This is a genomic window from Streptomyces sp. NPDC030840 (assembly GCF_055572015.1).
In genome coordinates this window covers 1-230,686 of sequence record NZ_JBVIEE010000002.1, presented here as the reverse complement: position 1 = coordinate 230,686, position 230,686 = coordinate 1, and the positions used below count along the sequence as shown (strand labels likewise).

Annotated in this window: 199 protein-coding genes, 1 tRNA gene, 6 pseudogenes and 2 riboswitches (1 of these 208 cut by a window edge); of the genes and pseudogenes, 118 read left to right on the top strand and 88 right to left on the bottom strand. The window is 71.8% G+C overall.

From position 1 onward, the window contains the following. The 3 genes from ACZ49J_RS04975 to ACZ49J_RS04965 all read right to left on the bottom strand — a co-directional run. Positions 1–281: the 5' portion of an iron-containing redox enzyme family protein gene (locus ACZ49J_RS04975; RefSeq protein WP_467448647.1), read on the bottom strand. It extends 736 nt beyond the left edge of the window; the window shows 281 of its 1,017 coding nt (coding positions 1–281); it begins with the start codon at positions 279–281; the stop codon falls past the left edge of the window. 96 nt (positions 282–377) lie between these two features. Beyond that, positions 378–560, bottom strand: coding sequence for a hypothetical protein (locus ACZ49J_RS04970; RefSeq protein WP_467448649.1), 183 nt, complete (start codon positions 558–560; stop codon positions 378–380). 60 nt (positions 561–620) lie between these two features. Further along, on the bottom strand, positions 621–1,658 hold the full coding sequence (locus ACZ49J_RS04965) for a Ppx/GppA family phosphatase (RefSeq protein ID WP_467448650.1): 1,038 nt from the start codon (positions 1,656–1,658) through the stop codon (positions 621–623). 257 nt (positions 1,659–1,915) lie between these two features. Here ACZ49J_RS04965 and ACZ49J_RS04960 point away from each other — a divergent pair, with 257 nt between their 5' ends. The 4 genes from ACZ49J_RS04960 to ACZ49J_RS04945 all read left to right on the top strand — a co-directional run bounded on the left by ACZ49J_RS04960 (position 1,916) and on the right by ACZ49J_RS04945 (position 7,194). Next, positions 1,916–2,509 carry a GNAT family N-acetyltransferase gene (locus tag ACZ49J_RS04960; RefSeq protein ID WP_467448652.1) on the top strand — a complete coding sequence of 198 codons (594 nt, stop codon included), beginning with the start codon at positions 1,916–1,918 and terminating at the stop codon, positions 2,507–2,509. Positions 2,510–2,573: 64 nt separating this feature from the next. Continuing rightward, entirely contained in the window at positions 2,574–4,142 is a 1,569-nt protein-coding gene (locus ACZ49J_RS04955; protein WP_467448851.1) for an ABC transporter substrate-binding protein, read from the top strand. Beyond that, entirely contained in the window at positions 4,139–5,920 is a 1,782-nt protein-coding gene (locus ACZ49J_RS04950; RefSeq protein ID WP_467448854.1) for an ABC transporter permease subunit, read from the top strand. Before ACZ49J_RS04955 ends, ACZ49J_RS04950 begins: the two co-directional genes overlap by 4 nt. Beyond that, positions 5,917–7,194: an MDR family MFS transporter gene (locus tag ACZ49J_RS04945; protein ID WP_467448653.1), complete on the top strand. Its 1,278-nt coding sequence runs from the start codon at positions 5,917–5,919 to the stop codon at positions 7,192–7,194. The genes ACZ49J_RS04950 and ACZ49J_RS04945 overlap by 4 nt, the downstream gene beginning before the upstream one ends. Positions 7,195–7,280: 86 nt before the next feature. Here ACZ49J_RS04945 and ACZ49J_RS04940 read toward each other — a convergent pair whose 3' ends face one another. The 5 genes from ACZ49J_RS04940 to ACZ49J_RS04920 form a co-directional block, all read right to left on the bottom strand. Next, positions 7,281–9,305 carry a cell wall-binding repeat-containing protein gene (locus tag ACZ49J_RS04940; RefSeq protein ID WP_467448655.1) on the bottom strand — a complete coding sequence of 675 codons (2,025 nt, stop codon included), beginning with the start codon at positions 9,303–9,305 and terminating at the stop codon, positions 7,281–7,283. A gap of 328 nt (positions 9,306–9,633) precedes the next feature. Continuing rightward, the gene (locus ACZ49J_RS04935; protein WP_467448657.1) at positions 9,634–12,462 is read right to left on the bottom strand and encodes an NHLP bacteriocin export ABC transporter permease/ATPase subunit; all 2,829 of its coding nucleotides are present in this window, start codon (positions 12,460–12,462) and stop codon (positions 9,634–9,636) included. A gap of 1 nt (position 12,463) precedes the next feature. Beyond that, positions 12,464–14,713 (bottom strand): NHLP family bacteriocin export ABC transporter peptidase/permease/ATPase subunit, encoded by a 2,250-nt coding sequence (locus ACZ49J_RS04930; RefSeq protein ID WP_467448658.1) that lies wholly within the window; start codon positions 14,711–14,713, stop codon positions 12,464–12,466. After that, a complete protein-coding gene (locus ACZ49J_RS04925) occupies positions 14,710–15,516 on the bottom strand; it encodes a hypothetical protein (RefSeq protein ID WP_467448660.1) in 807 nt (268 codons plus the stop codon). Before ACZ49J_RS04925 ends, ACZ49J_RS04930 begins: the two co-directional genes overlap by 4 nt. Before the next feature lie 150 nt (positions 15,517–15,666). Further along, positions 15,667–15,882 (bottom strand): type A2 lantipeptide, encoded by a 216-nt coding sequence (locus tag ACZ49J_RS04920; protein WP_467448661.1) that lies wholly within the window; start codon positions 15,880–15,882, stop codon positions 15,667–15,669. A 989-nt stretch (positions 15,883–16,871) separates the two neighbouring features. Between ACZ49J_RS04920 and ACZ49J_RS04915 the strand changes: the two genes are divergently transcribed. From ACZ49J_RS04915 to ACZ49J_RS04900, 4 genes are all read left to right on the top strand, one after another. Continuing rightward, entirely contained in the window at positions 16,872–18,200 is a 1,329-nt protein-coding gene (locus tag ACZ49J_RS04915; protein WP_467448662.1) for a S1 family peptidase, read from the top strand. Positions 18,201–18,384: 184 nt separating this feature from the next. Next, positions 18,385–20,877 (top strand): SpoIIE family protein phosphatase, encoded by a 2,493-nt coding sequence (locus ACZ49J_RS04910; RefSeq protein ID WP_467448663.1) that lies wholly within the window; start codon positions 18,385–18,387, stop codon positions 20,875–20,877. A 4-nt stretch (positions 20,878–20,881) separates the two neighbouring features. After that, entirely contained in the window at positions 20,882–21,385 is a 504-nt protein-coding gene (locus ACZ49J_RS04905; RefSeq protein ID WP_467448665.1) for a metallophosphoesterase family protein, read from the top strand. A 367-nt stretch (positions 21,386–21,752) separates the two neighbouring features. Further along, positions 21,753–23,042 (top strand): MFS transporter, encoded by a 1,290-nt coding sequence (locus ACZ49J_RS04900; RefSeq protein ID WP_467448667.1) that lies wholly within the window; start codon positions 21,753–21,755, stop codon positions 23,040–23,042. A 49-nt stretch (positions 23,043–23,091) separates the two neighbouring features. On the opposite strand, the gene ACZ49J_RS04895 is transcribed toward ACZ49J_RS04900, so the two are convergent. The 3 genes from ACZ49J_RS04895 to ACZ49J_RS04885 are packed head-to-tail and all read right to left on the bottom strand — an operon-like array spanning position 23,092 to position 25,859. Continuing rightward, positions 23,092–24,105 carry a zinc-dependent alcohol dehydrogenase gene (locus ACZ49J_RS04895; RefSeq protein WP_467448669.1) on the bottom strand — a complete coding sequence of 338 codons (1,014 nt, stop codon included), beginning with the start codon at positions 24,103–24,105 and terminating at the stop codon, positions 23,092–23,094. A gap of 10 nt (positions 24,106–24,115) precedes the next feature. Beyond that, positions 24,116–24,976: a fumarylacetoacetate hydrolase family protein gene (locus ACZ49J_RS04890; protein ID WP_467448671.1), complete on the bottom strand. Its 861-nt coding sequence runs from the start codon at positions 24,974–24,976 to the stop codon at positions 24,116–24,118. Positions 24,977–25,034: 58 nt separating this feature from the next. Beyond that, the gene (locus ACZ49J_RS04885; protein WP_467448672.1) at positions 25,035–25,859 is read right to left on the bottom strand and encodes an IclR family transcriptional regulator; all 825 of its coding nucleotides are present in this window, start codon (positions 25,857–25,859) and stop codon (positions 25,035–25,037) included. Positions 25,860–25,909: 50 nt separating this feature from the next. On the opposite strand from ACZ49J_RS04885, the gene ACZ49J_RS04880 reads away from it, so the two are divergent. The 7 genes from ACZ49J_RS04880 to ACZ49J_RS04850 all read left to right on the top strand — a co-directional run bounded on the left by ACZ49J_RS04880 (position 25,910) and on the right by ACZ49J_RS04850 (position 37,952). Beyond that, positions 25,910–27,622 (top strand): IlvD/Edd family dehydratase, encoded by a 1,713-nt coding sequence (locus ACZ49J_RS04880; protein WP_467448673.1) that lies wholly within the window; start codon positions 25,910–25,912, stop codon positions 27,620–27,622. A gap of 473 nt (positions 27,623–28,095) precedes the next feature. Continuing rightward, entirely contained in the window at positions 28,096–28,911 is an 816-nt protein-coding gene (locus ACZ49J_RS04875) for a nucleotidyltransferase domain-containing protein (RefSeq protein WP_467448675.1), read from the top strand. Between the two features lie 431 nt (positions 28,912–29,342). Then, on the top strand, positions 29,343–30,680 hold the full coding sequence (locus ACZ49J_RS04870; protein WP_467448676.1) for a hemolysin family protein: 1,338 nt from the start codon (positions 29,343–29,345) through the stop codon (positions 30,678–30,680). Then, positions 30,677–31,699 carry a hemolysin family protein gene (locus ACZ49J_RS04865; RefSeq protein WP_467448677.1) on the top strand — a complete coding sequence of 341 codons (1,023 nt, stop codon included), beginning with the start codon at positions 30,677–30,679 and terminating at the stop codon, positions 31,697–31,699. The genes ACZ49J_RS04870 and ACZ49J_RS04865 overlap by 4 nt, the downstream gene beginning before the upstream one ends. Before the next feature lie 192 nt (positions 31,700–31,891). Further along, complete coding sequence (locus tag ACZ49J_RS04860) at positions 31,892–33,022, top strand: acyltransferase family protein (RefSeq protein WP_467448857.1); 1,131 nt, start codon at positions 31,892–31,894, stop codon at positions 33,020–33,022. A 169-nt stretch (positions 33,023–33,191) separates the two neighbouring features. Further along, positions 33,192–37,724, top strand: coding sequence for an HAD-IC family P-type ATPase (locus ACZ49J_RS04855; RefSeq protein WP_467448678.1), 4,533 nt, complete (start codon positions 33,192–33,194; stop codon positions 37,722–37,724). Positions 37,725–37,823: 99 nt separating this feature from the next. After that, positions 37,824–37,952 (top strand): hypothetical protein, encoded by a 129-nt coding sequence (locus ACZ49J_RS04850; protein WP_467448679.1) that lies wholly within the window; start codon positions 37,824–37,826, stop codon positions 37,950–37,952. An 83-nt stretch (positions 37,953–38,035) separates the two neighbouring features. Here ACZ49J_RS04850 and ACZ49J_RS04845 read toward each other — a convergent pair whose 3' ends face one another. Then, positions 38,036–38,293, bottom strand: a complete 258-nt coding sequence (locus ACZ49J_RS04845) for a DUF1876 domain-containing protein (protein ID WP_467448681.1) — start codon at positions 38,291–38,293, stop codon at positions 38,036–38,038. A 294-nt stretch (positions 38,294–38,587) separates the two neighbouring features. After that, positions 38,588–38,757: riboswitch (cyclic di-AMP (ydaO/yuaA leader) on the top strand. Between the two features lie 12 nt (positions 38,758–38,769). On the opposite strand from ACZ49J_RS04845, the gene ACZ49J_RS04840 reads away from it, so the two are divergent. Next, positions 38,770–40,359 (top strand): C40 family peptidase, encoded by a 1,590-nt coding sequence (locus tag ACZ49J_RS04840; RefSeq protein WP_467448683.1) that lies wholly within the window; start codon positions 38,770–38,772, stop codon positions 40,357–40,359. Positions 40,360–40,363: 4 nt separating this feature from the next. Here the strand turns inward: ACZ49J_RS04840 and ACZ49J_RS04835 are convergent, their stop codons facing one another. Both ACZ49J_RS04835 and ACZ49J_RS04830 read right to left on the bottom strand, forming a co-directional pair. Next, a complete protein-coding gene (locus ACZ49J_RS04835) occupies positions 40,364–40,951 on the bottom strand; it encodes a YceI family protein (RefSeq protein ID WP_467448858.1) in 588 nt (195 codons plus the stop codon). A 95-nt stretch (positions 40,952–41,046) separates the two neighbouring features. Continuing rightward, a complete protein-coding gene (locus ACZ49J_RS04830) occupies positions 41,047–41,343 on the bottom strand; it encodes a hypothetical protein (RefSeq protein WP_467448684.1) in 297 nt (98 codons plus the stop codon). A 253-nt stretch (positions 41,344–41,596) separates the two neighbouring features. Between ACZ49J_RS04830 and ACZ49J_RS04825 the strand changes: the two genes are divergently transcribed. The 5 genes from ACZ49J_RS04825 (at position 41,597) to ACZ49J_RS04805 (ending at position 46,503) form a co-directional block, all read left to right on the top strand. Beyond that, entirely contained in the window at positions 41,597–42,682 is a 1,086-nt protein-coding gene (locus tag ACZ49J_RS04825) for an S-(hydroxymethyl)mycothiol dehydrogenase (protein ID WP_467448685.1), read from the top strand. Next, positions 42,682–43,314, top strand: coding sequence for an MBL fold metallo-hydrolase (locus ACZ49J_RS04820; RefSeq protein ID WP_467448686.1), 633 nt, complete (start codon positions 42,682–42,684; stop codon positions 43,312–43,314). The genes ACZ49J_RS04825 and ACZ49J_RS04820 overlap by 1 nt, the downstream gene beginning before the upstream one ends. A 353-nt stretch (positions 43,315–43,667) precedes the next feature. Continuing rightward, complete coding sequence (locus tag ACZ49J_RS04815) at positions 43,668–44,030, top strand: bifunctional 3-phenylpropionate/cinnamic acid dioxygenase ferredoxin subunit (protein WP_467448687.1); 363 nt, start codon at positions 43,668–43,670, stop codon at positions 44,028–44,030. Next, positions 44,027–45,229, top strand: a complete 1,203-nt coding sequence (locus ACZ49J_RS04810; RefSeq protein ID WP_467448688.1) for an NAD(P)/FAD-dependent oxidoreductase — start codon at positions 44,027–44,029, stop codon at positions 45,227–45,229. The genes ACZ49J_RS04815 and ACZ49J_RS04810 overlap by 4 nt, the downstream gene beginning before the upstream one ends. 140 nt (positions 45,230–45,369) lie before the next feature. After that, positions 45,370–46,503, top strand: a complete 1,134-nt coding sequence (locus ACZ49J_RS04805) for an aromatic ring-hydroxylating oxygenase subunit alpha (RefSeq protein ID WP_467448689.1) — start codon at positions 45,370–45,372, stop codon at positions 46,501–46,503. A gap of 45 nt (positions 46,504–46,548) precedes the next feature. Here the strand turns inward: ACZ49J_RS04805 and ACZ49J_RS04800 are convergent, their stop codons facing one another. Further along, entirely contained in the window at positions 46,549–47,295 is a 747-nt protein-coding gene (locus ACZ49J_RS04800; RefSeq protein ID WP_467448859.1) for an IclR family transcriptional regulator, read from the bottom strand. Between the two features lie 201 nt (positions 47,296–47,496). Between ACZ49J_RS04800 and betA the strand changes: the two genes are divergently transcribed. Continuing rightward, positions 47,497–49,167 carry a choline dehydrogenase gene (gene betA, locus ACZ49J_RS04795; RefSeq protein ID WP_467448691.1) on the top strand — a complete coding sequence of 557 codons (1,671 nt, stop codon included), beginning with the start codon at positions 47,497–47,499 and terminating at the stop codon, positions 49,165–49,167. 3 nt (positions 49,168–49,170) lie between these two features. Then, positions 49,171–50,007 (top strand): methylenetetrahydrofolate reductase, encoded by an 837-nt coding sequence (locus ACZ49J_RS04790; RefSeq protein ID WP_467448692.1) that lies wholly within the window; start codon positions 49,171–49,173, stop codon positions 50,005–50,007. 110 nt (positions 50,008–50,117) lie between these two features. Here ACZ49J_RS04790 and purU read toward each other — a convergent pair whose 3' ends face one another. After that, a complete protein-coding gene (purU, locus tag ACZ49J_RS04785; RefSeq protein ID WP_467448693.1) occupies positions 50,118–50,999 on the bottom strand; it encodes a formyltetrahydrofolate deformylase in 882 nt (293 codons plus the stop codon). Between the two features lie 217 nt (positions 51,000–51,216). On the opposite strand from purU, the gene ACZ49J_RS04780 reads away from it, so the two are divergent. The 10 genes from ACZ49J_RS04780 to ACZ49J_RS04735 all read left to right on the top strand — a co-directional run bounded on the left by ACZ49J_RS04780 (position 51,217) and on the right by ACZ49J_RS04735 (position 66,281). After that, entirely contained in the window at positions 51,217–52,686 is a 1,470-nt protein-coding gene (locus ACZ49J_RS04780; RefSeq protein WP_467448695.1) for an aldehyde dehydrogenase family protein, read from the top strand. Positions 52,687–52,706: 20 nt separating this feature from the next. After that, positions 52,707–53,795, top strand: a complete 1,089-nt coding sequence (locus ACZ49J_RS04775; RefSeq protein ID WP_467448696.1) for a quaternary amine ABC transporter ATP-binding protein — start codon at positions 52,707–52,709, stop codon at positions 53,793–53,795. 461 nt (positions 53,796–54,256) lie between these two features. Continuing rightward, positions 54,257–55,813 (top strand): ABC transporter permease, encoded by a 1,557-nt coding sequence (locus ACZ49J_RS04770; RefSeq protein WP_468348241.1) that lies wholly within the window; start codon positions 54,257–54,259, stop codon positions 55,811–55,813. 14 nt (positions 55,814–55,827) lie between these two features. After that, positions 55,828–56,805 (top strand): ABC transporter substrate-binding protein, encoded by a 978-nt coding sequence (locus tag ACZ49J_RS04765; protein WP_467448698.1) that lies wholly within the window; start codon positions 55,828–55,830, stop codon positions 56,803–56,805. Between the two features lie 465 nt (positions 56,806–57,270). Next, a complete protein-coding gene (locus tag ACZ49J_RS04760; protein WP_467448699.1) occupies positions 57,271–59,709 on the top strand; it encodes a GcvT family protein in 2,439 nt (812 codons plus the stop codon). 13 nt (positions 59,710–59,722) lie between these two features. Next, a complete protein-coding gene (locus tag ACZ49J_RS04755) occupies positions 59,723–60,583 on the top strand; it encodes a bifunctional methylenetetrahydrofolate dehydrogenase/methenyltetrahydrofolate cyclohydrolase (RefSeq protein ID WP_467448700.1) in 861 nt (286 codons plus the stop codon). 22 nt (positions 60,584–60,605) lie between these two features. Continuing rightward, positions 60,606–61,838, top strand: a complete 1,233-nt coding sequence (locus tag ACZ49J_RS04750; RefSeq protein WP_467448702.1) for a sarcosine oxidase subunit beta family protein — start codon at positions 60,606–60,608, stop codon at positions 61,836–61,838. Between the two features lie 28 nt (positions 61,839–61,866). Beyond that, positions 61,867–65,193, top strand: coding sequence for a sarcosine oxidase subunit alpha family protein (locus tag ACZ49J_RS04745; protein WP_467448704.1), 3,327 nt, complete (start codon positions 61,867–61,869; stop codon positions 65,191–65,193). After that, complete coding sequence (locus tag ACZ49J_RS04740; protein ID WP_467448706.1) at positions 65,186–65,788, top strand: sarcosine oxidase subunit gamma; 603 nt, start codon at positions 65,186–65,188, stop codon at positions 65,786–65,788. Before ACZ49J_RS04745 ends, ACZ49J_RS04740 begins: the two co-directional genes overlap by 8 nt. A gap of 97 nt (positions 65,789–65,885) precedes the next feature. Then, positions 65,886–66,281 (top strand): IS5 family transposase, encoded by a 396-nt coding sequence (locus ACZ49J_RS04735; RefSeq protein WP_467448707.1) that lies wholly within the window; start codon positions 65,886–65,888, stop codon positions 66,279–66,281. Positions 66,282–66,453: 172 nt separating this feature from the next. Here ACZ49J_RS04735 and ACZ49J_RS04730 read toward each other — a convergent pair. Continuing rightward, a pseudogene (locus ACZ49J_RS04730) lies at positions 66,454–66,639 on the bottom strand (helix-turn-helix domain-containing protein); the annotation flags it as partial. A gap of 357 nt (positions 66,640–66,996) precedes the next feature. On the opposite strand from ACZ49J_RS04730, the gene ACZ49J_RS04725 reads away from it, so the two are divergent. The 26 genes and pseudogenes from ACZ49J_RS04725 (at position 66,997) to ACZ49J_RS04600 (ending at position 88,826) form a co-directional block, all read left to right on the top strand. Then, positions 66,997–67,194: a nucleotide disphospho-sugar-binding domain-containing protein gene (locus tag ACZ49J_RS04725; RefSeq protein ID WP_467448708.1), complete on the top strand. Its 198-nt coding sequence runs from the start codon at positions 66,997–66,999 to the stop codon at positions 67,192–67,194. Next, positions 67,119–67,316, top strand: coding sequence for a hypothetical protein (locus ACZ49J_RS04720; protein WP_467448870.1), 198 nt, complete (start codon positions 67,119–67,121; stop codon positions 67,314–67,316). The genes ACZ49J_RS04725 and ACZ49J_RS04720 overlap by 76 nt, the downstream gene beginning before the upstream one ends. A 334-nt stretch (positions 67,317–67,650) precedes the next feature. Next, positions 67,651–68,478: a sensor histidine kinase gene (locus ACZ49J_RS04715; protein WP_467448709.1), complete on the top strand. Its 828-nt coding sequence runs from the start codon at positions 67,651–67,653 to the stop codon at positions 68,476–68,478. Then, positions 68,475–69,137: a response regulator gene (locus tag ACZ49J_RS04710; RefSeq protein ID WP_467448710.1), complete on the top strand. Its 663-nt coding sequence runs from the start codon at positions 68,475–68,477 to the stop codon at positions 69,135–69,137. Before ACZ49J_RS04715 ends, ACZ49J_RS04710 begins: the two co-directional genes overlap by 4 nt. A gap of 149 nt (positions 69,138–69,286) precedes the next feature. Then, positions 69,287–69,409, top strand: coding sequence for a lasso RiPP family leader peptide-containing protein (locus tag ACZ49J_RS04705; protein WP_467448711.1), 123 nt, complete (start codon positions 69,287–69,289; stop codon positions 69,407–69,409). A gap of 174 nt (positions 69,410–69,583) precedes the next feature. After that, the gene (locus ACZ49J_RS04700; protein WP_467448712.1) at positions 69,584–70,498 is read left to right on the top strand and encodes an ABC transporter ATP-binding protein; all 915 of its coding nucleotides are present in this window, start codon (positions 69,584–69,586) and stop codon (positions 70,496–70,498) included. A 2-nt stretch (positions 70,499–70,500) separates the two neighbouring features. Beyond that, complete coding sequence (locus tag ACZ49J_RS04695; protein ID WP_467448713.1) at positions 70,501–71,271, top strand: ABC transporter permease subunit; 771 nt, start codon at positions 70,501–70,503, stop codon at positions 71,269–71,271. 155 nt (positions 71,272–71,426) lie between these two features. Continuing rightward, on the top strand, positions 71,427–71,555 hold the full coding sequence (locus ACZ49J_RS04690) for a lasso RiPP family leader peptide-containing protein (protein WP_121519830.1): 129 nt from the start codon (positions 71,427–71,429) through the stop codon (positions 71,553–71,555). A 107-nt stretch (positions 71,556–71,662) separates the two neighbouring features. Beyond that, positions 71,663–71,797, top strand: a complete 135-nt coding sequence (locus ACZ49J_RS04685; RefSeq protein WP_467448715.1) for a lasso RiPP family leader peptide-containing protein — start codon at positions 71,663–71,665, stop codon at positions 71,795–71,797. Positions 71,798–71,864: 67 nt separating this feature from the next. Continuing rightward, positions 71,865–73,700 carry an asparagine synthase-related protein gene (locus ACZ49J_RS04680; RefSeq protein WP_467448716.1) on the top strand — a complete coding sequence of 612 codons (1,836 nt, stop codon included), beginning with the start codon at positions 71,865–71,867 and terminating at the stop codon, positions 73,698–73,700. Beyond that, the gene (locus ACZ49J_RS04675; RefSeq protein WP_467448718.1) at positions 73,697–73,957 is read left to right on the top strand and encodes a lasso peptide biosynthesis PqqD family chaperone; all 261 of its coding nucleotides are present in this window, start codon (positions 73,697–73,699) and stop codon (positions 73,955–73,957) included. Before ACZ49J_RS04680 ends, ACZ49J_RS04675 begins: the two co-directional genes overlap by 4 nt. Next, positions 73,954–74,394 carry a lasso peptide biosynthesis B2 protein gene (locus ACZ49J_RS04670; RefSeq protein ID WP_467448719.1) on the top strand — a complete coding sequence of 147 codons (441 nt, stop codon included), beginning with the start codon at positions 73,954–73,956 and terminating at the stop codon, positions 74,392–74,394. Before ACZ49J_RS04675 ends, ACZ49J_RS04670 begins: the two co-directional genes overlap by 4 nt. Further along, the gene (locus ACZ49J_RS04665) at positions 74,391–75,356 is read left to right on the top strand and encodes an ATP-binding cassette domain-containing protein (RefSeq protein ID WP_467448722.1); all 966 of its coding nucleotides are present in this window, start codon (positions 74,391–74,393) and stop codon (positions 75,354–75,356) included. The genes ACZ49J_RS04670 and ACZ49J_RS04665 overlap by 4 nt, the downstream gene beginning before the upstream one ends. Positions 75,357–75,358: 2 nt before the next feature. Beyond that, entirely contained in the window at positions 75,359–76,249 is an 891-nt protein-coding gene (locus tag ACZ49J_RS04660; RefSeq protein ID WP_467448725.1) for an ABC transporter permease, read from the top strand. A 92-nt stretch (positions 76,250–76,341) separates the two neighbouring features. Further along, entirely contained in the window at positions 76,342–77,568 is a 1,227-nt protein-coding gene (locus ACZ49J_RS04655; protein ID WP_467448728.1) for a sensor histidine kinase, read from the top strand. Beyond that, entirely contained in the window at positions 77,565–78,248 is a 684-nt protein-coding gene (locus tag ACZ49J_RS04650; RefSeq protein ID WP_467448729.1) for a response regulator, read from the top strand. The genes ACZ49J_RS04655 and ACZ49J_RS04650 overlap by 4 nt, the downstream gene beginning before the upstream one ends. A 56-nt stretch (positions 78,249–78,304) precedes the next feature. After that, the gene (locus tag ACZ49J_RS04645) at positions 78,305–79,498 is read left to right on the top strand and encodes an FAD-dependent monooxygenase (RefSeq protein WP_467448731.1); all 1,194 of its coding nucleotides are present in this window, start codon (positions 78,305–78,307) and stop codon (positions 79,496–79,498) included. A 90-nt stretch (positions 79,499–79,588) separates the two neighbouring features. After that, positions 79,589–80,365 carry a twin-arginine translocation signal domain-containing protein gene (locus ACZ49J_RS04640; protein WP_467448733.1) on the top strand — a complete coding sequence of 259 codons (777 nt, stop codon included), beginning with the start codon at positions 79,589–79,591 and terminating at the stop codon, positions 80,363–80,365. Then, complete coding sequence (locus tag ACZ49J_RS04635; RefSeq protein ID WP_467448735.1) at positions 80,365–81,141, top strand: hypothetical protein; 777 nt, start codon at positions 80,365–80,367, stop codon at positions 81,139–81,141. Before ACZ49J_RS04640 ends, ACZ49J_RS04635 begins: the two co-directional genes overlap by 1 nt. 20 nt (positions 81,142–81,161) lie before the next feature. Next, on the top strand, positions 81,162–82,328 hold the full coding sequence (locus ACZ49J_RS04630) for an inositol-3-phosphate synthase (protein ID WP_467448736.1): 1,167 nt from the start codon (positions 81,162–81,164) through the stop codon (positions 82,326–82,328). Next, positions 82,325–83,548, top strand: coding sequence for a UbiA family prenyltransferase (locus ACZ49J_RS04625; protein WP_467448737.1), 1,224 nt, complete (start codon positions 82,325–82,327; stop codon positions 83,546–83,548). The genes ACZ49J_RS04630 and ACZ49J_RS04625 overlap by 4 nt, the downstream gene beginning before the upstream one ends. Positions 83,549–83,586: 38 nt before the next feature. Beyond that, complete coding sequence (locus ACZ49J_RS04620) at positions 83,587–83,889, top strand: hypothetical protein (RefSeq protein ID WP_467448740.1); 303 nt, start codon at positions 83,587–83,589, stop codon at positions 83,887–83,889. Then, complete coding sequence (locus tag ACZ49J_RS04615; RefSeq protein WP_467448742.1) at positions 83,886–85,418, top strand: TIM barrel protein; 1,533 nt, start codon at positions 83,886–83,888, stop codon at positions 85,416–85,418. The genes ACZ49J_RS04620 and ACZ49J_RS04615 overlap by 4 nt, the downstream gene beginning before the upstream one ends. Then, positions 85,388–86,251: a TatD family hydrolase gene (locus tag ACZ49J_RS04610; RefSeq protein WP_467448744.1), complete on the top strand. Its 864-nt coding sequence runs from the start codon at positions 85,388–85,390 to the stop codon at positions 86,249–86,251. Before ACZ49J_RS04615 ends, ACZ49J_RS04610 begins: the two co-directional genes overlap by 31 nt. A gap of 13 nt (positions 86,252–86,264) precedes the next feature. After that, on the top strand, positions 86,265–87,431 hold the full coding sequence (gene eboE / locus ACZ49J_RS04605) for a metabolite traffic protein EboE (RefSeq protein ID WP_467448746.1): 1,167 nt from the start codon (positions 86,265–86,267) through the stop codon (positions 87,429–87,431). 61 nt (positions 87,432–87,492) lie between these two features. Further along, positions 87,493–88,826, top strand: a pseudogene (locus ACZ49J_RS04600) (nucleotide pyrophosphatase/phosphodiesterase family protein). On the opposite strand, the gene ACZ49J_RS04595 reads toward ACZ49J_RS04600, so the two are convergent. Beyond that, positions 88,753–89,541 (bottom strand): AfsR/SARP family transcriptional regulator, encoded by a 789-nt coding sequence (locus ACZ49J_RS04595; protein ID WP_467448749.1) that lies wholly within the window; start codon positions 89,539–89,541, stop codon positions 88,753–88,755. The pseudogene ACZ49J_RS04600 and the gene ACZ49J_RS04595 sit on opposite strands and share 74 nt — an antisense overlap. A gap of 212 nt (positions 89,542–89,753) precedes the next feature. Between ACZ49J_RS04595 and ACZ49J_RS04590 the strand changes: the two genes are divergently transcribed. The 6 genes and pseudogenes from ACZ49J_RS04590 (at position 89,754) to ACZ49J_RS04565 (ending at position 96,690) form a co-directional block, all read left to right on the top strand. Further along, a complete protein-coding gene (locus tag ACZ49J_RS04590; RefSeq protein WP_467448750.1) occupies positions 89,754–90,449 on the top strand; it encodes a DUF3105 domain-containing protein in 696 nt (231 codons plus the stop codon). Then, positions 90,446–91,111, top strand: coding sequence for a DUF305 domain-containing protein (locus ACZ49J_RS04585; RefSeq protein ID WP_467448751.1), 666 nt, complete (start codon positions 90,446–90,448; stop codon positions 91,109–91,111). Before ACZ49J_RS04590 ends, ACZ49J_RS04585 begins: the two co-directional genes overlap by 4 nt. Positions 91,112–91,163: 52 nt before the next feature. Further along, a pseudogene (locus tag ACZ49J_RS04580) lies at positions 91,164–92,149 on the top strand (IS481 family transposase). Further along, complete coding sequence (locus tag ACZ49J_RS04575; protein ID WP_467448752.1) at positions 92,097–92,798, top strand: aromatic-ring hydroxylase C-terminal domain-containing protein; 702 nt, start codon at positions 92,097–92,099, stop codon at positions 92,796–92,798. The pseudogene ACZ49J_RS04580 and the gene ACZ49J_RS04575 overlap by 53 nt, the downstream one beginning before the upstream one ends. Positions 92,799–92,944: 146 nt before the next feature. After that, complete coding sequence (locus ACZ49J_RS04570) at positions 92,945–95,164, top strand: WD40/YVTN/BNR-like repeat-containing protein (RefSeq protein ID WP_467448753.1); 2,220 nt, start codon at positions 92,945–92,947, stop codon at positions 95,162–95,164. Positions 95,165–95,232: 68 nt separating this feature from the next. Beyond that, positions 95,233–96,690 (top strand): hypothetical protein, encoded by a 1,458-nt coding sequence (locus tag ACZ49J_RS04565; protein WP_467448754.1) that lies wholly within the window; start codon positions 95,233–95,235, stop codon positions 96,688–96,690. A gap of 29 nt (positions 96,691–96,719) precedes the next feature. On the opposite strand, the gene ACZ49J_RS04560 is transcribed toward ACZ49J_RS04565, so the two are convergent. From ACZ49J_RS04560 to ACZ49J_RS04530, 7 genes are all read right to left on the bottom strand, one after another. Continuing rightward, positions 96,720–96,905: a hypothetical protein gene (locus tag ACZ49J_RS04560; RefSeq protein WP_467448755.1), complete on the bottom strand. Its 186-nt coding sequence runs from the start codon at positions 96,903–96,905 to the stop codon at positions 96,720–96,722. Positions 96,906–97,130: 225 nt separating this feature from the next. Further along, a complete protein-coding gene (nrfD, locus tag ACZ49J_RS04555) occupies positions 97,131–98,057 on the bottom strand; it encodes an NrfD/PsrC family molybdoenzyme membrane anchor subunit (RefSeq protein WP_467448757.1) in 927 nt (308 codons plus the stop codon). Next, complete coding sequence (locus tag ACZ49J_RS04550) at positions 98,054–99,046, bottom strand: 4Fe-4S dicluster domain-containing protein (protein ID WP_467448758.1); 993 nt, start codon at positions 99,044–99,046, stop codon at positions 98,054–98,056. Before ACZ49J_RS04550 ends, nrfD begins: the two co-directional genes overlap by 4 nt. Then, positions 99,043–102,330: a formate dehydrogenase gene (fdh, locus tag ACZ49J_RS04545; protein ID WP_467448760.1), complete on the bottom strand. Its 3,288-nt coding sequence runs from the start codon at positions 102,328–102,330 to the stop codon at positions 99,043–99,045. Before fdh ends, ACZ49J_RS04550 begins: the two co-directional genes overlap by 4 nt. Before the next feature lie 79 nt (positions 102,331–102,409). Next, positions 102,410–104,212, bottom strand: coding sequence for a SelB domain-containing protein (locus ACZ49J_RS04540; RefSeq protein WP_467448761.1), 1,803 nt, complete (start codon positions 104,210–104,212; stop codon positions 102,410–102,412). Further along, complete coding sequence (gene selA / locus ACZ49J_RS04535; protein ID WP_467448763.1) at positions 104,203–105,543, bottom strand: L-seryl-tRNA(Sec) selenium transferase; 1,341 nt, start codon at positions 105,541–105,543, stop codon at positions 104,203–104,205. The genes ACZ49J_RS04540 and selA overlap by 10 nt, the downstream gene beginning before the upstream one ends. Before the next feature lie 23 nt (positions 105,544–105,566). Further along, positions 105,567–105,661 (bottom strand) — tRNA-Sec (locus ACZ49J_RS04530). Positions 105,662–105,741: 80 nt separating this feature from the next. Here ACZ49J_RS04530 and selD point away from each other — a divergent pair. Further along, the gene (selD, locus tag ACZ49J_RS04525) at positions 105,742–106,779 is read left to right on the top strand and encodes a selenide, water dikinase SelD (RefSeq protein ID WP_467448861.1); all 1,038 of its coding nucleotides are present in this window, start codon (positions 105,742–105,744) and stop codon (positions 106,777–106,779) included. Between the two features lie 126 nt (positions 106,780–106,905). Here the strand turns inward: selD and ACZ49J_RS04520 are convergent, their stop codons facing one another. Next, complete coding sequence (locus ACZ49J_RS04520) at positions 106,906–108,045, bottom strand: glutathione-independent formaldehyde dehydrogenase (RefSeq protein WP_467448764.1); 1,140 nt, start codon at positions 108,043–108,045, stop codon at positions 106,906–106,908. 216 nt (positions 108,046–108,261) lie between these two features. Here ACZ49J_RS04520 and ACZ49J_RS04515 point away from each other — a divergent pair, with 216 nt between their 5' ends. Further along, entirely contained in the window at positions 108,262–108,450 is a 189-nt protein-coding gene (locus ACZ49J_RS04515) for a hypothetical protein (protein WP_467448765.1), read from the top strand. A gap of 77 nt (positions 108,451–108,527) precedes the next feature. On the opposite strand, the gene ACZ49J_RS04510 is transcribed toward ACZ49J_RS04515, so the two are convergent. Together ACZ49J_RS04510 and ACZ49J_RS04505 are read right to left on the bottom strand one after the other, a co-directional pair. Then, positions 108,528–109,934 carry a glycoside hydrolase family 43 protein gene (locus ACZ49J_RS04510; RefSeq protein WP_467448766.1) on the bottom strand — a complete coding sequence of 469 codons (1,407 nt, stop codon included), beginning with the start codon at positions 109,932–109,934 and terminating at the stop codon, positions 108,528–108,530. A 31-nt stretch (positions 109,935–109,965) separates the two neighbouring features. Further along, complete coding sequence (locus tag ACZ49J_RS04505) at positions 109,966–111,387, bottom strand: family 43 glycosylhydrolase (RefSeq protein ID WP_467448863.1); 1,422 nt, start codon at positions 111,385–111,387, stop codon at positions 109,966–109,968. A gap of 237 nt (positions 111,388–111,624) precedes the next feature. Here ACZ49J_RS04505 and ACZ49J_RS04500 point away from each other — a divergent pair, with 237 nt between their 5' ends. Further along, positions 111,625–112,467, top strand: a complete 843-nt coding sequence (locus tag ACZ49J_RS04500; RefSeq protein ID WP_467448767.1) for an MBL fold metallo-hydrolase — start codon at positions 111,625–111,627, stop codon at positions 112,465–112,467. Positions 112,468–112,660: 193 nt separating this feature from the next. Here ACZ49J_RS04500 and ACZ49J_RS04495 read toward each other — a convergent pair whose 3' ends face one another. The 5 genes and pseudogenes from ACZ49J_RS04495 to ACZ49J_RS04475 form a co-directional block, all read right to left on the bottom strand. Further along, entirely contained in the window at positions 112,661–113,107 is a 447-nt protein-coding gene (locus ACZ49J_RS04495) for a DUF2267 domain-containing protein (RefSeq protein WP_467448768.1), read from the bottom strand. A 101-nt stretch (positions 113,108–113,208) separates the two neighbouring features. After that, a complete protein-coding gene (locus tag ACZ49J_RS04490; RefSeq protein WP_467448769.1) occupies positions 113,209–113,346 on the bottom strand; it encodes a hypothetical protein in 138 nt (45 codons plus the stop codon). A gap of 214 nt (positions 113,347–113,560) precedes the next feature. Continuing rightward, positions 113,561–114,010, bottom strand: a complete 450-nt coding sequence (locus ACZ49J_RS04485; RefSeq protein ID WP_467448771.1) for an Hsp20/alpha crystallin family protein — start codon at positions 114,008–114,010, stop codon at positions 113,561–113,563. 464 nt (positions 114,011–114,474) lie between these two features. Next, positions 114,475–114,990 (bottom strand): TetR/AcrR family transcriptional regulator, encoded by a 516-nt coding sequence (locus ACZ49J_RS04480; protein ID WP_468347961.1) that lies wholly within the window; start codon positions 114,988–114,990, stop codon positions 114,475–114,477. Positions 114,991–115,082: 92 nt separating this feature from the next. Next, positions 115,083–115,405: pseudogene (locus ACZ49J_RS04475) on the bottom strand (non-heme iron oxygenase ferredoxin subunit); the annotation flags it as partial. Positions 115,406–115,852: 447 nt separating this feature from the next. Here ACZ49J_RS04475 and ACZ49J_RS04470 point away from each other — a divergent pair. Continuing rightward, positions 115,853–117,733: a cellulase family glycosylhydrolase gene (locus ACZ49J_RS04470; protein WP_468347958.1), complete on the top strand. Its 1,881-nt coding sequence runs from the start codon at positions 115,853–115,855 to the stop codon at positions 117,731–117,733. A 7-nt stretch (positions 117,734–117,740) separates the two neighbouring features. Here ACZ49J_RS04470 and ACZ49J_RS04465 read toward each other — a convergent pair whose 3' ends face one another. Next, positions 117,741–119,006, bottom strand: coding sequence for a YncE family protein (locus tag ACZ49J_RS04465; RefSeq protein WP_467448776.1), 1,266 nt, complete (start codon positions 119,004–119,006; stop codon positions 117,741–117,743). 197 nt (positions 119,007–119,203) lie between these two features. Here ACZ49J_RS04465 and ACZ49J_RS04460 point away from each other — a divergent pair, with 197 nt between their 5' ends. Continuing rightward, the gene (locus ACZ49J_RS04460) at positions 119,204–119,863 is read left to right on the top strand and encodes a TetR/AcrR family transcriptional regulator (RefSeq protein WP_467448778.1); all 660 of its coding nucleotides are present in this window, start codon (positions 119,204–119,206) and stop codon (positions 119,861–119,863) included. Positions 119,864–119,886: 23 nt separating this feature from the next. Here the strand turns inward: ACZ49J_RS04460 and ACZ49J_RS04455 are convergent, their stop codons facing one another. The 4 genes from ACZ49J_RS04455 to ACZ49J_RS04440 are packed head-to-tail and all read right to left on the bottom strand — an operon-like array spanning position 119,887 to position 123,802. Beyond that, positions 119,887–120,762 carry a carbohydrate ABC transporter permease gene (locus ACZ49J_RS04455; RefSeq protein ID WP_467448779.1) on the bottom strand — a complete coding sequence of 292 codons (876 nt, stop codon included), beginning with the start codon at positions 120,760–120,762 and terminating at the stop codon, positions 119,887–119,889. Continuing rightward, complete coding sequence (locus ACZ49J_RS04450; RefSeq protein ID WP_467448780.1) at positions 120,759–121,679, bottom strand: carbohydrate ABC transporter permease; 921 nt, start codon at positions 121,677–121,679, stop codon at positions 120,759–120,761. The genes ACZ49J_RS04455 and ACZ49J_RS04450 overlap by 4 nt, the downstream gene beginning before the upstream one ends. After that, positions 121,669–123,015 (bottom strand): ABC transporter substrate-binding protein, encoded by a 1,347-nt coding sequence (locus tag ACZ49J_RS04445; RefSeq protein ID WP_467448781.1) that lies wholly within the window; start codon positions 123,013–123,015, stop codon positions 121,669–121,671. Before ACZ49J_RS04445 ends, ACZ49J_RS04450 begins: the two co-directional genes overlap by 11 nt. Before the next feature lie 52 nt (positions 123,016–123,067). Beyond that, a complete protein-coding gene (locus ACZ49J_RS04440; RefSeq protein WP_467448782.1) occupies positions 123,068–123,802 on the bottom strand; it encodes a sugar isomerase domain-containing protein in 735 nt (244 codons plus the stop codon). A gap of 258 nt (positions 123,803–124,060) precedes the next feature. Here ACZ49J_RS04440 and ACZ49J_RS04435 point away from each other — a divergent pair, with 258 nt between their 5' ends. Together ACZ49J_RS04435 and ACZ49J_RS04430 are read left to right on the top strand one after the other, a co-directional pair. Then, positions 124,061–126,247, top strand: coding sequence for an alpha-N-acetylglucosaminidase (locus ACZ49J_RS04435; protein ID WP_467448783.1), 2,187 nt, complete (start codon positions 124,061–124,063; stop codon positions 126,245–126,247). After that, positions 126,247–127,005: a GntR family transcriptional regulator gene (locus ACZ49J_RS04430; protein ID WP_467448784.1), complete on the top strand. Its 759-nt coding sequence runs from the start codon at positions 126,247–126,249 to the stop codon at positions 127,003–127,005. Before ACZ49J_RS04435 ends, ACZ49J_RS04430 begins: the two co-directional genes overlap by 1 nt. A 29-nt stretch (positions 127,006–127,034) precedes the next feature. Here ACZ49J_RS04430 and ACZ49J_RS04425 read toward each other — a convergent pair whose 3' ends face one another. Together ACZ49J_RS04425 and ACZ49J_RS04420 are read right to left on the bottom strand one after the other, a co-directional pair. Continuing rightward, complete coding sequence (locus ACZ49J_RS04425; RefSeq protein WP_467448864.1) at positions 127,035–128,267, bottom strand: glycosyltransferase; 1,233 nt, start codon at positions 128,265–128,267, stop codon at positions 127,035–127,037. A 153-nt stretch (positions 128,268–128,420) separates the two neighbouring features. Beyond that, a complete protein-coding gene (locus ACZ49J_RS04420) occupies positions 128,421–129,278 on the bottom strand; it encodes a bifunctional 5,10-methylenetetrahydrofolate dehydrogenase/5,10-methenyltetrahydrofolate cyclohydrolase (RefSeq protein WP_467448785.1) in 858 nt (285 codons plus the stop codon). A 22-nt stretch (positions 129,279–129,300) separates the two neighbouring features. After that, positions 129,301–129,388: riboswitch (ZMP/ZTP riboswitch) on the bottom strand. Positions 129,389–129,467: 79 nt separating this feature from the next. Between ACZ49J_RS04420 and ACZ49J_RS04415 the strand changes: the two genes are divergently transcribed. Beyond that, positions 129,468–130,853, top strand: coding sequence for a hypothetical protein (locus ACZ49J_RS04415; RefSeq protein WP_468347952.1), 1,386 nt, complete (start codon positions 129,468–129,470; stop codon positions 130,851–130,853). Between the two features lie 70 nt (positions 130,854–130,923). Here ACZ49J_RS04415 and ACZ49J_RS04410 read toward each other — a convergent pair whose 3' ends face one another. After that, positions 130,924–131,289 (bottom strand): nuclear transport factor 2 family protein, encoded by a 366-nt coding sequence (locus tag ACZ49J_RS04410; RefSeq protein ID WP_467448787.1) that lies wholly within the window; start codon positions 131,287–131,289, stop codon positions 130,924–130,926. Between the two features lie 140 nt (positions 131,290–131,429). Further along, on the bottom strand, positions 131,430–133,184 hold the full coding sequence (locus ACZ49J_RS04405; protein WP_467448788.1) for an ABC transporter ATP-binding protein: 1,755 nt from the start codon (positions 133,182–133,184) through the stop codon (positions 131,430–131,432). Positions 133,185–133,407: 223 nt separating this feature from the next. On the opposite strand from ACZ49J_RS04405, the gene ACZ49J_RS04400 reads away from it, so the two are divergent. From ACZ49J_RS04400 to ACZ49J_RS04390, 3 genes are all read left to right on the top strand, one after another. Then, positions 133,408–134,496 (top strand): S-(hydroxymethyl)mycothiol dehydrogenase, encoded by a 1,089-nt coding sequence (locus tag ACZ49J_RS04400; protein ID WP_365138024.1) that lies wholly within the window; start codon positions 133,408–133,410, stop codon positions 134,494–134,496. Continuing rightward, positions 134,493–135,125, top strand: coding sequence for an MBL fold metallo-hydrolase (locus ACZ49J_RS04395; RefSeq protein WP_467448789.1), 633 nt, complete (start codon positions 134,493–134,495; stop codon positions 135,123–135,125). The genes ACZ49J_RS04400 and ACZ49J_RS04395 overlap by 4 nt, the downstream gene beginning before the upstream one ends. A 223-nt stretch (positions 135,126–135,348) precedes the next feature. Next, on the top strand, positions 135,349–136,263 hold the full coding sequence (locus tag ACZ49J_RS04390; protein ID WP_467448791.1) for an SDR family oxidoreductase: 915 nt from the start codon (positions 135,349–135,351) through the stop codon (positions 136,261–136,263). Between the two features lie 144 nt (positions 136,264–136,407). Here ACZ49J_RS04390 and ACZ49J_RS04385 read toward each other — a convergent pair whose 3' ends face one another. Next, positions 136,408–136,722, bottom strand: coding sequence for a hypothetical protein (locus ACZ49J_RS04385; RefSeq protein WP_467448793.1), 315 nt, complete (start codon positions 136,720–136,722; stop codon positions 136,408–136,410). A gap of 407 nt (positions 136,723–137,129) precedes the next feature. Between ACZ49J_RS04385 and ACZ49J_RS04380 the strand changes: the two genes are divergently transcribed. The 6 genes from ACZ49J_RS04380 (at position 137,130) to ACZ49J_RS04355 (ending at position 142,169) form a co-directional block, all read left to right on the top strand. Beyond that, a complete protein-coding gene (locus ACZ49J_RS04380) occupies positions 137,130–137,522 on the top strand; it encodes a GtrA family protein (RefSeq protein WP_467448867.1) in 393 nt (130 codons plus the stop codon). A 109-nt stretch (positions 137,523–137,631) separates the two neighbouring features. Beyond that, positions 137,632–138,243 (top strand): Rv1733c family protein, encoded by a 612-nt coding sequence (locus ACZ49J_RS04375; RefSeq protein ID WP_467448794.1) that lies wholly within the window; start codon positions 137,632–137,634, stop codon positions 138,241–138,243. 156 nt (positions 138,244–138,399) lie between these two features. Continuing rightward, entirely contained in the window at positions 138,400–138,852 is a 453-nt protein-coding gene (locus ACZ49J_RS04370) for a hypothetical protein (RefSeq protein WP_467448795.1), read from the top strand. A 221-nt stretch (positions 138,853–139,073) separates the two neighbouring features. Beyond that, positions 139,074–139,523, top strand: a complete 450-nt coding sequence (locus ACZ49J_RS04365; RefSeq protein WP_468347946.1) for a hypothetical protein — start codon at positions 139,074–139,076, stop codon at positions 139,521–139,523. A 133-nt stretch (positions 139,524–139,656) separates the two neighbouring features. Next, positions 139,657–140,880 (top strand): PLP-dependent cysteine synthase family protein, encoded by a 1,224-nt coding sequence (locus ACZ49J_RS04360; protein ID WP_467448797.1) that lies wholly within the window; start codon positions 139,657–139,659, stop codon positions 140,878–140,880. A 50-nt stretch (positions 140,881–140,930) separates the two neighbouring features. Then, a complete protein-coding gene (locus ACZ49J_RS04355; RefSeq protein ID WP_467448868.1) occupies positions 140,931–142,169 on the top strand; it encodes an MFS transporter in 1,239 nt (412 codons plus the stop codon). Positions 142,170–142,244: 75 nt separating this feature from the next. On the opposite strand, the gene ACZ49J_RS04350 is transcribed toward ACZ49J_RS04355, so the two are convergent. From ACZ49J_RS04350 to ACZ49J_RS04340, 3 genes are all read right to left on the bottom strand, one after another. Continuing rightward, the gene (locus ACZ49J_RS04350) at positions 142,245–142,994 is read right to left on the bottom strand and encodes a TIGR03943 family putative permease subunit (RefSeq protein ID WP_467448798.1); all 750 of its coding nucleotides are present in this window, start codon (positions 142,992–142,994) and stop codon (positions 142,245–142,247) included. Further along, positions 142,991–144,001 (bottom strand): permease, encoded by a 1,011-nt coding sequence (locus ACZ49J_RS04345; RefSeq protein WP_467448800.1) that lies wholly within the window; start codon positions 143,999–144,001, stop codon positions 142,991–142,993. Before ACZ49J_RS04345 ends, ACZ49J_RS04350 begins: the two co-directional genes overlap by 4 nt. 169 nt (positions 144,002–144,170) lie before the next feature. Then, entirely contained in the window at positions 144,171–144,950 is a 780-nt protein-coding gene (locus ACZ49J_RS04340; protein ID WP_467448801.1) for a DUF3050 domain-containing protein, read from the bottom strand. A gap of 218 nt (positions 144,951–145,168) precedes the next feature. Between ACZ49J_RS04340 and ACZ49J_RS04335 the strand changes: the two genes are divergently transcribed. Genes ACZ49J_RS04335 through ACZ49J_RS04310 form a run of 6 tightly spaced genes read left to right on the top strand, consistent with a single transcriptional unit; the run spans position 145,169 to position 153,009 of the window. Beyond that, positions 145,169–145,747: an antibiotic biosynthesis monooxygenase gene (locus tag ACZ49J_RS04335; RefSeq protein WP_467448802.1), complete on the top strand. Its 579-nt coding sequence runs from the start codon at positions 145,169–145,171 to the stop codon at positions 145,745–145,747. A gap of 30 nt (positions 145,748–145,777) precedes the next feature. Then, positions 145,778–147,904, top strand: coding sequence for an aminodeoxychorismate synthase component I (gene pabB, locus ACZ49J_RS04330; protein ID WP_467448803.1), 2,127 nt, complete (start codon positions 145,778–145,780; stop codon positions 147,902–147,904). Further along, the gene (locus ACZ49J_RS04325) at positions 147,901–149,427 is read left to right on the top strand and encodes a benzoate-CoA ligase family protein (RefSeq protein WP_467448804.1); all 1,527 of its coding nucleotides are present in this window, start codon (positions 147,901–147,903) and stop codon (positions 149,425–149,427) included. Before pabB ends, ACZ49J_RS04325 begins: the two co-directional genes overlap by 4 nt. Positions 149,428–149,456: 29 nt before the next feature. Next, complete coding sequence (locus tag ACZ49J_RS04320) at positions 149,457–151,028, top strand: class I adenylate-forming enzyme family protein (RefSeq protein WP_467448806.1); 1,572 nt, start codon at positions 149,457–149,459, stop codon at positions 151,026–151,028. Continuing rightward, positions 151,025–152,203, top strand: coding sequence for an FAD-dependent monooxygenase (locus ACZ49J_RS04315; protein WP_467448807.1), 1,179 nt, complete (start codon positions 151,025–151,027; stop codon positions 152,201–152,203). The genes ACZ49J_RS04320 and ACZ49J_RS04315 overlap by 4 nt, the downstream gene beginning before the upstream one ends. An 11-nt stretch (positions 152,204–152,214) precedes the next feature. Beyond that, positions 152,215–153,009 carry an aminotransferase class IV gene (locus ACZ49J_RS04310; RefSeq protein ID WP_467448808.1) on the top strand — a complete coding sequence of 265 codons (795 nt, stop codon included), beginning with the start codon at positions 152,215–152,217 and terminating at the stop codon, positions 153,007–153,009. Positions 153,010–153,193: 184 nt separating this feature from the next. Here the strand turns inward: ACZ49J_RS04310 and ACZ49J_RS04305 are convergent, their stop codons facing one another. Continuing rightward, complete coding sequence (locus ACZ49J_RS04305) at positions 153,194–153,685, bottom strand: carboxymuconolactone decarboxylase family protein (RefSeq protein WP_467448810.1); 492 nt, start codon at positions 153,683–153,685, stop codon at positions 153,194–153,196. A gap of 181 nt (positions 153,686–153,866) precedes the next feature. Here ACZ49J_RS04305 and ACZ49J_RS04300 point away from each other — a divergent pair, with 181 nt between their 5' ends. Beyond that, the gene (locus ACZ49J_RS04300; protein ID WP_467448811.1) at positions 153,867–154,562 is read left to right on the top strand and encodes a L,D-transpeptidase family protein; all 696 of its coding nucleotides are present in this window, start codon (positions 153,867–153,869) and stop codon (positions 154,560–154,562) included. Between the two features lie 44 nt (positions 154,563–154,606). Here ACZ49J_RS04300 and ACZ49J_RS04295 read toward each other — a convergent pair whose 3' ends face one another. From ACZ49J_RS04295 to ACZ49J_RS04280, 4 genes are all read right to left on the bottom strand, one after another. After that, positions 154,607–155,809, bottom strand: a complete 1,203-nt coding sequence (locus ACZ49J_RS04295; protein ID WP_467448812.1) for a Gfo/Idh/MocA family protein — start codon at positions 155,807–155,809, stop codon at positions 154,607–154,609. A 61-nt stretch (positions 155,810–155,870) separates the two neighbouring features. Further along, positions 155,871–157,214, bottom strand: coding sequence for an ABC transporter substrate-binding protein (locus ACZ49J_RS04290; RefSeq protein WP_467448813.1), 1,344 nt, complete (start codon positions 157,212–157,214; stop codon positions 155,871–155,873). A 10-nt stretch (positions 157,215–157,224) separates the two neighbouring features. Then, complete coding sequence (locus ACZ49J_RS04285) at positions 157,225–158,154, bottom strand: carbohydrate ABC transporter permease (RefSeq protein ID WP_467448814.1); 930 nt, start codon at positions 158,152–158,154, stop codon at positions 157,225–157,227. Between the two features lie 18 nt (positions 158,155–158,172). Next, positions 158,173–159,126 carry a carbohydrate ABC transporter permease gene (locus ACZ49J_RS04280; RefSeq protein ID WP_467448815.1) on the bottom strand — a complete coding sequence of 318 codons (954 nt, stop codon included), beginning with the start codon at positions 159,124–159,126 and terminating at the stop codon, positions 158,173–158,175. A 168-nt stretch (positions 159,127–159,294) separates the two neighbouring features. On the opposite strand from ACZ49J_RS04280, the gene ACZ49J_RS04275 reads away from it, so the two are divergent. After that, positions 159,295–160,473: an ROK family protein gene (locus tag ACZ49J_RS04275; protein WP_467448816.1), complete on the top strand. Its 1,179-nt coding sequence runs from the start codon at positions 159,295–159,297 to the stop codon at positions 160,471–160,473. A 367-nt stretch (positions 160,474–160,840) separates the two neighbouring features. Here the strand turns inward: ACZ49J_RS04275 and ACZ49J_RS04270 are convergent, their stop codons facing one another. Next, positions 160,841–162,202, bottom strand: coding sequence for a S1 family peptidase (locus ACZ49J_RS04270; protein WP_467448817.1), 1,362 nt, complete (start codon positions 162,200–162,202; stop codon positions 160,841–160,843). A gap of 98 nt (positions 162,203–162,300) precedes the next feature. Beyond that, entirely contained in the window at positions 162,301–162,864 is a 564-nt protein-coding gene (locus ACZ49J_RS04265) for a GNAT family N-acetyltransferase (RefSeq protein ID WP_467448818.1), read from the bottom strand. Between the two features lie 251 nt (positions 162,865–163,115). On the opposite strand from ACZ49J_RS04265, the gene ACZ49J_RS04260 reads away from it, so the two are divergent. From ACZ49J_RS04260 to ACZ49J_RS04245, 4 genes are all read left to right on the top strand, one after another. After that, positions 163,116–163,760, top strand: coding sequence for an HAD family acid phosphatase (locus ACZ49J_RS04260; RefSeq protein ID WP_467448819.1), 645 nt, complete (start codon positions 163,116–163,118; stop codon positions 163,758–163,760). A 57-nt stretch (positions 163,761–163,817) separates the two neighbouring features. After that, positions 163,818–164,204, top strand: coding sequence for a PPOX class F420-dependent oxidoreductase (locus ACZ49J_RS04255; RefSeq protein ID WP_467448820.1), 387 nt, complete (start codon positions 163,818–163,820; stop codon positions 164,202–164,204). 92 nt (positions 164,205–164,296) lie between these two features. Then, positions 164,297–165,112, top strand: coding sequence for an SAM-dependent methyltransferase (locus ACZ49J_RS04250; protein WP_467448821.1), 816 nt, complete (start codon positions 164,297–164,299; stop codon positions 165,110–165,112). Positions 165,113–165,341: 229 nt separating this feature from the next. Continuing rightward, on the top strand, positions 165,342–165,707 hold the full coding sequence (locus ACZ49J_RS04245) for a DUF6479 family protein (protein WP_467448822.1): 366 nt from the start codon (positions 165,342–165,344) through the stop codon (positions 165,705–165,707). A gap of 32 nt (positions 165,708–165,739) precedes the next feature. On the opposite strand, the pseudogene ACZ49J_RS04240 reads toward ACZ49J_RS04245, so the two are convergent. From ACZ49J_RS04240 to ACZ49J_RS04230, 3 genes and pseudogenes are all read right to left on the bottom strand, one after another. Further along, positions 165,740–166,012 (bottom strand): annotated as a pseudogene (locus tag ACZ49J_RS04240) (response regulator transcription factor); the annotation flags it as partial. Positions 166,013–166,133: 121 nt separating this feature from the next. Next, positions 166,134–170,837: an Ig-like domain repeat protein gene (locus ACZ49J_RS04235; RefSeq protein ID WP_467448823.1), complete on the bottom strand. Its 4,704-nt coding sequence runs from the start codon at positions 170,835–170,837 to the stop codon at positions 166,134–166,136. A 131-nt stretch (positions 170,838–170,968) separates the two neighbouring features. Beyond that, positions 170,969–171,715 (bottom strand): IPT/TIG domain-containing protein, encoded by a 747-nt coding sequence (locus ACZ49J_RS04230; protein ID WP_467448824.1) that lies wholly within the window; start codon positions 171,713–171,715, stop codon positions 170,969–170,971. A gap of 471 nt (positions 171,716–172,186) precedes the next feature. On the opposite strand from ACZ49J_RS04230, the gene ACZ49J_RS04225 reads away from it, so the two are divergent. Continuing rightward, positions 172,187–172,930: a peptidoglycan-binding domain-containing protein gene (locus ACZ49J_RS04225; protein WP_467448826.1), complete on the top strand. Its 744-nt coding sequence runs from the start codon at positions 172,187–172,189 to the stop codon at positions 172,928–172,930. Between the two features lie 7 nt (positions 172,931–172,937). Here ACZ49J_RS04225 and ACZ49J_RS04220 read toward each other — a convergent pair whose 3' ends face one another. Together ACZ49J_RS04220 and ACZ49J_RS04215 are read right to left on the bottom strand one after the other, a co-directional pair. Then, positions 172,938–174,884 (bottom strand): phosphatase PAP2 family protein, encoded by a 1,947-nt coding sequence (locus ACZ49J_RS04220; RefSeq protein WP_467448827.1) that lies wholly within the window; start codon positions 174,882–174,884, stop codon positions 172,938–172,940. 93 nt (positions 174,885–174,977) lie between these two features. Further along, on the bottom strand, positions 174,978–175,886 hold the full coding sequence (locus ACZ49J_RS04215; RefSeq protein WP_467448828.1) for an N-acetylglucosamine kinase: 909 nt from the start codon (positions 175,884–175,886) through the stop codon (positions 174,978–174,980). Positions 175,887–176,311: 425 nt separating this feature from the next. Between ACZ49J_RS04215 and ACZ49J_RS04210 the strand changes: the two genes are divergently transcribed. From ACZ49J_RS04210 to ACZ49J_RS04190, 5 genes are all read left to right on the top strand, one after another. Further along, on the top strand, positions 176,312–177,433 hold the full coding sequence (locus tag ACZ49J_RS04210; protein WP_467448830.1) for an ROK family protein: 1,122 nt from the start codon (positions 176,312–176,314) through the stop codon (positions 177,431–177,433). 273 nt (positions 177,434–177,706) lie between these two features. Then, complete coding sequence (locus ACZ49J_RS04205; RefSeq protein WP_467448831.1) at positions 177,707–179,029, top strand: extracellular solute-binding protein; 1,323 nt, start codon at positions 177,707–177,709, stop codon at positions 179,027–179,029. Between the two features lie 199 nt (positions 179,030–179,228). Beyond that, the gene (locus ACZ49J_RS04200) at positions 179,229–180,140 is read left to right on the top strand and encodes a carbohydrate ABC transporter permease (RefSeq protein ID WP_467457456.1); all 912 of its coding nucleotides are present in this window, start codon (positions 179,229–179,231) and stop codon (positions 180,138–180,140) included. Continuing rightward, positions 180,137–181,039, top strand: coding sequence for a carbohydrate ABC transporter permease (locus tag ACZ49J_RS04195; protein WP_467457457.1), 903 nt, complete (start codon positions 180,137–180,139; stop codon positions 181,037–181,039). Before ACZ49J_RS04200 ends, ACZ49J_RS04195 begins: the two co-directional genes overlap by 4 nt. A gap of 2 nt (positions 181,040–181,041) precedes the next feature. After that, on the top strand, positions 181,042–182,760 hold the full coding sequence (locus tag ACZ49J_RS04190) for a hypothetical protein (protein WP_467457458.1): 1,719 nt from the start codon (positions 181,042–181,044) through the stop codon (positions 182,758–182,760). A 148-nt stretch (positions 182,761–182,908) separates the two neighbouring features. Here the strand turns inward: ACZ49J_RS04190 and ACZ49J_RS04185 are convergent, their stop codons facing one another. Together ACZ49J_RS04185 and ACZ49J_RS04180 are read right to left on the bottom strand one after the other, a co-directional pair. Continuing rightward, positions 182,909–183,070, bottom strand: a complete 162-nt coding sequence (locus ACZ49J_RS04185; protein ID WP_467457460.1) for a hypothetical protein — start codon at positions 183,068–183,070, stop codon at positions 182,909–182,911. A 190-nt stretch (positions 183,071–183,260) separates the two neighbouring features. Then, positions 183,261–183,917, bottom strand: coding sequence for a nucleoside/nucleotide kinase family protein (locus tag ACZ49J_RS04180; protein ID WP_467457512.1), 657 nt, complete (start codon positions 183,915–183,917; stop codon positions 183,261–183,263). 219 nt (positions 183,918–184,136) lie between these two features. Between ACZ49J_RS04180 and ACZ49J_RS04175 the strand changes: the two genes are divergently transcribed. Then, entirely contained in the window at positions 184,137–185,003 is an 867-nt protein-coding gene (locus tag ACZ49J_RS04175; RefSeq protein WP_467457461.1) for an ANTAR domain-containing protein, read from the top strand. Between the two features lie 216 nt (positions 185,004–185,219). On the opposite strand, the gene ACZ49J_RS04170 is transcribed toward ACZ49J_RS04175, so the two are convergent. From ACZ49J_RS04170 to ACZ49J_RS04160, 3 genes are all read right to left on the bottom strand, one after another. Further along, a complete protein-coding gene (locus tag ACZ49J_RS04170) occupies positions 185,220–185,906 on the bottom strand; it encodes a DUF305 domain-containing protein (protein WP_467457462.1) in 687 nt (228 codons plus the stop codon). A 110-nt stretch (positions 185,907–186,016) separates the two neighbouring features. Continuing rightward, positions 186,017–186,475 (bottom strand): DUF6153 family protein, encoded by a 459-nt coding sequence (locus tag ACZ49J_RS04165; RefSeq protein ID WP_467457463.1) that lies wholly within the window; start codon positions 186,473–186,475, stop codon positions 186,017–186,019. A 304-nt stretch (positions 186,476–186,779) separates the two neighbouring features. After that, positions 186,780–187,163 carry a winged helix-turn-helix transcriptional regulator gene (locus ACZ49J_RS04160; RefSeq protein WP_467457464.1) on the bottom strand — a complete coding sequence of 128 codons (384 nt, stop codon included), beginning with the start codon at positions 187,161–187,163 and terminating at the stop codon, positions 186,780–186,782. 102 nt (positions 187,164–187,265) lie between these two features. Between ACZ49J_RS04160 and ACZ49J_RS04155 the strand changes: the two genes are divergently transcribed. Next, positions 187,266–187,667: a RidA family protein gene (locus ACZ49J_RS04155; protein WP_467457466.1), complete on the top strand. Its 402-nt coding sequence runs from the start codon at positions 187,266–187,268 to the stop codon at positions 187,665–187,667. Between the two features lie 52 nt (positions 187,668–187,719). Here the strand turns inward: ACZ49J_RS04155 and ACZ49J_RS04150 are convergent, their stop codons facing one another. Next, entirely contained in the window at positions 187,720–188,835 is a 1,116-nt protein-coding gene (locus tag ACZ49J_RS04150) for a GNAT family N-acetyltransferase (protein ID WP_467457467.1), read from the bottom strand. A 377-nt stretch (positions 188,836–189,212) separates the two neighbouring features. On the opposite strand from ACZ49J_RS04150, the gene ACZ49J_RS04145 reads away from it, so the two are divergent. Next, positions 189,213–189,962: an HAD family hydrolase gene (locus ACZ49J_RS04145; RefSeq protein ID WP_467457469.1), complete on the top strand. Its 750-nt coding sequence runs from the start codon at positions 189,213–189,215 to the stop codon at positions 189,960–189,962. Next, a complete protein-coding gene (locus ACZ49J_RS04140) occupies positions 189,959–192,316 on the top strand; it encodes a glycoside hydrolase family 65 protein (RefSeq protein WP_467457470.1) in 2,358 nt (785 codons plus the stop codon). The genes ACZ49J_RS04145 and ACZ49J_RS04140 overlap by 4 nt, the downstream gene beginning before the upstream one ends. 163 nt (positions 192,317–192,479) lie before the next feature. On the opposite strand, the gene ACZ49J_RS04135 is transcribed toward ACZ49J_RS04140, so the two are convergent. Further along, positions 192,480–193,481, bottom strand: a complete 1,002-nt coding sequence (locus ACZ49J_RS04135) for a helix-turn-helix transcriptional regulator (RefSeq protein WP_467457472.1) — start codon at positions 193,479–193,481, stop codon at positions 192,480–192,482. A gap of 93 nt (positions 193,482–193,574) precedes the next feature. On the opposite strand from ACZ49J_RS04135, the gene ACZ49J_RS04130 reads away from it, so the two are divergent. Continuing rightward, positions 193,575–193,973 (top strand): VOC family protein, encoded by a 399-nt coding sequence (locus ACZ49J_RS04130; protein ID WP_467457473.1) that lies wholly within the window; start codon positions 193,575–193,577, stop codon positions 193,971–193,973. A gap of 88 nt (positions 193,974–194,061) precedes the next feature. Here the strand turns inward: ACZ49J_RS04130 and ACZ49J_RS04125 are convergent, their stop codons facing one another. The 5 genes from ACZ49J_RS04125 to ACZ49J_RS04105 form a co-directional block, all read right to left on the bottom strand. Then, a complete protein-coding gene (locus tag ACZ49J_RS04125; RefSeq protein ID WP_467457475.1) occupies positions 194,062–194,766 on the bottom strand; it encodes a DUF6192 family protein in 705 nt (234 codons plus the stop codon). Positions 194,767–195,270: 504 nt separating this feature from the next. Further along, a complete protein-coding gene (locus ACZ49J_RS04120) occupies positions 195,271–195,444 on the bottom strand; it encodes a hypothetical protein (protein ID WP_467457476.1) in 174 nt (57 codons plus the stop codon). A 137-nt stretch (positions 195,445–195,581) separates the two neighbouring features. Beyond that, on the bottom strand, positions 195,582–195,944 hold the full coding sequence (locus ACZ49J_RS04115; RefSeq protein WP_467457477.1) for a hypothetical protein: 363 nt from the start codon (positions 195,942–195,944) through the stop codon (positions 195,582–195,584). Between the two features lie 234 nt (positions 195,945–196,178). Beyond that, positions 196,179–196,844, bottom strand: a complete 666-nt coding sequence (locus ACZ49J_RS04110) for a DUF4389 domain-containing protein (RefSeq protein ID WP_467457478.1) — start codon at positions 196,842–196,844, stop codon at positions 196,179–196,181. 105 nt (positions 196,845–196,949) lie between these two features. Next, the gene (locus ACZ49J_RS04105; RefSeq protein ID WP_467457480.1) at positions 196,950–199,064 is read right to left on the bottom strand and encodes a SpoIIE family protein phosphatase; all 2,115 of its coding nucleotides are present in this window, start codon (positions 199,062–199,064) and stop codon (positions 196,950–196,952) included. Positions 199,065–199,270: 206 nt separating this feature from the next. On the opposite strand from ACZ49J_RS04105, the gene ACZ49J_RS04100 reads away from it, so the two are divergent. Continuing rightward, positions 199,271–200,149, top strand: a complete 879-nt coding sequence (locus ACZ49J_RS04100) for a universal stress protein (protein WP_467457481.1) — start codon at positions 199,271–199,273, stop codon at positions 200,147–200,149. Positions 200,150–200,250: 101 nt separating this feature from the next. On the opposite strand, the gene ACZ49J_RS04095 is transcribed toward ACZ49J_RS04100, so the two are convergent. Continuing rightward, positions 200,251–201,276 (bottom strand): 6-phosphofructokinase, encoded by a 1,026-nt coding sequence (locus tag ACZ49J_RS04095; RefSeq protein WP_467457483.1) that lies wholly within the window; start codon positions 201,274–201,276, stop codon positions 200,251–200,253. A 142-nt stretch (positions 201,277–201,418) separates the two neighbouring features. Continuing rightward, entirely contained in the window at positions 201,419–201,754 is a 336-nt protein-coding gene (locus tag ACZ49J_RS04090; protein ID WP_468348234.1) for a 4-hydroxythreonine-4-phosphate dehydrogenase PdxA, read from the bottom strand. Between the two features lie 10 nt (positions 201,755–201,764). Between ACZ49J_RS04090 and ACZ49J_RS04085 the strand changes: the two genes are divergently transcribed. Together ACZ49J_RS04085 and ACZ49J_RS04080 are read left to right on the top strand one after the other, a co-directional pair. Beyond that, the gene (locus ACZ49J_RS04085) at positions 201,765–202,196 is read left to right on the top strand and encodes a hypothetical protein (protein ID WP_467457485.1); all 432 of its coding nucleotides are present in this window, start codon (positions 201,765–201,767) and stop codon (positions 202,194–202,196) included. Positions 202,197–202,284: 88 nt separating this feature from the next. Then, entirely contained in the window at positions 202,285–202,947 is a 663-nt protein-coding gene (locus ACZ49J_RS04080; RefSeq protein ID WP_467457486.1) for a M15 family metallopeptidase, read from the top strand. Between the two features lie 15 nt (positions 202,948–202,962). Here ACZ49J_RS04080 and ACZ49J_RS04075 read toward each other — a convergent pair whose 3' ends face one another. From ACZ49J_RS04075 to ACZ49J_RS04060, 4 genes are all read right to left on the bottom strand, one after another. Further along, positions 202,963–204,504: a CAP domain-containing protein gene (locus ACZ49J_RS04075; protein ID WP_467457487.1), complete on the bottom strand. Its 1,542-nt coding sequence runs from the start codon at positions 204,502–204,504 to the stop codon at positions 202,963–202,965. A gap of 40 nt (positions 204,505–204,544) precedes the next feature. Continuing rightward, positions 204,545–204,850: a DUF1232 domain-containing protein gene (locus ACZ49J_RS04070; protein WP_467457488.1), complete on the bottom strand. Its 306-nt coding sequence runs from the start codon at positions 204,848–204,850 to the stop codon at positions 204,545–204,547. 133 nt (positions 204,851–204,983) lie between these two features. Then, a complete protein-coding gene (locus ACZ49J_RS04065; RefSeq protein WP_366830808.1) occupies positions 204,984–205,367 on the bottom strand; it encodes a hypothetical protein in 384 nt (127 codons plus the stop codon). A 290-nt stretch (positions 205,368–205,657) separates the two neighbouring features. Next, positions 205,658–206,584, bottom strand: coding sequence for a MurR/RpiR family transcriptional regulator (locus tag ACZ49J_RS04060; RefSeq protein ID WP_467457490.1), 927 nt, complete (start codon positions 206,582–206,584; stop codon positions 205,658–205,660). A 389-nt stretch (positions 206,585–206,973) separates the two neighbouring features. Between ACZ49J_RS04060 and ACZ49J_RS04055 the strand changes: the two genes are divergently transcribed. Together ACZ49J_RS04055 and ACZ49J_RS04050 are read left to right on the top strand one after the other, a co-directional pair. Continuing rightward, positions 206,974–207,378, top strand: a complete 405-nt coding sequence (locus ACZ49J_RS04055; protein WP_467457491.1) for a hypothetical protein — start codon at positions 206,974–206,976, stop codon at positions 207,376–207,378. Positions 207,379–207,381: 3 nt separating this feature from the next. Then, positions 207,382–208,212 (top strand): DUF1206 domain-containing protein, encoded by an 831-nt coding sequence (locus ACZ49J_RS04050; protein WP_467457492.1) that lies wholly within the window; start codon positions 207,382–207,384, stop codon positions 208,210–208,212. Positions 208,213–208,271: 59 nt separating this feature from the next. Here ACZ49J_RS04050 and ACZ49J_RS04045 read toward each other — a convergent pair whose 3' ends face one another. Further along, complete coding sequence (locus ACZ49J_RS04045; protein ID WP_467457493.1) at positions 208,272–210,029, bottom strand: cholesterol oxidase substrate-binding domain-containing protein; 1,758 nt, start codon at positions 210,027–210,029, stop codon at positions 208,272–208,274. A gap of 146 nt (positions 210,030–210,175) precedes the next feature. Here ACZ49J_RS04045 and ACZ49J_RS04040 point away from each other — a divergent pair, with 146 nt between their 5' ends. Further along, a complete protein-coding gene (locus ACZ49J_RS04040; RefSeq protein ID WP_467457494.1) occupies positions 210,176–210,676 on the top strand; it encodes a DUF6328 family protein in 501 nt (166 codons plus the stop codon). A 66-nt stretch (positions 210,677–210,742) separates the two neighbouring features. After that, a pseudogene (locus ACZ49J_RS04035) lies at positions 210,743–211,125 on the top strand (TolB family protein); the annotation flags it as partial. Between the two features lie 98 nt (positions 211,126–211,223). On the opposite strand, the gene ACZ49J_RS04030 reads toward ACZ49J_RS04035, so the two are convergent. After that, positions 211,224–212,327 (bottom strand): TRM11 family SAM-dependent methyltransferase, encoded by a 1,104-nt coding sequence (locus ACZ49J_RS04030; RefSeq protein ID WP_467457495.1) that lies wholly within the window; start codon positions 212,325–212,327, stop codon positions 211,224–211,226. A 223-nt stretch (positions 212,328–212,550) separates the two neighbouring features. Between ACZ49J_RS04030 and ACZ49J_RS04025 the strand changes: the two genes are divergently transcribed. Beyond that, on the top strand, positions 212,551–213,213 hold the full coding sequence (locus ACZ49J_RS04025) for a maltokinase N-terminal cap-like domain-containing protein (protein ID WP_467457496.1): 663 nt from the start codon (positions 212,551–212,553) through the stop codon (positions 213,211–213,213). On the opposite strand, the gene ACZ49J_RS04020 is transcribed toward ACZ49J_RS04025, so the two are convergent. Next, a complete protein-coding gene (locus ACZ49J_RS04020) occupies positions 213,210–214,421 on the bottom strand; it encodes a 4-hydroxybenzoate 3-monooxygenase (protein ID WP_467457497.1) in 1,212 nt (403 codons plus the stop codon). The two genes, ACZ49J_RS04025 and ACZ49J_RS04020, sit on opposite strands and share 4 nt — an antisense overlap. 199 nt (positions 214,422–214,620) lie before the next feature. Between ACZ49J_RS04020 and ACZ49J_RS04015 the strand changes: the two genes are divergently transcribed. The 3 genes from ACZ49J_RS04015 (at position 214,621) to ACZ49J_RS04005 (ending at position 216,886) form a co-directional block, all read left to right on the top strand. Then, positions 214,621–215,112 (top strand): VOC family protein, encoded by a 492-nt coding sequence (locus tag ACZ49J_RS04015; RefSeq protein ID WP_467457498.1) that lies wholly within the window; start codon positions 214,621–214,623, stop codon positions 215,110–215,112. Positions 215,113–215,220: 108 nt separating this feature from the next. Next, positions 215,221–215,988, top strand: coding sequence for an aminoglycoside adenylyltransferase family protein (locus ACZ49J_RS04010; protein WP_467457516.1), 768 nt, complete (start codon positions 215,221–215,223; stop codon positions 215,986–215,988). Positions 215,989–216,046: 58 nt separating this feature from the next. Then, complete coding sequence (locus ACZ49J_RS04005; protein WP_467457499.1) at positions 216,047–216,886, top strand: ribonuclease BN; 840 nt, start codon at positions 216,047–216,049, stop codon at positions 216,884–216,886. Positions 216,887–216,911: 25 nt separating this feature from the next. Here ACZ49J_RS04005 and ACZ49J_RS04000 read toward each other — a convergent pair whose 3' ends face one another. The 3 genes from ACZ49J_RS04000 to ACZ49J_RS03990 are packed head-to-tail and all read right to left on the bottom strand — an operon-like array spanning position 216,912 to position 220,434. Continuing rightward, positions 216,912–217,265 (bottom strand): UBP-type zinc finger domain-containing protein, encoded by a 354-nt coding sequence (locus ACZ49J_RS04000; RefSeq protein WP_467457500.1) that lies wholly within the window; start codon positions 217,263–217,265, stop codon positions 216,912–216,914. Continuing rightward, on the bottom strand, positions 217,262–218,761 hold the full coding sequence (locus tag ACZ49J_RS03995) for an ATP-binding protein (RefSeq protein WP_467457501.1): 1,500 nt from the start codon (positions 218,759–218,761) through the stop codon (positions 217,262–217,264). Before ACZ49J_RS03995 ends, ACZ49J_RS04000 begins: the two co-directional genes overlap by 4 nt. Beyond that, positions 218,758–220,434: an NAD(P)/FAD-dependent oxidoreductase gene (locus tag ACZ49J_RS03990; RefSeq protein ID WP_467457502.1), complete on the bottom strand. Its 1,677-nt coding sequence runs from the start codon at positions 220,432–220,434 to the stop codon at positions 218,758–218,760. Before ACZ49J_RS03990 ends, ACZ49J_RS03995 begins: the two co-directional genes overlap by 4 nt. Positions 220,435–220,596: 162 nt before the next feature. On the opposite strand from ACZ49J_RS03990, the gene ACZ49J_RS03985 reads away from it, so the two are divergent. Continuing rightward, positions 220,597–221,469 (top strand): universal stress protein, encoded by an 873-nt coding sequence (locus ACZ49J_RS03985; RefSeq protein ID WP_467457503.1) that lies wholly within the window; start codon positions 220,597–220,599, stop codon positions 221,467–221,469. Here ACZ49J_RS03985 and ACZ49J_RS03980 read toward each other — a convergent pair. The 3 genes from ACZ49J_RS03980 to ACZ49J_RS03970 form a co-directional block, all read right to left on the bottom strand. Then, entirely contained in the window at positions 221,430–222,710 is a 1,281-nt protein-coding gene (locus ACZ49J_RS03980; RefSeq protein ID WP_467457504.1) for a DUF4032 domain-containing protein, read from the bottom strand. The genes ACZ49J_RS03985 and ACZ49J_RS03980 overlap by 40 nt on opposite strands. A 217-nt stretch (positions 222,711–222,927) precedes the next feature. Beyond that, positions 222,928–224,847, bottom strand: a complete 1,920-nt coding sequence (locus tag ACZ49J_RS03975) for an AMP-dependent synthetase/ligase (protein ID WP_467457505.1) — start codon at positions 224,845–224,847, stop codon at positions 222,928–222,930. 105 nt (positions 224,848–224,952) lie between these two features. Beyond that, a complete protein-coding gene (locus ACZ49J_RS03970; protein WP_467457506.1) occupies positions 224,953–225,453 on the bottom strand; it encodes a hypothetical protein in 501 nt (166 codons plus the stop codon). 263 nt (positions 225,454–225,716) lie between these two features. On the opposite strand from ACZ49J_RS03970, the gene ACZ49J_RS03965 reads away from it, so the two are divergent. Then, positions 225,717–226,247 carry a hypothetical protein gene (locus ACZ49J_RS03965; RefSeq protein WP_467457508.1) on the top strand — a complete coding sequence of 177 codons (531 nt, stop codon included), beginning with the start codon at positions 225,717–225,719 and terminating at the stop codon, positions 226,245–226,247. Between the two features lie 272 nt (positions 226,248–226,519). On the opposite strand, the gene glgB is transcribed toward ACZ49J_RS03965, so the two are convergent. The 3 genes from glgB to ACZ49J_RS03950 form a co-directional block, all read right to left on the bottom strand. Then, positions 226,520–228,655, bottom strand: coding sequence for a 1,4-alpha-glucan branching enzyme (gene glgB / locus ACZ49J_RS03960; protein WP_467457517.1), 2,136 nt, complete (start codon positions 228,653–228,655; stop codon positions 226,520–226,522). Between the two features lie 187 nt (positions 228,656–228,842). After that, the gene (locus ACZ49J_RS03955; RefSeq protein ID WP_467457510.1) at positions 228,843–230,207 is read right to left on the bottom strand and encodes a maltokinase N-terminal cap-like domain-containing protein; all 1,365 of its coding nucleotides are present in this window, start codon (positions 230,205–230,207) and stop codon (positions 228,843–228,845) included. Between the two features lie 26 nt (positions 230,208–230,233). Continuing rightward, positions 230,234–230,686, bottom strand: a 453-nt coding sequence (locus ACZ49J_RS03950; protein WP_468347907.1) for an alpha-glucosidase C-terminal domain-containing protein, incomplete at its 5' end; no start/stop codon positions are given.

Sequence of the window (230,686 nt, the reverse complement as noted above, 5' to 3'; positions counted from 1 at the left end):
GTGTCCGCCCGCAGGGCATGCAGGAACAGCTCTTCCAGCATCGCCCGGGTACCGAGCAGCGCCGGATCCCACTCGCGGGCCGGGTCCACTCCCGCGAAGCCGCGGTAGTGGAGCTCGTAGCAGAGGTACAGCGCCAGCTGGAGGTCGTCGCCGTACGGGTCCGCGGCGCGGACGTCGCTGTCGTGGGGCAGGGGCCCCGATCCCCGCAGGTACGCTGTGACGGCCGCCGACAGCCTTCCTCGGCTCCGCGGCAGCCGTGGTCCTGGTCGTTCGGCTGTCATATGTCTCGAGTACCCACTTCCTCCGGAGGTGTGGCGAGGGCGTCCTGTCCGCCGGGTTTCCGTGTGTGAGGGCGGCCGCGGGTCTGTCGTGGCCGGTCACTCACCCTGCGACTGCTCCTGTGCCCGTCGGCTCGGGGTGATGGTGTCCGCCGCCTCTCCACGGCGCCGGCGGCGCTCCTCGGTCTCCTCCACCCGGGTTTCGGCGTCCTCCACCTCGCGGAGGACCTCTTCCCGCGCGGTCTCCGGCCGCTTCTGTTCCTTCCGCCGGTTCTGGGTCATGAGGGCTCCTTCCTCTCGTACCTCTCAGTGCGGGTATCCGTTCCTGCCGGAGGCTCACGTTCAGCGCGCGGGCGCCGCGATCCGCAGCGGCACCGCACCCCCCGACGCCGCGCCCGCGGTCGCCGTCCCGTACCGAGTCCCCTCCTCGCCGTGCGCGCTGATGTCCGCCCACCACGACGGCCCGTCCTCGATGTGCCGCAGCAGCACTCCCTCCCGCAGCGCCCACGGACAGATCGTGACCTCCTTCAGCCCGGTCAGCTTCATCGCGGTATGGGCGACCACCGCACCCGCCAGACTCTGCGCGGACCGTGGCGCCGAGATGCCGGGCAGCCGCGCCCGCTCCTGGGCGGGCAGCGCCGCCAGCCGCTCCATCGCCCCGCGCAGCTCCGAGCGGCGCAGGGGTCGCTCCACGAACGGCCCGTGACGCCCGGGCGGCGCCCCGCAGAGCCGTCCGAGCTGCTGGAACGTACGCGAGGTCGCCACCGCGGTGCGCGGCCCCTCCCACCGGATCCGGGCGGCCACGTCCCGGAGCTGGTGGCGGACCTTCCGCCGCATCGCCTTCACGCTCTCCGCCGAGGGCGGGTCCTCCCCCTGGAAGAACTCGTGCGTCAGCCGAGCGGCTCCCAGCGGCAACGAGGCCGCGAAGTCGGGTAACCGGCCCCGCCCGAAGGCCACTTCCAGCGAGCCCCCGCCGATGTCGAGCAGCGCGAGCGGCCCCGATCTCCACCCCATCCAGCGCCGCGCCCCGAGGAACGTGAGCTCCGCCTCGACCTCACCCGGCAGCGTGCACACCCGTATCCCGGTCTCCTCCCGAACGGCCCGCAGCACCTCCGGGCGGTTCGGGGCACTGCGCACCACGGCGGTGGCGAACGCCAACGGGTCCGCCGCACCCCACCGTTCGGCCGTCCGGCCCGCCGCCGCGACCGCCTCGCACAACCGCTGCACGGACTCCTCGGGAATACGGCCTCCGTGCGCCACGCGCTGGGAGAGCCTCAGCCGCCACTTCGCCGTGTGTACCGGCAGCGGGACACCTCCCTCCGCGTCCGCCACCACGAGCCGGACGGTGTTCGATCCCACATCCACCACGCTGATACGCATGGCTGCGAAGTACCCGGAAGCGCTCACGGCACGCGTGCGCTGCGCACGGGCACGCCGCACAACAGCGCATACGAGCCACGCACTCCCTGAGCACAGGACTTCGGCGCCGTCGCCGTGGTCGCCGCCGCCGTCGCCCCCTGACACGCGCCCCGATCGGGCGGCGCACACCCCCGGCCACGCATCCCCCGCCCCCTGCCCCGGGCCGGCGCCTGGCCCCCTCGATCATGACTGCGATCCTTAATGCATATGATGTGCAGGTGCAGGATTACAGCATCAGGGAAGCGGCCCCCGGCGACCTCGACAGCGCCCGCACGGTGATGCTCGACACCGTCTACCGGGACTTCGGAACCGGCTACGTGCCCAGGTGGCACGGCGACATCATCGACCTCCACGGTGCCTACGTGGCTCCCGCGCGGCACACCCTGCTGGTCGCCGTCGACGAGCGGGACGGCGAGGTCGTGGCCACCGCGGCACTCGACTCCAGGGGCCCGGCCCATCCGCCCAACCCCCGCCGGCTGGCGGATCGGTACCCGTCGGGTGAGACCGCCCAACTTCGGCGCGTCTACGTCCGCCCCGAGCACCGGCGGCGCGGCCTGGCCCGCCGGCTGGTCGCCGCCCTGCTGGAGTTCGCGGCGGCGGAAGGGGGCTACCGCTCGGTCTATCTGCACACCGACCCGGGCGTGCCCGGCGCCGAGGCGTTCTGGCGGTCACTGGGCGAGGTGGTGTGCGACGAACGGCAGGAGACAGGACAGCGGGTCGTTCACTTCGAGATCTTCTCCTTCCGCCCTGTCGCGTCCCGTCCCGGGGCCGCCGTCCGCGCCCTGCCCGCCGAAGCCGTGCCCTCCCTGTGACGCGCCCCCGATGACCCGCCTCCCTGCGACGACCCTCCCCACGACGCCCACCCCCACGAGGACCATGCGCTCCGTCCCCCGGCGCCGGCTGCTCGCCGGCCTGCTGCTCACACCCGCGCTGACCGGCTGTTTCGCCTCCGGAGGCGAAACAGCCGCAGAGGACTCCGCGGACGGCTCCCGCCTCCGGGTCGCCCTCGCCTTCCCGCCCGCCGAGAACCTCTCCCCGTACGGCGCCGACGCCACCCTCCTCAGCCGTCTCGGCGTCACCGAGGGCCTGACCAAGCTGGACGCCAACGGAGCCGCGGCCCCGGCGCTCGCCGAGTCGTGGACCCGGGAGAACGACCGGACCTGGCGGTTCACCCTGCGCGAGGCGACGTTCCAGGACGGCACCGACGTCACCCCGGCCGCCGTCGCCGCCGCTCTCACTCACGCGACCGAGGCGAAGCCCGTCCCCCCGGCGCTCTCCGGCGTCACCCTGAAGGCCGCCGCGACGACGAAGGCGACCAAGGGAACCGCGGAGGCCGCGGGGGCCGATGCGGACGGCAACCAGGTGCGCGTCACCACCGAAGAGCCCGACCCGGCCCTGCCCCTGCGCCTGTCGAGCCCCGGCCTCGCGATCCTCTCGCCCAAGGCGTACGGCAAGGGTGGCGGGGACGGCAGCGACGACAGGGCCACCAGGCCCGACCCCGTCGGCACCGCCACCGGGCCCTTCGAGCTCACCAAGGTCTCCGGCACCACCGCCGCCGCCCTCGACCGGTACGACGACTACTGGGGCGGCCGCGCCCAGGCCTCCGGCATCGACGCCAGGTTCATATCCGACGGCACGGCCCGCACCAACGCCCTGCGCACCGGGGAGGTCGACATCGCCGAGGCGGTCCCCGTCTCCCAGGCGGCCACACTGGACGAGGGCACCCGCCACGAGACGGCCACCACCCGCACCACCAGCCTCCTCCTCAACACCGAGAAGGGCGCCTTCAAGGACCCGGCGCTCCGGGCCGCCGCACGCGAGGCCGTCGACACCTCCGTGTTCGCGAAGGACGTGTACGAGGGATACGCCGACCCGGGCACCGGGATCTTCGGGCCCGCCGTCACCTGGGCCGCCGACAAACGCGTCGAGCCCACCGGCCGCGCCAGGGCGGCTGACGCGGACGGCACGTCGGTGACCGTGGCCACGTACACCAACCGGCCCGAACTGCCCGAGGTCGCCCAGGTGCTCGGGCAGCAGCTCCAGAAGGCCGGATTCAAGGTGAAGCTGGAGGTCCGCGAGTACTCGCGCCTCGAAAGCGACGCCCTGTCAGGGAAGTTCGATGCCTTCGTCGGCGCCCGCAACAGCCTCCTCGACACCGGCGACCCGGTGTCGATCCTCGCGAGCGACTACTCCTGCGACGGCGGATACAACCTGGCGCTGCTCTGCGACAAGAAGGCCGACAAGGCCGTCACCGACGCCGCGGGCGTGGCCGACAGTGCCCAGCGGCAGCAGGCGGCGATGGACGCGGAGGCCGCGATCCTCGGCACGGACGCCGTCGTGCCCCTCGTCCACCAGCAGATCATCACCGGTGTCGGCACCTCCGTCCAGGGAGTGGTCTTCGACCCGTACGAGCGCACGCTCGTCGGAACGGGGACGCGACGCTGAACCGGATACTCTGGCGGGTCCTGCTCGCCGCCTCCCTGCTGTGCGGCCTAGGCCTGCTGCCGTGGCTGTCACGCACCGACCCGGCGCTCACCGTCCTCAAGGCCCGCTCGGCCGAACGCACCCCGAGCCCCGAGGTGCTGGCCGCGGTACGAGACCAACTGGGCCTCGACGCGGGCCCGTTGCCCCTGCTGGGGCAGTGGCTCAGCGGGCTGGCGCACGGTGACGCGGGCCGGTCGTGGATCTCCGGGGACGAGGTGGGCCCCGCAGTCCTCCAGGCCCTCGGAGCCTCGCTCCTGCTGATGGCCGTCGCACTCGTGGTCGCGGCGGTCACGGCGGCGGCCGTCACCGCGCGCACCCTGTGGCTGGGTGCGCGCCGCCGCCTCGACGAGCGCCGGGGGAGGGGCGGCGCGTCTGCGGTGCCGGCCGCGCTGCCCGAGTTCCTGACGGCGTCCGTACTGGCCGCCGTGGTCGGCGTACAACTCGGCTGGCTGCCCGCCCTGGGCTGGTACGGGCCGCGCTGGACGGTGCTCCCCGCCCTCGCGCTCGGTCTGCCCGCCGGCGCGCTGCTCGGCCGGATGCTCGACGACATGCTGCCCGGCGCCTTCGCCGAACCCTGGGCGCTGGCCGCCGCCGCCCGGGGCGTGCCCGCCCGCTCGATCGCCCGGCAGGCGCTGCGCCGCTGTGTGCCCGGACTCCTGCCCAACACCGGCCTGTTCGTCGTCGGTCTCACCGGGGGAGCGGTCGCCGTGGAGCAGGTCTTCGACATCCCCGGACTCGGGCGCACCACCCTCCAGGCCGCGATCGCCCAGGACCTGCCCGTCCTCCAGGCCGGGACGCTCGCCCTGGTCCTGCTGGCCGCGGGAGCCGGAGCCCTCGCCCGGCTCACGGCCCGCCTCCTCATCGGCCCGGCCCTGCGCGACGGCGCCCTGCAGTCCCTGCACCGGCCCGCACCACCCGCGCCGAGCGCCACCCCGATGCTGTACGGTGCCGTCCTCCTCGGCGTCGTCACCTGCGGCCTGGCCCGCGACCCGCTCGCCCTCGACACCGGGGCCCGGCTCCAACCCCCTTCCTGGACACATCCGTTCGGCACCGACGCGCTCGGCCGTGACGTCCTCGCCCGCATCGGCCACGGAGCGTTCGGCACGCTCACCCTCGCGGTGACGATCAGCGCCGCCGCCCTGCTCACCGGCGTGCTCCTCGGCCTGCTGCCCCGGCTGTCCGCACCGCTCATGGACACCGTCAACGCCGTACCGCCCGTCCTCGCGGGCCTGTTGACGGCGGGCGTCGCCGGAAGCGGCGCCGCGACACCCGCCCTCGCCGTCGCCGCGGTCGCCTGGGCCCCGCTCGCCGCGCACACCACAGCCCTGCTGGAACAGGAGCGGGCCACCACCCACGTCACGGCCACGAAGGGACTCGGCGCCGACCGGTGGTACCTGCTCCGCCACGAACTCCTGCCCGCCGTCCTCCCGCCGGTCACCCGCCACGCCCTGGTCCGCCTGCCCTCCGTGGCCCTCGCCCTGACCGCCCTCGGCTTCCTCGGCCTCGGCACCCAGCCGCCCGACCCCGAGTGGGGCCTCCTCCTCGCCGAGAACCAGCCGTACGCCGAACGCGCCCCCTGGGCCGTCCTCGCCCCCGCGGCCGTGCTCGCCCTCCTCGGTGTCCTCGCGGTCACGTCGGCAGGCGGGGTGCGGCTGCCGCGACCGCGCTCCGCGACCGTACGCCGGCCGAAGCCCGCCACAGCCACGACCACAGCGACCACCGTCGGGGAACCCGGATGACCCAGCAACTGACCAAGACCACCGGGCGCGGCCCCCGCACGTGGACCCGGCTCAACCCTCTGCTGCGGTTGCTGATCCTCACCCAACTCGCCTTCAACATCGGCTTCTTCGCCGTGCTGCCCTTCCTGGCCGAGCACCTGGGCACCGCGATCGGCATGGCGGGCTGGATGGTCGGCTTCGTCCTGGGCCTGCGGACGTTCAGCCAGCAGGGGCTGTTCGTGGTGGGCGGCGCGCTGGCCGACCGGTACGGCGTACGGCCCGTGGTGCTGGCGGGCTGTGTGCTGCGGATCGCCGGGTTCCTGTGGCTCGGGTACGCGGGGGAGTCCTGGGCGGTCATCGGCGCGGTCCTGCTGATCGGCTTCGCCGCCGCGTTGTTCTCGCCGGCCGTCGAGTCCGAGGTGGCGCGGCAGGCGGTGGTCTGGGAGGAGGCGGGCGGAGGCGACCGGACAGGCGTGCTGGCCCTGTTCACGGTGGCCGGACAGGCCGGGGCCTTCGTCGGCCCCCTCCTCGGCGCGCTGCTGCTGCAGGTCGACTTCCGCACGGTGTGCCTGGCGGGCGCCGGGGTCTTCGTCCTGGTCCTGGCCGGACACTACCGGCTCCTCCCGCAGCACATACCCGGCCGGGCGCGAGTCACGGCGCGGGGCGGCCTGCGCTCACTCGTCGGCAACGGCCCCTTCCTGGCACTGTGTTGCGCGTACGGCGCCTACCTGCTGGCCTACAACCAGCTGTACCTGATCCTCCCCGACGAGGTGGAGCGCGCGACAGGCTCGCAGGCGCCACTGGCGTGGCTGTTCGCGCTGTCGTCGCTGCTGGTGGTCACCACCCAGCTGCCGGTCACCCGCTGGGTGGGGCAGCGGCTGGACCTGCGGCGCTCCATGGGCGCGGGACTGCTGCTGGTCGCCGCCGGGTTCGCGGTGGTGGCGGCGGCCCGCCCCGCCGGCTGGACGGGGACAGGGGGTCTGCTGCCCGCCGCCGGATTCGTCGTGCTGCTCACCCTCGGCCAGATGCTCGTCGCACCCGCGGCCAGGGCCTGGGTGCCGGACCTGGCGGAGGAGGGGCGTCTGGGGCTCTACACGGGGGCCCTGTCCTCCGTCTCCGGTCTGATCGTCCTGATCGGCAGCTCGGCCACCGGGTCCCTGCTGGACACCACCCTCCCGCCCTCCGTTCCCTGGCTGGTCCTCGCCGCGATCCCGGTGGCATCCCTCGCCCTGCTGCCCCGCCAGGGCCGGGGCCCGGGCCGGCAGCCGGGCACCGCCCGCCAACAGCGCTCGTAGGCACCGGAGGCGCCACACAGTCACACACATGCACCGGCCCCCGGCGTACGTGACGCCCGGGGGCCGGTGGGCCGTGTGTCGGTGCGCTACCTGTTCGTGGTCCGCGCTGTGTCCAGGCTCGGCCGCGGCGCCGTGGTCCCGGCCCTGGGTGCGGCCGTACCGGTGCCGCTCGCGAAGCGCGTAGCCGAGAGCGCCGACTGCTGCGCCGGGGCGAGACCGTTGTAGTAGGGGTGGTAGGTCACCAGCGAGCTGTCCGCGCTGATGGCGGAACCCGCCGCGGTCAGCTCGGACGCGGAGACCGACCCGGTCCCGCCGAAGGCGATGACGGAATTGACCCCGGCCGCCCGTTGGCGCAGGTAGGTCGCGTTCGTCTCCGTCAGCGTCGTCTCGTCGGTCCACAGGAGAGGGCCGAAGTACAACATGCCGGTACTCGCCGACACGCCGCCGCGCCAGCTGTCCGACCAGGCCAGGCCCACCTGGAAGGGGGAGCTCCACCAGAACCGGGCGAGCGCGACGGAGGTGCCGTCGTGACCGCTGCCGCTGATGGGGTAGTACCTCCAGGTGTCGGGCCAGTTGGAGAAGTACGTGTGCGTGAGCGCGTACTTCGCCGAGGTACCGACCGGGATGATCATGGTCTCGTCGGGGTCGAGCGAGTTGAGGTACGACTTCACCGAAGACGTCAGCGTGTTGCCCTCGTTGAGGACCACCGTGGCCTTGCCGCCGTAGCCGAGTGCCCCGGCCGCCGCGGAGGCCGCGAGCGCCGAGTGGTAGTCGGTGCCGGTGGCGAGGAACACGTATTGCGGCGCGCTGGTGACTGCCTTGGCGACGACCACGGACGTGGAGTAGCGGGAGGTGCCCGCCAGCCGCTTCGGCGTGAAGCCGAGCCAGGAGACCTTGCTCGCCACCGCACTGGAGAGGATGTCCGTGCCGCCCACCAGGTAGACCGTGGCCCCTGGCTTCAACGTGCGCTTCAGCTCGTTCTGCACGGCGGTGGACAGCGAGGTCTCCGGCGTCATCAGCAGAGGGCCCTGCTTCTGACCGGCGAGACTCTGCCCGGTCAGGGCGTAGGACGGGCTGTCCTTGCTGATGAGGACGGCCGTCCTCGCGTCGATGAGCCCGGGCTCGCTCTGGCCGACCGTGTTCCACGTCCAGCGGGACGCGGCCACGTTGGTGGCCGAGGAGTCGGCGCCCCAGACCCGGCCGGTGCTCTGGCCGCGCAGCGGCTGCCAGGCCATGTGGAGGACCGACGAGGTGCCCGGCGGCTTCGGCTCCAAGGTGACCTCGCCGGTGGCGATGTCCACGATGCGGGGGACGGCCACGTCCTCGTCGGTCCCGTTGGTGACGATGATCCGGGTGCCGCTGGGCGACCACGCCGGCATGTGCGCGGCGTTGTCGAAGGTGAGCTGGCGCTCGCCCGTGCCGTCGACGTCGATGACGAAGAGCCGAGTGTTGCCGCCCGCCTCACGCACGAAGGCGACCTGTGTGCCGTCGGGCGAGATCGCGGGGTCGTCTCCGTCGTCGGTCAGCTTCGTGAAGCCGCCGGTGGTGTCGTCGTAGAGCCAGATGGCCGACCCGGTCGGCGAGCCGCAGGTGTCGCCGGTGCGGACGAAGGCGATCAGACCGTTGACGGACGCGCTCGGCTTGCGGTCGCAGCCGTCCTCCGCGGTGGAGAACAGCGGACGGCCGTAGCCGGAGCCGTCCGAGGGCGCGTAGCGGAGGCGGCCGTTGCCGGAGTAGACGATCGTGCCGCCGCTGTACAGGAACGTCGGATCGCTCACTCCACGCACCGAGTCCCGCTCGGGGATCTTCACCAGGGTGGACCCGGTGTACCGGCGGGTCTGGATCTGACTGTCCTTCACGTACGCGACCCGGCTGCCGTCGGGCGACCAGGCCGGCTGGCTGGCGTCGGCGAGGAAGTCGGAGTACACGCCGGTGCCGAGCTCGTGCGTCTGCAGCACGTTGCGTGCGCCGTGGAGGTACATCAGCTTGCCGTCCTCGGCCGGCCACGTCACGGGGTCGGCTGCCGCCGCGCCCGGTGCCGTCGCCATGCCCGCCGCCATGGCGACGGCCGTGCCCAGTGCCGCGAGCACGCGGCGTCTGTGAGTCCTCATGTGCCCCCACAAGTTGCTTGAAGGCTGCCGTTCACCTCCCCGACGGGGGACGGAAACGCCACGTTCCTGCACGGCAGCTGCGTCACTCTAGCCCCGCAGGTGATCAAAGGAAACAGCCGTCTCATCGCCGATGGTGTCGGGGTATTGCTGGACAACTCGGGATCGGTCTTCGGCCAGCCTGTGACTGCCGAGCGGGCTGGGCGCTGGAACCGGTCCGCGCCCTGGACGTACCGCGCCGGGTGGCGGAACTGGAGGCGGCCCTGGAGGGTGCGTCCGAACAGGGCTCGGCGGGGCCGGCGTCCGGGCACGTGGTCCGGTCGCCCGCCCGTCACGCCATCTGCCGCCGCACCAGCTCGTGCAGTCGTCCGCCCGTGTCCGCGAGCAGCTGCGCGGGCGGCCCCTGCTGCGCCACCTTGCCGTCCTCCATCACGATGACGCGGTCGGCGTCCAGCACCGTGGACAGGCGGTGCGCGATGACGACGCGGGTGGCGTTGAGGGCCCGCGTGCTCTCGATGACCTTGCGCTGCGTCTCGTTGTCGAGGGCACTGGTCGCCTCGTCGAAGAAGAGGACGCGCGGGCGCCGGATCAGCGCCTGGGCGATCATCAGCCGCTGCCGCTGCCCGCCCGAGACGGCGCCGCTGCCCTGGACGATGGTGTGCAGACCCATCGGCATCCGCTTGATGTCCTCGGCGAGCCCCGCCATCTCGGCCGCCGCCATCGCCTCCTCCGGCGTGTACGGCTCGGTGCCGCAGATGACGTCCAGGATCGAGCCGTTGAACGGCTGCGCGTGCTGGAGCACCACTCCGCACTGGCGGCGCACCGCCGACTGGTCCAGGGCGGCCAGGTCCTGACCGTCGTACAGGACACTGCCCGAGACCGGCTTGTCGAAGCCGATGAGCAGCCTGAGCAGCGTGGACTTGCCGCAGCCGCTCGGGCCGACGATCGCCACGAACTCACCCGGTGAGATCGTGAACGACACGTCGTCCAGGACCAGCGGGCCGTCGTCGGCGTACCGGAACGACAGCCGGCGGGCCTCGATCGCCCCGGTCAGTACGCCCGGCCGGGTGCTCGCCGTGCGCACCTCGGGCGTGGCCTCCAGCACCGGCTTGATCTCCTCGAAGAGGGGGAGCGCGGACACCGCCGACACGAACGCGCCGGTGAGCTGGGTCACCGACGTCAGCAGCATGGTCACCGAGGTGTTGAAGGTGAGGAAGGAGGCCGCCGACATCGAGCCGCGGGCCGGGCCCGCCAGCAGCATGAACATCACCAGCGTGCAGACAGGGAGATAGACCGCGCCGAGCACCGTCGTGAGGTTCTTGATGCGGCCGACGCGCTGCTGGAGCTCCCGGCTGCGCGCGAACTCGCCCGCCCACGCCGCGTACGCGTAGTTCTCCGCCGCCGCGACGCGCAGCTTCGGCAGGCCCCGCAGCGTCTGGAACGCCTGGTTGTTGAGCTTGTTGTTCAGCACCACCAGGCGCCGCTGCCAGCGCACCTGCCACAGACCCAGACCGAGGAACACGCCGGCGATGACGACGAGCATGCCGACCGCGGCCAGCGCCATGGGCACGCTGTACCAGAGCAGCAGCGCCAGGTTCATCGCGCCGACCGTGACCGACTGGGCGACCGTGGGGCCGACGCCCGCGAGCAGGCGGCGGATCGAGCTGATGCCCATCGCGGCGCTGGCGAGTTCGCCGGTGGAGCGGGAGGTGAAGAACTTCGTCGGCAGCCTCAGCAGCCGGTCCCAGACGGCGGGTTGCAGCGTCGCCTCGATGCGGCCCTCCAGGCGGAGGATCGTGAGGTTCTGCAGCAGCATGAACGCCGCCGACACCACGCTCGCGACGACGATGGCCAGGCACACCTGCACGATCAGGTTCTCCTGCGCCTTCGGCACGTACTCGCCGAGGACCTTGCCCGTCGCGATCGGTACCAGTGCGCCCAGCGCGACCGTGACCAGTCCGCTGACCATCAGGTTGCCGAGGTCGCCGCCCGTGCCCTGGAGGCTGAAGCGGAGGAGGCGCAGCGGGCTCAGGGTCCGTTCGGGCAGCGGACGGTAGAACATCACCGCGCGTTCCTCGAACTCCGCCGCGTTCGCCTTCTCGACCGGTGTCTCGCGTCCGGAGGACGGCTGCACGGCCACGTACCCGCCGCGCCGCCACAGCAGCGCGACCGGCGCGCCCGACAAGGCCCGGTGGCCGACCAGCGGGCCGACGTTCTCCCGCCACCAGCGCCCGGTGAGCCGTACCGCACGGGTGCGGACGCGTGAGGCGATCGCGATGCGTTCCACCGGGTCGATACGGTCGCTCTCCGTGCCGCTCTGCGCGGGCTCGGAGAGCGTGATCCCCGCGGCGCGGGCCACCAGTTCGCAGGCGGCGTACGTGGCGTCGGCGTCCGCCGAGGTCGTACGCCGCGACGCCGACGGCTTGCCCATGGAGGCCAGCAGCGTGCGGTCCGCCTGGGCGCGCACGGCCTCGCCCGCCTTGATCCCGGCGGCCGTACGGTCCTCGTGGGTGCGCTCCAGCTGCTCGATCCACCGGTCCAGGGTGGACAGCAGGCGGTACTGCTGGTCGACCATGCCCTGCCAGACCCCGGGGTCCATCAGCAGGTCGGCCGCCGCCTCCGCCCCGTACAGGGAGCCGTACTGGACGCTGCCGGGCGGCACCTGCATCCAGAAGACGTCGTCGTCGGTGAGCGCGGCCGCGTTCTCGGTGGCCATCGGCGCCTGGAAGAGGATCGACAGGCTGCGGCCGACCCCGAGGGCGAGGGCGTACTCCAGCGGGCTCGTCGTGGGCGGCACGTACTGCGGGTTGCCGTACTCGTCGTACGACCAGCTCGCGGTGTCGGGCTGCTGGTACAGCTCGCGCAGGCCGATGCGGCGGACGACGCAGTCGCGCAACGGGCGGGCCACCAGCGTGTGCTGGGGGCCGGGGACCGGGCCGAGCAGGAGGGAGCCCGCCTCCAGGCGGCCCAGGTGGTGCCAGTGGCCCTGCTGCACGGCGTCGACCGCGAACAGGTCGAGCGCGCCCGACGCCACCAGCCACAGGACCTGCGGGCCCTCCAGGTCGAGACGGCTCAGGCCGGTGCAGTCGATGGGGGTGCCCATGGCACCGAGCGCGCCGAGGACGAGGTCCCCCTCGTGTGCTTCGTGCACGGTCGTCATCTCAGCGCTCCCTGACCAGCTGGGCGTACGCGCCGCCGCGCGCCACCAGCTCGTCGTGCCGGCCGCGTTCCACGATCGTGCCGTGGTCGAGGACGACGATCTCGTCGCTGTCGCGGACCGTGCTGAGGCGGTGCGCGATCACCACACAGGCACAGCCGCGTTTGCGCAGGTTGTCCATGACGACGAGTTCGGTCTCGGCGTCCAGCGCGCTCGTCACCTCGTCGAGGACCAGGATGCTGGGCCTGCGGACCAGGGCACGGGCGATCTCCAGACGCTGGCGCTGCCCGCCGGAGAAGTTGCGGCCGTCCTGCTCGACCCGGCTGCGGATGCCGCCCGGCCTGCGCATGACGACGTCGTACAGCGCCGCGTCCTGAAGCGCCGCCACGACCGCGTCGTCCGGGATGGACGGGTCCCACAGCGCCACGTTGTCCCGGACCGTGCCCTCGAAGAGGAACACGTCCTGGTCGACGAAGGACACCGAGGCGGCCAGCGCGCCGCGCGGGATGTCGTCCAGGCGCTGTCCGTCGATGCGGATCACGCCCTCCCACGGGGTGTAGAGGCCGGAGATCAGCCGGGACACGGTCGACTTGCCGCTGCCCGAGCCACCGACGAGCGCCACCTGCTGTCCCGGGCCCACGGTCAGGTCGAAGCCGGTCAGCAGCGGCTTGTCGAGGGGGCTGTAGCCGAACGAGATGTTCTGCAGCTCGACGTGCCCGTGCAGCCGGCGCGTGGACTCCGCCCCCTCCCGGCGCGCGTACAGCGGGTCCGCCTGGAAGTTCTCCACGTCCTTCAGCCGGGCCACGTCCGCCGCGAAGTCCTGGATGCGGCCCGCGACACCGTTCAGCCGGGTGAGCGGCGCGGTGAAGCGGGTCACCAGCGCCTGGAACGCGACCAGCAGACCCACCGAGATGTGGCCATCGATGGCGCGCATGCCGCCGATCCACAGGATCAGCGCGCTGTTCAGCGTGGCCAGCGTCGGCGCGACCACACCCAGCCAGGCGCTCGGCACCCCGAGGCGCTGCTGTTCCTCCAGGGTGGTGGCGTGCTGACCGGCCCACTTGCGGAAGTAGCCGTCCTCGCCGCCGGTCGCCTTCATCGTCTCGATCAACTGCAGACCGGTGTACGCCGTGTTGGTGAGCCGGGCGCTGTCGGCGCGCAGCTTCGCCGTGCGGGTCGCGCGCAGCTTGACGACCACCCGCATCGCGACCACGTTGAGCAGGGCCACGCCGATGCCGACGAAGGTGAGCTGCGGGTCGTAGGTGTAGAGCAGCACCGCGTAGAGAACGACCACGATCGCGTCCACGCCCGCCGCCGCGAGGTCACGGGCCAGGGTCTCGGCCACGGCGTCGTTCGACTGGAGCCGCTGGACCAGGTCGGCGGGGCTGCGCTGGGAGAAGAAGGTGACCGGAAGCCGCAGCAGATGGCGCAGGAACCGGGCGCTGGAGAGGGTCGAGGAGATGATGCGGCCGCGCAGCAGGTTGGCCTGCTGTAGCCAGGTCAGCACCACGGTCAGGGCAACCGACGCGCCCATCGACGCGAACAGCACGCCCAGCAGTGAGGTCTGGCCGCCGATCAGGAACATGTCGATGTAGGTGCGGCTCAGCGCGGGCACCGCCGCGCCCACCGCCACCAGCAGCAGGCTCGCCAGCACGGCGGCGGGCATGGTGCCCGAGGTGCCGCGCAGCCGGGCCGGCATGGCGCCGAGCACGCCCGGCCTGCGTCCGCCGCGCTCGAAGTCCTCCCCGGGCTCCATGACGAGGACGACCCCGGTGAAACTGGAGTCGAAGTCCTCCATGGGCACGAACCGGCGCCCCTTGCCCGGGTCGTTGATGTGCACGCCACGGCGGCCGAAGCGGCGTCCCATGCCGTCGTAGACGACGTAGTGGTTGAACTCCCAGAACAGGATGGCCGGCGCCTTGACCTCGGCGAGCGCCGCCAGGTCCATCTGCATGCCCTTGGCGGTCAGGCCGTAACCGCGGGCCGCCTTGAGGAGGTTGCTGGCGCGCGAGCCGTCACGGGAGACACCGCACGCGATGCGCAACTCCTCCAGCGGGATGTGCCGCCCGTAGTACCCGAGCACCATGGCGAGGGACGCGGCACCGCACTCCACGGCCTCCATCTGCAGGACGGTCGGGGTACGGACCGCTTTCTGCTTCCCCCTGGGCCTGGGCGCCGGGCGCTTCGGCGCCGCCTTGCGCCGGCCGCGTACGGGCGGTGGAGCGGTCTCCTGGGACGCGCTGGGCGAACTCACGGCAGCAGCCAATCGATCGGACGCTGATCGGCCATGTGGATCGAACCCGTGGCCATCGTCATGGAGGTGAGCTTGTACGGCGGTCCGTCCTGCGAGGACCACCGGTAGCCGGACTCGGTGGCGGCCTCGCGGTCCAGGCGTACCAGCACGGCCACCGGCCGGCCCTTCTTCGTGAACTGCTCGCCCAGTTGGCTGTCACCGAGGAACGTGGTGATCGACTGCGGGGTCTGGGCGGTCCGGTCCACGGACTTCACATGGCCGCGCAGCACGCCGTACTCCTGCGTCGGGACCGACTGCACGGTGAGGTCCACCGAGGCGTCGTCGGGAATCGTGGCGGCGTTCTCGGCGGGCACGTACACGGTCGCGTACAGCGGGTCGTCGGCCTGGGCGACCTTCTCGACGGCCGCGACGTCGGCGCCGGTGGAGATGATCTGGCCCATCTGGGCGGCGAGCGCGGTGATCCGGCCCGCGGCGACGGTGCGGACGACGGTCTCGCCCTGCTCGGTACGGACCTTCAGGACGGGTGCCTTCGCGGGGAGCCGCTGGCCCTGCTGGGCGAGTACGGCGGTGACCTGGCCCGCTACGGGGCTCTGGAGTACGTAACTACCCTGCCCGTGCGTCAGGATGGCGGGCGCGCTGACGGTGGACGCCACCGAACCGGTCACGGCCCACACGGACGCGGCGGCCATGACGACCACCGTCACCGACAGCACCAGCCAGCCCTGGGGGCGGGCGAAGCGCACCGGCAGGTCGAGCTCCTCGGGCGACTGCAGCTTGGCGAGGGCCTGCTGGCGGAACTGCACGGGACTTCCCTCACCTGCTCGTCAAGGAGTAAGGCGCCCGCGCGCGACGGGACGGGACGTGCCGGGTCCTGTGCGGCGGACGGGTATTACGGCAACCGAGAGTCCCGGAACCATGGCGTGGTTCCGGGACTCAGGGACAACAAGGCGCGATCAGAGACCGGCGACCAGGTTGGTGACCGGAGCGGTGTTCAGGCCGGTGACGCCCTCGACGGTGCCGACGGCCGTGTCAACGGTCGAGGACAGCGGGACGATGCCGTCCACCGCGCCGGTGACGGTGTTGACGGCGTTCACGGACAGACCGCCGGAGACGTTGTCGAGGTCGGCGTCCGAGATCTCGACGGTCTCAACCTGGGGGGTGGAGTTCATGTTGGAACTTCCCTTCGTATGGATATTCATAAGGGGGAGAGCGGCCCCCTTCTGGAACAGACGGTCGGCCGCGCCCCGCAGGCGTCGGCCCCGTCGGTCCCCCGGGGAACCTTCGGGCGACTCCCGCGGTGCGATGGATCAAAGCACGGTCGCGCTCCGGGCTTCCAATCAACGGCGCCTCTCACCAGGCAACTTGAGACCGCGAAGCAACCAACGGTGCAGGCCCGCACACGACTCGGTGGCGACTTCTTCACACGGTGCGCGGCATCGTCGCGCCCCCTTCATTGCCACCCGGGAAACGAACGGGACACTCCCGCCGCAATGACGTGCCGCGCCCCGTGAGGCTGTGTTTATTCGCCGCGTGCCGTGACTTGGTTGCGCAATCGATGTGGAGATTCGCTGAAGCCAGGATTCGGCCCCGCCTCGTGAACGGATCGCTACCGCTCGGTAGCGGATCGTGTGGGGTGCGTCCGGAGTGCATTCAAGGTGCAGCTGTGACCCGAGTGAGGCTGCTTCGGGATGGAGTCGAACCGGTGGCGGTCAACCGGGTTGCAGGCCCGTCGCAGGCCCGGGTGATGTGCGGCCGGGGGCGGAGGCGGCGTTCGCTTCCGCGACGGTTCGCTGAAATCCGGAGCCCGCGCAGCCGTCGTCGTCGGGGCGGGCGTGCCGTGCGCCGCGGGTTCCCGCCATGGGGTGCCGGGCCGGCCGCGGTCGGCGGTGTCCGTCCCCGGAAGGGAGTGCTCCCCTCGCCCTCGCCTTCGTCACGCCATCCGACGGTCACTCAACTCTCTTGTATGAGGCCACAGTTCAGGGGGGTGTGGGGTGAAGTAGCCGGAAATGATCTCCTCTGGCACAACACGAGTCAGCGTTCTCAACTGATTCTTACGGGCGTTGAACACCCCACACGGCACGTGCGTATCAACAGGCATCCAGGCGCCCCAGTCACTGCCGGACGGAGGCCCTGGCCCCCGTCCCCAGGAGGTTCAGAGTTGAGTCACAAACGCACACCCAAGCGCAAGGCTGTCATCGCGGCAGGAAGCGTGGTGGCGCTCGGAGCGGCGGCACTTGTCATCCCGAACGCCATGGCTGGGCAGTCGGACGACAACAAGGCCGCCGCCGCCCCCAAGACGTTCACGGCGGCCGACGTGCCGGACGTGGCCGGTCAGCTCGAAGAACTGCTCGGTGACGCGTTCGCCGGTTCGTACTACGACGGCGACAAGCAGCAGATCATCGTCAACGTCGTCGGCGACAACAGCCAGGTGATCCAGCAGATCGAGGCCGCGGGCGCGGTTCCGAACGAGGTCGAGAACAGCACCGAGACGATCAAGACCGCCGAGGCGACGCTGAAGGCCGACGCGTCGATCCCGGGCACGGCCTGGGCCGTCGACCCGAAGACCAACGAGATCCGGGTCACCGCCGACTCCACCGTCACCGGCGACACGTGGGACAGACTGCAGTCGACCGTCAAGTCCCTCGGTGACGGCGTCGCCACCGTCAAGAAGTCCCAGGGCACCTTCAAGACGTTCGCCGAGGGCGGCGACGCCATCTTCGGCGGCGGCGCACGCTGCTCGCTCGGCTTCAACGTCACCAACGCCGAGGGCAACCCGGCCTTCCTGACCGCCGGTCACTGCGGTGTCGCGGCGGCCGAGTGGTCCGAGGAGGAGAACGGCGCGCCGATCGGCACCGTGGACGCGGAGACGGCGACCTTCCCCGGCGCGGGCGACTTCGCCCTGGTCAACTACGACGACCCGGCCACCCAGGCGGCCAGCACCGTGGACACGGGCGACGGCAACCAGGTGGAGATAACCCAGGCCGCGGAGGCCACGGTCGGTCAGCCCGTCATCCGCATGGGCTCCACCACCGGACTCAACGAGGGCGAGGTCACGGGCCTCAACGCCACGGTCAACTACCCGGAGGGCACGGTCACCGGGCTCATCCAGACCAACGTCTGCGCCGAGCCGGGCGACAGCGGCGGCTCCCTGTTCACCGCGGACGGCAGCGCCATCGGCCTGACCTCCGGCGGCAGCGGCGACTGCACGGTCGGCGGCGAGACCTTCTTCCAGCCGGTCACCACCGCTCTGGAGGCCACGGGCGCGACCCTCGGAGACGGCGGTGCCGCCGGCGACGGCGAGGCCGGTGCCGGTGAGGAGGCCGGTGCCGGTGAAGAGGCCGGCGCGGGCCAGGAGGCCGGTGCGGGCGAAGAGGCCGGAGCCGGAGAGGAAGCCGGTGCCGGTGAGGAGCAGGGCGTCGGCAACGAGCAGGCCGGCCAGGAAGTAGAGGTCGAGGAGGGTGGCGGCATCAGCGTCACCAACCCCTGATCCGGCCTCCGGGCCGATGAGCCGCTGACCCGGCCGTATCCAGCGGTTCCGGACCGGGCAGCGCAACGGTCCGGCCCTCCGGCGGGAGGGCCGGACCGTTCTGTGTCACCGGGCGCGAGGACGCGCGACGCGGGAACTGTCACAAGGGCTGCGCGGCCGCCCGGGAAGCGCTCTAATTGCGGACGTGGTGGGTGAGGGTATGGCGGGGCGCGGAACGAGGACGCCGCGCGCCGAACTCGCCCTTCAGGTCCTCACCGCCGACACCGACCCTCCTGCGGGCTCCCGGCTGCGCTCGGGCAGGGGGCACCCCCACCCGCGACTGCGCTCCGTCCTCGAACTGGCGCTCGCCTACACCAGCGCGACCGCCGTCGCCGTGTACACCGCGGACGACGACGGTGACCTGCTGAGCCTCATCGAGTCGGCCGGCGCGCCCAGAAAGCTGTACGGGCTGCGGGACAGCTACCCCGCCTCCGGAGCGTCCCCGGTGGCCGAGGCCTGCCGCACCGGCAGCGCCCTGTGGCTGACCTTCGCGGAACTCCGCCGGGACGCCGACGTCCGGCGCGCGCGGGCCGGGGGCTTCTCGCTGGGCGTACTGCCGCTGGGCGAGGGCGGCTGCCTCCTCGCCGTCAGCGAGAGTGAGGACGGCTTCGACACCGAGGACCGGTTGTGCCTCGCCCCGCTCGCCGAGGCGGCCTCCACCGCCACCGCCACCGCCGGCCCGCGCCCCGCGCCGGGCGCCTCGTTCGGCCTGGACATGGGCACCGGGAACGTCACGGTCGACGGCGAGGTGCTCGCCCTGTTCGGGCTGCGGCCGCAGGACTTCGACGGCCGCGTCGAGACCCTGCTGGCCAGGACCGTGCCGGAGGACCTGCCCTCCCTGATGTCCATGGTCGGGTCGGACCCGGCGTCCCTCGGCGAACGAGAACTGGAGTTCCGGGTCCTGCGGCCGTCCGGCGAGCCCAAGTGGCTGCGGCTGCGGGCCCGGCTGGTGCCCGCCACGGAGGACCGCGCGGCCCGCCTCGTGGGCACCCTCGCCGACGCCTCCACCCTGCGCTCCGGACTCGACGACGTGGCCCGCGTCCAGCGCCTCGCCTCCGCGCTCGCCACCGCCGGCACCGTCCGCGACGTCAGCCAGGCCGTCGTCGCCGCCCTCCGCAAACCCCTGCAGGCCGACCGGATAGCCCTGGCCGAACTGGAGGGCGACCGCCTCATCGTCACCGTCCTCGACCCGCCCGACCCCGAGGCCTGGCCCGAGCTGTGGCGCCTGGAGTGGCGCTCGGAGTGGCCCGACGCGCCCGTACGCGCCATGCCGACCCTCGCCGCCGCCCTCCGTGAGGGACGCGCCGCGATCTGGCCCGCCGGGACCGCCCTGGAACCCGCCCTCGCCGACGTCGGACCCGGTGGCCTCGCGGTCCTGCCGCTGCCCGCCGGCGACCGCATGGCCGGGGCGTGCCTCATCGGCTGGGACAGCCCGCACGACTTCGGCCCCGACGAGCGTGCCCTGCTGACCGCGTCCGCGGGCCTCGCCGGACAGGCCCTGATGCGCGCCCACGCCCTCGACGCCGAACACGAACTGGTCGGCATGCTCCAGCGCAGTCTGCTGCCCCGCAGGCTGCCCCGGCTGCCGGGCGCGGTGGCCGTCGCCCGCTACCTGCCCACCACGGCGGGCCTGGAGGTCGGCGGCGACTGGTACGACGTGATCCCGCTGCCCGACCACCACGTCGCCCTCGTCATCGGCGACGTGCAGGGCCACAACGCCAAAGCGGCCACCCTCATGGGGCAGATGCGTACCGCCCTGCGCGCCTACGCCGTGGAGGGACACCCGCCGGACGTCGTGGTCGCCCACGCCAACCGGCTCCTGATGGACATGGAGACCGACCTCTTCACGACCTGCTGCTACGTGGACATCGACCTGGAGGAGGGCTCCGCCTGGTGCGTCCGCGCCGGACACCTGCCCCCGGTCCTGCGCCACCCCGACGGCACCACCGAGATCGTCGAGTCGGAGGGCGGCCCGCCCCTCGGCGTCCTCACCCAGGCCGACTTTCCCATGACCCCGCTGAGCCTGCCGCCCGGCACCGTGCTCGCCCTGACCACGGACGGCCTCGTCGAGTCGGCCGACACCGACGTGGAGGACGGTCTCGACCGGCTCGCCGGGGACCTGGCCGCCGCCGACCCCGAGAACCTCGGCCTCGTGGCCGACGCGCTGCTCGGCGGGGCCAACCGCGCCGACGACGTGGCGCTGCTCCTCATGCGCTACGACGGCATGGACCTGCGACCGCTGCGGGAGACCTGGACGGTGTGGCGGGTCCCCCAGGCGGTCGGGCACGCCCGCCGGTTCACCCGGCGCACCCTGCGCGCCTGGGGCGTGGGCTTCGAGGCGGACGCCGTACTCCTCGCCGTCTCCGAACTCGTCACCAACGCGCTCGTCCACACCGACGGCCAAGTCCGCCTCGACCTCACCCTCGTCGACGACCGTCTGCGCATCGCGGTCGCCGACTCCTCCCCGCGCACCCCGGTCAGACCGGCCAGCATGGCCTGGGAGGCCACCGGTGGCCGCGGCATCCTCCTCGTCGAGGCCATGTCGTCGGCCTGGGGAACCGTGCCGGCCGGTGGCGGCAAGCAGGTGTGGGCCGAGATCCCCGTCGGGGGAGACCTCCCGCCCGTCGTGACACCCTGAAGGCGTGCGTCTGCTCCTGATGTCCGACACCCACCTCCCGAAGCGGGCCAAGGCCCTGCCCGCGCCGCTCCTCGACGAACTCCCGCACGCCGATGTGGTCGTCCACGCCGGCGACTGGGTGGACACCGCCACACTCGACCTGCTGGAGAGCCGGGCCCGCCGCCTGATCGGCGTGTACGGGAACAACGACGGCCCACCCCTGCGCGCCCGGCTCCCCGAGGTGGCGTACGCCGACCTGGACGGCCTGCGCCTCGGCGTCATCCACGAGACGGGCCCCGCCCCGGGCCGTGAACGCCGCTGCGCCGAACGCTTCCCCGGCCTCGACGTCCTCGTCTTCGGCCACAGCCACATCCCCTGGGACACCACCACGGACACCGGCCTGCGCCTGCTCAACCCCGGCTCACCGACGGACCGCCGGCGCCAGCCCCACTGCACCTACATGACGGCCCTGGTGACGGACGGCCGCCTCGACGAGGTGCGGCTGCACCGCCTGCCTCCCAGGACCTGACCCGAGCCGCCCTTCTCCCAGCAGGGTGATCCATGGGTGACGTCCGTGGCGAGCATGCGCGCTCCTGCGGCCCCGCGGGGCCACCGCCGCGCAGCCCGTACGAACCCCGCACCGAGGCCCACGTCCGCGCGTCGTCTTACGGCGCACGGCACGGCGGGCCGCCGGAACCGCACTCCGGGGTGACGCTCGTCATCCAGGTGAATCAGCCGCCGCACGCCCCCGGCCGCACCGCGTGTCCCCGTCGGCCGGTCCCCGGCCCCGGACACAATCAGCCTCGGCCGGGCCTCGCCGGACAGGCCCGTCAGGCACCCGGCGCCGACTCCGGCGGCCGGACGGCCCACCCTGCCGACGGCACACGAGGCGTGAGATGCGATCCGACCACACCCGACGCGTCCTCGCCACCGCCTTCCTTTCCCTGGGGGTGCGGAACTTCAGGCTCTTCACGGTGGGACAAGTGGTGTCCGTCTCGGGCACCTGGATGATGGTGGTGGCCCAGGACTGGCTCGTGCTGTCCCTGACCGGGGACTCCGGATCGGCGCTGGGCCTCGTCACAGCGCTGCAGTTCACGCCGGTGCTCCTGCTGACACTGCACGGAGGGCGGCTCGCCGACCGCTTCGACAAGCGCCGCCTGCTGACCGCGGCGAACCTCGTCTCGGCCCTGCTGGCGCTCCTGCTCGGCGCTGTGGTCCTGGCCGGCCGCGCGCAGCTGTGGCATGTGTGTCTGTGCGCGCTGGGGCTCGGCGTGGTCAACGCCGTCGAGGCGCCGACACGCATCGCCTTCGTGAGCGAGATGGTCGGCACGGAACGTCTGCCGAACGCGTCCTCTCTGAGCGCCGCGTACTTCAACACAGCCCGGATGGTCGGCCCGGCGCTCGCCGGACTCCTCCTCAGCGTGTTCGGTACCGGTGCCGTGATGCTGCTCAACGCGGTGAGCTACCTGGCGACCGTGGTGGCGCTGTGCCGCATACGGCCGGAGGAACTCCACCGCGCCGAGACGACCCCGGAGCGCGCGCGGGTGGCCGACGGGCTGCGCTATGTGTCGACCCGCCGGGATCTGGTCATGCCGTTGGCGCTCCTGGTGGTCGTCGGAACGTTCGGGTTCAACTTCCAGCTGACGCTGCCCCTGATCGCGAAGACCGAGTTCCACGCCGACGCGGGCGCCTTCGGCCTGCTGACGGTCGCGCTGGCCGTCGGCTCGCTCTGCGCCGCGTTCGCCTCCACCGCGCGCCGAGGGCGCCCCTCCGCCCGTACGGTGCTGGTGGCGGCGCTCGCCTTCGGGGCGCTGGAGGCCGCGGCGGGGTGCGCCCCCTCCTTCACCGCCGCGGTGGTCCTCCTCGTGCCCACCGGCTTCGCGACCGTCTGGTTCGCCCAGGCGACCAACCACCGGGTCCAACTCGGTACCGATCCGCGGTACCGCGGTCGCGTCATGGCCCTGTACACCCTGATCCTCCAGGGCTCCACCCCGCTGGGTGCCCTGTTCGTCGGCGGGCTCGCCGAAGAGGCAGGCGCCCGCTCCGGCCTCTGGGTGGGAGGTCTCGCCTCACTGGCCGCGGCTCTCGCCGCCGTCGCCGTGGAGAGGAGACGACGCGGACGAGGTACGGCCGCACCGGACCAGCGGGAGACGGGCCGGCGGCGACGGTCGTCCACGACGCGGTGAACCGGCCGGGTGCGGCGCCGCTCGACGGCGGACCGCACCTGTTCCGGGGTCAGAGGCGGGGGTCCACATGGACCTTGGGGCCGGGGCCGGCTCCGGCCGGGCGCTCACCGGCCAGCACGGGGCCCACCTCGTCGAGGCCCACGGTGGCGGCGACGAGCGGCCTGGGGTCGACCGAACCGGCGGCGTACGCCTGGATGGTGGCGTCGAGGCCGGGCGAGGCGGACAGGACACCGACCGCGGTGACGTCCTTGAGGGCGAGGACGCGGGTGTCGATCCCGCTGGGCTCGCCGGCCAGCCCGACGTACACGACGCGTCCGGCAGGCTCGACGAGGTCCAGGGCCCGGCGCGGCAGATGGGCGGCGTTCGAGGCGTCCACGACCGCGTCGAACGGCAGGTCCGGCACGGCGTCCTCCGCCCACACGTGCGCGAAGCCCACACCGCGGGCGAAGGCGAGGGAACCGTCGGTGGCGCCCATCAGGTGCACCTCCGCACCGGCGGCGCGCAGGAACATCGCGACCAGCAGCCCGATCGTTCCGGGCCCCAGGACCAGCACACGGTCCCCGGGCCGTGGCGCGGCGGCCCGCGCGGCGCGCAGTGCGTTGCCGCCCGGCTCCACGAGCGCGCCGAGCACGGCGTCGACGGCGTCCGGCAGAGCGTGCAAGGAGAAGGCCGGTACGGCGAGTTGCTCCGCGAGGGCACCCGCACGGCCGCCGCGGATGCCGACTTCCTGCCGCCGCTCGCACACGTGCTGATGGCCGCGCAGGCAGCGGCGGCAGGTGCGGCAGCCGAGCATCGTGTCACCCATGACACGGCGGCCGAGCCAGAGGGGGTCGACGCCGTCCCCGACCGCCGTCACACGACCGGCCCACTCGTGGCCCGGCCGCATCGGGTAAGCGGAGTGGCCCTGGTGGAGGTAGGCCATCTCGCCCGTGAAGAACTCCACGTCGGTGCCGCACACGCCGACCCGCTCGACGTCGACGACGACCTCGCCGGGGCCGGCCGCCGGCGCCGGGAGGTCCTGGACCTCGTAGGCGCCGGGGGCGGTCAGTACGAACGCGCGCACGGAGGGCCGCTCACCGGGGACCGAGGACGTGCTGGCGCTGCGTGCCGAGGTGCTTGATGCCCAGTTCCATCACGTCACCCGGCTGGAGATACACCGGCGGGGTGAGGCCCATGCCGACACCGGGCGGGGTGCCCGTGTTGATCAGGTCGCCGGGCTCCAGGACGAGGAACTGGCTCAGGTAGTGCACGATGAAGTACGGGTCGAAGATCATCGTCTTGGTGCTGCCGGTCTGCCGCCGCACCCCGTTGACGTCGAGCCACATGTCGAGCGCGAGGACGTCGTCGATCTCGTCGGTCGTCGCCAGCCACGGCCCCGCGGGGTTGAAGGTCTCCGCGGACTTGCCCTTGGCCCACTGCCCGCCGCGCTCCAGCTGGAAGGAGCGCTCGCTGACGTCGTTGACGGCGACGTACCCGGCGATGGCGTCGCGCGCCTCCTCCACCGACTCCAGGTAGCCGGCCCGCCTGCCGATCACTATGCCGAGCTCCACCTCCCAGTCCGTCCTGGTGGACCCGCGTGGGATGCGCACGTCGTCATGGGGGCCGACCAGGGTGTTGGGCGACTTGGTGAACAGGATCGGCTCGTCGGGGACCGGCATGCCGCTCTCGGCCGCGTGGTCGCGGTAGTTGAGCCCGATGCACAGGATCTGGTGCGGGCGCGCGACGGGCGCGCCGACGCGCTCCCCCGCGAAGCGGGACACCCGGCCCGCCTCCGCCCGCTCGGCCACGAGGGGGCGTACGCGGTCGATGCCGCCCGACCCGAAGAACGCCTCGTCGAAGTCCGTGACGACGTCGGAGAGATCGACGTACGTGTCGTCGTCGATGCGGGCGATCGGCTTCTCGGCGCCGGGGGCACCGATGCGCATGAGGTACACGGGACTGTCTCCAGGTCGGTCGGCGGGGCGGTGGGTGCGGGGAGCGGTCGGTGAGGCCTCAGCGGTGCGGCGCGCCGAGGGGGCCGACGAGCGCGCGGATCTCGTCGAGCGCGTCGACCAGGGTCGCGAGGGGCGTCCGGTAGGCCAGCGCGCTGATGCTCACGGCCCCCGAGGGGATGGTCGGCGAGGTGAGGTACACGGGCAGGGCGAGGCAGTTGACCCCTTTCTCGTTCTCCTGGTCGTCGACGCCGTAGCCCCGTCCGCGCGTGAGTGCCAGGTCCCGGTGCAGCCCGGCGGGCGTGCACAGACTCCCTGACGTGCGGCGCTCCAGAGGGAAACCGCCGACCCACGCCTCCACGTCCTCCAGGGAACTGAGCCGCCCGGTGAGCAGCAGTTTGCCGACGGCGGTCGTGTGGGCGGGGTTGCGGCCGCCGATCGTCGACGTCAGACGCACGGCACCGGTGGGAGGGTCGACCTTGGCGCGGTAGACGACCTCGCGGCCGTCGAGCACCGCGTAGTGCGCGGTCTCGCCGAACCGGTGCGCCAGGGCCTCCAGTACGGGGCGGACCCGGACGTGGTCGGGGCGGGCCTCGTGGTGGGCGAACGCCATCCGCAGGAACTCGTCGCCGAGCACATAACGGCCGCGGGCGTCCTGGTCCGCCAGACCGGCCCGGCGCAGCGCACCCAGCGCCCGGTGCACGGTCGGCTTGGGGCTGCCGATCACGCGGGTCAGCTCCTCCAGCCCCGCACCGTCGGGATACCGGGAGAGCTCCTTGAGGACGGCGAGCACCCGGTCGGACCCCACGAGACGGCCGCTGCCGGCTTCTGACGCGCTGTCCTCGCCGGGGTCTGTCGATCCGCCGGAGGTCTGCGTACGCTTCATGACGTTCCGAACAGTAGACCGCCGTACCGACTATTGGAAGGGGCTCAGAGGTGACGCTCCGCAGCGCACAGTGGTACGCGGGCCAGGACCGCAACGCCTACATCCACCGGGCATGGATGCGGCGGGGCGTACCGGGCGACGCCTTCACCGGCCGGCCTCAGATCGCCATCGCCAACACCGCGTCGGACCTGACCCCCTGCAACGCGCATCTGGACGAGGTGGCGGCCTCGGTGCGCGACGGCGTGCACGAGGCGGGCGGGATCCCGCTGGACCTGCCCGTGGTGTCGCTGGGCGAGACGAACGTACGGCCCACGGCCATGCTCTGGCGCAACATGGCCGCGATGGCCACCGAGGAGATGCTGCGGGCCAACCCCGTCGACGGCGTGGTGCTGCTGGGCGGCTGCGACAAGACGATCCCGTCGCTGCTGATGGCCGCCGCCTCCGTCGACCTGCCCGCCGTCGTCGTCCCCGGCGGCCCGATGCTCACCGGGACCTTCCGCGGTACACCGCTGGGCTGCGGCACCGATGTGTGGCGGCTGTCGGAGGAAGTGCGGGCGGGCACCCTTTCGCAGGAGCAGTTCACGCGCTCCGAGTCGGCGATGATCCGCAGCCGCGGCCACTGCAACACGATGGGCACGGCCTCGACGATGGCGCTGGTGGCGGAGGCGCTGGGCACGGTGATCCCCGGCGTGGCCGGGACTCCCGCTCCGGACAGCCGTCTGCTGGAGGCCGCGCACCACACCGGCCGCCTGGCGGTGGACATGGTGGGCGCGGACCGCCGGCCCGCGACCTTCCTGACCAAGGCGTCCTTCCACAACGCGATCGTGGCGCTGGCCGCGATCGGCGGCTCCACCAACGCGGTCGTCCATCTCCTGGCCATCGCGGGCCGGTTGGGCATCGACCTGACGCTCGACGACTTCGACCGCATCGGCTCCCCCGTGCCGGTCCTGGTGGACCTCCAGCCGGCCGGCCGCTTCCTCATGGAGGACTTCCACCGCGCCGGAGGCCTGCTCGCCGTCCTGCGCGAGGTACGCGACCTGCTCGACCCCGAGGCGCTGACCGTCACCGGAAGGCCCCTGGCCGACTCGCTCGACGACGCCGCGATCTGGGACGGCGAGGTCATCCGCACCCGGGCCGAGCCACTGGTCGCCGAGGGCGGGATCGCCGTCCTGCGCGGCAACCTCGCCCCCGACGGCGCGCTGATCAAACCGGCCGCCGCCTCGCCGCACCTGCTGCGCCACCGCGGCCGGGCCGTCGTCTTCGACAGCATCGAGGACTTCCACGCCCGCGTCGACGACCCCCACCTCGATGTGGACGCCGACTCCGTCCTCGTCCTGCGCGGCTGCGGTCCCAAGGGATACCCGGGCATGCCCGAGGTCTCCAACATGCCGCTGCCGAAGAAACTGCTGGAGCAGGGCGTGCGGGACATGGTCCGTGTCTGCGACGGCCGGATGAGCGGCACCGCCTACGGCACCGTCGTCCTGCACGTCGCTCCCGAGGCCGCGGCCGGCGGCCCGCTCGCCCTCGTGCGGACCGGGGATTTCATCAGCCTCGACGTGGAGGCCCGCCGCATCGACGTCGACGTGCCCGCGGACGAACTCGCGGGCCGAAGGCCCAATGACGCCACGGTCGCCGGCTTCGCGAGCCCCCGCCGCGGCTGGGAACGGCTCTACGTCGACCACGTCCTGCAGGCCGACACCGGTGCCGACCTGGACTTCCTCGTCGGCTCCAGCGGCTCCGAGGTGAGCCGTGAGTCGCACTGACAGGCTCCTCGCCGCCGATGGCGCGCTGCTCGCGCGCCTGGAGGCGGCGGCACCGGGCGCGGCCGCCGCCCGCGCCACCGACCGGCTGTCCTTCGCCCACGGCGCCTCGTACCACCTGCTGGCGCCCGACGCCGTGGTCACTCCCAAGGACCCGGCGCGGGTGGCCGCGCTGCCGCCGCACGAGTGCCGCCCGCGGCCCGCCCCCGAGGTTCCGCTCCGGCGGCACGAGCCTCTCCGGCCAGGCCACCAACGACGGGATCCTCGTCGACACCCGCCGCCACTTCCGCGGCGTCGAGGTCTTGACGACGGCGCCCGCGTACGTGTCCAGCCGGGCGCCGGTACGGGGGGTGAACACCCGACTGGCCCGGTACGGCCGCGGCTCGGCCCCGACCCGGGACCCGCCGTGCACGGCGGGTCCCGGGTGGTCGGAAAACCGGTCGCGGGATGCGCCGGGGTTCCGCAGACTCGTCGCCGTGGACCGGTTGACGGAGATCGCGGACAGGCTGACCGAGGTCGGCGGCATCGTCGGGGTGTGCCTCGGCGGAAGCCGGGCGAGAGGCCGACATCACCCTGACTCCGACTACGACCTGGGCCTGTACTACCGGCCACCGCTGGACACGGCCGGCCTGCGCCACCTCGCGTCCGAGCTGACCGGCGGGCCGGTCGACGTGACGGAGCCGGGCGGCTGGGGGCCGTGGGTGGACGGCGGGGCGTGGCTGACCGTGGACGGCCACCGCGTCGACTGGATCTACCGTGATCTGGACCGCGTGCACAGGATCTGGCAGCAGTGTCGTGAGGGCCAGTTCGAGATCGGTGTCCAGCCCGGTCATCCTCTGGGGGTGTACTCCCACGCGTATGCGGGTGAGGTGGCCGTCGGGCGCGTTCTCGCCGACCCCGACGGCGAGTTGCGTGCCCTGCGGCAGGAGACCCGCCGCTATCCGGAGCCGTTGCGCGAGGCACTGATCGCCAACGCGCGGTGGGAGGCTCCGTTCATCCTGGCCGGCGCCCGCAAGGGTGCGGTGCGCGGCGACACCTTCCATGTCGCCGGCTGCCTCTTCCGCGCGGTCGGGCTCCTCGTGCACGCGCTGCACGCTCACGCCGGGCGCTGGTTGCTGAACGAAAAGGGCGCGGTGCGGGCCGCGGGTGAACTCCCGGGCGCGCCCGTTGACTTCGCCGAGCGGGCGCATCAGTTGTTCGCCGCCCTCGGCACGGCCCCGGACGCACTCGGCGCCGCGCTCGACGCCGCTGACGGGCTGACCGCCGAGGTGTGTGGACAGCTCGCGTCCTGAAGGAGGCACGGGGCCGCTGTCGTCCTCACCTCCGGCGCCGGGGCCACAGTGGTGGCCGTCGTGGTGATGGCCGTGCCGTGGCCCTCGAAGGCCGCGGCACGGGGAACAACCGGGATCGTCCAGCCGTTCTCTACAAGTGCGTAGAAGCGCAGGGGTGATGAGTCCGCCGACTGGGAACTCTCGCCCTCGGCCCGGAAAAGTCCGCGGTGTGCCTCAAGTCGTGGGCTGCCAGGGACTTGACCGGGACGCTTTACTCGTCCTTTACCATAAGGCGGGAGGGCGTCGACGCCCTCCCGCCACCACGGGTCCGCTCGACCCGCCGAACTGCGAAGGAGTTACGGTCCCGCCATGGGTGAACCTCCCAGTACCAGCCGTGCCATGCCCGGCCCGCGGCCCCAGTGGCCCGCGTGTGAGGGAGCGGGGGTGGCTCGGTGACAGAGGTCCTGCTGCTCCTGGCGGCCCTCCTCCTCACGCTGGCCTGCGCCGTGTTCGTCGCCGCCGAGTTCTCCCTGACCACTGTCGAACGCGGCGAACTCGAGCGTTCCGCCGAGGCAGGGGAGCCCGGTGCCGCGAGCGCGCTGAAGGCCGTACGCCGGCTGACGTTCCAGCTGTCGGGCGCTCAGCTCGGCATCACCGTCACGTCGCTGGTCATCGGCATGCTCGCCGAGCCGTCGCTTGCGGCGCTGTTGCGCGGCCCGCTGGAGGCGGTCGGCCTCGGCGGTGCCGCCTCGTCGGTGGCGACCGTGCTGGGTGTGGCCGTCTCCACCGTCATGCTGATGGTGGTCGGTGAGCTGGTGCCGAAGAACTGGGCGATCTCCCGGCCGCTCGCTGTCGCCAAGGTGGTCGCGGCGCCGCAGCGCGGCTTCACGGCCGCGTTCGGGCCGTTCATCCGGCACCTCAACAACACCGCGAACCGGTGCCTGCGCCGCTTCGGCCTGGAACCGGCCGAGGAACTGGCCTCCGCCCGCGCCCCCGAGGAACTCGTCGCGCTGGCCCAGCACTCGGCAGCCGAGGGCGCGCTGGAGGCGGACTCCGCCGAACTCTTCGTGCGCACCCTGCACCTGAGCGAGCTCACGGCCGAGAACGTGATGACCCCGAGGGTCGACGTCCGGGCGCTGGAGGCCCACGCGACGGCGGCCGACGCGGCGAACCTGTCGTACGCCACCGGCCTGTCCCGCTTCCCCGTCTACCGCGACAGCCTCGACGAGGTCGTCGGCACCGTCCACATCCGCGACGTGCTCGCCCTGGAACCCGGGAAGCGGCATCTCACGCCGGTGACCGAGCTGGCCACGGAGCCGCTCCTGGTCCCCGACAGCCTGCCCGCGGACCGGCTGCTGGAGCGGCTGCGGGCGATGCGCACCATGGCCGTCGTCATCGACGAGTACGGCGGCACGGCAGGTGTCGCCACGGTGGAGGACATCGTCGAGGAGGTCGTCGGCGAGGTACGCGACGAGCACGACCCCGTCGAGGCCCCCGACCTGTTGCCCGCCCCGGGCACGGGGGACGGGCGTGCCGCGTGGGAGGCGGACGGCTCCGTCCGCGTCGACCGGCTCACCGGCATAGGGCTGACGGCGCCGGAGGGCCCGTACGAGACCGTGGCCGGCCTGGTCGCCACCCGCCTGGCCCGCATCCCGGCCAAGGGCGACGTGCTCGACGTCGACGGCTGGCGGCTGGACGTCCTCGACGTCGACCACCACCGCGCCGACCGCGTCCGGATCACCGAACCCGCGGCCGTGCCGGGCGAGGAGCAGCCGGAGGTGGCCCGATGACGGTTCTGCAACTGGCCATCGGTGCCCTGACCCTGCTGACCAACGCGTTCTTCGTGGGCGGTGAGTTCGCCCTGATCTCCGTGCGGCGCAGCCAGATCGAGCCGCGCGCGAAGGAGGGCGACAAGCGGGCCCGGATGACCCTGTGGGGACTGGAGCACCTCTCGGCGCTCATGGCCACCGCACAGCTGGGCATCACCGTCTCCTCGCTGGTCCTCGGGGCGGTCGCCGAACCGGCCATCGCTCACCTGCTGGAGCCCGCCTTCGAGGCGGCCCGCGTCCCGGGCGCCCTGGTGCACCCGATCGCGTTCGTCATCGCGCTCACCGTGGCGACGTACCTGCACATGCTGATCGGCGAGATGATCCCGAAGAACATCGCCCTCGCCGCCCCGGTGCCCACCGCGCTGCTGCTCGGCCCGCCCCTGGTCGCCCTCACCCAGGCCCTCAGGCCGGTCGTCTTCGGCATCAACGCGTTCGCCAACGCGCTGCTGAGGCTGCTCAGGGTGGAGCCGAAGGACGAGGTCGAGGCGGTCTTCACCGACGACCAGCTCGCGCGCATGGTCGTCGACTCCAGTGAGGCCGGCCTGCTGTCGCCCGCCGACGGCGAACGGCTGCGCGACGCGCTGGAACTGGGCACGCGGCCGGTCGGTGAGATCCTGGTCCCGGTCCAGCGGATGCGCACCGTCGGACACGAGGTCACCCCCGCCGAACTGGAGCGGACGGCGGCCGAGGCGGGCTACTCCCGCTTCCCCGTCACCGGCCCCGACGCGACCCTGCTGGGCTACCTGCACATCAAGGACACCCTCGGTGTCTCCGAACGCGACCGGCCCTTTCCCCGCGGCGTCTTCCACCCGGTCACCCGGGTCCGCATCGACACTCCGCTGGACGACACCCTCACCGCTCTGCGCGCCGACGGCAGCCACCTCGCCGCGGTCACCGGACACACCGGGGCGGTCATCGGCTTCGTCACGATGGAGGACGTCCTGACCGAACTCGTCGGCCCGGCCCCCGCCGCCGCGTGAGTGCCCCGCCGTCCCGCGCGCCCCGGCGCGGGACGGCCGATACCCGCGGCCGCGCCTCCTGCGGGATTGTGCTGTGACCCACCTGGGTGGCTAGGGTGCTCAGGATGTTCAGCGCCGACACACCATCCCCATTTGAAGTAAGACGTGAAACCGCGGCTCCGGGTTCACTCGGGAGGGCCTGTGAGTGACAGCGTGCGCTCGGTGAGCCGGGCGTCCGAGAGGTCGGCCCGAACACCGTCGCAACAACCGCACCCCCCGTCGGGACAGGCCCGCGTCCCGGCGCGGGAGCCGAGGCCGGCGGACAAGCGGCGGGACGCCTTCTTCGACAACGCCAAGTACCTGGCGATCGTCTTCGTGGCCATGGGGCACGCGTGGGAGCCGCTGCGCGGTGACAGCCGGGCCGCCGCCGCGCTCTACATCGCCGTCTACACCTTCCACATGCCGGCGTTCATCGTCATCTCGGGCTACTTCTCACGGAGCTTCGACGCGAGCCCGGGCCGGATCCGGCGTCTGGTCACCGGCATCGCCGTCCCGTACGTGCTCTTCGAGGTCGCGTACTCGCTGTTCAAGAGGTGGGCCGACGACGATCCCGGCCACGCGATCAGCCTGCTGGACCCGTGGTACCTGACGTGGTTCCTGGGCGCGCTGTTCATCTGGCGGCTGAGCACACCGCTGTGGAAGGCCGTCCGCCGGCCACTGCCGCTGGCCCTCGCGATTGCGGCTCTGGCCTCCGTCTCGCCCGACATCGGTGACGATCTCGACCTCCAGCGGGTCCTGCAGTTCCTGCCCTTCTTCGTGCTCGGGCTGTGCCTGAAGCCGGAGCACTTCCAGTTGGTACGGCGCAGGGAGGTGCGCCTGCTGTCCGTCCCGGTCTTCGCCGGGGCACTGGCGGTCGCGTACTGGATGGCGCCGCACATGAACGCGGCCTGGTTCTACCGCCGCGACAGCGCCCAGGAACTTGCCGCGCCGGGCTGGGCCGGAGCCGCGATGACCCTGGCCCTGTTCGGCTGCTCGGTGATCCTGGTGGCCTGCTTCTTCGCCTGGGTGCCGCGGCGCAGGACATGGTTCACGGCACTGGGGGCGGGCACCCTGTACGGCTACCTGCTGCACGGCTTCCTCGCCAAGGGATCCCGCTTCTGGGGCTGGTACGACCACGACTGGATCCACCGGCCGCTGGGCGAGATCGCCGTCACCCTCGTCGCCGTCGCGTTGATCACGGCGCTGTGCACCCCGCCCGTGCGGCGCGTCTTCCGCTTCGCCATGGAGCCGAGGATGGAGTGGGCCTTCCAGCGGGACGCCACCGACCTGGCACGTTCGCGGTGAGTTCGCCGGGGCGGACGGTGCCCGCGGTGCCCGAGGCGCGCGAGCCGTGCCCCGTGCCGTGGACAGGACAGCGTCCGAGAGGTATGGCCATACTCGGATAAGGCGCTTTTGCCCGGCTCGTCCTGGCCGGCGCAGCCGCGCACCACCGTGAGCCCATGGCGGAGGCCATGTGATCGGGGCCCTGCTCTCCAAGACCGTGCGCACCGCCGCGGAGGCGGTGAGCGCGATGCCCACGGCGTTGTCGGAGTTCGCACGGGTGCTGCCGCCGCGTACGAGGCGGACCTGGCAGGTCCCCGGCGGGTGGCAGATCGAGGTCCACCGTCTGGGGCGGCCAGGGGCGACCGGGGCCGCCCGAGATCTGGAGACACGCCTGGCGGGCGTGCCGGGGGTGGTGCGTGCCGAGGTGAACGGGACCCTCGGCTGTGTGTACGTCGGCGGCGACCCCGCGGAAACCGATCTCGAACGCGTCGTCGCCGTCATTGCGGAGGCCGAGGCCGAGGCGGCCGCCGACGGGACGGCCGGAGAGGAGGGCCGGGGCGGGGCCGGCGCGGACACGGAACGGGCCCGACGCGCCGTGGGGTATCCCGGCGGTCCCGAAGGGCAAGTGGGTGCGGCGACGCAGCTGGGGGTGAGTCTCGCCGCCGTGGGAGTGGCGGTGGCGGGCCGAGCCGCCAGGCTGCCCGGTCTGTCCCCGGTCGTGCCGGCACTCATCCAGGTCACCGACGCCACGCCGCTGCTGCGGGGTGCCGCCGAGCGGCGACTGGGCGAGGCCGCCGCCGACACCGGCTGGGCGATGGCGAACCTGCTCGCGACCACACTGACGTTCCGCCCGCTCGGCCCGCTCGTGACCGCCTTCATGTCCCGTGTCCGGTACACGGAGGCCAGGGCCAGGCGCCGCTCCTGGCAGGACTGGGCGCACCGGCTCGGTGAACGGGAGGGAACGTACCGCCACGACGCCGCGCCGGCGCTCGAACGGCCGACCCCGCTGAGGCCGGGACCCACGGAGCGGTACGCCAACGTCGCCATCCCCTCGGCGCTCACGGGCTACGGGCTCATGGCGGCCCTCTCACGCAGCCACGACCGCGCGCTCGCCCTGTTGATCGGCGGGACGCCGAGAGGTCCACGGCTCGGCCGCGAGGCCTTCGCCGCCGCGGTCGGGCAGGCGGCGTCCGGCCGTGGAGCCCTCGTCCTGCGGCCCGCCGCCCTGCGCCGTCTCGACCGCGTCGACGCGGTCGTCCTCGACGCACGCGTGCTGGCCACGGGCACCTGGACGGTCGGCACCGTGGTACCGCTGGCGGCGGCCGGTCCGTCCTCCGGCACGGACGGGACGGCTGAGGCGGCGGACGTCGACGACATCCACGCCAGGGTCCACGAGCTGACCGACGGCGCCGACCCGTCACAGCCCCAGGAGCGCGCGGGCTGGGCGCTCCGTCCGCTCGCCGAAGGCCACCCGGCCGGGGCGGCGTTGCCGGGGGAGACGGCCGCCCTGGTCGGGGAGTGGGCCGAACAGGGCGGCAGGGCGCTGCTCGTGCTCCGCGAGGGCGAGCCGGTCGCCGTCGCGAATCTGGTGCCGCAGCTGCACCCGCTGGCCGACCATCTGGTACAGGCGGCCCGTGGCTGCGGGCGGGTCGTCCTCGCGGGCGGCCCGCCCGGACTGCACCGCCGGTTCGAACTGGACGAGGCCGTTCCGGTCGGCGGAACGCGGACGTCCGCACTGGTCCGCTCCCTTCAGGAGGAAGGCCACGGGGTCGCCGTCGTCACCTCCCGGACCAGTCGCGCCCTCGTCCGTGCCGACCTCGGCATCGGGGTGACCGCCGGGCTGCGTCGGGTGCCCTGGGACGCGGACGTCGCCGGTCCTCCCGAAGTGGCGCACCTGCTGCTGACCGCCGTCCCCCAGGCCCTGCGGCTGAGCAGACAGTGCGTCCGGATGGAAGCGGTCGGGGCCTTGGTGGGCACCGCACTGGCCCTCGCCGTTCCGCTTCCCCGGGCCTGGGCGCGCGCCCGTCTGGTGACCGACGGCGTGACCATCGCCGCGATGGCAACGGGCACCTGGGAGGGGTGGATGCTGCGCAGCCGCCCGGCGCCCGTCGCCGTGGAGCGCACGCCCTGGCATGCCATGACGGTACGTCAGGTCATGGGCAGGCTCGGTACGTCGTCCAGGGGGCTGGAGGAGGCCGAGGCCGCACGGCGCCACCAGTTCGCCGGACTCGAACGACGGGCCGCTCCCGTCACCCTGATCGGCCGGGTGATGGAGGAACTGGCCAATCCGCTCACCCCCGTCCTGGCGATCGGCGGCGGTATCTCGGCTGCGCTCGGGTCCGTGATGGACGCGGTGCTCATCGGCGGCGTCATCGCGGTGGACGCGCTCCTCGGCGGAGCCCAGCGGCTCCGCGCCGACCGTGCGGCGGAGCGGCTCGTGGCAGCGACCTCCGCCCGGGTACGGCTGCGCAGGGCGGACCGGCCCAAGGCCACGGAAACGGCCGCCGACCGCCTGGTGCGCGGCGACGTGATCGAGTTGCGGGCCGGCGACGCGGTCCCGGCCGACTGCCGCGTGGTGGAGGCCACGGGTCTCGAGGTCGACGAGTCGAGCCTCACCGGCGAGTCGCAACTCGTCGTGAAGGCACCCGCGCCGACGGCCGCCCGAGCGGTCGCGGACCGCCGTTCCATGCTGTACCAGGGCACGACGGTGGCCGCGGGCAACGCGCTCGCCGTGGTCGTCGCCACCGGGGCCGCCACCGAGGCAGGCAGCGCCGCGGAGGCGGCCCCGTCGGACGGCCTCCCGGACAGCGGGGTGGAACGGCGCCTGAGCGCCCTCGGCCGCTGGTTCCTGCCCCTGTCCGTCGCGGCCGGCGTCGTCCTGCTCGCCGTCGGCCTGATCCGGCGGCAGCCCCTCGGCGCCGCTCTGGGGTCCGCGGTCAGCCTCTGCGTCGCCGCCGTTCCCGAAGGGCTGCCCTTCATCGCCACCGTCGCGGAACTCGCCGCCGCCCGACGGCTGTCCACCCGCAACACCCTTGTACGCAGCGCCCCGACCATCGAGGCGCTCGGCCGCACCGACGTGCTGTGCTTCGACAAGACCGGCACCCTCACCGAGGGCAGGATCAGCCTCCAGCAGGTCTCCGACGGCGGTGAGCGGCGTCCCCTCGACGCACTCACCCCACGGCTGCGCAGGGTCGTCGCCGCGGCGGCCCTCGCGGCTCCCGTGGGCCCGGCCTCGGTGCTCACCCACCCCACGGACCGCGCCATCGCGACCGGGGCCGAGCGGGCCGCGGCCACCCCCGACCTGGTCGCCCCGGACGGCTGGCAGCGGCTTGCCGAACTTCCGTTCGAGCCTGCGCGCGGGTACCACGCGGTGCTGGGCCGGATGGGTGCGGGCGAGCCCCCGGTCACGCCGGGCCGCGAGCTGGCCAAGGCCCTGCTCGTCGTCAAGGGCGCGCCGGAGGTCGTCCTGGCCCGCTGCGACCGCGTCCGCCGGAACGGCACCGACACGCCGTTCGACGCGGACCTGCGGGAAGAGATCGACCGGGAGATCGACCGGCACGCCCGGCAGGCCCTGCGGGTGCTGGTGGTCGCGGAACGCACCCTGCCGGCTCCCGGCGCCAACGCCCCCGTGTCCCTCGACGACGCGGACGTCGACGGGCTGTGCCTGCTGGGCCTGCTCGGTCTGGCGGACCCCGTGCGCTCCACCGCCGCCGAGAGCGTCGAGCGACTGGCGGCGGCCGGCGTACGGATCGTCATGCTCACCGGAGACCACCCGAGCACCGCCGCCGCGATCGCCGGGGAACTGCGGCCCGACGAGGAACCGCGCATGATGACCGGCCCCGAACTGGACGCCCTCGACGACGCAGAACTCGCCAGGACCCTGCCCGGGATCTCGGTCTTCGCCAGGGTCACCCCCGCGCACAAGGTACGGATCGTCACGGCGCTGCGCGCGGCCGGGCGCGTCGTCGCCGTCACCGGGGACGGCGCCAACGACGCCCCGGCCATCAGGATCTCCGACGTCGGCATCGCGATCGGCTCCCGGGCGACCCCCGCGGCGCGCGGCGCCGCCGATGTCGTGGTCACCGACGACCGCATCGAGACCGTCGTCGACGCCATCGTGGAGGGCCGGGCCATGTGGGCCTCCGTCCGCAAGGCGCTCGGCATCCTTCTCGGCGGCAACCTCGGGGAGATCGCGTTCGTTCTGGCGACCACGGTGTTCACCGGGCGCAGCGCGCTGAACGCCCGTCAGCTCCTCCTCGTCAACATCCTCACCGACATGCTCCCCGCGATGGCCATCGCCGCCCGGCCCCCGGCGGGCAGCGCGGAGAAGCTGCTCGCGGAAGGACCCGAGGCCTCCCTGGGCGCGGCCCTCACCCGGGACCTCCGACTGCGCGCCACCATCACCACGGCCGCGGCGGGCGGCGCGTGGATCGTCGCCAGGATGACCGGCACACGGGCCCGTGCCGGCTCGGTCGCCCTGGTCGCCCTCGTGGCCTCCCAGCTCCTGCAGACGCTCACGGACGCGGGCCGCGACCCCCTGGTCGCCCTGGCCGCCACGGGGTCGCTCGTGGCACTCGTCCTCGTGGTGGCCGTCCCCGGACTCAGCCATTTCTTCGGCAGCCGGCCTCTCGGCCCGGCGGGCCTGACCATCGGTCTGGCAGCGGCAGTGGCGTCCGTCCTGCTGCCGGCCGCGCTGGAGCACGTCGCACCCCGACGTCATTGACAGTTGACCCCGACTTCACCGGAGCGCCGACCGCGTGAAGCCCGGAGCCCGCACAAAGGAGCGGTACCGGACAAGCACGCACAAGAAGGGCCGTCCGCCGTGTCCCACCTGCTCACCCCCCTCCTGACCAAGGTGGCGGTCGCTGTCATCGAGGCGATCGTCATGCGTCTGCTCATGCAGCTCTGGAAGACGTACGCGACCGGCCGGCGCCCGGCGGCGGCCGCCTGAGTACGCCGGGGAGAAGGCACCACTTCAAGGGGCCGGGTGGCAGCCGCGTCCAGGGCGGAGCCACCCGGCGGGAGGGCGCGCCGTCACCGTTCGACAGGGCCGGCCAGCTGGACGATGTCGTCGGAGGCGACGTCGTGCAGCCGGATCGCCAGATCCTCCAGTGCGCGGCTGGCGGCGAGTTCGTCACCGATCTCCGGCACGGGGCGGTCGACCGGGTTGCGCCGGGCCGCGCCCCGCCCCGTGACCGTCGACGTGTCCGAGGTCGTCAGCACGGCGCGTGCCTGGGTGTCGTCGCCGTCCTCGGTGATGTAGATCTGCACGGTCCACTGCTTGTCTTCCATGCCGATCACTCCTGCACTCCTGATCGCTTCCGTCCTCCGTCCCCAGCCTGCGCCTGCTGTCGCGTCCGGTCCAGTCGACCGGCACATGCGCCGGAACTTCGCCAAAGTTCCCGCGGGACGCCGCGGCGCCCGGTGCCCACAACCGGGTGAAGTGCGGCAGCGGTCCGAGGCGTTGGGGCGAAGGTCACACTCGCGGAACGGGCAATTCGCGCTTCGATCTTCACACCAGGAACACAAGTTGGCTAACTTGGTGGGCAGGCCACACGACTTTCGTCCGGCGAACCTCGTCGGGTCGCGTGGCCTCCGCCGAATCCGGTGCACCGTCGCGAAGCCGGAGCCGGGGACCCAACCGACAGTGGGGCGAATCGGTCCGACTGCCGGCCGGGCAGCGACCGTAGGGCACACCTTCCTCAGTCACCGCCCGAACCCGACAGCTGACTCGGTAGGCGGTACACGGAAGGAGCCAGTACGTCCCCATGGCGCAAGAGCCGAGCCGCGCGGAAGTCCAGCGGAGGATCAACAGCCTCTACGACCGGGCCGAGTCCGACACCGGGAACTTCAACGCGACCCGTGCGATGGCGTCGGGGCGGCGTCCGCGTGTCAGGCCGGCTCCCGGCGGCGGTCGCGAGCGCATGGATCCCGCCCTCGACAACGTCGTCAAGACATGGTTCGACGTAGCCCGCGCGAAGCTGGGCCCGACCGTCCCGGCGGTGCTTCCGCCCGACCTCAGGCCGGACCGCCTCCCCGAGACCCGGCCCACGCGCCCCACGAGCCGTCCCGACGCCACGCGCACCGACCGTGGGCGGGAGCCCGTGGGCCGGGACCTTCCGGAGCTGACGGCGGGCCGCGCCCCCGAGGCGGCCCCGGCACCCGTGGCGGAGCTGACGGCCGGTGCGGCGGCGGAGCCGGCCACCGGACCTGTGGCGGCGTTGCCGGCCGGACCGGTGTCCGAGCTGACCGCCGTGCCCGCGGCGGGACTGACCGCAGGACCCGTGGCCGCGCTGCCGGCCGCGCCGGAGACCGGCGACAAGGCCCCCGCCGCTCTGCCGGCGCCGGCCGGCACGGCGCGGCAGTCCTCCCTGAAGGCGGCCAAGAGCGAGAACCAGCGCAAGCTCACCGCCGCCCGGGAACTGCTCTCCAGACACGTCGCCCAGTGGAGCACGCCGCTGGCGGCGATCGAGTTGCCGCCGGCCGATGACGCCTGGCGCGCGACGGCACAGCAGGCTCGCCAGGCGGCCGAACTCGAAGCCGACTGGCAGCGACAGGAACCGGCAGGCCTCGGCACGCTCATGTCCTCCGGGGCGGCCATGTCCTCTGGGGCGGTCATGTCGCCGGGGGTGGGTGCGTCGCCGGGGGCGGCCTGGTCTGCGGGTGCGGACAAGTCGTCTGGGGCGGTCATGTCGCCGGGGGTGGGTGCGTCGCCTGGGGCGGCCTGGTCTGCGGGTGCGGACAAGTCGTCTGGGGCGGCCTGGTCCGCAGGTGCGGACACGGCACCTGGAACGGCCTGGTCCGCGGGTGCGGACTCGTCCCTCGGCGCAGGCCTGGCCGTCGGCCCACCGGGCGAGGTCGGTGCCGCGCGCGCCGTCGGTGCCGCGCCCGTCGCTGGCACCGTCCCTGTCGCCGGCACCGTCCCCGCCGTTGCCGCCGCCCCCGCCCTCGGCGCCACCCCGGCCTTCGGCGCAGGAGGCGCACCGGTCACGGACAACGGCGGGAAGGCCGCCAAGGCAGTCGAGTTCGCCCGCGCCCAGATCGGCAAGCCCTGTGTGTGGGGCGCGACCGGACCGGAGTCGTACGACTGCTCCGGCCTCACCCAGGCCGCCTGGAAGACCGCCGGGGTGCGCCTCCCGCGTACCGCGCGGGATCAGGCGTACGCCGGCACGGTGATCGCCCTGCCCGACGTTCAGCCCGGGGACCTGGTGTTCTTCACCGACAACGCCGGGCACGTCGGCATCTGCGTCGGCAACGGCATGATGGTCCACGCGCCGAGTCAGGGCCCCCTCGTACGCGAGGATTCGATCCTGTACGCGGGGGAGTCGGCGATCCACAGCGTGGTGCGACCCGTGTGACGGCCTACCCGGGCCCGTTTGCCGCGTCCGGCCCGTCCGCCGGGTGGAGTCCGGTCCCCTCGAACTCCACCCGGACGTCGTCGGCCAGCCGCAACGCGCCGAGGAACGCGGTGTAGGGCTTGATGCCCCAGGCCGACTGCGTGACGGTCGCCGCGCAGCGCAAGAGCCCGTCTGCGTCAGCCGTCCCGTGCACCGTCACGGGGCGGGTCCGCCCTTTGACGGTGAGGTCCCCGGTGACCTCGAAGGACTGCGGTGTTCCGGTGACGCGGGTGGAGCGGAAGGTGATGGTGGGGTGTTCCGCGGTGTCCAGCAGGGCGGCGCCCGCCAGCGTCCGTTTGATCTCGGCCCGGTCGGCGTCGGTGAGCGCCTTGAGACCGCCCGTGCCCTCCAGGACCTCCAGCGACCCCGTCTCGACCGTCACCGTCACCGACGACCTGCCCGGCTCCGCGGCACTCACCACCGCTTCCCCGGACCACCGGGTGGCCTCGATGGTGAGGTCGTGTCCTGCCCGGCGGCCCAGCCCGGCGCGTCCGGTCCTGATCAGGAGGCGGCCGGCCGGTGGTCCGAGGCGGTACGTTCCGTCGATCAGCATCACAGCGCCAGAGGGTAGGGGACGGGGAAAGGCTCTTGAAGGGGCTCCTGACGGAGTTCCTGACGGGGCTCCTGGAGGGGGGCGCCCGCCTCCGGCTACCGCTGGGGGACGCCGAGTTCGCGCCCGCGGTAGAAGGCTTCCCGTTCCTCGACGACGTACGGGGCCATCGCCGCACGCCGCCGCGTCTCCGGTTCGGAGGTCCGCCAGGAGTCGCAGGCCTCCTTCGACTCCCAGAACGACACGCCGGTGATCTCCTGGCCGTCCTCCGACCAGTACGCGTAGGCGCGGAGCAGGCCCTGCGGATAGGGGTCCGGGCGCCATGCCTGACCGAACTCCTCCAGTGCGCCCGGTTGCAGGCGGCGGGTCGTGACCCAGACGAAGTGCTCCTCCACCGCAGCCTCCTCCGCGACGTCGGTTCGGCTTGTCGGTACGTCTCAGACCACCGTAGGTCCAAAGCACCGCTTTCGCCTGCGCGGCGATCGAGCGGAGCGCCGACTGCCCGGACGCGTGCCTCACGCAGCGTGGTGGGTGTCAGAACCTTGACCCCGGGTCGGTACCTCCCCGATGCTGCTCGTTGCGGTTCATGGAATGTGTGCCGTAATGAGCAACATCAGTCTCAGGTCTCGCACCAGCCGAGGAGTGGCCATGACGCACCAGGTCCGTGCTGTCGTCGCGCGCGGGAAGGGCGCCCCCGTCAGCCTGGAAACGATCCACGTGCCCGACCCGGGACCGGGAGAGGCGCTGGTGAAGGTCGAGGCCTGCGGGGTCTGTCACACCGATCTGCATTATCGCGAGGGGGGCATCAACGACGACTTCCCCTTCCTGCTGGGCCACGAGGCCGCGGGGGTCGTGGAGGCGGTGGGGGAAGGGGTCACCGACGTGGCCCCCGGAGACTTCGTCATCCTGAACTGGCGTGCCGTGTGCGGCCAGTGCCGGGCATGTACGCGGGGACGGCCCTGGTACTGCTTCAACACCCACAACGCCAGGCAGAAGATGACCCTGGCCGATGGCACCGAGTTGTCGCCGGCCCTGGGCATCGGCGCGTTCGCGGAGAAGACGCTGGTGGCGGCGGGCCAGTGCACCAAGGTCGACCGGGCCGCCTCCGCGGCCGCCGCCGGTCTGCTGGGCTGCGGCGTGATGGCCGGTATCGGCGCGGCCATCAACACCGGCAACGTCGGACGCGGTGACAGCGTCGCGGTCATCGGCTGCGGCGGCGTCGGGGCCGCGGCGGTCGTCGGGTCCCACCTGGCGGGCGCGGCGAAGATCATCGCGGTCGACATCGACGACCTCAAACTGGACACCGCCCGGAAACTGGGGGCGACGCACACCATCAACTCCCGGCACACCGACCCGGTCGAGGCGATCCGCGAACTGACCGGCGGCTTCGGCGCCGACGTGGTCGTCGAGGCGGTGGGCCGCCCGGAGACGTACCAGCAGGCGTTCTACGCCCGCGACCTGGCGGGCACAGTGGTGCTCGTCGGCGTGCCGACACCGGAGATGAAGCTGGAGCTGCCGCTGCTGGACGTCTTCGGCCGGGGCGGCGCGCTGAAGTCCTCCTGGTACGGCGACTGCCTGCCGAGCCGGGACTTCCCGATGCTCATCGACCTCTATCTGCAGGGCCGTCTCGACCTGGACGCCTTCGTCACCGAGACCATCGCGCTGGACGAGGTGGAGAAGGCCTTCGAACGGATGCACCACGGCGACGTGCTGCGCTCGGTGGTGGTCCTCTGATGAGCGGCGCCCGCATCGAGCGTCTCGTCACCTCGGGGACGTTCTCACTGGACGGCGGCACCTGGGACGTGGACAACAACGTGTGGATCGTCGGCGACGACACCGAGGCGGTCGTCATCGACGCCGCACACGACGCCGGGGCGATCACCGACGCTCTCGGCTCGCGCACCCTGCGGGCCGTCGTGTGCACCCACGCCCACAACGACCACATCGGCGCCGCACCCGAACTCGCGTCGCGTACCGGTGCCCCGATCCTGCTCCACGGCGACGACCTGCCGCTGTGGAAGCACACCCACCCCGACCGGATGCCCGACGGCGACCTGGCCGACGGTCTGGTCCTGACGGTGGCCGGTATCGAGCTGACCGTCCTCCACACCCCCGGCCATGCCCCCGGCGCGGTCTGCCTGTACGCGCCGGAACTGGCGGCCCTCTTCAGTGGGGACACGCTCTTCGCGGGCGGCCCGGGGGCGACGGGAAGGTCGTACAGCGACTTCCCGACCATCGTCGATTCCATCCGGGACCGGCTGCTGACCCTGCCGGGCGAGACCGTCGTGCACACCGGGCACGGGGAGACGACCACCATCGCCGCCGAGGCGCCGCACCTTCAGGAGTGGATCGACCGAGCGTTCTGACCGGCGGCGGCCCTGGGCCGCCGCCGGCGCGCGCTGGGGTGGGGCCGCCGCCCGCGCGGCACCGTTCGCCCGTTTTCTCCTGACCGGCGGGCCGGAGCGGCGGGTGGGCGTTCACATTGCCCGGCGGCGAGGAGGGCTCACCGGCCCGGTTCCCCCTTTGACCTGGCCGAAGGCGCGGAGCTCGGCGTTTGGTCACCTCTGCCGGTCGTTGCGCGCTGCGCTGACAGTTTCATAATGAGCAACAAGCAGGCGTGACTTTCCCCGTCTCCTGGATGCCTTGACAAGGGTTCGGGCCGACCTCAGACTGATGTTGCGCTTACCGCAATCCGTTTCGCTATACGCACCGAGGTGTCATGATGATTCCCGCGTGCCGTCTCGCGGACCTCCCGCGAGGAGAGGCCTTCCGGCTCGACATCGACCCGCCGGTCTCGGTGTTCCACACCGACGACGGCGAGCTCTTCGCCATTGACGACACCTGCACCCACCAGGACGCCTCGCTCGCCGACGGCTGGCTGGAGGGCTGCGAGGTGGAATGCCCCCTGCACGCCTCCAAGTTCGACCTGAGGACCGGTGCGGTCGACGCACCGCCGGCCAAGCTCCCCGTGCGGACCCATCAGGTCGTCGTCGAGGACGGCATGATCCATGTCCGGCTGTCCACGGCGGCCCCGAACCTGCCGCCGTGCGTCGCGGCACGGCTCGCCGGGACCCCCGCGTGAGGACGGTGGCCGTGGTGGGCGCCTCGCTGGCCGGGCTGTCGGCGGCGCGCTCACTGCGGAAGCAGGGCTTCGACGGGCGGCTGGTCGTCATAGGGGACGAACTCCACCGCCCGTACGACAGGCCCCCGCTGTCCAAGGAGTTCCTGGCCGGCACCATCGGCGAAGCGGAGCTCGCGCTGGAGGCGGACGACGAGGACCTGGGCGCGGAGTGGATGCTCGGCGTCCGCGCCACCGGACTCGACCACTCGGACCGCGCGGTCCGGCTCGCCGACGGCCGGGTGGTCCGCGCCGACGGCTTCGTCATCGCGACCGGCGCCGCCGCGCGCACCCTGCCGGGCTCCGAAGGCCTGGCGGGAGTGCACGTCCTGCGCACCCTGGACGACGCACGCGCCCTGCGGGACGAACTGGCCCGCGGCGGGCGGCTGGTGGTGATCGGCGGTGGATTCGTCGGCGCCGAGGTCGCCTCCACCGCGTACACCCTCGGGCTCGACGTGACCGTGGTCGAAGCGGCCCCGACGCCACTCGCAGGCCCCCTCGGCGAGACCATGGGTGCCGTCGTCTCCGCTCTCCACGCCGACCACGGCGTACGGCTGAGGTGCGGTGTGGGCGTCAAGGGGCTGAGTGGGGACGAGCGAAGCGAGATGGGGGTCCCCCCGGACGGAGTCTGGGGGAGGGTGGACGCCGTCCTGCTCGAGGACGGCAGCACCATCCCCGCCGACGTCGTCGTGGTCGGGGTGGGCGCGCGGCCGTGCGTCGAGTGGCTGGAAGGATCCGGCGTCGCACTCGACAACGGCGTCACGTGCGGTGCGGACGGCCGCACCAGCCTGGCCGGCGTGGTCGCGGTCGGCGACTGCGCCAACTGGTACGACCCCCGCGCGGGCAGCCACCGCCGCGTCGAGCACTGGACCGGTGCGCGCGAGCGTCCCGACGCGGCCGTCGCGGCGCTGCTGTCCTGGGGCGCGGCGGAACCGGGTGTGCCCCGGCCGCCGTATTTCTGGTCGGACCAGTACGGAGTGAAGATCCAGTTCGCGGGGCACGCGGCCGGCGCCGACAGCGTGACGGTCGAGGCAGGCACCCCGGACGACCGCGATGTCCTGGCCGTCTACCGGCGCGCCGGTCATCCGGTCGCCGTGCTCGGGATGAACCAGCCGCGGCTGTTCACCCGCTGGCGCAAGCAGCTCGCCGCCGCGACCTCCTGACGCCACCCTGCCGCCACCGCCGAGGCGTCCCACGCCGCGGTCGCCTCGTGCGCGCGGCGTTGCTCGACACCACACCCGTCCGGAGTCGCTCTTCCCGGCGCGTGAATGACCCCTCCACGACGTTTCCCGAGGAGTGCACCGTGACCTCGACCAGCCTGCCGGACAGCCTGATCGCCACCCTCCCCGGCACCTCCTACACCGATCCCGGGATCTTCGCCCAGGAGCAGGAGCGCATATTCGAGACCATGTGGTTCTGCGCCGCGCGCTCGTCCGACCTGGCGAAGCCCGGTGCCTTCAGGACCGTGGACGTGGGCCGCGAGAGCATCCTGATCACCCGCGCCCGGGACCACTCGATCCGCGCCTACTTCAACGTCTGCCGGCATCGCGGAGCGAGGATCTGCACGGAGGAGAGCGGCGAGGTCAGGCGGGCCTTCCAATGCCCGTACCACGCCTGGACGTACGACCTGACGGGCAAGCTCGTCGCGGCGCCCAACCTCACCAAGATGCCGGACGTGGGCCGTACCGAGTACGGCCTGGTGAACGTGGCCACCCGCGAATGGCTCGGCTACGTCTGGGTCTGCCTGGCGGAGAGCCCGCCCTCCTTCGAGGAGGACGTCATCGGGGACGTCGTCGGCCGCCTCGGAGACGTCGAGTCGATCGAGCACTACGACATCGAGAACCTCTCGGTCGGCCGGCGGATCGTCTACGACGTCAAGGCGAACTGGAAGCTCATCATCGAGAACTTCATGGAGTGCTACCACTGCGCCACGATCCATCCGGAACTCACCGAGGTGCTCCCCGAGTTCGCCGACGGCTACGCGGCCCAGTACTACGTCGGCCACGGCGCCGAGTTCGGTGCGGAGGTCCAGGGGTTCACCGTCGACGGCTCCGAGGGCCTGGACCGCATTCCCGGCGTCGCCGAGAGCCAGGACCGCCGCTACTACGCGATCACCGTCAGGCCGCAGGTCTTCATCAATCTCGTCCCCGACCACGTGATCTTCCACCGCATGTACCCGATGGCCGTCGACCGCACGATCGTCGAGTGCGACTGGCTGTACCTTCCGCACGTCGTCGACAACGGCAAGGACGTCAGCCGGTCCGTGGAACTCTTCGACCGGGTCAACCGGCAGGACTTCGAGGCGTGCGAGCGCACGCAGCCCGGCATGAGCTCCCGGATGTACAGCAAGGGGGGCGTGCTGGTACCCAGCGAGCACCACATCGGTGCCTTCCACGACTGGGTGCACGAGCGCCTGGGCACACGGCAGCCGCGCTGAGCGGCCCCGGCGGGACTCACCGGCCACGGAGCGCCCGGCGGCCGGTCAGCCCAGGTAGCCCATCCGGTGACTGATCTCCTCCGCGCCCTTGAGCAGCACCGGAGCGAGCTCGTGCAGACGCTCCTCGGTGAGCCGGTACGAGGGCCCGGAGGCGCTCAGCGCCGCGACGACCTTCCCCTCCCGGTTGCGGATGGGAGCGGCCATGGCGTGGAGACCGATCTCCAGCTCCTCCCGGGCCCAGGCGTAGCCCGCCTCCCGGACCTCCGCGAGGTTCTTCTCGAGCTTCGTCTTCGCGGTGATGGTGTGCGGGGTGACCTTCTTCAGGCCGGCCTCGGCGATCAGCGCGGCGCGTTCCTTCGCGGGCAGATGGGCCAGCAGGATCTTGCCGCTGGAGGTGGCGTGCAGCGGGGTCAGCTGGCCCACCCAGTTCTGCGCGGTGACGGCTCCCGGGCCGCGCACCTGGTAGAGGTTGACCGCGTAGTGCTCCTGCAGCACGGCGATGTTGACGGTCTCGCCGAGCTCCTCGGCCAGGCTCTCGCAGACCGGGCGTCCCTGCTGGGTGATGTCGATGCGTCCCGTCACCGCGCCGGCCAGGCGTACGATGCCGAAGCCGAGGCGGTACTTGCCGCGCTCGCCCGCCTGCTCCACCAGGCCGCGCGCCTCCAGGGCGCCGAGCAGGCGGAACGCGGTGGACTTGTGAACATCGATCTCGGCCGCGACCTCGCTGACACCCGCCTCGCCGCGGTGGGCCAGGATCTCCAGAACGCTGATGGCGCGGTCGACCGACTGCACTCCGCCGGTCTGGGAGTTGGACGTTTCGGTTTCAGGGCTGTAGTTGCTCACAGCGAAACTATACGCGCAGTAAACAACGCGAGTGCAAGTAACAGCGAGGAAACCAGGGCCTCGCAAGTTGCGCTTGCCGCAACCTGGTGCGTATAGCGCTACTGGACTAGCATGCCTCGCGTATCTCTGGCGCGAGCGAGACGAGGCACCATGGCTCCCCTGCAATACGACTTCGTCATCGTCGGCGGCGGATCAGCCGGCTGTGCACTGGCGAACAGACTCTCCGCCGACCCGGCGAACCGGGTGCTGGTACTGGAGGCCGGCCGGCCCGACTACCCGTGGGACGTCTTCATCCACATGCCCGCGGCGCTGACCTACCCGATCGGCAGCCGGTTCTACGACTGGAAGTACGAGTCCGAGCCCGAACCCCACATGGGCGGCAGGCGTGTCTACCACGCGCGAGGCAAGGTGCTGGGCGGCTCCAGCAGCATCAACGGCATGATCTTCCAGCGCGGCAACCCCCTGGACTACGAGCGCTGGGCCGCCGACCCCGGCATGGAGAGCTGGGACTACGCGCACTGTCTGCCGTACTTCCGGCGCATGGAGAACTGCCTCGCGGCCGACCCGGACGACGAGTTCCGCGGTCATGACGGCCCCCTCGTCCTCGAACGCGGCCCCGCCACCAACCCGTTGTTCGGCGCCTTCCTCAAGGCCACCGAGGAAGCGGGCTACGCGCCCACGGGCGACGTCAACGGCTACCGCCAGGAAGGTTTCGCCAAGTTCGACCGAAACGTCCACCGCGGGCGCCGCCTGTCGGCCTCGAAGGCGTACCTCAAGCCCGTGCGGAAGCGGCCCAACCTCACGGTCACCACCCGCGCCCTCGTCACCCGCGTGCTCTTCGAGGGCAAGCGGGCCGTGGGCGTCGAGTACCGGCGCGGCCGCGGCGCACTCCAGCAGGTCCGTGCCGGGGAAGTCATCCTGTGCGGCGGCGCCATCAACTCCCCGCAGCTGCTGCAGCTCTCCGGCGTCGGCAACGCCGGGGAACTGAGCGCCCTCGGCATCGACGTGGTCCACGACCTCCCGGGCGTCGGCGAGAACATGCAGGACCACCTGGAGGTCTACGTCCAGTACGGCTGCAAGCAGCCGGTCTCCATGCAGCCGTACATGGCGAAGTGGCGCGCCCCCTTCATCGGACTGCAGTGGCTCTTCCGCAAGGGACCGGCCGCCACCAACCACTTCGAGGCGGGCGGCTTCGCCCGCAGCAACGAGGACGTGGACTACCCCAACCTGATGTTCCACTTCCTGCCGATCGCGGTCCGCTACGACGGCTCCTCGCCCTCCGGCGGCCACGGCTACCAGGTCCACGTGGGCCCCATGTACTCCGACGCCGTCGGCTCCGTGAAGATCAAGAGCAAGGACCCGCGCGAACACCCGGCCCTGCGCTTCAACTACCTCTCCACCGAACAGGACCGCCGTGAGTGGGTCGAGGCGATCCGCGTCGCCCGCAAGCTGCTCAACCAGCCCGCGCTCGCCCCCTACAACGACGGCGAGATCTCGCCCGGGCCGTCCGTGGAGACGGACGAGGAGATCCTCGCCTGGGTCGCGAAGGAGGGTGAGACCGCCCTGCACCCGTCCTGCACCTGCAAGATGGGCACCGACGACATGGCCGTGGTCGACCCGGCCAGCATGCGCGTCCACGGGCTGGAGGGCCTGCGCGTCGTGGACGCCTCGGTGATGCCGTACGTCACCAACGGCAACATCTACGCACCGGTGATGATGATCGCCGAGAAGGCCGCCGACCTGATCCTCGGCAAGGAACCCCTGGCGCCGTCGAAGGCCGCGTACTACCGCCACCGTGACGCCCAGAAGCAGGCGGACTAGGCGTTGGGCACGGCAGGGCTCCGGGCGCTGCTGGACAGTGTCCGTTACGAGGTGCTGCCCGCGAAGGCCACCGAGGACAAGGTTCTCGCCCATGTCCCGCGCGACGTCGTCGTCACTGTGACGGCGTCACCGGTCAAGGGTCTGGAGCCGACCCTCGACCTCACCGCCAGGCTCTCCGCCCACGGCTACCGCGTCGTCCCGCACGTGCCCGCACGGCTGCTGCGGGACGACGCGCACCTGAAGGAGGTCGCGGTCCGGCTGCGCGAGGCGGGCGTGGACGACGTCTTCGTGCCGGCGGGCGACGCGGACCCGCCGGCCGGGGCCTTCGGCGGGGCGCTCCCGGTGCTGCGCGGGCTGAGTGAGCTGGGCAGGCCCTTCGCCCACGTCGGCGTCACCGGCTATCCCGAGAGCCATCCGCTCATCCACGACGACGTCACCATCCAGGCGATGTGGGACAAGCGCGAGCACGCCACGTACATCGTGAGCAACCTCTGCTTCGACCCGCGCGTGCTGGGGGAGTGGATCGCCCGGATACGGAGCCGGGACGTCGTCCTGCCTGTTCACGTGGGCGTGGCGGGGCCTGTCCAGCGGGCGAAGCTGCTGTCCATGGCGGCGAAGATCGGCGTGGGGGAGTCGACGCGTTTCCTGACGAGGCACGCGTCGTGGTTCCTGCGGTTCGCGGCGCCCGGCGGCTACTCGCCCGAGAGGCTGCTGGCGCGCGGCGCGGGGGCGCTCAGCGCGCCGTCGGCGAAGGTGGCGGGTCTGCACCTGTTCACGTTCAACCAGATCGCCGAGACGGAGCGGTGGCGCCGCGCTGTGCTGGAGCGGTTGGGGGGCTGAGTCTCGGGTGCGCGTCTGAAGGACTCGGTCCTCAAACGGCGGACGGGCTGAAAATGAAGCGCCGGACCGGCTGAAAGCCCGTCCGGCGTTCGTATACAGACATGCACTCCTCAGCGGAAGACCACCGTCCGGTTGCCGTCCACCATCACGCGGCTCTCGCTGTGCCACTTCACCGCGTGCGCGAGTACCTGGGCCTCCACGTCCCGGCCGACGGTGACCAGCTCGCCGGGGCCGAGGGAGTGGTCCACCCGGACCACGTCCTGCTCGATGATCTGTCCCTCGTCCAGGTCCGGGGTGACGTAGTGCGCCGTCGCGCCGACGAGCTTCACTCCGCGGTCGTAGGCCTGCTCGTAGGGACGTGCGCCCTTGAAGCTGGGAAGGAAGGAGTGGTGGATGTTGATGGCGCGGCCCTCCAGCTGCTTGCACAGGTCGTCGGAGAGGATCTGCATGTAGCGGGCCAGCACCACCAGGTCGACGTCGAGTTCGTGCACGAGCTCCAGCAGCCGTGCCTCGGCCTCGGGCTTGGTCTGACTGGTCACGGGGATGTGATGGAAGGGGATGCCGTAGGTCTCGGCCAGCCCCTCGAAGTCCCGGTGGTTGGAGACGATCGCGGGGATCTCGATGTTGAGGGCGCCGGTGCGCCGGCGGAAGAGCAGGTCGTTCAGGCAGTGGCCGAACCGGGACACCATGATGAGGGTCCGGGTCGGGGTCGACGCGTCCCTCAGGGTCCAGGAGATGCCGTAGGCCTGGGCGACGGGACCGAACCGGTAACGCAGATTTTCCAGATCGGCGTCCGGGTCGGAAACGTCGAAGTGGACCCGCATGAAGAAACGGCCCTGCAGTCGGTCGTCGAACTGCTGGCTCTCCAGGATGTTGCCGGAGTTCCTGACGAGGAAGCCGCTCACGGCGTGGACCAGTCCGGCGCTGTCGGGACAGGAGAGCGTGAGGACGAACTCAGGGCCGGGTTGCGGGCGAGGGGACTTAGGGGACACGGCTGCCTCCGTTGGTGCGCATTGCACAACATGGTGAGCGATACGCAACATGGTTGACTGGGTGCGGCGTGCGGTCAAGGGTGGCCGGGCAGGTGTCCGCATAGTCAAATCGTCACCGGTCAACCCCTTGACGTCCGTCAGGACATTCGCAAAGGTGTTCCACCACAAGCAATTGGGTGCACGATGCGCAACGAATTTCGGTTGAAGGGCTCGGCGCGTGGCAGATCTGTATGTGGATGGCGCATGGCGCGATCCGGTGGCCGGTGGACACCGGGAGATCCGCTGTCCCGCTGACGGCACGCTCTCCGCGACCGTATCGGAAGGGACGCGCCCCGACGCGGAGGCGGCGATCGCCGCGGCCCGCCGCGCCTTCGACGAGGGGCCCTGGCCGCGCACCCCCGAGCGGGAGCGTGGCGAGCTGCTGCTGCGCACCGCCGGCATCCTCGAGCGCGACGCCAAGGCGTTCGCCCGCGCCGAGTCGCTGGACACCGGCAAGCGGCTGGTGGAGAGCGAGTACGACATCGCCGACGTCGTCTCGTGCTTCCGCCACTACGGCGGACTCGGCGGCACCGACGCCGGCCGTGTGATCGACACCGGACGCGACGACGCCGTCAGCCGCGTCGAGTACGAACCGATCGGTGTGTGCGGACTGATCACCCCCTGGAACTATCCGCTGCTCCAGGCGTCCTGGAAGGTCGCCCCCGCCCTCCTCGCGGGCAACACGATCGTCCTCAAGCCCAGTGAGCTCACCCCCTCCACCTCCATCCTGCTGATGAAGGCGCTTCAGGAGGCCGGACTCCCGGCCGGCGCGGCCAATCTCGTCCTGGGTACCGGGCCCGAGGTGGGCGCACCGCTCTCCGAGGACCCGGCCGTCGACATGGTCTCCTTCACCGGAGGCCTGGACACCGGCAGACGCATCATGGCCACCGCCGCCGCGACCGTGAAGAAGGTCGCGCTGGAGCTCGGCGGCAAGAACCCCAACGTCGTCTTCGCCGACGCCGACTTCGAAACGGCCGTGGACTTCGCCCTCACGGCCGTCTTCCTGCACTCCGGACAGGTCTGCTCGGCCGGCGCCCGGCTGATCGTCGAGGACTCGCTGCACGACGCCTTCGTCGACGAGGTCGTCCGCCGGGCCCGGCAGATCCGCCTCGGCGGCCCCTTCGACCCCGAGGCCGAGACCGGAGCGCTGATCTCCGCCGCTCACCTGGCCAAGGTCGAGGCGTACGTCGCGGCCGGCCTCGCCGAAGGCGCCGTACTGCGCTGCGGCGGCGAACGCCCCTCCGATCCGGCACTTGCGAACGGCCACTACTACCCGCCCACCGTGCTCGACGAGTGCCGGCAGGACATGCGCGTGGTGCACGAGGAGTCCTTCGGGCCCGTGCTCACCGTGGAGCGCTTCACCGACGAGGACGACGCCGTACGCATCGCCAACGACACCGAGTACGGACTCGCCGGAGCCGTGTGGACGCAGGACGCCGGCAAGGCCCAGCGGGTCGCCCGGCGGCTGCGCCACGGCACGGTGTGGATCAACGACTACCACCCCTACGTGCCGCAAGCGGAATGGGGTGGCTTCGGGCACTCGGGGGTGGGCCGGGAGCTGGGACCGACCGGCCTGGCAGAGTACCGAGAGCCCAAGCACATCTGGCAGAACATCCAACCCCGGCCGCAGCACTGGTTCCGCGGCTGAATGCCGAAGAGAGGTCGAACGTGACCCCAACGCAGACCGAGGTGCCCCAGCGGCGCGGCACACCCCAGGACTCGGACGGCACGCCGGTCATATCCGTGCGCGAGCTGTGGAAGGTGTTCGGGCCGAAGGCCGAGCGAGTCCCGGGATCCGAGGAGCTGCGCGCCCTCACGCGCCGTGAGCTGATGGACCGCACGGGATGCACCGCCGCCGTGCGCGACGTGCACTTCGACGTCTCGCCCGGCGAGGTCTTCGTGGTCATGGGCCTGTCCGGTTCCGGCAAGTCCACGCTGGTGCGATGTCTGACCCGGCTGATCGAACCGACCGCGGGTGAGATCGTCTTCGAGGGCGAGGACATCCGCGACGCGGACGCGGGACGCCTGCGTGAACTGCGGCGCAACAAGTTCTCCATGGTCTTCCAGCACTTCGGTCTGCTGCCCCACCGCCGCGTCGTGGACAACGTGGCGTTCGGTCTGGAGATCCGGGGGATGAGCAGGTCGGAGCGCACCAGACGGGCCCAGGAGGTCGTCGAGCTGGTCGGCCTCGCGGGCTACGAGAACTCCTACCCCGACCAGCTCTCCGGCGGAATGCAGCAGCGCGTCGGCCTTGCCCGGGCGCTGGCCGGCGATCCGGACGTGCTGTTCTTCGACGAGCCGTTCTCGGCGCTCGACCCGCTCATCCGCCGTGACATGCAGAACGAGGTCATCCGGCTGCACCGCGAGGTCGGCAAGACCATGGTGTTCATCACCCACGACCTCTCCGAGGCGCTCAAGCTGGGCGACCGCATCCTCATCATGCGCGACGGCAAGATGGTCCAGTGCGGCACCGGCGACGAACTCGTGGGCGCCCCGGCGGACGACTACGTGCGCGAGTTCGTCAAGGACGTGCCGCGCGGTGACGTGCTGACCCTGCGGTGGATCATGCGCCCCGCCGAGCCCGACGACGCCCTGGACGGTCCCGAGCTCGGCCCGGACGTCGTGGTCAAGGAGGCGACCAGGGCGGTACTGGCGGCCGACAAGCCGGTCAAGGTCGTCGAGAACGGCAAGCTGCTCGGCATCGTCGGCGACGAGGAGATCCTCGCGGTGGTAGCCGGGCAGGAAGGCGACCTGTGATGACCGTCGCCGTGGAGAAGCCGGAGCAGCCACAGCAACCACAGCAGGCGGACAAGGCGCCCCAGGCCCCGCCCCCCGCCCCGGAGCGCAGATTCGGCCGCCGCATGGTGGTCGCAGCGGTCCTTCTCGCCTGGCTGGTGCTGTTCGCCCTGCTGCGCGGAAAGCAGACCCTGGCCCTGGCGGCGGCCGACCTGACCGATCTGCACCGGTGGTTCAACGACCTCAACGACTCGATCGGCGCCAACCGCAACTCCAACCCGCTCTTCCTCTACTTCTTCAACGAGATCCGCCTGGTCATCGACAACCTGGTGACCTTCGTCCAGGAGCTGATCTCCCAGCCGTCCGCCGACCGCCCCGTCCCGCAGATCGGCTGGCTCGGTGTCGTCGGTATCGCCGGCTATGTCTCCTGGGCCGTGGGCAATTGGAGGGTCGCGCTGCTCGCGGTCGCCGGCTTCACCTTCATGGGGCTGCAGGGCCTGTGGCAGGAGAGCATGGACACCCTGGCCCTCATCGTGTGCGCCGTGTTCGTGGCGCTGCTGTTCGCCATTCCGCTGGGCGTCTGGGCGGGCCTGTCCGACCGGTTCAACCGTGTCGTGACGCCCTTCCTGGACTTCATGCAGACGATGCCGACCTTCGTCTATCTGGCCCCGCTCACGCTGTTCTTCCTCATCGGCGGAGCCTCCGCCACGATCGCCACCGTGATCTACGCGGCCCCGCCGGCGATCCGCATCACCGCGCACGCCATCCGTACGGTGCCCGCGACCACGGTCGAGGCGGCCGACTCGCTGGGTGCGACCCGGCGGCAGGCCCTGCTGAAGGTCCTGCTGCCGATGTCCAAGCGGACCGTGGTGATGGGCGTCAACCAGACGATCATGGCCGCCCTCGCCATGGTGACCATCGCGGCCCTGATCGACGCACCCGGACTCGGCAAGACCGTCGTGCAGGCGCTGCAGTCGCTCGACGTCGGCACGGCCTTCAACGCGGGCCTGTCCATCGTCGTCATGGCGATCGTCCTCGACCGGGTCACGACCGCGGCCAGCGCACGCGAGGAGGAGGCGCGGCGTTCGAAGAACCGCTTCCTCGCCTGGCGGAAGCCGCTGCTGGGCGCGGGCGCGGTGGTCACGGCGGTCCTGGTCTACATGTCGCACACCTACGTGTGGGCGGCGGAGTTCCCCGGCGAGGGCGGCATGGGAAGCTCCATCGCGAGCGCGGCCGACACCGCGACGACCTGGGTGCAGGACAACCTCTCCGGCCTCACCAACGCCGTCCGCGACACCCTCACCAACGGCCTGCTCAACCCCTTCCAGTCGCTGCTCACCGACTCCCCGTGGTGGCTCGTCGGCGCGGTGCTGGTCACGCTCGGCGCGGTGCTCGGAGGCTGGCGCGCCGGGGTCACCGCCGCCGTGTGCGTGGGCCTGCTGGTCGGCACCGGAGTGTGGTCGGACAGCATGACGACGCTGGCGTCGACCGTCGTCGCCACGGTGCTCGTGATGCTGCTCGGCGTCGTCTTCGGCGTGTGGATGGGGCGCAGCGCGCTCGTGGACCGGGTGGTGCGGCCCACCCTGGACGCGGCGCAGGTCATGCCGCCGTTCGTCTACCTGGTGCCGTTCCTCGCGCTGTTCGGCGCGACCCGCTTCACGGCGATCGTCGCCGCCATCGTCTACGCGGCTCCCGTCGCCATGAAGATCATCGCGGACGGGGTGCGGAACGTGCCCGCGGCGACCGTGGAGGCGGCGACCTCCGCCGGGTGCAACACCTGGCAGATCATCACCAAGGTCCAGCTGCCGATGGCACGCGGCGCCCTGACTCTCGCGACCAATCAGGGCCTGATCTACGTGCTGTCGATGGTTGTGGTGGGCGGCCTGGTAGGCGCGGGCGCCCTCGGCTACGACGTCGTGGCCGGTTTCTCGCAGGGACAGCTGTTCGGGAAGGGGCTTGCCGCCGGGCTCGCTATCGTCCTTCTCGGAGTCATGTTCGACAGGATCACTCAGGCAGCGGCGCGGCGTACCAGCGCGTAAGGAGCTAACTGACCATGGCAAGGCAAGCAAGACACTGGAGAGTCGGCGCGGCCGGCGTAGCGGTCCTCGGCCTCACCCTCACCGGCTGCAGCGGCGCGAAGGTCGGTGACAGTTCCTCGGACTCCGGCAGTTCCGGCGGCTCCGCCAAGTGCGGCACCTTCAACCTCGCGGTCAACCCGTGGGTGGGCTACGAGGCGAACGCGGCCGTCATCGCCTACGTCGCGGAGAACGACCTCGGCTGCAAGGTCACCAAGAAAGACCTGAAAGAGGAGATCGCCTGGCAGGGCTTCGGGACGGGCGAGGTCGACGCCGTCGTCGAGAACTGGGGTCACGACGACCTGAAGAAGAAGTACATCACCGACCAGAAGACCGCCGTCGACGCCGGGCCGACCGGCAACGAAGGACTCATCGGCTGGTACGTGCCGCCGTGGCTGGCCAAGGAACACCCGGACATCCTCGACTGGAAGAACCTCAACAAGTACGCGGCCGAGTTCAAGACCTCCGAGTCCGGCGGCAAGGGCCAGCTCCTCGACGGCGACCCGTCGTTCGTCACCAACGACGAGGCTCTGGTGAAGAACCTGAAGCTGGACTACAAGGTGGTGTACGCGGGCAGCGAGACCGCCCTCATCCAGGCCTTCCGCAAGGCGGAGAAGGACAAGGAATGGGTGATCGGCTACTTCTACGAGCCGCAGTGGTTCATGTCCGAGGTACCGCTGAAGAAGGTCAAGCTGCCCGAGTACAAGGAGGGCTGCGACGCCGACGCGGAGAAGGTCAACTGCGACTACCCGGTGTACAAGCTGGACAAGATCGTCAGCGCGAAGTTCGCCAAGTCGGGCAGCCCGGCCTATGACCTGGTGAAGAACTTCACCTGGACCAACGACGACCAGAACGTCGTGGCGAAGTACATCGCGGTGGACAAGATGACCCCCGAGGCGGCGGCGAAGAAGTGGGTCGAGGCCAACCGCGCCAAGGTGGACGCCTGGATCAAGTAACCCGGCGGGCCGCGCTCCGCGAGCCGGATGCGGTGGCCGGCAGTCGGCCACCGTGAGCGGGTAGCTGCCAACCGGAGCCGGAGCCGGAGCCGGAGCCGGAGCCGGAGCCGGAGCGGCAAGCCCGGGACCGGTACCGGAGGCAGGGGCTGGAGGCCCCGCCTCCCGTAGCCGGGGGGCCGTGGCCAGTCGGAACGTGCCCGGTGGGCGGTGCGCACACATGCGCACCGCCCACCGGGCTTCGCCGTGTTCGGGCCTGTTCTGCGCGCGTGTCCGGGCCCGCCTTCCGGCCCGCCTCGGCCGGTTTTCCGACCCGCGTTCGAGCTTGTCCTCCGGCCTGTTCCCCGGTGTCACGGACCCCTTGACACCCACCTGCGCGCCAGGCACATTGAGTTGCGCAACCTGAATCATGTTGCGTAGACAGCAACTGAACCGGCGGGGCTGGTTTTTCAAACCGGAGGTGCGGCGATGGCGGGACCCCGAGTGGTCATCATCGGAGCGGGCGTCGTTGGCGCGGCACTCGCGGACGAGATCTCCGCGCGAGGCTGGACCGAGGTGACCGTGGTCGACCAGGGCCCGCTGCCCGCCACCGGGGGTTCCAGCTCGCACGCCCCGGGCCTGGTCTTCCAGACGAACTCCTCCAAGACCATGACCGAGCTGGCCCGCTACACCGTCGAGAAGTTCTGCTCCCTGGACGTCGACGGCAAGCCCTGCTTCCTGCAGGTCGGCGGCCTCGAAGTGGCGACCACCCCCGAGCGCCTCGCGGAGCTGCACCGCCGCCACGGCTGGATCACCGCCTGGGGCATCGAGGCCCGCCTGCTCAGCGCCGACGAATGCGTCGAGCAGCACCCGCTGGTGAACCGCGACAGAGTCCTCGGCGGCCTCCTCGTACCGACGGACGGGCTCGCCAAGGCAGTCCTCGCCGTCGAGGCACAGATCCGCCGGGCCACCGAGCGCGGCGTCCGCTTCCTCGCCCGCCACGAAGTCCTCGACGTGCTCCAGAGCGAGGGCGAGGTCACCGGCGTCCTCACCGACCAGGGCGAGATCCCCGCCGACATCGTCGTGTGCTGCGCCGGCATCTGGGGCCCGAAGATCGCCCGCATGGTGGGGATGAACCTCCCGCTCACCCCGCTCGCCCACCAGCTCGCCTGGACCGGCCCCGTCCCGGCCCTGGCCGGCCAGACGCGTGAGGCGGTCCGCCCGATCCTGCGCCACCAGGACGCCGACCTCTACTACCGTGACCGCTTCGACGGCATCGGCATCGGCTACTACGGCCACCGCCCGATGCCCATCACGGCCGACGACATCCTCTCCGTCGACGAGGCCGAGACGATGCCGTCGGTCCTGCAGTTCACCGAGGACGACTTCGCGGACGCCTGGACCGAGACCCAGTCCCTGCTCCCCGCGACCAAGGAGGCGAAGGTCGAGGAGGGCATCAACGGCCTGTTCTCCTTCACCACCGACAACTTCCCGCTCCTCGGCGAGTCCCCGGACGTCAAGGGCTTCTGGGTCGCCGAGGCCGTCTGGGTCACCCACTCCGCCGGCGTCGGCCGGGCCATGGCCGAATGGCTGGTCGACGGCCACTGCTCGTCCTTCGACCTGCACGAGTGCGACGTCAACCGCTTCGAGACGCACCAGCTGTCCCCGGAGTACGTCCTGGCCCGCGACTGCCAGAACTTCGTCGAGGTCTACGACATCCTCCACCCCCTCCAGCCGTCCGGGAAGCCGCGCCCGATCCGCACGAGCCCCTTCCACGTCCGCCAGCAGGAGCAGGGCGCCTTCTTCCTGGAGGCGAACGGCTGGGAGCGCCCGCAGTGGTACGAGGCCAACGCGGGCCTGGTCGACGGCCGCTCCATCCCCACCCCGAACGACTGGGCCGCGCGGTACTGGTCGCCCATCGTCGGCGCCGAGGCCCAGGTCACCCGCGAGACCGTCGCGATGTACGACATGACGGCCCTCAAGCGCCTGGAGGTGACCGGCCCCGGCGCGGCGGCCTTCCTGGAGCGCCTGTGCACCGGCAAGGTCGCCAAGTCCGTCGGCTCCGTGACGTACACCCTCCTGCTGGACCACGACGGCGGCATCCGCAGCGACATCACCGTCGCCCGCCTGGCCCGCGACCAGTTCCAGGTCGGCGCCAACGGCAACCTCGACCTCGACTGGTTCACCCGCCACCTCCCCGCCGACGGTACGGTCCAGGTGCGCGACATCACCCCCGGCACGTGCTGCGTCGGCCTGTGGGGCCCGCTCGCCCGCAAGGTCCTCCAGCCCCTCACCGACGAGGACTTCTCGAACGACGGCCTGAAGTATTTCCGAGCCAAGCGCGCCTACATCGGCTCCGTCCCCGTCACGGCCATGCGCCTGTCGTACGTCGGCGAGCTCGGCTGGGAGCTCTACACCACCGCCGACCAGGGCCTGAAGCTCTGGGACACCCTGTGGCAGGCGGCCAGGCCCCTCGGCGGGATCATCGCTGGCCGCGGCGCCTTCAACAGCCTCCGCCTGGAGAAGGGCTACCGCTCCTTCGGCACCGACATGACCTACGAGCACGACCCCTACGAGGCCGGAGTCGGCTTCGCCGTCAAGCTCGACAAGGAGGACTTCGTCGGCAAGGCGGCGCTGGAGCGCCGCAAGGACGACGTACGGCGCAAGCTGACCTGCCTCACCATCGACGAACCCCAGTCGGTCGTCATGGGCAAGGAACCGGTGTACGACGGCGACCGCGCGGTCGGCTACGTCACCAGCGCCGCCCACGGCTACACCATCGGCAGGGGCATCGCCTACGCCTGGCTCCCGGCGGAACTCACCACCCCCGGCACCACCGTCCACATCGGTTACTTCGACCAGCGCGTCGAAGCGGTCGTCACCGAGGAGCCCCTGTTCGACCCGACGATGTCCCGTCTCCGTGGCTGACCGGGAGCGGACGATGACCGCGCAGACACTGGACGGCAGGGCGACCGCCGCCGACATCCGCCGTGAACTCACCGAGCGCGTCGCCAAGTTGACCGCCGCCAACGGCCGCCCTCCGGGACTCGGCACGGTCCTCGTCGGCGACGACCCCGGCAGTCACGCCTACGTCGCCGGCAAGCACCGCGACTGCGCACAGGTGGGCATCGCCTCCATCCGCCGGGACCTGCCCGCCGACGCCTCGCGGCAGCAGGTCGAGGACGTCATCGACGAACTCAACGCCGATCCGGCGTGCACCGGTTACATCGTCCAGCTCCCGCTCCCGCGCCACCTGGACGCGGGCGCCGTACTGGAACGCGTGGACCCGGTCAAGGACGCCGACGGTCTGCACCCCGTCAACCTCGGCCGGCTCGTCCTCGGCGAGGAGGCCCCGCTGCCGTGCACCCCGCGCGGCATCGTCGAACTGCTCCGCCGGTACGAGGTGCCCCTCGCGGGCGCGCGCGTGTGCGTCATCGGACGCGGCATCACCGTAGGACGCCCCCTCGGCCTCCTCCTCACCCGCCGCTCCGAGAACGCGACCGTCACCCTCTGCCACACCGGCACCAAGGGCCTGGCCTGGCATGTGCGCGAGGCGGACATCGTCGTCGCCGCCGCGGGCTCGCCCGGGCTGATCACCAAGGACATGCTGCGCCCCGGCGCGGCGGTCCTGGACGTCGGCATCACCCGCACCGACGAGGGCCTGGCCGGCGACGTGCACCCGGAGGCCAGGGCGGTCGCGGGCAGGCTCGCCCCCATGCCCGGCGGCGTGGGCCCCATGACCCGGGCGATGTTGCTGGCCAACGTCGTCGAGGCCGCCGAGAGGAACGCGAACACCGTATGAACGCGCTGAACGGAGACGTCCGATGAGCCCCCGTACCCCCGGCGCCGAACTCCCCGAGCACCCCGACTGGCTGTGGCGCACACCCGAGCCGAAGCGGTCGTACGACGTCGTCATCGTCGGCGGCGGCGGACACGGCCTTGCCACCGCCCACTACCTGGCGAAGAACCACGGCATCACCAACGTGGCCGTGCTGGAGAAGGGCTGGCTCGCGGGCGGCAACATGGCCCGCAACACCACCATCATCCGTTCCAACTACCTGTGGGACGAGAGCGCGGGCATCTACGAGCACGCCCTCAAGCTGTGGGAGGGACTGGCTCAGGAGCTCGACTACCCGATCCTCTTCTCCCAGCGCGGCGTGCTCAACCTTGCCCACAGCCTGCAGGACGTCCGCGACAGCGTGCGCCGTGTCGAGGCGAACCGTCTCAACGGCGTGGACGCCGAATGGCTGGACGCGCGGGCGGTCCAAGAGGTCTGCCCGATCGTCAACATCTCCCCGGACGTGCGCTATCCGGTCCTCGGCGCGACCTACCAACCGCGCGCCGGCATCGCCAAGCACGACCACGTGGCCTGGGGCCTGGCCCGTTCGGCGGACGCCGCCGGAATCGACATCATCCAGAACTGCGAGGTCACCGGCCTGGACGTGGTCGGTGGCCGGGTGGTGGGCGTCCAGACCAGTCTGGGCCCGATCGCGGCGGGCAAGGTGGCGCTGTGCTCGGCCGGCCACACCTCGGTCCTCGCCGCCATGGCGGGCATCCGGCTCCCGCTCCAGAGCCACCCCTTGCAGGCCCTGGTCTCGGAGCTGCTCGAGCCGGTGCACCCGACGGTCGTGATGTCCAACGCCGTCCACGTGTACGTCAGCCAGGCGCACAAGGGCGAGCTGGTGATGGGCGCGGGCATCGACTCGTACAACTCCTACACGCAGCGCGGCGCCTTCCACATCATCGAGGAGCAGATGTCCGCGGCCCTGGAGCTCTTCCCGGTGTTCGCCCGCGCCCACGTGCTGCGGACCTGGGGCGGGATCGTCGACGTGAGCCCCGACGCCTCACCGATCGTCGGGCTCACCCCGGTGGACAGCCTGTACCTCAACTGCGGCTGGGGAACGGGCGGTTTCAAGGCCACGCCCGGCGTCGGCTGGGTCTACGCCCACACCATCGCCCACGACACCCCCCACCCCCTCAACGCCCCCTTCTCGCTCGACCGTTTCACCACCGGCGCGCTCGTCGACGAGCACGGCGCGGCCGCGGTGGCCCACTAGGACCACTGGACCACTTGGGAGCCGAACCATGCTGCTCATCCCCTGCCCGTGGTGCGGGCCCCGCGACGAGGCCGAGTTCCACTACGGCGGCCAGGCCCACGTGCCGTACCCCGAGGACCCGGCGTCCCTCACCGACGAGGAATGGGCCCGGTACGTCTTCTTCCGCGACAACCCGAAGGGCCCCTTCGCCGAGCGCTGGAGCCACGCGGCGGGCTGCCGCCGCTGGTTCAACGCGGTACGGGACACATCGACGAACGAGATCCTGGCGGTGTACCGGGCGGGCGAGGAGCGCCCGGCGACCGCCGAGCCGCGTCCGGCACAACCAGCCCGTCCGGCGTTTGAGGACGAGGCCGTCCAGGCCCAAGCGGGGTCCGGGGCGGCAGCCCCAGTGGGGGTGCAGGGGGCGAAGCCCCCGCGGGGGTCCGGGGGCGCAGCCCCCGGCGGGGTCGAACGGGCGGAGCCCCTTGAGGAGGGGACGGGTGGGGGCGGCGGGGGCGCTGCATCCCTCAGCGGCTCCGCCGCGGGCCAGCCGTTCCGCCACCCCACCCGCGGCCGCATCCACCGTGAAGAACCCCTCACCTTCACCTTCGACGGCACCGAGTACCACGGCTACCGAGGCGACACCCTCGCCTCCGCACTCCTCGCAGGCGGCGTCATCCAGGCAGGCACCAGCATCAAGCTGGGCCGCCCCCGCGGCATCTTCTCTGCGGGCGTCGAGGAACCCAACGCGGTCGTCCAGATCGAGGCCCCGTTCCCCGAGCCGATGCTCCCCGCGACGACGGTCGAGCTCTACGACGGCCTGGTCGCGAGCAGCCTCCCCGGCCAGGGCCGCCTCGCCACCGAACCGGACCCGGCCCGCTACGACGCCGTCCACGCGCACTGCGACCTGCTGGTCGTGGGCGCGGGCCCGGCCGGCCTCGCGGCCGCGGCGGCGGCAGCGGGAAGCGGCGCCCGCGTCATCCTCGCCGACGACCAGCCAGAACCGGGCGGCAGCCTCCTGGGCACGGCCGAACACCTCGACTGGGTGCGGGAGACCGCCGGACAGCTCGCCGCCACTCCCGAGGTACGCGTCCTGCCCCGCACCACCGTCTTCGGCTACTACGACGACAACCACCTCCTCGCCGTCGAGCGCCGCACCAACCACCTCGGCGCCGACGCCCCCAAGAACGTCTCCCGCGAACGCGTCTGGCGCATCCGGGCGCGCCGCGTCGTCCTCGCCACCGGCGCCCACGAGCGCTCGCTGGCCTTCGCGGACAACGACCGCCCCGGAGTGATGCTGGCCGCCTCCGCCCGCACCTACCTCAACCGGCACGGCGTCCTGCCCGGCCGTCACGCGGTCGTCTTCACCACCAACGACAGCGCCTACGCGGCAGCCCTGGACCTCGCCGCGGCGGGCGTGGACGTCACGGCGGTCGTCGACACCCGCCCGGAACCGGGGGAGTGGGCGCAGCGCGCGCGGGCGGCCGGCATCGAGGTCCTGCCCGGCCACGCCGTCACCGGCACGGAAGGCGGCACGGAAGGCGGCACGCGCCTCACCGCGGTGACCGTGGCGCCGTACGGAGAATCCACGGGGCAGCGCCGGTTCGCCGCCGACCTGCTGCTGGTCTCCGGCGGCTGGAACCCGGTGGCGCACCTGTTCAGCCAGGCGGGAGGCAAGCTGCGCCACGACGAGGCGCTGGGCTCCTTCGTCCCCGACACCTGCCGCCAGGCGGTCGAGGTCGTGGGCAGCGCGAACGGCGCCCTGGACCTGGCCGCGGTGCTGGCACAGGGCGCCGCCGCGGGTGCCCGCGCCATCGAGGCCGAGGGCTACACCCCCGAGCGACCCCGCCTCCCGCAGGTGGCCGCACAGCCGCAGCCCGCGCCCCCCATGCACGTGTACGTCGTCCCCGGCGCCTCGGGCGCCCCCCGTTTCGTCGACCTCCAACGGGACGTCACCGTCGAGGACCTGGCCCGCGCGACCGGTGCCGGCATGCGCTCGGTCGAGCACACCAAGCGCTACACCACGGCCGGCACCGCCAACGACCAGGGCAAGACCTCCGGCGTCCTGGCCGGCGGTGTCGTCGCCGAACTGCTCGGGGTGGACATCTCCACGCTCGGCACCACCACGTTCCGCCCGCCCTACACGCCGGTCTCCTTCGCCACGCTCGCGGGCCGCGACCGGGGCGCCCTGCACGACCCGATCCGTACCACCGCCCTGCACGAGTGGCATGCCGCGCACGGCGCCCTGTTCGAGAACGTCGGCCAGTGGAAGCGGCCCTGGTACTACCCCCAGGACGGCGAGGACATGGAAGCCGCCGTGCTCCGCGAGTGCGCCGCCGCCCGCGACGGCGTCGCCTTCATGGACGCCTCCACCCTCGGCAAGATCGACGTACAGGGCCCGGACGCCGCCGTCTTCCTCGACCGGCTCTACACCAACATGATGAGCACCCTGAAGGTCGGCATGATCCGCTACGGCGTCATGTGCCGCCTGGACGGCATGGTCTTCGACGACGGTACGGTCATCCGCCTCGCCCAGGACCGCTTCCTGGTCACCACCACGACGGGCAACGCCGCCGCCGTGCTCGACTGGATGGAGGAGTGGCTGCAGACCGAGTGGCCCGACCTGCGCGTCCACTGCACCTCGGTGACCGAGCAGTGGGCCACCGTCGCTCTGGTCGGCCCGCGTTCCCGCGAGGTCCTCGGCGCACTCGCGCCTCACCTGGCCGTGGCCAACGACGACTTCCCGTTCATGGCCTGGCGTGAGACCACCGTCGCGGGCATCGACGCGCGCGTCTGCCGGATCAGCTTCTCCGGCGAACTGGCCTACGAGATCAACGTCTCCCCGTGGCAGGCCCTCGCCCTGTGGGAGGCGCTCTACGAGGCCGGCGCCCCGTACGGCATCACCCCGTACGGCACCGAGACCATGCACGTCCTGCGCGCCGAGAAGGGCTACCCGATCATCGGCCAGGACACCGACGGCACGGTCACGCCCCAGGACCTCGGCATGAGCTGGGCGGTGTCGAAGAAGAAGCCCGACTTCATCGGCAAGCGCTCCCACGCCCGCGCCGACACCGTCCGCCCCGACCGCAAGCACCTGGTGGGCCTGCTCCCGGACGATCCCGGAACCTTCCTCCCAGAGGGCACCCACCTGGTCGCCGACAGCGTGCTGCCCGCGCCGCCCGTCCCCATGCTCGGCCACGTCACCTCCAGCTACCGCAGCGCCGCCCTCGGCCGGACCTTCGCGCTCGCCCTGATCAAGGGCGGCCGGGACCGTGTCGGGACACGCCTCTACGCACCCGTGGGCGACCGGCTGGTCCCGGTGACCGTCGCGAGCCCCGTCCTCTACGACCCCGAGGGAGCCCGCCGCGATGGCTGACACCGCCCTGACCGCCCCGCTCCGCAGCCCCCTGTCCCATGTCGCGGACAGACTGGCCGCCGCGACCCGCACGTCCGCGGGCGTGGTCCGGCTGGCCGAACTGGCCTTCCTGACCCAGCTCGACGTGCGTCTCGACCCCAAGGGCGCGGCGGCGGACGCCGTCGGGCTCGCGCTGGACCTCCACCTGCCCCTCGAACCCAACACCGTCGTACGGGCGGGCGACCTGACCGCGCTGTGGCTCGGCCCGGACGAATGGCTGCTGGTGGGCCCGCCGGGCCGCGGGCGTGACCTGGAGGGCCGGATCCGTCAGGCCGCGGGAGACGAGCCCGTCTCCGTCACCGACGTCTCCGCCCAGCGCACCACGCTCCTCGTCGCGGGCCCGCGCGCCCGCGACCTGCTGGCCCACGGCTGCTCGCTGGACCTGCACCAGCGGTCCTTCGGCCCGGGCCGCTGCGCCCAGACGACACTGGGCCGCACACAGGTCGTTCTGGTCGCCCGCGACGAAGCCAGGGCCGGATTCTGGGTACTGGTCCGTTCGTCCTTCGCGGCTTATCTGGCGGACTGGCTGCTCGACGCGGCGGCGGAGTACATCTGAGCGAGTCAGGGGCGAAGGTCCGGTCAAGGGGGGAGCCCGGAGGGGAGCGCGGCGACACCTGGGCAGTTCCGTTTGGATCAGCCGGTCGTTGGTCCGGGTGTGCCGGTTGACTGACGCGCAGTGGGCGCGGATTGAGCCGTTGCTCCCGGACCGCACGCCGAAGCGGGGTGGCCGGTGGCGGGATCACCGGGAGGTGATCGACGCGATCGCGTTCAAGTTCCAGACCGGCACCCAGTGGGTCCACCTGCCGGAGAAGTACGGCAACTGGCGAGGCGTCTACAACCGGCTGCGGATGTGGGCCATCGACGGCACCTGGGAGCGGGTGTTCATCGCGCTGACGGCCCAGGCCGACGCGGACGAGGACCTCAACTGGGCCGTGTCGGTGGACTCCACGATCGTGCGGGCCCACCAGCACGCGGCCGGGGCCCGGAAAAGGGGGCCCCGGCCGCCGAACCCGGCGACCACGCCATCGGCCGCTCCCGCGGCGGACTGACCACAAAGATGCACCTCGCTGCCGATGGCCACTGTCGGCCACTGGCGTTCGTTCTCACCGCAGGCCAGGCCGGCGACGCGCCTGCCTTCGCCGAGGTCATGGCCCGCCTTCGCGTTCCCCGTCGGCGAGGACGGCCCCGCACCAGGCCGGCCCTGGTCCTGGCCGATAGGCGCGGACGGCTGGACCGGTCATGCAGTCCTTGCTCGCCTTCGGTCCGCCAGCGACGCATCCACTTGTGAGCGGTGACGCGGGAGATGCCCATCTCGGCGGCAACGTGGGCGACAGGGCGTCCGGTGCGGACACGTTCGACCAGCAGTCGCCTGCCGTGAACGGTCAGCCGGGCATTACGGTGGGACACGAAGGCCTCCGTGCGGTGAAGATTCGACACCTCCACCACACACGGAGGCCTTCGCCATGATCAAGCCCGGCCGGCGTTGACAACGCTCGTGATCAATACACCTGGCCGCAGTACGGGCACCGGTCGAGCATGGCTTTGCTCTACCTGAAGAACTGGCGCGTTCTCGGCAAGGTACGCACCGACCCGAAGTGGGCGTGCTGGTAAGGGCTCTGCTGGTCCTGACGAACCGCGAAGTTTTCCGGTGACCGACGATCTTCGCCGAAGTCATCCGCCCGCGCCCAGCACGAGCATCCCGGACATCACGCACACCAGACCCATGACCTGCAACTTCACGATGCACAGTGTTCGTTGAGCGCCGTGCTGCCGACCTGTGCGGCCATCGTCCACCATGGAGCGGCCGGTACGGCGCTGACCGCGCCCGTCCACGGAGTTCCCCAGGTGGTCCTGCCGCGGATGGCCGACCAGCCCCGAACGCCGCGGTGGTCGCGGCCCGGGGGACCGGGCTGGCCCTCGCTCCCGAGGAGACGGACGCGGCGTCGGTCGAGGCGGCCCTGACCGGGCTCCTGCAGGAGCCGGACCGGCTGCGGCCCGCCGAGGAGGTGCGGGCGGAGATCGCCGCCCTGCCCAGTCCCGCGGACCTGGTCGCGCGGCCGGAACAACTGGTGGGCGGGGCCTGACGGGAGCGCTCTCTTAACCCCGCTGTCGCGGACAAGATTTCTCCACCGGCCGCCGGATCGGCGCGCGCCGAATTACCTGTTCCGATGGCGGAGGAATCGTGTGCATTCCGTGGAGGTCTCATGTCGTCATGCCTCTGCGTGCCCTCCAACCTGCGCGAACATGACCCGCTCTCGCTATCACGACTGGATTCTTTCTCACTCGCGGCGGCGTGAACGAGTTAAGTTCGCTGACATGAGACAGCAACGGGGGAGAATCAATCCAGTGTGGAGGCAGCAACAAAACAACGTAGGAGGCGAGGAATTATCGTCGAAAGCGTTACCCGGGCGTTTGGGAGTGGTGCTCCTTCTCGCGGCCTTCCCGGCCGTCCTCGGTGCGCTCGGCGTCCTGCCGCGCCCCTCGGGGCTGGATCTGGCCGTGACGGCATCCGTCGTGCTGTGCGTCCTGGCGCTCCTGGGACAAGCCTGGGGCAGGCTTCCGCTGTGGCACCGGGCACGCTCCGGCGCCGAGGACGTACCCGAGCTCGGTGAGCGGCTCGTCGCCGCACGGGAGGACGAGCGCAGCCGGCTCCGCGTCGACCTCCACGACAGCCTCGGACCGGCGCTCGCGAGCATCAGACTCCGCCTCGACGTCGCGGCCGAGCGGGTCGCCCAACCGGCCACGCGCCAGCTCATCCTCGACGCCGCGGCCGAGACCTCCCGCACCGTCGACGACATCCGGCGCATCATCGACGACCTCAGCCCGCCGGACATGGAGGGCGGCGGCCTCGAAGGAGCCCTGCTCCGGCTGGTGCACCGGGCGAGCGTGGCCGGGAAACTCGACATCCACGCCGAACTGCCGCCGACCGGACCGGTGCGGGGGCTGTCCTTCGCCACCGAACTGGCCGCCTTCCGCATCGCCGGCGAGGCCGTGACGAACGTCGTGCGGCACGCGCGGGCCCGGACCACCACCGTGCGGCTGACCGAGCACGACGACCGGATCACCCTGGAGGTGACCGACGACGGGATCGGCCCGCCCCGGGGCAAGGCCCGCCGGCGGGGTGTCGGCCTCGCGTCCATGGCCCGCCGGGCCGAGGACGTGGGCGGCTGTTGCGAGGTGCTGCCCCGCCCCGACGGCAGGCCCGGCACCCTCGTTCGTGTGACCCTGCCCCGGAGCGCAGCATGACGATCCGCGTGTTCGTGGTGGACGACCACCCGCTGTTCCGGGCGGGCGTACGGCTGGCGACCCAGGACGTCGAGGACATTGAGGTGATCGGCGAGGCGGACAGCGCCGAGGAAGCTGTCCGCGCCATCGTACACGAACGGGTCCACGCCGACGTGGTGCTCATGGACGTGCAGATGCCGGGCTCGTCCGGCGTCTCCGCGGTGGCCGCCATCGCGGCCGCCCCGCAGCTGGGGGCCGAGGCCCCGCGCATCCTGATGATGTCCGTGTCGGACGACGACGATCTGGTCGTCGCCGCGCTCCGGGTCGGCGCCCACGGCTACCTCGTCAAGGGTGCGCCCCGGGCCGAACTCATCGGGGCCCTGCGGACCGTCGCCCGCAGGGGCGCGGTCTTCGGCCCGACCGTGGCGGCGCGGATGAGCGGCTACTTCTCTGCCGTCCACGAGACCCCCGGACGTGCCGCGTTCCCGCAACTCACCGAGCGCGAACGGGAGATCCTCGACCTGATCGCCCGCGGCTACACCAACCGCCGGATCGCCCGTGAGCTGGTCCTCGCCGAGAAGACCGTACGCAACCACGTCTCCCACGTCTTCGCCAAGCTCCAGGTGAAGGACCGGGCGGCCGCTGTGGTGCGGGCCCGGGACGCCGGTCTGGGCGTCTGACAATCCCGGGGCGGGACCCGGTCGGGCCCGTGGCCCCGGGAGCCCGGGACGACGGGAGTCCTACGTTGGCGGGGCGAATGCCGGGCGGGCCGGCGGAAGAGACCGGCGGCCCGCTCCGGCCCCACCTCATGTGAAGGACGGTGAATGACATGGCCGCATACGAGGAGTACGAGACGCCCGAGCTGGTCGAGGTCGGCGAGTTCTCCGAGCTGACCCTCGGCTGGGACAACCAGTGCACCGACTGGTTCAACGGTGGCGCCTGGGTCTGCTGACCCGGCCTCACCGACCGCACCACACAAGGGCCGCCCGGCGGCCCGTTCCACCCGGTGGCGGTGGAGGGAACCCCCTCCACCGCCACCGGCGCGTTCCCGCCCCCGGATTCGGTCCCGGGGATGACATCCTCCGGCCCGATGTGCCCGGCCGGGGCTCACGCCAAGGTGGGGATCATGATTGAGGTACAGCAACTCACCAAGCGGTACGGGACGACCCTGGCCGTCGACGGGCTGTCGTTCACGGTCGAACCCGGCCGGGTGACCGGCTTCCTGGGCCCCAACGGCGCCGGCAAGTCCACCACGATGCGGACCATGATCGGACTGGACCGCCCGACCTCCGGCCGGGTCCTCATCGACGGCCGGTCCTACCCGCAGCTGCGCCATCCGCTGCGCGAGGTCGGTGCGTTGCTCGAGGCCCGCGCCCTGCACGGCGGCCGTACCGCCCGTGCCCACCTGCTGGGGCTCGCCCGCAGCAACCGCATCCCCACGCGGCGCGTGGACGAGGTCCTGGACACCGTCGGCCTCACCGACGTGGCCGACCGGCGCACCCAGGGCTTCTCCCTCGGCATGGCCCAGCGGCTCGGCGTCGCCTCCGCGCTCCTCGGTGACCCGCCCGTGCTGCTGCTGGACGAGCCGGTCAACGGGCTCGACCCCGAGGGCATCCTGTGGATCCGCGGACTGATGAAGAAGCTCGCGGCGGAAGGCCGCACCGTCTTCGTCTCCAGCCACCTGATGAGCGAGATGGCGCTCACCGCCGAACACCTCATCGTCATCGGCCGCGGCCGGCTGCTCGCCGACACCTCGGTGGAGCAGTTCATCGCCCGCAACTCCCGTGCCTACATCCTGGTCCGCAGCCCCGAACCGGAGCGGATGCGCGCCGTGCTCACCGAGGCCGGCATCCACACCGACGACGGCCCCGACGGCACCCTCGAAGCCGTCGGCGCCTCCACCGAGACCGTGGGCGAACTCGCCGCCCGCCACGGGGTCACCGTCTACGAGATCAGCCCCCGCACCGCCTCCCTGGAGGAGGCCTTCATGCAGCTCACGGCCGACGCCGCCGACTACCGCGCCGACAAGGAGGTGCGCTGAGCATGACGGACACCCGCGCGGCCATCGCGTTCGAGTGGACGAAGATCCGCAGCGTGCGCTCCTCCCTGTGGAGCCTCGTCCTGTGCTTCCTCACCAGCGTCCTCATCGCCCTGCTCTTCGGCTGGGTGCTGCGCGGCGCCTACGACGACATGAGCCCGCAGAGCAAGGCCGACTTCGACCCCGTCGGCTCCGGCTTCAACGGGCTGCGGCTCGGCATGATCGCCCTGGTCGTGTTCGGCGTGCTCACCGTCACCGGCGAGTACAGCAGCGGCACCGTCCGCAGCTCGCTGGCGGCCGTCCCGCGGCGCGGCACCTTCTACGCCGCCAAGGTGCTCACCGGCACCGCCATCGCGTTCGTGACCTCGGTCGTGGTCGTGTTCGTCACCTTCTTCACCGCGCAGACCGCGATCGGCGAGGCCCACAACGCAGCCCTCACCGACGACGGAGTCTTCCGGGCCGTCGTCGGATCGATCCTCTACATGACCCTGCTGTGCGCCTTCTCCATGGGCCTCGCGACCGTGCTGCGCAGCTCCGCCCTCACCCTGGGCATCCTCGTGCCGCTGTTCTTCATGATCTCCGAGGTGCTCAACAACCTCCCCGGAGTCCAGAAGGCGGCGCAGTTCCTGCCGGACGCGGCCGGCGGCATCATCATGCGCCGCGAACCCCAGGAGCACATGGTCCTCACCGGCTGGAGCGGCATGGCGGTGCTCGCGGCGTGGGTCGCCCTGGCGTTGCTCGGCGGCTATCTGGCGCTGACGCGACGCGACGCCTGAACCGGCCCGGACTGATGGGCGGGACGCGGACGGGACGCCGCGCCCAGGAGCCCGGGACGGCGGGCTGCCTACGTTGTGCGTGACCAGGGATACGGCTGCGGCGGGCCGACTCTCCGCAGCCGCATCCCAACCGTCTGACGAGAAGGATGACAACCATGGCAACGTACGAGGAGACCTATGAGGCGCCCGAGCTCGTGGAGGTCGGCGGGTTCGCGGAGCTGACGCTCGGCGCCGGTCCCACGGACTGCGTCGACTGGTTCGGCGGGGACGCCTGGATCTGCTGAACATCCGTGTAAGGCGGTGACACCGCCAACCCCGGGCGGTGGAGCGGCCCCTGCAGGGCCGCTCCACCGCCACATCCCTGTCGCGCCCGAGACACCGGAGGACACCCATGACCGATGCGCACGCCGCCGACTACGAACCGCCCATGCTCGTCGAAGTCGGCGACCTGGCCCGCCTGACCCAGGGGGTCTACGAGACCGGATGCACGGAGTGGTTCGGCGTCGTGGGCTCCTGGGTCTGCTGACGCCCCTGCGCGCGGCGGTCGCGGCCGCCGCGCGTCCCGATGCCTGCGCCCAATCGAAGAAGGGGACATGGAGTTCCTGATCCTTCCCGACACTCCGCGGGCGGAACCGATCGCCCGCGCCGCGACCTCGCCGGGCGTGCGGACCGTCAGCCACGCCTCGGGCCGGCCCTGGCTGGTCGGCCGCTGGGACGACGACGAGTGCGTCCTCGCCGACGGCGGCCGCAACAAGCTCGCGCTCCTCGGCCCCACCCGCGCCGATCCGGGGCCCGTCGGCCGGCTGCTCGCCCGCTCCCGTTCACCGCACGACCTCGACGCCCTGATCCGCACCCTGCCCGGCAGCTTCCACCTCGCCGCCTCCTTCGACGGCCGCACCCGCACCCAGGGCTCCCTCTCCACCGCACGGCACGTCTTCCACGCGCGGATCGGCGGTGTCACCGTGGCCGCGGACAGCCCGAGCGGCCTGACCGCTCTCACGGAGACCAGCCTGGACGAGGAGACACTCGCCCTGCAGCTCCTGCTCCCCGTCCCCTGGCCGCTCGCCGGACGCCCGGTGTGGACCGGCGTCCGCTCCCTCGGCGTCGGAGGCTGGCTGGACGTACGGCCGGACGGCACGGCCCACGAGGTCACCTGGTGGACCCCGCCGGACCCGGACACCCCGATCGCCCGGGCGGCCGGCACGATCCGCGAGGCGCTGGCCGACTCCGTCGCCGTACGCGCCGACCACCAAGACGTCCTCAGCGCCGACCTGTCCGGCGGCCTCGACTCCACCAGCCTCTGCTTTCTCGCCGACGCGACCGGCGCCCAGCTCCTCACCCACCACTGGGAACCCATGGACGCAGCCAACGCCGACAGCCGGTGGGCGCGCAAGGCGGCCGAGCTCATGCCGTCCGCCCGGCACCGGTTCACTGCGGCCGACCGGGGGCCGCTGTGGTACGAGGCCACGCCCGACCGCGACGGTGCCCGCGACGACGTGGAGGGCCCCCTGGTGTGGACCCGCAACCGCGCCCACACCGAGAGCCTGGCCCGTACCGTCCGGGCCGAGGGCGCCACCCGGCACCTTATCGGCGTCGGCGGCGACGAACTGTTCGGCATCTCCCCCCAGTTCGGCTGGTCGCTCATCCGCAGCGACCCGGTGCGCGGGATACGCACCATGCGCCGGTTCCGATCCGTCAACCGCTGGCCGCTGGGCGCCACCCTGCGCTCGATCGCCGACAGCACCTCCTTCGCAGACACCCTGGCCCGGGCCGCCCGCGAGATCGCTGCCCCGCCGCCCCCGCGCTTCGCACCACCGCTCGGCTGGGGCCGCGGCGACCCGCGCATGCCCGTGTGGACCACCGGCGAGGCCGTCGCCACCGTGCGTCGCCTGCTGGCCGACACCGCCGCGCGGCGCCCCCAGCCCCTGCACCCCGACCGGTTCCAGCACCAGACGCTGGAGGTCACCGTGCTCAGCGGGCACGCGGCCCGCCAGCTCAACCGCTCCCTGCGCCCCCTGGACGTCACGTTCGAGACGCCCTTTCTGGACGATCGCGTGCTGGAAGCGGCGCTCTGCGTCCGGGTCGCCGACCGCGTCGTGCCCGGCCGTTACAAGCCGGTGCTCACCGATGCCCTGCGCGGGACCGTGCCCGACGCCGTGTTGGACCGCCGGGACAAGGGGGCTTTCGGCCAAGAGGCGTACGAAGGGCTGTACCGCAACCGCGAGCGGCTCTCCGGGCTCTGCGACGACCTGCGCCTCGCCGCACTCGGACTGGTCGACGCCGAGGCCCTGCGAGCCGCCCTGTACCGGCCCACGCCCGACACCCGTTCGCTCAGCCCCTTCGAGAACACCCTGGCCTGCGAGACCTGGCTGCGGTCACCGAGTGCCGTCGCTCCGCTCGCCGCACCGTCCGCCGGAGGACGCCAATGACCTACGCACTGGACTCCGAAGTGATCGCCACCGAGGTCGAGGACGGTGTCGTCCTCCTCGACCAGCGCACCGGCCGGTACTGGCAGCTCAACCGGTCCGGCGCGGCCACCCTCCGGCTGCTGCTGGACGGCAACTCGCCCGAGCGGGCCGCCCAGGAACTCGCCGGGAACCGCCCCGAGGCCGCCGAACGGGCCCGCACCGACGTCCGCGCCCTGCTGCAGTCCCTGCTCAAGGCCCGGCTGGTGGTGAGCTCATGAGCATGCCCGTGGTCTCCGAACAGGGCGCCGCCGTCAGCTGGCACCGCCGGCTCACCGCACGCTGCGCGGTGGGCGCCGCGCACCTGCTCGCCAAGGTGCCGCCGCGCCGGCTGCGGCGGGTCCTGCGCGCCGTCTCCCGCGGCGCCCGGCCCGCCACCGCCGCCCAGACCCTCGACGCCCGCACCTGCGTGGTCTCGGTGAGCGCCTGGTGCGCCGGACAGGGCTGCCTGGAGCGGTCCATCGCCACCGTGCTGCTGTGCCGGCTGCACGGCGCCTGGCCCGACTGGTGCACGGGCGTGCGCACCCGGCCGTTCCGCGCCCACGCCTGGGTCGAGGCGGAGGGCCGGCCGATCGGCGAGCCCGACGACACGGGGCTGTTCCGGGCCATGATGAGCGTCCGGCACCCCTCCTCAGCTTCCTTGGAGCGGTCCCGATGAGCGCCCGCCACGCGGTGCTCGCCGAGGGACTGCGCAAGACCTACGGCACCCACGAGGCCGTCGTCGACCTGGATCTCGCCGTCGACCCCGGCGAGACGTACGGCTTCCTCGGCCCCAACGGCGCGGGCAAGAGCACCACCATCAACATGCTGTGCACGCTGCTGCGCCCCTCGGCCGGGCGGGCAGAGGTCGCCGGGCACGACATCGCCCGCAGCCCCGACGCCGTCCGGCGCGGCATCGGCCTGGTCTTCCAGGAGTCCACCCTCGACGGGGAGTTGACCGCACAGGAGAACCTCCGCTTCCAGGCGGACCTGTTCCAGATGCCCAGGTCCCGGGCCCGCCGGACCATCGCCGAACTGCTCGACCTGGTCGAGCTGACCCACCGCAAGGACTCGCCCGTCCGCACCTTCTCGGGCGGCATGCGACGCCGCCTTGAGATCGCCCGCGGACTGCTGCACATGCCGCGCGTGCTCTTCCTGGACGAGCCGACCACCGGCCTCGACCCGCAGACCAGGGTGGCCATCTGGGAGCACCTGCACCGGTTGCGCGCCGAGCAGGAGATCACCATCTTCCTCACCACGCACCACCTTGAGGAAGCCGAGAACTGCGACCGGATGGCGATCATGGACCAGGGGCAGCTGGTGGTGGAGGGCACCCCCGCCGAACTGAAGGGGGTCGTCGGCGCCGACCTGGTGGTGCTGCGCACCGGAGACGACGAACAGGCCGCCCGGGCCGTGCGGGAGCGGTTCGGGCTGAAGGCCGAGACGGGCCCCGACGGCGTACGTCTGCGCACCCCGGACGGCGCGGGCTTCGTGCCCCGCCTGTGCGCCGAACTCACCGTCCCCGTCCACGCGGTGACCGTGACACCGCCCACCCTCGACGACGTCTTCCTGCACTACACCGGCCGCACCATCCGGGAGGCCGACGGACCCCGGCAGCCCGACTTCGGGCCGAGGAGGTAGCCATGGCTCAGACCGAGGTGCACGGCCCGCGGACCGGACACCCCGACCCGCCCGGCGTCGGCGAGGTGCCCCGGCCACCGGGCTCGGACAGCGGTGTCGTCCGTGACCTGCGCACCATGAGGGTGCTGTGGCGCCGGGAGACCATCCGCTTCGGCCGCAACAAACTCCGCATCGCCATGGGCATGGTCACCCCGCTGATGTTCCTGCTCGTCCTCGGCACCGGGCTGAACTCGACCATGTCCGAGGACAGCCTGCGGGACTTCCGGGCCTTCCTGTTCCCGGGCGTCGTGCTGATGTCGGTGCAGGCACCGGCCATCGCCGTCGGCGCGTCCATCGTCTGGGACCGGCGATCCGGTTTCCTGCGGCAGATGCTGGTGGCCCCGGTGCGCCGCAGCGCCATCCTGGTCGGCACCTGCCTGGGCGGCGCCACCTCCGGCGCTGCCTACGGCGCGCTGGTGCTGCTCCTGGGACCCGTCGCCGACGTGCCGTACCACCCCGGGCTGTTGCTGGTGCTGCTGCAGGTCGTGCTGGTCTCCTTCGCGTTCACGGCGCTCGGCGTCGCGGCGGCCGTGTGCATCCGACGCCCCGAGACCTTCCAGGTGGCCGTCAGCCTGTGCATGATGCCTCTGTTCTTCCTCTCCGGCGCCATGTTCCCGGCCGACGGACTGCCCGGCTGGCTCGGCACGGCCGTACGTCTCAACCCGCTGACCTACGCCGTGGACGCACTGCGCCGCACGATGCCCGGCGACGGCGCCGCGGCCATGGGCGACCGCTCGGCCGGCCCGCAGTGGTGGGGCTGGACCCCGTCCGTGCCGGTGGAGACCGGGCTGATCGCCGTCCTGGCCGCGCTGGCCCTCGCCGTCGCGACCCGGAGGTTCTCCCGTGTGGAGTGAACCGATGGGGCGTTCGGCGGCCGGGCTCGTACCCGGGTCTGTCCTTCCGGAGCACGAAGCCCCGGGCACCGGGCCCCGGTTAGGGTCGGACGATGGATCACCCCGAAGTGCGGCCGCTGCTCGGTCGGCGGCTGACCCCGGCGCAGCTCGTCGCCCTGGACTGCCTGGCCGCGATGGCCTATGTGGCACTCCTGCTGGTCCTGCGGCACACGTCCGGGACGCCCGAGGACAGCCCGTCCGGCTGGGCCGCCGACACCCTGGCGGCCGCCACCGGGCTTCCCGTGGCGGTCCGCCGGGTGTGGCCCCTGCCGGTGCTGGCGATCACCGTCGTCACGTCGCTGGTCTCGGTGGTCCTCGGTGTCGTCACGGACCCGTTCCTCGCCGTGGCGTTCGCGCTCTACCCGGTGGCCCTCAGCGGCCCGGCCCCGCGCCGGCTGCCCGTCGCCGCCGCCGGACTCATCGGCCTCGGCGGGATGATCGCCACGGAGCCCAGCAGCCCCTACGCGTACTGGTGGCTGCGGGGCCCCGGGCTCATCGTCCTCGGCTGGGCACTGATCGCCGGCTCCTGGGCGCTCGGCACCGCGGTCCGCGAACGCCGGGCCTTCGCCGAACGGGCCGCCCGGGAACTCGCCGAGCGGGCCGTGACGGAGGAGCGCATGCGCATCGCGCGGGAGCTGCACGACGTCGTCGCGCACAGCATCGGCGTCATCGCGGTCAAGGCCGCCGTCGCCAACCACGTCGTCACCACACGCCCGGAGGAGGCCGGTGAGGCGCTGCGGGTCATCGAGACCACCAGCCGTTCCGCCCTCCAGGAGATGCGCCACCTGCTCGGCGTCCTGCGCTCCGAGCGCACCGGTGCCCTCACCGACGCCGACCTCAGCCCGGCCCCCGGCACCGCCGGACTCGCGGCGCTGGCCCGAACGGCCACCGAGGCAGGGCTGTACGTCCGGCTGGAGGCGCCCGGCCTGGACGACCTGCCGGAGGCACTCGGACTGACCGTCTTCCGCATCGTCCAGGAAGCGCTCACGAACGCGGTCAAGCACGCGGCTCCGGCAGACTGCCGTGTCGTGATCACCAGAGACGAACGGCACCTGACGATCGACGTGACCGACGACGGAGGCCTTGGGCGGCCGGGAACCGCGGACCGTACCGCGCCCAGTGCCGGTACGGGCGGCGGACACGGCCTCATCGGCATGCGTGAGCGGATCGCCGTGTACGACGGGGAGTTCGCGGCCGGACCGCGTCCGGAGGGCGGCTTCGCCGTCCGGGCCCGGCTGCCCCTCGACCCGGCCGGCGCGGCGCGGGGGACGAGCCGGTGAGCGACGACGTACGGGTGCTCGTCGCCGACGACCAGGCCCTGCTGCGGGGCAGCTTCCGGGTCCTCATCGACCACGAGCCCGGCCTGACCGTGGTCGGTGAGGCCGCCACCGGGACCGAGGCCGTCGAGATGGCCGCCCGGGAGCATCCTGACGTCGTCCTGATGGACGTCCGGATGCCCGAGATGGACGGCATCGAGGCCACCCGCCGGATCTGCGGCACCCCGGCCACCTCCGGGGTCCGCGTGCTCATCCTGACCATGTTCGACCTGGACACCTATGTGTACGCCGCGCTGCGCGCCGGAGCCAGCGGCTTCCTGCTCAAGGACACGCCGCCCGCGGACCTGATCACCGGGGTGCGGGTCGTCGCCTCCGGCGAGGGGCTGCTGGCCCCCTCCGTGACGCGGCGCCTGATCGAGGAGTTCGCGCGCGGACCCGAGCGCGAACCGCGGCCCCCGGCGCGCGCCCTGGAGCGGGCCGGGATCACCGACCGCGAACGAGAGGTGCTCACCCTGGTCGCCAGGGGCCTGACCAACTCGGAGATCGCCGACCGCCTGCGGCTCAGCGTGCCCACGGTCAAGACCCATGTCAGCCATCTGCTGACCAAACTCGACAGCCGCGACCGGGCCCAACTGGTCATCGTCGCCTACGAGACGGGACTGGTGTCGGCCGGCTCACGGTGAACCCCACCGGCCGTCGCGGCCACGTCCCGCTGGCGGCCACAGCCGAAGGGAAACCCATGCCGAACACCCTGCCCGTCTCCCGTGTCGCCCTCGTCGGCGCTGGAATCGGCGGTCTCGCCGCCGCCGGCGCCCTGCTGCGCGCCGGCGTGCTCGTCGACGTCTACGAACAGGAACCCGCACCGCGCGAAACGGGCGTCGGGATGCACCTGGCCCCCAACGCCTCCCGCGTCCTGTTCCACTGGGGCCTGGAGGAGGCGCTGCGCACGGTCGCCGTCCGGCCCGAGGCGATGGAGGTGCGCACCCAGGACGGACGGCTCCTCGTCCGCCGCCCCATGGGCGACACCTGGGAGAAGGAGTACGGCGCCCCCCACCTCACCGTGCTCCGAAGCGACCTGCACGCCCTGCTCGCTGCCCGGGTGCCCGCCGAACACCTCCACTTCAACGCGCGCCTGGCCGCGTACGACACGGCCGGGGACGGCGTACGGCTGACGTTCTCCGACGGACGCGAGGCCGCCGGCGACCTCCTCGTCGGCGCCGACGGCGTGCACTCGGTGGTGCGCCGCGCCGTGGCCGGAGCGCAGCGCCCGGTCCTGAGCGGGACGAGCGCGCTGCGCGGGCAGGTGCCCGCCGCCCGGGTCCCGGCCCTCGCCCCCGACACCATGTACATGTGGGTGGGCCGGGACGCCCGCCTGCTGGTCGTACCGGTCGACGCCGGACGGCAGTTCACCTACGTGGCCGTCCTGCCCGCCCCCGCCTCCGCCGAGGAGTCCTGGACCGGCACCGGCGACCACGCGGAACTGGCCGCCGCGTTCGCCGGCTGGCACGACGACGTGACGGCCCTCGTCCGGGCGGCCGGGACACCGGGCCGCTGGACCCTCTACGACCGGGAACCACTGCCGCGCTGGGGCCACGGCCGCGTCACGCTCCTCGGCGACGCCGCGCACCCCATGCTGCCGCACCACGGCCAGGGCGCCGGGCAGGCCCTGGAGGACGCCGTGAGCCTCGCCCACTTCCTCGACGGCACCCCCGAAGGGCTGCGCCGCTACGAGGAGTTCCGCCGCCCCCACACGACCCGCGTCCAGCTCGGCGCGCGCGGCGGCGGATCCGAGAAGATACGGCCCGGCGCCGCTGGCGGCCTGGACCGGGTCGTCGAGGACACGTCCTGGATCCACCACTACGACGTCCAGAGCGCCCTCGTGGAGGCGGCGGCCGGTGCCTGGGACGCCCAAGACGCGGAGCAGGACGTATAGACGGACGCACAGCACAACGACAGACCGCCGTATAGCCCCTCCTCCTAGCCTCCAGCACATCGAAGCCGCAGCCAGGAGGAGGACGGCCACGTGTCGCACCACGTCGACCGACGACAGGTCCTGAAGGTCTCGCTGGGAGTGGCGGCCGCCGCGGCCGCCGGCACGGTGGCCGCCCAGCCGGCCTCGGCCGCCGCAGCCCACGACGAGTTCCCCGAAGTGCCCGGCATGACCGGGGACCGCCGCGCCAACGAGTTCTGGTACCAGCTGGACGAGACCACCCTGTTCAACGCCTCGCAGGAGGTGAAGGACGCCTACGCGGCCATCAAGGCCCACGTCGGCAACATCGAGCGCGGCATGCGCGAGAAGTGGCTCGAACTGGTCGCACAGCCCGGCTACCCGGACAACTACGCCGCGTTCATGGCCCCCATCAGGCAGCCGCTGGAGGTCCTCTCGCGCACCCAGCTCGGCGTGATGGACCGGTTCTACGGCCGCCGGCACCACCGGCTCGTCCAGGCCTTCGGCTGGTTCGGCGAAGGCGTCCTGTACGACCCGCGCGGGCACGCCCCGTTCCTCGTGCATACGATGAACGGCACCCCCGACATCCCGCCGCCCGGCTACCACACCTGGTACGCCTACATGCGCGCCATGATGATGCTGGGCATCGACCGGCGCCGCTGGGAACGGCTCGCGCCCGCGCTGGCCTTCGCCTGGGCGGTGCAGAGCACGGCCCGGCCCGCCCAGGACAAGGCGAACCCGCCCCTGCCCCCGCGCACCGTGCGCAGACTCGCCGCCACCTGGCTGGTCAAGGACGTCGACCGGCTCGACCAGGACTTCCGGTCCTTCCCGTACCCCGAGGGGATGAGCTGATGGTCACCCCCGAACCGACGGCCGTCCGCACCGGACGGCGCGCCGTCCTCAGGGCGTCCGCCGCGCTCGCGGCCGGAGCCGTCGTGGCGGCGGGTGCCGCCCCGTCGGCCGCCGCGGCCCCTTCCGGTCCCGAACTGCCCGACATCCCGGGCATGCTGGGCGACCGTCGTGCCAACGAGCTGTGGTACCTGCTCGACCAGGCCACGCTCTACCACCCCTCCCAGGAGTTCAAGGACGCCTACTACGCCCTCGTCGGCCACTACGGCGCCGGCTGGGACAACATCCTGCTCAACACCTGGCGGCGGCTGGTCACCACTCCCGCGTACCAGCGCCACTTCACCGACTTCGTGGCGCCCGCGCGCGGCCCGCTGGAAGTGATGTCACGGGTGCAGCTTGAGGTCTTCGACACCGTCTACCGCCCGGGCGACCCCCGGCTGGTGCGCGCCTTCGCCGAGTTCGGGCAGGGCGTGCTGTACGACCCGCGCACCCAGGCCCTGCACATCATGACCGGCAGGCCGCCCGGCGGCTATCCCGTCTGGCACGTCGTCATGCGAGCCATGATGTTCCTCGGCATCGACCGGCGCCGCTGGGAACACTTCGCGCCTCTGAACGCCTTCGCCTGCGCCGTGCACCTGGAGGCCGACCCGGACCTGGAGCACGTCAACCCGCCGCTGCCGCGGCGCACCGTGCGGCGGCTCGCGGCCCACTGGCTGCCCCGCGGCGTCACGGAGTTGGACCAGGACTTCCAGTCCTTCCCCTACCCGCAGCAGCCCTGAGACCCCTGGGAGAAGGATCCATGCGTACGGGAATCTGGCTGGTGGGCGGGCGCGGCTCGGTCGCGGCGAGCACGGTGGCCGGCGCGGCGGGCATCCGCGCCGGCGTGCTCGCGCCGGTGGGCGTGGTCAGCGAACTCGCCCCTTTCCGGCAGGCGGGCCTGCCCTCCTTCGACGACCTCGTCTTCGGTGGGCACGACCCGGCGACCGAGGGACTCGTCAAACGCGTCGAACGCCTCGCCGACGACGGTGTCGTCCCGTCCGGCCTGCCCGCTCTGGTCCGCTCCGACCTGCAGGCCGCCGACGCCGAGATCCGGCCCGGCCTCACCGCGGCCGGTCATCCGGCGGGCACGGCGGACGCCGCGATCGACGAACTCGCCGCCGACATCGCGGACTTCCGCCGGCGCACGAACGTGGCCACCGTGGTCGTCGTCAACGTGTCCGCCACGGAGGCGCCGGCCCGGCCGCATCCGGCGCACACCTCCCGGGAACTGCTCGACGCGTCCCTGCGCCGACCCGAGGACGCCGGCGTCCTGCCGATGAGCTCGCTGTACGCCTGTGCCGCCCTGCGGGCCGGCTGCCCCTTCGTGGACTTCACGCCGTCGACGGGGGCCCGGCTGCCCGCGCTCGACCAACTCGCCCGGGAGCGCGGGCTGCCGTACGCCGGGAGCGACGGCAAGACCGGAGAGACGCTCGTGAAGTCGGTCCTCGCGCCCATGTTCGCCCGTCGCGCGCTGAGCGTGCGCAGCTGGTCGGGCACCAACCTGCTGGGCGGCGGCGACGGCGCCACCCTGGCCGATCCCCGGCGGGCGGCCGCGAAGATCCGGTCCAAGGACCGCCTGCTGCGGGAGCAGTTGGGCGGGCCGGTACAGGGCGGCGTGCACATCCACGAGGTGCCCGACCTGGGGGAGTGGAAGACGGCCTGGGACCACATCACCTTCGAGGGGTTCCTGGGTGCCCGCATGACCCTGCAGTTCGTCTGGCAGGGGTGCGACTCGGCGCTCGCCGCGCCGCTCGTGCTCGACCTCGCGCGGTTCATGGCGCTCGCCCACCGGGCCGGCCTCAGTGGGCCCGTACGCGAGCTGGGCTTCTATTTCAAGGATCCCGTGGACTGCGACGAGCACGCGCTGGACCGGCAGTTCGACACGCTGGTGGCCTGGGCGCGGCGTCTGGACGGGGCTTCCCGGTGAGGGTGCGCGGCCGGCTCGGTGCGTACGCGCGTCTGGTGCGGCTGCCCGCCGCGCTCACGGTGCCCGGCGACGTCCTGGCCGGGGCCGCCGCGGGCGGGGCGGCGCTCGGCCCCCGCCTGCTGGGGCCGGTCGCCTCCTCGCTGTGCCTGTACTGGGGCGGCATGGCCCTCAACGACTACGTCGACCGGGCCGTGGACGCCGAGGAGCGCCCCGAGCGGCCGGTGCCGTCCGGCGAGATCGCCCCGGCCGCCGCGCTCACCACCGCCGTCGCCCTCACCGCCTCCGGCCTCGGCCTCGCCCTCCTGACCGAGGGCCGCCGCGGCCTGGTCACGGCGTTACCGCTGACCGCGGCGGTGTGGACGTACGACACGGTCGCCAGGCACACCGCGGCCGGCCCCCTGGTCATGGCCGCGGCCCGCGCCCTCGACGTCCTCCGCGGCGCGAGCACCGGCCACCTGCCGCGGGCCCTCCCGACGGCCCTGGTCTGCGCCCTGCACACGGCGGCCCTGACGCCACTGAGCCACCACGAGACGGCACCCCCGACAGGAGCCGGGCACGCCGGCGCCGAGGCACACGGCGGCCTCCTCCACTCCGGGGGTTCGGTTGGCGAGGGGTGTCTGGTTGAGCGGGGGACTGGGGCCGATCCGCGGGCTGGTTCGGTGGGCGAGCGGTGTGTGGCTGAGCAGGGATCTGGGGTCGGTTCCCGGACCGGCTCGGTAGGGGAGCGGTGTCCGGCCGGGCCGGGGCCCGAGATCCATCCTCTGACCGGTTCGGTCGGCGAGCGGCCTCCGGCCGACCGGGGACCTGGCACCGCCCCCCGGTCCGCACCGGCCGACCGACCGCGCCCGGGGGCGGTACCGCACCCGTCGTGGCCCAGCGCGTCGGACACGGCCCGGCAGGCGGCCGGCGACAGGGACGTGGGCGGCAGGAAGCTGGGCGGTCCACGGCCGCCGGAAGCGTGGAGGCGGTCGGACGGAGGCGCCCCCGCTCCGGTGCCGACGGCAGTCGCACGCCGGGGCCGCCGCCGCCCGACGCCCCTGCGCGCCCCGGTATGGAGCCGGGTTTCGTGGGCGGGTGCCGAGACGGAGATGCCGTTTCGTTGCCGTCGTCCGGTGCACCGGGGCGGCCGGGTACGGCGACCCTGGGCCCAGGCGGAGGCGCCGCCCCGTTGCCGCCACCCCACGCCTCGGCACCTCCCGGTACCGCGCCGGGCGCGGTGACCCGGCGCCGAGCCCGGCATGCCGCGCTCATCTCCCTCGTGTCTGCGGTGGCCGTCGTGGGCTGGGTCTGCCTGACGGCGAGAGGTGCGGCACGGCGGGACCGGGTCGTCGCCGGTGCGCTCGCCGCGGGGCACCTCGCCTCGACCGGGCCCGAGTGGCTGGCCGCCGTGCGCAACCCGACCCCGTACCACGTGCGCCGGGCCGTGGCGGCCGGCATCCACGCGATGGTGCCCCTGCAGTCCGCGCTGACGACGGCGGCAGGCCGCGGCGCGGCCGGACTGGCCCTGCTCGCCGCCTACCCGCCCGCCCGGCGCCTGAGCCGAAAGGTCCCCCCGACATGAGCCGACGCACGCTCACCTACGCCTACGGCAGCAACGGATTCGGCGACCACACCCTCGATGAGACGCTCGACGTGGTGGCCGGACTCGGATACGGCGGCATCTCCCTCACCTTGGACCGCCGCCACCTCGACCCCTTCGCCGCCGACCTCCCCGGCCGCCTCGCCCGTCTCCGCCACCGCCTCGACACCCTCGGCCTCCACATCGTGATCGAGACCGGCGGCCGCTATCTGCTCGACCCCTGGAACAAACACCACCCCACCTTCTTCGACGACGGCCGCGACCTGCGCGTCGACCTGCTGCGCCGCGCCATCGCCATCGCCGCCCGGCTGGAGGCGCCCGTCGTCTCCCTGTGGAGCGGCATCCGTCCCCCGCAGGTCGACGAGGAACTCGCCTGGTCCCGGCTGCTGCACGCCTGCGAGACCCTCGCCGACGAAGCCGCCCGGCACGGCGTACGCCTGGGCTTCGAGCCCGAACCCGGCATGTTCGTCGACACCCTCGACCGCTTCGAGGACCTGTGCGCCCGGCTCGACGGCCACCCCGCGCTCGGCCTCACCCTCGACATCGGCCACTGCCGCTGCCTGGAGCCCCGGCCGGTCGCCGAGTGCGTGCGCCGCGCCGCACCCCGCCTCGTCCACGTACAGATCGAGGACATGCGCCGCGGCACGCACGAGCACCTGGAATTCGGGCACGGCGAGATCGACTTCCCGCCGGTGCTCGGCGCCCTCCTGGAGACCGGCTACCGCGGCCTGGTCTCCGTGGAACTGCCCCGGCACAGCCACGCCGCACCGGCGACGGCCCGGCGTTCCCTGGCCTTCCTGCGCGCCGCGGAACAGGGCGCCGGTGCCGTGGACGAGCTGTGGGACCGCCTGCCGGGCGGCGCCGCTCGCTGGATCCGCGAGGCCCAGCACACTCTCGCCGCCCACCCCGACGCGCTGACCGAACTCTTCCCCGTCGTGGGACGCCGCTGCGGCCGCGAGCCGCTGCCGGAGGCCGTCGCGGGACCGTACGCCTGGACGGTGGACGACGCGGCACGCACGCTGCTCCTCGACGCCCCCGCCCTCCGCGACGACCGACTGCCCGGCCGCCTCGCAGACTTGTACCGCCACGGGGACGCCGCCGAGCGCCGCGGAGTGCTGCGTGCCCTGCCCCTCCTCGACCGGTCCGGCCGGCTCGGCGACACCGCCCTGCCGCTCGTCCACGACGCGCTGCGCACCAACGACCCGCGGCTGATCGCCGCCGCGCTGGACACCGCGCCGCACGCCACCGGATACGCCGCCCGCCACCTCGACGACCACGCCTTCCGACAGGCCGTGCTCCGGTGCGCGTTCACCGGGATCCCCCTCGACCGGGTGGCCGGTCTCGCCGACCGCACCGACGCCGAACTGGTCCGCATGGTGCGGGCGTACACCGACGAACGCCGCACCGCCGGGCGCGAGGTGGCCCCGGACGTCGAGGACTTCCTCACCACCCACCACACCGAGCACCGGGAGGGAACGCCGTGCGCATCTTCGATCCCCACATCCACATGACCTCCCGCACCACCGACGACTACGCGGCGATGGCCGCCGCCGGGGTCCGCGCCCTCGTGGAGCCTGCCTTCTGGCTCGGCCAGCCACGCACGAGCGTCGGCACCTTCACCGACTACTTCGACTCCCTGCTCGGCTGGGAGCCCCACCGCGCCTCCCAGTTCGGCATCCGCCACCACTGCGCCCTCGCCCTCAACCCCAAGGAGGCGGGCGACCCGCGTCTGACGGGCGTCCTCGACCTGCTGCCGCGCTATCTCGCCAAGGACGGTGTGGTCGCCGTCGGGGAGATCGGCTACGACTCCATAACCCCGGCCGAGGACGAGGCCTTCACCCGCCAGCTCGAACTCGCCCAGCGCTACGACCTGCCGGTCCTGGTCCACACCCCGCACCGCGACAAGGCCGCCGGCACCCGCCGCACCCTCGACGTCGTCCGCGAGTCCGGCATCGACCCCGCCCGCGTGGTGGTCGACCACCTCACTGAGGCCACGGTCGGCATGGTCCAGGACAGCGGCTGCTGGATGGGGTTCTCCGTCTATCCGCACACCAAGATGAGCGAGGACCGCATGGTCCGTATCCTCGGCCGCCACGGAACCGAACGGATGCTGGTGAACTCGGCCGCAGACTGGGGCCACAGCGACCCCCTCAAGACCCGCGCCACCGCCGACGCCATGCTCGCCGCCGGATTCGACGGCGACGACGTCGACCTGGTGCTGTGGCGCAACCCCGTCGCCTTCTACGGGCAGAGTGGCCGCCTGGTCCTGGAACCGGACACCGACGACACGGCCGCCCCCGTCCCGGCCTACGCGGGCAACTCCCTTGCCCGCGGCGGCGAGTGAGGCCGAGGACCCGATGAGATTCACCCACCCCGACGGCACCACCGTCCATCTCGCCTACGGCACCAACGTGCACCCCGCCGAATCCCTCGACGGGGTCCTCGCCCAGCTCGCCCGCTACGCGGAGCCGGTGCGCCGCCGGCTCGGCACAGCCCGCCTCGGACTCGGCCTGTGGCTGTCCCGCCCCGCCGTCACGGAACTGACCGCCGACCCCGGCGCGGTGGCCCGGCTGCGCCGGGAACTGGACGCACGGGACCTGGAGGTCGTCACCCTCAACGCCTTCCCCTACCGGGGCTTTCACGACCGTGCCGTGAAGAAGTCCGTCTACCGGCCCGACTGGAGCGAACCCGCTCGCCTGGAGCACACCCTCGACTGCGCCCGGCTGCTGACCGCGCTGCTGCCCGACGACGCCGGACGCGGGTCCGTCTCCACCCTCCCGCTGGCCTGGCGGGAGCCGTGGACCACCGACCGGGCCGACCGCACCGCACACCACCTCGACCGATTGGTAAGGGGGCTCGCGGCCCTCGCCGACGACACGGGACGCACCGTACGGGTCGGCTTCGAACCCGAGCCGGGCTGTCTGATCGAGAACACCGAGCAGGCCGTACGCCTGCTCGCCGCCGTCGACCCGCGGTGGCTCGGCGTCTGCCTGGACACCTGCCACACCGCGGTCGGATTCGAGGAGGCACCGGCCGCCTGCGCCCGGCTCGACGGCGCGGGGCTCCCCGTCGTCAAGGCCCAGGTCTCCTGCGCGCTGGCCGTCGACGGCCCGCAGGACCCGGCGGCCCGCGCCGCCCTCTGGGAGTTCGCCGAACCCCGCTTCCTGCACCAGACCCGCGAGCCGCTGCGCGGCCGGCTCCTCGCGGTCGACGACCTCCCCGACGCGCTCGGCGGAGCGCTGCCCGGCGCCGGCCCGTGGCGGGTCCACTTCCACATCCCCCTGCACACCGACCCCCCGCCCCCGCTGCGCTCCACCCGCGACGAACTGCCGACCGCGCTGGAGACCCTCGTCGGCGGCCCGGCTGCGCTCACCGACCACCTGGAGGTGGAGACGTACACCTGGACGGTGCTGCCGGGCGACGACTTCGGCGACTCCGCCCTGATCGAGGGCATCGCCGCCGAACTCGCCTGGACCCGCGACACGTTGACCCGGATCGGACTGAAGGACGAAAGCGCGAGGTGATCCGGTGAACCGCCTGCTGGTACTCGACGTCGTGGGACTCACCCCACGGTTGCTCGCCCACATGCCCCGCCTCGGCGCGCTGCGCGAGCGCGGCTTCCAGGCCCGCCTCGACCCCGTGCTGCCCGCCGTCACCTGCACCGTGCAGTCCACCTTCCTCACGGGCGAGACCCCGGCCGTACACGGCGCGGTGGCCAACGGCTGGTACTTCCGCGACCTCGGCGAGGTGCTGCTGTGGCGGCAGCACAACCGGCTCGTCGGCGGCGAGAAGGTATGGCAGACCGCCCGCCGGCTGCGCCCCGGCTACACCGTCGCCAACGTCTGCTGGTGGTACGCCATGGGGGCGGACGTCGACCGGACCGTCACCCCGCGCCCCGTCTACCACGCCGACGGCCGCAAGGAACCCGACTGCTACACCCACCCACCGGCCCTGCACGACGAACTCACCGACCGGCTGGGCGACTTCCCGCTCTTCCGGTTCTGGGGGCCGACCGCGGACATCGTGTCCTCCCAGTGGATCACCGACGCGGCCCGGCACATCCTGCGCGCCCACCGCCCCGACCTCAGCCTCGTCTACGTCCCCCACCTCGACTACGACCTGCAGCGCCACGGTCCGAACGGCCGCACGGCAACTGGACCGCATGCCGGCGCCGTTGCTCGACGACGCCCGGCGCGCCGGAGTGACGACGGTCGCGCTCAGCGAGTACGGGATCACGGACGTCTCACGGCCCGTGGACATCAACCGGGCCCTGCGGCGCACCGGACTGCTCGCGGTCCACACCCAGGCCGGCGTGGAGTACCTCGACCCGTGGACGTCCCGGGCGTTCGCCGTCGCCGACCACCAGATCGCCCACGTCCACGTCGCCGATCCGGCCGATCTTCCCGCTGTCCGAGAGGTGCTCGAACCGCTCCCGGGCATCGGCGCCCTCCTGGACCGGGCCGAGCTCGGGGAACACGGGCTGGACCACCCCCGCTCCGGAGAACTGCTGGCCCTGGCCGAACGGGACGCCTGGTTCACGTACTCCTACTGGCTCGACGACGAACTGGCCCCCGACTTCGCACGGCTGGTCGGCATCCACCGTAAACCCGGCTACGGCCCCGCCGAGTTGCTCTTCGACCACACCGGCCCGTGGGTGAAACTGCGGGCGGCCGGGGTACTGGGCCGCAAGCGCCTCGGCCTGCGCTACCTGATGAACGTGGTGTCCCTCGACCCCGGGCGGGTGCGCGGCAGCCACGGTCTGCTCCCCGCCCACCCCGACGACGGACCCGTACTCCTGTGCGACGCTCCCGGGGGCCGCGCGTCCCCGGACCGCCGCGACCGAGGTCAAGGAACTGCTGGTGTACCTGGCAGGGCTGCGGCACGACGTGCCTGACCGTCCAGCGCCAGCCCTCCGTTGAGGACGGCGTGGTGCGTGGCGGTCAGAGCCGGGCCGGGATCGACCCCGAGTTCCTCGGCCAGCAGCCGCCGGCCCTCCTGGTAGACGGCGAGGGCCTCCGCCTGCCGCTCGCACCGGTACAGCGCGGTCATCCACTGGGCCCGAAGCCGTTCGCGCAGCGGGAAGCGGGCCACCAGGCCGGTGAGTTCGGCGACCAGCTGGCGGTGCTCGCCCAGGGCCAGCTCGGCCTCGAGGCGGCTCTCCAGGGCGGTCATCCGTGCCTCGTCGAGCTGCGGGGTCTCGGCCTCGCGCAGCTGGTTGGTGACCCCGCCGAGGGCCGGCCCACGCCAGAGCTCCAGGGCCGAACGCAGCAGCCGGGCCGCCACGTCGTGGCGGCCCTCGCGCAGAGTGGCGTGCCCCGCCCGGGACAGCCGGTGGAACTCGGCCGCGTCGAACACCGCGTCCCGGACGCCCAGCCGGTAGCCGGCCGGTTCGCGCACCAGCTCGACCGCGGTGCCGAGCCGCTGCCGCAGTCGTGAGACGTAGGTGTACAGCTGGGCGTTCACCGTGGTGGGAGGCCGCTGCCCCCACAGCAGTGCGGTGAGGCGCTCGTCGGACAGGACGTCCCCCTGGGCCAGCAGCAGCGCGGCGAGCAAGGTCCGCGGCTTGCGGCCCGGTATCGGGATCTCCCGGCTGTCGGTACGGACGCGCAGCGGGCCCAGGATGCAGAATTCCACTCTTTCTCCCACCGTTGGTCGTGCAGTCCGGTACCGCGGGCGGCGGCCGGGCGCCCGCGATCGCACAGCGTAGGTCGCCTCGTGTCCCGGGAGCCCGGGACCCGCGACCCGAGCCCGTCCCTGGGAGCGGAACGGGACCGGCGTCCCGGGCTTTGGGGACCGTGCCGTCCCTACGCTTGGGTCCGTCGATGCCGTGCAGCGAGAGGTCGCCCATGTCTCAGGACCAGCGCCAGCACACGCCCCTGCCGGCCGGCCAAGACGACGAGGCACGCCGGGCCAGGCTCGCCGGACTGCGCACCCGTGACGCCCTGCGGGCCCGCCGCGCCAAGCGGTTGCGCGCCGCCGCCACGGCCGGCGCCGCGCTGGCGGCGGCCGCGGTCGTCGTCGCCGTGGTACTGAGCGTGCAGGGCAGGCCCGCCCGGGACGACGGCGACGCATCGGGAATCGACCCGGCCAGGGCCAACGTCCGGGGCGAGAAGGTCTACGGCGACCTGGAGCGCGGCCACGTCAAGAACGAGGTCGACTACCCCGCCGACCAGCGGCCCCCGGTGGGCGGCCGGCACGATCCGCAGTGGCAGAACGCCAACGGGGACGTCTACACCCGGCCGTTGCGCGAGGAGAACGCCGTCCACTCCCTGGAGCACGGCGCCGTCTGGGTGACGTACTCCAAGACCCTCCCGCAGGGCGAGGTGGAGAGACTGCGGGCCAAGGTGGCGGGTGTCCCGTACCGCATGATGAGCCCGCTGCCCGGGCAGGACAGCCCGGTCCGGCTCACCGCATGGGGGCATCAGCTGTCCGTCGGGTCGGCCGACGACCCGCGCGTCGACCAGTTCTTCGACGCATACGTCCAGGGCCCGCAGGCGCCCGAGCAGGGTGCCCCGGTCACCGGCGGCAAGGCGACGCCGTGACCGGCCCCCTGTCCTCACGAGGCCCCGTCCGGGCCTCCCTCTCCGGCGTGCTGGTGACCGCCGCGATCCTGCTGCTCGCCGTGGTGCTGCTGACGGCCCTGTCCGGCAGGGCTCCGGCCGGTTCCCCGGCGCCCGCGGAGGACTCGGTCGCGGTCGGCTTCAGCCGTGACATGGCGGTCCACCACCAGCAGGCGGTCGAGATGTCCCTGACCGTGCTCCGCAACGGCTCCTCTGCCGACGTGCGGACCCTTGCGTACGACATCGCCAACACCCAGGCGACACAGCGCGGCATGATGCTCGGCTGGCTCCAGACCTGGGGCCGCACCCCCACGTCCAGCGCGCCCGCCATGCGGTGGATGCACATGCCGCCGCCGAGCGCCGAGGAGCGCCGCCGGGGAGTCCTCATGCCCGGCTTGGCGAGCCGCGCCGACCTGGCACGGCTCGCCGCGGCACGCGGCCGGCACGCCGACGGGCTCTACCTCCGCCTGATGATCGCCCATCACCGGTCCGGGGTACACATGGCCGAGGCGGTCACCGCGGACGGCGCGCCGCAGCAGGTCCTGCGGCTCGCCCAGGGGATGGTCCGGGGCCAGCAGGCGGAGATCGATCTGATGCGGTCCCTGATGAAACGGCTCGGCATCCATGAGGTGCCCTATGTCTAAAACTGCCGGACGTTGTTGACACTTGGGTCTCCGATCACTACGGAGATCTGGCATCCCCCCTTCAGCCAGACGGCAGCAGGACCGCCAAGCCCAGCGACGCCTGGCGGTCCTGCGTCACGCCGAGGAAGTCACCGGAAACGTCTCCCTGACCTGCCGGTACTACGGCATCAGCCGGAACTGCTTCTACAAGTGGCAGCGGCGCTACCGGGAAGAAGGCCTCGACGGGCTGCGCGACCGCTCCAGCCGGCCCCACCACTGCCCGCACGCCACCCAGGCCGATGTGGTCAACAAGATCGTCTACCTGCGGCAGAACCACCACTTCGGCCCGATGAAGATCAAGATGTATCTCGAGCGGTGACGACATCGAGATCGCCTGCTCCGCGGTCTACCGCATCCTCACGAAGCTGGGCATGAACCGGTTGCCTGCCTCCCAGCGCTACAAGCGCCACGACAAGCGCTACACACGCTACGAGAAGCAGCTGCCCGGCAACCGGGTCCAAGTCGATGTCAAGTTCATCGAACCGATTGGCGTCCCCAGCGAGGCGACCGCCCCGGCACCGGTCACCGGCAAGTTCCCGAAGTCAGGGCGCCGAGCCAGGTACTTACCAGTTCACCGCCATGGACGACTGCACCCGGCTGCGGGTGCTGCGCATCTATCCGCAGTGCGACCAGAAGAGGGCCATCCAGTTCCTCGACTACCTCCTGGAGCGCCTGCCGTTCCGCGTGGAGGTGATCCAGACCGACAACGGCGCGGAGTTCCAGTCCGCCTTCCACTGGCACGTCCTGGACAAGGGCATCGCCCACACCTACATCAAACCGGCGTTCCCGCACCTCAACGGCAAGGTCGAACGCTCCCACCGCATCGACGCCGAGGAGTTCTCCCGCATGCTCGCCGGCATCGTCATCGACGACACCGGCGTCTTCAACGACAAACTCCGCGAGTGGGAGGACTACTACAACTACCGTCGCCCGCACGGCGCCCTGGGTGGCCAAACCCCCTACGAACGCCTCAAGCAAGAGACCCAGACCCGGGTGTAACCCAGCTCCGGCAGATGCACAGGACGCCCGCGACCTCGCGTGGAAACTGGCCTTGGTGCTGCGCGGCACGGCAAACAGCGGACTCCTCGCGACGTACGAGAGCGAACGGCGCCCGGTGGCCGAACGCAATGTGCGGCAGGCATACCTCCGCGCCCGCGCCCGGTGGCGGCTTCCCGGATACGCGGACGACGAGCCGCTGGTGGACTCCGACACCCTCATGTACGGCGGTGTCCACCGCTCCACGGCCGTGCCGGGCGCCCCGGCCGACGGCGAATCACTCCTCGAACCACGGGAGTTGAACGGAACCCCCGGCACGCGAGCGCCGCACATCCATGTCGCGCAGGACGCGGCGGCACCGGTGTCCACCCTCGACCTGTACGGCACGGACTTCGTCGTCCTGGTGGGCCCGCGAGGCGGCGACTGGGCCGCGGCGGCCCACCGCGCCGGACAGGCGCTGGGCGCGTCCGCCGAGGTGTACCACCCGGATCTCGAACCGGCCGCGCCGCACGGTCTCGGCCCGGACGGGGCGCTGCTGGTACGGCCCGACGGCTGCGTGGCGTGGCGCGCACCGCACGGGACGCAGGACGCCGACGTTCGATTCGAGCGGGCACTGCGCGCGGTGCTGTCACGGTCGACGACCCGGTCCTGAGCCTCTCCGGTCTCCTTCGTCTCACCGCATCTGTCCGCGCCCCTCGTCACTCCCGCCACCAAGGCCGTCTCGCGCCCTTTTGCTCAACTCCCGCCTCTCGTAACGTCATTGCCGCTTGAAGAGGCCATGACGATGGAAGAGGTTTCATGGGCAGAGGTCTGCTTTCGCTGGTGGTCGCCGCGGTCACCGGCGCCGCCTTACTCACGGCACCGGCCGCCGCCGCGCCACCGCCCCCGCCGTCCGATGTGTACCGGCCGGTCCGTGGGCCGGCCGCCCCGGCGGAGTACCGCTACCTCCAGAAGACCTTGCCGGGCGAGTCGATTCCGCGCCACGCGCACGACCTCGCCGCGGCGCGGGCGAGCGAACTGCCCTCCGTCGGCGGGCGCTGGAAGGGCGTCGGGCCCACCAACATCGGCGGGCGGGTCGTCTCCCTGGCGCTCGACCCCAAGCACGCCGACACCCTGTACGCGGCAGCCGCGAGCGGCGGGCTGTGGCGCAGCACCGATGCCGGGGAGACGTTCCACTCGGTGTGGCCCGACAGCTGGACCCAGGCGATGGGCGCGGTCGCCACCGCGCCCGACGGCACGCTGTACGCCGGAACCGGTGAACCCAACCCCGGCGGCGGAAGCATCACATACGAGGGGACCGGCCTGTACCGCAGCACCGACGGCGGCGCCCACTGGACATCGCTCGGCCTGCGCGACTCGGGTGCGATCAGCGCCATCACCATCGACCCCGCCGACCCGCGGCGCATCTATGTCGCGGCGGCCGGATCCCTGTACAACGGCGGTGGCGACCGGGGCGTGTACCGCTCGGAGGACGGCGGCGCCACCTGGGAGCGGATCCTCGCCGGAGCCAACGAGTTCACCGGCGCCACCGAGATCATCCTCGACGGCGACCGGATGTACGCGGTGCTGTGGGACCACCGCCGACGCCCCGGCCTGCGCACGTACGGCGGTGTGGGCTCCGGTGTCTTCCGCAGCTCGGACGGCGGCGAGACCTGGCAGCGGCTCGGCGGCGGACTGCCCGCCGAGAGCCCCGACGTGGGGCGTATCGGTCTGGCCGTCGCGGGCGACCGGCTCTATGCGATCGTCAACAAGTCCAGTGGTCCTTTCGAGGGTTTCTACGCCTCCACCGACGGTGGCGACACCTGGACGCGGACCCCGGACAACCAGGCCCTCACCGACTCGCAGTCCAGCTTCGGCTGGTGGTTCGGCAAGATATGGATCGACCCCCGGGACGCCGAGCATGTGCATGTGGCCGGGGTCGCCCTGCTGACCACGAAGGACGGCGGCGACACCTGGAGTGCCGACGACACAAGCATCCACGTCGACCACCACGCCATGGTGTGGGACCCGCGCCGCCCCGGCCGCGTCTACCTCGGCAACGACGGCGGTGTCTACCGCTCCGACTCCGGCGGCGACGGCGGCTGGGTCAAGTCCCGCCACCAGCCGTACACCCAGCTCTACAGCGCGGCGATCAGCCCGCAGGACGTCACCAGGATCTCGGGCGGGGCCCAGGACAACGGCTCGCTGCGTTCCTGGGGCGGAGAGAAGTTCAACGAGTACCTCGGCGGCGACGGCGAGGAAAACCTCATCAACCCGACCGACGTGAACAACGTTTTCGCCTGCTACCAGTACGGCAACTGCTTCCGCTCCACCGACGGCGGCGACACACTCACGTACTTCGCCGACCGGACGACGTACCAGCGCCGCAACTGGTTCACTCCGGTCGAATTCGACCCCCGCGACCCGAAGATCCTCTACTACGGCTCCGAGGTGCTCAACCGCTCCACGGACGGCGGCGAGACCTGGCGGCCCATCAGCCCCGACCTGAGCGGCGGCCCGGGGCCCGACCCCATCTACACCAACTACGGCACCATCACCTCGATCGCCCCCGCGTCCGACGGGCGCACCGTGTACGCCGGCACGGACGACGGCCGCGTCTGGGTCACCAGGAACCTCGGAGCGACCTGGGCGAAACTGGTCGAGGGACGGCCCTGGGTGACCCGCGTGGTCGTCGACCCGAAGAACCCGAACCGGGTCTGGACCACGCACTCCGGCTACCGCTCCGGCTCCCCGCTCCCCCACGTGTACGGCAGCACCGACGGCGGCAGGCACTGGCGCAACCTGTCGGGCAACCTCCCGGCGGCGCCCGTCAACGACCTGGTCGTCGCGCGGGGCGGTGCCCTGTACATCGGCACCGACCAGGGCGTGTTCACCAGCCCCACGGGCGGCACCCGCTGGCTGCGTCTCGGCCGCGGCATGCCGCAGGTGCCGGTCGACGACATCGAGTACGACGCGGGGCACCGCCGCCTGGTGGCCGCGACGTTCGGCAGGGGCTTCTACGAACTGGCCACTTCCTGAGGCCGATCGCGTGCTCCGGGCGTCCCCCCGCTGGAGTCGGCACGGGGCGGAATGTGAGGGTGGGGTGCATGACGTCTCGCGCTGTCCTGCCGATCCTCACCGTCTGCGCCGTGCTTGCCCTGCTCCCCGGCTGCGGGAGCGGCGCCACGGACCACGAGCGGTCCCCCTCGGACGGTGGTGCCTCGGGCACCGAGGCGCCCGGCCCCGTGACCGGGAGCCGGGCGCCGGCTTCCGGGAAGGGATCGAAGGACCCGGACGACATCAACGGCGACGGGCACCGTGACCTCGTACTGCCCGTCAACGCCGGCGGCCGCTCGGACAACGCCCCCGACGACGAACGGCTCGCGGTGGTCTACGGCTCGGCACGCGGGCTCGACCCCACGACGCGTACGGTCCACGGGCGTCGTGATCTGGGCCTGCCCGACCCGGCGGAGCTCGCGACAGCGGACGGCGTCGATGCCGATACGGTGGTCACCGCCGATCTGGACGGCGACGGCTTCCCGGAGTTCATCACGACCGTCGGGGGCGAAAGCGTCACGGACGGGTCCATCTCCGCACCGCGCACCGTCCCGTATGTGACCTGGGGCGGTCCCGGCGGGCCCGCGAAGGGGGCCGGGGAGACGGCGGTACGGCTTCCGCGGAGTGTGTCGAAGCTGGGGCTGGAGTCCGTGGTGCGCGGCGACTTCGACGGAGACGGCCATCACGACCTGGCGGGACTCGCGTACAACCAGTCGTCCCTGGTCGTGCTGTACGGCCCGTTCACCCGCGCCGGCGCACCGGCACGTACCGACACCGGCCTGCCGTGGTCGGACGGCTCGCTCGTCGCGGACGACATCGACCCCACCGGCCGACCGCGCGCGACCTCCCTGCTGCTGCACGCCACGAGTGACGGTGAGCAGTCCGGCAACATCCTCTATTCGGCCCGTCGGGGCAATGGGCTGTCCGCGAAGGGCGCAGAGCTGCGTCCGGGAAACGCCCACGCGTTCGGCGACTTCGACGGCGACGGACTGCGCGACGTGGCCGTCGGCGACGACGGCGGCCGCAACGACGAACCCGGCTACGAGACAGAGGCGCCCGACGTGGCCGGCTCGCTCGCCGTGTACCCCGGGAGCGGCGGGCAGCCGGTCACCCGCCGGCTGCCCGAGGCGCCCGAGGGCGCGGCCACCGACTACGGGCCCGGCGGTTTCGTGGCCGCGGACCCTGACGGTGACGGCCGTGACGGCATTCTGGTCGCCACGTACGAGGGCGCCACGCTCGTCGACGGCGACGACCGCACGAAGGTGCTGCGTGAAGGGCCCGCGAAGGTGAACGGCGAGAAGACACCCGCGAAGTGGCGCCACGCACGGCCCGCCGGGGCCGCCGACTTCGACGGTGACGGCAAGGAGGAACTGGTCCTCGACTGGGGACCCGGCACCGGGTTCGGCCTCTACGGCACCGGCCCGACGCACTGGTGGATCACCGACGGCACGAGCGACCGGAACCAGGCGTCCTTCACGACGACGGGCTTCGCTCCACGTACCTCCTGAGACCGTGTCCTCGGTGTCATGCCGGGCGGTCACGTCTTCGGCTGATGCCCGTAGCGGGCCCCGTCGAGGTCGAAGGAGTGCACGGTCGGGTCCACGCGGCGCTGTGGACGGGTGTGTACGGGTGTGGGGTCGATGACCGGTGTCTTCTCGCCCGCCGCCGCGAGCCGGGTGAGGAGACGCTCGCGCAGTCGGCCTGGGGCGCGTTGACGCCTCAAGGACGCGGCCGCCGTCGAAGCCCGGGCCGCGCAGGGCGAGCGGCACGCGGATCGAGGCGTCGTGGCACGAGCGCTTGTACTCGCTGTTGCGGGTCTTGAAGTGGCTGCCGTGGTCGGAGGTGAAGGCGACGACGGTGTCGTTCAGGAGGTGCATGCTGCGCAGCGCGTCGAGCTGCCGTCGCTGCGATCTTCCTCTGGTCTGCCCGGTGATCCAAACGAAAGCCCCTAGGTGTCGCCCCGGTCTGCCTGGAGGCGCCGCCGTTGCGGGCCCACCACGTACACGGGGTCCTGGGCGGACTTGATACCGGCCGTGAAGACGCCGAACCGGGTGCACAGGCCCGCCGCCAGGTACGACACCCCGGAAAGGAGCGGGGCCGCCCGGCGCCCGGCGAGAAGCGACAGCCCGGCGCCGGTCACCGTCAGGGCCTTGCTCAGGGTCAGCAGCCGGCCGGGCCCGCCCGTGACGTACGGCTCACCGACCACCCCGAGCCGCCGCTCCACGCGCAGCGTCGCGGCGAGTTCCATGCCCGCGCCGAGGAGCCCCATCCGGGTGGGTGGCCCGTGGTCGCCGGGCGCGGAGAGCAGGGCGGCACCCGCGGCGCTGGTCAGCGCGCTGCCCGCGAACACATACGGCAGTTCCGGATACGCCTCGTGCCACGCCGGCACAGCGGTGTCGGACAGCAGCACCGCGGTGTACGTGCACATCGCCGGTCCCAGCACGCCGGAGCCGATTCCGGCGAGCCTGCCGAGCCCCGGCAGCCGTCCGGTGGCCCGGGACGCGGCCGAGGCGGTGGCGAGTGCCGAGAACGGCGCGAGGATCCAGGAGCCCACCGACAGCGGCGAGGTGGGCTTGAGGACGCGCAGCATGTGCGTGAAGCGCTCGGGACGGCCGAGGTCGTGGACCAGGGCGGCCACACTCGCCACCGACCCGGCAGCGGCGACCCACCGGCCCGCTCCGGCCAGCTCCCGGCGCCCGGCCAGATCGGCCACCGCCGCCATGGACGCCGACGCGCCGGCCGTTCCGCCGAGGAACAGATATCCCGGCACGTCCGGCACCTTCCAGGTGGGACGCTTGAGGATCGGCCGGCCGTAGTACGACCGGAACTCCGCGCGCGCCACCATGGGCCGCTCCCGCCCACCGCTCCCCGTCACGGCTTCCTCCTCCGGAAGGCCCCCGGCGGGGAGGTTCCCCGCCCCAGGAAGGACACCGCCACGCTCACCGCCACACCGATGGCGGCGGTGGCCGCGTGCCGCCACATCGACGGCAGGTCGCGGGTGGTCACCACCGGGTCCGGCGGCAGCCCGTACACCTCGGGCTCGTCCAGCAGGAGGAAGAACGCGCCGTCACCGCCGACGCCGTCCTGCGGATCCCGGCCGTACAGCCGCGCCTGGCCGACCCCGCGCTCCTGCAGGTCGGTCACCCGCCGGTCGGCCCGCTCGCGCAGTTCCTCCAGCGGGCCGAACTGGATGGAGTCGGTCGGGCACGCCTGGGCGCAGGCCGGCTCCCGGCCCGCCCCCAACCGGTCGTAGCACAGCGTGCACTTGAAGGCCCGGCCGTCGCCCGGGCGGATGTCGATCACGCCGTACGGGCACGCCGGCACGCAGTACCCGCAGCCGTTGCAGATGTCCTCCTGCACCACCACGGTCCCGAACTCGGTGCGGAACAACGACCCGGTCGGGCAGACGTCCAGACAGGCGGCGTGGGTGCAGTGCTTGCACACGTCGCTGGACATCAGCCAGCGCACCTGGCCTTCCGCGGCACCCGCGTCGGCGTCGTGTCCGGGTGGCCCCATGGCCGGCATGCCCAGGTCGACCGGCGGCGCGGGCCGGTCCGGTGCCGCCTCCTGTTCGGTCTGCTGCTCGGGCCTGTGCTCGATCCTCTGCTCGATGAACGCGACGTGCCGCCAGTTGTTGGCGCTCAGCGCGCCCGTGTTGTCGAACGACTGCCCCAGCAGGTCGCGTTCCTCGGTCTCGGCCGGAACGAGGTTCCACTCCTTGCACGCCACCTGGCACGCCTTGCAGCCGATGCAGACGGAGGTGTCCGTGAAGAACCCCATCCGGGGCGGGTGGGTGTCCGGGTAGCCCGCGTCCGCGCTGGGGTCGGCGAGCGGCCCGGACAGCCTGTTGCGGTCGGAGGTCATCGCTGCCCCTCTCCTGTGCTCGGCGGGGTGTCGTCGGGCAGGCCGGCGCGCCGCCGGTACGCCGCCACGTGGGCGGGCAGCGCCGGACCCCGTGGACGCCTGCCGGGCCGGATGTCGCAGGTCGCCGCCTTGGACTCCTGGATGCGCACGTTCGGGTCGAGCACCACGGACAGCAGGTCGTTCGCCGCGTCACCCGTGGACAGGCCGTCCGGGCCCCAGTGGTAGGGCAACCCCACCTGGTGGACGGTGCGTCCCCGGACCCGCAGCGGTCTGATCCGCTCGGTCACCAGCACCCTCGCCTCGACCGCAGTGCGGGCCGTGGTGATGGTCGCCCAGCCCAGGTGCTCCAGGCCGCGCTCAGCGGCGAGCGCGGGGGAGACCTCGCAGAAGAACTCCGGCTGCAGCTCGGACAGATAGGGCAGGGTGCGGCTCATGCCGCCGGCCGTGTGGTGCTCGGTGAGCCGGTAGGTGGTGAACGCGTACGGATACACCTGGCTCGCGGCCGGGTGGTACCGGTTGGCCGGGCGGTCGTGGGCCTGCAGCGCCGGGTTCGTCCCCTGCCCGTACAGCGGGTTGTCCACCGGCGACTCCTGCGGTTCGTAGTGCGTGGGCAGCGGGCCGTCGGCCAGCCCGGCCGGCGCGAACAGCCAGGCGCGGCCGTCGCTCTGCATGATGAACGGGTCGGTGCCGGCCAGGGCGTCCTGGGCCTTCGCGCCCGGCACAGGCCGGTAGCCGGGCGGCTTGGACACCTCGAAGTCCGGGACGTCGTCCCCGGTCCACCGGCCCTGTTCGGCGTCCCACCACACGTACCGCTTGCGCTCGCTCCACGGCCTTCCCTCCGGGTCGGCCGACGCCCGGTTGTAGAGGATGCGGCGGTTGGCGGGCCACGCCCAGCCCCAGTCGGGGGCGACCCGGCTCTGTTCGGCGCGTGGCCGGCGGTTCGCGGCGTGGTTGTGCCCGCCGGCGCGGACCCCGCAGTAGATCCAGACCCCGCACGCGGTGGAGCCGTCGTCGCGCAGCTGCGTCGACGCCGACAGCGGCTGCCCGTCCGGCCCGTACCCGTTGATCTCGGCGAGCACGGCCTCGGCACTCGGCTCGGCCAGCGGGCCCTCGACCGGGTAGTCCCAGGTGAGGTCGAGCAGCGGACGGTCGCGCGGGTCGGTGGAGCCGGCCAGCTTCTCCCGGATGATCCGGCCGAGGTGGTAGGAGAACCACAGGTCGCTGCGGGCGTCCCCCGGAGGGTCGACCGCCGCGTGGTGCCACTGCAGAAGCCGCTGGGTGTTGGTGAAGCTGCCGTTCTTCTCCGTGTGCGCCGCGGCCGGCAGGAAGAACACCTCCGTCGGGATCTCCTCCGTGCGCAGCTCACCGGTCTCGATCTCCGGCCCGTCCTTCCAGAACGTGGCACTCTCGATCAGCCGCAGGTCCCGCACCACCAGCCAGTCCAGGTTCGCCAGGCCCAGCCGCTGCAGCTTGCCGTTGGCCGACCCGACCGCCGGGTTCTCCCCGACGAGGAAGTACCCCTTGCACTCCCCGGAGATCTGGTTCAGCACCGTCCGGTAGGTGCCGTGGTCGCCGGTCAGCCGGGGCAGCCAGTCGAAGCGGTAGTCGTTCTCGTGGGTGGCCGCCTCCCCCCACCACGCCTTGAGCAGACTCACCACGTAGGCGCGCATGTTGCCCCAGAACCCGGTCGTGCCGGCGTCCGCGGCCACGAACGCGTCCAGGTCCTGGTGCTGGTGGGCGTGCGGCATGGGGATGTAGCCGGGCAGCAGGTCGAACAGCGTGGGGACGTCCGTGGAACCCTGGATGCTGGCGTGCCCGCGCAGGGCCAGGATGCCGCCGCCCGGCCGCCCCATGTTGCCCAGCAGCGCCTGCAGGATGGACGCGGTACGGATGTACTGCACCCCGACGGTGTGCTGGGTCCAGCCGACGGAGTAGCACAGCGCCGTGGTGCGCTCGCGCCCCGAGTTGGCGGTGACCGCGTCGGCGACCCGGGCGAACAGTTCGCGGGGGACACCGCAGACGTCCTCGACCAGCTCCGGCGTGTAGCGGGCGAAGTGCCGCTTGAGCACCTGGTACACGCAGCGCGGGTGCCGCAGCGTCGGGTCCATGGCGGGCTTCGCTCCCACGGCGGGTCCGCCGGCGCCGTACGACTCGGCGCGGGCGGTCTCGCGCAGCTCCCTGCCTCCGTGCTGCCGGGCGGCCGCGTCCCGCCCGCCCTCGTCCTCCGGTGCCGTCCACCGGTCCCGCTCGCCCGCCGCGGCCGAGGCCTGCGCGCCCTCGTACATCCAGCTGGCCGCCTCGTAGTGGCGGCTCTCCGGGGCGAAGCCGGAGAACAGCCCGTCCAGGTCCTCGGTGTCGGCGAAGTCCTCCCGCAGGATCGCCGGGGCGTTGGTGTAGGCGACCACGTACTCGCGGAAGTCCTTGCCGTTGCTCAGCACGTGGTTGATCAGGGCGCCGAGGAACGCGATGTCCGTCCCCGCCCGCAGCGGCACGTGGACGTCCGCCAGCGCGCTGGTGCGGGTGAAGCGGGGGTCGACGTGGATGATCGTGGCACCCCGTTCCTTGGCCTCCATCACCCACTGGAAGCCGACCGGATGGCACTCGGCCATGTTCGAACCCTGGATGACGACGCAGTCGGCCTGCGCCAGGTCCTGCTGGAACGTCGTGGCTCCGCCACGGCCGAACGAGGTCCCCAGACCGGGAACCGTGGCGGAGTGTCAAATCCGCGCCTGGTTCTCGATCTGGATCGCGCCCAGCGCCGTGTACAGCTTCTTCAGCAGGTAGTTCTCCTCGTTGTCCAGCGTCGCTCCGCCGAGCGAGGCGATGCCGAGCGTGCGCCGGACGGGAACCCCGTGGTGCGTGTCCTGCCAGGTCTCCCGCCGGGTCCGGACGACCCGGTCGGCGATCATGTCCATCGCCCGGTCGAGCGGGATCCGCTCCCAGCCCGTGCCGTGCGCGGGCCGGTGGAGGACGGCACTGACCCGGCCCGGGCCCGTCACCAGCTGCTTGCTGGCCGCGCCCTTCGGGCACAACCGGCCGCGTGAGATCGGGGAGTCCGGGTCGCCCTCGATCTGGGTGACCTTGTCGTCCTCGACGTAGACCTTCTGGCCGCAGCCCACCGCGCAGTAGGGGCACACCGACCGTACGACCCTGTCTGCCTGCTCGGTACGGGCGGACAGCCGCTCGGTATCGGGTGAGCGGGCCGCGGTGCCCCGGCCCAGCGCGTCGTCGCCGGTGAGCTGCCGGTACACCGGCCACCCGTCGATCCACTGCCGCAGGCCCATGGCGAACTCCCGCCTCGTGCCCTTGTGCCGACGCAGCCAACGTAACGCCAGGGCTCGCGCGGAGCATGTCGACCACTGATCACGCCGACGCGGTGCGTACCCGACGGGTGTCGTCCGGCAGCCGCTCGGTGACACCCCGGCGGTCCAGCAGCTCCAGCAGGGGTACCGCGACCCGCCGGGTGGTGCCCAGCGCCTGCCGCGCCTGACTGAGGGTGAACGGCTGGGGCAGTGCCGCGAGCACCTCGGCGGCCCGGGCGGCGCCGTCGGGAAGCAGGAAGACACCGCCGCCCACCTTCGTCAGGCGCCCGGCGCGCACCGCGGCGGCCAGTTCCCTGGGCCCCAGCCGCAGCTCCGCCATCCTCGTGGCGTCCGGCGCCGCGAACGGGGCGTCGCGCAACGCGGCGGTCAGCGCCGCCACCGCCGTCTCGACCGGCCCCGGAAGCACCGCCTGGCGGCCCGGAGCGCACACCCGCCCGTCCACCACCGGCAGCGACGCGGCACCGGCGAGCCGCTCCACCACACCGGTGGTGGGCAGCCGCAGCCGCTGCCGTACCGCCTCCACGGGCACACCGGGCTCCAGGGGATGATCGTTCCCCCACTGATCGACGACGGCACCCACCGAGCCGACCAGCTCGCGCCACACGCCCGCGTGAACCCGCAGGCCGTCACCCACCGGCTCGCCCACCTCGGGCAGACCCATGGAACCCAGTTCGCGCGTGGTCGCGAAGCGCCGCCGGAGCAGGAGCGCCTCGGCCACCGCCTCCGCGGGGGCGTGGGCCAGGGCGGCCAGTTCCCCGGCCCGCTGCCGCGCGGCTCCGCGCCGGCGCAGCTCGGGGGGCGTCACGTCCAGTACGTCGACACCCGCGGCGACGCGGTGCCGGCCGGGATCGCGCAGCAACGCGCGGTCGCCGACGCGCAGCGGCAGCGGCCGGGCCAGCCGCAGCCGGGCGCCGTGGGCCCCCAGCGGCCGGACCCGTGCGGCGACGGACGCGGACCCCACGTGCAGCACCAGCTCGCGGGGGAGATCCTGGTGCTCGCCTGCGCCGGCCGTTTCCTCGCCGACGCCGCGCAGCGCGACATCAACCTCGGCCGTCGTCAGCCACCTGCCCGGAGTCAGCAGCGCGTCACCGCGGCCGACCGCGCGCTGCTCGACACCGCGCAGATTGACCGCGACCCGGGCCACGGCGCGGACCTCGGGCGTGTCCCTGCCCAGCGTCTGCAGCCCGCGCACCCGCATCACCGCCCCGGTGGACGCCAGCTGGAGTTCCGCATCCGTTCGCAGGGTGCCGGCCGCCAGTGTCCCGGTGACCACCGTGCCCGCCCCGACCACGCTGAACGAGCGGTCCACCCACAGCCGGACGTCGGCGTCCGGATCGGCTGGTGGCAGGCCTCCCACCAGCCGCTTCAGTCCGGTGCGCAGCCGGTCCAGGCCCTCGCCGGTGCGCCCGCTCACCGTCACCGAGTCGACCGGTCCCAGGTTGGCCGCCGCCATGCGGGCCAGCGCCTGCCGCCGGGCCGGTTCCGGATCGGCCAGGTCGCGGCGGGTGACGGCGAGCAGCACGTGCCGCACACCCAGCGCGTCGAGCGCCTGCAGATGCTCGGCCGACTGCGGCATCCAGCCCTCGTCGGCGGCCACCACGAACAGCACGGCGGGAACCGGGCCCACCCCCGCGAGCATGGTGGGCACGAACCGCTCGTGGCCGGGGACGTCGACGAACGCCACCTCCGGCCCGCCGGGAAGCGTCGTCCAGGCGAACCCGAGGTCGAGGGTCAGGCCGCGCCGCCGCTCCTCCTCCCAGCGGTCCGGCTCCATCCCGGTGAGCAGCCTCACCAGCGTCGACTTGCCGTGATCGACGTGACCGGCGGTGGCGATCACCTGCACGGCCGCTCCCCCCGGCGACCGCTCCCATCCCTCGCGTCCGACCGCCGCGCGGCGAGCACGGCCGCCAGCACCGACTGCTCCTCCTGCGCCGCGACCGTGCGCAGATCCAGCAGGCAGCGTCCGCGCTCCAGCCGGCCGATCACCGGGACAGCGCCGGTGCGCAGCAGCGGACCGTACCGCGCCGGCAGGCCGACCGCCGCACTGGGCAGGGCCACGCCGGGGGCGCCGCCACCGCCCACGGCCGCCTCCGTGCGCAGCACCTCCGCCGGTACTCCCGCGGCCCGCAGCCGTTCGGCCAGCCGGGCGGCGCGCTCGCGCAGGACCGTCTCGTCGGCGGTCAGCGCGGTGCGGACGGGCGGCTCGGGACCGCGCAGCGTCGCTTCCAGCGCGGCCAGGGTCAACTTGTCCACGCGCAGGGCCCGCGCCGCCGGATGCCGTCGCAGTCGTTCGACCAGGTCCGCCTCGCCGAGCAACAGCCCGGCCTGCGGTCCGCCGAGCAGCTTGTCCCCGCTGGCGGTCACCAGCGCCGCCCCGGCACGCAGCGCGGTGGCGGCGTCCGGTTCCCCGGGGAGCGAGGGGTGAGGGGTGAGCAGACCGGATCCGATGTCCACCACGACCGGGGGCCCGAGCGCCGCCAGCTCGCCCACCTCCGCCGCCGCCGTGAAACCGCTGATGTGGAAGTTGGACGCGTGCACCTTGAGCAGGAAGGCGGTGTCGGGGCCGACGGCCTCGGCGTAGTCACGCGCGTGGGTGCGGTTGGTGGTGCCGACCTCGCGCAGCCGCGCGCCCGTGGAAGCCAGCAGCTCCGGAATGCGGAACCCGTCGCCGATCTCGACCAGCTCGCCCCGGCTGATCACGATCTCCCGGCCGCGGGCCATCACCAGGGCGCACAGGAGCAGCGCGGCCGCGTTGTTGTTCACGACGTGCACCGCTCCGGCGTCGGGGACTGCCTCGGCCAGCGCGGCGAGGGCGCCGCGTCCGCGGCGGGCCCGGCGGCCTTCCGTGATGTCGAACTCGACGTCCGTGCAGCCGGCCGCGGCCAGCACGGCGTCCCGGGCGGCATCCGACAGCGGCGCGCGGCCGAGGTTGGTGTGCACCAGCACACCGGTGGCGTTGATCACCGGCGTGAGGCCGCAGGCCCGCTCGGGCAGGTGGCCGACCGTCGCGTCCACCACCTCCTCGGGGGCGATCTCGCCGTTCCTCGCGCGGCGCTGGGCCTCGGCGACGGCCGCTTTCACCAGGGGGCGACCCAGCTTCCGTACGGCGGTGGCGACGCGCGGCTCGGCCAGCACGGCGTCGGTGCCGGGGATGAGCCGACGGGGATCGCTCATGGCAACGCTCCTGCCGCGGGACGTGGCGGAGGCGGACGGGAATCGAACCCGCCAACGGCAGCTCCTGCCGTTCAACGGTTTTGAAGACCGGGCCGGTCACCAGGCCGGATACGCCTCCTCGCACCACCGGCCATCTTCGCAAAAGCGCTGTACGGGCGCTAATGGGGCGGATGCGGAATCATGGGCGGCATGGTCGACATGACCCCACGGACCGCGCCCCGTGCGGCCGTCCGCCTCACCCAGTACGCGCACGGCGGCGGATGCGCCTGCAAGATCCCGCCGGGCGAGCTGGAGGAGGTACTGCGGGGCCTGGGCGGGGCCGTACCGGTCCGCGAGCCCGTGGGCGAACTGCTGGTCGGGCTGGACGACGGCGACGACGCCTCCGTGGTCCGGCTGCCGGACGGCACGGGGGGCAGGGCAGGCACGGCCGTGCTGGCCACCACCGACTTCTTCACGCCCGTGGTCGACGACGCCTACGACTGGGGCCGGATCGCCGCGGCGAACGCGCTGTCCGACGTGTACGCAACGGGTGGCAGCCCGCTGCTCGCCGTGAACCTGCTGGCCTGGCCGCGGGACGTGCTCCCCCTCGAACTGGCCCGTGAGGTGCTGCGCGGCGGCCTGGACACGGCCGCGGCCGCCGGGTGCCATGTCGCCGGCGGCCACAGCGTGGACGACCCCGAGCCCAAGTACGGCATGGCCGTCACCGGCCTGGTCGACCCGGACCGTCTGCTGCGCAGCGACGCCGGAACGCCGGGTGTGCCGCTGTCCCTGACCAAGCCGCTCGGCATCGGCGTGCTCAACAGCAGGCACAAGGCCACGGGCGAGGTGTTCCCGCAGGCGGTCGACGTTATGACGCGGCTCAACAGGGAGGCGGCCGAAGCGGCGGTGGCCGCCGGCGTCACCTGCGCGACGGACGTCACGGGGTTCGGGCTGCTGGGCCACGCCTACAAGCTCGCACGGGCGAGCGGGGTCACGGCGCTGATCGACGCGACCGCGGTGCCCTACCTCGACGGTGCCCGGCAGGCGCTGCGCGACGGGTACGTCAGCGGAGGCACCCGGCGCAATCTTGAGTGGGTACGCCCGCACGGCGATCTGTCGGCGGTCAGCGAGGACGAGGCGCTGCTCCTGGCCGACGCGCAGACCTCCGGGGGACTGCTGGTGGCCGGTGAGATCCCCGGCGCGCCGGTCGTGGGCGAGCTGGTGCCGCGCGGCGACCCCGTCCTGGTGGTCCGCTGAGCGGGCCTCGTCGCGCGAGGAGCGACCGCCGCTCACACCGCGCGGCCCCGCACAGCCGACGCCCGCCGACCCGGGCCTGCGGCCCTGACCGACGGACGCCGTCGTGGAAGAGCTACCCCGGAAGAGTCACTTCCCCGGGTGCAGAACCACCTTGGTGTAGCCCTCGACGCGCTTGTCGAACTTGTCGTACGCCGTGGGCGCCTCGTCCAGGGACAGCTCATGGGAGACGACGAAGCTCGGCCGCGCGCGCCCCGCGATGATGAGGTCGCGCAGCTGCCGGTTGTAGCGCTTCACGTTGCACTGCCCGGTCCCCAGACGCAGCCCCTTCTCGAAGAGCTTGCCGATCGCGACGACGAGCCGGCCGCGCTTGGCCTGCTCGTCCGGTCCGCCGGGATCGGACGGCACGTAGAGGCCGGGTATGCCGAGCGCCCCGGTCGGCCGGACGGTCTCGATGATCGAGTTCAGGACGGCCGCGGGCTCCTCCTTGTCCTCGTCCCTGGCCATGGCCTGGTACCCGACCGCGTCGATGCCCTTGTCCGTGCCTTCGCCGTCCGTCTGCTCCTTGATCTGCTCCGCCGGGTTGCCCTCGGTGAAGTTGATCGGGATCGCGCCGATCTCCTCCGCCTTCTGCAGCCGCTCGAGCACGCGGTCGACGACGAACACCTTCGACGCGCCGCGCAGCAGGGCCGAGTAGGCGGCCATGAGGCCGACGGGCCCGCCGCCGTACACCACGACACTCTCGCCCGGCGAGACCTGGGCGAGTTCGTTGCCGTGGTAACCGGTCGGGAAGATGTCCGCGAGGAGCACGAAATCGCGCTCGTTCTCGGTGCCTTCCGGCAACTTCAGACAGTTGAAGTCCGCGAACGGTACGCGCACGTATTCGGCCTGGCCACCGACCCACGGCCCCATCGCCACATAGCCGTACGCGCCTCCGGCGAAGCCCGGATTCACGGTGAGGCAGAAACCGAAGTAGTCGCTCACGCAGTTCTTGCAGAATCCGCAGGCGACATTGAAGGGCATGACCACGCGGTCGCCCTTCTTGAGGGAGTGGACGCCCTCGCCGAGCTCCTCGACGATGCCCATGTTCTCGTGACCGAAGACGATGCCCGGTTCGGCGGCGGTACGCCCCTCATACATGTGCAGGTCGGAGCCGCAGATCGCGGTGGACGTGACCCGTACGATGACATCGTTCGGGCGCTGGAGCTTGGGTGTCTCCACCTCTTCCACCGCTACTTCGAACGGTCCCTTGTAGACGACAGCCTTCATGTGGCACCTCCGATAAGCGATTCGTGCTCAGTGCCGGAGGCAAACGGCCGTCCACCGAACGTAGCCTGGTGCGAACGGGCCGTGGAAAGCATGGCCGCTCGCCTCACGTGACCTAACTCTCATGCTCCACCGATAGGGAGCATGAAACAAGTCAGCTATTTTCGAGGAGGAATACGTGCAATATTCAACCTCGGGCCGGATGGGAAGACGAGGAAAGTGAATCAGCGCTTCGGGACCTTGCTCGTGCCGGTGCCCGGACTGTCGGGCACCACGTACCCGGCGGGAACGCGTGTGGCCATCCGTGGCCGCGGGGCGTCCGTCGACGCCTTCGTGGACGGCGACTGGCTCCCCCTCGCGTGGTGGGAGTTCACCGAGGGGCGTACCGAGGACGTGGCCGACAGCTGACGGCCGACCGCCCGGCGCACGCGGCAGGCGTGCACCGGGCTGAGCCGCCCGCGCTCACAGGGCAGGGATCTCGCACGTCAGAGGGGGGTCACGGGCAGGAACGAGCTGTCCTGCCGGAACAGCTCTGTGCCGTCGCAGGGGTCCACCCGCAGCTGGTAGCTGTAGTGCCGCAGGTAGTAGCCGGGGTAGTTGTACGACTCGAAGCGGACGGAACCGGAGGCGGTGCCCGTCCGGGCGATGTACGTGGCGTCCCTGGCGAACACCGACGATCCGTTGTTCGGGTCGAAGCGGGCGCGGAAGTCCCAGTGCCGCAGGTAGTTCCCGGCGGCGTCCCGGAAGGAGAAGCCGCCGGCGTCGGCGAGACCCGGCACTACCGTGAACGTCGACGCCTGCTTCTCCGCCGTGGTGCTGGAGGAGCTCACCACAGGCAGGTTCAGGAGGGACGACTGCACCTGCCAGTAGCGGGTGGAGAAGTTGGCCGAGCGGAAGGAGCGGGTGACCCCCGTCGACAGGCTGGGGCCGCCCGGCACCGTCTCCTTGATCACCGTGAAGTGGCGCGCCGTGCCGGAGACCGACGGCAGCTTCCTCGGCGCCGTCCACGTGGCGAACGTGTCGTAGCTGTCGCTGTAGTAGTAGCTGCCGTCGCCGTAGCCGTCGAAGAAGATCCGCCAGCCGCCGTTGTCGAGCTGGATCAGCGCCGGCCCCTCGCGGGTGCCGCCCCAGCCCGCCCAGTCGCCGGTCCTGCGGATCGTGTACGGCCCGTTGAGACTCGTGGCCGTGGCGTACTCGATGTACTTCGTCGTCTCGTTCTTCGGGAACGCGTGGTACGTCGAGCCGATCCTGACGATGAACGTGTCGATGTGGTTGGCGCCGATACCGGAGAGGGCGACCGGTGAACTCCACGCCGTGAGGGAGGAGTTGGTGGCTCGCAGGCGGTACGGGGTGAAGATCCACTCGTCGTTCGTGGCCGAGCACGACACGATGACGTTCACACTGCCGTCGCTGTCGACGAACCACTCGGGCGCCCAGGCCCGCGAGAGGTTCGCGATCGGGACCGTGTAGTCGTACAGGAACGTCCAGTTGACCCGGTTGGAGCTGCGCGCGAAGCCGATGGTCGTGCTGGGGTCCTGCCAGGTGTGCGTCGTGTAGGTGATGTAGTAGTAACCGTCCGTGTGTTTGAAGATGCTGGCGTCGCGGATGCGGTTGCTGGGCGGCGTGTACGCGGAGGCCTGGACGAGCCGGAAGTCGGTGGCGTCGTCGGACTGGTAGACGTTCACGGTGCCGTCGTTGCTGTTCAGGAACGGCACGATCGTGTAGCGGGTGGCGGACCCGTTCGGAGGCGCGGCGGCCGTGGCGGTGCCCAGCACGCCCGGCAGCTCGCCCAGGACGAGCGCCGAGGCGGGCAGCGCGGCCATGGCGCGCAGCAGGGTGCGGCGGGACGGCACGAAGGGGCGGTCGTGTCTGTCGTGGTCGGAGGTGGTCATCTGCGGCTCCCTCAGTGAGGCCGGTGCTCGATCACTGGGTGTAGAAGGTGGCGTCGGCCCGGTCGGTCGCCGTGCTGAGAGCCTGCACGTTGAGCAGGTAGTCGTAGTGCCGGATGTAGCGGCCCGGGTAGTTGTACGACTCGTAGGAGACCCCGGCGGAGTCCGCGAGGCCGGCCCGCGCGGTGAAGGACGCGTCGCCGCGGAACTGCGCGGTGCCGTCGTTCTTCTCGACCCACACCTCGAAGTTCTTGTGCCGCAGGTAGTAGCCGGGGAAGTTCGCCGACTCCAGGGAGACGGTGCCGCTTCCGGCGAGTCCGGTGACCGTGCGGAACTGCGAGTCGGCCAGCGGGGAGACGTTCGCCTCGATCCTGGCCCGGTACTCCCAGTGCCGGATGAACCGGTCGGGGAAGTTGTAGGACGAGAGCCGGATCGGGGTGAGGCCGTCGGCCACCGGGATACCGAAGTCCGGCGTGCCGTCGGCCTTCCAGTACAGCTTCTGGACGCGGGTGCGGCGGTTGGGGTCGTTGAGGGGGTCGCCGCTGATGTCCTTGTAGCTGCGGTCGTGGTAGACGAGGATGTCCGACTTGCCGTCCTCGGAGACCGTGAACTGGTTGTGGCCGGGGCCGTACTGGCTGGTGGCGGCGTTGCTGGCGAAGACCGGGTTCGCGGTCTTGGTCCACGACGACGCGTTCAGCAGGTCGGCCGAGGCGGAGGCGGTCAGCAGCCCCATGCAGTAGTTGGCGTCGGTGGCGCTCGCCGAGAAGGTCATGAAGACCTTGCCGCCCCGCTGGATCACGGCCGGGCCCTCGTTGACCCGGTGGCCGATGGTCTCCCAGGAGGCGGTCGGCGTGCTGATCCGGACCGGAGTGCCCGTGATGGTCCAGGGGTTGGACAGCTTCGCCAGGTAGAGGTTGGTGCCGCTGCCGACCGCCGGGTCGTTCTGTGCCCAGCACAGGTAGCGCGACCCGTTCACGACGAACGTCGTCGCGTCCAGGGAGAAAGTGTCGAGCGGCAGCGCGATACGGCCCTTCTCGGTCCACGTGCCGGTGATCGGGTTCGCGGCCGTGCACTCCAGCACGTACGGCCGGATCTTCCAGATGTCGTTCGCGGCGCCGGCGGCGAAGTAGATGTACCACTTGCCGTCGATGAAGTGGATCTCCGGGGCCCAGATGTGGGCGCCCATCTCACCGGTGGCGTGCTTGGTCCAGATGGTGGTCTCGGTGGCCGAGGAGAGCCCCTGGATCGTGGTGGCACGGCGCAGGACGATCCGGTCGTACGCGGGCACCGTGGCCGTGAAGTAGTAGTAGCCGTCGGTGTGCTTCCAGATGTGCGGGTCGGCCCGTTGCTCGGCGAGGGTGTTCGTGTACGTCACGCCGGGTGAGGCGGGCACGGCGGCGTGGGCCGCACCGGCACAGACTCCGGTGACGGTGGCGGCGGCCGAGCCGGCGATCATGCCGAGGACCGTTCGACGGGTGAACGCGGGTCTCACGGGCTTCTCCCTCTGCGGGTGGAGAGACACCGACACAGGCTGTCGGTATTTCGAACGTGGTTCGTAAGTTCGGCCAGAAGATAGATCCTTCGCATGACCGCGTCAACGCTCCCGTCACACAGGTTTCACACGGATGTCTCCTGCGGCCGGTGCGGGGGTACCCGGGCGTGGGTCAGGCAGCGACCGTGGAGGTGGTGGGCCATGACCGACGTGCCGCCGGACGGCACCGTGGAGATCCTGTTCATCGGCAACGCGACCACGCTGATCCGCTACGGCGAGCTGACGCTGCTGACGGATCCGAACTTCCTCCACCGGGGGCAGTACGCGCATCTCGGCTACGGACTGTTCGCCCGCCGTCTGGCCGAGCCGGCGCTGAGGGTCCGCGACCTGCCCGGTGACCTGGACGCGGTCGTCCTGTCGCACCTGCACGGCGATCACTGGGATCGGGTCGCCCGGCGGAAACTCGACCGCTCGCTGTCCGTCCTGACCACCCCGCACGCCGCCCGGTGGCTGCGGGTGCGCGATGGTTTCGAACAGGCCACCGGCCTGCCCACCTGGCACAGCCACACCCTCGAGCGGGGCGGCAGCCGGGTCACGGTCACGGCTCTGCCGGGGCAGCACGCGCTCGGCCCGGCGCGCCACCTGCTGCCGCCGGTCATGGGCAGCCTGCTGGAGTTCGGACCGGCGCGCGGTGGGGTCAGGGTGAGGCTGTACATCTCCGGCGACACCCTGCTGTTCGACGGGCTCGACGAGATCGCTCGGCGGTATCCGGACATCGGGCTGGCCATGCTCCATCTCGGCGGTACCACCCTGCCCGGCGGCTGGATGGTCACCATGAACGGCCGGCAGGGCGCCGAACTGGTGGACCGCCTGCGCCCGCGCCTGACCATGCCCGTCCACTACGACGACTACTCGGTGTTCCGCTCGCCGTTGTCCGACTTCCTCGCCGAGGCGGAGCGGCGCGGCTGGGCCCACCATGTCGTACGGTGCGGCCGAGGCCGCCGGGCCCGGGTGACTCCCGAAGCAGAGGTCCATGTGGTGTGAGCCGAGGCCCATGGGGGCGGACGGTACTGCGACACGTGGCCGCCGAAAGCGTTTGGCGCCGCGCAGTCGCTCCACGCCCCCATCCGGTTCCGCCGTAGCGGTCAGAGGGCCGGCGCCTGTCAGAGGGTTGGCACAGGTCGGAGGATCGGCACAGGTCGGAGGACCGGCAGGCCGGCGGGCCGCTCCACGGGCTTCACTGCTCGTTCCCGGAGGGCGGCGAGGGGTCCGGCTCGGCCCCCTGGGGCGTGGAGGGCTGAGGCCGGCCGAAGAGCAGGTCGTAGCCCGGGGGCAGTTGCAGGAGGAGTCTGCTCATCAGGTCTTCGCCCGCGGCATCGGCCGCGACGCTGAGCACCGCGCTGACATCCCACGTCGCCGTCTGCTCGGTGGCCCCCTCGATCCAGGCCGCTGTGGCTCGGACGAACCGCTCCGGCGAGAGCGGTTCGTGGGCCTGGAGAGGGTTGAGCAGCACCACGGCGAACGTCTCGGGAAGCCGGGCTGCCAGCTCGGCGCGTGCCTGGCCCACCAGGTGTGCGCCCAGCAGTGCGAGCACCACCCGGGCGGCTCGCTCTGCCTCCTGCGGCGTGCTGTACTCACCCCGGTCCTGGACCGCTGCCAGGAACCCTTCCCAACGCATGCGCATGGTGTTCCACCCTGGTCGGGAGTCGGGCCCACCTTCGTCGCGGGACTCGGGGTCGTAGCCGGGCGCCCCCGTACGCCGCGACGGTCGGCCGCGCAGACTCCTTACTCGGAACCCTCTTCCGTGACCTGGTAGGTCCTGGTCCAGGTGGCCCCGCAGCGGCAGGAGGAGTGCTCCACGAGCTCACCGTCCTCGGAGACCGCCAGGTCCCGGTTGAGGCGGACGTGCACGTGCTCGGACATGTGCGGACTCCTTCCCGCGAGCGCGCCGATTCGACGACAGGCGAAGGCCCATCCTCCGTGGGCCAAGCCCGGTCGCAGTAGGAGTCACGTCACATCCCCGCCTGTTCTTCCGTGCGGTCGCGGTGCGGGCGCCGACCGCGGCCGCGCGCCGCCCCGGACCCCGGGTGGTCGGAGCCTGCCCGGGGCCGGAGCGGCGGTGGGCCGAGGCGAGCGGTCACTCCCCGCTGGAGATCTCGATATGGCGGGGCTTGGTCGCTTCGGCCTTGGGGATGCTCACGGTCAGTACGCCGTCCGCCAGGGTGGCGCTGACGCCGTCGGCGTTGATCTCGCCCGGCAGCATGGCCCGGAACTCGAACCGGCCCGTCCGGCGGGTGCCGCGGCGCAGGACTCCGGCACGGTCCCTTTCCTTGAGCTCCCCGCTGATGGTTAGTTCGCGTTCGCCCATCTCGATGTCGATGTCGTCCCGCTTGGCGCCGGGAAGATCGACCTCGATGAGGTAGGCGTCGTCGGTCTCGGAGACGTCAGCCGTCGGGGCCCACGTCCCAGTCGTCGGCGTCGGGCCGCCGCCCACCGTGGACTCCAGCAGATTGCCCATGCGGCTGAAGAGGTCGTCGAACTCGGCGAGCGGGTCCCCGGCCCAACCGGGGAAGCGCCGTTCGGGCATCCGACTCCCAGGGGCGCGTCGCGCAGGCAGAGACATCGTTCTTCACCTCCAGGGCGGTTTCTACCGGTTTATCCAGGATTTACGTACCCGAGGGGCTGCGCGCCTGAACATCTCCGAAGTGCCAGGTCGGCTTTCCGGGCCGCCAGCAACCGCATCCCCGCGGCCCGTCCCGCCGATGCTCGCGTGGTCGGCCGGCGCCGCGTTCATTGACTACTGGTGGGCCTGAGCGGCGGGCCCTGCTGACGCAGCGCACGAGACCTCCAGCGGCCCGCACGCGGGACCTGGTCCCGGGCTGCGCGGGGGTGGGCCGCGGGGACCGGTCGGCGATGCGCGCGGTGTCGTGCCGGGACCTCACCGGTGCCGTGCACATCACGGCCGTGGGTCTCCGGGAACGCCGCGGTGACGTCGACGCGGCTGGAAGCGGCGCTCTTCCGCCTCGGCCTGCTCGCCCTGGAGGCGGGCGTTCATCGTTCGTCGGAGCCGGTCACCCGCCGTACGAGATCCGCCCATGCGCGCTGTAGACGTGCGGTGCTGACCTGGTCGTCGTCACGCAGGTGGTCGAGGGTCTCCAGGCCCACGAAGGCGAGCAGGGCGTGGGCGAGCATGGTGTGGTCGCCCACGACTTCCGCCTCGCGCAGCAGCGAGGTGACGTGGTGGCGGTAGGCCCGGCCGTAGTGCGAGGTCTGGCGGCGCTCGCTGCTCACCTGACGGCACAGCGCCGGACCCAGGTCCGTCTGGTCCGCGACGCGCTCGATCAGAGCACAGCCGAAGGCCGTCAGCCGGTCCAGCGCCGGTACTCCCGGTCCCAGAGGGGGCGGACCTGAGGTGTATGCGTCATAGAACTCAGCCTCCACGTCGTCCAGCAGAGCGAGCAGGAGCCCGTTGCGGTCGCCGAACCGGCGGAAGAGCGTTCCCTTGCCCACCCCGGCGACCTGATCGACCTCGTGCATCGGCACGTGCTCGGCGCCCCGCTCGGCCACCAGCCGGGCGGCCGCCTCCAGCAGCCGGGCACGGTTGCGGACGGCGTCAGCTCGCTCCGCCGCGAGATCGCCCGAAGGCTAGGTCGTCCATCGCTCCGCGGTGCGACATCGACGTATACGCGTCCCTCCTCGATCCGCACCGGATACACCGGGACGGGCCGTGTGGCCGGCGGGTCGAGCGGCTTGCCGGTGCGCAGGTCGAAGCGGGAGCCGTGCAGCCAGCACTCGACCGTGCACCCGTCCACCTCTCCTTCGGAGAGCGAGACAGCACTGTGCGAGCACACGTCGTGGATCGCGAACACCTCGCCCTCGGTCAGGACCAGCGAGACCGGCACGCCTCGGCCTCGAACCGCCGGGCGACGCCCTTCTCCAGTACGTCGACCTCGCAGAGACAGGTGTAGCCGCCGGTGGGCATCGAACTCCTCGGGTGGCTCCAAGTGGCGGTCATCCCCTCCGCAGGGGTCCGTTTGGCAGCAGGGGAGCGTCACCGCGTCATCGTGGCTGATCGCCCACGTCAGCGACGTGGCCGTGCGCGGAGATCCGCCCTCGGTCCGATCCGGCCTCGGCACATGGGCCTAGGCCAGACCCGTGCTGTGTGTCGACCTCTTTGTCGGCGGGCTCGATGTGTCTGCCCGGCTCGCCGCCCTCAAGGGCCGTAGTGACACATGTGGCGGCGGGGACGCGCGCAAGCGATCCGGCCGGGAGCGCGGCCTGCCCCCGCCGTGGGCGAGGCGCCCTGGCGCAGCCGGGACCAAGGGCTGGATGAGCGCGACCCTGAGGGTAATACCTTTGCGAAATCGGGTACTTACTCGTGCGTCAGGTGCTATTGACGCCTCGCTCGGTCGTTGCGACTGTGGTGGACATGTCGTATGTCGCGGACATGTCAAGTAAACGCACCCGTTGGCTCGGTGTCCTCGTACTCGTCACCGGCTTCCTGACCACGGCGGGCTCCCAGCCCGCCACCGCCCTCCCCGACGAACTCTGGTTCGACGCACCGGCCGCGGCCACCCTCACCGTCGAGAACGGCCGCTTCACCGACGGTCTCGGCCGCGAGGTCGTCCTGCGCGGCTACAACGTCTCCGGCGAGACGAAGCTGAAGGAGAACAACGGCCTGCCCTTCGCCTCGGTGGCGGACGCCAGGAAGTCCGCGACCGCGCTGAGAGCGCTCGGCGGCGGCAACTCGGTCCGCTTCCTGCTCTCCTGGGCGTACGCGGAGCCCGTGCGCGGCCAGGTGGACAAGGCCTACCTGGCCGCCGCGACCGACCAGATGCGCGCGTTCCTCGACGCCGGGATCCGCGTGTACCCCGACTTCCACCAGGACCTCTACTCCCGCTGGCTGTTCGACTCCGACAGCTGGTACACCGGCGACGGCGCCCCCAAGTGGGCCGTCGACCTGGGCGACTACCCGGACGAGTACTGCGGCATCTGCCCGTTCTGGGGTCAGAACATCACCTCGAACGAGGCGGTGAAGCGGTCGACGTACGACTTCTGGCACAACAAGTACGGCCTCCAGGACGCCTTCCTCGACACCGCCCAGAAGACGATGGCGTACCTGAAGCAGAACCTGACGGCCGCTCAGTTCGCGGGCGTCGTCGGCTTCGACCCGTGGAACGAACCGCACGCGGGCACCTACGACTCGGGCCAGACGAGCCGGGCGTGGGAGAAGGACGTCCTGTGGCCGTTCTACGTCAAGTTCCGTGCCCGCATGGACGCCGCGGGCTGGCAGGCCAAGCCGGCCTTCGTCGAGCCCAACCTCTTCTGGAACGCCAACCTCGACTTCCAGAAGCAGGAGGGCGGACTGCTCGACGCGGGCACGCTCGGCCCGCGCTTCGTCTTCAACACCCACTTCTACGACCAGAAGGCCATCTCCGGCGTCTTCATGTGGGGCAAGGCCGAGGACGGCCAGTACGTCGGCGACTTCGGCACCGTGCGCGACCGGGCCTCCGCCGCCGGGACGGCTGGCATCATCAGCGAGTTCGGACACCCGCTCACCGGCTCCGTCTCCGACAAGGCGCCGACGGTCTACAAGGCGATGTACCAGGCCCTCGACTCCCGGGTGAAGGGCGCGAACTGGTGGGCGAACCCCGCCGGTTCCGGTCCCGTCCTCTCCGGCTCCCAGTGGCAGTGGGACATCTACAACGGCCGCCACCACGAGCTGATGAACGACAACCCGGACAAGGTGCAGACCGAGGGCGACGCCTGGAATGGCGAGGACCTGTCCGCGGTACGCCTCGACGACTCGGGCAAGGCCGTGCTGCGCCAGGACGCGCGACTGCTGGACCGCGTCTACCCGAGCGCCACGGCGGGCCGCTCGCTCGCCTTCACCTACGAGGACCGCTCACGGGACGGCTCCACCACCCTGACGTGGAACCCGGTGCCGAGCTCCCTGCCGAACGTCAGGCAGCTCGTGGGTTCGGGTCAGTACGCGCTGCTGGTGTGGCGCTCCGACGGCAGCTCCGAGCCCACGGAACTGCACCTGCCGGCGTCCTTCCCGAACGCGTCGACCACCGTGGTCTCCGACCTCGGCACGACGGTCGGCCCTCCGGCGTACACCCGCACCACCGCGATCGCCACCGCGAGCGAGCCGGGCGGCACCGGCAGCCGCCGGCTGCTGCTCACCGCCGCCGACTCGGGCACGCTGCACTACGCCCTGGTCACCAACGGCGCGACAGCCCCGTCCGCGTCGCTGCTGGGCGCGGCGCGGACGGAGCTGTCGTCGTGGATGGCCTCCGAGTTCGACTAGCCGGGAGTCAGTCGGCGGCCGGTCCCGTCCAGTTGGCAGGCACGTGCGCCAGCCGGACACGCTGGGGGTGGTCGCCGACCGCCACGGACACGGTCTTCCTGCCGGTGGCGAAGTCGATCGCCGTGACCTGGTCGGCGCCGCTCTCGGAGACCACACAGGACTTGCCGTCACCGCTGACGGTCGCCCAGTACGGCTTCGAGGCGGTGACGAGCGGGCCCTCCTTGAGGGTGGCGCGGTCGACGACGACCGCGTAGTCGTCCATCGTGCCCGCGACGCACAGCTTCGTGCCGTCGGGCTTCATCGAGATGCCGTGGTGGCGCGAGTCGTTGACCCAGGTGGTGCGGTCGGTGCTGGTCGCCGGGTTCTTCGGCAGCTCCTTGGTGCGGGTGATCTTGTCCGTGGCGACGTCGTACTCGAAGAAACCGTTGAAGAACGACACCTGGAAGTACAGCTTGGACTCGTCCGGGCTGAACGCGGCGGGGCGGACCGCGTCGGAGTAGTCCTTGAGGCCGATCGCGTCGAGCCGCTCCCGCATGTCGATGACCTTGACCTGCTTGAACGTGGAGGCGTCGACGACCGTGATCTTGCGGTCGCCCTTCGTCCAGTCCAGCCAGGTCGCGTCGGTCGCGGTGTTCACGTCGCCGATCGACATGTTCCAGATGTACTTGCCGTCGCTGGTGAAGATGTTCTCGTGCGGCTTGTCGCCCGTGCCGAACGAGCCCACCTGCTTGCCGGTGTCGATGTCCAGTACGTGCACGGTGTTGGAGGTGGAGGCCGAGACGGCGACGCGCTTGCCGTCGGGGGAGACCGCCATGTGGTCGGCGCGGAAGCCCGACACGGGGAAGCGCCAGTTGATGTCGCCCGAGGCCAGATCGATCGAGACCACGTCGGCGAAGCTCGGACGGGAGACCACCATCGACCTGCCGTCGGGGGTGGAGTACATGTCGTCGACGAACTGGTCGTGGCCCTCGCCCACGCTGTTGCGGATGGTCATGAAGGCGATCCACCGGATCGGATCGGCGTTGATCTCCGCCATCCGCTGCTCCTTGTCCGGTATCACGTTGATCCGGCCGATCTTCGCGAAGTCACCGGAGGACTTGATGACGTCGGCCGTGCCCTCCCAGTTGTTGCCCACGAACATCACCTCCCGCAGGTCGGCGGAGGCGGCCGGGGCGGCGGACGCGGACGCCGCGGCGCCCGCGGTCAGGGCGGCGGCGGCGGCGAGCGCACACAGGTGACGCGTTGTCGAACGGCGGGTTCCGGAGGCGGGCATGGGTCGTTCCTCCTGCTGGGTGGGGGCGTGCCAAGGCGGCTCTCGGGCGGCGTGAAAACTGAAAACGCCACCGTTCAGAGTGAACTTACTGGAAAGTAAGGAAGGGGTGCCCGTCAACACAAGACCGCGGACACGACAAAATTGAGCGACGGCCCCACGGGAACTGACGGCCGTCGAACGCGAGAAGGGGGAACACGGTGACGGGCAGGCTCAAACAGCCGACCGGCCGTTACGGGGGCAAGTCAGCCGAGGAGCGCCAGGCGGCCAGACGCCGGCGCTTCCTCGACGCCGCTCTCCAGCTCTTCGGCGACAGCCCCGGGTTCCGGGGCACGACCGTCGCGGCACTGAGCGAGGCGGCGGGCCTGTCGACCCGTCAGTTCTACGAGGAGTTCCGCTCCCTGGAGGACGTGCTGGCCGCCCTCCACCTCCAGGTCAACGACTGGGCGGAGGAGGCCGCGCTGGTCGGCCTCACCCGGGCGCAGGGGCAGTCCGTCACCGAGCGCGCCACGGCCGCCTTCCGCGCCTACGCCGCCAACGTCACCGGCGACCCGCGACGGCTGCGCATCACCTTCATCGAGATCATCGGCGTCAGCCCGCGCCTGGAACGGCAGCGCCTGGAGCGCCGCTCCCGCTGGGTCGACTTCATCTGCGCGGAGGCGGCCGCGGCCGCCGAACGCGGCGAGGCGGCACGGCGGGACTACCGCATCGCGGCCGCCGCCTTCATCGGCAGTGTCAACGGCCTGCTGCACGACTGGCAGGCGGGCTGGGTGGACGCGAGCCTCGACGAGGTGGTCGAGGAACTCGTGCGGCTGCTCCTCGGGATACTCCGGCCGCCGGGGTGGAGCCCCGGGGACTGACGTGCGGGTACGTCATCCCTTCATCATCCCTTCATCGCGCCCTGGAGCAGTCCCGACATGAAGCTGCGCTGGAAGACGACGAAGAGGATCAGGATGGGGAGCATCACGATGATCGTTCCCGCGGCCAGCGTGGGGATGTCCGTGGTGTTCTGGCCGACGAAGAAGCCCAGCCCGGCGGGAGCCGTGTGCCTGGTGGTGTCCTGGATGAGGACCAGCACCAGCAGGAACTGGTTCCACGACCACATGAACACGAGCAGGCCGAGCGTCATCAGGGACGGTCTTGCCAGGGGGAGCAGGATCCTCAGCAGGATCGTGGCCGAGGAGGCGCCGTCGATACGGGCCGCCTCCACCAGCGAGGCCGGGGTGGACTGGAAGTGGGTGCGCATCCAGAACACGCTGAAAGGCATGAACAGCGCGATCTCCACCAGGATCACACCCAGGTAGGAGTTGGTCAGGCCGAGGCCCCGAAGGTCGAAGTAGAGCGGAACCACGATCAGTTCGACCGGAATGGTGAGACCGGCGACGAAGAAGGCCGCGACCGCGCTGCCGCCCGGGAGCCGGGCCGTGCCCAGCGCGTAGCCCGCCAGTGTGGCGAGGACCAGGGAGGCGGGGACGACGCCCAGCGCGATGGTGAGGCTGTGGCCGATGAGGTCGGAGAAGCCGGCCACCGACCACGCCTGCTCGTAGTTGTCCCAGCTGATCCGCTCCGGCCAGGTCAGACCCACCACCGGCGTACCCGCGGGCTGCAGGGAGGCGAGGAACACGCTGAGGAAGGGGAGCACGACGGCGATCGCCATCACCGTCAGGAGCGTGTAACCCGACCAGCGTTCCGACCGGGTGGCCGTGTTCACGGCCGTGTTCGTGGCCGTGGTCCTGGCCGTGTGCATGGCGGTGGTCATGACTCCGACCTCGACAGACGGTTGATGAGGTAGACGATCGCGAGTATCAGACAGCCGAGGACGACGGCCAGAGCCGCGGCGAGCCCGACCTTGCCCTCGGAGAACGCCAGCCGGTACACGAGCAGCCCGGGGACCGTGGTCTGCTCACCGGGACCGCCGTTCGTCGTCACGTACACGATGTCGAAGCTGGCCAGGGCGGCCACCGTGGTCACGGTCATGGCGACGGCGAGCTCGCCGCGCAGGTGGGGGAGGGTGACGGAGACGAACTCCCGGACGGGGCCCGCCCCGTCGAGCCGGGCCGCCTCGTACAGGCTGGGATCCACCTTCTGCACGCCGCTGAGGAAGAGCATCATGCACAGCCCGCTGAGCACCCACGTGCCCACGAGCCCGACGGCGATCAGCGCGGCGCCGAAGTCGCCCAGCCACGCCCGCGTCACACCGTCCAGGCCGACCGCGCCCAGCGTCTGGTTCACCAGCCCGTCGTCGCCGTACAGCCACCGCCAGGTCACACCCACCGCCACGAGCGGAACGACCTGCGGCAGCATGAACAGGAACCGGTACGCGCCCATGCCCGGCCGCCGGTAACGCGCGAGCAGCCCCGTCATCGCCAGCCCGAGCACGATGGGCACGAAGGAGAAGAACACCACCAGCACCAGGGCGTTGAGCACGGACCGGCGCAGCATGGAGTCCTGGAGGATCTCCCGGTAGTTGCCGAGACCGACCCAGTCGCCCAGCGTGACACCGTCCCACTCGAAGAACGACAGATACGCCGTGTGCAGGGCGGGCAGCACCGCGAACGCGAGGTAGACGGCGAAGGCGGGCAGCACGTACACGTATCCGCGATACGGACTGCGCCGGCGCCCACGGGCGCTCGCGGGCCGGACCGCCGGCCCGCCGCGCGGCGGACTACTGCCCATGGTGGTCCTCCCACTCGTCCTGAAGTGAGTCGAGGTAGTCCGCGGGCCCGACGCGGTCGGCGATGAGCTTCTGGATGCCGGAGCGCAGCCGGTCGAGCATGGCGGGAGCGGCGAAGTCGGGGAACGTCGTGATCCCGTCGTCGGCGACGGCCCGCCGGTGCCCTTCCGCGATGTCGGCGAGAACGCCTTCCGGCTTCGCCACGGCCTCCGGGTTCGGTGGCAGGAAGCCGTTGTCGCTGATGATCTGACCGGCTTCGACAGAGGTCAGGAAGTCGAGGAACGCGCCGGCGGCCTCGGGGTGTTCGGTCCGCGACGAGATGGCGTAGGAGACGCTGAAACCCGAGGCCACGGTGGGGTCGGAGGCTTGTTCGCCCGGCATGGGAAAGAAGCCGACGTTGTCCTTCATGGTGGTCGCCAACTGCCCGGCCGCCCAGTTGCCGTTGATCAGGAAGACGCTGTCTCCCTCGGTGAACCGGGCGGTGGAGTCGACCTGCGCGGTGCCGTTCGCGGACTCGTTGTAGTAGCCCTTGCGGCCCCACTCGACGACCAGCTCGCTGGCGGCGATCCCGGCCGGCTCCTCGACGGTGGCGCCCTCGGCGCCGTTGACCCAGTCCCAGTAGTCGTCCGTGGGCATGGTCTGGTTGAGGAGGGCGGCCCACAGGTGAATGCCGCCTGAGTCGAGCGCTCCGACGCCGAGCGGCGTCAGGTTCGCCCTCTTGGCCTTGGCGAGCTGGTCCTCGAACTCGGCCAGGGTCCTGGGGGGAGCGCCGATCCCGGCCCGCTCGGCCAGTTCCTTGTTGTAGTAGATACCGGTCATCGACAGCCCGGCCGGCACCCCGAACAGGGCGCGCCCGCCGGTGGCCTCGCTCTTCCGCCCGGCGGTGAGCTGGTCGAGGCTGACCGGGGGGATGGCGTCGTCCCATCCGTACGCCTCCCGATACGGCGCGAGATCGAGGATGTGGCCGTCCGCCGCGAGGTCGGTCATCCCGACGGCGTACTGCGCGATGTCGGGCGCGGAGTCGGACGTCATGGTGAGCTTCAGGTTCTGGACGTAGTCCGAGAACGTCTTGTACTGCGGCTCGACCCGGATGCGGGGGTGCTCCTTCTCGAACGCGGCGATCAGCGCGTCCACCATCACCGGGGCGTCGGCGAACTGCAGACGCAAGGTGATCTCCTCGTCCGGCACGGCGGTCGAGGACGGAATGCTGCGCGGCCCCGGCACCGCGGCCGCGCTGCCGGGAGTCAGGGCGTCGCAGGCGGTGAGCGGCAGTACCAGCGCGACGGCGCAGGCCATCGCGGCGACGCGGCGGCGCACCCGGCGCGTCCTGTCCATCATCGGCCTCCTTCGGCGTGGTCACAGCGGGCGGACCGGCGGGCGGACCGCCGCGTCAGCCCCGCGGACAGCGGTCCCTGACCTTCTCCAGCAGGGCGCTGTTGCGGCGTTCGGCGTCGCCGCCGGTGTTCTGGCTGGCGATCAACGGCGGGTCCTGGCCGTGGAGTTCGGCGAGCAGTTGAGCGGCCCTGCAGGTCAGGGCGTTGACGACGGCCGCGCCCACGACTGTCGACAGGGCGCCGACGGTGCGGCCGGCGAGGGGCACCACCGCGTCACCGGGGAGGCCGTGCGTGTCGATGACGATGTCGGCGACGTCGAGCAGGCGCCTGCCGTCGGTGTGCCGGGACACGGCGGACAGCGAGTGGGCCCGGCTGGTGACCGCGACGACAGTCGCCCCTGACGCGCGGGCGCCGAGGGCGAACTCCACCGGGACGGCGTTGATACCGGAGTGGGAGATCACGACCACCACTTCGCCGGCTCTGATGTCCGCCGTACGCAGGATCGCCGCCGCGTAGCCGCCGGTGCGTTCCACCGCGCCGGCGTGCCGAGGGGCGGCGGGGGAGAGCGCCGGGTCGGCGATCACGTTGACCGGCGCGAGGCCACCCGCGCGCAACAGCGGTTCGATGGCGACGAGCTGTGAATGGCCGCTGCCGAAGTAGTGGACGACACCCCCGGCGGCGATGCTGTCCGCGATGGCGCCCGCGGCGCGCTCGATGGCGGGCTGCTCGGCGGTGGCCAGCGTGGTGAGGTTCTCCTGGAGAGCGGCGAGATAGGCGAGAGCGGCGTTCATCGTGTCGAGGCCACCTGAGGTGTCGAGCCGGTGGGGGAGGAGCTCGTACGGGCCGGGCCGCACCGCGCGGCGCGAAGGCCGTCGGCGTGGCTGTGGACCGTACCAGAGGGTTATAAGGCTGCACAGGGGTCCCGGGCCAACCAGTCCTCTTTACAGCCGCATTCACAGCCCATTCCTTGACCGGCTCGATCGGTGTGTCTAACCTCGGCCTCCTGTGGTACGTACCACAGGCGACCCTGGTCAGGAGCCACCCGGACGATGACACTCCCCGATGGGCCGAGCACGGGAGCCGCAGCGGCCGGGCAACTGCTGCGGCGGCTTCTCGGAGACCGGGCCGCGGAGTTCACCGCCGAGGTCGCGCCCGCGGACGGCGGGCCCGACTGGTACGAGGTCGACGCCGGGCCGTACGGGGTGGCGCTGCGCGGGTCCAGCGGTGTCGCCGTCGCCTCGGCGCTGCGCTGGTACCTCCGGACGGCCTGCGGGACGCAGATCACCTGGGACGCCCCCGTGCCCCGGCTGCCGGACCGCCTGCCCCGCACCGGCACAGCCGCCCGTACCACCTCCCCCTACCGGCACCGCTACCACTTCAACGTCTGCACGTTCGGCTACACCACGGCGTTCTGGGACTGGACGCGCTGGGAGCGCCACATCGACTGGATGGCGCTGCACGGGGTGACGACGCCGCTGGCGATGACCGGGGTCGAGGCCGCCTGGCAACGGGCCCTCCTGCGCGCCGGCCTCGACGACGAGGCCGCCCGGCGGTTCCTCGGCGGACCCGCCCACCTCCCCTGGAACTGGCTCGCCTCGCTCGACCACTGGTGCGGGCCCCTGCCGCAGAGCTGGATCGACAGCCACGCGGACCTCGGCCGCCGCATCCTGGACCGGGAGCGCGCCCTGGGCATGCGGCCGGTCCTGCAGGGCTTCTCAGGACACGTCCCCCGCGAACTGATCGCCGACCGGGGCGCCCGGTCGACGACTCTGCCCTGGTGGGACTTCGAGGTCGACGTCCTGGACCCGCGCGACCCGCTGTTCGAGGACTTCGGCACCGCGCTGCTGACCGAGCAGACCGGCCTCTTCGGCACCGACCACCTCTACGCCGCCGACCCGTTCATCGAGACGACACCCCCGGTGACCGGTCCCGAGGACATCACCCGCCTCGCACGGGCCGTGCACGGCGTCATGACCGCCGTGGACGACCGGGCCACCTGGGTGCTCCAGGCATGGCCCTTCTCCTACCGCTCCGACTACTGGACGGAGGACCGGACACGGGCCTTCCTGGACGCCGTCCCGGACGACCGGATGCTGGTCCTGGATCTGTGGGCCGAACACAAGCCGGTGTGGCGGCACACCGACGGCTACCGCGGAAAGCCATGGGTGTGGTGCATGCTCCACAACCTGGGCGGACGGCCCGGCCTCTACGGAAACCTGGACGAGCTCGCCACCGGCCCTGCCCGGGCGGGCGCCGACCGGGCGGGCGGTTCCCTCACGGGAGTCGGCGCGAGCATGGAGGCCTTCGGCGGCGACCCGGTCCTGTACGAACTCCTGGCGGACGTCGCCTGGCAGGGAGGCGTCGAGGACGTGCGGGCGTGGCTGGAGAGCTGGGCCGAGGCCCGGTACGGACGCCGGACCCCCGGACTGCTGCGTGCCTGGCACCTTCTGCGCGAAACCGTCTACACGGCGGACGCGCCCGGGCCCCCGGGCTCGGTCGTCGTCTGCCGGCCCACGCTGAAGGGCGACCTGCGCCCCAAACCGCCGCTGCACCTGGCGGCGCCGCCCTCGCCCACCGTCCCACCGGGCCTGGCCGAGGCATGGACACTCCTGGCGGACGAGGCGACGCGGGAGGACAGCGCGGGGCCGCTGGGCCGGGACCTGTGCGACGTCACCGCGCAGGTGCTCACCCACGTGGCGTGCGCCCAGCAGCAGCGGGCGGCGGACGCGGCCCTGGCCCGCGACACCGACCGCTTCCGGGCCGCCGCCGGCGCGCTGCTCACGACCCTCGGGGACCTGGACCGACTGCTGGCCACCCGGCCCGAACACCGGCTGGACACCTGGCTCGCCGACGCCAGGAGCTGGGCAACCACCCCCGCCGAGGCCGAGTTGTACGAGACGGGCGCCCGGCGCATCCTCACACTGTGGGGACACTCCCGCAGCGAACTGCACGACTACTCGGGCCGCCACTGGGCCGGGCTGGTCCGTTCGTTCCACCTCCCGCGCTGGCGCGGCTGGTACGAGCACATCGACGGGGCCCTCGGAACCGGATCCCCCTACCGTGCCGATGAGTTCGAGGCGTCCCTGATCGCCTGGGAGGAGCGGTGGATCGCCGGCCGGACCGGGCCGACGACGCCCGGGCCGGAGGCCGCCGGGGCGACGCTGGACGTGGTGCGTACGCTGATGCCCCGGTACCGCGCCTCACAGGGACAGCGGTCAGTGCGAACCGCGGAGTGATGGTGACGCTCGAGGACAGGCGCAGGGACGAGGGCCCGGCAGACGACCCGGCAACGGACTCCTACAAGCACGAAGCTCTGCGGCGGCGGCTCCAGGCCGACATCGCCCGGATGCGGCCCGACGAGGCGCTGCCCACCGAACGGCAGCTCGCCGAGCGGTACAACGTCAGCAGGGCGACCGCCCGGCGCGCTCTCCAGGCCCTGCGCGAGGACGGCCTCGTCCGCAGTGTGCGCGGCGTGGGAACCTTCGTCTCACAGCCCAGGATCACCAAGACGACGGCGCTCACCTCGTTCTCCGAGGACCTCCGCTCGCGCGGCTACCGCCCCAGCGCCGAACTCCTCGCCGCGGAGCTGGTCGAGGCCGACCTGCACCACGCCACGGCACTGGGCGTCGATCCCGGCACCGCCCTCCACCGCATCGAACGGCTGCGCCTGGGCGACGACTTCCCCATCTGCGTGGAAACGGTCCACCTCTCCGCCGAGCGCTTCCCGGACCTGGACGAGTCCCTCCTCGAAGGCTCGTTGTCGGAGGCGCTGGAGCACATCCACGGCGTGCGCGTCGTACGGGCGACCCAGCACATCCGGGCGGTGAACGTGACCGGCCGTCAGGCACGCCTGCTCGGGATCCGGGAGGGTTCCGCCGCCCTGCTCGTACGCCGCACGGCGTTCGACGACAAGGGGCATGTCGTGGAGTACGGCGAGTCGTTGTGCCGTGGCGATCTGTACGAGTTCTCGCTGGTGGTGACCCGGCCGGTCTAGGCACCCGCCGTACGACCAAGGCCCGGTGGTCAGGCGCCGCAGAGCCGGCCCACCGCGGCGAGAACCGGCGCCACCGCGTCCTCACGGCGCACGAGCTCGGCGAGACTCCGTGCCCGCTGCCCGTACGAGGCGTCGGCGGTGGCTTCCCGCAGTGCGCCGGCCAACGCCTCGCTCGTGAGGCCACGCAGCGGCAGGGCCCGGGGTGCCACGCCGAGCGCGACGAGCCGGGCGCCCCAGAAACCCTCGTCGAACTGGACCGGCACGGGCACCGCCGGCACCCCCGCGCGCAGCCCGGCCGCCGTCGTGCCCGCACCCGCGTGATGGACCACCGCCGCCATGTGCGGGAACAGCAGCGAGTGCGGTACCTCCCCGATGGTGAGCATGTCGTCACCGTCACCGCGCAGTTCGCCCCAGCCCCGCTGGATCACCCCGCGCAGTCCCGCCGCGCGCAGCGCCCTGACGACCTGCCCGCTCAGCCGCTCGGCGTCGGGCACGGTGGCGCTGCCGAGGCCCACGAAGACCGGGGGAGGCCCGGCGTCCAGGAAGTCCCGCAGCTCCGGCGGCAGTTGCGTGTCCCGGTCGTACGGCCACCAGTAGCCGACGACGTCCAGCCCGGACCGCCAGTCGCGGGGCCGGGGCACCACCAGCGGGCTGAAACCGTGGAGCACGGGCCAGCTTCGCCGCTCCCGTGCCCTGCGGACGGCACCGAGACCGGCCCGGGGAAGACCGAGCCGGCCCCGCAGCTCCCGTACCGTCTCCGCGAAGACCCGCTCCACGGCCAGGTTCACCCCGTGCCCGGCCGCCCGGTTGAGGACCGGTCCCCAGGAGCGGGTGCCGGTCATCGGTGGCGCGAACTCCCTGGTGGGGGTGAGCGGTTGCAGGTTCACGCCCATGCTCGGCAGGGACAACCCCTCGGCGACGGTGTGCCCGAGCGGCGCGAGGGATCCGGACAGCAGGAGGACGTCACTGGCCCGGGCGGCGGCCATGACGTCGTCGACCGTCTGCCCGATGAACCTGCGGCCCATCTCCGCCAGGCGGATCAGCTTTCCGGCACCTGTCCTGCTGCTGTGCAGCCCGCGACCGCGCTCCGACTCCAACTCGGCCCGAGGATCGACGGGCAGCGCGTGGAACCGCACCCCCGATCCCTCCACCAGCGGCTCGAAACGCCCGTGCGTCACCAGGGTGACGTCGTGTCCGGCCCGCACCAGTCCCTGTCCCAGACCGGTGTACGGGGCCACGTCACCCCGTGAACCGGCCGTCATGATCGCTACCCGCACGCGGGTCAGTATGGCGGCGTCCTCGTGACGGTGCTCGGCGACAGGGGAAGCACGTCCGAAAGAGGGCCCTCGGTTTCCGAAAGGGGGCGCCGGGTGACCGGCGACCGCCTGTACGGGAACCGGCCTCCCGTCCTGTTGTCAGAGGCCCAGTTGCCGTTCGGCCCCCGTGACGGTCTGCTCCAGCAGCGTGGCGATCGTCATCGGGCCGACACCGCCCGGCACCGGCGTGATCAGCCCCGCACGCGCGGCGGCGGAGCCGAAGTGGACGTCACCGACGTTGCCCGGGTTGTACCCCGCGTCGACCACGACGGCCCCTGGCTTGACGTCCTCGCCGCGGATCAGCTCGGGCCGTCCCACGGCGGCCACCACGACGTCCGCCTCCCTCAGGTGCGAGGCCAGGTCCTTCGTCCGTGAGTGGCAGTACGTCACCGTGGCGTCCCGGCCGAGCAGCAGCATCCCGACCGGCTTGCCGAGGATCGCGCTGCGGCCCACGACGACGGCCCGCCGCCCCGCCAGGTCCACGCCGTACGCGTCGAGCAGCCGCATGATCCCCCCGGGCGTGCACGACACGAACCCGGGCAGCCCGAAGCTCATCGCGGCGTACGAGCTGAGGGTGACCCCGTCGACGTCCTTCTCCGGGGCGATCGCCTCGAACGCCGCCCGCTCGTCGATGTGCGGGCCGACCGGGTGCTGGAGCAGGATGCCGTGCACCGCCGGGTCGGCGGAGAGCGCGGTCAGGGTGCCGACGAGTCCGGCCGTCGTGGTCGTGGCGGGCAGCGGGACGTGCCGGGACTCGATGCCCGCCTTCCGGCAGCGGTTCCGCTTCATGCGGACGTAGGTGACGGAGGCGGGGTCCTCACCGACGAGCACCGTCGCGAGACACGGTGCCGTCCCGGTGCGCCGCGTGACCTCGGCGGCACGCCGTGCCGTCTCCTCCACGATCCGCCGCGCGAGGCCGGTGCCGTCCATGAGTCGGGCCTGCTGGGCCTGGGACATGTGCTCCTCCTGAGCGTCGTCGTGACATCGCCCAGGCGCGCGGCAGGAGACCTGTCGGCCGAGCCGCTCCCCGGTGGTACTCCACCCCAGCGCCAGTCACGGCCCGCCGACCACCGTAGCGGAAGAGGGGCGGGGCCGGACGGGCGCGTCGTATGATCACCGGCCGGGCGGCTCGGGGGGAGTGGGCGGGTGGAGAACGTACGCACGGAGGTCCTTCGAGGACTGGCCGTCAATCCGAGTGCGCCCAGTGAGGTGCTGCTACGTCTGCTGGAGCCCGGTGCGCGGGCCGCGTGGCTCTGGCTGTGCATGCGGACCGGCGGTCTGCCGGACGACGTCGTCGACGCCGTCGTCGCCCACCCCGACCACCGGGCGCGCTGCATCCTCGCCGAGAGCTGGACCGCGGACCCCGCCCAGCGAGCCCGACTGGTCGACGACCCGGAGGTCCAGGTGCGCCGGGCTCTGGCCACGTGGCTGGGGCCCCGCCGGGCGGACGCCGAGCCGCTCCCGGACGCGGCGTACGACCGGCTGCTGAACGACCCGGACAGCCGCGTCCGTGCCTGGACGGCGCAGTCGCGCAGCGTCCCGAACCGCGTCCTCGCCCGGTACGCGGACCACGCCGACCCCGAGGTCCGCGAGGCCGTGACCCGCGCCTGGGACGAACTGCTCCCGGCGACCCGGCAAGCCCTCCTCGCCGACCCCGCCTCCGAGGTGCGCCGGGCCGCGGCCCGGCGCACCTGCCACCAGGACGCCGCACGCACGGACGAACTGCTGGGCGTACTCGACGGCCGGAACCGCGACCACGTCCTCGCGCGGGGCCTTCTGACGCGGGCGACGGCCGAGCGCCTGGTGAGCAGCGAGGACGACGGGGAACGTGGCGCCGTGGCCCTCAACCCGTCGCTGCCGCCCGACCTGGTGGACCGTCTGGCCCACGACCCCGAGCACTGGATCCGCCGCGCGGTGTCCGTACGGCCCGAACTGACCGAGGAACAGCGGGCCGCGATCGACTACCGGGTCGAGCCCGAGGAGCGGCTGACACCCCTCGACTGGGTGCTCGCGCTACGCGACGACGACGCGGCACTGCGCCGCTGCGCGACCTCCGCGCACATCTGGCTGCGCCGCAGCGCCGCCGTGCACCCGCGGCTGCCGTCCGATCTGGTGGCCCGGCTCGCCACCGACGACGACTTCGCGGTCCGCCTGCTGACCTGCGAGTTCCAGTCGGCCGCACCGGCGGAGGCGGTTCTGGGGGTGTGCCTGGAGTGGGGTGGCCTCACCCGCGGCGAACTGCTGGGCAAACCGCGGTTCCCGAGGCGGGGACTGGAGCGGTACGCGGGCCACGACGACCCGAGTCTCCGCATGCTCGCCGTCCACGACCCCGACGCGGCGCCGGAGTTGATCGAGCGCCTCAGCCGCGACGAGGCCCACACCGTGCGGCGCGCTGCCGCCGGGGACCCCCGGCTCGCACCCGCACGGATCGAGGAACTGCTCACGGATACCGGCACCGCCCGGGCCGCGGCCGCCAATCCGGGGTTACCGGTCGAGGTGATGCACCGATTGCTGGACACGGCGTCGGCCTGACCCCTCACCTCACCTCACCGCCCGCGAGGCGTGGGGGCCGCGGTGCCCTGGACCTTCCGCGCTTCCTTCCCTACTCGTCCCAGGCCTGGAGCAGGGTCTGGTCGACGATCTTGCCGTCGCGCAGCGACAGCATCGAGGTCGACAGCACCCGCACGCCGTCCGGGTACTCGCAGGACTCGGCGTAGGCGACCTGGTCGCCCTCCACGACGCACCGCTCCAGCTTGTGCGACATCTCGCGCCCGAAGACGTCGTCCAGCATCTCGCCGATCTCGTCGCGCCCGTGCATCACCTTCGGATGGCTGGGCTGGGTGTTGCGGTCCACCACCCGCAACTCGGCGTCCTCCGCGTACATCGCCAGCAACGTCGTCGCGTCACGTTCTTCGATGCCCCGGCGCAGCGCTTCGGTGTCGAAGGCGGGGCTTGCCGCGGTACCCATATCACCGACCTCCTTCGCAGGCCGCGGCCCGACCGGGAAACGGGCCGCGGAGGGCCTCCCCCCTTCGAGGCTCCTCCGCCACCCGGAACGAGGCAAGCGCAGCAGGACGCGCCACACCTCCAGCCCCTAGCCCCGACGGTTCAGGCGGTGGCCAGGAACTGGGTGGCGGCCAGCTCGGCGTAGAGCGGATCGGCCGTCACGAGTTCCCGGTGCGTGCCCACCGCCCGTACCCGGCCCGCGTCCATGACGACGATGCGGTCTGCCATCGTCACGGTGGACAGCCGGTGGGCGACGACGAGGACCGTGGTCGTCCGGGCGACGTCGGCGACCGTGTCCCGCAGCGCGGCCTCGTTGACCGCGTCGAGCTGCGAGGTCGCCTCGTCGAGGAGCAGCAGCCGCGGGCGGCGCAGCAGGGCGCGGGCGATGGCCACGCGCTGGCGCTCGCCGCCGGAGAGCTTGGTGCCGCGATGCCCGACGAGGGTCTGAAGCCCCTGGGGCAGCTTCGCGACCAGCCCGTCCAGGCGGGTCGTCTTCAGCACCCGCGTGAGCTCGGCCTCGTCCGCCTCCGGATTGCCCAGCAGCAGATTGTCCCGCAGCGACCCCGACAGCACCGGCGCGTCCTGCTCGACGTAACCGATCGCGGACCTCAGGCGGGGCAGCTCCCAGTCGGCGACGTCACGGCCGTCGAGCGTGATGACGCCCGCCTCCGGGTCGTAGAACCGTTCGATGAGCGAGAACACGGTCGTCTTGCCCGCGCCGGACGGCCCCACGAACGCGGTCATGCCCCGCGCCGGGACCGTGAAGGTCACGCCGTGGTGGACGTACGGCAGGTCCTCGGCGTACCGGAAGCGGACATGCTCGAAGGCGAGCGCGGCGGGCTCGGCACCGGGGGCGGGCAACGGCGCGGCCCGCGACGGCGGTTCGGCGGGCAGCCGCTGGGCCTCCTGGATGCGGGCGAGCGCGGCGGCCCCGGTCTGGTACTGGGTGACGGCGCCCACGACCTGCTGGATCGGCGACATCAGGTAGAAGACGAACAGCAGGAAGGCGACCAGCGTGCCCACGTCGATCGCGCCCGTGGCCACCCGGCCCCCGCCCACCGCGAGCACGGTGATGAAGGCGATCTGCATGGCGAGCCCCGCCGTGTTGCCCGCTGCGGCCGCCCACTTGGCGGCCCGCACGCTCTGCCGCCACGACTCCTCTGCCGCCTGGTGGATCCGCTCCTCCTCGCGGTGCTCGGCACCGGACGCCTTGACGGTGCGCAGCGCGCCGAGGATCCGCTCCAGGGAGGCACCCATCGCGCCGACCGCGTCCTGCGCCTCGCGGCTGGCCCGGTTGATGCGCGGCACGATCATCCCGAGCACGACGCCGGCGCCCACGACCACGGCCAGGGTGACGGCCAGCAGCACCGGGTCGACCAGACCCATCATCACCACGGTCGCGACGAGCGTGAGCCCGCCGGTGCCGAGGCCCACCAGCGAGTCCGTCGTGACCTCGCGCAGGAGGGTGGTGTCCGAGGTGATGCGGGCCATCAGGTCACCCGGCTCACTCCGGTCCACGGCCGCTATCCGCAACCGCAGCAGGTACGACGACAGGGTGCGCCGCGCGCCGAGCACCACGGACTCGGCGGTGCGCCGCAGCACGTACGAGCCCAGCGCTCCGATGCCCGCGTTGGCGATCACCAGTGCCGACATGACGAGGAGAGCTCCCGTGATGGGCCGGTCGTGCGACAGGTCGTCGATCAACTCCCGTGCCACCAACGGCAGCGCGAGCCCGCTGGCTCCCGTGGCCAGCGCCAGCAGCGCGCCCAGCAGCAGGGACCAGCGGTGCGGCCGTACGTACCCGAGCAGCAGCCGCCACGCGGGCTGCTGCTCGCCTTCTGTCTCCTGTGCGCTCACGTCGCTCCTCGCGAGGGAGTGGGGCGGAGCGTTCAGGCTACGTGGGCCGCAGGACAGGACAAGCGGTTTGCGGGCGTGGGCTCCGCCAGGGGGCCGCCCCGCGACGGCGGCTCCGGCGACGGGGCCGGCCGTCCATCACTCCCGCACCGTTGATCCACATCCCTTACCGATCAGTCACACGTAGGGTCGGGGAAGCGGAAACCGATCGACGGAAAGGTCCACCATGGCGCAGGAAGTACGCGGGGTGATCGCACCGGGCAAGAACGAGCCGGTGCGGATCGAGACGATCCTCGTACCGGATCCCGGGCCGGGCGAGGCCGTGGTGAAGGTGCAGGCGTGCGGCGTGTGCCACACCGACCTGCACTACAAGCAGGGCGGCATCAACGACGACTTCCCCTTCCTGCTCGGCCACGAGGCCGCCGGTGTCGTGGAGTCGGTCGGCGAGGGCGTCACCGATGTCGCGCCCGGTGACTTCGTGATCCTCAACTGGCGTGCCGTGTGCGGCAACTGTCGCGCCTGTCGCCGCGGACGGCCCTGGTACTGCTTCGCCACGCACAACGCCGAGCAGAAGATGACCCTCGCCTCGACCGGCCAGGAACTCTCCCCGGCCCTGGGCATCGGTGCCTTCGCCGAGAAGACGCTCGTCGCGGCCGGGCAGTGCACCAAGGTCGACCCGGCCGCGTCCCCGGCGGTGGCCGGCCTGCTCGGCTGCGGTGTGATGGCCGGCATCGGCGCCGCCATCAACACCGGCAACGTGGGCCGGGGCGACAGCGTCGCCGTCATCGGCTGCGGAGGTGTCGGCGACGCGGCCATCGCCGGATCGCGGCTGGCCGGAGCCGAGAAGATCATCGCCGTCGACATCGACGACCGGAAGCTGACCACCGCCAAGAGCATCGGCGCCACCCACACCGTCAACTCCAGGGAGACCGACCCCGTCGAGGCCATCCGCGAACTGACCGGCGGCTTCGGCGCCGACGTCGTGATCGAGGCCGTCGGCCGGCCGGAGACGTACCAGCAGGCCTTCTACGCCCGCGACCTGGCCGGCACGGTCGTCCTCGTCGGCGTGCCGACGCCCGAGATGAAGCTGGAGCTGCCACTCCTGGACGTCTTCGGCCGCGGCGGGGCGCTCAAGTCGTCCTGGTACGGCGACTGCCTGCCCGACCGTGACTTCCCGATGCTGATCAACCTGTACCTCCAGGGCCGCCTGGACCTGGAGGCGTTCGTGACGGAGACCATCCAGCTCGACGAGGTGGAGAAGGCGTTCGAGCGGATGCACGCGGGTGACGTCCTGCGGTCGGTGGTGACGCTGTGACGGACGCGCGCATCGAACACCTCGTCACCTCGGGCCAGTTCACGCTCGACGGCGGCACCTGGGACGTCGACAACAACGTGTGGATCGTCGGCGACGACCGCGAGGCGGTCGTCATCGACGCCGCGCACGACGCGGACGCCATCGCCGAGGCGGTGGGGGACCGGCGGCTGCTGGCCATCGTGTGCACCCACGCCCACAACGACCACATCGACGCCGCGCCCGCCCTGGCCGAGCGCACCGGCGCTCCGATCTGGCTCCACCCCGACGACCTGCCCCTGTGGAAGCAGACCCACCCCGGCCGCCTCCCCGACAACCGGCTGGCCGACGGCCATGTCATCGAGGTGGCCGGCGTGGACCTCACCGTCCTGCACACGCCTGGCCACGCCCCGGGCGCAGTCTGCCTGCACGCCCCCGACCTGGGCACCGTCTTCACCGGCGACACCCTCTTCCAGGGCGGACCGGGCGCCACCGGACGCTCGTACTCCCACTTCCCGACGATCATCGACTCGATCCGCGAGCGGCTGCTCGCGCTCCCGCCCGACACGGTGGTCCGCACCGGACACGGCGACTCCACGACCATCGGCGCCGAGGCACCCCACCTGGAGGAGTGGATCGCCCGCGGCCACTGACCGGCCCGCACAGGGCCGGAGGCCGGGGCCGGGCTGCCGCGAAGGCATGGCAGCCCGCCTTCGGCCCCGGTATGGCCACCTCACCCGTACGGCCAAGGAAACATCTGAACGCGTCGGGAAACCCGACAGAGGATGTCCGGCTTCCACGACACCCTTGGGCAGGCACCGGTCGAGAAGCCGGTGCCAGACAAAGGGTCGCCGTACACACACGGGAGGTTCCACGATGGCAGGGCCGCTGGAGGGCAAGGTCGCACTGGTCGCGGGGGCGACGCGCGGGGCGGGGCGGGGGATCGCCGTGGAGTTGGGAGCCGCCGGGGCCACCGTGTACGTGACCGGCCGCAGTACACGCGAACGGCGCTCGGAGTACGACCGGCCGGAGACCATCGAGGACACCGCCGATCTCGTCACCGCGGCGGGAGGCCACGGCATCGCCGTACCCACCGACCACCTCGAACCGGACCAGGTCCGCGGTCTCGTGGACCGCGTCGCCGACGAACAGGGGTGCCTGGACGTCCTCGTCAACGACATCTGGGGCGGCGAACTGCTCTTCGACTGGGACGCACCGGTCTGGGAGCACGACCTCGACAAGGGCCTCAGGCTGCTCCGGCTCGCCGTCGAGACGCACGCGATCACCAACCACCACGCCCTCCCCCTGCTGCTGCGCAGCCCCGGCGGCCTGGTGGTCGAGGTGACCGACGGCACCGCCGACTACAACCGCGACACCTACCGCAACTCCTTCTTCTACGACCTCGCCAAGGCGTCCGTCCTGCGCATGGGGTTCTCCCTGGGGCACGAACTCGGCCCGCGCGGCGCGACCGCCGTCGCCCTCACCCCCGGCTGGCTCCGCTCGGAGATCATGCTGGAGACCTTCGGCGTCACCGAGGACACCTGGCGGGACGCCCTGGAGCGGGTCCCGCACTTCTGCATCTCCGAGACCCCGCGCTTCGTCGGCCGTGCCGTGGCCGCCCTGGCCGCCGACCCGGAGGTCGCCCGCTGGAACGGCCAGTCACTGTCCAGCGGCGGACTGGCCCAGGTGTACGGCTTCACCGACCTGGACGGCAGCCGCCCGGACGCCTGGCGCTACATTGTCGAGGTCCAGGACGCGGACAAGCCCGCGGACGCGACGGGTTACCGCTGACCTACGGCGGGACGCGGCCCGCGGCATCGGCCCGGGCCGCGGCCCCGCAGCTCGACGACGAGGGCGTCCGTGTGCTCGTCACTCACCGAGGTGGAAACCGCATGCCCAGAGGCTGGACCCGGTGGACGAGACCGCCCGAAGGCCTCACGCCGCTTCCAGGGCCTCACCGAACTCGCGCAGGACCTTGCCGTGATGGCTGTGGGCGAGCTGGTGCCCGACCGCCAGGACCAGCGCCAGCGGCCATTCGATGATCTCCAGGGCTGTCAGTAGGGCGACGCCGCCGAGGAAGGCGAGCTGCTCCGGAGGCGGCAGTTCGAGGTTCGTGCCGAGGACGTCGAGCGTCACGGCGTGCCGTGCGACAGCCTGGTCGGCCGCCGCACCGGCCGACGGCGTGTCGACGGCGGAGGCGGCGGGCCGGGCCGGGCGGGCCTCCCGCGGGCTGGTGGTCGATGCTGTCATGGTTGCCGTCCGTTCCATCGCCGCCGGCCAGAAGCCCGCAGGCGATGCGTTCTGGCGTTTTCTCCCTTTTTTCACGATATCCACCGTGTGGGGGCGGCGCATGACCGTGTGGTGGCACACCCCGCCCACGCCGGTTGCCGCGTCGCGACGGCGCTGAAGCCGGAGGGCGATCACAGTCAGCGGGACGCGCCCGGATCTCCCGCTCCGACAGTGCCCACTGCGACCGGCGCCCCGGGAGCGGTCAACGGAGTTGAGACACTCGGCTGTGTCACCATCATCACGGGCGTCATCGCCTTCGCGGCGTGCAGATGATCACGCTCCATGACCGAACGAACGGAGGACCGCACGCCGTGCAGCACGACGAAGAACCTCATTCGCCGGTGCGCACGGCCGTGCCGCCCGTGGTGGTGCCCTGCGGGACCCGTGCGGTACGGGCGCGCCCCGTACCGGGCCAGATCCTCGCCTTCTGCCTGGTCGGCGCGGTCAACACCATGACCTACTACGGTCTTTACCTGCTGTTCCTCACGCGCCTGCCGTATCTCGCCGCCCACACGCTCGCCTTCGCCCTGAGCATGACGGGATCGTTCTTCCTGAACGCCCGGTTCACCTACCGCACGCGGCCCACCTGGCGGAAGTTCCTGCTGTTTCCCCTGAGCAACGCCACCAACTTCCTGATCACGACGGCAGGTGTGTACCTGATCGTCGACGTCCTGCACGCGGGCAGTCGGCTCGCCCCACTGCTCGCGTCCGCAGCGGCGATCCCGGTGACGTTCGTGGTGGCCCGGACCATCATGCGGTGACCGAACCGTCGCGCAGCGCGGTCGCCGTCGGCGGCGCGGGAGCGCGGGAGCCCCGGGCGGCGCACACTGGAAGTGGGTGGCGGTGGGTGCTCGTAGGGGGTGTCGGCCGATGGCGCGGACGCAGGGAAAGAGAGTCCTCACCCGCGCGGGGCTGTGGCGGTGGCGCCGCAGCCCGCTGCGCAGAGGCAGCGATCTCGTGGAGGCGTGGGTGCTGCTGGCGGCCTGGGTCCTGGCCGTGGTCGGCGGTGCCGTGGTGGGGATGGTGGCGGCGGGCGCCGCGGAGCGGGCCTTCGAACGGCAGCGGGCCGAACGCCAGGAAGTGACGGCCACGGTCGTCGAGACCCCCAGGATTGCCGTCGACTCCAAGGATTCGGGCTCCGGACACGTGTCCGGCGACGACCTGGCCTGGGTCACCGTCCGCTGGACGACCCCGGACGGCGCGGAGCGCACGGGCCGGACCCAGGCGGCACCCGACACCCGGCCGGGGGCCCGCGTCACCATCTGGACCGACAGGCACGGCGTCCTGGCCGCGCAGCCGCTCGACCCCGGGGAAGCGCAGGTGGAGGCGGCCCTGCTGGGCACGATGGCCGCGACCTTCACGGGCGGTGCCGTATGGGCGGGTGCGTACGGTGTGCGCGGGCGCCTGGACCGGCGGCGCATGGCGCAGTGGGACGAGGAGTGGCTGCGCATGGACACCCGGTGGGGACGGAAGACGGGCTGACATCAGAACACACGCCTGGAACACACGTGAGACAGGACGAGGTCGCCGAGCCACCCACCAGTACTCCCCGAAGCAAATCGGTCATGTCCGTGGCTTGTTGCCGCGATGTTTCCGGCGGTGGGCGGAACTCGGTCCGTGGACCGTTAGGATCACGGCGTGGTTACGGCTTGGTCACCCCGGCGCATGGCGCGGGCCCGCTCCGGTGCGGGTCCGCTGTTGCGTCTGCTGGCTCTCGCCGTGCTGCTGTTGGGTGTCGTCGTCACGCACGGAGCGAGCCCCGACGGCGTCGCGGGGCATCTGGTGACCAGCTCGGTGACGCCCACCGCCGAGGCGCCCGAGAGGGGGCACGGCGCGACGGACGCCCACGGCCAGACCCGTCCCACCGCGACGGACGAGGGCCCCGGCGACCACACGCCGTCGCATCCGGCCGAGCACTGTGCCGCCGGACAGCCCTACCAGGGCCCGGCCCTCACCCAGTCGTGCTTCGCGGCGTCGGGCGGCGAACCGGTCAGCCCCCGGCGGGCCACAGCACCCCGGAGCCTCAACCAGCCGGAGCTCTCCGTCTCGGCATCAGGGAGCCTCAGAGCAGCGGTCGTCCAGCAGGTCTAGAGCCCGGCGACCTCATCCCCTCCGGCTGTTCCGCACGGCGTTCGGGTCCCATTGCCGGATCCGGCGTCCGGGTCCGTCTACCGAGTTCGACCCGGTGACCGACCCCGCGTGCGACGGCCGACAGGAGCGTTCGCCGTTGCCGCCCCCCACCCATGCCCGCTGCCTCCGCGCGCCAAGGCTCCCGCCGTGGTGCCCGGGAGCGCGGGTGCCCGGAGGACCTGTTGCCCCCCACCCGCATGCCCGCACACGCCGCCCGCGGCACCCGCACCGCCTCGCCCTGGCGGCGCCGGCTGACGGCTCTCGTCCGTGGCTGCCTGCTCGCGGTGATCGGCCTGTGCGCCCTCGCGCACGAGCAGCCCGACGCCACGTACGCGCAGACCCGGGCTCCAGTGCCGATCGCCACGCTCATCGCCCCCGTGAACACCGTGTCAGCGGCGGGCGACGAGACACCCCAAGGCCCTCATCGCCATCACGGCGACGAGTGCGCGGCTGACGGAGCAGCCCTCCGCACGGCCACCGCCGCGGCCGAGTCACCGACCCCTGTGACGGGGGCGGTGCCGCTCGCCGGGGTTCTCACGACCGTGACGCTTCGAGCGCGTCGCCCCTGCGGGCGACGAAGAGGACGTACGGGACGGACAGCCCTCGTCCGCACCTCACGCTGGCGGATCTAGACCGCTCGCCCGCAGCCGACCGCACCGGCTGCCGCGCCCACGTCCCGGCGGACAGGACCGACCGGCCTGCCGCCCCGGAGCCGTGGCGCGAGATGAGCACGCACGCGCAATCATCGAGCGAGAGCGAACAGAAATGCAGTCACTGACCAACGCGAGCACGACCTTCGACACAGGTAGGACCACCACGAGTACGACCGCCGCCACGAACACGGACACCGCCGCCGGCACGAGCACCGCCACGGCCACGAACCCCCCTGTCGCGTCCAGCCGTTCCGCCCTGTCGGCGCTCGTCGGGGACACCCCGCTGCTGCGCGTGTCCGAGCCCCTGGCCCCGGCAGGCCGCGGCTTCTGGGCGAAGCTGGAGGGCTTCAACCCCGGTGGCATCAAGGACCGCCCCGGTCTGTACATGGTCGAACGGGCCCGCGCCCGCGGGGATCTGCGACCCGGCGGACGGATCATCGAGTCCACCAGCGGCACCCTCGGCCTGGGGCTCGCCCTGGCCGGACTCGTGCACCGCCACCCCGTCACCCTGGTCACCGACCCGGGCCTGGAGCCGTCCATGACACGGCTGCTCGGTGCCTACGGAGCCGAGGTCGACATCGTCGACGAGCCTCACCCCACAGGCGGCTGGCAGCAGGCCCGTCGCGACCGGGTCGTCGAACTGCTCCAGGAACACCCGGGTTCCTGGAGCCCCGACCAGTACAACAACCCCGACAACACCGCCGCGTACACCCCGCTGGCCCTCGAACTCGCCTCCGAGCTTGGGCACATCGACGTCCTCGTGTGCAGTGTGGGCACCGGCGGGCACTCCGCGGGCGTCGGCAGGGTGCTGCGCCAGCTCTACCCGGAGATCACGATCGTCGGTGTCGACACCATCGGCTCGACCATCTTCGGGCAGCCCGCCCGCCCCCGGGTGATGCGTGGCCTCGGCTCCAGCATCTACCCGCGCAACGTGGCGTACGAGTCCTTCAGCGAGGTCCACTGGGTGGCCCCCAACGAGGCGGTGTGGGCCTGCCGGCAACTGGCGGCCTCGCACTACGCCACCGGCGGCTGGAGTGTGGGCGCCGTGGCGCTCGTGGCGGGCTGGCTGGCCCGCACCATGCCCGCCGACGCGCGCATCACGGCGATCTTCCCCGACGGACCGCAGCGCTACCTCGGCACGGTCTACGACGACGAGTACTGCGCCCGGCACGGGCTCCTCGACGTGCCGCCGCCCCCGGAACCGGAGCTCATCAGCCGCGCCGACGAGAAGGAGGTCGTCCGCTGGACCCGGTGCACCGATGTCGTCGACCCGCTCGTCCTGCGCGCGCCCTCGCAGACGGAGAGCCCTTCGGACGGCGGGGAGGAGAGCAAGTGAAGGAGACCGTCGCGCAGGTGCGGTCGTACGAGCGCAGCGTCCAGCTGTTGATGGTGAATCAGTTCACCATCAACCTCGGCTTCTACATGCTGATGCCGTACCTCGCCGCCCATCTGTCCGGAACGCTCGGACTGGCCGGCTGGCTCGTCGGACTCGTCCTGGGCGTACGGAACTTCAGCCAGCAGGGCATGTTCCTCGTCGGCGGGACGCTGGCCGACCGGCTCGGCTACAAGCCGCTGATCGTCGCCGGGTGCGTGCTGCGCACGGTGGGTTTCGCGACGCTCGGTCTCGTGGACTCGCTGGCCGCGCTGCTCGCCGCGTCGGCGGCGACCGGTCTCGCGGGCGCGCTGTTCAATCCGGCGGTCCGTGCCTATCTCGCGGCGGACGCGGGGGAGCGCAGGGTCGAGGCGTTCGCGCTGTTCAACGTCTTCTACCAGGCCGGCATCCTGCTCGGCCCGCTCGTGGGCATGGTGCTGACCGGTGTGGACTTCCGGGTCACCTGCCTGGTGTCCGCCGGGATCTTCGCGCTGCTGTCCGTCGTGCAGATCCGCGCCCTGCCCGCCCGCACGGCTCAGGACCGCGGGAAGCAGGCCGACGAGGGACGTGAGAGCGTGCTCGCCCAGTGGCGCGGCATCCTCGCCAACCGGCCGTTCCTGCTCTTCTCCGGCGCCATGATCGGCTCGTACGTGCTGTCCTTCCAGGTGTATCTCGCGCTGCCGCTGGAGGTACGCCGGCTCGGCGGCGAGGGCGCGTTCGGTACGGCGGCGGTGGCGGTGCTCTTCGCGGTCTCCGGGCTGAGCACGATCCTCGGCCAGACGCGGGTGACGGCGTGGTGCAAGGCACGGTACGAGCCGGGGCAGTCGCTGACCCGGGGCCTGGCCGTGATGGGCCTGGCCTTCGTGCCGCTGCTGGCGGCCTCCGCCGTGCCCGTACCGGAGTCCGGTCCGGGACTGTGGCTGCTGGCCGCGGTACCGCCCACGCTCGCCGCGCTGCTGCTGGCGGTCGGGACGATGATCGCCTATCCGTTCGAGATGGACACGATCGTCCGGCTCGCCGGTGACCGCCTCGTCGCCACGCACTACGGGCTCTACAACACCATCTGCGGGATCGGCATCACGCTCGGGAACCTGTTGACCGGTGCCGCGCTCGACGCCGCCCGTCAGGCGGGGATGCCCGCACTGCCCTGGATCTCGCTGTGCGCGCTCGGCGGGGCCTGCGCGGCCGCCCTGTACGGCCTGCACCGCACGGGCCGGCTGGCGACACCGGCGCCACAGCCCGTGGTTGCCTGACCAGCAGCGGCGGCGAAGGGGGGCGGGCGCCGGTCGGCGCCCGCCCCCGGCCGGGCCACCGAGCCGGTGCGGGACTCAGCCGTTCCAGCTCTCGTCGTACGGGTCGCGGGGCGCCTTGACCGGCTTGGCGTCGGTGACCTCGAGGAAGGGGATGACACCGTCGTTGACGGGGTCCTTGGTCCGCTTGCCGGTGTAGGTGCCGGTGACCTCCAGCCAGGTGTCCGGCTGCAGGACGGGCGGGAGGTCACCGGACAGGCCGACCTTGACCGGCTGGGCGTCGGCGGCACAGCAGTTGAGGGCCATGCGGACCAGGTAGGCGGTGCCGTTCTTGTCGAGGGCGACGAAGCCGGCGACCTTGACGTGGCGGTCACCGAGTGAGCGCCCGTGGTCGTAGACCGCGCGTCCCGCGTAGTCGGCCAGGTTGAGCCGCACCGGATCGCCCGCGGGGAGCCTCGGGTAGCCCCAGGGGGCCTGCGTCAGCGCGGTGCCCGCGCGCATCGCGCTGTAGGAGCCCAGGGCGGGCGGCGCGACCAGGATGAGGGCGACCAGCGGGAGGACCAGCAGCCAGGAGACGCGCGGCTCGCGGTGGACATGGCCGCCCCCGTGGCCGGCGTGCTGCTCGGGTTCGTCCCCGTCGCCCGTACGAGAGCCCCGGCGGTCGTACCAGAGCGTCGCCGCCGCCGCGACGATCAGGACCGCACCGGCCAGGAGCAGCAGCGGCTGCAACCCGGCCTTGACGTACCGGAGATAGAGGTCGGTGAAGCCGGCGCGCAGTACGGCCACGCCGACGAGGAAGAGGATCACTGCCTGGGCCTGGCGGTTCACAGCAGCACCGCCCCCACCAGAACCGACACCAGTACGGCCAGCGCGAACGTGGCCGGGGCGAAGCGCAGCGCGAAGCCGCGGCCGAACGTGCCCGCCTGCATCGCGAACAGCTTCAGGTCGATCATCGGTCCCACGACGAGGAAGGCCAGCCGGGCGGTCAGCGAGAACTGCGACAGGGACGCCGCCACGAACGCGTCCGCCTCGGAGCAGATGGACAGCAGGACCGCGAGGATTGCCAGGGCGAGCACCGACACCACGGGGTTGTCGGCCGCGCTGCGCAGCCAGTGCTCCGGCACGACCGCCTTGAGCGTGGCCGCGGCCATCGCGCCCACGACGAGGAATCCGCCCGCGTGCATCACGTCGTGCCGTACGGACCCCCAGAACGCGGCCCCCTTGCCGAGGCCCTCCGCCGACGGGCGGGCCGGGGGCCGCAGCCAGTCGGTGCGGCCGAGGCGGTGCCACAGCCAGCCCATCGCGCACGCCACCAGCAGACTGGCCACGAAGCGGGCGAGGACCATCTCCGGGTTGCCGGGGAACGCGACGGCGGTCGCGGTCAGCACGATGGGGTTGATCGCCGGCGCGGACAGCAGGAAGGCAAGCGCCGCCGCCGGGGTGACGCCCCGTCGCACCAGCGCCCCGGCCACCGGAACGGACGCGCACTCGCAGCCGGGCAGCACCGCTCCGGCCATCCCGGCGACCGGCACCGCCAGCGCGGGCCGTTTCGGCAGGGCGCGGGCGAAGAACGACGGTGGCACGAACACCGCGAGGGCCGCCGACAGCAGCACACCGAGCACGAGGAACGGCAGGGCCTGCACCACCACCGCCACGAACACGGTCATCCAGCTCTGCATCACCGGCGCGGCCAGCGCCCCGCGGATCGGCCCCTGGAGGGCGACCACCAGGAGCAGCAGCATGGTCAGGGCGAGGGGCGAGTCGAGCTGCCGGCCCTGCCGCCCGTCCGCGTCGTGGCGGTCGGCGCGGGGCGGCGCTTCCTTGGTGATGGTCACGGAATCGGGTACCTCCGGCGGGGAAGGGCGTGGTGGGCCGGTTGCCCTCCCCTTCCAGTACGCCGGTCACGCTACAGCTGCTCAACTCCTCGCCCGAGTCGGGTCCGTGCGGGACCACCGATGGGCCGGGGCCAGGGCGGCCTGGTCCCGTGGCCTGGGCCCGGGCTCGTCACCCCATGGCCTCGACGACGCCGTCCCACAGCCGGATCCTCGCCTCCAGGGCGAGCGTCGCCGTCTCAGCGGCCTCCTGCCAGCGCGTGTCGGCCTCGCCGCAGAGGTCGGCGACCATCTGTAAGGCCATGGGAGTGTGTTCCTCGCCGTCGACCTCGATGTGGCGAGCGAGGTAGTCGCGGAAGAGCGGGAAGCGCTCGGTGCCCTCCGTCCTGATCACCTGGTCGAACATGTCCGGGATGAGGTCCTCCCGGGAGAACGCGAACACGGCGGCCCGGCAGTGCAGTGGCCGGTCGGCGATGATCTCGAAGGTGGTGCGGACGAAGTCGGCCGCCGGGCCCGGGACCTGGGCGACGCGCAGGGCCGCGGACACGTCGTGGCCCTCCTTGACCAGGTCGAGGAAGGTGTCGATGCGTGAGGTGTTCGCCCCCGCCTCGTCCATGCCCGCGCGGTACAGCTCGAAGTGGCTGGTGAAGCCGCCGTTCAGCTCGTCGCTCTCCTCGACGAGCACGATGTCGTTGATGAGCCGCCGGCTCACCTCCGACCCGAGGGGCACCCAGGGGACGTCCACGCAGGTCAGGTCCCGTTGGAGGGATTTCAGCAGCGACATGAAGTCCCATACCGCGAACACGTGGTGTTCCAGGAACGTGGCCAGGTCCGCGCGACTGGTCATCCGCTGGTAGATCGGGTGTGCGGTCACTTCCTTTCTGACCGGCTCGATCGCCGCACGCGCCCGATCAATTCCCTCGTGGTTCATGTTCCAGTCGTAGCGGGACATGGCTCTCCTTTGCTTTCCTGCCGAGCAGGATGGCGATCGTGCCCCTCTCGTTACCTGTCCGCAACCGCTTTCGGGAATTCCGGGAAAGTTACCCGCAGTATGGTTCGGCAGATGGCGCCAAGCAGGATGAAAGAGTGGCGTAACGGTACGTTTCGGACAGTCGAAAATTCTTCGTTGAATCCTTGAACGTGACGTGGTTGTTATCCGTACTCGACGGGGTGAGCAGGAATCCCGTTACCGTCACCGTGGCCTATCGCGTGGTGCCGGGCCGTGAGGCCGACTTCCACTCCTGGGGGTGGGCCGTACTGCGTGCGAGTGCGCGGCAGCCGGGTTTCCTGGGCGGTGGTGTACTCGTCGACGGAGAGGCGGACTGGCATGTGGTCTACCGCTTCGACAGCGATGGTTCGGCGCGGGCCTGGGAGACCTCGGTCACCTGGGCGGAGTGGGCCGCCCGGCTGGAGCCGCTCGGACGGGAGACCGGCCGGCGGAGCATGCACGGCTCCAAGGCGTGGTTCGACTCCCAGACCGTGACCCCGGCAGCACCCCGTCCGCCACCGAAATGGAAACTCTGGTTCGTCAACATGAGCGCGGTCTTCCCGCCCGTGCTCTTATTCAATCTGACCGTACTCCCATACTTGAACAGTCTTAATCCTCTTTTCCGCACACTGCTGCTGTGTCTGTCCGTGACAGCCATCGTCACGTGGATTCTTATGCCAAGGCTGCAACGTTTCTTCAAGAAATGGCTGTACCCGCCGCTCCAGGCACTCCGCGGACGGCACAAACGACGGACCGCTTAGGTCCGCGAACGATCAAAGGGGGGTGGGCGGGTGAAGACCCTGCTCATCGACAATTACGACTCGTACACGTACAACCTGTTCCAGTTGATCGCCGAGGTCAACGGTGAGGAACCGGTGGTAGTCCTGAACGACACCCCGCCCGACCACATTCCGGACCTGCGGGAATTCGACAACGTCGTGGTGTCACCGGGACCCGGACACCCCGCGGAGCCGCGGGACTTCGGCATCGCCGCACGGGTCATCGCACGGGCCGCAGTCCCCGTCCTCGGCGTCTGCCTGGGCCACCAGGGCATCGCCGTGGGGGAGCGGGGGAACGTGGAGCCCGCGCCCGAGCCCCGCCACGGTTACCTCTCCGCCGTGCGTCACGACGGCCGGGACCTGTTCCACGGACTGCCGCAGAACTTCACCGCCGTCCGCTACCACTCGCTGGCGGTGAGCGAACCGCTGCCCGAGACCCTGGAGGCCACCGCCTGGTCCGAGGACGGGGTCGTCATGGGCCTGCGGCACCGCGTCCGGCCGCTGTGGGGCGTGCAGTTCCACCCCGAGTCCGTACTCACCGACTACGGCCACCGCATGCTCGTCAACTTCCGCAACATGACGGCGGAGCGAGCCCTGCGCCCTCGTACGAAGAACACCGCGGTCACCCCCACCGTGGCGGCGATCCCCCGCCAGCGGCGGGCCCCCACCCCGACCTACCGGCTGCACACCCGCCGTATCGCCACGGCGATCGACGCCGAGGCCGCCTTCACCCGCATGTGCGCCGACGCGCCCCGCGCGTTCTGGCTCGACAGCTCACAGGTGGAGGAGGGCCGCGCCCGCTTCTCGTTCTTCGGCGACGGCACCGGCCCCCTCACCGAGTTCGTGCGCTACGACGTCGAGGCCGGCGTGTGCGAGATCGAACGGCCCGGACAGCCCCCGCGCAAGGTCCGCGCGAGCGTCTTCGACTACCTCAAGCGGCAGTTGACGACCCGCCGCGTCGACGGCACCGGCCTGCCCTTCGACCTCACGGGCGGCTACGTCGGCTACTTCGGCTACGAGACCAAGGCCGACTGCGGCTCCCCCAACCGCCACCGGGCCGAAACCCCCGACTCCTGCTGGCTGTTCGCGGACCGGCTGATCGCCGTGGACCACGAGGAGGGCTGCACCTACGCCGTCTGCCTCGCCGAGGACACCGCCCAGGCGGCGCGCGAGGCCGCCGACTGGCTCGACACCACCACCGCCCAGCTCACCTTCGTGGCGCCCGCCGACCCGGCCCCGGCCACGCCCGCCGAGCCCGACCCGGCCGCCGCCGAGCCCTGGCTGGTCCGCGACCGGGCCACCTACCTCGCGGACGTCGAGGCCTGTCAACGCGAGCTCAGGGCGGGCACCAGTTACGAGGTCTGCCTCACCAACGCCGCCCGCTTATCCGTGACGTACGACCCGTACGACTACTACCGGGTGCTGCGCCGCCTCAACCCGGCACCGTACGCGGCCTTCCTCAGGTTCGGGGACCTCGATGTGGCGGGCGCTTCCCCCGAGCGCTTCCTGCGGATCACCCGCGACGGCACCGCCGAGGCCAGGCCCATCAAGGGGACCGCACCCCGTGGCGCGACACCCGACGAGGACGCGCGACTGCGCGACGCGCTGGCGGCGGATGCCAAGACGCGCGCCGAGAACCTCATGATCGTCGACCTGCTCCGCAACGACCTGGGCCGCGTCTGCGCCACCGGCAGCGTGCGCGTCTCCCGCCTGATGGCCACCGAGACCTACGCCACCGTGCACCAGCTGGTCTCCACCGTGGAGGGGCGGCTGCGCGAGGGCACCGGCGCGGTGGACTGCGTCCGCGCCTGTTTCCCCGGCGGATCGATGACCGGCGCGCCCAAGCTGCGCACCATGGAGATCATCGAAGAACTGGAGACCGAGGCCCGCGGCGTGTACTCCGGAGCCCTCGGCTACTTCGGGTGCGGCGGCGGCGCCGACCTCAACATCGTCATCCGCACCGCCGTGTTCACCGGCGGCCGCATGCACCTCGGGGCCGGCGGCGCGATAGTCCTCGACTCCGACCCGGTCGCCGAGTACAACGAGATGCTGCTGAAGACCGCCGCTCAGATCCGGGCCCATGAGCAACAGGCCGAACGCTCCGCCCTCCGGGCCGCCGCCGAGGAGCCGGCCCGATGACGACACCGCAGTCCACCCTCGTCGCCGCCGACATGTCCGCCCCCGGCAACCTCGCCGCCCATCTCGTCGCGCTGTGCGAGCGCCGCGAGTGGACCCACCGGATCGCCTTCCACCAGGGCCACCGCGCCTACACACACGGCGAGGTGCACGACCTCGCGGCCCGCGGAGCCACCGTGCTCGCCGACCACGGCGTGCGCCCCGGCGACCGGGTGCTGCTCGCCCTGCCCGACTCCGTGGCCTGGGTGGCGGCCTTCCTCGCCACCGCCCGGCTCGGCGCCGTCGCCGTGCTGGTCAACCCGGAACTCACCCCGCCCGAGCACCAGTTCATGGCCGAGGACACCGAGGCCGCCCTGTGCGTGACCGGACCCGGCCTCGACGACCGCTTCCCGCGCCGCACCCGCCTCGGCGCCGACCAGCTGATCGCGCTCGCCGCGACCGCCGCACCGCACACCGACGCACACCCGGTCGACGCGCACACCCCGCTCTACATCCAGTACACCTCCGGGACCACGGGCCGCCCCAAGGGGGTCCTCCACTGCCACGGCGACCCGAAGACGTACCACGACCTCATCGGCAGGCGGCTGCTGCGCATCACCCAGGACGACGTCACCCTGTCGGTGTCCAAGCTGTACTTCGCCTACGGCTTCGGCAACGCGTTCGCCTTCCCGCTCTTCTCCGGCTCCTCCGCCGTCCTGGTGGACCGCCGCCCCACCCCCGCCGCCGTGGACGAACTCGTCGCCCGGCACCGCGTGACCCTGCTGTACTCCGTGCCGTCCGCGTACGCCGCGCTCGTCGCCGACCGGGGCAACGGCCACGAGACGTGCTTCGCCTCGGTGCGCGCCGCCGTGTCGGCCGGCGAGGGCATGCCCGCCGGTCTCGGCAAACAGGTCACCGAGCTGCTCGGCGCGCCCGTGCTGGAGCAGATCGGCTCCACCGAGGCCGGTCATGCCTTCTGCGCCAACAGCTTCGAGCACAACCACCCCGGCACCGTCGGCCGCCCCGTCCCCGGTTTCGAGGTGGAACTGCGCGACCGCGCCGGCAGCCAGGTGCAGGACGGCGAGGCGGGCGAACTCTGGGTCCGCGGCCCGACGTTGACACCCGGTTACCTGAACCGCCCCGAGGAGACCGAGCGCACCCTCGTCGGCGGCTGGCTGAACACCCGGGACCGGGCCCGCCGCGAGACCGACGGCACCTTCCGGCACCTCGGCCGGGCCGACGACATGGAGATGGTCGGCGGCATCACCGTCTCCCCGCTGGAGGTGGAAGCCCTGCTGCGCACCCACCCGGCGGTCCGGGAGGTCGCCGTCGCCGCCGTCGGCGACGAGCGCGGCGCCAGCCGGCTGCGGGCCTTCGTCGTCCCCGCCACCCCCATCCCCGCAGGTCTGGAGGCCGAACTCATCTGCCTGGCCCGCGACAAGCTGGCCGCCTTCAAGGTCCCCCGCAGCGTCAGCTTCGTCCCCTCCCTGCCCCGCACTTCCACCGGCAAGCTCCGCCGCCACCTCGTCCGCCAGGGCGCGTGGTGACCACGGCCCCCGCAGAAAGGATTGGGCGCATGCGACAGCCGCAGCCCCTGCTTCCCGCCGACCGCGGCTTCTACCTCGGCCCGATGCTCCGGGAGGCCGCCGACCGCCACGGAGCCGTCTTCGTCACCCTCGACCGCCCCCTCGACGTCAACCCCGGCCTCGGTGTCGACCTCAGCTACACGGTCCTGGCCGATGTCGTCGACGAACTCTCCGGACGCCTCTGGGAGGCCGGGGTGCGGCCCTCGGAGGAGGTGGTCGTCCACAAGACGGACAACGTCGACATCGTCCTGCTGACCTGCGCCGTCTCCCGGATCGGCGCCGTCCCCGTCCTCCTGTCGCCGGGGCTCGCGGGCCCGGTCGTCGGACAGCTCCTCGAACGCCTCCACCGCCCCTGGCTGATCACCGACAGAGCCAAGCTGGAGGGGCCCCTGAAGGACGTCGAACTCTCCGACGTCGTACGGCGGACCCTCTCCGTGGACGACGCGCCCGGAGCCGAGCCGCTGGAGAAGTACGCGGGCGCCGCCACCCCCTCACCGGTGCGCCTCCACCCCCGGGAGCCCTCTCTCATCACCCACAGCTCGGGCACGACCGGACTCCCCAAGCTCGCCGTGCACTGCCCGAACACCATGTGGAACCGGCTAGTCCCGCAGAAGGCCATGGGCTGGCCCACGCGTGGTGAGACCGCCGCCCTGCACATGTCGTTCGTGCACTCGCGCTTCTACCACCTGCTCGGCGTCCTGCTGCACTTCGGCAGCCCGCTGGTCCTCATCGTCGACCCCACCCCGTCCTCCGTGGGCCCGATCCTCGCCCGGCACCGCCCCGGGATCGTCGAGACCCACCCCAACACCTTCGTCCTGTGGGAGGAGTTGGTGGGCGCTCCCGGGGCTCCGCTGTCCCGCGTCCGCTCGTACGGCTCCACCTTCGACGCGATCCACCCGCGCACCGTGCAGCGGCTCCTGGACGCCTCGCAGCGGCGCTCGCCGTGGCTCATCCAGCTGTACGGGCAGAGCGAGACGGGACCGGTCGCCTTCCAGTGGTTCACCCGCCGCAGAGCGGCCCGCGCCGACGGCCGCCGGGTCGGCATCGGCATCCCCGGCTTCACCCGGGTACGGGTCGCGGACGAGTCCGGCAGGCGGGTCAGGGCCGGTGAGCAGGGCCGCATCGAGGCCCGCACCCGTGGCCGCATCCTCACCTACCTCGGTGCCCGCGACCGCTATCTCCGCCAGCTGAACGACGGCTGGTGGGAGATGGGCGACATGGGCTACCGAAGCCGCTGGGGCGCCCTGTACCTGATCGACCGCGAGATCGACCAGATCGACTCCGTGCACAGCAACCTGGAGGTCGAGGACACGCTCATGTCCCGCCTGGAGGAGCTGCGCGAGGTCGTCATCGTGCCGGGCGCGGACCGCGAACCCGTACCCGTGGTCTGCGTGCGCGGCGAACAGCCCCTCGACATGGACCGCTGGCAGGAGGCCACGGCCGACCTGCCCGCGATGTCCGAGCCCCGCCAGTGGAGGTTCGAGGACCTGCCGATGACGGCCACGTGGAAGGTCAAGCGGGTCGAGATCACCCGCATGCTGGCCGAGAGCACGGTGGCATGAGCCGGGTCCTGGTCGTCGGCGCCGGGCCCGTGGGCCTGGCGGCGGCCCTTGCCCTCCGCGCCCACGACCTGAAGGTGACGCTCCTGGAGGCCGACCCCGAAGGCCGCGAACGGCCCGGCAGCCGCGCCCTGTTCGTGCACCGCGAGACCCTCGAACTCCTCGACGGGATGCGCCCGGGGCTCGCCGCCGAGATCACCTCGTACGGACAGACCTGGCACACCAAACGCACCCTCTACCGGGGGCGCGAGGTGTACGCCCGCACCTTCCCGCCGCCCACGGGCCTGCCGCCCTTCACCAGCCTGCGCCAGGTGGACACCGAGCGGTTCCTGCTCGCCGCCTGCGAGGACGCCGGCGTGGAGTTCGTGTGGGACGCCAGGATCGCGGGCGTGCGGGCCACCGGGGACGAGGTCACCCTCACCGACGAGGACGGCCGCGTGTGGACCGGCACTCACGCCGTCGCCGCCGACGGCGCCCGCTCGACGGTACGGCGCGAACTCGGCATCCCCATGGAGGGCACCCACGGCGACGGCTTCCACGTCGTCGTGGACGTCGCCGACATCCCGGGGGCCGAGCTGCCGCTGGAGCGGGTCTTCCACTACGAGCACCCGCGACTGGACGGCCGCAGCGTGATGCGCGTGCCGTTCACCGGCGGCTTCCAGGTGGACCTGCAGTGCCGCGACGACGACCGGCAGGAGGAGTACGGCACCGAGGACGCCGTACGGCGCTGGCTGCCCTCGGTGGTGGGCGACGGGTACGACGAGCGGATCCTGTGGGTGTCGACGTACCGCTTCCTGCGCAAGGTCGCGGGCTCCTTCACCGACCCGGCCCGCCGGGTACTGCTCGTCGGCGAGGCGGCCCACCTCTTCCCGCCCTTCGGGGCGCGCGGCATGAACAGCGGCATCGCGGACGCGGCGGCCGCGGCGCGCGCCGTCGCCGAGGGCACCCCCGAAGCGGTCGCGCGCTTCGCCGAACTCCGGCGCCAGGCGGGGCTGTTCAACAGCGAGGCCGCCGGCGCGGCACTGGCGCACCTGCGGCCCCACCGGCGCGTCGTGCGCGTCAAGCAGCGGGCGGCGGCGGCCCTCGCCCCCGTCGTGCCGCGGTGCGGGGCCTGGCTGGAGCACGCACCCTACGGACCCCGGCACGGCTCTCCGGCCGCCGCCGGCCGCAAGTACTGAAGGGAACCCCATTGACACAACCTGCCATCGCGGAGGGACTGTTGGCGTGGTCGCCGGGCCGCGGTCTGACTCCCGCCCCGGCGCAGGGCGGGCGGCTGCTCGTCGCGGACTCCTGGCTGCTGTGCGACGGGCGGGTGCGCGGCTTCGACCGGCACCGTGAGCGTTTCCTGCGGGCCTGCGGCGAGTGCGGCGCGCCTCCCTTGCGGCGGCTCATCGAGTTCTGGCACGACATGACGGCCGCGCTGCCGCGCACGGGGAAGTGGTTCCCCCGGGTGGAGCTCGCGGCGGGCTCCCTGGAGCTGCGGCTGTGGCTGCGGCACGCCCCGCCGCTCCGCACGGACGTGCGGGTCTGGGCGGCGGGCCAGCCCGACCCGCGCACCGTGCCCCGCCGCAAGGGACCGGACCTGGACGCGCTGGCCCGGGTCCGCGGCCGGGCCGCCGGGGTGGACGCGGACGAGGCGGTGCTGATCGCGCCCTCCGGGGTGGTGCTGGAGGCGGCGAACTCCAGCCTCCTGTGGTGGGAGGGCGACTCCCTGTGCATGCCGCCGCCCCGCCTGCCCGTCCTCGCCGGGGTGACCATGGCGCTGGTCCAGGAACGGGCGGCGCGCACCGGCGTCAGGGTCGCCCACCACGAGCGCACCCTGGCGGAGCTGGACGGCCGTGAGGTGTGGCTCGTCAACGCCCTCCACGGGATCCGTCCCGTGAGCGACTGGACCGGCCGCCCGATGACCGCGGGCCCCGCCGTGCGCGCCCCGGAATGGCGGCAGTGGCTGGACGACAGCATGGAGCCTTTGCCGGATCACTGAGATTCACGGGCACAAAGAAGCGCCGGGCCGGATGAGGAACGGCCCGGCGCGATTAGATGTGCCCGAAATTCACAGAATTGCTTCCCGGAGCGTTCTGCCCGAATGTCCGGCCCGAATGGCCGCCCGGAATGCTCGAATGCCCGGGCCGAATGACCGGCCCGGACGTTCAGGTCTTTCCGGCCGTTCAGTCCTTCTTCGGAACGGGCTGGTAGGCGCCCGGAACCATCCGCGTGGCGATGGCGATCCGGTTGTACGCGTTGATGACCGTGGCCGCCCAGATCAGTGCGGCGATCTGCTGGTCGTCGAACACCTCCGCGGCCTCCGCGTACACCGCGTCGGGTACGTGGCCGTCGTGTACCAGGGTCACCGCCTCGGTCAACGCCAGGGCGGCGCGCTCCTGCGCGCTGAAGAACGGGGTCTCGCGCCAGGCGTTCAGGGCGTAGATCCGCTGCTCGGTCTCACCCTGGGCACGGGCGTCCTTGGTGTGCATGTCGAGGCAGAAGGCGCAGCCGTTGATCTGCGACGCGCGAATCCGGATCAGTTCCAGGAGTTCCGGCTCGACCTTCGCGTCCTGGGCCGCGGAAACAGCGGCGGCATGCAGGGAGCCCATCGCTCCGGAGACGTCGGGGGTGATTTTCTTCAGGGCCACGCGGGATATGGAATCACTGTTGGTCATGGGGAGAACTCTATCCCCGGTGTGCGGTTCCCGAACGGAAAACCGAGCGAATTCCCCGCAGTGTGATCACCGCGACGTGTCACCGTTTCGTCTCAGGGTGAGCCTTCCCACAACCCCCTCGCCGGAACGCGTGTCTAGGAAGCAGAATCGTCCACTGACCACGCGCAGAGAGAGGCCCGCCATGGGGGACATACGCAGACGGGGCGCCGTCGCACTCGGGATCACCGGGCTGGTGGCACCACTGACCATCGCACTGGGCGCCGCGCCCGCGCAGGCGGCGACGTGCACCACCTCGGCCGGCCCGTACCAGAAGCAGGTCGAGAAGTTCCTCGGCCGGCCCGTCGACGGCAGGCAGTCCGCCGCCGACTGCCAGGCGATCAAGGCGTTCCAGACGAAGCACGGCATCAAGCCCAACATCGGCTACGCGGGCCCCGTCACCTGGGGCGTCATGGACCTCATGCTCAAGCAGAAGGCCGTGGGCACCAATCCCAACAGTGAGGGCAAGTGCCCCGTCAACAAGGGCCGCATCGCCTGCGTCAACCTCACGCTCCAGCTGAGCTGGATCCAGGACGGCGAGCAGCTCGTGTACGGACCGGTACCGGTGCGCACCGGCCGGGACGGCTACGAGACCCGCACCGGGCTCAAGAAGATCTACTGGCGGAACATCGACCACGTCTCGTCGATCTACGACGTGCCGATGCCCTACAGCCAGTTCTTCGACGGCGGCCAGGCGTTCCACTCGGTCGGCGTCAGCATGTGGAACCCGCCGGGCTCGCACGGCTGCGTCAACATGACCAAGACCGACGCCAAGAAGTACTGGTCGCTGCTGAAGAAGAACGACGACGTCTACGTGTACGGCCGCAAGCCGGGCACCTGACCTGACGCGGCACAGGGCACCCGGCTCACGCGCCGAACGGGGCGTCACGCCTCGGGCGCGTCCCCGAAGTCGGGGATCTCCAGCCGCACCCCGCCCTGCCGCGCGGACTCGTGCGCGACGATGCCCGGCAGGGTGTAGCGGGCGGCCACCCAGGCGTTCACGGACGGAAGGGTCCGCGTGTTGACGGCGGTCACGAAGTCGTCCACCAGGAAGTGGTGGGAGCCCTCGTGACCGTTGTGGAGGTTGTCGAACTCCCGCGGCAGGCGCGAGCGGTCGTGCACCGGAGCCGAACCGGAGGTGAAGGCGGCCCGCAGGTCCGGTGCGATGTGCTGGAGCGACGGGTCGTCGGGGGACAGCGTGGGCTTGGGCTCCAGCAGTTCGCTGATGTCCTTGACCCCCTTCTTGTCCTGCCACAGGGCCACCGTGGCGAGCTGCTCCATGCTGGCGTCCGTCCCGAAGAACCGGAAACGCGACTCCCGGATGTGCGAGGGGTAGCCGACGCGCCGGAACTCGTTCGTACGGAACGATCCGCCGCCCGCCACCTCGAACAACGCGGTGGCGTTGGAGAAGTCGTTCCCGAACTGGCTGACGTCCTTGTCGAAGACGCCGTCCCCACGGCCGTCGACGACCCCGATCGCGGACACGCTCACCGCGTGCGTCTGCCAGGCCCCGAGGACCCCGCCCACCGAGTGCGTGGGGTACAGCAGCGGCGGATAGCTGGCGGTCGCCTTCCAGTTCGCACCACCGCTGTACTGGTACGCCTCGTAGAACCCGAGGTCCATGTCGTGCACGTAGTCGCCCTCGGCGTAGAAGATCCGTCCGAAGGCGCCCTGGGCGATCTGGTTGCGGGCGTGCACGGTCGCCGGGTTGTACTGGCTGGTCTCACCCATCATGTACGTCAGCCCGGTCGCCTTGACCGTGTCGATGATCTCCGCGATCTCCTCCGTGGTGATCGCCATGGGGACGGCGGAGTACACGTGCTTGCCGGCGTTCAGGCCCTGCACCACCAGCGGCCCGTGCGTCCAGCGCTGGGTGAAGATGGCGACCGCGTCGACGGCCGCCGACTCCAGCATCGCCTCGTACGAGGGGAAGGTGCCGGTCAGGCCTTCGGCGGCGGCGAGTTGCCCGGCCCGCTCCGGCAGCAGGTCGGTGACGTACACGTCACTGACCCCGGGATGGGCCAGGAACAGCTTCGCGAACTGGCCGGAGAACTGGCCGGCGCCGACGATGCCGAGGGAGAACGTCATGTAAGGCGAGCCCTTCACTGGGGAGTCACTGGTGGAGTCACTCGTGGAGTCACTGGTGCGGTCACTGGTCGAGGATCAGGTTGATCTGGTCGTTGGTCTCCGCGAGGCTGCTCACCGGCTTGCCGGTGCCGTAGATGGCCTCCATCTCGGGCTGCATGAGCGCCTGCACGTCCGCCGCGTAGTTGGTGATCGGGTAGGAGAAGGTCCGGAAGTCCTTCTTGTCGGCCACGGGTTCGGTGAAGGCGGACACGTCGATGCCCTTCTTCCCGTAGGCCGCGGTGGCGGCCTCGGTGCCGGCCGGGGTCGCGGGGAAGACGACGCCGTACTTGCCGACGACGGTCTGGCACTTGTCGGAGGACAGGTACTTCACCCACTTGCGGGCGCCCGCCTTGTTCTTGGACGCCTTGCTGATGGAGTCGGCGAGGCCGTTCATCATCGTGGCACGCTTGCCGGTCGGGCCGGCGGGCGTGAGGGCGGTCCTGATGTCCTTGCCCTTGAAGCCGCTGTACGTGGAGATCATCCAGGCGCCGTCGAAGACGGCGGCGGCCTTCCCCGCGGCGATCTGCGTGTTGCCCTGGTTCGACTGGATGTTGTAGTCGGAGAAGGGAGCCATGTAGCCCTTCTTCGCCAGGCCGAAGTACCACTTGATGACCGACTGGAAGGTCTTGCTGTCGTACTGGTACTTGGTGCCCCAGCGCGCCTTGTCCGTGTAACTCCACCCTGCCGATCCGGTGAACGGGCTCCACTGCGTCTGGCCGTCGGCGAACCCGCTGCCCTGGGTGGCCAGCCCGTAGACCTTGACGTTGTTCTTGTCGAAGCCCGGCTCGTCGCCCCGCTTGCCGTTCCGGTCGACGGTGAGGTGGGCGATGGCCTTCTCGAAGGTGCCGCCGTCCTCGGGGTTCCAGGAAAGGTCGTTCAGCTGCTCGGCGGTGAGACCGGCTTCCTTCGCCATCTTCCCGTTGTAGAAGAGGGCGACGGTGTCCCAGTCCTTGGGCGCGCCGTAGCGGTGGCCGTCCTGCCCGATCCAGTTGTCGGCGAGCCCCGGCTGGTAGTCGGACGCCCTGAGGCCCAGGTCGTCGAGCGGTTCCAGCACCTGCAGATCGGCGAACTGGCCGAACTTCTGGATGTGGTCGGTGAACACGTCCGGCTGGGTGCCCGCGATGAAACCCGCGGTGAGCTTCGTCCAGTAGTCGCTCCAGCCCAGCTGGGTGATCTTGACCCTCAGCCCCGGGTTCTCCTTCTCGAATCCCTGCGCGCAGGCCTGGTAGGCGGGCAGCTGGTTGGCGTCCCACAGCCAGTACGTCACCGTGTTCGCGGACGCCCCCGTGGAGGCGCCCTTCGCGCAGCCGGTCACCAGGGACAGCGTCAGCGCTCCGGCCAGCGCGGTCAGCGTACGAAGTCGCATCAGTGTTCCCTCACTTGATCCCGGTGAAGCCGATGGAGCTGACGATGCGGCGGGCGAAGCAGGCGAAGAGCACCAGCATCGGCAGGGCGGCGATCAGCGTCGCCGCCGTGAGTCCGGACCAGTCGACGCCGGTCGCCGGGGTCTGCGCCCGGAAGACCGCCAGCGCCACGGTCAGCACGCGTGAGCTGTCGCTGTAGGAGACCATCAGCGGCCAGAAGTAGTCGTTCCAGGCGGTGATGTACGTCAGCACGGACAGCGTGATGATCGGTGTCGACGCCATCGGCAGCACCACCCGGAAGAAGATCTTGACCTTCCCGGCGCCGTCCAGCAGCGCGGCCTCCTCGACCTCTCGCGGGATGTTCATGAAGAACTGCCGCAGGAAGAACACCGCGAACGGCGTCATGAAGAGAGTGGGCAGCGCGATTCCCAACAGCGTGTCCACCAGGTGCAGTTCCTTGATGAGCACGAAGTTCGGCAGCAGGGTGAAGATGGCCGGCACCATCAGTCCGGCCAGGAACAGCCCGAACACCGTGTCGCGTCCCCGCCATCGCAGTCGTGCGAAGGCGTACGCGGCCATGGCGGAGAAGAAGATCTGACAGCCGGTGATCAGCGTCGAGACGATCACCGAGTTGAGCAGGTAGCGCCAGAAGTCGAGCCCGCTGCCGGCGCCTCCCTGCGCGATGGCCTCCTTCGCCGACTGCAGCCCGAGGGCGCGTTCGAAGCCGCTGCCGGTGAGGCCGACGGGGAGGGGACTGGTGGGGTCCGAGCTCAGGCCCGCGTTGGTGGAGAGCGCGGTGCGCAGGATCCAGTAGAACGGCAGCAGGGTGATGAGGACGATGAGCCCCATCACGGCCCAGGCGGCGGCTTTTCCGAGGGAGAGCCTGCGCCTGGCGGGTCGTACGGTCGGCGGTGTGGACGTCGCGGTGGTCACGGCAGCCATGTCGGTGTCTCCCTTCCGTCAGCCGAGGTCGCTCTGGCCGGCCCGGGTGAGCCGGTACTGCAGGACGGTGATCGCGCTGAGCACGACCAGCAGGGCGACGGACATCGCCGAGGCGTAGCCGAACTGGAAGCGGCCGAAGGCGGATCCGTAGATGTAGAACTGCAGCACGTTGGTCGCGTTCGCCGGGCCGCCCGCGGTGGTGACCGCCACGGTGTCGAACACCTGGAAGGACCCGATCACGGTCATGATCAGCACGACCGCGAGCACCGGACGCAGCAACGGCATGGTGATCCGCCAGAACATCCGCCACTCGCTCGCGCCGTCGACCTTGGCCGCCTCGTACATGTCGTTCGGTATCGCCTGCAGGCCCGCGAACAGGAGCAGGGCGGTGTAGCCGACGTGACGCCAGACGTTGATCAGGGCGATGGTGGGGATCGCCCAGGTCTCGTCCGCGAGGAACGGGATGCGGTCGAACCCGATGGCGCTGATGATCTCGTTGCCGATGCCGAGCTGGGTGTCGAGGATCCACAGCCAGACCAGGCCCGCGACGACGTTCGACATGAGGTACGGCGTGAGCACGATGCCCCGCAGCACGGCCGACTGGGTCAGCCGCTGGAGCAGGACCGCGATGGCGAGCGCCGCGACCGTCTGGATGCCGATGTTGATGACGACGTACTCGACGGTGACCTTCAACGAGTCCCAGAAGATCGGGTCGTTGACCATGCGGACGTAGTTGTCGAGGCCCACCCACTCCGCCGGGGTCAGCAGGTTGTAGCGGGTGAAGCTGAGGTAGATGCCGCGGAGCGTCGGCCAGAGCAGGAACACCAGGAAGCCCAGCATCGCCGGAGCGATGAAGACGGCCGCGAGGGCGCCGTCACCGCCGGATCGGGCCTTCGCCTTCCTGGCGGGTGCTACGGCCTCGGCATCGCTCAGCGGTAGGCGGGATGGTGGGCTGCTGGAGGCGACGGTCATCGGGAGGCTCCCTCATCGGCGGCTCGTCCTCGGTGCACTTACTTTTGGTGCGGAACAATTGCCGCGTCAAGAGCTGTGCGCGGATTGTTTCCCTGGCGGAGATCGCGGCCTAGACTGAGCGCATTACTTCCATCATGAAACAAACGACCATGTGGGAGTCTGACATCCATGACCACAGGTACCGCCAGCTGGCTGCCGCTCAGCACGGGGGAGCGCGCGGTGGCGCTCGAGGTGCTGGTGCACGGCCCGCTGTCCCGCGCCGAGATCGCCAGGCGACTGAGCCTCTCGGCCGGAAGCCTCACCCGGCTGACCAAGCCGCTGCTCGAATCGGGCCTCCTCGTCGAGGTCCCCGAGGGGGCCCCGCTCGCCGAGGTGCGGCAGGGGCGCCCCTCGCAGCCGCTCGACATCGTCGCCGAGTCCCGGTCCTTCGTGGGCTTCAAGATCACCGAGGACATGGTCTACGGCGTGGTCACCACGCTCAGGAGCGAGATCGTCGCCCGCTACGACCGCCCGCTCACCACGCACGACCCGGACCGCGTCGCCGACCAGCTGGGCGAGATGGTCGCCGGGCTGGCCCGTGCCCATCCCGGGCTCGCCGGTATCGGCATCGGCGTCGGCGGCCTCGTGCAGGGCCGCGCCGTGGTCGACGAGTCACCCTTCCTCTCCTGGCGTGACGTGCGTCTGGCCGAACTCGTCGAGGAGCGCACCGGGTTGCCGGTCGTCGTCGAGAACGACGTCGCCGCGCTCGTCGAGTCCGAGACCTGGTTCGGCGGCGGACGCGGCCTGGAGCGCTTCGTCGTCCTCACCATCGGGGCGGGCATCGGCTACGGCCTCGTCCTGGACGGCAGGCGGGTGCCCTGCGCCGAGGAGGACCGCGGGTTCGGCCGTCACTGGATCCTGAACCCCAACGGTCCGCTGACCCCCGAGGGGGCGCGGGGCAGCGCGGTCTCGCTGCTGACCATCCCCAGCATCCGCTACCAGATCCGGGCCGCCACCGGACGCGATCTGACGTACGAGGAGATCCTCGCCGCGGCGGCGGAGGGCGAGCCCATGTCCGCACGCGTCATCGACGAGGCGGCGCGCGCGCTGGGCACGCTGCTCGCCCAGATCTCCAACTTCGTCATGCCGCAGAAGATCGTGCTTGCCGGAGAGGGCGTCGGTCTGATCGACGTGGCCGGAGACACGGTCTGGGAAACGGTCCGCGCCCAACGCCACCCGCTCGCCGACCCCGTGCCGCTGGAGACCAAGGTGTCGGACTTCCACGACTGGGCGCGAGGGGCAGCGGTCCTCGCCATCCAGGTGCTGGTGCTCGGCACGGCTCAGACCGGCGGTGTGAACGCAGAGTGATCAGCTTCACCTTCCGTAATGCCCGAAGCGTCGCCTTTACTCACCTGGACCTCACGTCCGACACCGTAGGCTCACAACATGTCCACCAGTCCTGAAACCGTCCTGGAAAGACCGAAAAGAACAGCAGCAGAGGTCAACGAGGAGATCCGGGCCCTGTGGTCCCGGAGCGGCGGAACCCTGAACGGCGACCAGAGGCGCGAGTACCAGCGCCTGGTGTTGGAGTGGGCAGCGGCAAGCTGAAGCGCCCCCAAGGGGTGCGGGGCTGTGACATTCCGCGGCTTCGCCGCGTGGGCGCGACCAGCCACCGACTACCCGCAGACGGCAACGGACCCCGCCCGGCAGCCGGAGCCCGTTCAACCAGGGCCCGTCACCCCCAGCTCCGCGCGTATTGCTGACGGTACGCGTTCCGTTCCTGCTCCGTACGGATGTACCTCGTCGCGACCAGCGCCACCAGACTCCCCGCGATGACCAGCAACCCGGGCCCCGCGTTCTTCGGGTCCGCGAGCCGCTCCAGCAGCGTGGTCACCGTTTCCACCGTCTCCACGGGCTGCACAGCCCCGGGCTCGGCCGCTCCCGGAGGCACGGACCCCTGTGACTCGCCCGCCGGCGGCGCACTCTGGCCCGAGTCGGACACCCCGGCCAGCTTCACGTTCAGCGCCGTGAGCGCCTTGGTGAGCGGTTGGAAGAACGTCGTACCGCCGGAGTCGCAGTCCCCGTTCCCCCCGGACGTCACCCCCAGGGCGACACTCTCCGAGAAGAGCGGACCGCCGCTGTCGCCCGGCTCGGCGCACACCGTGGTCTCGATCAGCCCCGTGACCGTACCCTCCGGGTAGTTCACCGTCGCGTTGAGCGCGGTCACCTCCCCGTCGGCCAGCCCGCTGGTGCTGCCGCTGCGGAACACCTTCTGGCCCACCGTGGGATCGGCCACCGACGTGATGCGCACACCGCGCCCCTCGCCGATCGCCACCACGTTGGACTCCTCGCTCTGGTCCTCGTTGTCGTACTGCACCAGGGAGAAGTCGGCGCCCGGGAAGTTCGACGTGATGGTCCGGCCCACCTGCTGGTTGCCCTGGGTGTCGCTGAACCACACGGAGCCCGCAGGTCCGCAGTGCCCTGCGGTGAGCATGAAGTTGCCCTGCCCGTTGGTCACGTTGAAGCCCACGGAGCAGCGCCCGCTGGTCGAGAAGATGGGCTGGGCGCCGTTGAGCCGCGTGGTGAACGTCCCCTCGGTGCGCTCCATCCGCACCGAGCCGCCGATCTCCTCGGCCATGCGGGTCATGCGGGACCAGTCGCTCTTGGAGACCGTGCTGTCGGCGCGCACCACGACCTCGTTGGACGAGGGGTCGATGGCCCACGAGGTGCCCGCGACGCGCGGCGCCGACTTGAGCTTCTTCGTCGCCGAGTTGAGGTCGTCCATGCTGTAACGGACCTTCTTCGGGCGCGCGCCCGCGGCCTTCACCTCGGCCGCCGCCTCCTCGTCGGTGACCGCCACGACCGGCTCTCCGTCGGACCCGATCCATGAACCCGCCGTGCGGGAGTCACCGAGCTCGGACACGAGCCCGTACCCGGTGTCGGCCACGGTCCGGGCCGTGCTCGTCGGGGGAGCGCTCGCGGGGGGTGTTTCGCTCGCCATCGCCGCCTGCGTGACCATGAGCCCTCCGCAGAGCAGTCCGCCGACGGCCGCCAGCCGCGTCACTCGCCGGACGACCCGTCGTCGTGCGTGCCTCATTCCTTGGCTCCCGAACCCCGCGCTGAACGGCGTCAACCACCGCCAGGGCTCCCATCGTTGAGTGCCCTCCCTTCATACGTGCGGCGGGGCCCGGGCGTTCACCACGAGGCGTCGACGTATCCCATCGCCCGGTTCATGGCGATCGCGGACACGTTCAGCGGATGGTGGACCGTACGGACCGTGCTCACCCCGCACAGCCCGGCGAACCCGATGCCGTACGTCTTCATCGCCAGCGATATGCCCCGCCGCCGGTAGGGGGCCCGCACCCCCGTCATCTCGTTGAAGACGAACCCCGAGGCCCGCTGGTCCGACGTGGCGGCCATCCCGATCCAGGCGTCGCCGTCGAGGGCGAGGACGACACCCCGCGGATCGAAGCCGGGGACGTCGAAGCGCCGCCGGTGGAACTCGTCGTACGTGAAGAACTCGCCGCGCTGCGGGATGTCCGCCGAGCACTCCTTGTTGAGCTCGTACAGGGCGCGCCGGTGCTCGGGGGTGTCGCCGAGCTCGGAGAACGTGGTCAGCCGGATGCCGGAGGTGCGGCACGCGTCGACGTACGGCTGGAAGCGCGCCAGGTCGAAGGCGTCGACGTCCAGTTGGAGCCTCACCCACTCGCTCGTCGTCGACTCGGAGGGGCGGTGCGAGAGGTGCGGGGTCTGCGTCACGGGCGCGGCTCCTGGGGTGCTGTGCGATGCGTGTGTCAACGCGCAATGTAGAGCGGAGTGTTGCGGTCCGGTGGCACAACGTGGATCTTCACAGGTGGACGGCCGTACCGGCGGCGGCCCCGTCTGACGACAAGCCCGCGTCTACCAATCGGTAACTTTCGCGTTGACTTCGCGCCACTGTTGGGCATGACCATGACGAGCGCGGCGACGGTGGGACCCGTCGCCGCTTCCAACTGCAGAAGGGGACGGGCATGAGAACACGCCGTGTGGCGCGCCGGATCGGTGCGGTCTCGGTGGTCGTGGTACTGGGCGCCGGGGGAGCCGTCGGCACCGCCGGAGCCGCCGCCGCGGCCCCCGCCGAGGCCATGGTGAGCACGGCCGCGGCCCAGGCCGCCGCCGACATCGACTACGACACCTGGGAGCGCGACGTCAAGGCCGTCATCGACCAGGCCAAGCCCTACATCCAGCAGCGCACCCAGGGCACCGCGGGACAGAAGCTCGCCGTCGTCTTCGACATCGACAACACCACGCTGGAGACCGACTTCCACCCCTGGTACCAACTGCCCACACCGGCGCTGAAGCCCTCGCTCGACCTGGCCGCCTACGCCCGCTCCCGAGGCGTCGACATCTTCTTCGTCACGGCCCGGCCGGGCATCATCGAGAGCCTCACCGAGTGGAACCTCAAGACCGTCGGCTACCCCGTCTCCGGTCTCTACGTCCGCGACCTCCCGGACCTCTTCGACGAGGTCAGCGCCTACAAGACCAGCAAGCGCGCGGAGATCGAGGCCAAGGGCTACAAGATCATCGCCAACATCGGCAACAACGACACCGACCTCGTCGGCGGCCACGCGGAGCGCACCTTCAAGCTGCCCGACTACGGCGGCCAACTGTCCTGACCGCGATCAGGACCGCGCGGGCCGGACCTGACCGTCCGGCCCGCCTACACTCCCGTCATGGAGGAGACCACCCTGGACGCGCTGGGCGCGGGCAAGTACGTGCTGATCACCACTTACCGCCGGAACGGAACGCCCGTCGCTACGCCGGTGTGGGCGGTACGGGACGCGGAGACGCTCGGTGTCTGGACGGCCGCCGACTCCGGGAAGGTCAAGCGGATCCGCAATCGCGCCGACATCCTCGTGGGCCCCTGTGACCTGCGCGGCAACCCGACCGGCGAACAGGTCCCCGGCCGGGCCGAGATCGTCGATCCCGCCACGACCGAGCACTACCGCCGGCTCATCGCCCGCAAGTACGGACTCGTCGCCCGTCTGACCGTCCTGGGCAGCCGGATGCGCCGCGGCAAGGAGGGCGCGGTCGGACTGCGCATCTCACTCACGCCCTGAGATTCTCCAACTGGACGGCGCACGGTGCTCGTTGGGAGTATGCCACTGGTACTTCCCGCGTCAGCAACGGTTCGCTCCAAGGAGGTTGTCGGGTGTCGCAGGATCGGTCCGCCCCTGACACAGCGGCGTTAGCGAAGATCGACTCGACGGTGCCGCATTCGGCCAGGGTCTGGAATTATTGGCTGGGCGGCAAGGACAACTACCCCGTCGACCACGAGGCGGGAGACGCCTTCCGCGAGATCTTCCCCGGCATCACCGACCTGGCCCGGGACTCGCGTGCGTTCCTCGGCCGTGCCGTGCGCCATCTGGCCGGTGAGGCCGGCATCCGTCAGTTCCTCGACATCGGCACCGGACTTCCGACGGCCGACAACACCCACGAGATCGCCCAGCGGGTGGCACCCGAGGCACGCGTCGTCTACGTCGACAACGATCCCCTGGTGCTCACCCACGCCCGCGCACTGCTCGCCGGCACCCCCCAGGGCGTGACCGACTACGTCGACGCCGACCTGCACGACCCCGACACCGTGCTGCGGGAAGCGGCCCGGACGCTGGACCTGTCCCAGCCGGTCGCCCTCACTCTGATGCAGGTCAGCGGGCACATCGCCGACTACGGCCAGGCACGTGCCATCGTCGCCGCGCTGATGGGGGCGCTGCCGTCGGGCAGTTACCTCGCCTTCAACGACAGCGTGGACACCCACCAGGCGAACGCCGAAGCGACCCGGCTCTACAACGAGACCGGCGCGGCCGCCTACCATCTGCGCAGCCCGTGGCAACTCGCGGGCTTCTTCGACGGCCTGGACCTGCTCGACCCCGGCGTCGTCCCCCTCACCGAGTGGCGCCCCGACCCCGCGACCGCGCCCGCGCGCGGCGAGGTGATCGCCCTCGGCGGCGTCGCCCGCAAACCCTGAGGGCAGAGCCCTCCGCCTCCGGCCCGCCCACCCCGGACCCGCCGCACCCGGAACGCGGGCCGCACGGCGGGGAGAGCGCCTCACGGAGGCCCTGACCATCCCGACGGAAACCCCGGCCACCGGACCCGCGTACGGCGCCCGGCCACCGGACCCGCGAGGCGGCGCGGCGACGCCGTCGGGCGGAGTATCCAGCGCGTATTCACCGCCCGGGACGGGGTACCCGGCGCCCATGACCACGAACGAGTACGAAGCAGCCGCGACGAATCCCGGTGGTGTGGTCGCGATCCTCATCGCCGGAGTTGTCATCGTCTGCGCGCTCATCTGGGCGGTCCGGCTCGGGATGAAGGTACGACGCCGCGAGCCGGGTCCACCCCGGCGCGGCGAGCAGCCCAAGCTGCCGGAGTCCGGGCCCGTCCACGAGACCCGGCAGGTCCGGGAGCCGAACGAGGTCCCGAGGGCCGGGGACGGGGACGAACGGCTCACCCCGCACCAGCTCCACGCCTCCGGGAGCCGGCGGAGCGAGGACCAGACGCGCCGGCGCTGGGACCCGGGGTCGAGCGGTTCGTTCGGCAGCGGCGGGCCGGGCCGGTCCTGACGCCGGCTCCAGGGACTCGTGGGCGCCCGGCGTCAGGAGTGGTCGCCCGCGTGTCCCGTCCGCCAGGCCCATGCGGCGATCTCCACGCGGTTGCGGGCGGAGAGCTTGAGCTGAATGCTCCCGCGGTGCGTCTTCACCGTGGACAGGGACACGAACATGGACGCGGCGATCTCGGCGTTGGTGTGGCCCAGGGCCACCAGGCGGACCACGTCGAGCTCCCGGTCGGTGAGCGCCTCATGGGGCTCCGGCGCCGCGGGCCGCTCGGTCCCCGCCGTCACGTGCTTGAGCAGCCGGACCGTGACGGACGAGGCCCGGCCGCGCGCCGAGGAACAGGGCTGGGAGGTCGCGGCCCTGCTTCCCGCCGTCCCCGTGGGGAACGCCCCGGTCGGCCGAGGATGACGCGGCTCGCTCACCGCAGGTCGCGGGTCACGGCATGACGGCGTGCGTGTCCGTGCCGCTGGAGCCGGTGAAGTTGCTGCTGCCGGTGTAGGTGGCGGTGACGGGGTGGGTGCCGACAGCCAGCGGGATGCTGATGGTTGTGGTGGCGCTGCCGTTGACGAGCGGGGAACTGACGGGGGAGCGGTTGCCGATGGTGAAGGTGACGGTGCCCGTGGGGGTGCCCGCTCCAGGCGGTACGGCGGTGACGGTCGCCGTGAGGGTCACGCTCTGTCCCGGAGCCGACGGGTCCGGGGAGGAGACCACGGTGGTGTTCGTCAGTGCCCGGTTGACGGTGTGCGGGTCGGTCCCGCTGGAGCCGGTGAAACTGCTGCTGCCGTTGTACGCGGCGGTGACCGTGTAGGGGCCGCTGGACCGGTTCGTGTAGGGGCGGGTGACGCCGGCAGCGCCTCCGGCCAGAGGGGCGGTGACGGGGGTGGTGCCGTCGCCGAAGTTGAAGGTGACGGTGCCGGTGGGGGTGCCCGCTCCGGGGGCGACCGGTGTGACGGTGGCGGTGAAGGTCACCGGCTGGCCCACCACTGACGGGTCCGGCGCCGACGTGACGGCGGTCGTGGTCGACGCCCGGTTGACGGTGTGCGCGTCGGTGCCACTGGAAGCGGTGAAGTCGGGGCTTCCGCTGTAGGTGGCGGTGACCGTGTAGGGGCTGCCGCTGCTGGTGGTGTAGGGGTGGGTGGTGGTGGCGGTGCCGTTGGTGAGGGTGGCGGTGGTGGGGGTGGTGCCGTCGCCGAAGTCGAAGGTGACGGTGCCGGTGGGGGTGCCGGCTCCCGGTGCCACGGGCGCGACGGTGGCGGTGAAGGTCGTCCGCTGACCGGCTACCGACGGGTCGGGCGCCGAGGCCACCGTCGTGGTGGTCGACGCCCGGTCCACGGCGTGGGTGTCCGTCCCACTGGACCCGGCGAACGCCGTGCTCCCTTCGTAGGTGGCGGTGACCGTGTAGTGGCTGCCGCTGCTGGTGGTGTAGGGGTGGGTGGTGGTGGCGGTGCCGTTGGTGAGGGTGGCGGTGGTGGGGGTGGTGCCGTCGCCGAAGTCGAAGGTGACGGTGCCGGTGGGGGTGCCGGCTCCCGGTGCCACGGGCGCGACGGTGGCGGTGAAGGTCACCGCCTCGCCCACCACCGACGGGTCCGGCGCCGAGGCCACCGTCGTGGTGGTCGACGCCCGGTCCACGGTGTGCGTGGGCGTGCCGCTGGACGCGGTGAAGTCCCTGTTACCGCTGTAGGTGGCGGTGACGGTGTCGGGGCCGTCCCTTCTGCTGGTGTAGGGGCGGGTGATGGTGGCGGTGCCGTCGGTGAGCGTGGCGGTGGCGGGGGTGGTGCCGTCGCCGAAGTTGAAGGTGACGGTGCCGGTGGGGGTGCCCGCTCCGGGGGCGACCGGGGTGACGGTGGCGGTGAAGGTCACCGGCTGGCCCACCACGGACGGGTTCGGTGCCGAGGTGACGGTGGTCGTGGTCGACGCCCGGTCCACGGTGTGCAGTGCGGCGCCACCGGAGGAGACGAAGTCGAGGTCCCCGCTGTAGGTGACGATGACCGCGTGGGGGCCGTCGGGCCGGCTGCTGTAGGAGCGAGTGGTGGTGGCGGTGCCGTCGGTGAGGGTGGCGGTGGTGGGAGTCGTGCCGTCGCCGAAGTCGAAGGTGACGGTGCCGGTGGGGGTGCCGGCTCCCGGTGCCACGGGCGCGACGGTGGCGGTAAAGGTCACCGCCTCGCCCACTACCGACGGGTCCGGAGCGGAGGTCACGGTCGTGGTGGTGAGCGCCCGGCGCACCCTGTGGGCGTTCGTTCCGGTGGAGCCGGCGAAGTCCGTGTCACCGTCGTAGGTGATGGTGACCGTGTACGGACTGCCCGCAGCGCCCGTGTAGGTGTGGTCGGTGGTGGCCACCGCCTCGGTGAGGGGCAGGGTGACGGGGGCGGTGCCGTCGCCGAAGTCGAAGGTGACGCTGCCGGTGGGCGTGCCCGCTCCCGGGGAGACAGGTGTGACGGTCGCCGTGAAGAACACCGCCTCGCCCACCACCGACGGGTCCGGGACGGACGCCAGTGTGGCGGTCGTGAGGGCCTGGCCCACGGTGTGGGCGTGCGTCGCGGTGGAGTCGGCGAAGTCCGTGTCGCCGTCGTAGACGGCGGTGACCGTGTACGGGCTGCCGCCGGTGGTGGCGTAGGCGTGGGTGATGAGGGCCGTGCCGTCCTGGACCGGGGCGGCGACCGGTGCCGTTCCGTCGCCGAAGTCGAAGACGACCGTGCCCGTCGGCGCCTCGGCCTCTGCGGCGCCCGGGGTGACGGTCGCGGTGAAGGTGACCGGCTGCCCTGCCACGGAGGACTCGGGCGAGGAGCTGACCGAGGTGGTCGTGGGGACCGGGTTCACCGTCTGGGCGTCGTGTCCGGCGGACGAGCTCAACTCACCATTGTCGCTGGTGTAGAGGGCGATGACCGGATACGGGCTGCCGATCCCGGAGGTGTAGGTGTGGCCGACCGCGGCGACGCCGCCCGACAACGTCACCGGAACCTGGGGTGTGCCGTCGCCGAAGTCGAAGGTGACGGTTCCGGTGGGGGTCTCCGCCTGAGGGTCGGCGGGTGTGACGGTGGCCGTGAAGGTGACCGTCTGCCAGGTCGTCGACGGGTCCGGCGCGGAGGTCACCGTCGTGGTGGTGGCCACGACGTCGGCCAGCACCCGATGGGTGCGGACGTCGGTGGAGGAGGCGTAGTCGGTGTCTCCGCCGTAGAAGGCGGTGATCGTGTAGGTGCCGTCGACGGCCGGGTACGTGTGGGTGGCTGTGGCCAGGCCGTCCACGAGGGGCTGCACGACGGCCGGTGTGCCGTCGCCGAAGTCGATCGTCACCGAGCCCGTGGGCCGCCCGCTGCCGGGTGCTGCCACGACGACCCGCGCCGTGACGGACGCCGGCCCGCCGGGATTCGACGGCTCCGGGCTGGACACAACGGTCGTCGCGGTCGGCGCCGGTGCCACCGCCTGCTCGGCGGAGTCCGACGACGGGGCGAAGTCGCTGTCCCCGCTGTAGGCGGCGGCGACCGTGTACGGGCTGCCGCCGGTGCCCGCGTAGGCGTGCGTCGCTGTTGCCACCCCGTCCACCACCACGGCGGTGACCGGCACGGAGCCGTCCCCGAAGTCGAACCACACCGTGCCCGTGGGGGTTCCCGTCCCGGGGGCGGCAGGGGCCACCGCCGCCGTGAAGGTGACCGGCTCGCCCACGACAGGCAACTCGGGCGAGGAAGTCAGCGTGGTGGTCGTGGGCGGATCGACGTAGGTGTAGGAGGGACCGCCGGCGACGCCGCCCGACGTGGTCACCACCACGGGGACCCTGGTGACCGTCCCGGGGACAGCGGGCGGGGCGGGCGGCGCGGTGAGAACGAGCCGGGCGTCGGAGACGACGGTCGGATACACGCTGGTGGTGCCCAGGCGCACCTCCTGGGTGGTGTACAGGCCGATGCCGGTGACGGTGAGCGTGTTGCCTCCCGCCGTGGGACCGGTGGCGGGTGAGACCGTCCGGAGCATCGGGGGCCGCAGGTAGTAGAAGGTACCGATCGTGCGGGTGACGCCGAAGGCGGTGACGGAGACCGGGCCGGCGCCGGTGCCCGCGGGAGTGACGGCGGTGATGGTGGTGTCGTCCACCACGGAGAAGGAGACGGCCGGGCGGTCTGCGAACAGGACCCGGGTGGTGCCGAGGAAGCCTCGTCCGGAGAGGATCACCGGGGTGCCGCCGCCGGTGTGCCCCTGGTCGGGGGAGACGGGCACCGGGATGTTCAGGACGCTGACGGTGTCGGTGCCGGTGTCCGCCAGGTAGAGGTGGCGGCTGTCGCGGGTGACGGCGAGTCCGCTCGGCACGCCCAGGCCGGTGACGGTGGCGGCGCGGGCGTTGGTGGCCAAGGCGATCACCGTGAGCGAACCGGAGCCGCTTTCGCTGACGTAGGCCAGGACACCTCGGGGGCCCATGGCCACCGACACGGGAGCGTCGAATCCGCCGATCACGGTGGCGACGGTGTACGTGGTGGTGTCCACCACGCTGACCGTGCCGGCCGCCTGGTCGGCGACGTACAGGCGCTGGCCGTCCGGGGTGACGGACAGGCCGCGCGGCTGGGTGAAGCCGCCGACCGTGACCACGGCCGTGTTCGAGTCCGTGTCGACGACGGTGACGGTGCCGTCGCCGAAGTCGCTGACGTACGCGTACGGTGCGTCCGGGGAGAGGGCGACCTCGTACGGGGTGCCGCCCACCGCCACGCTCGTCACGGCGGTGCGCGTGGCGGTGTCCAGGACCACGAGGCGGTCGGTGTCCTGGCTGACCACATAGGCGCGGCTGCCGTCGAGGGAGAAGGCGACGCAGGCCGGGGATGAGATGCCACCGATCGCCGCCGTGACGGTGTTCGTCGCGGTGTCGATGACACTGACCGTCCCGGAACCGAGGTTGCTCACATACGCCTCCGTCCCGTCGGGGGCGACGGCGACTCCCCACGGGCCGGATCCGACGGGGACGGTGGCGGTGGCGGTCCGGGTGCCGGTGTCCAGGACGGTGACCGTGTTCGAGCCGAAGTTCGTCACATACCCCGCACGGCCGAGGCGGCCCAGGGCGATCCCGGTGGGGCCGTCACCCACCGGGATGACGGCGATCGGCGCGGCGGGGAGTGCGGCGGTCATGGCACGCGCGCGCCGAAGCATGTCGATGGGCCTGGGCATGGGCAGCTCCCTCCTTGGGACGGCCCTTGCCGGAGGTGCCCCGCCCACGACGCCGGTCAGGCCGTCGTGGGCGGGCGGATGACGGAACTCCGTGCCAGGGCCGGCGGCACGGTGCCCGCCGGGAGAGTGGGTCAGATGCCGGGGCCGGCGACGTACGTGAAGGCGCCGACTGCCGTGTCCGACCCCGAGGGGTTGGTCACCACCACGTCGGCCGCCCCCGCGGTGCCGGGCGGGGTGACCGCCGACAGCGTGGTCGCGCTGACCACCGAGAACGGTGCCGGGGTGCCGCCGAAGGTCACCGAGTCGGTGGTGTCGAGGTTGGTGCCGGTGATGGTCACCGCCGTCCCGCCGGAGGTCGGGCCCGAGGTGGGGGTGAGGGTCCCGATCGTGGGGTCGTCGACGTAGGTGTAGGTCAGGCCGTTGTTGGTCCCGCCCGCGGTGGTCACGCTGACCGACACCGGACCGGCCGCCGCGCCCGCGGGAACCGTGACGCTGAGTGAACTGTCGGAGTTCACCGTCGGGGTGGCCGTGATGCCGCCGAAGGACACGCTGGTGGCCGTGGACAGGCCGGTCCCGGTGAGGGTGATGGCGTTGCCACCGGCCAGGGGGCCGGAGGTGGCACCCAGGGAGGACTTGAACGGAGCGCCGACGTAGAAGAACGGCACCGGGTTGCTGGTCCCGCCGGGGGTGGTCACGGTGACCCCGACGGTGCCGGTGCCGGACGGGGAGACGGCGGTGACCTGCGTCGGTGAGACCTGAGTGATGCTGGTCGCCGACTTGGTGCCGAACTTCACCGCGCTGGTGTTGGACAGGTTCGTACCCGTGATGGTCACCAACGTGCCGCCACCGGTGGAACCCTGATTCGGAGAAATGGGCATGACGGTACTCCTCGCTTGGATCTCAGGGACATGGCGAGGAACCAGCAGGACCAGCCGGCCGACGCGGCATCACCAGCAACGGGGCACCGCGCGGTCGAACGCCGCCGGGGCGGGGGGAAGACCAACAGCCGCACTGCCGCGCGCAGGCGGACCCACAACGTCCGGTGTCTCCTGTGGGCAAAGGGAAAACCGGCAACAGCTGCCTGTCTGAACGTCCCCCGGCACGGGGATGGGCAGCCCGCCGGTTCACCCTTTCAGTAGCCCACAGGGCCAACCGAGTGACAAGACCCCGCCTGCCTCAATCACCCGAACGGGTTATCCGGCAGGACCGTTGAGGAAAGGGCACGGCTCACTCCACGGAAACAGGTCTCCCTCGGGCACACGCGCCGCGCCCGTTTGAACTCTCCGGTCGGCGGCCCCGTATCACTCCACGGGGATGGCGGGAGACCGCTCGCACGGAAGGAGAGCAGTGTGTCGACACCGCCCGAACCGGGGCAGACGACGAGGCGTCGCCCGATCGAACCCACCTACGTCATGCGCCGCCGCCGGACGGAGGCACTGGCGGAACTGCTGCGGGAGTTCGAGCAGGACCGCGCCAGGGCCGAGGGACAGGCCTCTCCGGGGCGCGGTCCCGACGACGAGTACGAGGCCGTCTCTGTCGCACGGGCCCCCGGGCGCATCCTGCCCGAGCCGGAGACCGAGGAACTCCCGCCCGTCCGGATGGGGGAGGACTTCAGCGCGGACTCGGGCCGCCCACAGGACCGCGGGCGCCGCTCCGCACGGCGAACGGGCGGCGTGGAGCTGCGCCGTGCCGCGGTCGTCGTCGGAGTGGCCGCGGCGGCCCTGATCGGCTTCGGCTGCGCGCTGCTGCTGCCGGGCGGCGACGCGAGCGACGAGGCGCGCCCCAGCACCCCGACGCCGGCCCCCAGCGCGCCCGGCTCGGCGCCCCCCACCCAGCAGGCGGAGGATGCCGGGGATCCGGACGGACCGGGAACCCTCCGCGAGGGCGACAGCGGTCCGGAGGTCACCGAACTCCAGGAGCGGCTGCGCAAGATACCGAACGTGTACGACAACGGCTCGACCAGCGGCACGTACGACGCCACGCTCACCGAGGCCGTCGCCCGCTTCCAGCTCTGGTACGGCATCCGGGGCGACGAGACGGGTGTCTACGGCAACGACACCCGTCTCGACCTGGAGTCCCGGACCCAGGCCTGACGAAGAGTCAGCTCGTGGTGAGTCGTACCGACAGGCCGTGCGCCGTGAAGACCTGCTCGGCCCGCCAGCCCTCGGCGGCCACGGTGACCTCGGCGAACCGGCCCTGCAGGGACCGCGCCCCGATGACCGCCACCGTGCTGCCGGGGCGCGGCGACTGCCTGGCGTCGAACCGGACCACCAGCGAGCTGCCCCGCTCCAGCACCGCGCGGCCGTCCACCACCAGGGCGGGGGCGGTGATGGGGGTCCCCCCGCTCGAGCGAAGCCGAGAGTGGGGGAGGTCCAGCGTGACGTCCAGGACGCCGGCCTGCGCGTAACCCCCGCGCACCCGCACGGTGTTGTCACCGGTGGCCAGCGTGCCGCCCGCCACCCGGACGTCACCGCGGCCGAAGGCCTCCTTCGAGCCCGCGGCGAGCACGCCCTCCCTCACGGTGGTGCCGCCCGTGTACCGGTTGGCGCCCGCCAGTGTCAGCGAGCCGCTGCCGCTCTTGACCAGGCCCCCGGGTCCCGAGATGTCGTTGTGCCAGGTGTCGGCCGCGCTGAAACCGCCGGCTGCCGCGTCCATCGTCACGTGCACGTCCGCCTCGAACGCGCCGTAGCCGTCGGCCGCGGCGAACAGGTTCAGCCGGCCCCACTGCTCCCAGCCGTCCAGCAGCACGTACCCCGACGGCAGCGCGGTCGTCCGCAGCACCTCGCGCCGCTGTGCCGCGTCCAGGTACGGCAGCCGCGTCTCCAGCAGCACCTCCGCGCCCTTGGGCACGGTCAGCGGGGTGCAGCGGCCCGTCCGGGTGAGGACGTACGTCAGCCGGGGCGCGACCGCGCGGGCGTTGGCCTCCCGGTCGGCGTACGCGTCGGTGTCCGTGCCCGCCGAGTGCGCGTACGCGTACAGGGTGTCGGCCGTCGTGCCCGTCCGCTGCTGGAAGTAGGCGGCGGCCTGCTCGCGCGCGGCGGCCTTGAGTTCGGCGTTCCTGGGATCGGCGAGCGCGGCGGCGGCGAGGGCGGTGGCCATCACGCGGCCGCCCATGACGTCGACCGTGGAGTGCATGCCCGACATGATGCGGGTGTGGCTCAGTTCGAACGCGCGGGTCACCAGCTCCTGGAAGCGTTCGGGCACCGCGTACGCGAACGCCAGCGCGGCCAGGTGGAAGGCGTTGGTGTGGCCGCTGGGGAAGCCGCCGTCCTCCGCGCCGTCAGTGCTGCGCTGCCTCAGCAACTGCGGGGCCACGACCACGTCGGAGTCGTACACCGGGTACCCGAGCGCGTCCTTCTCGCCGGTGTCGACGACCTCGCTGTGCTCGTTCATCCGCCACGGGCGGGGGTACTGGAAGGCGAACTTGGCCGGGTTGCCCGAGGCGAACGGGCCGCGCACGGTGTCGACCAGCCTGGCCACCTGTCCGAGGTCCGAGTCGTAACTGCCGGCGCCGAGCGCGGAACCGGCGGGCGCGTCGGCGGGCACCGCGTCGTTGATCCTGCCCGACGGCGTGCCGTCCGGGGCGCTCGTGATGGAGGTGACCGCCTTGGCACCCGACTTGTACAGCTCGGCGAGCGGGCCCAGGCCGCCGATCATGGCGTAACTCTGGTGCTGCCGGTCGAAGATGAACGCCTCGCGGGCCTGCGCGTCGGTGCGGGCGCCCGTGAGGCGTGCGCAGTACCGCATGTTGGCGCGCAGCACCTCGGGCATGATCGGGGTGCCGGTGTCCCACTCGGCCCCGGTCTTCCACACCTCGGCGAAGCCGCCGAGCGCGCGGATGACCGCGTTGGTCTCGGGGGTCTGGTTCGCCACGACGTTGGTGGTGTAGTCGTCGACGAAGGCGGCGGGGGCCGTGGCGGCACGGGCCCCGGGGGCCTTCCACCACGTGGCGACGGTCGGAGCGGCGAGGAGACCCGCCGAGGCGCCGAGTGAGTTCCTCAGGAAGACACGCCGGTTGGTGGTGTGGTGCCCGGCTGATGACGGCATGCGGGTGCCGCTCCTTTCACGGTGAACGATCTTCGGGCAGAGACTGGATGCGACGCATGACCGGTTCATGACCAGTCGGCGGCGCGGGGGTGATCAGTGGCTTGCAGGCTGAAGGAGAGATTGTGCCAGTGCCAACGCCCCCTCGACCGGCGGTACTTGAAGCCGAAGGGGCCGCGCGGCGGGAAGGGCGTGCGCGAGGGCTGAGGTGAAGGCTTCGTAGAGCGCGGGCTGGCGCAGGACCGTACTGCCCGCGATCACGACGTCGTCGACGAAAGCGCCGCGTTCGGCGAGCCGGACGACGAGCGCGGCGAGCGCGCGGCCGCCCTCGGCGATCACCTCGCGGGCTATCGGGGAACCGTCCTCGGCGGCGGCGAACACGACGGGGGCACGCCGCCCCCACTCGGCCGAGACGTCCGTGGCGCTCTCCAGCGCCGCGCCCAGGGCGGGGACCTCACTCACGCCGAAGGCGGCCACCAGCCGGTCGGCCAGCGCGTCGGGGGCTTCCCCGCGATCGTGCGCCGCCCACACTGCCCGGGCCGCCTCACGGACGAGGCCGGCGCCGCCGCCCTCGTCGCCGAGCACGGCGCCCCAGCCGCCGACCTGCACGGAGCTGCCGTCACCGAGTCGGCCGACCGCCACCGAGCCGGTACCGGCGACGAGGCCGACGCCCCTGTCCAGGCCGGCGGCGGGCACGAGGAGTTCGGCGTCACCGACGACCAGGCACGGCACCTGAAGCCGTTCCTGGAGTACGGCGCGAAGGGCCTCGCACTGCCGGGGCGTCTCGCAGGCGTGGCCGCCCACCGCGACGGCGGACGGACGCGCACCGGAGGGGAGGGCGTCGTGGACCAGCGTGGTCAGCCAGCCGGCGGCGGCCACGGGGTCGTGCGGCCGCCATCCGCTGCTCGTACGGACGTGATCGGCGCCGGAACCCGTCCCCGCGCGGAGATGGGTCTTGGTGCCGCCCACGTCGATACCGACCGCGACGGGCCTGGAGTCGTGCACGGTGCCTCTTTCGTCGTTGCGGGCGCGTCGACGGCGGGCGAACCGTGCTCGGGAACGGGAGTTGACTGTGTTCTCGCGGGGGACGACCCCGGACCCACGGCAGAAGAGCAGCCGAGTCGCGGTGACCGGCGCGGACCTCGCGAGGCATACCTGAGTAAAAGATCGGGAAGCCCCGGGACGGGCCTCGTGCGGAACACGGCAGGCGAGTACCGTGCACTTCGTTAGGAAGTTAACTAACGAAGTAGGGTGCGCGTCAAGAGGCGCGGAAACCCGATGCCGAACGACCTTGGCGATCTGGGTGGCGCCGGGGGAGTCCGGTACGTTCCCGCGTCGTGCGGCACGCCGAGTGAGCGTGCCGCACGACGCGGGGCGTGCCTGGACTCCCTCCGCGCCGCCCGGCCGCCGCAGCACCATCTGGGGAGAGCATGGACCTGAGCGAGAGCGCGCGTGCGGTGTTCGCCGTGCTGGCCGCGGCGGGCACCGCCACCCGCCCGAAGCTGGCCGCCGGCGCGGGCTTGTCCAAGCCGACGATCTCCTCGGCTGTGGCCGAGCTCGAGGCCGCCGACCTCGCCGCTTCCTCCGGCACCGCCTCCGGCGCCACCGGCCGTACCGCCGTCGTCTACGGCCTCGGGCCGGCCGCCGGCGCCGTACTCGCCGTCGACCTCGGCCCCGACCGGACCCAGGTGCGTGGCTGCGCCCTGGACGGCACCCTGCTCGCCGAGAGCGACGGCTCCCGGGCGGACGCCGCCGACACCGTGCGCCGGGCGCTGGACGCGCTGCCCGCGAACGCCCCGCTGCGGTCCGTCGTGGTCGCCGTCGGTGACGTCACCACACAGGACGGGGAGGGTGCCGGAGAGCGCCCGGCGACCGCCAAGGCGGGCCCCGTCTTCGACGCCATGGCTGTCGCCCTTCCGCCGGGTGTGCCGGTGCACCTGGAGAACAACGTCAACTGCGCCGCGCTCGCCGAGCTGCACGAGGGCGCCGCCCGCGGCCGGCGTACCTTCGGCTATCTGCGCATCGGCGTGGGCATCGGCCTCGGTGTCGTCATCGGCGGCCAGGTGCTGCGCGGCGCGAACGGCGCCGCCGGTGAGGTCGCCCGGCTGCCCTACCCGTGGGACGAGGGCAGGCGGCCGCGCTACGAGGGCCTGGAGGAACACATAGGCGCCGGCTCGCTGCTGCGCCGCACGGCCGAGGCCTGGCGGGACGCCGACGGCCCTTGCCCCGACACCGTCCAGCGGCTCTGTGCCCTCGCCGAGGAGGGACATGCCACAGCCGGAGCCGTCGTGGGCCGACACGCCGCCGAGGTGGGTCGGCTGGCCGCCGCCGTGGCCGCCGTACTGGACCCCGGACTGATCGTCCTGGGCGGCAGCGTCGGCGCGAATCCGCAGCTCGTGCCGGGCGTACGGGCCGAGCTCGCCCGGCTGAGCTGGCCCACCGAGGTGGTCAGCAGCGCCCTCGGCGACAGCGGCACCGTGGTCGGGGCCAGCAGGCTGGCCGTGGCCCATGGAATCCAAACCGTGACCGGAGGGGTGCCAGTGAAGGATTGACGGACTCCATCCCGTTCTGCCAATGTCCGGACAAGCGCTTTCTAAGTCGGCCGGGACGCCGACTCCGGGTGACTATCCCGCCTGTACGCGAAGTACGGCAGCCGCACGAGGGCGTGCTCGTGCGACGACGGCCCTCTTGGCCGGGGACCCCACCTGTCAAGGCGACGCGGCCGGGCGAGGCCGTGCCCCGGAAAGCGAGACCTCCTGCAAAATGCACCCGTGCCGCCTTGGCTGGCGCCGTGCTTCTTCCGCTACGAAGAAAAGGGATCGAAGATGATCAGTGTGGGTGTGCGGCGCTCCCGCCGACTCGGCCGCGGCGGCATACGCCGCGTGGTTCCCCTCGCTGCCGTGGCCACGGCAGGTGCCCTTCTGCTCTCCGCCTGCGGGTCGGACTCCGGCTCGGGCGGTACTTCCAAGTCGCTGACGTTCTGGATCTCCACGGTTCCGGGGCAGGACGCGGGCTGGAAGAAGATGGTGGCGCGGTACAAGAAGGAAACCGGCGTCAAGGTCAAGCTCGTCAACATCCCCTACGAGGGCTACACGGCGAAGCTGCGCAACTCCGCGCAGGCGAACTCGCTGCCCGACGTGGCGGCCGTGCCGGCGCTGGACCCGCTCTGGTCGAACAAGCTGATCGACCTCACGTCCGTCGCCAACAACAAGAGCAACAAGATCAACGCCAACTTCGTCGCCAAGGACTCGTCCGGGAAGGTGCTGTCCATACCCTCGGACGTCACCGCGTCCGGCATGTTCATCAACAAGTCGCTCTTCGAGAAGGCCGGCGTCTCCTACCCGACCTCGCCCCAGAAGACCTGGACCTGGACCGAGTTCATCAAGGCGGCGGACAAGGTCCGGGAGAAGACCAAGGCCAAGTACTCCCTGACCTTCGACCAGTCGCCGTCACGGCTGCGCGCCATGGTGTACGAGATGGGCGGGAAGTACGTCCACGCTGACGACTCCGGCAAGTTCTCGGCGGACGCCGCGACCAAGAAGGCCGTGAAGCGCTTCGTCGAGATGAACGACAACAAGACCATGCCGAAGTCGGTGTGGACCAGCGGCGCCGACCCGTCGGCCATGTTCCAGAGCGGCGACGTGGTCGCCTACTGGTCCGGCGTGTGGCAGGTCGCCGCTTTCGCGGAGAGCATCAAGAAGTTCGAGTGGGCGAGCGTCCCGACTCCCGCCGAGCCGGTGCAGGCCAGCGACGTCAACAGCGGCGGCATGGTGGTCGGGTTCAACAACAACGCCGACGCGGCCAGCGCTGCCAGCAAGTTCATCTCCTGGCTGTACGAGCCGGACCACTACCGCGAGCTGTGTGAGGCGTCCGGGTTCCTGCCCGTCGAGACCGGTCTGAACCCGCAGTACCCCTTCAAGTCCGAGGCGGCGCAGGCGGCGTTCAAGCTGTACAACGAGTCGATCCCGCTCTACGACCCGATCTCCGGCTACTTCAACAGCGCGCAGACAGCCTGGGTGCTGAAGGGCAAGACCCTCACCGAGGACCCGACCAAGACGGAGCTCGGCAAGGCGATCAACGGCGAGCAGTCGGCCGACAAGGCCCTGCAGAACATCGTGGACGGCTACAACCAGCAGGTCGGCGGCTGATCGTGGGCCCGGGGGGGGGGGGGGGGGGGGGGGGGGGGGGGGGGGGGGACGGGGGGGGGGGGGGGGGGGGGGGGGGGGGGGGGGGGGGGGGGGGGGGGGGTGCCCCCCCCCCCCCCCCCCCGGCCCCGGGCGCCCATGTGATGCCGGGCTCATGGCGTGAGCCCACAGCAATCCCTTCCACCAGCACGGAGTCAGGAAGATGACCAAACACGCCTCGGACGTGTCCGTGAGCCCGCCCAGGAGACGCAGCAAGTACACCGCCGCGCCGCTCGTCCTCATCGCGGCCAATGTCGTGCTCTTCGTGCTCTTCTTCGTCTGGCCGGCGGTGATCGGGCTCGTCTACTCCTTCACGAACTACTCGGGCGTGGGGGTGTTCCAGTTCGTAGGACTGGACAACTACCAGAACCTGCTCGGGGACTCCACGTTCTACAACGCGCTGACCCGGACGCTGCTGTACACCGTCCTCTTCGTCCCGCTGAACTTCGCGCTCTCGCTGCTCGCCGCCAACCTGGTGGTGAGCAAGCACGCCAAGGGCTCGTCGGTCGCCCGCGTCATCTTCTTCATTCCGTGGCTGCTGTCGCCCATCGTCGTGGGCGTCCTGTGGCGGTGGATGTTCGGTGAGAACTTCGGACTGGTCAACTACGTCATCGAGAAGTTCGGCGGAGGCGAGGTTCCGTGGCAGTCGAACGCGGACCTGTCGCTGCTGGTGGTGGTGATGGCGGCGTCCTGGATGTGGACGGGTTTCACGATGCTGCTGTTCATCGCGGCGATCAAGAACGTCCCGGTGTCGTACTACGAGGCGGCCTCGCTCGACGGCGCCGGTCCGTGGCGCCAGTTCATCAGCATCACGCTGCCGAGCATCGCGCCCACCTCGTTCATCGTCATCCTGCTCAACACGATCAACGCGATGAAGGAATACCCGGTGTTCGTCGCCCTCAACAACGGCGGACCCGGATCGTCGAACAACCTGCTTGTCCAGTACATCTATGAGACCGGCTTCAAACGGGGCCAGATCGGCTACGCGAGCGCCGCTTCATTCGTGCTCATGCTCATCCTGATGGCCGTCGCGATCATCCAGCTGATCGTCAACCGGCGGGTGGAGAACCGATGACAACCACAGACATGCCACGCCCGCTCGACGCCGACGCCAAACAGCCCGTTTCCAAGCAGCGTCCCCGCAACGCCGTCGGCGGTGGGATCCGGCGGGCGGTGCCCGCGACGACACTGCTGTGGATCCTGGCGTTCATCTACGGGTTTCCAGTGCTGTGGTTCGTCCTCAGCTCCTTCAAGCCGGCCAGCGACCTGTTCTCCTATCCGCTGACGCTGGTTCCGCGCGACCCCACCCTGTCGGGTTTCAAGGCAGCGTGGGACAGCGCCAATTTCTCGCAGTACTTCATCAACACAGCCATCGTGTGCGTGATCACGACGATCCTCACGGTGGGTGTCAGCTGCTGCACCGGGTACGCGCTCGCCAAGTACGACAACAAATGGCTCAAGGTCTTCTTCGTCTGCATCCTGGCCACCACGATGCTGCCGGGCGAGGTCATGCTCGCCCCGGAGTTCCTGGTGGTCCGCGACCTCGGCCTCTACAACTCGTTCGCCGGCATCATCCTCCCGGCCGTGCTCACCGCGACCGGATGCTTCATGTTCCGCCAGTTCTTCCTGACGGTTCCCGACGAACTCGTGGAAGCGGCACGCATCGACGGCGCCCGCGAACTGTCGATCTTCCTGCGGATCATGGTGCCGCTGTCCCGGCCCATCATGCTGACCCTCGCCATCCTGTCCTTCCAGTGGCGGTGGAACGACTACATCTGGCCGCTCCTGATGCTCAACGACCCCAACAAGTTCACCGTGCAGATCGGCATCCAGAGCATCGTCGGCGCGCAGAACATCAACTGGTCGGTGCTGCTCGGCGCATCGGTCATCTCCATGATCCCTCTGATCGCCATCTTCCTGGTCTTCCAGCGCTATGTCATGAGCGCCGACATCAACGCCGGACTGAAGGACTGACCTTGCCCACCCCGCTCGATCACGAGTTCGTCCGCGCGGCGGCCCGCGCCGCCGACCGGCTGGCCGCCCCGCTGGCGGCCGACCCCGACGAGGCACCCGCCGATGTGCCGCACCGTGGTCTGGCTCGCCGGGTGAAGACCCTGGTCGCGGCGTACCGTTCCCCGGACTCGGCCCTGCACGGCAGCAGGCAGGCCATCGCCGCCGCGATGACCCACCTCGCCGCCCTGCGTGCCGCGCAGACACCCACCGGCCTCTTCGCCGGCGGCGACAACGTGCAGTCACCGCCGGACTCCGCGTTCACCGTCAACGACGTGTGCGACGCGCACGTCCTCGCCGTCGGCGCCGGGCCGGAACTGCGCGAGGTCACGTCCGCGCTCGCCGAGATCGCCGGCGCCGCCTCCGGCAGTCTCCTGACCGGTGGGGTGCACACCCCGAACCACCGCTGGGAGCTGTGCGCGGCGCTGGCCCGGCTGCACCGGTCGTTCCCGGACGACCGGCTGCTCGACCGTGTGGCGGAATGGCTCACCGAGGGAGTCGACATCGACGCGGAGGGCCTGTACTCGGAACGGAGCGCCAACTACGCGGCCCACGTGTCCAACCCCTCACTGCTGCTGCTGGCCGACGTCCTCGGCCGCGGCGACCTGCGGGACGCCGTCGAACGCAATCTCGCCACGACCCTGGACCTCATCAGGCCGGACGGCACGGTGGAGACCGTCCACTCACGACGACAGGACCAGAACCACCCTTTCCCGCTGGCGCCCTACCTGCCGCACTACCGGCTGCTCGCGATCCGCACCGGCCGGGGCGACTTCAGCCGGGCGGCACGGCTGGCGGCCGCCGCCGGCATCGACGATCCCGGCCTGCTCGCCGAGACCCTCCTCACCCCGGACCTGTGCCGTGTCCTGCCGGACCCGGCCGCTCAGACACTTCCGCGTGACCGGTACCTCACCACCGCACGCCTCGCCGCACGCGCCGCAGCCACCGCGCACACGGTGGTGTACGGCGGCTCCGACGTGCCCGAACACCGGCGCATCCGCTCGGGCCTGGCCTGCAATCCCACCTTCCTGCGCCTGTTCGCCGGCGACGCGGTCCTCGACGCCGTCCGCCTCTCGCGGGGATTCTTCGACCTGGGCCCGTTCCGCGCCTCCGGCATGCGACGGCTCGCCGACCACCGGTACCGGCTCACCGAAACCCTCACGGCCGCCTACCACCAACCGCTCCCGCCGGACCGGCGACGGGACGACGGCGCCTACCGGATGGCGGACGAGGGGCGCTTCTCGGCCGCGATGGCCTTCCAGGACCGGCCCCGGGACGAGGTCTCCCACACGACCCGCGTCGAGGTGGACCTGAGGGAGGACGGCGCCGACCTGCGGATCGACATCAGCGGACCACGGGTGCCCTGGGCCCTCGAACTGACCTTCCGGCCGGGCGGTGTGACGGAGGGCGCCGTACCGATCGGCGACGGGCGCTGGTGCCTGACGACCGGAGGAATGACCTACCGGGTCGGCGACGACGAGATCCGGATCGAGGCCGGCGTCGAGGCGGGCGAACCGCTGGCCGGGCCGGACCGCAGCGACGTGCTGCGATACGACCCGGGTCAGGACTACACGGTGGTGGGCGGCACCGATGCCACGACCGGGAACCGCGTCTACCTGGGTGGACAGGGCCCGCACACACTGACCGTCGCACTGCGCGCCCGCCGGCCCGCACCTGTCGTGTGACCCCGACGACCCGCATCACGGCCACCTCGGGCACGCAGAGCTGATCCCGTGCCCGCCGGCCCCGTCCCGTGCGCCTCTCCCACCGGCGCGGCCCTCCGCACAGCCTGTCCGTCGCCTGGAGGCGTAGGCCGCCGCCCTCGCCGACGCCTCACTCGGCATGACCTCCCTGCTCGCCCTCGCCTGGCAGCGCGGGGCGATGCCCGGGGCGAGCCGGTCCTGACGCCGCACCGCTGACCAGCCCGGGACGCATCAGCGTCAGGTCCTCGCCCCAGCCGTCCAGGATCGGGCCGTGACCGGCGTCGCGCGCCACGGTCTCGACGCGGGAGAAGAGCCGCCGCTGTAGGGGCGCGGCCGCCGGTCACTTCGTTCGCGGCGGCCGGAACGCCGCCCGTGGGATCAACGCACCATCGGCAGGCCAACGGGGGCCGTGGTGGCGGTGCAGCCCGTCTTCCGGGCTGCGGGGGCTGCTCGGCGGAATCCTCGCCGCCACAGCCACACCCTCAGGACCCCGGCACCACCACGCCGGACAGCGCCGTGCCCGGCACGACCAGATCCGCCCGGTGCCGTGTCGTCGCCACCAGCTCGGCGTTGCGCTGGTCCGAGCCCAGGACCCAGGCGACCGCCTCGTCGTGGTCCTTGCCGAACTCCTCGTGGCGGGCCACGAGCCGCCGTACGCGCTCGGCCTCGTCGAGCTCGCAGAACCACACCTCGTCGAGCTGAGGACGGACACGCGCCCAGTCACCTTCCTCCACCAGCAGGTAGTTCCCCTCGGTGACCACCAGCCGGGCCGCGCGCGGCACGGGGACGGCGCCCGCGATCGGCTGTTCGAGGACGCGCTCGAAGCCCGGCGCGTACACGACGTCGTCCTCCTCGTCGCGCAGCCGGCGCAGCAGCGCGGCATAGCCGGCCGCGTCGAACGTGTCGGGGGCGCCCTTGCGGTCCAGCCGCCCGAGCCGCCGCAGCTCGACGTCCGCGAGGTGGAACCCGTCCATGGGCACGTGGGCCACCCAGGGCTGCCCGTCGGCGTTGAGCGCCCGGACCAGGTGCTCGGCCAGCGTGGTCTTCCCCGCGCCGGGGCCCCCGGTGACACCGAGGAGCGCCCGGTGACCGGGGCGGACCAGGGACGCGGCGCGTTCCACAAGGCCGGCGAACGTCATCCTCGCGGGTCGTTCGCCTGGCGCGGCGCCGGGGACGCGTACCTCCGGATCGAGTGTCATGCCGAGACCGTAAGCCCTTCGGGCCGGGCCGCGCAGCAGGGCGGTGTCCGGCGGCGCAGGCCGGGGCCCCGGAGTACTCCGGCCGCGACGGGGCAGCCGTACGGATGCCCCGGCCCCGCGGTGAGGTCCTGGGCACGAGACGAAGGCCATAGGTGTCGTATGACTGAAGAACCCTTGCCGGAGGCGTACGGCGAGGAGCTCCGGGAGGAGCTGGAGCGGCTGCGCGAGGAGACACGGCAGCTCCGCGCCCGGATGCGCAGCCGACCGACGATCTCCCAGGCACAGGGCATGCTGCAGGAACGGTACGCGCTGCCGGACGAGGAGAGCGCGTTCGCCCTGCTCCAGCGGGCCTCGCAGCAGTACAACGTGAAGCTGCGCACCCTGGCGGGCGCCGTGGTGGCCGTGCCGCGCCCGGACGAGCGGGAGTCCCTGTGGTTTCCGCGTCGCGCCCGGCACGCCGAGCCCCGGCTGAGCTTCACGCGCACCGACCGGAGCGGAGGCCCCAACCGTGGTGAGGTGCTGGGCGCGGTGCTCAGCCAGACCCTGGCCGTCGCCGGCGCCGGAATGGGCAACGTGCAGATCGCCGACCGCAGGGCGGGCGGACTGCGCATCGAGAAGCACACCGGCCTCACCGCGGACTTCGTCGACTTCTTCGCGCACGTCGGCGAGGACGGCACGGCATGTGCGCTGGCCGCTCAGAAGGTCGCCCAGGTGACCGTGCAGGACGTGGCCGCGGACCCGGTGTTCAGCGAACCCGCCCGGTCGGCCATCCTCAGGGCGGGCAGCCAGGCATGCCACAGCGTTCCGCTGACCACTGCCTCCCGTGTCTGTGTGGGCATGGTCTCCGCCCATTTCGACCGCACCGTACGGGACCTGACGCCCGCACAGCTCAGGGGGCTGGAGATCGTGGGCATCGAGGCCGGCCGCTGGATCGCCTGGTACGACCACACCGTCGTCCGCGACGCCCTGGAGTACCTCCACGCGCTCGGCCGCGGCTGCTCCGGGCGCCGTTTCCGGCGTCAGTGAGGCGGCGTCCGGAGCGGCCGGCGAGCCTGGGGCACTCGTCACGGATCCGTGTGACCGGCAGCGCGCACGAACAGCGGGTCCTGGTGCCGCGCTCCCCGGCCCGGTGGCTGTCGCGCGCCCCCGGGCGACTGGTGGGGCGGCCGCCCGGGCTCCGCGCGGCGGAACCCGGGCGACAGGTGTGGCGGCGCTGCCCGAACGAGGCCGCGCCGACGGGGCTCAGAGACGGTCGAGAATGCTCTGGAGCTGCTTGACCTCGGCGGACTGGCCCTTGACGATGGCGCCGGCCATCTCGACGGCATCAGCGTTCTTGCCGTTCTTCTGCTCGTCCTTGGCCATGGTGATCGCGCCGTTGTGGTGGTCGATCATCATCTGGGCGAACATCTTGTCGAACTCGGTGCCCTTCATGGCCTTGAGTTCCTTCATGTCCTCGTCGGACATCATGCCGTCGCCGCTCCCGCCCGTGCCGCCGTGGTCCATGCCGGGCATGGACTCCATCGCCGTCGGCTGCTTCCAGGAGCCCAGCCAGCCCTTCATCGTCTTGATCTCGGGGTCCTGGGCCTTCTCGATCTTCGCGACGATGTCCTTGATCTCCGCGTCGGAGGCACGCCCGTCGGCCAGTCGGGCCATCTCCAGCGCCTGCTCGTGATGGGGGATCATCATCTGCGCGAAGGAGACGTCCGCGTCGTTGAAGCTCGCGGCGCCCGCGCCGCCCTCATCGGCGCTTGCCGACGCCGACGCCGACTTGGAGCTGTCGCCGCTGCCGTGGTCCATGCCGTTCATGTCGTCGCCCCCGCACGCGGTGAGGAGCAGGGCGCCGGCGACGGCGGCGCCCACGGCGGCGATACGTCGGGAAGCGGTGTGGCGGGAAGCGGTGCGGCGCGGGGCACGCAGGAAGGACGTCATGGTCGATCCACCTCACATGTCTGTTCTGGTGAGCTGTTTCTGGTGAGCTGTTCAGGCGTGGGCGAACCCGCGGGGCCGCGCATGGCGCGCGCCCGCGAGAGCGGTTCGGCCTACAGCCGCAGAACTGACAAACGGGTGAGATCGGGTTGGGGTGACGGGGGATCGGGTCGCGGCACCACCGCGACTCCGGCCAGAAGCTTCGCCAGCCACTCCTGGTGGCGGGCGAACGCCGACCGCAGCAGCGCGGTGAGCACCCAGACGCCGAACAGGACCGCCACACACAGCGAGACCATGTCCATCGCCGTCACGGGCCCGTGCGTGGCCGGCGAGTCCGCCGGTTCCGTCGCGTGGCCGCCCGCGTCCGTGCCCGGGACGCTGGGCGTGCTCCCGGCGCCGTGGGCCATGCCGGCGGCGGCCGGGGCCGCGGGGGACTCGGCGCCCATGGCGGAGTGGGACGACTCCCGGGGGTGCCCCATGCCGTGCATCGCGAACACGCCCAGGGCGAGCAGCACGACGAGCAGCAGGTGCCCCAGGGTGCCTCCTGCGCGTACGGTCGTGCTCGCCTGCACCTGACAGTCCCGTCACTGGTCGCGGTCGTTACGGATGCCCCGCTCACCCCGGCGGCACGGATCTCGCCGCGGGGGAGCGCGTGTCCGCCATACTACTAAGTTGATTGGAAGTAGTCGCAACGCACGATGAAGCTTCACAGCGGCCCCTCGCTACAGCGCCGTCAAGACCGTGGCCGACATTCTCCACGGCAAGGGCATGCTCAAGCGGCACAAGGAGGGCAAGGCGCCCTGCTGTCCCGGGCCGGCTGGGCCCACCGCGCCCCGGCCCTCACGGTCGCGCCTGCCAGGCGCTCATGACGACGTTTCAGTCGCCGAAGCGGCGGCGCGCGCCCTCGATGTGACCGAGGTACTGGTGGGTCCAGCCGCACAGGGCGTCGACCGTGGTGCGCAGGGCCCGGCCCGGTTCGGTGAGGGTGTACTCGACCCGTGGCGGCACGGTGGGGTGCACCGTCCGCTCGACCAGGCCGTTGCGCTCCAGCATGCGCAGGTTCTGGGTGAGCATCTTGTGGCTGACGCCCTCGACTTCGTTACGCAGCGCGCTGAAGCGCAGGGTGCGCTCGCCGAGCGCCTCGATGATCAGGAGCGCCCACTTGTTGGCGACATCCGAGAAGATCTCCCGCGCCAGGGAGTCCGCGCGCCTCAGGTCCGCGTCCTCGGGCAGGCCCTTGAGTTGCTGCTTGGTCACCATCAGGTTCCTCAGTCACCGAAAAGTGCGTTCTTCCAGGTCGGCGCTCACTCTCCTACAGTTCCGGAGTAACCGCAAGAGAGCGACCCAGGAGGGTGAGCACTGTTGGCCACCATCGATGTCTTCCACTACGACGTGCCGGCCGAGAGCGACTTCGGCTACTCGCAGGCGATCAGGTCCGGTGATCTGATCCACGTCTCCGGACAGCTGTCGCTCGGCAGGGCCGGCGAGTTCCTCCACCCGGACGACTTCGCCGCCCAGCGCGAACAGACCTACGTGAACCTCGACAGGGTCCTGGACCACTACGGCGTCACCCGGAACCAGGTCGTTTCACAGACCCTGTACGTGGTGAACCTGCGGCAGAACGCCGCGGCGACGGCGGAGGGCAACTTGGCGTACTTCGGCGACCACCACCCGGCCAGCACCGTCCTCGGCGTCACCGAACTGACCTTCCCCGGCCAGGTCATCGAAATCAGCTGCGTCGTCGACACGAAGCTGCCCGCCTGAGTCCGCCGCAGTGCCCAGGGGGCCGAGCGCGCCCGGCGTGGCGGGCCCGGCCTCAGGGCGCGTGGCGTCCCACTCCGCCCGTGTCCGCGCGGACCGATGTGCGCAGCGAGCCGACCGTCCTCAGCAGCCGGTCGGCCGGTCCGCGCAGCGTGGGGTGGGCCAGGACCGTGTTCCGCAGGCCGCGTACCGGTCGGCGCCACATCCGCAGTGCCGCCGCCACCGGGTGGGGGCGGGTGGCGAACCCTTCGCCGACGCGCAGTTCGCGGGTCTTGAGCCAGTCCTTGTACTCCTTGTCGCCGCGCCCGAGGTCCAGGACCCGTACGCCCTCCCGGCCCGCGGCCTCGGCCATCCGGAGGTGCATGATCAGTCCGGGCGAGTAGTAGCGGAGCTCGGGGTCGTACGCGGTGAACCAGGCCGCGAAGGTGGTGCGGGACCTGGGCCCGAAGTGCGCGGCCACCGGGCGGTCGCCGGCGTAGACCACCGACAGCAGACCGGTGAAGTGCTCCTCGCGCACCTGGAACAGATGGTCCACCAGGTCCACGATCCAGGGCCGCGCGAAGCGGTCCATGCGGCCCGTCCTACGGTACTGGGCGGACTTCCACCGCATGAGCGTGCGCAGCATCCGCGGGTCGCGCTCGTCGTACACGAACCGCATCTCGCCCAGGTCCCGGCCAAGGCGGCGTTCCTTCTTCAGCGTCGTCCTGGCCAGCCCCGGGTACGCGCCGCGCAGCCACTGCGGGTAGCCGCCGTCGCCGGCCTTCAGATCGACCACGGGTGAGGCGAACGTCCCCGTGACGTAACTGCCGAACGGTGCCTGTTCCTCGACGAGGTGGTCGAACTCGAACACGGACAGCCCGCAGGCGCGCAGCAGTTCCCGGGTGTCCCAGGTGACGCCGGGCCGGTGCACGAGGGCCTGGCAGTCGGAGAGGCCGAGACCGATGGCCCGGCCGACCCCGAAGGGGTTGCGCTCGTACGGGAAGAAGCCCACGGGCTCCCCTCCCTCGTGCAGGACCGCCACGTGAGCGCCACCACGGTACGTACCGATCCCGGCCGCGAACTCCGGTCCCAGGAAAGGGTTCCCGTAGTCGGGCGACTCGGTCATCACCCGGTGCCAGGCCCGGCGGAGCGAGGCGTCGAGCTGCTCGGGACGGTGAATCGTGATCCTCACGTCAGACCGACCGCCCTTCCGCCCGCCGCGAGCAGGACCTGCTGGTCGCGGCGCACACTCTCACGGCACGTCGATCATGGCTCACATCTCGCATGGCGACCCCCCGGTCTCCCCCCCCCGTGACGCGGCACCCGCGTCCCGCCACTGCCCGCGCTGCCGAACAGCCCGGCGGGGTCAAACTTCGCGAAACAGTACGCACGCTGTCAAGAGGGCCTGGGGGAGGGGAACGGTTATGGATCGGACGGCTCACCCCAGAACGCCGCGATCTTCGAAAGTGTTCATCGTGCCTCCGCGCGCGGCTGTCCGCCGTGCCGTTCAGGTGACGGCCGACGGCCGTCACCGTACTGGCGCGGGCAGTTCTGGGAACGCAAGGTCTTATGACAGAGACGACAGAACTCGGGCTGCCCAAGGGAATCCTGGCCTGCCTCTTCGACCTCGACGGGGTCATCACCAAGACCGCCGTGGTCCACGCGGCCGCGTGGAAGGAGACGTTCGACGACTTCCTCAGGCAGCGCGACGGCGCGGGCTTCCGGCCGTTCGACGACGTCACCGACTACGACGAGTACGTGGACGGACGCCCCCGCGCCGACGGCGTCCGCACCTTCCTCGCCTCCCGCGGCATCGAACTCCCCGAGGGCGATCCCGACGACCCGCCCGACGCGGCGACCGTCCACGGCGTCGGCAACCGCAAGAACGCGCTGCTGCTGGAGCTGATCCGCACCGGTGGCGTCGAGGCCTACGAGGGCACGGTGCGCTACGTGGAGGCGGTCCGCGCGCACGGACTGCGCACCGCCGTGGTGTCGTCCAGCGCCAACTGCCGTGACGTGCTGCGGTCGGTGGGCGTGGAGGACCTCTTCGACGCGCGGATCGACGGGATCGTGGCCGCCGAGCGGGGCTTGCCAGGCAAACCGCGGCCCGACACGTTCCTCGCCGCCGCACAGGACCTCGGCGTCGAGCGGCACGAGGCCGCCGTGTTCGAGGACGCGCTGGCGGGCATGGACGCCGGACGCGCGGGCCACTTCGGGTACGTCGTCGGGGTGGACCGCGTGGGACAGACCGACGCCCTGTACGCCCACGGCGCCGACCGCGTCGTACAGGACCTCGCCGAACTGCTGGAGCGCCCGTGATCACCCACACGTCCTACGCCGTCGAGCCCTGGTGCCTGCGCGAGCGTGGGCTGAACCTCGACGTGCTGCCGCAGAGCGAGTCGGTGTTCGCCCTGTCCAACGGACACGTCGGCTGGCGCGGCAACCTCGACGAGGGCGAACCGCACGGGCTGCCCGGCTCGTACCTGGGCGGGGTCCACGAAACCCACCCACTGCCCTACGCGGAGGCGGGCTACGGCTATCCGGAGTCCGGGCAGACGGTCATCAACGTCACCAACGGCAAGGTCATCCGACTGCTCGTCGACGACGAGCCGTTCGACCTGCGCTACGGCACCCTGCGCTCCCACGAACGCGTCCTCGACCTGCGCACCGGACTGCTGCGGCGCACCTGCGAGTGGACGTCGCCGACCGGGTCCACCGTGCGGGTGAGCTCCACCCGGCTGGTGTCGTTCACACAGCGCGCCGTCGCCGCCGTCGCCTACGAGGTGGAAGCGGTGGGCTGCGATGCCCGGATCGTGGTCCAGTCGGAGCTGGTGGCCAACGAGCAACTGCCCGAACGGAAGGGCGACCCCCGGGCCGCGGTCATCCTGCAGTCGCCGCTGGAGCCGGAGGAGCACTTCGCGGACGGCCACCGGCTGCGGCTCGTGCACCGCACGCGGCGCAGCGGCCTGCGGGTCGCGGCGGCGGCCGACCACGTCATCACGGGACCCGAACCCACCACGACACGCGCCGAGAGCAGGGACGACGTCGCCCGCCTCACCGTCACCTCCGTTCTCGAACCGGGGCAGACGCTGCGGGTGGAGAAGCTCGTCTCCCACGGCTGGTCCAGCACCCGCTCCCTGCCCGCCGTCAGCGACCAGGTCGACGCGGCCCTCGCGGCCGCCGCCCACGGCGGCTGGCAGGGGCTCGTCGACGAACAGCGCGCCTACCTGGACGCCTTCTGGGCGCGCTCCGACGTCGAGGTCGACGGCGACGAGGAGATCCAGCAGGCCGTGCGGTTCGGTCTGTTCCACGTCCTGCAGGCCGGGGCCCGCGCCGAGAAGCGCGCGATCCCCGCGAAGGGCCTCACCGGCTCCGGTTACGACGGCCACGCGTTCTGGGACACGGAAACCTTCGTGCTGCCCCTGCTCAGCTACACCTCGCCCGGCGCGGTCGCCGAGGCCCTGCGCTGGCGGCAGAACACCCTGCCCGCCGCCCGCGAGCGCGCGGTCCAGCTCGGGCTGCGCGGTGCCGCGTTCCCGTGGCGGACGATAGAGGGCTCGGAGGGCTCCGCGTACTGGCCGGCGGGCACGGCCGCGTTCCACGTGAACGCCGCCATCGCCGACGCCGTGGTCCGCTACACGGCGGCCACCGGGGACACGGCCTTCGAGCGCGACACGGCCGTGGAGCTGTTGGTGGAGACCGCCCGGCTGTGGCGTTCGCTGGGGCACCACGACCCCCACGGCGCCTTCCACATCAACGGCGTGACCGGCCCCGACGAGTACAGCGCCGTGGCCGACGACAACACCTACACCAACCTCATGGCCCGGGCGAACCTGCTGGCCGCCGCCGACGTCGTCGAGCGCCACCCGAGGCGGGCCGCGCACCTCGGTGTCGACTCCGAGGAGAGCGCCGCCTGGCGGGACGCCGCCGAGGCCATGCACATCCCCTACAACCACGACCTGCGCGTCCACGAACAGCATGCCGGGTTCACGCGCTACCAGCGCTGGGACTTCGCGAACACGCGCGCCGACCAGTACCCGCTCATGCTGCACTTCCCCTACTTCGACCTCTACCGCAAGCAGGTCGTCAAACAGGCGGACCTGGTCCTGGCCATGTACAAGTGCGGTGACTTCTTCGACGAGGAGCACATGGCCCGTAACTTCGCCTACTACGAGCCCCTGACGGTCCGCGACTCCTCGCTGTCCGCCTGCTGCCAGGCCGTGATCGCGGCCCGCACGGGCCATCTGCCCCTGGCCCTGGACTATGTGACCGAGACCGCGCTGATGGACCTGGAGGACCTGGAGCACAACACGCGCGACGGCCTGCACATCGCCGCTCTCGCGGGTACGTGGATGGCGCTCGTCGCGGGCTTCGGAGGCATGCGCCACAACGGCGACTCGCTGGAGTTCGCGCCCCGGCTGCCGGAGCGGCTCAGCCGGCTCGCCTTCCACCTGGAGCTGCTGGGCAGCCGCCTGCGCGTGGAGGTCAGGCCCAGGACCGCGACGTACACGCTGCTGGACGGAGGGCCGGTGACGGTCCGCCACTACGGCGAACCGTTCACCCTCGACAACGAGAAACCGCACGCCCTGGACATTCCCGTACCACGGCACCGGCCGGCTCCCGAACAGCCACCGCACCGGGAGCCGGTGCATCCGCGGGGCACGCGGAGCTGAGAACCCGCCTTTGTACCTCTACAGATTTCGAACAGGGCCCTCGTCAAGGCGTTTCGACGCATGGGGCTCTGCGTAGTGCGCCTCCCGCGCCGTAGAGGCAGCAGTACGAGGGCCGCAGCTGGCCGGCCTGGCTGTGCCGTCTCATGGCACTGGCTCCTCGCTGTCAGGCTTGGCGGGCGTAGGACGAGAGGCGGTCGGCGAGCGCGATGACGAGGTCGCGGAGTTCATCGGGGCGCTCGATGACGAACGGCCGGTCGAGTGAGGCGAGTATCCGAGGCAACCAGTCGAGCCGCTCTGCCCGTAGCTCGACGCGCAGCCAGTGCTCGGCCGCCGGGTCCTGGCCGGCCGCGGGCTCGTGCTCCTCCTGCTCGGTGGGCAGGCTCGTGACGGTGGCGGGGAGGTGCGCGCGGATCTGCTCAACTGTCCCGTGGATCCGCAAGGTCACCTCATGCCGGTACTCGGCCGTGGCGAATCCTGACAACACGCGCTGTGCCGGACCGGGACCCACGGGCGCTTCGAATGAGCCGGGCAGGGTCCGCGCGTCTGCGATGCGATCGAGCCGGAAGGTTCGGTCCTCGCCGATCTGGGTGTCCTCGCCCGTGACGTACCACCGGCTCGCATGGGCGACGATCCCGTACGCGTGCAGTGTGCGTTCGCTGCGCCGTCCGTCGCGGTCGGTGTAGCGGATCGAGACCGGCCGGCGGTGGCGCACCGCATCGGCGATGGTGAGCAGCAGCCCGGCGTCCGGGTGGTCCAACTCGCCGGGCTGGTCCGTGAAGGCGAGAGATTCCAGGAGTGTGTCGAGCCGGCGGGCGATGTGCTTGGGCAGCACCCGCCGGATCTTCGCTGACGCCGTCTCGTTCGCCGTGCGCTGCGTCGTCGTCAGCCCTGCCCGGCGGCCGGCGACCAGGCCGAGCAGCACGGCCAGAGCCTCGTCGTCGCTGAGCATGAGCGGGGGCAAGCGGTACCCGGGAGCCAGCCGGTACCCGCCGTAGCGGCCGCGCACCGACTCCACGGGCACGTCCAGGTCGATCAGCTGGCCCACATACCGCCGCACGGTGCGCCCTTCGACGCCGAGACGGTCGGCGAGCTCGGCCACGGTCCGGGTGCCGCCCGACTGCAGCAGCTCCAGGAGTGTCAGCACGCGGCCGGTGGGTCGAGGCATGTTCGCAGCCTAACGCGAATGCAGGACCGATTCTGTCCACTATTTCTCCTAGCCTGCGACGTGCACGCCTCCAGCACAGCCAAGGAGATTCCCATGGACTTCGTCTCGATCCGCATCATCACCAGCGACGTCGCACGCCTCGTCGAGTTCTACGAGCGAGCCACAGGGATGCAGGCGATACGGGCCACCGAGGACTTCGCCGAACTCAAGACCGCGGGCGCCACCCTCGCGATCGCCAGCACCCGCACCGTCCCGCTGTTCGCCCCGGGCTCTGCCCGTCCGGCGGACAACCACAGCGTGATCACCGAGTTCCTCGTCGACGACGTGGACCGCGTTCACCAGAACCTGACCGGCTTCGTCACCGACTTCGTCAACGAGCCCACCACGATGCCCTGGGGCAACCGTTCGCTGTTGTTCCGCGACCCCGACGGCAACCTTGTCAACTTCTTCACCCCCGTCACCCCGGCGGCCATCGAAAAGTTCGCACTCTGACGCCACACACAGCCACCCACCCGGGAGTCGCAATTGAGTGCATACTCGCGGGCGATATCGCCCTTGCGCCGCGACCGGCGAGGCACGGCTACTCGCCCCGCAGCAGCTTGGTCAGCTCCTCGTCCATGTCCAGACGGCCGCTGTCGACGGCGGTGACGATCCACTCGCAGGTCGCCCGGACCCGGTCGACGTTTTTGTGGATGACCTCCCGCTCGTCTTCGGACAAGCGGCGCCCGCGCATCTGGGGCACCGGGCGGCCGGTCGCGGCCACGAACTTGTGGCAGGCCCCGATCAGGTCCAGGAAGTCGATCGTCCGGTCGAACTGCCGAACGACCGGCGCGACCGGGTTCTCCGTCCGCCCGGGGACCGGTTCGGCGTCGTCGGCCTGGCGCCACCGGTCGGCCTGTGCCTTGTTGAACAGATGCCTGGCCGTGTCATCCCTGGCGGCTCGGAAGGCAACGTTCGGGCGGCGCAGGAAGTCGGTGGCCACGCGTGCGGCGACCTGGTCGTCGACCGCGAGGTCGTGGATCGCCTCGACCTTCTCCTGCGGGGGCTGCGGACTGTCGACCCGCCACCCGACCTGGCGTTTCGCCGCGTCCTGCGTCCATCGGGGCACTCCGTCGCGTGGATGACGCGGCGGGTTCTGTATTCGCTCGACGCGGTCGTCCAGCTTCTCCAGGATCCGGTGGCTCTCGAAGGAGGCGCCCGCGATCCGGTGCTCGGCGGGCCACTTGCCGGCTGTCTGCCGGTTGAGGCGGAACCTGGTTGTAGGGGACGCCGATGTCCTCGGCATACAACTCCAAGGTCTCCTGCACCCCGAGCAGTTCCTCACCGGCCGCCGGTAACGAGCCGCCGTGCGGCCGCATCGGCTCTATCTCCAAAGCATGGTCACCGATTTTGAACTGGATCTTCGTATCGACCTCGACGAGCTTCCGGTCCTCAGCGATGATCTCCTCGTACCGCGCCCGGGAGACGCTCGCGACCTTCGTGCTCGTGGGAATGACGCCCACCACCCCTCAGCACGGGACGCCGACTCTCCCTCCGCCGGCGACAAGCCCCGGCCTCTGCCCGCAGCATCCTGCCGCACGAGACCCATGGCAACCCGCGGCCAACGCTGTTACGTACAAGCAGGTGCAACGACCGGTTCTGAAGGGCGGGGCCGGTGAGCACGGCCGCCAGGAACGGCAGTGCTCACCGCGTGCGCGAGCGATCGACTGCTGAGCCGGCGCGCCGCCCGGAGAGCCGGCGCGGGGGACGCGCCGCGGGCCACGCACCGGCGTTCTGCTCCGCCGCGGTCTCACTGAGGGCGGGATTCCTGCCGCACCGTGCTCTGCCCGGTCAGCGCTTGCGATGCCTCGGCTTGCGTCTGTTCGGCCACCACGCGGGCTTCCGTGACGACGTCACCACGTTCACGTACCAGGCTCTCGTAGATCGGCAGTTCGTCGTTCCCGGTTGATGATGTGAGTGTCACAGGGCTGGTCCTTGCTGGCGTCGTTCTTGTGGGTCGGCCGGTCGGACGCGAATTCCATCCTCCGCGGCCTCAGGGGGTCATCGTGATTCTTGCGCATGGTTCGTTCCGGATGTCCACCGGGCCGACCGGCAATGCGGTCATGCGCGGCTGAGCCGTGCGGCGATCCCATGGCCGACGGCCAGGTAAATGAGGGCCGGCAGGCCGTAATTGAGGAGAACGCGAATGCTTTCCGTGTCCATGGTGAAAATATCCTGTGACCACCAGGCCAGTCGATCGGCCGTGCCGTGCACGAACTCGACGAAGACGTTGGACGTGTTGGCCCCGAGCAGGTGGAGCAGGATCCACAGACCCAGGAACCCGGCGGCGACGTCCGCGATCGTGGCGACGGCGAGGGCCGTGCGCCGAGCCGTGTCCTGGTTTCTCTCCTGGCGGTGCGGGCGACCCGGGGGCGGGCCGTAGGTGTGGTGTGCGGGTGTGGGGTCGGTATTGCTCACGGGCATCCAATCTGGCGCGGTGCGTTGCGGTGGGGGTGTTCCGCGACTTCTGGGGAGCTCCTCCAGGGAGAGCCCGTGTAATGCAGCGTCCCGCAATGCGCTCGCGTTACATGCCCCGGGGATCCACGATTTGGGCACGGAATACGCTGGTTGTTCAAAGGTGTGAGGGAATCATTTCTTTTTGTCTGCAGCCGGCCGGTGTTTCCGGGGAAATATCGTGAAGCGCCCCCGCCCCGGCCGTCACCGAGGGCTCTTGTCGACGCCCGGTTCGGAGCCGCCCATGTCGAGGCGGAACGGCGGGTACGTGTCGGTCATCAGGGTGGCGTAGGCCGCGACCCGCAGCACCCACCGGTTGAGGCCGACCACCAGGTCGAACAGGTCCCTGGGGTACCTCTCGGTGAAGGCCAGGACCACGGCGGCGATCAGCGTCAGCAGGCCGATGAGTCCGGCGTCCCACCAGCCGAGGTGGAGACCGCCGAGGAAGAACCCGATCACGATGTAGTGCGGGATGGCCAGCAGCCACCACTTCACCAGGACCAGGCCGCGGGAGAGCCGCTCGGGGTAGGGGATGTCCAGCCGGGCCGGGTAGTCGGGTTCCTCGCCGAGGCTGAAGGGCGGATACCGGTCCGTGGCCAGGGCACCGTACGAGTAGTAGGCGACACGCCAGGTCCAGCGCAGGACGCCCAGGTTGAAGTCGAACAGGGCCCGTGGATAGCGCTCGGTGAACAGGATGCCGAAGAACGCGATCACCGTCGCCACGCAGAAGGCGATCCACAGGAAGAACAACAGTACGGCGTGGGGGATCACCAGGATCCACTTCACCAGCCACAGCCACCGGGACAGCGGCGCGTCCAGCACCGCGTTCACCCGGACCGGGCCTTCGGGCGTCGCCCCGAGGGTTGCCATCGCGCTCAACTCCTCCTTCGCCCCACGGCCGCACGCGGCGGTGGCCGTCAGTCCCAGGCTGCCGCGATCGGCGCGCGAGCGCATCCGGGAGCGGTTCTGGGCGGCCTAGTGACTGTCCGCGCGATCCGGCTCGAACGTCCGTGCGCGGGCGATCAGCAGGGCGACGTCGTCGGAGTCCCCCGGGTGCCTGAGTTCGCGCAGGAGCCGGTCGCAGGTCTCCTCGAGGGAGGCGCGGGGACCGTCGAGGAGACCGACCAGGGCGTCGAGGCGTTCGTCGAGGGGGTGGCGGCGGGTCTCGACGAGCCCGTCGGTGTACAGGACCAGCTGGTCACCGGGGCCGAGGCCGATGCTCGTGGTGTCGAAGGGGACGCCGCCGACACCCAGAGGGGTGCCCGTGGGCAGGTCGAGCAGTTCCGGGTGCCCGCCGCCGCGGACGAGGACGGGGGGCAGGTGGCCGGCGTTGGCGATGTCACACTCGGCGCGGAGCGGGTCGTAGGAGGCGTACACGCAGGTGGCGATGTACTGCTCCAGCCGTGAGGTGATCGTGTCGAGATGCTGGAGGACATCCGAGGGATCGAGATCGAGGTCGGCGAACGCGGCGGTGGCGGTGCGCAGACGGCCCATGGCGGCGGCGGCCTCGATACCGCTGCCCATGACGTCGCCCACGACGAGTGCGGTCCTGTCGCCGTCCAGCGGAAGCACGTCGTACCAGTCCCCGCCCACCTCGTATGCGGCCTGAGCGGGCTGGTAGCGGGAGGCGACCTGCAGTCCGGGCAGGTGGGGCGGGTGGTCGGGGAGCAGGCTGCGCTGCAAGGTCTCCGCGGCGTTTCGGGCACTCTGGTGCGTGCGGGCGTTGTCGATGCACACCGCGGCCCGGGAGGCCAGCTCGGTGGCGATCGCGAGGTCGTCCCCGTCGAAGGGCAGTGGCTCGCGGGCGCGCAGGAGCCCCAGGAAGCCGAGAACGCGGCCACGGGCGGCCAGCGGGACGGCCAGGTAGGAGTGCACACCGGCGCGGGCCAGCAGCGTGGCGGCGTGCTCGTCGCGGCCGATGCGCGTCAGGTCGTCGTCCCGGGTGTGACGGACCAGGATGGGCCGGCCGGTGCGCACACAGCGGGTGGCCAGGCGGTCGGCACCGTACGTGGCGATGTGGCCGGGCGGATCGGCGGCGTGGACGGCGTCGGTGGGGTAGGCGGCCTTCACCGCGAGCGTGCGGAAGACCGCGGCGCCCACTCTGGTGGGACGGCGGCGCTCGTCCACGGCGGAGTCCAGCACGTCGACGGCGACGATGTCGGCGATGGCCGGCACGGTGACGTCGGCCAGCTCCCGGGCCGTCTGCTCGATGCCGAGGGTGGTGCCGATGCGGGCGGAGCCATCGGCGATCAGAGCCAGGCGCCGCCGCGTCTCCGTGGCCTCCACGGCCGCCCGGTGGCGCTCGGTGACGTCCACCACCAGCTCGGCCACACCCAGGACCCGGCCCTGGGTGTCGTCCAGCCGGTACACCGAGATGGAGAAGGCGTGCGTGTGCTCCGGGTCGGCCGCGGTGCGGCCGAGGACGGTGGACTGCTCGACGAGCGGCTCTCCGGTCTCGACGACCTGCCGCATCGCCGCCTCGGCCACCTCGAACTCCCTGGCGCTCATGATCTCGCGGTAGTGGCGGCCGAGGTGGGAACGCGCGGGCAGAGCGTGCATCCGTTCGAGGGCGGGGTTGACGGCCACATAGCGCAGATCGGCGTCGAGGACGGCGATCCCGATGGGGGACTGGGCGATCAGCCGGGTGGACAGGGCGACGTCCCGCTCGATCTCGCGCAGTGTGGGGGAGTCGGTGCCGAGCCCGAGGGCGAAGAAGTCGCCGTGGTCGTCGAGCAGCCGCATGTTGCGCCACTCCACCAGCCGCGAGCGGCCGTCCTTGCACCGGACCGGGAACGCGCCGGCCCAGCACCGGCCGGTCTCCATGACCTCGGCGAAGGTCTTGATCATCCAGTCCCAGCCCTCCTCGCGGGCGAGCAGCCGGGCCGCGTACTGTCCGAGCGCCTCCTTGGCGGCGTAGCCGTACAGCTCCTCCGCCTGCGGACTCCACAGCACGATCCGTCCCTCGGCGTCCAGGAGGACGGCCGCGACGGACAGGAAGTCCAACAGCCCGCTCGGCTGTGACGGTTCGCCCTCCGTCCACCCGGCGTCCGCCGGGCCGGGGTCCGCGGGAGACCACTGGGTTTCGCTCATCGCGGGCACTCCTTCCGCCTGCCGGCCGTTCACCGGCACGGAGCGTGGCCTGTGCGTGTCCGCAGGCTCGTCCGCTTCCATCGTCCACCCCGCACGGTCCGATGACACGTCCGTCCGGTGCGGCGCGCCCTCCCGTGGAAAAGTGGAGAGAACAGCCCCGGCGCGTGTACCGCCGGTGGACGTGCCGGGCGGGGGAGGAGGACACGATGAGTCACCCTGTGCTGGCGGGCGTCGACGGCTCCGCGGACGCCTCGGCAGCGGCCGACTGGGCGGCGCGGGAAGCGGCGCTGCGAGGCGTTCCCCTGCGCCTCGTCCACGCCTCCCCGCCCCTGCCGGGCACCGGCGTGCCGGCACAGGCCGCGGAGAGGCTGCGCCAGGTCGGCGAGCGGATGCTCCAGCGGGAGGCCGGAAATCTCGGCCGACGCCACCTCGCCATCGAGGTCGGCGGCGAGCAGGCCGACCACGCCCCGGCCGCGGCCCTGCTCGCCGCGGCGCGCGATGCGGGCCTCCTCGTCGTCGGCACCCGGGGGACGGGCGGCTTCGACGGGCTCGCGGCCGGCTCGGTGGCCCTGCGGGTGGCGGCAGAGGCTGCCTGCCCCGTCGTACTGGTTCCCCGCCGGACAGCCGACTCCATCGGGGAACGGACCCCCGCGGCCCGGGTCGTGGTGGGGCTCGGCGCGGAGGACGCCGCGTCCGAGCCGGTGGAGTTCGCGTTCTCGGCCGCGGAGGCGCGCGGGGCGGAACTCCTGGTGGTGCGGGCGTGGGCCCTGCCTGCCGAGGCCGTGTCCCCCCGGACGCTGGTGGTGACCGAGGAGGACCGCGCCACCTGGGAGGACCAGGAGGTCCAGCGGCTCTCCGACGCCCTGCGCGCCTGGCGGGAGAAGTACCCGGCGGTCAGGCTCCGCCCCGATGTCGTCCTGCTGCGCCCCGCGCAGGCACTCCTGAGCGCCTCCCGGGGAGCGGACCTGCTCGTCGTGGGCCGCCGCACCGGCCCGCGAGCGGCCGAGGGCGGGCTGGGACCGGTCACCCATGCCGTACTGCACCACGCCCACTGCCCGGTGGCGGTCGTACCGCACCCCGGCTGAGGCGGACCGGGACCGGCGGGGCCCAGGCGGCCATTCGGCCGGGTGACCATGCGGCCGGGAACCCTTCGTCCGGGCGGCCACCAGGCTGGGCGGCTGTGCGGTCAGCCGAAGAACACCTCGAATTCGTCGTACAGCGCCGGATCGACCGTCTTGGTCCGGGCCGTCGCCTCGGCCAGCGGAACGCGGATGATCCGGGTGCCGCGCAAGGCCACCATCGTGCCGAAGTCACCGTCCTTGACCGCGTCGATGGCGTGCAGCCCGAAGCGTGTGGCCAGCCACCGGTCGAAGGGGCTCGGCGTGCCGCCGCGCTGGATGTGCCCCAGGACCGTGGTGCGGGCGTCCGTGCCCGTACGGTCCGAGATCTCCCGGGCCAGCCACTCACCGATGCCGGACAGCCGCACATGACCGAACTCGTCCAGCGTCTGGTCCCTGAGGACCAGATGCCCGGCCCTGGGGACGGCGCCCTCGGCCACCACGACGATCGGCGCATAGTTGATCTTGAAGCGGTCCTGCACCCACGCGCAGACCTGGTCGATGTCGAACGGCCGCTCCGGAATGAGGATCACGTTGGCGCCGCCGGCGATACCGGCGTGCAGGGCGATCCATCCGGAGTGTCGCCCCATCACCTCCACCACGAGGGTGCGCATGTGCGACTCGGCCGTGGTGTGGAGACGGTCGATGGCCTCGGTCGCGACACCGACGGCGGTGTCGAAGCCGAAGGTGAAGTCGGTGCCGGACACGTCGTTGTCGATGGTCTTCGGCACACCGACCAGATCGATCCCCTGACGGCTCAGTTCGGCGGCCACACCGAGGGTGTCCTCGCCGCCGATCACGACGAGCGCCTCCACGTCGTGCGCGGCGAGGGTGTCCCGCACGCGGCTCAGCCCGTCCTCGTGCTTGAACGGGTTGGTGCGGGAGGAACCGAGGATGGTTCCGCCGCGCGGGAGAATGCCCCGCACGCGGGGGATGTCGAGGGGGACGACAGCGTTCTGCAGCGCACCGAGCCAGCCGTCCCGCACTCCGACGAAGTCGAAGCCGTACTCCTGGACGCCCTTGCGGACAACACCGCGGATGACGGCGTTGAGGCCGGGACAGTCGCCGCCGCCGGTCAGCACTCCGACCTTCATGGCTGCCTCCCTTCGGCTGGTCGCCCCACCGGGTCGAGGCTCCCAGCGATCGGAACCGCCGTCCGGGGCCGGCTCCTTCTCCAGCCTCCCTCCAACCGATCAGTGGTGACCACTCCACAGGACCCGATCCCCGGCCACCGGCTCACCCGCGGCCGGTGGGGGACGGTCCGTCACACCGGATGAACGGGGTGCGCCCGGCTCGGTCACAGCCCGTTCTCGCCCGCGTGCGGGTTGATACCGCAGACCCCGGTCCGGGCTCGGGCACGCCCGCCCGCACCATCGCCTCGTGGCCCCGCTGCACCGTGCGTTCGACGAGGCCGGACTCGATGCGGTGGACGGCGTCGCTCAGACCGATGTGGGTCGTGACGTGGATGACCTTCACCTTGGGCCTGGACACCATCATCGACACCTCATCCACCCCGGTCAGGTGGGCGAGGAGCCCGGTGTGCCCGGGGTAGAGGTGGCCCGCCGCGTGCAGCGCCTCCCTGTTGAGGGGGCCGTACCTGTTCCTGGCGGGCGCGATCGCCGTCCTCTACTCCACCCTCATCGGCTCGACCGCCGGGGTGCCCCGGCTGTGGACCAACACGCTCGGCCTGCTCGGTGTCATCGACTGGCACAGCGTGCGCGCCCGCCGCCGCACCATCCAGCTGCTCACCTGCTGCCTGCCGCCCCTGTGGGCCACCTCCTTCCTGTACGTCCAGTCACCCGTCCTCATCGTCCAGATCGGCGGCATCGGCGGCGGCGTCTTCCTGCCGGCCGTGGTCGTCGCCGTGTGGCGGCTGCGCGCCACGGGGGTCGAACGCGCTTTCCGCGCCAACCCCTGGCTCACCGCGGCCCTCGCCCCCAGCAGCGCCGCCATCGTGTTCCTCGGCGTGTACGGCGTCCCGGACGTCCTGGGCCTCACCCTGACGAGCGAGTGAGGCTCGGCGCCGTTCGTGCCCCGAAGGCTTCCGGACAGGATCGGAAGAAGGCGTACCGCCGGAGCGGTCCTGGGCGAGGATCACAGGCATGACGAATGAGATCGTGCTGATGTCGGACCCCAGGGTCGCGGCGATCCCCGTGGCCGACTGCGGAGAACCACTCGTCGACCTCCGGCTCCAGGACTCCCTCTCCATCGACCCGCGGAAGGAGGATCGGACGGGCGCCTTTGCACATCTGCGGGAACAGGTCGTGGCGCGGCTCCTCAAGGCCCAGGACGCGCTTCCGGACGGCTTACGGCTGCTCTTCGTCGAGGGGTACCGCCCGCCCGCACTCCAGCGCCACTACTTCGAGAGCTACGCCGACGAACTGCGCGCGGCCAACCCGGACTGGCCCCCGGCACGGGTGCACGACGCCGCGAGCCGCTACGTGTCACCGCCGGAGATCGCCCCGCACAGCGCCGGCGCCGCCGTCGACCTCACCCTCGTCTCCACCGACGGCCGGGAACTCGACATGGGCACCCGCGTGAACGCCAGCCCGGAGGAGAGCGACGGGGCCTGTTACACGCACGCGGCCAACGTCGGCCAGGAGGCCCGCGCCAACCGGCGCGTCCTCAGCGACGTCCTCACCGCCGCGGGTCTCGTCAACTACCCCACGGAGTGGTGGCACTGGTCCTACGGCGACCGCTACTGGGCCCTCGTCACCGGAGCAGGCAACGCGCTGTACGGACCGCGGGAACTCGGCCGGGCATGAGCGGCCGGACCGGGGTCAGCCGCCGAACAGCTGTGTCCAGTACGTGCCCGCCGAACCACCCCCTGCGAAGCCGATGCCCAGGTGGGTGAACGCCGGCCCCAGGATGTTGGCGCGGTGGCCCGGGCTGTCCATCCAGCCACGGACGACCTCGGCGGGGGAGCGCTGCCCGCAGGCGATGTTCTCGCCGATGGTGCGCCGCGTGGAGCCCGCGGCGGCGGCCCGGTGCCAGGGCTCGCTGCCGTCGGGGGAGGTGTGCGAGTAGAAGGCACGCGCCACCATGTCCGCGCTGTGCGCCTGGGCGGCGGTGGCGAGGAGCGGATCGCCGGCCAGCGGTGGCAGCCCGGCCGACGCCCGCTCGGCGTTGGTGAGCGCGATGACCTCGGCCGCCGTCCGCGTCAGCCCGGCCGGGGTGAGGGGCAGCGCCCACACGGCCGTCCAGTAGACGTCGCCGGACCGCCCGTCGGGAACCCGGGCCAGCCCGACGTCGGTGAACGCCGGTTCGCACAGCGTGGCACGGGGCCGCTCCCCGGACAGGCAGTACTCCACGAACTCGGCCGGTGTGCGCGGACCGGACACCAGGTGTTCGCCGACCGTGAGATACGCGTAGCCGGTCGCCGTGATCCGCTGGAACACGGACCGGCCGTCCGGCCCCTCGGAGGCGAGCCGCCCCCGCGCCGCCATCCCCGCCGCGTGCTCCCGGGCCGCCGCCACGAGCCGCGCGTCGAGCCCCACGGCGGGAGAACCGGCCCTCGCCCGCGCGGAGTTCACCAGGGGCAGGAAACCGTCCGGGTCTGGGGCACCGGCGTGCGCATCGCGGCCGTGCGGTCCCGCGGCGGGACTCGTCCCGTGCGCGGCACGGGCGCCGGGGATCGTCCCCGGCGCGCGGCCGCCGTTCGAGGGCGACGACAGGCCGGGTATCCGCAGACCGCGCCCACGACCGGTCCCGATACCCGGCAGCCGGATCCCGCCGCCGATCCCCGGTATCCGCGGGCGCCCCCGCTCCGGCGCGTCACCCGAACGGGGCGGTGAACCGACGGAGCCCCCGGCACCGGCCACGGCCCCCGTCGCGGGAGCCGCGTCCTCGGCGACGTCGACCCCGAAGTCCCGTGCGACACCGGCCAGTCCGTCCGCGTACCCCTGCCCCAGGGCCCGCAGCTTCCACGCCGGGCCCCGCCGGTAGATCTCGGCGAGCAGCAGAACCGTCTCGCGCTGCGGGCGCGGCGGGGTGAAGCGGGCGACGACGCGTCCGCCGTGACCGGTGACCTGGAGGGAAGGGGCGGGCAGGTGCCCGAGCTGTGTCCCGGGATCGGCGGGGCTGATGACCACCGTGACGCGGCTCGCCCCGGCACGCAGCGCGTCCGGATCGATGGCCAGTGCCTCACCCACGAGGCGGACGCCGGGTGCCGTGCGCTGGTTGTAGAACACGAAGTCGGCGTCCCCGCGCACCTTCCCGCCGTCGCCGGTGACGAGGGCGGACACGTCGAAGGGGCCCGGCACCCGGAGAGTCAGGGTGCCGCCCGGCAGGGGCAGATTGCCCCCGGGAACCAGCTCGCTCATCGCCGCCGCCCGTCTCAGTGACCGTCAGCGGGACAACGTCTCACCTGCGCAGAGGAGTTCCCGCCTCGCCCTGCGGCATCTCGGCGCGGGCGTTCCGCAGGGACCTGAGCGCCAGCAGCAGCACCCCGACGTCGTCCAGGTAGACGGGGTCGGGCACGAGGTCGGCCGGCAGGACGAGATACAGCACCGCTCCCCAGAAGACCCAGCGCGGCCCGGCCGGCAGTCCGGCACGCCGCAGGTCACGCCGGGCCCGCACCAGCCGCACCAACAGCGCCACCGCCACGGCGAGTACGACGGCCGCGAGCACCGCCGCGACGACCACCCACGTCCAGGTGTCCGAGTCCATGTGCCCTGCCCCTCGCTCCCGGTGCCGGCCTGCTGCTGTTCCTGTTCCCGAGGGCGGCCGGTCCTACCGCCGTTCCCCCGACAGGAGGAGGCATCCGCAGGAGGCACCAGGAGGAGTACCAGGAGCAGGACCGTCAGTGCGAGGCGCGCGCCAGGCTGCTGTCCGTGAGGGCCTGGCTCACCGCGCGGATGCTGCGGGCGATGTGGTTCAGCTGCATGACTTCCGCGGCGTACATCTTGATCGTGTGCTCGATGACCGACTCCGTGAGCCCCAGGCGGGGCAGCTCCGCCCGCGCGGTCTGCAGGGCGGTGCGCGCGACCCGTATCTCGTGCTGCACCTGGATCTGGGCGTGGCGGGCCAGCAGGACCGGGTGGCGGAGCATCGGCGGGTAGCTGCCGTAGCGGGCCGGCACCAGCTCGCGCAGCCACTTGGCGGCTGAGCGCTCCCAGTCGTAGCTGCCCGGTGTCTTCACCTGACACGGCCAGTCCGAGCTGATCGGCGAGTAGGTGAGGGCCATGATCATCGCTCCGGTCTTACGTCGACGCCAAGGGGAGTCTGGGCGGCCCCGGCCTAGGGGATGGCCGGAGCCGCCACAACCCGGGGCGCCGTGGCGGGTAGGAGCGGACGGTCCCGGGCGGACTTCGTGGCCCGGAGTTCCGGCCGGGTCACGATCCGCGAGCAGTATTTATATATACCGATGAGTTTGCAAGAACATGAAAAAATTCATACCTGGACGCGGTTGAATAGCCCCATGTTGTGAGAGTGGCGCGAGATGTGTGGAAAGGTCCGGCCGGGGCGGGGGCGTCCTCAGTCCTTGAGGAAGAACTGGTGCTGTTCCGCGATCTGTTCGTACTCCTCCAGGCGTGCCTGTGTGCGCTCGGGGTCCGCGTCGGTCATGGCCTGGAGCAGCGCCCCGGACATCAGCACGGGTGCCGCGTACGAGTCGAAGACCAGGCGTGATCCCGTCCCCGTGGTGAAGACGACGTCGGCCTCGTCGGCCACGGGCCCGAGCGCCAGATCGGTGATCAGCGCGACCTTCAGACCCGCGCTGTGCGCGACCCGCAGGGCGGTCAGCGTCTCCTGCCCGTGCCGGGGCATCGAGAACGCCAGCAGCCAGGTGCCGCCGGCCTCGCGCGACTGCAGCAGCGCGTCGTACGCGACGCTGCCACCCCGGGTCACCAGTCGTACGTCGGGATGGATCCGGCGCGCGGCGTAGGCGAAGTACTCGGCGAGCGACCCGGAGATCCTCAGGCCGAGGACTGTCAGCGGCGTCGACCTGGACAGGGCCCTGCCGACCGTGATCACCTGGTCCGGGTCGGCGAAGTCACGCCGCAGGTTCTCCAGGTTCGCGATCTCGGCGTCCACAGCGGCCTGCAGTTCGTTGCTGCGGTTCTCGGCGGTGGTGGGCGGTGCGCTGCCCAGGGCGCTGAGCGCGATGCCCTGGAGCCTCTCCCGCAGCGCGGGGTACCCGCTGAACCCCACGGCCGCGGCGAACCTGGTCACCGACGGCTGACTGACGCCGACGCGTTCCGCGAGGTCCGTGATCGACAGGAACGCGGCCTCCGTGATGTGCTCGATCAGGTACTGGGCGATGCGCCGCTGCCCGGGCGACAGACGAGGCCCGTCGAAGAGCTCCCGGAGCCGGACCGTGGGCGCGGCCGTCTCCGCCTCGGGAGCCGTCCGGCCCGAGGTGATCGCCGATGCCTGAGCGCGTGCCTGCTGCGGCGACGGCACCCGTGCGCCTCCTTCGTCTCCCACGAGCACTCAACATAGCCCACCGGTGTTCCGGCCCAGGGCGGGCGACCGGCGGACAGCGGGCCTCGAAGTCGGTCCGGGCGTGGGCACGATGCCGGACCACCGAGCGCGACGTCCGGCGGCGTCGCGGCCCTGGGCGCCCCTCCCGTGGTGCGCTTGCGCGCGAGAGGCCGACCGGTTGCCGGTGGTGCCCATGGGGTCCGGCGGGGCCCGCGGGGTCCTCGCCGGCGTACCGGCCCACCCGTGCGTACCGGCTGCCGGCCGGCGTTCCGCGACCTGACATGCGGGGACCCCGTTTCGACCGCGCGCTCGGGGTACCCGCATGGTCCCCGCAGACGACAGGGAGGACCCTCGTGAACGTGACCCCCATGCCCGTGTCACAGGTCCAGGTGGTTCTCAGCGACTGCTCCGCGCACGACGCCGGCCTCCTGTTCGACGCCCTGTGCACCTGCTTCTCCTCGGACCGCTGCGTCGGCGAGGAGCCGCACGCGGCGAACCGCGACCGCCCGACCGTGTGGACGGGCACCTTCGAACTGCTCGACGATCCCGAGCACCCGACCGGCCACCCCCATGAGCCGCACGCCGTGCCGCTGTCGGGCCCCGTGCATGCCGACGTCCAGGGCAGTCCACTCGCGGTGCGGCATCTCAGGCAGGCCCTGGAGGAGTCGTTCAGCGTCCAGGAGGTCGGAGCCGTTCCCGGTGACCAGGAGCTGCAGGTACAGCTCGTGCTGGAAGGGCGGGCGGCCCGTACTCCCTTCACGACGAGCGGCTGAGCCGTGGCGCTGAGGGTCGGGGTGGCGGCGCGGGACAGCCGCGTCGCCCGGGAGTCGGTGACGGAGGGCGCGGCGCGGGCCGGCCTCGCCGCGCGCGGAGCCATCTACCTGCTGGTCGGCGTGCTGGCCCTGCAGATCGCCTTCGGCGACGGCGAGCGGCAGGCCGACCGCGGTGGAGCACTCGCCGAGCTGGCCGAGAAGCCGTTCGGAGCCGTCCTGCTGTGGGCGCTGGGCGTCGGCCTGGTGGGCATGGCGCTGTGGCGACTGTCCGAGGTGGTGTTCGGCGCGGCGGGCGCGGACGGCCGCACCTGGCGCAAGAGGCTGGCCTCGGCCGCGCGCTGCGGCTTCTACGCGGTGGTCGCCTACTCGGTGCTGTCGTTCGCCGCGGGCGCGGGGAGCGGCGGCGGCAACTCCAGCGACGAACAGTCCAGGGACGTCACGGCCAGGGCCCTCGGCCTGCCCGGCGGTCAGTGGATCGTGGCCGCGGCGGGCACGGGCGTGGTCGTGGCGGGTGTGTGGATCGGTGCGCGGGCCGTGATGCGCAGCTACCACAAGCATCTCCGGCTCGGTGAGATGACCCGGGGGACCCGCAGGGCCGTGGACACGGCCGGAGTGGGGGGTGGCGCGGCGCGCGGCCTGGTGTTCGCCGTGGCGGGCGCCTTCGCGATACGGGCCGCGGTGGACTACGAGCCGGACAAGGCCAAGGGGCTCGACGACACCCTCCGCTCCTTCGCCGAAACCCCGCTGGGCCCGACGGCCCTGACGGTCGTGGCCGCGGGCCTCGTCCTGTTCGGGCTGTTCTCCTTCGCGATGGCACGCTGGCGCAGGGTGTGACCGCGGACGGCAGGCCCGGCGGCCAGGCCGCGGCGTGCCCGGGCAAGCACCAGCCGGTCCTACGGAAACAGCCGGTCGAGGAGGGGGCTGCGGAACACTCCGTGCGGATCCAGCCGGTCCAGGGCGTCGGCGGCCTGGTCCCAGGCCGACCGCCCGTCATCGTCACCGTCAGCGCCACCGTCGCCGTCGCTGAAGGACGCGGGCACCACCCCGCCCAGGACGTCCCCGTCGCTCCAGGCGGCCGCGTCCGTGTACGCCCAGCCCTTGGACCACTCGACCCTCGTGAGGGCGTACCCGCCGTCGTACGTGCCGAGCAGGAACCGCTCCAGCTCCCGGTAGAACGCCTCCGCGTCCGGCGTCCCCGGCAGGGTCAGCACGTTCAGCCACACGGCGGTGTCCCACTCGGGCCGGTCGGCGCGCGGTCGCAGCGCGGACAACAGGGGCGCCCGGGCACCGTCCACCCCGGTGACCGAGGGGTCGTCGAGCCCGCTCACGCGGATCTCGACCGTGCCGTTGACGGGGAAGCTCCCACGGGCGGCGTACGCGGTGAGCCGCTCCCGGTAGAAGGCGGTGAACTCGGCGATGACCCGCTGCACCTGGTCCCGCGAGGTGAGCACGGCGTACCCGTTGGTCCCGACCCGCAGCGTGGTCGGCCGGAGGTAGAGCAGCGTGTTCTTCGACGGCCCCCAGATGTCGGCCGACCGCGTCGCCGTCAGTCCGGCCACGGCCGCCCCGAACTGCGCCTCGCCCAGCACCGGCGCCAGATACCAGGCCCCCTCCGTCACCATCCGCCCGACGAGATCGGCCACGGGAGTCGGCACGCTGTCGGAGAACGGGTAGTTGTACGGCGACGTCACCCGGCGCGAGGCGAGCGGACGCCGCGGTGCGACGCTCCACACCTTGAGCCAGGGGAACTCGGTGAAGGGGAACCAGATCGCCTCGACCCGCCCCGCCTCGTCAAGGAAACTCGCGAACGTCCGCCCGTCGCCGCCGGGTTGCGCGAACAGCTCCGCCGCGGAGACGTCGGTCCGGCTGACGCACCGCAGGTTGGTGTCGGCGCCCACGCGCAGCACGACCTCGGTGACCAGCGCCCGGCCGAGGTGGGTGAGCAGGGCGGTGCCGTCCGCGTCGTCACGTCCGTAGGTGCGCAGGACGTACGCGTCACTGCCGGCGTCCCACACCACCGCGGTCAGCGACAGCACGAGGTTGCTGAGCGAGCCGTACGTGTGCCCGGGCAGCGGGCGCTCCCCGCGGGCGGGTACGGCGGTGCCGTGCGCGTCTACGGCCAGGGCACCGCCCACGGTGAGGACACCGGGAGCGGGGGCGGCCGTGACGCCGAGCCCATGGCCCTCCAGGAAGGTGAGGAGGGCTTCGAGCGTCGCGCCGGTGCCCGCCCGCACCGCGGCGGGCTCGGTGGACTCCAGGGTCAGGCCGGTGAGATGCCGGGTCGTGTCGACCAGCAGCACCGGCGTGCCGGGATCGGTTCCGGTGGGGACGGTCAGCGGGGACCAGCCGTGGGAGGCCCCCCGCGCACGGACCGTCCAGCCCTGCCGCCGGGCCCAGTTGACCACGGCGACGACCTCGTCCGCGCCGGCGGGCGCGCAGGCCCAGAGCCCGTCCGCGGTGATCTCGCCGACCCAGTTGCGGTACGCGGACCGGTAGAGCTCGACCCCCTCGGGAAAACCCGGGAGTTCGGCCGCCGCGGCGGCCCGGTCCGGGAGTGCGAACTGCGGGCCGGCGGTCAGGGAGGCAGCGGTCAGCAGGAAACCGCGACGCGACCAGGCGGCACGAGCGTCACCCTTCGAAGGCTCGGTCACACCGGTCACGCTAGGCGGCGATCGACAGGTACCGCCATACCGTCAAAAAGCCTCACACGTGTGAGTGAACTGATCCCTACACGCGCTTCACAACGCACACCTCTTCGCCATCCAACACAAGGAGCCCAAGCAGCCGGGAGGCCACGGTGTCCGACAGCGCAGACGACTGGGTCCGAGGCCGGGGCCGCGACGAGACGGAGGAGGAGCGTGCCGACCGCAAGTGGGTCGAGCTCATCCAGGAGGTCCGTGTGGCCCAGACGGGCGTGCAGATCCTGTTCGGCATCCTGCTCACCGTCGTGTTCATGCCTCGGTACCCGCAGCTGTCGCAGACGGACCGGAACCTCTACATCGCGACGGTGGTCCTCGGGGCCGCCGCCACCGGTGCCCTCATCGGTCCGGTCTCCTTCCACCGGCTCGTCTCCGGCCGGCGGATCAAGCCGCAGACGGTGACCTGGGCCTCCCGGCTGACCCTGGCCGGGCTCCTGCTCCTGCTGGCCACGATGACGGCGGCACTGCTCCTGGTGCTGCGCGTCGCCACCGACGACGACTACGTGCCGTGGCTGGTGGCGGGGGTCGTCGCCTGGTACTTGCTGTGCTGGTTCGTCCTGCCCATTTGGGCACGCCTGCGTCACCGCGGCCCCGAATGACACTTCATCCGTTGGCTGAATGGTGGTGTTGCCCGTGGGCCGGGCGGCGCGCAGGCGCGCACTGCCATGGACCGTGACCGGAGCACCGCCTTCCGCCCAACGTCCCGTCAACTCCTCGCCGCCGCAGGCACCGTCCCCTCGTGGGCGCGGCCCCGGCGCAGGCACGACCGCGCACCGCCCCTACCTGTCCTTCGCCCAGGCCACCAGCGGTTCGGCGGCCCTCTCACCCGCCGGTCACCGCCTGGTGGCCGAGGTCCAGAGCGTCCTGTGGTCCCTCCCCCGCACCGGAGGCACCGCCCGCCCCCCTGACCCCACCGGACCTCGAACCCAACCGGCCCACGCACGCCCCGGACGGCGGGCTCAGCGCGTTCTGCGCCTACCAGGGCGGCGGGTTCCACATCTGGACCGTCCGCCCCGACGGCTCCGGCCTGCGCCGGCGCACCCACGGCACGTGACGCCCATGGGTCCTGACGGGTGCTGCTGGGCGGTGCTTCTGAGGGGTTCTGCTGGACTCTGCTGGACTCTGCTGGACTCTGCCGGGCTTTTCCTAGCCGACCTCCGCTTCCCGCCGCTCCCGCGAGCGACTCCGGGTGCGTTGCCGTTCGAGCCGGACCAGCAGCGGACGGCTGCCGAACAGGCTCAGCTGCTGTACGTGGACGGGTGCCAGGCCGAGTGCCAGGGCGTGGCCCAGCCCGCCCGCCTCGGGGAGCAGCACGATCGCACGCCCCTCGTCGGTGAGGACGCGGGCGAGTTCGTGCCACCACCGTTCGGGGTGCCCGGTCAGGCGCCCGCCCGCGTCGACCTGGTCTCCCCACGGCGGGTTGCACAGAACGCGGTCGATGCTGTGGTCGGCGACCGGGAGGGCACCGGCGTCACCGCGTTCCACGCTGACCGGGAGCGGCCCGGCGTTGTGCCGTGCCGCCCGGCGCGCTGCCGGATCGAGATCGAATCCGAGCAGCGTGGTGCCCGGCACCGTGTGGTGGGCCTCGATGAGCAGCGTCCCCGCCCCGCAGCACGGATCAAGCACCCGCTGGCCCGGACGCAGCTCGGCCGCCTGGGCCATGGCCGCGGCGACCGGCGGGTGCAACGTGCCCGGAATCGTCGCGTTCTTGTAGGCACGCCGGTGTGCCGGGCGCCGGCCCAGGCGGAGCAGCAGGGTGGCATGGGTGCCGTCCAGTGTCAGCCGCCACCCGCTGTGTCCCGGCGGCGGAGGCTCGCCGTGCCGACGCGTGTGATACGGCACGCCGGCGCGCTCGGCCAGCACCCGGCCCACGGCGTCCTCGATGTCGTAGCGGTTGTACGTCCTGCGCCCCAGGAAGGACGCCGAGATCTCGATCCCGCCGAACCGGGCCGGGCCGCCGCGTGCCCGACGCTCTCGGGCCAGAGCCTCCAGGTCGACCGCACGGGCCAGCCCGGCCAGAGCGGCCAGGTCGCTCTTGTGCGGTCCGGCGTCGCCCTGGCGCCGGGCCAGCAGGAAGACGTCGTCGGCGGTCCGCAACCGCACGCCGCCGTCAGCGGTTGTCCGTGTCCGGAAGCCCACCTCGCGATGGCCGATCCAGTCGATGGCCGCGGAGCCCGTCCGCAGAATCTCCGTGCCGAGTGCGGGCTCCAGCCCGCGTACGCACCGCGCCACCAGGCGCGCCGCCGTCACAGGACGGCCGGCGTGCCGGGACGGGGGTGCCGAACAAACACGCGCCGCATGCGCATGATGGCGTTTTCTCCCACGTCGCAGCCCGGGACGGTGGACGACCGTCCCGCATCGTCGGCGCCGGGTGGATCCGCGTCGTGCCGACGGGGCGGCTAGCGGAGGTGGAAGAAGTACGTCATGATCAAACAGCTTATCAGGGCGCCAAGTTCCGTGAGAGCCTTCGGACATGGCCGTCATACACCGCACCACCGTCAAGCCCACCAAGCTGGAACTGCTCACCACCTGGCTGCCCTCCCGCCCGTGGTACGGGGGTGCCGGTGAACCCCAGCCGGCCAAGGCCGGCGGCTTCCGGCTGGACGACCCGGCGGGCGAGGTCGGGATCGAGTTCATGGTGGTCAACGACACCTCCGGGCCCGAGCCGGCCGGCTACCTGGTTCCCATGACCTATCGCGGTGCCCCGCTCGACGGCGCGGAGCACGCTCTGATCGGCACCATGGAGCACGGGGTCCTCGGGCGGCGCTGGGCCTACGACGGCTGCCACGACCCGGTGCTGGTCGCCCAGTTGTGGGCCCTGATCGCGGGGCGCGTCCAGGCCCAGGCGCAGAGCGTCACCGACACCCCTGACCGGGAGGTCACCCGTTCCTTTGCCGGTGCGGGCCTCACCTCCCCGGATGTCGCAACCCCCGCCACCGACGACGAGGAAGGCACCGAGCTGCCGGCGCCACAGGGCACGACCCTCCGCCTCCACCGGGTCCTGCGACCCGTGCCGGACGGCTCACCGCTGCTTCCCGAGGGCGCCATCGGCCACGTGGGCGGCGCCTGGCAACTGCCGGACGGCACCCGCGCCCGCGGGCTGTTCGCCGTGCTGCACACCGGCTCCCGGAGCTAGTGGTCGGTCTCCTTGCCCAGGAACAGCTCGGCGAAGCTGGTCGCGGCGGCAGGGGAGCCGAGGACGCGGCGCAGACGCGCGGACGCCGCGCCCGCGCGGAAGGGGTCACCGGACGACGGCCCGTGGTACAGCTCGGAGAGCCACTGTGAGAACTCCTGGTAGTGCCAGACCCGGCGCAGAGCCGTCGCCGAGTAGCCGCGCAGCCCGCTGTCGTCGCCCTTGCCGAAGTACGCGGTGAGCGCGTCACCGAGGAGCAACGCGTCGTGCAGCGCCAGGTTCATGCCCTTCGCCGCGATCGGCGCCACGAGGTGGGCGGCGTCACCCGCGAGGTACAGCCGTCCGTGCGCCATCGGTTCGGTGACGTAGTTGTGCATGTCGAGCACGCGCTTCTCCACGAGCCGGCCCTCGGTGAGCGGCGGCGCGCCGTCCACGGCCAGGCGGGCGTGGAGCTCGGACCACACCCTTTCGTCCGGCCAGTTCTCCGGGGCGTCGCCGGGCGGGCACTGGAGGTAGTAGCGGGTGACCTCGGGGCTGCGCGCCATGTGGCCCGCGAAACCTCTCGGGTGCACACCGAGGACCACGCAGTCGGAGGACGGCGGTGCCTCGGCGAGGAGCGCCAGCCAGCCCACGCCGTGATCGTGTCGGGCGACGGTGGTGGACGCGTCCGGCATCGCGGTGCGAGTCACGCCGCGCGCCCCGTCGCAGCCCGCGACGAACTCACAGCGCAACAGCCGCCGTTCACCGGTCTCAGGGTCGGTGTACGACACGGAGGGCCGCTCGGTGCCGATGCCGTGGAGCTCGACGTCGCGCACGCCGAACAGGATGTCGCCACCCCGCACGTCGGCGTACTCGCGCACCAGATCGGTCACCAGGAGCGGCTGCGGATAGACGTAGTGGTGGTGTCCCGTGATCTCGGTGTACCGCAAGCGCCGCCGCCCGCCCTCGAAGCGGAACTCGAACTCCGTGTGCGTGGGCGCCCGTTCCACGATGCGGTCGGCGAGACCGCGCCGTTCCAGGGCCCGCACCGCCCACTCCTCCAGGAAGCCCGCGCGAGGCCGCTGCTCGATGAACTGCCGGCTCTCGGTCTCCAGGACGACGCAGTCGACGGAGGCGGCCCTCAGGAGGTTGGCCACGGTCAGCCCGGCGGGTCCGGCACCGACGATCACGACGGGAACGTGCCGCACCGGCACGGCGGAGGGGGTGGTCACCCGACCATTATGCGGGCGCCCACCAAACCACGACCTCAAGTCCACTTACTGACGAGGAGGTTGCGCGAAACCGGCCGGAACGCGCTCCCAGAGCCCTCGACGCGCCTCCGCGCGCCTGGTTGACCACGCGCCGCCCGGCCCTAGAGTGAACGAACGCCGACTGATTGAAATCCAAACTGCCTGTGTTGAGGAGTTGCACGTGGAGCCTGCGGACCTCGCGGCGATCGAGGCGGAACGCGCCCGCATCCGGGACCAGTACCTGACGGCGGACCGCCCGGCGAGCAGCGCGCGCGGTGTGCACCACGTGGCGCTGCTCTCCTCGGACGTCGAGCGGACGGTGCGGTTCTACCAGGACCTGCTGGAGTTCCCCCTCACCGAGATGATCGAGAACCGCGACTACCAGGGCTCCACGCACTTCTTCTTCGACCTCGGCAACGGCAACCTGCTCGCCTTCTTCGACTTCCCCGGCCTCGACCTCGGCCCGTACGCGGAGGTCCTCGGAGGACTCCACCACGTCGCCATCTCCGTCGAACCCACCACGTGGCGCCGCCTGCGCGACAAGATCGTCGCGGCGGGCGTGGACCACCAGGAGGAGAGCGGCACGTCGATCTACTTCCGCGACCCCGACGGCGCCCGCGTTGAACTCATCGCCGACCCCCTCGGCGAGATGTACGGGACGTCGGTGGCCTGACCCGTACGCCGCGGGCACCCCTGCCCACGGCATCGGCGGCCACCCCGCCCCCCGGCGTCACGGGCACGGCGGAAATCCGGTGGCCCGACGGCTCCCCGCCCGCCTACCATCCCGCCCGTGACGCAGCTCGAGAACGTCCTGCAGCTGGTGCGCCGCATCCTCGGCGACGACCTCACCGGCGCCTACCTGCACGGTTCCGCCGTGCTTGACGGTCTGCGCCCGAGCAGCGACCTCGACGTGCTGGCCGTGGCCCGCCGCCGGACGGGACAGGACGAGCGGCGCGCCCTGCGCGACGGACTCATGCGCCTGTCCGGCCCCCGGGCCGAGGGCGGCCCGGCCCGCCCCGTGGAGCTGACCGTCGTCGCGCAGCACGATGTCCGCCCGTGGCGTTACCCGCCGCGCTGCGACTTCCTGTACGGCGAATGGCTCCGCGACGACTACGAGCGGGGTGCCGTGCCCGAGCCCGCCGTCACCCCCGACCTCGCCCCGCTCATCACGATGACGCTGCACGGCGACACGGCACTGCTGGGCCCGCCGCCCGCCGAGGTCCTCGCACCCGTCCCGCACGAGGACCTGCGCCGTGCGATCGTCGCGGGCGTCCCGGATCTCCTCGCCGACCTGGAGCCCGACACCCGCAACGTCCTGCTGACCCTGGCCCGAATCTGGACGACCCTCGCGACCGGCACCATCAGGTCCAAGGACGCGGCGGCCGCCTGGGCGCTCGGCCTCCTCCCGCCGGAGCACCGCCCGGCTCTGGCCCTCGCCCGGGCGGCCTACCGCGGTGAACAGCCGGACGACTGGCGGGCCCGCATGCCCCAGGCCCGCGCGCTCGCCACGTACATGGCCGACGAGATCCACGACAGGGCCGCGAACTGAAGGACGCCCGGTTTCGTGGTGCTCCAGTCGGGTGGCCTGGCGCCGCGGGTGTGCGGGCATGCCGGGGACCGGCGCCGGGCCTGCATACCGTGCGTATGTGGCGGCTCATCGAAGCCTGCGGGCGCGCTGGCACGACTCGGCCATCGGACGGCTCTGGCAGCACGGCGCCGAGCTGGAACTCCTGCACCGGTCCATGGGTTTCGCCGCTCTCGGCCTGGTCACCCTGGCGCCGCTGCTGATCGTCGTCGCGGCGGCCGCACCCTTCCAGGAGCGGGGCTTCGCGCTGTGGGTGATCGACGGCATGAGCCTTTCGGGGCGGCCGGCGGAGGCCGTGCGGGAGCTGTTCTCCGCTCCCCGGAAGGTCCTGAGCACCACCAGCGCGTTCAGTGTGCTGGTCCTGGCGCTGTTCGGCGTGGCCTTCGCGTCCAGCGTGCAGAACGGCTACGAGAGGATCTGGGAGGTGGCCGCGGGCCCCTGGCACTCGGTGTGGCGCCAGGTGGTGTGGCTCGTCCTGCTGACGGCGTATCTGTACGCCGAGGCGCAGAGCGGCGCGGTACTGCGGGAGGGACTGGCCCAGTCGGCTGTCCGCATCACGCTCGGCGCGCTCTTCGGGCTGCTGTTCTTCTGGTGGGGACAGCACTTCCTGCTCGGTGAACGGGTGTCGTGGTGGGCGCTGCTGCCGGGGGCCCTGGCCACCGTGGCGGGACTGGGGGGCCTGCGCTGGTTCTCGTTCCTGGTGTTCTCACCGCTGATCGTGGACAACGCGGTCACCTACGGTCCCGTGGGCACCGTGCTGATCGTGCAGTCCTGGCTCATCGGCGTCGGGTTCGTGGTGTTCGGCGGCGCGCTGCTGGGCCGCCACGTCCACGATGCCTGGGAGCGGCGGCGGGCGACATGACGCCCGTCCGCGCCCCTGTTCCAGGTCAGCGCCGCAGCAGCTCCGGCCAGTTCGGCGGCACGCGGCCCTCCGGCCCCGGTACCGGCTGGTCGGCGGGGTGGGCCAGCGGGTGGGCCAGGTCGGGGCCCGACTCGTACATCTCGGAGGTCTCGTAGTTCCAGAACCAGGCCTCGCCCGGCTCGTAGCTGCGGATGAAGGGATGGCCGGCCTCGCGGGCGTGGGCGCTCGCGTGCTGGGCCGGAGAGCTGTCGCAGCAGCCGACATGCCCGCACTGGGCACAGCGGCGCAGATGGAACCACCATCCGCCTCCGGTGTCGCACTCCGCGCAGCCCGGCCCGCTCGGCGCGGCGCTCGGATCGATCCCGGCGGGCAGGGTCATGACGCCTCCTCAGAAGTCGCGAACGCCTCAGGTGCCTCATGTGTCCCGGGCGCCTCGGGTGTGTCGGAGTCCGCCGTCAGCGGAAGCCGCACCTGGAACCGCGTGTCGCCCGGCACGGACTGCACCTCCAGACTCCCGTGGTGCTTGTTGACGACGATGCGCCACGAGATGTCCAGCCCGAGTCCCGTGCCCTGTCCGACCGGCTTGGTCGTGAAGAACGGATCGAAGATCCGGCCACGGATGTCCGGCGGAATCCCGGGCCCCGTATCGCGGAACTCGACCAGCAACCGCTCCTGGTCGAGCGCCGTGCGCACGGTCAGCGTGCCCTCACCGCCCGCGTCGTTGATCGCCGCGACGGCGTTGTCGATCAGGTTCGTCCACACCTGGTTCAGCTCACCCGGGTAGGCCGGGACACGCGGCAGCGAGCGGTCGTAGTCCTTGACCACCTCGATCCTCGAACCGATCTTCCCCGACAGCATCAGCAGCGTGCTGTCGAGGAGTTCGTGCACGTCCGCGATCCGGTACGGCGCCCGGTCGAGCTGCGAGTACTGCTTGGCCGCGTTCACCAGGCTGGAGACACGGGCGGTGGAGTCCTCGATCTCGTTCATCAGGAGCTCGGTCTCCACCGTGTAGTTCAGCCAGCGCACCGCGCCTTCGAGGACCTGCTCGTCCACGGCCGCCGCGACCTGCTCCAGCCAGTCGGTGTCGAGGCCGGCCTGCACGAACGTCGGCGCGAGCTGCCAGCCGCCCTCGATGCCGTGGTCGTCCAGCCACTCCTGAAGCGCGTCCTCCCGGTCGGAGGCCTCCAGCGGGCTGAGCGGCGTCGCCTTGGCCACCTGCTCGGCCGTGCGCTCCTGGATCTCGACCAGCGTCTCCAGCATGTCGCGCTTGGAGGGGCTCGCCGCGATCACGCCGAGCTTGTGCCGCATGCCCGCCACCCGCTCGCGCAGCGCCGAGGTGGCCCGGACCGCCGCCGCGGCCGGGTTGTTCAGCTCGTGCGTGAGACCCGCCGACAGCGAGCCGAGCGCCAGCAGCCGTTCGCGCTGCCCGATCGCCCGCTGGGTGTTCTGGCTGCCGAAGAAGAGCCCTTCCAGCAGATGCACCGCCATGGGGAACCACTCGCGCAGGACGGACGCGAACGTCTCGGCCGGCAGCACGAAGAACCGCGAGGGCTCGGTGACCCGCGCGGAACCCTTGTAGCGGGCATGGTCAGGGTCGCCCAGATAGGCCTGCATGGCGCCCGCGTACACCCCGCGCTGGGAGGTGCGGCTGATCTCCACGTCGTCGTTCCCGACCCGGCGCGACATCACCAGGGTCCCTTCGAGAAGGACGTAGAAGCAGGTGGCGGGCTCACCCTCCCGGTAGACGTAACCGGGCTCGGCCCTCTCCACCCGGCCCTCACGACACAGACGCGCGAGCTGCTCACCGTTCAGCTCTTCGAACAGGAAGAGCGTGCCGAGCTCCTCCACGTCGCACGGCAGCGGCTGCCCGCTCATGACTGCTCCAGATACCGGTGGACGAGCATCACGGCCATCGCTCCCTCTCCGACCGCGGACGCGACCCGCTTGGCGGACTCCGACCGCGCGTCCCCGGCGACGAACACGCCGGGCACATTGGTCTCCAGGTGGTACGGCGGCCGGTCCAGCTCCCAGCCCGGGGGCGGCCCGCCGTCGGCGGTCAGGTCGGGACCGGCCAGGACGAACCCGTGCTCGTCCCGCAGCAGGGTGCCCTCCAGCCAGTCCGTCAGCGGCGCGGCACCGATGAACACGAACATCCACTGCGCGTCGGCGAGTTCGGTGTGCCCGCTCGCCACGTCCCGCAAGGTGAGCTGCTCCAGGTGATCCGTGCCGTGAGCGGCCTCCACGACCGTGCCCGTCCGCACGGTGATGTTGGGCATGCCGTCGATCTGCTGGATCAGGTAGTGCGACATCGACGCCTCCAGCGACTCCCCGCGCACCAGCAGGGTCACCGACTTGGCGTGCCGCGCCAGATACATCGCCGCCTGACCCGCCGAGTTCGCCCCGCCCACGATGTACACGTCGTGCCCCTGGCAGGCGGCGGCCTCGGTCAGCGCCGATCCGTAGAACACCCCGCACCCGGTCAGGTCCACACAGCCCGGTGCGTCGAGCTGCCGGTACGACACGCCGGTCGCGAGGATCACGCTGTGCGCGGCGATCGCCGAACCGTCGGAGAACCGGATCGTGCGCGACGCCCCGTTGACCTCGAGACCGGTGACCTCGCGCGCCGTGAGGATCTCGGCCCCGAACTTCGTGGCCTGCCGCCGCGCCCGGTCCGTGAGCTGGGCCCCGGACACACCGTCGGGGAAGCCGAGGTAGTTCTCGATCCGTGAACTCTGGCCCGCCTGCCCGCCCGTCGCGGAACGCTCCACGAGCACGGTCCGCAGGCCCTCCGAGGCCCCGTACACCGCCGCCCCGAGCCCGGCCGGCCCACCGCCGATGACGACCAGGTCGTAGAACTCCTCCGCCGGCGTCGTCGCCAGCCCCACCCGGTCGGCGAGCTCCGCGTCCTCGGGCGCCACCAGCGGCGCACCGTCCGGCGTGACCACGAGCGGCAGCCGCTCGCCGTCCGAACCGGCGGCCGCCAGCAGCCTGCGCCCCTCCGGCTCGTCGGACGAGAACCAGCGGTACGGCACCTGGTTGCGGGCCAGGAACTCCCGTACGCCCGACGACCTCGCCGACCACCGGTGCCCGACCACCTTCGTCACACCCACGCAGCGCCGGTCCGCGGCCCGCCAGGCCTCCAGCAGGTCGTCGAGGACCGGGTAGAGCTTCTCCTCCGGAGGGTCCCACGGCTTCAGCAGGTAGTGGTCGAGGTCGATGACGTTGATCGCGTCTATCGCCGCGTTCGTGTCGGCGTACGCCGTCAGCAGCACCCGCCGGGCGCCGGGGTAGATGTCCAGCGCCTGCTCGAGGAACTCGATCCCGTTCATCTGCGGCATCCGGTAGTCGGCCAGCAGCACCGCCACCTGGTCACCGCGCAGCTTCAGCTCCCGCAGCGCCTCCAGGGCGCTCTCGCCGGACTCGGCCCGCACGATCCGGTACGACTCGCCGTACCGGCGGCGCAGATCCCGGGCCACGGCGCGTGACACCCCCGGATCGTCGTCCACGGTCAGAATGACGTTCCGTGCCGGGCCGGCGGCCTGTGCCATGCGTCTCCCATCCCGCCCCGAGTACCGATCGGCGCTCGCTCCCGGCCATCGTATGGTCGATCGTCCCGTTCCGCTCCGCAATGGGGATGCACCCAGGGTGCCGGGGAAGGAACGGTCCGTACGAGACGCACGACAGCGACCCAGCGAGGGGGAGGCAGCCGTATGACCCGCCCGATCACCGTGGGAGTGGACGGAACGCCCGAGAGCAAGGCCGCCGCGGCCTGGGCGGGCCGGGAGGCCGTCCGCCGCGACCTGCCCCTGCGGATCGTGCACGCCTGGCAGTGGCAGTCGGCCGACGTCGGCATCGCCGCGGACCAGGACACCCAGGCAGAGTGGGCACGCGACCTGCTGGGGGAGGCCGAGCGGGCCGCCACCGAACGGCACCCGGGCCTGACCGTGACCGCGGAGATCCTCGACGGGGGAGCGGTCGAGTCCCTGGTGGCCGCGGCGGCGGAAGCCGAGACGCTGGTGCTGGGCTCGCGCGGGCACGGCGCGATCGTCGGTTTCCTGCTCGGCTCCGTGGGCCAGCAGGTCCTCGCCGAGGCCGAACGGCCCGTCGTCCTCGTCCGCTCCGACGACCACCCGGAAGCCGAGGCGGGCGGCCGCGAGATCGTCGTCGGCCAGCACGGCGGCCCCGACGACAGTGCCGCCGCCCTCCGCTTCGCCTTCGAGACGGCCGCCGCCCGCGGCGCCGGGCTGCGAGCCGTACGGGCCTGGAACCTGCCGCCCGTGTTCGCCTACAGCCCCGGCTCGATGAAGCTCGCCGACGAGGCCGGGGGCCTGGAGCCGTACGAGAGGAAGGCGCTCGGCGAGGCGCTGCGGCCCTGGCGTGAACGCTTCCCCGACGTGCCCGTCACCGAGCACGTGGAGATCGGCAGCGCGGCCCAGGTGCTGCTCTCGGTGGCCGGGAGGGCCCAGCTGATGGTGGCAGGGCGGCGAGCCCACCGCCGCGCGGTCGGCTCACGCATCGGCTCGGTCGCCCACGCCCTCGTGCATCACGCGCCCTGCCCGGTGGCCGTCGTACCGCCCTCCTGAACCGGCTCGGCCACGGCGGCCTCGGGGAGCGTCGCACGCACCTTGGGCAGGACGTTGTCGACGTAGTCCTTCACGGCCGTGTCCAGACCGATGTCGTGCTGGGCCCGCTCCGACAGGTACCAGCGGTGTTCCAGCAGCTCGTGGTACAGCTCGGCCGGGTCCATGGAACCGCGCAGTTCCAGCGGTATCGCCCGCACGGTCGGCCGGAACACGTCACGGACCCAGCGGTGGGCCAGTACCTCCGGGCGGGCCGCGAGGGGATCGCCGGGCGCGTAGTCGTCCTGGGTGGCCATCCAGCTCTCCAGGTCGGTCAGCAGCCTGCGCGCCTGGTTCTCCTCGGTGTCCAGACCGGTGAGCCGCAGCAGCTGCCGCTGGTGGTGACCGGCGTCGACGACCTTGGGCACGAACGTGACGCTGTCCCCGTTGTTCGAGTGGGTGATCTGCATCTCGGCCACGTCGAAGCCGAGTTCGTTGAGGCGGCGGATACGGCGCTCGATGTAGTGGTGCTTGCCCGCCGGGTACACCGACGTGCGGGTCAGCTCCCGCCACAGGCTCTGGTACCGCGCGCAGATCTCCGTACCGAACTCGATCGGGTCCACGGACGGGTGCAGCGCCCCCGACGCCTCCAGGTCGAGCAGCTCGCCGCTGATGTTGACCCGGGCGAGGTCGAGGTCGTAGTCGCGCTGCCCGTCGCTGAGCCTCGGGTGCAGCTCGCCGGTCTCGGCGTCCACCAGGTACGCCGCGTAGGCTCCCGCGTCCCGCCGGAACAGCGTGTTGGACAGCGAGCAGTCGCCCCAGGCGAACCCGGCCAGGTGCAGCCGCACCAGCAGCACCGCCAGAGCGTCCATGAGGCGGTGCATGGTGGCGGGCCGCATCGTCGTCTCGAACAGCGACCGGTACGGCATCGAGCCGCGCAGGTGCCGCGTGATCAGGACGGGCTCCAGGTAGGCCCCGCTCGCGTCGGTGCGGCCGGTGACCACCGCCAGCGCGTCCACCGTGGGGATGCCCAGCCGGTCCAGGTCCCGCAGCAGCTCGAACTCCCGCACGGCGGGCCGCTCGGCGAGTTCCTTCACGGCGACGACCTCCGAGCCGGCGCGGGCGTAGCGCACCACGTGCCGCGAGATGCCGCGCGGCAGCGGCACGAGGTGGTGCTCGGGCCACTCCTCCAGGGGGAGGTGCCACGGCAGTTCCAGCAGCAGCGCGGGATGCTCCGGGTTCGTGGCGCTGATCTGCAATGCCATCGTTGTCGTGCCTCGCCTCACGGTCGTCTGTCGGTCGGACACGGTTCGGTTCAGCGCCGTGCCCGAGGAGCATCACCGCACTTCGAGGGCTGTCACGTCAACCTGGCGGGGGCGGTGCCCCCCAAGGGGCGCGGGGAACTGCGCGACCAGCCGCACACGGCCCGCGGCCGCGAAGACAACGCCAGCCAGCTCTCCGGTAGCGGCCCCCGAAAAGCACTCACCGCACACGCCGGAACACATCGTCCGCTTCGTCCCAGCTCAACGACTCGTCCACGGCCGGCAAGCCCCGGCGGGCCGCCCGCGAGGACTGGTACATCGCGTCGATCTCCCCCTCGTACCGCCGCGTGATGGCGTCCCTGCGCAGCTTCATCGAGGGGGTCAGCAGTCCGTTGGCCACGTCGAACGGCTCCGGCAGGATGCGGAACACCCGGATCGACTCCGAGCGTGACACCGTGCTGTTGGCCGCGGTGATGGCGCGCTGCACCTCCTGCCGGAGCGCGTTCTCCTCTCGCGCACCCGGGCCGGACGCGTCAGCCTGGTCGAACAGGGCCCGCCGCCAGTGCTGCACGAAGTCGGGGTCCAGGGTGATCAGAGCCCCGACGCAGGGCCGGTTGTCGCCGACGACCACCGCCTGGTGGATGAGCGGATGCACCCGCAGGAGCTCCTCGAGCGGCGCCGGCGCGACGCTCTTCCCGCCGCTGGTGACGATGATCTCCTTCTTGCGCCCGGTGATCGACAGATAGCCCTCGGAGTCGAGCCGCCCGATGTCGCCGGTGGCCAGCCAGCCGCCGCGCAGGGCCGTCCGGGTGCCGAGCTCGTCGTTGACGTACCCCTGGAACAGCGACGGACCGCTCACCAGGATCTCCCCGTCGTCCGCGACCCGGATGTCCACACCCGGCAGCGCCCGCCCCACGGTGCCGAACTTCTCCCGCCCCACGGGCTGGGCCGTGATGCCGCCACAGGTCTCCGTCAGCCCGTAACCGTCGTGGACGAGAATGCCGATGCCCGAATAGAAAAGGGCGAGATCACGATTGAGGGGAGAACCGCCGGACACCGCCCCGCACACCCGGCCGCCCAGCGAGGCCCGCAGTTTCCGGTACACGGTCTTTTCATAGAAGGCGTGCTGCAGCCGTAGGTCGACTCCCGGCCCGTTGCCCCTGTCCAGCCGGTGCCGCTCGGCCGCCAGCGCGTAGTCCCGAGCGGTACGCACCGCACGTTCGAACAGGGCGCCCCGGCCCGTCTCCTGGGCACGCCTGAGGAAGTTCTTGTAGATCTTCTCGAAGACGGACGGAACGCCGTAGAGAAACGTCGGCCGGAACGACAGGAAGTCGGCGGCGAGCGTTTCGTCGCGCAGCTCGGGCTCGTGCGCCATGAGGATCCCGCCCCGCAGACACAGGCTCTGGATCATCAGGCCGTACACATGCGAGAAGGGCAGGAAGGCGAGAACCGCCGGCTGGACACCCTGGGGTGCCGCGGTGTGCCGCCAGCCGGCCAGGTAGGTGTCGCAGGGGCTCGCCAGGCCGCGGTGCGACAGGGCACACCCCTTGGCACGCCCGGTGGTACCGGACGTGTAGGCGATCACCGCGGTCGAGTCCGGCATCACGATCCGGCGCAGCGAGTCGACGGTCGGCTCGGGCACCGACGAGCCCCGCTCCGCGAGCTGCTCCAGCGCCCCGTCGTCCAGCTGCCACACGTGGCGCAGCCGGGGCAGCCCGGCGCAGACCGAGCCCACCGTCATCGCCCCCTGCGCGTCCTCGACCACGACTCCGGCACAGTCGGCGTCGCCCAGGATCCACTGCACCTGGTCGCGCGAGGACGTCGGATAGATCGGTACGACCTCGGCGCCCACCGTCCACAGGGCGAGGCTGAGCACCGTCCACTCGTAGCGGGTGCGCGCCATGATGGCCACCCGGTTGCCCGGCTGGATCCCGGTCGCGACGAACCCCTTCGCCAGGCCGATCACTTCGTCCCGCAGTTCGATGGCGCTGACCTGCGTCCATGCGCCCGTGGCGCCATCGGTGCGGCGCGCGATCAACGGCAGGCCGGGATCACGGCTCGCCATGTCGAAGACACTGTCGGCGAGCCCTCCCGTCACAAGGGGCGCGACCAGAGGGGCGGAGGTCCGGAAGGTCTGCATGCGCTTCCTGTGTCGTTCCTGCGTGTCGCCGGTGGTGAACTGGCAGTGATCGAACGTAGCGCATGTGGCGCCCGCCCGTGGGGCGATTGAGCAAGGAGAGCGCCGTCACGGCCGGGCGTACTCCTGGCGCACCGCACCGGCGAGCCGGGCCAGCGCCTCCTCGGAGCGAGCACGGTCGGCCTCGTCGAGGGCGGCGAGCGCGTCGGCCGCGGCCTCCCGGACACGACGGGGCACCTCCTCCAGTGCCGCCATGCGATAGGCGACGGTGCGCCGCGCCAGGCGCTCCTCGGCACTGACGCCGCGGGGACCGGACAGGGGGAAGACAGCGGCCTCGTACACGGTGACGTGCAGCAGCACACCGTGCGCGATCCCCTCGCCGTACCCGCGCAGACCGGCCTCCCGTTGCGCCTCGGCGAAGCCGGCGAGTGCCCGTCTTCGCACGAGGTACGAGCCGGTGAGACCGGCCGCACCGGCACCGGCCGCCGCAGGCAGCGCGACGACCGCGCCCCCGAGGAGAGCGCCCACGATGGCCCCTGTCGCGGTCGTCAGACAGACCAGCCCGGTGGTGAGCAGGAGCAGGGCGCGCGTGGGCGTGAAGGGAGCCATGCGGGGCAGTGTGCCAGCAACCGCTTACTCCGTATCTGATCATGCGGGAACAGCGTGCTCGCGAGGTGGTGGAGTACTGCGGAAGTGTGATGTGTGGCACGTGAGGAATCGAGGTGTGGGCGGCGGCGTGACGAATCGTGGCTGCGCACGGCTTGATCGCTGATCACTTGGGGGAAATGCCCAGGCAACGGGATCTCTCGCCCATTTGACAGTGCCTCCGGCGCGTGGATAGGAAGCCTTTCGCTGAGGTCGGGAGGTGGAGAGTGCGCGTGCCCAATGTGATCGGGGACTGGCAGGAGTGCGACGGTGGGCACGCGGGCCTGCGTGTACGCGTCCATGGCGTGGAGCGGGCGGAGCCGCCGCGGGGGCGTGACGACGCGGCCGAGGGGCTCGTTTATTTCCGGTTCCGGGTGACCGTGGAGAACCGTGCGAGTACGCATTTCGGAATCCACGTGGAGGACGGTCAGTTCGACGTGCGGACCGGGCCGGACGGGGAGAGCGCGTTTCTCGACTGGCGCAATTCCCAGTTCATCGAAGGATTCGATCTCTACCCGCTGCGGCGTGCCACGGCCGTCATCTACGCCGCGGCCGTCGATGCCTCGCTGGCGCGTATGGACATCCAGATCCAGCTGAGGACGGACGAGGAATGGGCCGACCGCTATGTGTGGGCGGGCGGCATTGGTGGTCAAGGGGATCTTCTGGGCCGCGACGCGGCCCTGGACGGGACGGGGGAGGGGCTGGCCTGCCAGGTCAGCAGCTTTCTGCAGCGGGAGGCGGAGCAGGGGCCGGGCTGAGGGTTGTTTCGCCCTCGCCGCCCCTACCCGTCCCGTCCCTGGGGGCTGCGCCCCCAGACCCCCGCTGTCGGCCTTCGGCCTCGTCCTCAAACGCCGGACAGGCTGCAAAATCCAGCACCTTGGGGGCACCTCCCAGCGGTAGCTGGGGGAGTTTGAGGAGCGGGGGTCCGGGGGCCGGCCCCCGAACGGGGCCCTGGGCGAAGCCCCGGCGGGGTCGAAGGGGCAGCGCCCCTGAAGGTGGGACGGGTAGGGGCGGCGGGGGCGACACCCCCCTACGCCGGGCGCAGCCACACCGTGGCCAGCGGCGGCAGTGTCAGCCGCACGCAGCCACGGTCGGGGCACACGGGCGGTGCGCCCACCACACCGCTGCCCCCGTACCGCAAGGCATCCGTGTTGAGCACCTCCTCCCACGCACCCACACCCTCCGCCGCCCACAGCCCGTACCCGTGCCGCACCACGGGCGAGAAGTTGGACACCGCCAGCAGCGGTGAGCCGTCCGCCGCGAACCGCAGGAACGCGAACACGTTGTCCTCGGCGGCATCCACAGCCACCCACCGGAACCCACCGGGATCGCTGTCCCGCTCCCACAGGGCCGGAACCTCGCGGTAGACGGAGTTGAGGTCGCGCACCAGGTCCCGTACCCCGCGGTGGTCGGCCTCCGCCCCGTACGCCGGGTCCAGCAGCCACCAGTCGGGTCCGTGCTCCTCCGACCACTCGGCTCCCTGGGCGAACTCCTGTCCCATGAAGAGGAGCTGCTTGCCGGGGTGGGCCCACATGAAGCCCAGATAGGCCCGGTGGTTGGCGCGCCGCTGCCACCAGTCGCCCGGCATCTTCGACACCAGCGAGCCCTTGCCGTGGACGACCTCGTCGTGGGAGATCGGCAGCACGTAGTTCTCGCTGTAGGCGTACACCATCGAGAACGTCATCTCGTTGTGGTGGTGCTTGCGGTGCACCGGGTCCTTGGCCATGTAGCCGAGCGAGTCGTGCATCCAGCCCATGTTCCACTTCAGCCCGAAGCCCAGACCGCCCCAGTCCGTCGGCTGCGTCACCCCGCCCCAGTCGGTCGACTCCTCCGCGATCGTCACCACGCCCGGCACCCGTCGGTACAGCGTCGCGTTCATCTCCTGCAGGAACCGCACCGCGTCCAGGTCCTCCCGCCCGCCGTGCTCGTTCGGTGTCCACTGGCCCGGCTCGCGCGAGTAGTCGAGGTACAGCATCGAGGCGACGGCGTCGACGCGCAGGCCGTCGATGTGGAACTCCTCGCACCAGTACACCGCGTTGGCCACCAGGAAGTTCCGCACCTCGGTCCGCCCGAGGTCGAACTCGAGCGTGCCCCAGTCCGGATGATCGGCACGACGGGAGTCGCCGGGCTCGTACAGCGGAAACCCGTCGAACCGGGCGAGCGCCCAGTCGTCCCGCGGGAAGTGCGCGGGCACCCAGTCCATGATCACGCCGATGCCGGCCTGGTGGAGCCGGTCGACGAGGTACTTGAAGTCGTCGGGGGTGCCGAGCCGGGCCGTGGGCGCGTAGAACCCGGTGACCTGGTAGCCCCACGAACCGCCGAAAGGATGCTCGGCCACCGGCATCAGCTCCACGTGGGTGAAGCCCATGTCCTTCACGTACGGCGGCAACTGCTCGGCGAGTTCCCGGTACGTCAGCCCGGGCCGCCAGGACGGCAGATGGACCTCGTACACCGAGAACGGCGCCTCGTGCACGGGCGTGTCGCCGCGGTGCGCGAGCCATTCCCGGTCGCCCCACTGGTGGTGCGAGGCGGTCACGACGGATGCTGTGGCCGGCGGGGCCTCGGTACGCCGGGCCATCGGATCGGCCTTGAGGAACCGGGCACCGTGCCGGGTCGTGATCTCGAACTTGTACCGCTCGCCCTCGCCGATCCCGGGCAGGAACAGCTCCCACACCCCGGACGAGCCGAGCGACCGCATCGGGAACGCCGTGCCGTCCCAGCAGGAGAAGTCCCCGGCGACCCTGACCCCCTGGGCGTTGGGCGCCCACACCGTGAAGCGGGTGCCGGTCACGCCCTGGTGCTCCATCGGCTCGGCCCCGAGTGCCTTCCACAACTGCTCATGCCGCCCCTCACTGATGAGGTGCAGATCGAACTCGCCGAGCGCGGGCAGGAAGCGGTACGGGTCGTGGACCTCGTACTCGGCGCCGTCGTACGACACGAGCAGCGTGTACTCGGGGATCGCGTCCAGCGGCAGGACCCCGGAGAACAGCCCGTCACCCTCGCTGCCGAGGGGTGTGCGACGCCCTTCGGCCACCACGCTCACCTCACGCGCGAACGGGCGCAGGGCCCGGAACGTCACGCCGTCCGGCCCGGGGTGCGCGCCGAGCAGCGCGTGCGGGTCGTGGTGCGCGCCCGACAGAAGGCGTGCCCGGTCGCCCCCGTCCAGGGGAGCGGCCCCGGACGGCCCCCGGTGCTCCGGGGAGGATCTGCCGGTGGGCCCCCGGCGGACGGCGGAGCTGTGCTTGCCGGACGGCCTGCGGCTGTCATGGCCGGATCTGCCGCCCGGCCGCAGGGCTTCGGCCGGTACCGGCTGGGCGTGCTGGGAGCGAGAGGGGTCACGCAGGGCCACGATGTCAGCCTCCTCGGGTGGCGAGCCGTCGGATCGCCGCCATCGGTACGGGGAGCCAGTCGGGGCGGTGCCGGGCCTCGTAGACGACCTCGTACACCGCTCTGTCCGTTTCGTACGCGCGCAGCAGCTGGGGCTCCGCGCGCGGGTCCCAGCCCGCCCCGTCCGCGTAGCCCGCGCAGTACCCCTCGCGGCAGCGGTCCGCCCACTCCGGATGCCACGGCCGCCGCGTCCGGGCCGCGTAGTCGAAGGACCGCAGCATCCCGGCGACATCGCGCACCGGCGACTGCGCGCTTCGGCGCTCGGCCAGCGGACGGGACGGCTCGCCCTCGAAGTCGATGACGAACCACTCACGGTCGGCCCGCAGCACCTGCCCCAGGTGCAGATCGCCGTGGATCCGCTGCACGGTACGGCCGGCCCCGCACGCACCGAACGTCTCGAACGTGGTCCGCAGTCCGGCAACGTACGGCTGGAGGGCGGGCACGCAGTGCGCGGCCGCGTCCAGCCGCGCGGCCATCGCGACGGCGGCGGGCCCGTTCTCGCTCCGTGTGTCGGTGGGGAAGGAGGTGGCCAGCGCCAGATGCACCTCGGCCGTGGCCCGCCCCAACTCGTACGACGCCGCTGTGAAGTCCCGGCCGTCGGCGAGCGCGTCCAGGGCCAGGGTCCAGCCGTCGGACGCACCCGGCAGGAACGGCTGGAGCACGCCGAGGGTGGCGTCCGGCCGGGTGGTGCGGATCCACGCCACGGGCGCGGGCACCCGCGCGCAGCCCTGCCGGGCCAGCGCCGACGGCACCTCCAGATCGGGGTTGACGCCCGGCTGGATCCGGCGGAACACCTTCAGGATGAACGCGTCGCCGTAGACGATCGAGGAGTTGGACTGCTCGGCGTCCAGCAGCCGCGGGGCGAGCGCGGCCGGCAGGGGCACCGACGGGTCCCGCTCGAAGACCAGCGGGCCCGCCGTCCCGGGGTGCCGCAGCCGTTCCAGCAGCAGCGCCGCCGACCGCGGATCGTGAAAGGCGTCGTACACGGCAAGACCGGCGAGCGGACCGTCCTGCGCCCGTCCGATGAAGGCACCGGCGAGCCGGGGCGGCAGGTGCTCCCGCACGCCCAGCAGCAGCTGGTAGCAGTCACCGGACGAGCAGGTACCGCCGGGTGTGCGCCGTCCCGCGTGCTCGGCGTGGACCAGCAGATGCAGACAGCCCGGATACAGCTCCGTCATCGACAGCAGCGTCACATCGGTGACGGGCCGGTCCTTCCCCGCGAACCACCGCTGCCGGGGCAGCCACTCCCGCAGCATTCCGCTGAGCGAGGCCATCGGGTGGATTCTGCCCCGGCTCCTCGGACGGAGCGAAACGGTCTCGGTCTTCGCCATGATGACGCGTCCTTTCGCGGGCTCGCTCAGAGTTCTCGGCGGGCGCGGGGAGCGACTCGGGAGAGCCGGAACCAGTAGAAGCCGTGGCCCGCGAGAGTGAGCAGGTACGGCAGTTCCCCGATGGCGGGGAAACGGACTCCGCCGATGAGTTCGACGGGGTGGCGGCCGGCGAAGGCGCGCAGGTCGAGTTCGGTGGGTTGCGCGAAGCGGGAGAAGTTGTGCACGCACAGCACCAGGTCGTCCCCGCCCTCCTCCGTCGGGGGGGCCTCGCGCAGGAAGGCGAGGACGGCGGGGTTGCTGGAGGCGAGTTCGGTGTAGGAGCCCAGGCCGAAGGCGGGGTTCTGTTTGCGGATCTCGATCATGCGGCGGGTCCAGTGCAGCAGTGACGAGGGCGACGACATGGACGCCTCGACGTTGGTGACCTGGTAGCCGTAGACCGGGTCCATGATCGTGGGCAGGTAGAGCCGGCCGGGGTCGCA

Excerpts from the sequence above, each read along its gene's own strand:
- ACZ49J_RS04465 (WP_467448776.1), bottom strand. The coding sequence starts at position 119,006 with ATGCCCGCCTCCGGAACCCGCCGTTCGACAACGCGTCACCTGTGTGCG.
- ACZ49J_RS03980 (WP_467457504.1), bottom strand. The coding sequence starts at position 222,710 with ATGGCATTGCAGATCAGCGCCACGAACCCGGAGCATCCCGCGCTGCTG.
- ACZ49J_RS04900 (WP_467448667.1), top strand. The coding sequence starts at position 21,753 with ATGCGATCCGACCACACCCGACGCGTCCTCGCCACCGCCTTCCTTTCC.
- ACZ49J_RS04690 (WP_121519830.1), top strand. The coding sequence starts at position 71,427 with ATGGCAACGTACGAGGAGACCTATGAGGCGCCCGAGCTCGTGGAGGTC.
- ACZ49J_RS04175 (WP_467457461.1), top strand. The coding sequence starts at position 184,137 with ATGACTGAAGAACCCTTGCCGGAGGCGTACGGCGAGGAGCTCCGGGAG.
- ACZ49J_RS04495 (WP_467448768.1), bottom strand. The coding sequence starts at position 113,107 with ATGCGCATGCGTTGGGAAGGGTTCCTGGCAGCGGTCCAGGACCGGGGT.
- ACZ49J_RS04385 (WP_467448793.1), bottom strand. The coding sequence starts at position 136,722 with ATGACAGCATCGACCACCAGCCCGCGGGAGGCCCGCCCGGCCCGGCCC.
- ACZ49J_RS04845 (WP_467448681.1), bottom strand. The coding sequence starts at position 38,293 with ATGGAAGACAAGCAGTGGACCGTGCAGATCTACATCACCGAGGACGGC.
- ACZ49J_RS04195 (WP_467457457.1), top strand. The coding sequence starts at position 180,137 with ATGACAACCACAGACATGCCACGCCCGCTCGACGCCGACGCCAAACAG.
- ACZ49J_RS04400 (WP_365138024.1), top strand. The coding sequence starts at position 133,408 with ATGGCGCAGGAAGTACGCGGGGTGATCGCACCGGGCAAGAACGAGCCG.
- betA (WP_467448691.1), top strand. The coding sequence starts at position 47,497 with ATGGCTCCCCTGCAATACGACTTCGTCATCGTCGGCGGCGGATCAGCC.
- ACZ49J_RS04705 (WP_467448711.1), top strand. The coding sequence starts at position 69,287 with ATGGCCGCATACGAGGAGTACGAGACGCCCGAGCTGGTCGAGGTCGGC.
- ACZ49J_RS04315 (WP_467448807.1), top strand. The coding sequence starts at position 151,025 with ATGAGCCGGGTCCTGGTCGTCGGCGCCGGGCCCGTGGGCCTGGCGGCG.
- ACZ49J_RS03975 (WP_467457505.1), bottom strand. The coding sequence starts at position 224,847 with ATGCAGACCTTCCGGACCTCCGCCCCTCTGGTCGCGCCCCTTGTGACG.
- ACZ49J_RS04470 (WP_468347958.1), top strand. The coding sequence starts at position 115,853 with ATGTCGTATGTCGCGGACATGTCAAGTAAACGCACCCGTTGGCTCGGT.
- ACZ49J_RS03990 (WP_467457502.1), bottom strand. The coding sequence starts at position 220,434 with ATGGCACAGGCCGCCGGCCCGGCACGGAACGTCATTCTGACCGTGGAC.
- ACZ49J_RS04740 (WP_467448706.1), top strand. The coding sequence starts at position 65,186 with ATGGCTGACACCGCCCTGACCGCCCCGCTCCGCAGCCCCCTGTCCCAT.
- ACZ49J_RS03970 (WP_467457506.1), bottom strand. The coding sequence starts at position 225,453 with ATGGCTCCCTTCACGCCCACGCGCGCCCTGCTCCTGCTCACCACCGGG.
- ACZ49J_RS04965 (WP_467448650.1), bottom strand. The coding sequence starts at position 1,658 with ATGCGTATCAGCGTGGTGGATGTGGGATCGAACACCGTCCGGCTCGTG.
- ACZ49J_RS04080 (WP_467457486.1), top strand. The coding sequence starts at position 202,285 with ATGACGAATGAGATCGTGCTGATGTCGGACCCCAGGGTCGCGGCGATC.
- ACZ49J_RS04655 (WP_467448728.1), top strand. The coding sequence starts at position 76,342 with ATGGATCACCCCGAAGTGCGGCCGCTGCTCGGTCGGCGGCTGACCCCG.
- ACZ49J_RS04290 (WP_467448813.1), bottom strand. The coding sequence starts at position 157,214 with ATGCGACTTCGTACGCTGACCGCGCTGGCCGGAGCGCTGACGCTGTCC.
- ACZ49J_RS04220 (WP_467448827.1), bottom strand. The coding sequence starts at position 174,884 with ATGCCGTCATCAGCCGGGCACCACACCACCAACCGGCGTGTCTTCCTG.
- ACZ49J_RS04280 (WP_467448815.1), bottom strand. The coding sequence starts at position 159,126 with ATGACCGTCGCCTCCAGCAGCCCACCATCCCGCCTACCGCTGAGCGAT.
- ACZ49J_RS04325 (WP_467448804.1), top strand. The coding sequence starts at position 147,901 with ATGACGACACCGCAGTCCACCCTCGTCGCCGCCGACATGTCCGCCCCC.
- ACZ49J_RS04570 (WP_467448753.1), top strand. The coding sequence starts at position 92,945 with ATGGGCAGAGGTCTGCTTTCGCTGGTGGTCGCCGCGGTCACCGGCGCC.
- ACZ49J_RS04865 (WP_467448677.1), top strand. The coding sequence starts at position 30,677 with ATGACGGTTCTGCAACTGGCCATCGGTGCCCTGACCCTGCTGACCAAC.
- ACZ49J_RS04355 (WP_467448868.1), top strand. The coding sequence starts at position 140,931 with ATGGTGAATCAGTTCACCATCAACCTCGGCTTCTACATGCTGATGCCG.
- ACZ49J_RS04505 (WP_467448863.1), bottom strand. The coding sequence starts at position 111,387 with ATGATCGCCGGCTCGGCCGCCGCCACCGTCACCGGAGTCTGTGCCGGT.
- ACZ49J_RS04425 (WP_467448864.1), bottom strand. The coding sequence starts at position 128,267 with ATGACGGCCGGTTCACGGGGTGACGTGGCCCCGTACACCGGTCTGGGA.
- ACZ49J_RS04815 (WP_467448687.1), top strand. The coding sequence starts at position 43,668 with ATGATGATTCCCGCGTGCCGTCTCGCGGACCTCCCGCGAGGAGAGGCC.
- ACZ49J_RS04235 (WP_467448823.1), bottom strand. The coding sequence starts at position 170,837 with ATGCCCAGGCCCATCGACATGCTTCGGCGCGCGCGTGCCATGACCGCC.
- ACZ49J_RS04920 (WP_467448661.1), bottom strand. The coding sequence starts at position 15,882 with ATGAACTCCACCCCCCAGGTTGAGACCGTCGAGATCTCGGACGCCGAC.
- ACZ49J_RS04660 (WP_467448725.1), top strand. The coding sequence starts at position 75,359 with ATGGCTCAGACCGAGGTGCACGGCCCGCGGACCGGACACCCCGACCCG.
- ACZ49J_RS04065 (WP_366830808.1), bottom strand. The coding sequence starts at position 205,367 with ATGGCCCTCACCTACTCGCCGATCAGCTCGGACTGGCCGTGTCAGGTG.
- ACZ49J_RS04550 (WP_467448758.1), bottom strand. The coding sequence starts at position 99,046 with ATGACCTCCGACCGCAACAGGCTGTCCGGGCCGCTCGCCGACCCCAGC.
- ACZ49J_RS04440 (WP_467448782.1), bottom strand. The coding sequence starts at position 123,802 with ATGAACGCCGCTCTCGCCTATCTCGCCGCTCTCCAGGAGAACCTCACC.
- ACZ49J_RS04135 (WP_467457472.1), bottom strand. The coding sequence starts at position 193,481 with ATGCCTCGACCCACCGGCCGCGTGCTGACACTCCTGGAGCTGCTGCAG.
- ACZ49J_RS04070 (WP_467457488.1), bottom strand. The coding sequence starts at position 204,850 with ATGGACTCGGACACCTGGACGTGGGTGGTCGTCGCGGCGGTGCTCGCG.
- ACZ49J_RS04745 (WP_467448704.1), top strand. The coding sequence starts at position 61,867 with ATGCTGCTCATCCCCTGCCCGTGGTGCGGGCCCCGCGACGAGGCCGAG.
- ACZ49J_RS04710 (WP_467448710.1), top strand. The coding sequence starts at position 68,475 with ATGACGATCCGCGTGTTCGTGGTGGACGACCACCCGCTGTTCCGGGCG.
- ACZ49J_RS04615 (WP_467448742.1), top strand. The coding sequence starts at position 83,886 with ATGAGCCGACGCACGCTCACCTACGCCTACGGCAGCAACGGATTCGGC.
- ACZ49J_RS04245 (WP_467448822.1), top strand. The coding sequence starts at position 165,342 with ATGACCACGAACGAGTACGAAGCAGCCGCGACGAATCCCGGTGGTGTG.
- ACZ49J_RS04840 (WP_467448683.1), top strand. The coding sequence starts at position 38,770 with ATGGCGCAAGAGCCGAGCCGCGCGGAAGTCCAGCGGAGGATCAACAGC.
- ACZ49J_RS04680 (WP_467448716.1), top strand. The coding sequence starts at position 71,865 with ATGGAGTTCCTGATCCTTCCCGACACTCCGCGGGCGGAACCGATCGCC.
- ACZ49J_RS04100 (WP_467457481.1), top strand. The coding sequence starts at position 199,271 with ATGAGTCACCCTGTGCTGGCGGGCGTCGACGGCTCCGCGGACGCCTCG.
- ACZ49J_RS04675 (WP_467448718.1), top strand. The coding sequence starts at position 73,697 with ATGACCTACGCACTGGACTCCGAAGTGATCGCCACCGAGGTCGAGGAC.
- ACZ49J_RS04695 (WP_467448713.1), top strand. The coding sequence starts at position 70,501 with ATGACGGACACCCGCGCGGCCATCGCGTTCGAGTGGACGAAGATCCGC.
- ACZ49J_RS04410 (WP_467448787.1), bottom strand. The coding sequence starts at position 131,289 with ATGGGTACCGCGGCAAGCCCCGCCTTCGACACCGAAGCGCTGCGCCGG.
- ACZ49J_RS04025 (WP_467457496.1), top strand. The coding sequence starts at position 212,551 with ATGGCCGTCATACACCGCACCACCGTCAAGCCCACCAAGCTGGAACTG.
- ACZ49J_RS04485 (WP_467448771.1), bottom strand. The coding sequence starts at position 114,010 with ATGCCCGAACGGCGCTTCCCCGGTTGGGCCGGGGACCCGCTCGCCGAG.
- ACZ49J_RS04300 (WP_467448811.1), top strand. The coding sequence starts at position 153,867 with ATGGGGGACATACGCAGACGGGGCGCCGTCGCACTCGGGATCACCGGG.
- ACZ49J_RS04430 (WP_467448784.1), top strand. The coding sequence starts at position 126,247 with ATGGTGACGCTCGAGGACAGGCGCAGGGACGAGGGCCCGGCAGACGAC.
- ACZ49J_RS04000 (WP_467457500.1), bottom strand. The coding sequence starts at position 217,265 with ATGACCCTGCCCGCCGGGATCGATCCGAGCGCCGCGCCGAGCGGGCCG.
- ACZ49J_RS04375 (WP_467448794.1), top strand. The coding sequence starts at position 137,632 with ATGGCGCGGACGCAGGGAAAGAGAGTCCTCACCCGCGCGGGGCTGTGG.
- ACZ49J_RS04200 (WP_467457456.1), top strand. The coding sequence starts at position 179,229 with ATGACCAAACACGCCTCGGACGTGTCCGTGAGCCCGCCCAGGAGACGC.
- ACZ49J_RS04635 (WP_467448735.1), top strand. The coding sequence starts at position 80,365 with ATGGTCACCCCCGAACCGACGGCCGTCCGCACCGGACGGCGCGCCGTC.
- ACZ49J_RS04565 (WP_467448754.1), top strand. The coding sequence starts at position 95,233 with ATGACGTCTCGCGCTGTCCTGCCGATCCTCACCGTCTGCGCCGTGCTT.
- ACZ49J_RS04205 (WP_467448831.1), top strand. The coding sequence starts at position 177,707 with ATGATCAGTGTGGGTGTGCGGCGCTCCCGCCGACTCGGCCGCGGCGGC.
- ACZ49J_RS04630 (WP_467448736.1), top strand. The coding sequence starts at position 81,162 with ATGCGTACGGGAATCTGGCTGGTGGGCGGGCGCGGCTCGGTCGCGGCG.
- ACZ49J_RS04945 (WP_467448653.1), top strand. The coding sequence starts at position 5,917 with ATGACCCAGCAACTGACCAAGACCACCGGGCGCGGCCCCCGCACGTGG.
- ACZ49J_RS04955 (WP_467448851.1), top strand. The coding sequence starts at position 2,574 with ATGCGCTCCGTCCCCCGGCGCCGGCTGCTCGCCGGCCTGCTGCTCACA.
- ACZ49J_RS04105 (WP_467457480.1), bottom strand. The coding sequence starts at position 199,064 with ATGAGCGAAACCCAGTGGTCTCCCGCGGACCCCGGCCCGGCGGACGCC.
- ACZ49J_RS04765 (WP_467448698.1), top strand. The coding sequence starts at position 55,828 with ATGGCAAGGCAAGCAAGACACTGGAGAGTCGGCGCGGCCGGCGTAGCG.
- ACZ49J_RS04645 (WP_467448731.1), top strand. The coding sequence starts at position 78,305 with ATGCCGAACACCCTGCCCGTCTCCCGTGTCGCCCTCGTCGGCGCTGGA.
- ACZ49J_RS04970 (WP_467448649.1), bottom strand. The coding sequence starts at position 560 with ATGACCCAGAACCGGCGGAAGGAACAGAAGCGGCCGGAGACCGCGCGG.
- ACZ49J_RS03985 (WP_467457503.1), top strand. The coding sequence starts at position 220,597 with ATGACCCGCCCGATCACCGTGGGAGTGGACGGAACGCCCGAGAGCAAG.
- ACZ49J_RS04490 (WP_467448769.1), bottom strand. The coding sequence starts at position 113,346 with ATGTCCGAGCACGTGCACGTCCGCCTCAACCGGGACCTGGCGGTCTCC.
- ACZ49J_RS04665 (WP_467448722.1), top strand. The coding sequence starts at position 74,391 with ATGAGCGCCCGCCACGCGGTGCTCGCCGAGGGACTGCGCAAGACCTAC.
- eboE (WP_467448746.1), top strand. The coding sequence starts at position 86,265 with ATGAGATTCACCCACCCCGACGGCACCACCGTCCATCTCGCCTACGGC.
- ACZ49J_RS04820 (WP_467448686.1), top strand. The coding sequence starts at position 42,682 with ATGAGCGGCGCCCGCATCGAGCGTCTCGTCACCTCGGGGACGTTCTCA.
- ACZ49J_RS04520 (WP_467448764.1), bottom strand. The coding sequence starts at position 108,045 with ATGAAGGCTGTCGTCTACAAGGGACCGTTCGAAGTAGCGGTGGAAGAG.
- ACZ49J_RS04360 (WP_467448797.1), top strand. The coding sequence starts at position 139,657 with ATGCAGTCACTGACCAACGCGAGCACGACCTTCGACACAGGTAGGACC.
- ACZ49J_RS04935 (WP_467448657.1), bottom strand. The coding sequence starts at position 12,462 with ATGACGACCGTGCACGAAGCACACGAGGGGGACCTCGTCCTCGGCGCG.
- ACZ49J_RS04420 (WP_467448785.1), bottom strand. The coding sequence starts at position 129,278 with ATGTCCCAGGCCCAGCAGGCCCGACTCATGGACGGCACCGGCCTCGCG.
- ACZ49J_RS04295 (WP_467448812.1), bottom strand. The coding sequence starts at position 155,809 with ATGACGTTCTCCCTCGGCATCGTCGGCGCCGGCCAGTTCTCCGGCCAG.
- ACZ49J_RS04510 (WP_467448766.1), bottom strand. The coding sequence starts at position 109,934 with ATGACCACCTCCGACCACGACAGACACGACCGCCCCTTCGTGCCGTCC.
- ACZ49J_RS04260 (WP_467448819.1), top strand. The coding sequence starts at position 163,116 with ATGAGAACACGCCGTGTGGCGCGCCGGATCGGTGCGGTCTCGGTGGTC.
- selD (WP_467448861.1), top strand. The coding sequence starts at position 105,742 with ATGACCCCACGGACCGCGCCCCGTGCGGCCGTCCGCCTCACCCAGTAC.
- ACZ49J_RS04825 (WP_467448685.1), top strand. The coding sequence starts at position 41,597 with ATGACGCACCAGGTCCGTGCTGTCGTCGCGCGCGGGAAGGGCGCCCCC.
- ACZ49J_RS04180 (WP_467457512.1), bottom strand. The coding sequence starts at position 183,917 with ATGACGTTCGCCGGCCTTGTGGAACGCGCCGCGTCCCTGGTCCGCCCC.
- ACZ49J_RS04130 (WP_467457473.1), top strand. The coding sequence starts at position 193,575 with ATGGACTTCGTCTCGATCCGCATCATCACCAGCGACGTCGCACGCCTC.
- ACZ49J_RS04755 (WP_467448700.1), top strand. The coding sequence starts at position 59,723 with ATGACCGCGCAGACACTGGACGGCAGGGCGACCGCCGCCGACATCCGC.
- ACZ49J_RS04255 (WP_467448820.1), top strand. The coding sequence starts at position 163,818 with ATGGAGGAGACCACCCTGGACGCGCTGGGCGCGGGCAAGTACGTGCTG.
- ACZ49J_RS04055 (WP_467457491.1), top strand. The coding sequence starts at position 206,974 with ATGCCCGTGTCACAGGTCCAGGTGGTTCTCAGCGACTGCTCCGCGCAC.
- ACZ49J_RS04230 (WP_467448824.1), bottom strand. The coding sequence starts at position 171,715 with ATGCCCATTTCTCCGAATCAGGGTTCCACCGGTGGCGGCACGTTGGTG.
- ACZ49J_RS04750 (WP_467448702.1), top strand. The coding sequence starts at position 60,606 with ATGAGCCCCCGTACCCCCGGCGCCGAACTCCCCGAGCACCCCGACTGG.
- selA (WP_467448763.1), bottom strand. The coding sequence starts at position 105,543 with ATGAGCGATCCCCGTCGGCTCATCCCCGGCACCGACGCCGTGCTGGCC.
- ACZ49J_RS04670 (WP_467448719.1), top strand. The coding sequence starts at position 73,954 with ATGAGCATGCCCGTGGTCTCCGAACAGGGCGCCGCCGTCAGCTGGCAC.
- ACZ49J_RS04700 (WP_467448712.1), top strand. The coding sequence starts at position 69,584 with ATGATTGAGGTACAGCAACTCACCAAGCGGTACGGGACGACCCTGGCC.
- ACZ49J_RS04275 (WP_467448816.1), top strand. The coding sequence starts at position 159,295 with ATGACCACAGGTACCGCCAGCTGGCTGCCGCTCAGCACGGGGGAGCGC.
- ACZ49J_RS04005 (WP_467457499.1), top strand. The coding sequence starts at position 216,047 with ATGCCGGGGACCGGCGCCGGGCCTGCATACCGTGCGTATGTGGCGGCT.
- ACZ49J_RS04170 (WP_467457462.1), bottom strand. The coding sequence starts at position 185,906 with ATGACGTCCTTCCTGCGTGCCCCGCGCCGCACCGCTTCCCGCCACACC.
- ACZ49J_RS04160 (WP_467457464.1), bottom strand. The coding sequence starts at position 187,163 with ATGGTGACCAAGCAGCAACTCAAGGGCCTGCCCGAGGACGCGGACCTG.
- ACZ49J_RS04125 (WP_467457475.1), bottom strand. The coding sequence starts at position 194,766 with ATGCCGAGGACATCGGCGTCCCCTACAACCAGGTTCCGCCTCAACCGG.
- ACZ49J_RS04450 (WP_467448780.1), bottom strand. The coding sequence starts at position 121,679 with ATGGGCAGTAGTCCGCCGCGCGGCGGGCCGGCGGTCCGGCCCGCGAGC.
- ACZ49J_RS04270 (WP_467448817.1), bottom strand. The coding sequence starts at position 162,202 with ATGAGGCACGCACGACGACGGGTCGTCCGGCGAGTGACGCGGCTGGCG.
- ACZ49J_RS04455 (WP_467448779.1), bottom strand. The coding sequence starts at position 120,762 with ATGACCACCGCCATGCACACGGCCAGGACCACGGCCACGAACACGGCC.
- ACZ49J_RS04145 (WP_467457469.1), top strand. The coding sequence starts at position 189,213 with ATGACAGAGACGACAGAACTCGGGCTGCCCAAGGGAATCCTGGCCTGC.
- ACZ49J_RS04435 (WP_467448783.1), top strand. The coding sequence starts at position 124,061 with ATGACACTCCCCGATGGGCCGAGCACGGGAGCCGCAGCGGCCGGGCAA.
- ACZ49J_RS04210 (WP_467448830.1), top strand. The coding sequence starts at position 176,312 with ATGGACCTGAGCGAGAGCGCGCGTGCGGTGTTCGCCGTGCTGGCCGCG.
- ACZ49J_RS04770 (WP_468348241.1), top strand. The coding sequence starts at position 54,257 with ATGGGGCTGCAGGGCCTGTGGCAGGAGAGCATGGACACCCTGGCCCTC.
- ACZ49J_RS04340 (WP_467448801.1), bottom strand. The coding sequence starts at position 144,950 with ATGTCCCGCTACGACTGGAACATGAACCACGAGGGAATTGATCGGGCG.
- ACZ49J_RS04285 (WP_467448814.1), bottom strand. The coding sequence starts at position 158,154 with ATGGCTGCCGTGACCACCGCGACGTCCACACCGCCGACCGTACGACCC.
- ACZ49J_RS04940 (WP_467448655.1), bottom strand. The coding sequence starts at position 9,305 with ATGAGGACTCACAGACGCCGCGTGCTCGCGGCACTGGGCACGGCCGTC.
- ACZ49J_RS04590 (WP_467448750.1), top strand. The coding sequence starts at position 89,754 with ATGTCTCAGGACCAGCGCCAGCACACGCCCCTGCCGGCCGGCCAAGAC.
- ACZ49J_RS03995 (WP_467457501.1), bottom strand. The coding sequence starts at position 218,761 with ATGAGCGGGCAGCCGCTGCCGTGCGACGTGGAGGAGCTCGGCACGCTC.
- ACZ49J_RS04075 (WP_467457487.1), bottom strand. The coding sequence starts at position 204,504 with ATGAGCGAGCTGGTTCCCGGGGGCAATCTGCCCCTGCCGGGCGGCACC.
- ACZ49J_RS04885 (WP_467448672.1), bottom strand. The coding sequence starts at position 25,859 with ATGAAGCGTACGCAGACCTCCGGCGGATCGACAGACCCCGGCGAGGAC.
- ACZ49J_RS04305 (WP_467448810.1), bottom strand. The coding sequence starts at position 153,685 with ATGACCAACAGTGATTCCATATCCCGCGTGGCCCTGAAGAAAATCACC.
- ACZ49J_RS04835 (WP_467448858.1), bottom strand. The coding sequence starts at position 40,951 with ATGCTGATCGACGGAACGTACCGCCTCGGACCACCGGCCGGCCGCCTC.
- ACZ49J_RS04095 (WP_467457483.1), bottom strand. The coding sequence starts at position 201,276 with ATGAAGGTCGGAGTGCTGACCGGCGGCGGCGACTGTCCCGGCCTCAAC.
- ACZ49J_RS04320 (WP_467448806.1), top strand. The coding sequence starts at position 149,457 with ATGCGACAGCCGCAGCCCCTGCTTCCCGCCGACCGCGGCTTCTACCTC.
- ACZ49J_RS04685 (WP_467448715.1), top strand. The coding sequence starts at position 71,663 with ATGACCGATGCGCACGCCGCCGACTACGAACCGCCCATGCTCGTCGAA.
- ACZ49J_RS04115 (WP_467457477.1), bottom strand. The coding sequence starts at position 195,944 with ATGCCCGTGAGCAATACCGACCCCACACCCGCACACCACACCTACGGC.
- ACZ49J_RS04110 (WP_467457478.1), bottom strand. The coding sequence starts at position 196,844 with ATGGCAACCCTCGGGGCGACGCCCGAAGGCCCGGTCCGGGTGAACGCG.
- ACZ49J_RS04445 (WP_467448781.1), bottom strand. The coding sequence starts at position 123,015 with ATGATGGACAGGACGCGCCGGGTGCGCCGCCGCGTCGCCGCGATGGCC.
- ACZ49J_RS04760 (WP_467448699.1), top strand. The coding sequence starts at position 57,271 with ATGGCGGGACCCCGAGTGGTCATCATCGGAGCGGGCGTCGTTGGCGCG.
- ACZ49J_RS04390 (WP_467448791.1), top strand. The coding sequence starts at position 135,349 with ATGGCAGGGCCGCTGGAGGGCAAGGTCGCACTGGTCGCGGGGGCGACG.
- ACZ49J_RS03955 (WP_467457510.1), bottom strand. The coding sequence starts at position 230,207 with ATGGCGAAGACCGAGACCGTTTCGCTCCGTCCGAGGAGCCGGGGCAGA.
- ACZ49J_RS04500 (WP_467448767.1), top strand. The coding sequence starts at position 111,625 with ATGACCGACGTGCCGCCGGACGGCACCGTGGAGATCCTGTTCATCGGC.